The organism is Nitrospirillum karajorum, assembly GCF_036348415.1.
In the GTDB taxonomy this organism is placed as follows: Bacteria; Pseudomonadota; Alphaproteobacteria; order Azospirillales; family Azospirillaceae; genus Nitrospirillum; species Nitrospirillum amazonense_B.
In genome coordinates this window covers 1-230,686 of the sequence record NZ_JAZBQB010000002.1, presented here as the reverse complement: position 1 = coordinate 230,686, position 230,686 = coordinate 1, and the positions used below count along the sequence as shown (strand labels likewise).

Genomic DNA, 230,686 nt, shown 5'->3' with positions numbered 1-230,686 from the left:
GTTGCCCATGCGCACGCGCCGGCCGTGCGTCTCATCGATCAGGGACAGTTCGGACAACACGCCGCCGTCATGCTCCCCACGGGAGCGCACGGTATCCAGATGACGGGCGTTGATCATGTAGATGATCTGCATATGCCGGGGCAGCAACCGTTCCATAAGCGGAACGGGCCAGCTTTCCAGAGCCTCAGGCAACAGGGTGTGGTTGGTGTAGGAGAACACGGCCGTGGTGATCTCCCAGGCTTGGTCCCAGTCGAAATCCTCCAGGTCGATCAGCACCCGCATCAGTTCGGCGATGGCGATGGCCGGATGGGTGTCGTTCAGCTGGATGGCCACCTTTTCCGGCAGCAATTCCAGGTCGCCATGGTGCTGCTTATGCCGGCGGATGATGTCCTGCATGGAGGCGGACACGAAGAAATATTCCTGGCGCAGGCGCAGTTCCTGGCCGGCCGGGGTGGCGTCGCTGGGGTACAGCACCTTGGAAATGGCCTCCAGCCGCACGCGGGCGGCCAGGGCGCCGACATGATCGCCCTGGTTGAAGGCGTCCAGGCGCAGGGCGTCCGGCGCGCGGGCGGACCACAGGCGCAGGGTGTTGACATGGCGGGCACGCCACCCGGGCACCGGCGTGTCGAAAGCGATCGCGTCCACCGTCTCCTCCGGCCGCCAATAATGGCGGGTCACCTCCTCATTGACCTCTACCGTTTCAACCGAGCCGCCGAAACCAACGGAATAATCGACCTCCGGCCGCTCGAACTCCCAGGGGTTGCCGAAGGTCAGCCAGTTTTCCGGATATTCCCGCTGCCAGCCATCCTTGATGGCCTGGCGGAACAGGCCATGGTCATAGCGGATGCCGTAGCCATGGGCGGCGATCTGCAATGTCGCCATGCTTTCCATAAAACAGGCGGCCAGGCGGCCCAGGCCGCCATTGCCCAAGGCGGCATCCGGCTCGATCTTACGCAATTCGTCAAGGTCGACGCCGACGCTTTCCAACGCCTCGCGCACCGGCTCGGTCAGTCCGGTTTCCATCAACGCGTCGATCAGCAGGCGGCCGATCAGGAATTCCAGCGACAGGTAATAGACCCGCTTGCGCTTGAACTCGTAGGTGGCGCGGGTGGAGGCCATCCACTGGTCCACGATGCGGTCACGCACCGCCAGCGTGGTGGCGATGAACCAGTCGCGCTTGCTGGCCACCTCGGGGTTCTTGCCCACGGCGTACATCAGCTTGGCGACGATGGCGGCCCGCATCGCGTCGCTATCCACTGGTGCTGGATCCGCTGGTGCCGGGGTCGGCACCGCCTGTTCCGTGGCCAAGCCTCCATCGCTGTCGGGCCCGTCATTCGGGGAAATGGCCGGAGGGACACTCTCCGCGGTGTCGGGAGACGCGGGCGGAACAGGCTCATCAATCACGCTGTCGATCCTTTCAAGAGAAGAAGACATCGCTGCATCAGCTTTGCATGTCTGCTGCACCGCGACAACAGGGACTCGCATGAAGGAATGAGGGCACAACCAGACCGGGTCACCCCGTTGATAAGCCGCTCCTTTGCGACGACCAACCGCGTCATCCCCTGCTCCTGGGGACTGTCGCAGCGCAGCCATCAGCGACACGTCCTCGCAACTGGAAACCCCTTACGACCAAGGCTGAGACAACCGAGACTGGGCATGAACCGCCAAGACCACGCTCTGGTTCCCGGCCCCTCACCGCCCCCCCTAAAGCAAAAAGCAGCCGCGCGCGCCCATCCCAGCACGCCTTTAAATTTTTCTGAAATAAAGCCTTGACCGCCCCGGAGGCTTCGCGTACATCACCGGCCTCACACGGCCTCGTCCCCTTCGTCTAGAGGCCTAGGACACCGCCCTCTCACGGCGGTAACAGGGGTTCGAATCCCCTAGGGGACGCCATACTTCCAGCGTTTTGGCTGGATTTTTACGGGACAGTTACGTGACAGTCGACCTCGCGGAACTCTGCGAGGATGCCTCCCCGCCATGGCCACCATTACCCCCCGAGAGAATCGCGAAGGCCAGGTCATCGGTTACCAGGCCAAGGTCCGTCTCGTCGGCCACAAGCCCGTCTCCAAGACCTTCGGGAAGAAGCAAGGACGCTGAGCGCTGGGCCAAGTCCGTCGAGACCGACATGGACCGCCGGGTCTTCCTCGACCACAGCCAGGCCGACAGCACCACCCTGGGGGCCCTCCTCCGCCGCTACCGCGAAGAGGTCACGCCGGCCAAGCGGGGTGCCGTGCAGGAAGCCGGCCACCTCATCGTCGTCGAGGATGACGAAATCTGTCTGCGCCGGCTCAGCGTGTAAATCGGCGCAGGTAAATGACCCCACCGACTTCAATAGAATCAAACGGATACCGCGCCGATCGGCAACCAGGCTGCACACCGATTAACACCGGGCATCAGTTCGTGGCCTGGTTCACCCAGACGACATCACCATCCACGGCATAGAGACGGCATCCCGGATGCTTTTCCGAGCAACCGGTCATGGCCCGGGCGATAGGATCAAAGGTGCCGCTGGAGAAATACCATCCGCCATCCGGCGCGATGACAAAAGCCTTGGGACGGTGGAGCGTGGTGTATCGGACATAGCCCTCTCGCCCACGACCATCCAGATAAGGCACAGCCGTTGCGTTATCGATGGTGGCGAAACCGCTGGGGGCCGGTGCCGGCGTTGGGCGTGTCCAAACGACATCATTGTCCACCGCATAAAGTTGGCACCCCTCGGTCACCTTTCGACACGCATCCAGCCCGCGGGCGATCGGGTCGAAGCCCTGGTCGAAGGCGCCGGAGAAACCGTGCGGTGCCAAGATGAAGGCGCGCGGCAGCGGTTTCGTCAGGAATTGCCGGTAAAGCTCTCGCCCCTTATCGTTCAGGTAGGGCACTGCGTCCACGTCGGTGGCGGCGGCGTACCCGCTAGCGGGCGGAAATGGCGTGGGCAGGTATTCCGGATGCAGGTTCTGGCTGGGCAGCCCCTGCTCCGAAAGGAAAGCATCAACCTGGGGCACCCAGATCGCCAAGCCTTCCGTGTAGCTTAATAGCTGGTGGGAGTCGTCCATGAATGTGCCGACATCCACAAGGCGGGCATTACCGCCGGCCTCGGTGTACCGTTCATGCATCAGGCGCCAGGTGGCGGGCGGAAACAGGCTGTCATTATCACCGTAGAACCAGATGCTGGGAATGTGGGTCAAGGCGCCCAGCTGCGCCGCCCCTTTCGCCAAGGATTCGCGGCCGCGATCACAATCCCCCTCAACCATGCCGCCGGCGAAATTGATTACCGCTTTGACCCCCGGCGGATTGAAGGCCGCAAACGCCAAGCTGTTCCAACCGCCGAAGCTCTGGCCGGCAACGACGATACGGTGAAGGTCGATGGCTTGGTTGTCAGTCAAGGCGACCGCGGCCGCCAGGATATCCTTGGCATCCTCTACCGCCGTTCCAGCCAAATTGCAGCCATGTGTCTGAATCCGGCCCTCAGACCCGGCGAACCCCCGCATCATGGGCAGCAGGACCGCGTACCCCCGGGACAGGAAATAATACGCGGCGAAGGAGGCGCTATAGCGCGGCATGTCTTTTGGGGATTGGCGCCGCTTCGCCGAGCCATGGTTCATGATGGCCAGGGGAAAGGGCCCGGGCCCATCCGGCAGCAACAAGGTAACCTGCAATTTCGCTGGCCGTTCCGGATCACCAGGCACCATCAGGACCTGTTCATGCCAGGGCGCTGGCGGTAAGGGGCGCGGATCCGCCGTGTCCATCGCATGCGCGGCATTCATGGCGCCACCAAGAAAGCCGGCAATGAAGGCTGCGATGACGATGTGGAGAATAATCGGTGGTCTCATGATCCTATATGATCCGCACGCCTTTGGTGTTGAGTTCCGGCTTGGTCCAGAAGTTGGCACTGGTGTACTTGGCGAAGATGTCAGGCGGCAGGCAGGTTTTCCGCTCCCGGTATTCCACCCTCTCCCGAACCTTGTGCAAGCCGGGCATGCCAAGAAGGGCGTCGTAGTCCGGCTCGTCATAGACGACGTTCTCGAAATCGTGAGCGAAGGGCGCCTCCCCCAGAGCTTCATAGAGGCGGGAGAGCGTGCGCTCCGGCGCCTTGACCAGATGGTCGTAAGGCACGACGATCAGTCGGTGCGCCTGGCTGCCGAACCACGCCTCCCGCAGGGTGCTCCAGGCCAGGCCGATGAGGCCGCTGTCGGAGTTCATCAAGGTGTCCACACGCGCGTAGACCGAAGCGCCGGGCTGGAAATTGAACACGCGCGATAGCTGCAGCGGGTTCTTGTTCAGCATGTGCTCAATGCTGTCGATGATCCAGCTGACATCCCGCACGCAACAGATGATGCGGCTGTCGGGGTAGAGTTCGCCCAACACCGACGCACGGCCCGTCCAGGTGCGGTTGGTATCGAACACGGTGCTGCTTGGGGGAACATCGGCGTAAAAGGACTTGAAGACGCCACGCAGCATCGCGGCCCGGCGGTCGTCGTCGAAGAAGACGCCGAACTCACCCCCCACCATCTTCTGGTGCAGGGTCCCGCACAGCATGGCGACGGGGCTGGTCATGGCCGCGTGGAACCGGGGGTTCTGCCGCAGCAGGGCGGATAGCAGCGTAGAGCCGGCGCGGGGCAAGCCGGAGATGGCGTGGACTGTGTGAGTCATTTGAACCGTCGTGGCAAGGTCGCCGGCGTCGGGGCACGCCGGCCGTCAGTGCAGGTGTCAGCGGCCCCTGGCCGTCAGGAGGAGCAGTTAATTTGATGCTCCCCTCATGCATTTACTCGGAATTCCCTCAGTGTATCTTGGATTTGGGTTCCCAGGAACGCTGTCGTTAAATTTATTCTTATCTATTGGCTGGTATCCATATCTGGCACATGCTTTTAGACATTCGCCCATATTTCTTACTTGAGGGTCGCCCTCCTCAAGAAAATAGTCTCCGGACCTACAGGCAACAATATCGCCATGCTTATCAATGAGATCAATTTTGTCATTTGAAGCGCAAGAATCAAGTGAAAGAGCAAACAGAACCAGAATCTTATAAAATGAATCTGACATATATTTTGAATAAATATATGGATTTAAGCGATTCATCATATCAATCTGCCCCGGCTATTTAATATTCATGTCGCGCGGACACTCAATGAATTCCATCCCTGGACCTGTCTTCCAGGGCACCTGCGCCGCTCAAGAGCGGCGCAGGCTGCGCGTGCTGCGGTCAGTGGCCGCTGGCGGCCAGGAGGGTTGAAGCCTGGGCGTCGTCGTTGGCGGCGACCAGGGAGGAGACGGAGGAGCCGCTGCTGTCAAAGGCGGCCGTCGCCTGAGTCAGCTGGGCCAGGTTGGTGGCGCCGCCATAGAGGCTGGTGCCGCCGCTGACATCGGTCGCGTCCAGGGCGCGGTTGTTGGCGCCCAGGGCGTAGTACATGACCGAGGCTTGGTCGCTGGTGTCGGCGAAGCCCAGGGCATGGCCGATCTCATGCAGCAAGGTTTGCGACAGGGTCGCGTCCGTGCCGGCATAGACCTGCTGCCCGCTGGCGTTGGTCACCAGGGCCGTCTGGTCGGTGCTCTCCACCCGCACCGTGGCGTGGGCCAGGGCCCCATCCTTGGCGGCGTAGGTGGTGTAGCCGACGATGCCGGTGCCGTCCGTTCCCAAGTCGGCGGCATCGATCTGGATGTTGGCCTTGGAGGGGTCGCTGACCTCCTGGAAGGTCAGGCCCGTGGCCTGGGCCCAACTGGCGAAGGCCTGGGCGGTGGCAGCCTCGTCCACGCCGGTGCCGACGCTCCAGGTAACGACCTGGCTGTCCCACTTGGCGCCTTCCAGCACGGCGCTGCCCGTGCCATCCGTGGCTGTGGCATCGGCGATGGACGCCGCTTGCTTCAGACCAGCCTCGGCCGCTGCCGCGCCCGGCTGGTTGCTGTTGGCCAGGTCATAGGACGCGATGGCCCCAACGTCCTTGCCCACCGCCGCCTTCACCGTGGCGGCGCTGCCGGCGAAGCCGTAACCGCCGTAGTAGCCATAGGAGCCGCCGCCGCCGGTCCAACCGCCACCATCCTCATCGCCGACGCCGCCTGAGGTGCCGTCACCACTGTAGTCACCACCAGAGAAGTCGACGTTATCCGAAGAGTTGCCGCTGACATGATCGTCCGACCCGTCAACATCGAAGCTGTCGTTTGATCCGGCATTGAATGTGTCGTAGCTGCCGTCGAAATCATCGCCGGAAATGCCAGACAGCAGGTTGATGTTGTCGTGCGAAGCGGTGATGTCGTCGTTGTTGCTGACGACGCCGAAATTATTACCACTACCGGTGAAGTCCACCGACGTGCCATCGCCGGCCACGTTAGCGTAATCGTTGCCGGTGTCGTTGTTGACCTTCTGATCCGTGCCGTAGATGCCCAGATAGGAGCCGCTGTTCGGGTCCATGTTCACAGTGTCATGCGAACCCTGGACGTTGCCACTAAACCCCGCACCGGCGTTGATGTCGTCATTGTTGCCGTAGACCACCGCGTTCGTGACGTTGGAGATCATGTTGACGGTGTTGTCAGATGTGGTCACGGAAACGTTGGAGCCGACCAGACCGACGGCGTTGCCGTTGCCTTGCACCGTTCCAGAGGTGTTGTTGTAGAAATCGATGGTATTGCCACCGGAGGAGCTGGCGGTCTCGTTGGCACCGTTGAACAGAACGACGGAGTTTCCTCCTGCCGACAGGGTGTCGGAGTTATTAGATCCTGTAATAAATGTCGTTGAATTTCCATCTTGCGATACGTTATTTGCGTCACCGTTTATTGAAACCTCCGCACCATTTTCGATATGGATGTTGGTATCTGACTGAGATATGGATCCTACATTTCCAGATAAGTCGATTTCCGAGCTTGATGTAGGGCTATTTACCGGACCATCGCTTGTTTGGCCGTTCGGCAAGTAATTAAATTGCACCCACCCCGAATCCTGAGGAGTTCCAACATACGGATTGTTGCTAGGCGCAGTTGAAAGATCAACACTACTACCAGGAACCCCTCCAGGCCCACTATAAGAAGAAGTATCGGTATATCCAAGAGACCTCAGTGCCGTATTCCATACGGAATTACTATTATAAGAAGAAGCCGTCGGGTCTACATTGGCGCCGTTATATAGATCATGTGATGAGTTAAGATCATCAACCACATGATTATACATCGTATAGAAAGCATCTGTAACCGCCTCCTGGTCACCATAAAGAACAGGTTTGGCAGATAGCACAGACTGATCTGGTAAATATCCGTTAGGGCCAACAATTATTGCTTTAAGGTAGTCCCCGGCTACGCCGCCGTTTATAGCAAATCCTTTGCTCGGCTCCCCATGTAGTTCTTCCTGAATGTTTCCATTTGGGTCGACCAAAGCTATGTAATTGTGGGTCCCGGCAAAAGCACCTAGTTGCCCTAAATACGGAAGGGTCTTTTCCATAGAAACAATTACCCATGATCCTGTCGCTGGAAAATCACTCATTTCACAGACCTTTCTCTATGTTTGATCGTTTCACTGCTAATTTTTACATTTTTCTGGGATGTCTTTGGCATATTTAGGATTTGGATCTCCAGGAACACTATCCCTAAACTTATCTTTGTTTAGTGGTTGAAATCCAAACCTTGCGCATGCTCTTCGGCATTGGGAGAGCGCCATTACCTGCGGGTCCCCTTCTTCAAGAAAGTAATTGCCAGAACTACAAGTCACTATGTTCCCATTTTTATCAACAAGTTCTATTTTATCGTTTGAAGAACACGACGACACCAAAAAGCACAATATTAACGTTCTTGATACAGTCGCTAATCCATAATATCTCTTGATAATTGCGGCCATATAACCGCCACCAGCTACATTGTATTTCATAGTTTCTCCATCAGTTATTTTACACAATATTACAAAAATGGATATTTTGTCATTACTTCCTCGTTTTACCTAACAAGTAATTTATAATTTTAATAATTATTGTGGCGAAATGCGTCACATAATTAACGATTTATTAATTATTTGAGTGTTATCTGCATGAATTCTTATAATAATTCGCCGTCATTGCGTAGCAATCCCCATAAACTACCTCTCCTTCATCCCGTCGTGCACATACTCACCCAGCGGCGACAGCAGGTAATCGATCACCCGTCGTCGCCCCGTCTTGATCTCCGCCGTCACCGCCATGCCGGTGGTCAGCGCTTCCTCGCGTCCGTCGACCATCAGGGTAGTACGGTCCAAGGCGATGTGGGCCAGATAGGCGGGGGTGGTGCCGGGCGGATGGTCCTCGGCACCAGCAGCCGGGTCACCACCCGCACGCTGGGCTGTATTTCCGCCAGCCGTGTCGCGCTCCGGCGTTACCGCGTCACGGCTGACATCCAGCACCCGGCCGCGCACCAGGCCATAGCGGGTGAAGGTGAAGGTTTCGATCTTCATCTCCACTTCCTGCCCCCGATGGACGAAGCCGATGTCCTTGTTGTCGATATTGGCCTCCACCACCAGGGGCACATCGTCCGGCACCACGACCAACAACGATTGCGCCGGCGTCACCACGCCGCCCACGGTATGGGCGGCCAACTGCTGCACCGTGCCGCTCACCGGTGCCGTCAGTGTCTGCTGGCCCAGGCGCTGATCGGCCTTGATCAGATCCTGGCTGTGCTCCGCCACCTTCTGGCTGGCGGCGGCCAGGGCGATATCCTCGCGGATGGTGCCGGCCATAATTCAGTCTCTCCGTTAGAGTTACACTGTGCCTGCGCCGCTCTAGGGCGGCGCAGGCTGTGGGTGTTGCGGTCAGTGGCCGCCGGCGGCCAGAAGGGTAGAGGCCTGGGCGTCGTCGTTGGCGGCGACCAGGGAGGAGACGGAGGAGCCGCTGCTGTCAAAGGCGGCCGTCGCCTGAGTCAGCTGGGCCAGGTTGGTGGCGCCGCCATAGAGGCTGGTGCCGCCGCTGACATCGGTCGCGTCCAGGGCGCGGTTGTTGGCGCCCAGGGCGTAGTACATGACCGAGGCTTGGTCGCTGGTGTCGGCGAAGCCCAGGGCATGGCCGATCTCATGCAGCAAGGTTTGCGACAGGGTCGCGTCCGTGCCGGCATAGACCTGCTGCCCGCTGGCGTTGGTCACCAGGGCCGTCTGGTCGGTGCTCTCCACCCGCACCGTGGCGTGGGCCAGGGCCCCATCCTTGGCGGCGTAGGTGGTGTAGCCGACGATGCCGGTGCCGTCCGTTCCCAAGTCGGCGGCATCGATCTGGATGTTGGCCTTGGAGGGGTCGCTGACCTCCTGGAAGGTCAGGCCCGTGGCCTGGGCCCAACTGGCGAAGGCCTGGGCGGTGGCAGCCTCGTCCACGCCGGTGCCGACGCTCCAGGTAACGACCTGGCTGTCCCACTTGGCGCCTTCCAGCACGGCGCTGCCCGTGCCATCCGTGGCTGTGGCATCGGCGATGGACGCCGCTTGCTTCAGACCAGCCTCGGCCGCTGCCGCGCCCGGCTGGTTGCTGTTGGCCAGGTCATAGGACGCGATGGCCCCAACGTCCTTGCCCACCGCCGCCTTCACCGTGGCGGCGCTGCCGGCGAAGCCGTAACCGCCGTAGTAGCCATAGGAGCCGCCGCCGCCGGTCCAACCGCCACCATCCTCATCGCCGACGCCGCCTGAGGTGCCGTCACCACTGTAGTCACCACCAGAGAAGTCGACGTTATCCGAAGAGTTGCCGTTGACATGATCGTCCGACCCGTCAACATCGAAGCTGTCGTTTGATCCGGCATTGAATGTGTCGTAGCTGCCGGCGAAGTCATCACCGGAAATGCCAGACAGCAGGTTGATGTTGTCGTGCGAGGCGGTGATGTCGTCGTTGTTGCTGACGACGCCGAAATTGTTGCCGGTGCCAGTGAAGTCCACAGAGGTGCCGTCGCCGGCCACATTGGCGTAATCGTTGCCCGTGTCGTTGTTGACCTTCTGGTCCGTACCGTAGATGCCCAGATAATCGCCGCCATTGGGATCAAGGTTAACCGTATCGTGGGAACCGGAGACGTTGCCGCTGAATCCGGCGCCGGCGTTGATGTCGTTGTTGCTGCCGTTAATCCCTGCACCGGTAACGTTGGAGACCATGTTGACAGTATTGTCGGAGGTGTTCACCGACACGTTGGATCCGATCAAACCGACACTGTCGCCGTTGCCGTTGACCGCGACGGAGGAATTGGCGCCGACATTGACCAGGTCGTGCGAGGCGTTCGCCGTGTCGTTTGAGCCATAGAAAACGGCGATGGCGCCGCTGTTGGCCGCCATGTTGTCGTTGTTGTTATTACCGTATACCCAAGCAGTATCGTTCCCCTGTTCGGTTATGGTATTACCGTCACCGTCAATTTCAACTTGCGCCCCATTCTCAATCCCTATATTTTTATCCGTCTCTTGATATTTTCCTTGGCCACCAATATCTATTAGCGTATTGGAGGTTGGATTTGCACCCTGGCCTGCCTGTGCCGGCAAGTCAGAAAGAAGCTGATATTGAGACCAGCCAGAATCTTTGTTAGTTCCAATATAGTCGTTATTGGTCGGAGAATTTAGCAAATTGACTGACGCACCCGGCGTTGACATTGATCCATTATACAGGGAAGAATTGTAGCCCATTGATGTGAGCGCCGTATTCCATACAGAGTTGCTGTTTGCAGAATCTGAGAATAATTCCGCACCGTCATAAAGATCGTGCGTATTATTCAATGCTGCCGCAACCGAATTATACATGCCAAGAAATGTACTTGTCATTGTTGCTTCGGATCCTGAATCAACGACTTTTGCTGATAGGATTGTTTGGTCGGCCATAAATTGGCCCCGTTGCTTAATCTCCACCGTTAGATAATTTCCCGCATCTGGGCCATTGATGGTGAAATGATTCGAGAAGGATCCATGCAACTCCTCGGTTACGTTTCCATCTGGATTCACCAATGCAATGTAATTATGAGCACCAAGAACGCTACCGACCTGACCAAGGTCCGGCAATGTTTTTTGGATCGAATATAACTGCCATTGCCCACTGGCTGGAAAGTCGCTCATCTTAAACCCCTATGATTATTGACAATGAATGTGAGTTATGTCTACAGACATGTAATCACCGGAATCTATTGACCTGATTACGGATAAGGTACTTTCTTTTTTTAAAAAATCCTCACACGATAGCGTGCCTTTAATTGCCCATTGATATTTATCGTTATTTGAAGATAGATATTTTTTAAATTTCTCCTCTGCTATTTTGTTGAAATTTATTATAGAAACAATATCTTCTTCTCCAATATTACAGCTATTTGCCTTTATCATTATTGATTTTCGATACTTTTCTCCATATTTCCCCATATTGCACGCATCAAGCATGTACGATGATTGTATTTCAATATTAAAAACGTCTGTTTTAGATATAACGCCGTCCGCATAAGTATTATCAGCGCAGGATATTGATGCGAAGCATATTATTGACAGAAAAATATATGATGAACGCATTCCATTACACGCCATGCTATCTCTCCTTCAGCCCATCGTGCACATACTCACCCAGCGGCGACAGCAAGTAATCGATCACCCGCCGTCGTCCTGTCTTGATCTCCGCCGTCACCGCCATGCCAGTAGTCAGCGCTTCCTCGCGGCCGTCGACCATCAGGGTGGTGCGGTCCAGGGCGATATGGGCCAGGTAGGTGGGGGTGGCGCTGGGCGGATGGTCCTCGGCACCGGCAGCCGGGTCACCCCCCGTACGCTGGGCTGTACTTCCGCCGGCCGTGTCGCGCTCCGGCGTCACCGCGTCACGGCTGACATCCAGCACCCGGCCGCGCACCAAGCCATAGCGGGTGAAGGTGAAGGTTTCGATCTTCATCTCCACCTCCTGCCCCCGATGGACGAAGCCGATGTCCTTGTTGTCGATATTGGCCTCCACCACCAGGGGCACATCGTCCGGCACCACGACCAGCAGCGACTGCGCCGGCGTGACCACGCCGCCCACGGTATGGGCGGCCAGTTGCTGCACCGTGCCGCTCACCGGTGCCGTCAGCGTCTGCTGGCCCAGCCGCTGGTCGGCCTTGATCAGGTCCTGGCTGTGCTCCGCCACCTTCTGGCTGGCGGCGGCCAAATCCTCCAACACTTGGTGGCTGTAGTCCGACACCGCCTGGGCGCGCTGTCCCTCCAGCGCCAGGCGGGCGGCGCTGGCTTCCTCCACCCGCTGCTTCTGGGCCGTCAGCTCATGCTGGCTTTCCACCAGCTTCTGCTGGGTTTCCAGGAAGCTCAGCTTGTTGCCGTATTCCATCTCCATCAGCTTGCGCCGCATCTCCACCTGCTGTTCCAACAGTTGGATGGAGGCGATGAGCTTGGCGGTGGTCACCGCCACCTCCTCCGCTTCCGCCTTCTTCTGGGCGATTTGCTGATCGAGCGCCGCCACCTTGGCCCGCTGTGCCGCCTCCTGCGCCAGGGTGGCGGCACGGGCGCGCTCCACCAAGATGGGTGCCGCGTCCGCAGGTGGGATGAACGCGGCGGCCACCGGCTGGCCGGCGATGCCGGCACGCAAGGCCGTCAGGCGGGCCACGTCCAGCCGCGCCTGGGCCAGGTCGGCCGCCACGCGGTCGCGGTCGGCGGTGGTGGTGGTGGTGTCCAGCTGGATCAGGGCCTGGCCAGCCGTCACATGGTCGCCATCCTGCACGTTGATGGCGGTAACGATGCCGGACTCCAGGGGCTGCACCACCTTAACGCGGCCAGCGGGGACGATACGGCCGGAGGCGGTGGCGATGATGTCGATATGGCCCAGCCAGCTCCAACCCAGGCCCAGGGTGAAGAAGGCGATGATGGTGCCGCCGATGGCGCGCCCCACGGGCGAGGCCGGCGTCTCCATGATCTCCAGCGCCGCCGGCAGGAAGGCCACCTCATCGCCCCTGCGCCGGGGCATGGCGCCGCCACGGCCGGCCTTCAACACCCGGATACCGTCAACCCACGCCATGGAGACCTCCCTGCAGGCGATGCAGCATGGCATAGCGCCCACCGGCGCGGACCAGCTCCTCATGGCTGCCGGCTTCCACCAGCCGCCCTTTCTCCAGCGTGACGATGCGATCGCAGTGGCGCACGGCCGACAACCGGTGGGCCACGATGAAGACGGTGCGCCCGCGGCACATCTCGGCCAGATTCTCCTGCACCACGCGCTCGCTATCATAATCCAGCGCGCTGGTGGCCTCATCGAAGATCAGGATGCGGGGGTCGGTGACCAGGGCGCGGGCGATGGCCACGCGCTGGCGCTGCCCGCCCGACAGGCTGGCGCCGCGTTCCCCCACCACGGTGTCGTAGCCCTGCGGCAGGCCCAGGATGAAGTCGTGCGCGCCGGCCATCCGGGCGGCCCGCATCACCTTGTCCAGCGGCATGGCCGGATCGGCCAACGCGATGTTCTCGCGGATGGTGCCGGCCAGCAGCACGTTCTCCTGCAGCACCACGCCAATCTGGCGACGCAGCCAGGAGGCGTCGATCTGGGCGATGTCCACCCCGTCCACCAATACCCGCCCCCCTTCTGGTACGTACAGCCGCTGCAGCAGCTTGGTCAGCGTGCTCTTGCCCGAACCGGAGGGGCCGACGATGCCGATGCTCTGGCCCGCCGCCACAGTCAGGGACAGATCCTCCAGCATGGCCGGCGTGTCGGGGCGGTAGCGGAAGCGGACATGGTCGAACACCACCCCGCCCTTGATGCCGGGTAGCGCCGCTTGCCCCGGCGTCGCTTGCGGTTCCGTCGGGGTATTCAGGATGTCACCCAGCCGTTCCACCGACAACCGCGCCTGGTGGAAGTCCTGCCACACCTGGGCCAGGCGCAGCACCGGCTGACTGACACGGCCGGCCAGCATGTTGAAGGCCACCAGCTCGCCCACCGTCATCTTGCCGGCCATGACGGCACCGGCGCCGAAGTAGAGGATGGCGGCCGACACCAGCTTGGAGATCAGCTGGATGGACTGGCTGGCGACATTGCCCAGGCTGGTGACGCGGAAGGCGGCATGGACATACTCCGCCAGCTGGTTTTCCCAGCGCCGCTGCAACTGCGGCTCGACCGCCATGGCCTTCACCGTCTCGGCGCCGCCCACCGCCTCCACCAGGAAGGCCTGGTTCTCCGACCCGCGGCGGAATTTCTCCTCCAGCCGGCGGCGGAACAGCGGGCCGACACCGGCGCTGATGATGGCATAGAGCGGCAGCGACAGCGCCACCACCAAGGTCAGCAAGGGCGAATAGGCCAGCATGACCGCGAGGAAGACGACGGTGAAAACGAGGTCCACCACCAGGGTCAGGGCCGAGCCAGTCAGGAAGTTGCGGATGTTCTCCAGCTCCCGCACCCGGGCCACGCTGTCGCCGACACGGCGGTTGGCGAAATAGGCCAGCGGCAGGGCCATGAGGTGGCGGAACAGCCGCGCCCCCAACTCGACATCGATGCGGTTGGTGGTGTGGGAAAAGACGTGGGTGCGCAGGACGCTGAGCAGGCTTTCGAAGCAGGAGACCGCCACCAGGCCGATGACCAGCACGTCCAAGGTGCTGATGCCCCGATGCACCAGGACCTTGTCCACCACCACCTGGAAGAACAGCGGCGACACCAGGGCGAAGATTTGCAGGAACAGGGACGCCACCAGCACCTCGCCCAACAGCCGGCGGTACTTGTGCATGGCCGACAGGAACCAGCCGAGGTCGAAGCGTCGGCCCAGATCGCTCAGCCCCAGGCGCTTGGTCGCCAGGATCAGCCGTCCCGTCCAACGCGCCTCGAACTCCGCCCGGCCCAGCACGGTGGGATGGCCCGAAGCGGGATCGACCATCAGAATGCGATCGGCCGCCGCGCGAACCAATAAGGCGCAAGCCCCATCCCTCAGGACTGCAAGGGCCGGCAGGGCGACTATCGCAAGACGGTCCCAAGCCAACGCCACTTCCTTAGCGCGCAATCCCCTGCGTCGGGCCGATCGAATTAAATCGGCGGGGGATAGGGCACCGTGATGACCGGCTTCATGACGCAACTGGGCGCTGTCGGCGGGCACCCCGTTAAGGGCGAATAAGGCAATCAGCGCCTGAAGATTGGCGTCGCCTTTGGCCGTCGTTTCGCTGTCGCCACCCAGCGAGGCTTCCATATCCATTTCACCATGATGCATAGCGGGGTGACGCGTTCCTAGAGTTGCAAACGACCAAAGCCTTTCTCGGTCTTCGCCACGTCGCAATTAAAATAAAGTTGCAGATGTGTCAGATATATTCCATTAACTGGAAGCTTAGAGAAATACGCCAAATCCAGTAAATTTCGCGTCATCCTGTCGCATATCCTGCTTCAGTCTGCGCAGTTGACATTTTTACGATTTAAAAATTGCGTTATGCGCCAGCATCATTATTGCGGCGCAGCAGAAAATATCGAGCGAGAATCGAGAATCGATCAGATGAATACTAAGGCAGCATCCAAATTGCGGTGGTTTTTGTAAAATTTTATCATCTATGATCAAATGCGCCCCAGTTGATCGGCGCATGACCCGGATGCCAATCGGCAGGATATCCATTCCTCAACCAAAGACGGGCCGGCGGCCTGCATCACACACGCGGCTGGGCAGCCGTCGAGCCCCGGGCGACGCAACGGCCGGAGAGCACCACTTTGCGGGTCGGAGCGTCCGGGGTCTTCAGGCGCTGGAATAACAGGGCCATGGCCTCGCGGCCTATGGTTTCGACCGGCTGCTCGATAACGGTCAGGCCCGGTTCAACCAATTCCGTCCAGGGTTCGTTGTCGAAGCCCGCGACGGCGATGTCCTGGGGGATGCGCAGGCCCAGGGCGCGGGCGGCCTTCACCACGCCGGTGAGGAACAGCCCATTGCTGACCAGCAGGGCCTGAGGCCGGTCTGGTTCGCGCAGCCAGGCGGCGGCGGCGTTTTCGGCGGCATCCACCGACGGCGGCACGAAGCGCGCCTCCCCCGTTAACCCCCGGGCCGCCATGGCCGCCAGATAGCCGTCGCGCCGTTCGATGCCGGTGGTGCTGGTGGCACCGAACAGGCCGCCGATGCGGGTGTATCCCCGGGACACCAGATGATCGACCAGGGTGGCGCTGGCCTCACGATTGTCCAACAACACGGTGTCGAACTGCCCGCCTGGACCGGCGCGGTCGATCAGCACCATGGGGAAATCCAGGGCATCGGCCTGCAATCGGTCGAGGGTGGCGCGGGTCGGGGCGAAAATCAGCCCCGTCACCCGCTCTTCCTGCATCAGGGTCAGGTAAAGCGCCTCACGCGCGGGGTCCTCATCGGTGTTGCACAGGATAACCCGCATGCCGGCACGGTAGGCCGCATCCTCCACCGCCCGGCCGACGGCGGTGAAGAAGGGGTTGCGGATGTCGGCGACGATCAAGCCGATGGTCTGGGTGCGCTGCGAACGCAGCCGCCGCGCCGACAGGTTGGGCTTGTAACCGGTGGCGCGTACCGCCGCCTGCACCTGTTCCCGAACCTCCGCGCTGACCGGCCCCTCCCCCAAAGCGCGGGACACGGTGGAAACCGATACACCGGCAACCCGGGCGACGTCCTTGATGTTGACCGTCATGTTCGCAATCGTTTCCAGTTATTTTGCCCCAGTTTAAAGCCTTACACCGCGCGTTCAAAGGGAATACGGCGCATACGCCTAGAGACACCCAAGGGATTCCCTTTGACAATTTTTGTGGAAACGTTACCACTAAGCACAAGAATGAAATCGGGAGGTTCCGAGAATGCCCTTCGCCGTTGAGAGCGACCTGCTGCCCCGCGAGCTGATCCGCCTCGGCGCGTGTCCGGCTGGAAAGCGTGACGCCATTGGCGAGGCGGCACAGCTGCTGGTCGCCGCCGGGTGCGTCGATCCCGCCTATGAACAAAGCATGGTCCGCCGGGAAGAGGTGGCCAACACCTACCTAGGCCAGGGTGTCGCCATTCCCCACGGCCTGGGGGAGGATCGCCACCTGGTCCGCCGCAACGGCCTGGCCATCCTGCAGATCCCTGACGGCGTGGCGTGGAACGCCGGCCAACGCGCGCGCCTCGTGGTCGCCATTGCCGCGCAGTCCGACGCGCACATCACCATCCTGCGCCGCCTGACCCGCCTGATCCAGGACAGCGACCGGTTGGAGCGTCTGTTGGTGACGACCGACGCCGGCGAGATCGCGGCCGCCCTGGGCCGCGATACACCCCTGGTTGGGCGCACGGACGAAAACGCGGGCGCGCCGGTGGGTGACCTCGCGCCCGGTTTCGACTGGACGGTGGATTATCCCAGCGGCCTGCACGCCCGGCCGGCCGCCCACTGGGTGGACACCGCCCGCCGCTTCGCCGCCCAGGTCCGGGTCCGCCACGGCGATCAAGCGGCGGACGCCAAGAACCTGATCGCCCTGCTGCAACTGGGCCTGCGCGCCGGTGACACGGTGGTGGTGTCCGCCGCCGGCGGTGATGCCGCAGGGGCGCTGGCCGCCATGCGGCAAGCCATCACCGGCCTGAGCGCCCAGGAAAAGATGGACGCGGCCCTGGCGGCCAGCCGCGCGCGCCAGACGCCCCGCACCGGCTGGACGCCCCCAGCGCCGCTGACGGCCATCGGCGGCGTGCCGGCGGCGCCAGGACTGGCCATCGGCCCGCTGCATGTGCTGAAGGCGGCGGACCCGGTGGTGCCGGACAATCCCACCACCCTGGCGGAGGGGGGCAGCCTGCTGCAAGAGGCGTTGAGCCGCACGCGCCAACAACTCAAGGCGCTGGCCGACGACACCGCCCGCCGGCTGGGTGCGGCCGACGCCGGCATTTTCAAAGCCCAGGCGGAGTTGTTGAATGACACCGACCTGATCACCCTGGCCTGCCAGTTGATGGTGGACGGTCATGGCGTGGCCTGGGCCTGGAATCAGACGGTGGATCGCATGGCCAGCCGGTTGGCCGCGCTGGGCAATCCCGTCCTGGCCGCCCGCGCCGCCGATCTGCGCGACGTGGGCCGCCGTGTCCTGGGGCATATCGACCCCTCCTTGCGCGCCAACTCGCTGCTCGACCTGCCCGACACACCCTGCATCCTGGTGGCGCCGGACCTATCCCCCTCGGACACCGCTGGCCTGGACCCGGCCCGTGTGGTGGGCTTGGCCACGGCTTCGGGCGGCCCCACCTCACACACCGCCATCCTGGCCCGCACACTGGGCCTGCCGGCCCTGGTTGGGGGTGGTGCTGCCCTGCTGGAACTGGCGGATGGCACCAGCGCCATCCTGGATGGCCAGTCGGGACAACTGTACTTGGAGCCGAGCGACGCCGACCTGGCATCCGCGCGACAATGGCTGGCGGTCAAGGCGGAGGCCCGCGCCCGTGAAGCGGAGGCCCGCGCCCTGCCCGCGCGCACCCGTGACGGCCACACCGTGTCCATCGGGGCGAACATCAACCTGCCCGACCAGGCGGCCTTCGCCCTGTCGCAGGGCGCGGAGGGCGTCGGCTTGATGCGCACCGAGTTCCTGTTTCTGGAACGGGGCGAAAGCCCAAGCGAGGATGAACAGTTCGACATCTATCGCGCCATGGCCGTGGCCTTGGGTAACCGACCGCTGATCGTCCGCGCCCTGGATATCGGCGGCGACAAGCAGGTGGCCCATCTGAACCTGCCGCATGAGGAAAACCCCTTCCTGGGTGTACGCGGGGCCCGGCTGCTGCTGCGCCGCCCCGATCTGCTGGAGCCGCAGTTGCGCGCCCTGTACCGCGCGGCGCGCGCGGGCGCCAGCCTGTCCATCATGTTCCCCATGATCACCACGGCGGCCGAGATCATCGCCCTGCGCACAATCAGCGAGCGCATCCGGGCCGAGGTCGAGGCGCCGGCGGTGCCGCTGGGCATCATGATCGAGGTCCCCGCCGCGGCGCTGCAGGCCGAAAGCCTGGCCCGCCATGCCGACTTCTTCTCCATCGGCACCAACGACCTGACCCAGTACACCCTGGCCATTGATCGCCAGAACCCACAGTTGGCCGCCCAGGCGGATAGCCTGCATCCCGCCGTGCTGCGTCTGATTCAGGCCACCGTGTCCGGGGCGACCAAGCATGACCGCTGGGTTGGCGTCTGCGGCGGCATCGCCGGCGACCCGTTCGGCGCCGCCCTGCTGACCGGCCTGGGCGTGCAGGAACTGTCGATGACCCCGCGGGAGGTGCCGGCGGTGAAGGCGCGCCTGCGCGATAGCGAGTTGACGGCGCTGCGCGCGCTGGCGGCCCAGGCCTTGGCTTGCGAGGCCGCCGAGGATGTGCGGGCGCTGGAAGGAGGCTTGGCATGAGCATTGACCTGCACACCGTCACCCTGAACCCGGCCATCGACGAGACCGTCACCCTCGACGACTTGCGGCCAGGCCAGGTGCACCGGGCCGCGGCCGTGCGCCACAATGCCGGGGGCAAGGGCGTGAACGTGGCCTCCTGCCTGGCCGACTGGGGCCTGCATGTGGCTGCCACCGGGCTGCTGGGCATCGACAACACCGCCCCGTTCGAGGCGCTGTTCGCCGCCAAGGGCATCCTCGACCGCTTCTTGCGCGTGCCCGGCGAAACCCGCACCAACATCAAGCTGCTGGACCGCCACGACGGCCGCACCACGGACATCAACCTGCCGGGTTTGGTGGCAGTCCCGGAAACGGTGGGGCGAATCCAGACCTATCTTGAGGAATCCGTCGGCCCCGGCACCCTGGTTGTGCTGGCCGGCAGCCTGCCCGATGGATTACCCCCCGACACCTATGCCCAGATGGTGGCCGGCCTGGCCCATACCGGTGCCCGCGTTGTCCTGGACAGCAGCGGGGAGCCGTTGGCGCGGGCCCTGGCCGCGGACGTCCTGCCCCATTGCGTGAAGCCCAACCGACATGAGTTGGAGGGCTGGGCCGGCCGGCCCTTGGCTCCGCCCGACGTGCTGGCGGCGGCGCGGCACCTGCAAGGACATGGCATCCCCCTGGTGGTCGTGTCCCTGGGCACCGGCGGCGCCCTGTTCGTGGACGGCGACACCGCCCTGCACGCCCAAGCCCCCGAGGTGCGGGGCAGCAGCACCGTGGGCGCTGGCGACGCCATGGTGGCCGGGCTGGCGGCCGGTCTGCATGCCGGCCTGGGATTGGAGGCGCTCGCCCGCCTGGCGACCGGGTTCGCCGTGGCCAAGTTGGGCCGCGCCGGCCCCAACCTACCCGGGGTGGAGATCGTCCGGGCCCTGGCCGACCAGGTCACGATGACAGCCGCCGATGATTGGGCATCAACCACCGCGACGCATGCGCCGCACTGAAGGATGAAGGGCGGGCGGGCCGAAGACCCGCCCCCGGGGAGGAACCATGTCCACAATGTTGGCTGTAATCGGCGCCGGTGAAATGACCATTCACGCCCTGCTGGCGGCGGAGGCCCTGCGCAAGGCCGCCACCAACGGAGGCCACACCATCGCTGTGGAGGTGCGTACCGGGCAGGGCGTCCTTGGCGCGTTGGAACCGGCGCAGATTCAGGACGCGCACGCCGTTCTCCTGGTGGGGTCGGGCATCCTGGACGCTGATCGCTTTGGGGCACTGCCCCACCACAGCACCAGCATCGAGGCCGTCCTGGCCGACCCCGCCGCGGCCTTGGACACGCTCGTCCTGGCAGCACCGGAAAAAGCCGAGGGGCCACGACACATCGTGGCCATTACCTCCTGCCCGACGGGCATCGCCCACACATTCATGGCGGCGGAGGGCCTGCAGCAGGGTGCCAAGGCGCTGGGGCATGTCATCCGCGTGGAGACGCAAGGATCGGTCGGGGCCCGCGACGGCCTGACGGATGATGAGATCGCCGCCGCCGACATCGTCATCATCGCCGCGGACCGCCAAGTGGATCTGGGCCGCTTCGCCGGCAAGCGGGTGTTCCAGTCAGCCACCAAACCCGCGATCGCCGATGGCGCCGGCCTTATCCAGCGGGCCCTGGCCGAAGCGACGCCCTTGGCCGGGGCGGACGGCGGCGCGCCGGACGCGGGGCGGGCCGCGGGCGCTGCGCCCCCGGCCGTCGCCGGGGCGAAGGCCGGGCGCGGCGGGCGCACGGGCCCCTATAAGCATCTCATGACCGGCGTTTCCTTCATGCTGCCCTTCGTGGTGGCGGGGGGGTTGTTGATCGCGCTGGCCTTCGCGCTGGGCGGCATCTACGCCTATGACGACGCCCATAAGGGCACGCTGGCCTACGCCCTGTTCCAGGTTGGGGCCAAGGGGGCGTTCGTGCTGATCGTGCCGGTGCTGGCGGGCTACATCGCCCATTCCATCGCCGACCGGCCGGGCATCGCGCCCGGCATGATCGGCGGCATGGTGGCGGCCAATCTTCAGGCGGGCTTTCTGGGGGGTATCCTGGCCGGATTCATCGCCGGCTACGGCACCGCCTTCCTGAACCGCCATATCCGCCTGCCCCGGACCCTGGAGGGCCTGAAGCCGGTGCTGATCCTGCCCTTGCTGGGCACCTTGCTGACGGGCCTGCTGATGATCTACGTCGTGGGCGGACCGGCGGCCGGCGCGCTGGCCGCCGTGACCACCTGGCTGAAGGGCATGCAGGGCAGCAGCGCCATCCTGCTGGGCGTCCTGATCGGCGGCATGATGGCCTTCGACATGGGCGGCCCCATCAATAAGGCGGCCTACGCCTTTTCCACGGGCCTGATCGCCAGCCAGGTCTACACCCCGATGGCAGCGGCCATGGTCGCGGGCATGACCCCGCCCTTGGGCCTGGCCTTGGCCGCCCAAGTGTTCGCCAACCGCTTCACGGCGGAGGAGCGGGAAACGCGCGGCGCCGCGGCGGTGTTGGGCCTGGCCTTTGTGACCGAGGGGGCCATCCCCTTCGCCGCCCGCGATCCGCTGCGGGTCATTCCGGCCCTGGTGGCGGGGTCCGCCGTGGCGGGCGCCATTTCCATGGCCATCGGCGCGGAGCTGCGCGTGCCCCACGGCGGCGTGTTCGTGCTGCCCATCCCCAACGCCGTCAGTCATGTCGGCGGCTATATCGCGGCACTGGCCATCGGCGCCGGGGTGACGGCCGTCGCCCTGCGCGTCCTGAAGCGCCCGGTCTGAAGGCCGGGGCCACCCAATCAACGTGGTCGCCACAAGGCCGTAACCAGAAGAACCCAGGGAGAGATGATCCATGCGCCCAATCGCACCGTCGGTGCCGACCCCATTTTTGCGCCCCGTTGTGGAAACGTTTCCAGTGGCCGTCCTGGCCATGATGCTGTCCAGCGCCGCCCTGGCCGCCGAACCCGGCACGGGCGAGACCATCGACTGGCTGGCCAGCTACACCGGCGAGGCGGCGGCCAATCCCAGCGGCGGCATGCGCCAGGGGGCGGCCTATGCCGGCCAAATTCTGCTGGGCGCCGATGTGAACCTGAACAACGCCCTGGACTGGAGCGGGAGCACCCTGCATGTCGCCGCGGTGAACCGCCACGGCAGCAACCTGGCTGCCCAGTATCTGGGCAGCACCACCTCGCTGCAGGAGATTTATGGCGCGCAGAACACGCGCCTGGCCCGCTTCACGGTGGAACAGTCCCTGCTGGACGGCCGCCTGGTGGTGGAGGGGGGCGCACGGTGGCCAACATCAGCTTCCTCGGGTCGTCGCTCTGCGCCAATTTCCAGATCAACTCCGCCTGCGGCAACCCCACCTTCGTCTTCAAAACCAGCAGCTTCACCTGGTGGCCGGTGTCCAGTTGGGGTGCCCATGCCACCGCCTGGCTGACACCGACGGTCTATCTGCATGTCGGCGCCTACGAAGTGAACCCCAGCCACCAGTCCAGCACCGAGCATGGCTTCGACTGGGGCACCTCCACCGCCACGGGCGCCATCGCGCCGATGGCGCTGGGGTATCAGACGACGTTTGACAACGACCGCCTGCCCCGCAAATACGAAGTCGGCGGCTGGTATGATGGCGCCGATTATACCGACCCGCTCCGCGACGCGAGCGGACGCGCCGCCGTGATCAGTGGCCAGCCCAACGCCACCCTGAACGGCCGATCCGGCGTGTTCTTCCGTTTCGAACAAATGGTGCTGCGTCCCGATGACACGTCACAGCGGGGCCTGACCTTGTTCGGCGTGGCGATGACAGGCGTCAGCGGCCGGCTGATCGAGGACCATTTCCTGGAATTGGGCTTGGTCCAACGCGGCACCTTCGCGGGACGCGACAACGACACCATCGGCTTCGTCGTGAACCAGCAGAAGTACAGCCACGACGCCCTGGAGGCCCTGCGCCTGGCCCGCGCGGCGGCGGGCGGCAGCGGCACGCCGGCGGACGATCAGATCATGATGGAATTGAGCTACGGCGTGCAACTGGACCGCGCCGTTCGCATCCAGCCCAACCTGCAATATGTCATCCATCCAGACCAATTCAGCGACCCCGCCCGCCTGCACGACGCTCCGGACGCTTTCGTCATCGGCTTGCGGTTCGACCTGGACCTGGCGGCGCTTCTGCGGGGACGCTAGCTAGCAGCGGAAGCCTGCCCATCAGGCCTCCCGGCACCAGCGGTGCGCGAATCGACCCCGATCGCCGGCGATGACGTTACCCGGCGGATGCCATGAGGCCCGCGAGCACGGCCTGCCCTAGCGCCAAGCCGCCGTCGTTGGCCGGCACCTGCCGGTGCGCTATCGGCCGGTAACCGGCGGTTTTTAGGCGGACCTGGATCTCCGCCAGGATAATGCGGTTCTGCAGAACCCCACCCGACAGCGGCACCAGCGTTCCCGGACCCGCCCCCAGGCCCAGCGCGGCCGTGACCAAGGCGTCGGCGACCGCCAGGTGGAAGCGGGCGGCAATCAGCCCCGGCGGCTCCCCAGCCTGAAGGTCGGCCAGCAGCGCCTGCCACATCGGCCGCCACCCAAGCACCAGGGGATCACCCTGGCCGAGTGCCACCGGATAGGGCCGGGCGGCGGCGACATGAGGGCGCGCCAGCGTCTCCAGGGCCATCGCGGCCTGGGCCTCGTGCCCGATACGCGCGGGGTGGATGCCCAGCGCCGCCGCCACCGCATCGAACAACCGGCCCGCCGAGGAACAGGGCGGCGCGTTGGTGCCCGTCTCCATCATGCGTTCTAGCACGCCCACGGACGTGGGGAGGGGCAAACGGCCCAGCACCGGGCCCGCCTGGTCCCGCCACGAAGGCCCGAAGGCATGCCGCATCTGGGCGACCAGGTTGCGCCACGGCTCCCGCATCGCCGCCGCGCCGCCGGGCAGGGCCACGGGGGCGATATGGGCGGCACGGACAACGCCGCGATATCCCCCGCGCAGGATCTCGCCCCCCAGAGCGTCCCATCGGTACCGAGACCCAGCCCGTCGAGGATCACACCAAAGGCGCCCTCTCCGCCTTCCGCGAGGCCGATGCCGCCATCGACCAGGCAGGCGGCCATATGGGCATGATGGTGTCCCACGGGCACCAACCGGGCGCCGCATTCCTGGGCCAACGCGGCGCCCAGCGTGGTCGAGAGATAGTCCGGATGCGCGTCGACCGCGATGACCGCCGGCGTGAAGTCGTACAGGTCGCGATAAAGGCGCAGCAGGGCGCGGTAATCGTCAAGGGCGGCCGCGTTCTCCAGATCACCGATGTGCTGCGACAGGATGGCCTGCCCGTCCCGCAGCAGGCAAAAGGTGGCCTTCAGTTCCCCGCCCATGGCCAGGGTGGGCGGCAGGCCATCGAAGCCCGGCGGCAGGGCCAACGGCGCCGGGGCATAGCCGCGCGCCCGTCGCAGGATGGCGGGCGCCTCCGAGGTGGTGGCGACGAGGCTGTCGTCCAGGCGGTTGAGGATGGCGCGGTCGTGCATCAGCCAGGCGTCGGCCAATCCGGCCAGACGATCCCGCGCGCCCTCGTTGGTGATCTCCTGCGGCTCATCCGACCGGTTGCCTGAGGTCATCACCAGGGGGCCATCCAAGCGGGCCAGCAGCAGGTGATGCAGCGGCGTGTAGGGCAGCATGAAGCCCAGATGATCCTGGTCCGGCGCCAATCCATCCGGCAGCGGCGGGCCATCGGGCCGCCGGGGCAAAAGCACGATGGGCGCAGCGGGCGACAGCAGCAGGGTGCTGGCCATATCGTCCAGTTGGCAATACCGCCCGACCTCGTCCACCGTCCGGGCCATCAGGGCGAAGGGCTTGGCATCGCGCGCCTTGCGCCGCCGCAATTCCGTGACCGCCGCGGTGTTGGCGGCATCACAGGCCAGGTGGAAGCCGCCGATTCCCTTGACGGCGACGATGCCGCCCGCCCGCAGCAGCGCCGCCGCCGCGTCCAGCGGATCCGTTCCCGCGTCCGGGGTGGGTTCCAGCCACAGCCGGGGGCCGCAAGCGGGGCAGGCCGTCGGCTGGGCATGGAAACGGCGGTCGGCGGGGTTGGCGTATTCGGCGGCGCAGTCCGGGCACATCCGGAACGCCGCCATGGCCGTGTTGACGCGGTCATAAGGGATGGCCCGGACGATGGACAACCGGGGCCCGCAATGGGTGCAGTTGCCGAAGGCATAGCCCTGGCGCCGGTTGGCGGGGTCGAACAGCTCCGCCCGGCAGGCGGGGCAGGTGGCGGCGTCGGGCACGATGCCCGTCCGCACGGTTCCAGTGGCACTGGCGGCAATGGTGAAGCCCCTGGGCGCCGGGCCGTCATGGGGCCAGGCCTCGACGCTGTCGATGCGCGCCAGGGGTGGCGCCTCATCACGCAGCCGGTTCTGGAAACCGTCGAGGGTGGCGGCGTCCCCCCAGACGTGGATGACCACGCCCTCTCCATCGTTGGCGACACTGCCAGCGATATCCAGCGCCCGCGCCAGGCGCCAGACATGGGGCCGGAACCCCACCCCCTGCACCAGGCCCCGCACGCGGATGCGACGCGCCGCCATCAATGCACCGTGCAGACCATGCATGGATCGAAGGAACGGACGATGTGCTGCACGGCCACCGGCTCGCTCTCCCCCTCCCGCACGGGGGCGCCGCGCAGCGCTTGCTCCAACGGCCCCGGCGTGCCGGCGGCGTCGCGGGGGGAGAAGTTCCAGGTCGTGGGGGCGATGATCTGGTAGTTGGCGATGCGCCCGCCCTGGATGTTCACCCAGTGACCCAGCGAGCCCCGGGCGGCCTCCGTCAGGCCGGCCCCCTCACCCGCCGCCGGCAGGGGTGTATGGTCGATGAAGGGGGCCGCCGGATCGATGGCGCGCAGCCAGCGCTCCATGGCCATGGTGACCAAGGCGACCTCCAGCAATCGCGCCACCACCCGCGCCTCGACCGTCGCTCCATCCCGCGCCACCAGGTCACGGGGCAGCGGGTGGCCGGCCACCAGTTGGCGCGACAGGGCGCCCACCTCCGCCACCTCCCCTTCCAGGCGCGGCGCCTTGCACCAGGAATAGGCGTCGTCCCGCGTCGCGTCGGGTGGGGTCCCCAGGTGGCGGGGGAACGCGGCGCACCATCGGGGGCGGGCTGATACCAGGCGTGGCTGACATCCTCGGTAATGCGGTCCACCGGCAGCACGCCGCCAACGCCCCGCCGGAACAGGCCGCGCGGGAACAAGGGCCCGTCGGATGACGGATAGGCGCCGAAGCTCATATGCCGCAGGTCGGTGCGCCCCAGACGGTTCAGGCCCGTCGCCTGCGACAGAAGCACGAAGCGGGCGAAATCGCCTCGCGCGGCCCTTGCCTCCGCCCAGGCCAGCAAGGCGTCGCGGGTCGACAAGGCCGCAACAGCCTCCAAGGCATCGGCGAACAGGACGCGTTCCAGGAAGCGGCGGAAGGCGGCCAGCAGGGCGCCCAGCCGCGCCAGCTCGGCCCGCGACACGGCGCGTGTCGATCCCCCCGGTTGGATCGCCAAGGTATGGGGCCATTTACCCGCCAGGATGCCCAGCAGGTTCATCAACTCCGCCCGGGCGGGCAGGAAGTCCTGGGCGGCGCTGCCCTTCACCGCCGCGAACCGCGCCGCCGCGTCGGCATGCCAAGATTCGCCGGCGTAAACAGGTCGGGCGAAGTCCGGCATGAAAAACAGGTAGAAGTGGGTCAGGTGGTCGGCGACGTTCTCGACCGCATGGATCAGATTGACCGCCAGCCCCCCATTGGCGGGCACTGGCACGGAACCGGTCGCCGCCAGCGCGCGCGCCGCCGCCAGCGACTGGGACACGGAACAGATGCCGCAGATGCGCGGCGCGTAGACCAGCGCGTCCAGCGCCGGCTTGCCCACCAGCATGGCCTCGAACCCCCGATACAGCGGGGAGACGACACGGGCATCAGCCACCACGCCGGCGCTGATGTCCAGGCGTACCTCCAGGTCCCCCTCGACACGGTTGAACGGACCGACGATCAGGCGGCTCATGCGCTGTCCTTGCGCTTGTCATGGGGAAGAACGGCGGGCGTGGGCCGCGCGGCGTTGTCGCGCAGCCGCTTGGGCGTCGCCGCCTTGGACAGGGAGGCCAGCGCCACGAACCAGGCCTTGGGCATGTCCGTCGGCAGGCCGATGGGGATGCCGGCCAGCTTGGGCGTGACGGCGAAGGCGTGACCCGGTTCCTCGAACCCCGGCGCCGTGCAGTTGATGCAGGCGTAGTTGCCGTCCAGGCAGGACCCGCCGCCGTTCCAGGGCCGGATGTTGCAGTCGGCCCGCGCCTGCGTGCCCTTGCAGCCCAAATTCTCCATCATGCAGCCGAGGTCGCCCGGCTGCTCGGCACTGGCCTTGAACTCATAGAACTCATTGCGGGCGCAACCGTGGTGGACCAGGTGGGCGGTGTAGGCCAGCGGGCGCTCCCACTCATCCAGGTCGGCCGCGCTCAAGGTGCCAGCGCCGATCTGCAGCAGGGTGTCGGTGAACCAGCCGGGATGGATGGGGCAGCCGGCGATGTTGATGACAGGCAAGCCCCGGGCGGAGCGGAAGTCCGCGCCCAGAAGGCCGCCCGCCCGGGTGCCGTCATAGGCCAGGCCGCACGCCTCCACCTCATTGCCGCCGGCGGCGGTGACGCCCCCGAAGGCGGCGCAACTGCCCACGGCCACCACGTAACCGGCCCGGCGGGCGATGGTGGCGACCCAGTCGCGCATGGGCTTGCCCGTCCCAGCCATGAGGTGGAACCGGCCGGTGCCACCCGGCCCGTTGATCACCGACCCCTCCAGGCACAGGATATCGACCGGCGGCCCGTCGCCGGCCGCGGCCTCCAGTATGGCCCGCGCCTCCGCACCCGTCGCCTCGCTGAGGGAGGGGTGCCACAGCAGCTCGACATTGGCTGCCGCCAGCGCGGTCAGCAGGTCCGGCTTCTCCGCCCCCAACAGGGACAGGGTGCAGCCGCCGCAGCCGCCGGATTGCAGCCACAGGAGCCGCAGCGGACGGGCGGGTTCAGAGACCGCGGTCATCGACCGGGACCTTCAGGGTGAAGGTGGCACCGCCCCCTTCCGCATCCGTATAGCTCAGGCTTCCCCCTACCTTTTCCGCCATGTTGTAACTGACATACAGGCCCAGGCCCGTGCCGCTGCCAATGGGCTTGGTCGTGAAGAAGGGCTCGAAGATCTTGTTCTGGTTCTCCGGTGGCACGCCGGGGCCGTTGTCGCTGACCGTCAGCACGACCCAGCCGTCCTGCTGCCCCGCCGTGATCCGGATGAGCGCCCCGTCGCGGCCCTCCACGGCATCCACCGCGTTCTGCATGAGGTTGACCAGGATCTGATGCAACTGGCCCTTACGGCCCACCACCTCCACCTGCGGCGGCAGGTCCAGGCGTAGCTCCGGCTTGGTACGCTGGGCCTTGATCACCCAATCAATGGCGGTGTGGATCAGACGGACCAGGTTGAACGCCTCCGGCTCTTCCCTCTGGTTGGAGGAGAAGCGCCGCAGGTCCTGCACGATGTCGCGCACCCGCTCCGCCCCTTCCAGGGTGCCGTCCACCAGGGGGCCGATGTCGGCCAGCACCTTGTCGATGCGCAGGCTGTCACGCAGGGCCGCCAGCTCCGCCGGCGGCTTGCCGGCGTCGATAGCGGCCAGATAGCCGGTGATGGCGGCGCCGTAGCGCTTCAGCGCGTACATGTTGCCGAAGACGAAGCTGATGGGGTTGTTGAGTTCGTGCGCCACCCCTGCCACCAACCGGCCCAGCGCCGCCATCTTTTCGGAGGTCAGCAACTGCTGCTGGGTCTGGCGCAAGCGCTGATGGGCCTTGTCCAGGTCACGATAGGCGCGCAGCAGTTCACCGATGGGTCGGCCGGCCAGCACCATGCCGGCATACCGGCCCCGCGCGTCCCGGCGGGGGGCGCCATTGACGGACACGGCCGCCCGCTGGCCATCCGCGGCCAACAGGTGCCAGCTTTTGTCCTCGATCGGTTGCCCGTTGGCCAGGCAGGCCCGGATATCGGTGTGGTCGGCGGGGTCGAACAGGTCCAGCAGGGGGGCGGCCAACAAGTCGGCTTCCTCCCGCCCCAGGGCCGTCGTCAGCGCGGCGTTGACCCGCAACACCGCGCCGGCGGCATCGCACACGATCAGGACGTCGTTCATGGCGCCCAGCACCGACTGCATGAAGTCGCGCGCCTGCTGCAGGCGCTGGTTCTGTTCCTCCAGCGCCACTTGCGAGGCCACAAGGTCGCTGTAGACGACATCCATGCGGCGGATGACGTCGATCCACAGCTGCTCGCCCTCGCCATCCGCATCGGGCGGCACGTCCCCGAAGGGCAGCGCCGGGTCATGGCTGCCCATGGCTCAGCCCCCCGCCATGCGCTTGGGCACCCCAGGGGGCGCCGCAGGGGGAGCCAGAGGGTGGACATTCTCCAGCCCATAGCGTTCCAGCTTGGCGCGCAGGCCCACGCGCGACAGCCCCAGTTCCCGCGCCGCCTGGCTCTTGTTCCAGCGGTGGCGGATCAGCGTCTCGCGGATGATGCGCGCCTCCATGGCGCTGACCCGCTCACGCAGGTCGCCGGCCAGGCCGGCGATGTCGGTGAAGTCGTCGTCCTCGCGGGCGCCGGCCCCTTGCGGCTCCGCCCGCAGGATGTGGGGGACAGCAGGTCCGCCTCCAGCCGCCGCCCCTCGGTGCCGCGCACCACCATGCGCTGCACCTCGTTCTGCAGCTCGCGGACATTGCCGGGCCAGTCGTAGCGGGCGAGACACTCCAGCGCCTCCGGCGAAATGCCGGGGACCCGCTTGCCCATCTGCGCCATGGCCCGGTCCAGCAGCGCCTCCACCAACAGGGGCAGGTCGCCCTTGCGGTCCTTCAGGTCGGGCAGGCGGATGATCATCCCAGCCAGGCGATAGAAAAGGTCGGCGCGGAAGCGCTTGGCCCGCACCTCCTCCTCCAAATCCTTATTGGTCGCGGCGATCACGCGCACGTCCACCTTGCGGGTGCGGGAACCGCCCAGCGGCCGGACCTCCCCCTCCTGCAGAACGCGCAGCAGCTTGACCTGGAAGGCGGGGGAGACCTCACCGATCTCATCCAGGAAGACGGTGCCGCCGTCCGCCCGCTCGAACAGGCCGACATGGTCCTCGATGGCACCGGTGAAGGCGCCCTTCTTATGCCCGAACAGCTCGCTTTCCAGCAGTTCGTCGGGCAAGGCGCCGCAGTTCTCCACCACGAAGGGCTGGTTCCAGCGCAGGGAGCCGTAATGCAGCGCGCGGGCCGCCAATTCCTTGCCCGTGCCGGAGGAGCCGAACAGCAGGACCGGCACGTCGAAGGGTGCCACCTGGGCCAGGCTGCCGCACACCACCTCCATGGGGCTGCCCTTGGCGCGGACAATGCCGTCGTCGACGTTATAGGCGCGGCGCAGCTTCTCCTTCCGCTCCCCCACCACGCGGGAGGCGGCGGACGGCAGCATCTTCATTTCCACCGCCAGCAGCTCATTCTGCCGCTGCAGCGTATAGAGGCGGCAGGCCCCCTTCAGCGTCAGCAGCAGATTCTCGGGGTGCCAGGGCTTGGTGATGTACTGGAAGATGCCCGCCTGGTTAATGCCGTCGATGATGTCGTGGGCGTCGGTGTAGCCAGAAATGATCATGCGGACCACATCCGGCCAGCGCTCCTTCACCTCCGTCAGGAATTCCACGCCGGTGCGGTCCGGCATGCGCTGGTCGCACAGCACGACCTGCACCAGATGGTCGGCCAAGCGCCGCTCGGCCTCGACGGTGCTGGCGGCGGTCAGCACCTCGAAATCCTCCTCCAGGATGCGCCGCAGCGATTCAAGGGAGCGCAACTCGTCATCGACGATCAGGATGGTGGGCAGATCGGTGGAAGACTCGGCCATCGCTCCTCTCCGCTAGCAGATGCGCGGAAGCTGTTCGCCCGACAGCCAATCGACCACGCGCTGGCCGCCGATGGCGGTCGTCATGCGGACGAAACCGGGCCGGTCCACGGTAACATGACCGATCCGTGCCGCGTCACGGCCTTCCGCATGGTCGCGCATCACGGCCAGCAGCGTCTCCACATCCCCCGGCTCGCACACGCAGACCAGCTTGCCCTCATTGGCGACATTGAGGGGGTCGAGGCCCAGCAGTTCGCAGGCCGCCGCCACCTCGGGCCGGACCGGGATGGCCCGCTCCTCCAGCTGCATACCCACGCCGGCGGCGTTGGTCAGTTCGTTCAGCGTGGCGGACAGGCCGCCCCGGGTGGGGTCGCGCAGGACCGCGACACCCGGAACCACCGCGATCATATCGGCCACCATGCGGTGCAGGGCGGCGCTGTCGGACCGGATCTCCGTGCCAAATTCCAGGCCCTGGCGCTTGGACAGGATGGCGATGCCATGGTCGCCGATGGGGCCGGACAGCAAGATCACTTGCCCGGGAGCCAGCCGGCGGGGGTTTATGTCCACCCCCTCCGGCACCACGCCGATGCCGCTGGTGGTGATGAAGACGCCGTCGCCCTTGCCGCGCTCCACCACCTTGGTATCGCCCGTCGCCACGGGCACGCCGGCATCGCGGGACGCCTGCCCCATGCTGGCGGCGATACGGTCCAGGTCCGCCAGCGGAAAGCCTTCCTCGATGATGAAGGCGGCGGTCAGCGCCACCGGGCGGGCGCCCGCCATGGCCAGGTCGTTCAGCGTGCCGTGCACCGCCAGCGATCCGATATCGCCGCCGGGGAAGAACAGGGGCGAAATGACGTGGGCATCGGTCGTCACCGCGATGCGGCCGGACCCGACGTCCAGACGGGTGGCGTCATGCCCCTGCTCCAGCAGGGGGTTCGCCAGGTGCCGCAGGAAGATGTCGCGGATCAGGCGCGCCATGGCCCGGCCGCCACCGCCGTGGCTCATGTCCACGGCACCGGAAAGATCGGGGGGCGGGGTGGTCATTCGGCCGCCATCTCCGCCAGGGTTTCCATCCGCCGGTAGGTCCAGTAAGCGGCGCACGCCCCTTCGGAGGAGACCATGCAGGCGCCCATGGGGGTTTCCGGCGTGCAGGCCTTGCCGAACAGCTTGCAGTCCTTCGGCTTTTTCACGCCGCGCAGGATGGCCGGGCATTCGCAGGACTTGGTTTCGCGGCTCTGCTTTTCGCTGAGGGTGAAGCGCTTCTCGGCGTCGAAGGCGGCATACTCCGCCCGGATGGCCAGCGCGCTGTCCGGCACGCTGCCCAGGCCGCGCCATTCGAAGCTGGGCCTCAGCTCGAAGATACGGGTCACCAGCTCCTGCGCCTTGGCGTTGCCGTCCCGCGTCACCACCCGGGTGTATTGGTTCTCCACCGCCACCCGGCCCTCGTTCACCTGGTGGATCAACATCAGGACCGACTGCATCACGTCCAACGGCTCAAAGCCGGCGATGACCACAGGCTTGGCATAGCGGGCGGCCAGGAACTCATAGGGTCGGGAGCCGATGACCGCGCTGACGTGCGACGGTCCGAGGAAGCCGTCCAGACGGGCGGCCTGGCTGGGGTCGATCTCCGGCGCTTCCAGGATGTGGCGGATGGCCGGCGGGGTCAGCACATGGTTGCAGAAGACGGAAAAGTTCCCGATGCCCTCCGCCTGGGCCTGGGCGATGGCGACCGCGCTGGGTGGCGTCGTGGTCTCGAACCCGATGCCCAGGAACACCACCTCGCGCCCCGGATTGGCGCGGGCGATGTCCAGCGCGTCCAGCGTCGAATAGACCATGCGGATGTCGGCGCCGTCGGCCTTGGCCTTCAGCAGCGACCGCCGGCCGGTGCCCGGAACGCGCAGCATGTCGCCATAGCTGCACAGGATGACACCGTGCCGCTCCGCCAGTTCGATGGCGTCGTCCAGGCGACGGGCCAGCAGGATACAGACGGGACAGCCGGGGCCATGAACGAAGCGCACGTTGGCCGGCACCAAATCCTGCACGCCGTAGCGGAAAATGGCGTGGGTATGCCCGCCGCAAAACTCCATGAAATTATAGTCGCGCGCCGGGTCAGCCGCCGCGGCGATGGCGGTGGCCAGGGTGCGCGCCAGGTCGCGGTCGCGAAATTCGTCCACGTATTTCATGCCCCCACCCCCGCGCTATCCGCCGTCCCGCCCATGTCCGCCACCTCGGCCTGCAGCAGCCCCGCCTCGGCCATCATCGCCAGGGTGCGCCGCGCCTCCTCCTCACTGACGCGGTGCAGGGCATAGCCCACGTGCAGCAGCACGTAGTCCCCCACCGCCACCTCCTCCAGCAGGGCGATGGAAACCTCCTTGGCGATGCCGCCGACCGAGACGCTGGCCATCGCGCCGTCATGCAGCGCGGTCACCAAGGCGGGAATGGCGAGGCACATGATCTCCCTCCCCTATTCCGCCGCCTGGGACGGTCGGCCGGACAGGGCCATCAGGCGGGCGCCGCGGATCCAGTCCAGCCAGGCCGCCATGCCTTCGCCCGTACGGGCGGAAACCTGCAGCAGGCGCACCCGGTGATTGACCTTGCGCGCATTGGCCATGGCCACATCCACATCGAAGTCGAGATGGGGCAGCAGGTCCGTCTTGTTGATCAGCACCAGGTCGGCGGCGGCGAACATGTCGGGGTATTTCAGGGGCTTGTCCTCCCCCTCCGTCACCGACAGGATGGCCACCTTATGCGCCTCCCCCAGGTCGAAGGCCGCCGGGCAAACCAGGTTACCGACATTCTCGATGAACAGCACGGAGGCGTCGGGCGGTGCCAGATGGTCCACGGCATGGCCCACCATGTGCCCGTCCAGATGGCAGCCCTTGCCGGTGTTGATCTGGATGGCGGGGGCGCCCGTGGCCCGGATGCGGTCGGCATCGGCGCTGGTCTGCTGGTCGCCCTCGATGACCGCGCAGGGGAACTCGCCCGCCAGCAGGGCCAGGGTACGGCACAGCAGCGTGGTCTTACCCGACCCGGGGCTGGACACCAGGTTCAGCGCCAGGATGCCGGCCTTGGCGAACCGCGCGCGGTTGGCCAAGGCATAACCGTTGTTCTTGCCCAGGATGTCGGCCTCAAGCTGGATCAGGCGCGCCTGGCTCATGCCCGGGACGGCCGTGCCCGCGGGCCCCGCGCCATAGTCCAACGTCCCATCCGCACCGTGGTGGTGATGATCATGGTCATGATGGTGATGGTGATGGTGGTGATCATGATCATGATCATGATCATGATCGTGGTCATGGCTATGGTCATGCCCGTGGTCATGGTGATGTCCATGATGGTGGTGATCGTGGCCATGAGGATCGGCCTCGATCTTGACCTGGCCCTCGCCGCATCCGCAGACCGTACACATCACCTCACCTCCAATTCGCGTATCTTCATTTCTTCCCCGCCCGTCACCTGCACCTGGTGCGAACCGCAGCGGGGACAAGGGTCATAGCGCCGGCCGATAGCCACGGTCACGGCACAGGGCAGGCACCAGGCGGTGCCGGCGGTCTCGACGATCTCCAGCCGGGCGTCGGCGGCCACGCTACCGCGCATCACGACGTCGAAGCCGAAGCGCAACGCCTCCACCTCCACGCCGGACAGGGCGCCGATTTCCAGACACACCCTGTCCACGCGGCTGAAGTTTTGCGCGCGGGCCTGTTCCTCGATCAGGAGGCGGATGTTCTCGCAGATGGCCATCTCGTGCATCAGGCCACCTCGACCGCATAGTCGACGCAGGGATCCAACGCCAGCATCATCACCTCCGCCCGTCGGGCACGGTCGGCCGGCGGCCAGGCGCCCAGCCCCTGGAACTGCCGTTCCGCCGTCCCGCCCGGCGCGAATACACGATCCGTGGGCGACAGGATACGATAGCGCTCCACCTGTCCAGCCACCACGCCAACCTCATGGACCAAGGTGCCCCGGGCGCAGGGCACCGACGCCCTTCCCAGGCCCGGCCCCGTGGATAGGCCGCGCAACGGGGCGGCGTCGCCGGCGCGCAAAGCGTCCAGGCGGACCGGTACACGGCAAAGATCGATCAGCCGGGCGACATGGCACGCGATGAGGGAACCGGCGGGCAAGGCGCGGGCCAGCAGGGGATGGTCGGCATGGCGCCCCACCAGCGCCCCCGGCTCGATCTCCTCCACCGGCGTCAGCATGGACACCTCGAACAGGGTGGCGATGAAGCGCGCGGCCACCGTGCGCCCAGCGCCCGCCCAGCGGGCCAATTCTCCCGCCGAGGTCATGGCCAGCCATTCCTGCGGGCGCAAGCCGGTCACAGCGTCCGCGATCAGACCCATGGGGTCGTCCACGGCGGAAAGCGCCACGAAGGCGCGCGCGCGGGCCAGGTCCGGCGCTTCCCCCAGCAGGCGGGCCCAATCCAGGCAGATGCGCAGGCCATGCTCCCGCACCACCTCCAACCACGTCCGGATTTCACGCTCCGCCAGGGTGTCCGGCGTGGCCCCCAGGCCCAGCGCCGCCTCCACCGCCAACTCCGCCGCGTGCCCCTGGGCATGGGCGCACACGGCGAACAGCGCCCGGACCACGGCCGGCGCCCGTTTCACCGGCACGGCCGCCAACAGGCCGGTGACATCCCCGCGCGGCGTGTAGCTCAGCGTCACCGCGCCCCCCGCCTCGGCAGGCAGCCGCACAATGATGGCCGGCCGGGTCATGGCCCCGCCCCCTCACCCAGGCGGAACAGCGCCCGGCGGCTGAGCGGCGGCGGCGGTTCGATCTTGGCCGGCGGCGGGGCGGCAGGACTTCCCGCCCAGATGGTGGCCATACCATCGTCACCGGCGTCCGGCTCAGGCACCGCCATGATTTCCATCAGGGCGGCATCCGCCGTCGCGACCGCCGTCTCCTGGTCCGCGAAGTCGAACATGGGGGAGAACAAGGAGCAGCTCCAATACCCGCCCAACTCGTCCTCATGCCCCCAGATGCCTTCATAATTGCCGGACGGCAACGCCAAGGCCGTCTTCGCCCCCACCCGCCGGGGCCCTTCCTCCGCTATGGGAAACAGCAGCAGGTTCATGAACCACGGGGTCACCAGCACGCCGACCCAATGCCCGCCATGGCGGTGCAGTCCCCGCATGGCCACCGACAGCGCCGGGTTCATCACCGGCACGCCGGCCATGCGCGTCGCCGCGATGCGGGTGAAGGCGGCCTCGATACGGGCGGAAAGGGCCGGCGCGTCGGTCATTCGTCAGCCATCACCATGAAACCCGCCTTGGCGCTGTCGCACTCGGGACAGGTCCAATGCTCCGGCAGGTCCGCGAAGGGGGTCCCCGGCGGCACCTGCCAGTAGGTGTCGCCCACCGCCGGGTCGTAGACATGCCAGCAAATCTTGCATTCCAGCTTCGTCTGGGGGCCGATCTTGCTGACGTCGCCCCCGAACGATCCGGCGAAGAAATGATCCGTCACCGGTAGATCTCCAGGATCTCGCCCAGCCGCTCGGCGGAATCGGCCAAGTCCTCCGCCGCCGCCAAGGCCACCTGTGGAAGGGCGCAAATCTCGATGCTGTTCAGGATCAGCGTGTCCTGGGAATTGAAGTACTGCGTCCACCAGCAGCCGCGCGTCCCCGTCGACCGGATGCGGCAGTTGCCGTAGCCGCGCGACAGGATGACCAGACCGCCCCGCCCCAGGGCCTCATCCAGGAAGGCCAGGTCCTCCTCGGTATGGGGTAGCAGGGACAGGTTGATGACATGGCCCGGCCCGCCTGCGGCACCCAGGCGGGGGATATGCTCGTTGATCTCGGCGACCAGCGGCGGCGCGTTGAAGATGTTGGGACGCGCCGTTTCCGGCAGGATGGCCTGGTCCCGCGCGCCGTCAAAGGCGCGCTCCACCAGCCCGGTGGGGAAAGGGCCGCAATCGACATAGTCGCGCCGGCGCCGGCCGCTGCCGTCGCTTTCCCGCACCCGCCACACCCCGGCCAGGACGGATTCCTGAACTTGGACGTCGGTGCCGAACACCACCGACACTTCGCCCTCGCCCAGCAACTGGTCGACGAAGGCCAGGTTGGCGCCGTCCAGGTGCGTCAGGTCCACCTGTTGCGGGCCGGCACCGTCCACCACGCGGCTCAGGGCTGCCAGGATGGCCTCCCCCGCCGCGACACCGTGCGGCACCGCCTGGGCGGCATCGGCCTCCGGCACGTTGGCGGCGGAGAAGACGGCCATGCCGTCCGGCATGACCATGTAATCCAACCGGCCGCCGTCAAAGTCCGCGGGCTGGCTGCCTGGCCCGACCAGGCCGCCACCGCCAAGGGCCATGGGATCAGTCATCAGTCTCTCTCCTCAATGCACGGCGTCGGTGCCGCAGCCGGCGGGCAGGCGGAAGGCGGGAGGAACGCTGGGTTCACGTTCGAGGATTTCCGGGATCTCGCGCATGTAATCCGCCCAGTCGCGGATGCCTTCGATGGCGCCCAGATAGTCACCCAGACGCAGGAAGACCAAGGCGGGGTAGCGGGCGAAGCGGAAACGGCGCTGCAGCGCGCGCTCGTCCGCCCGCGCGGCGATCAGCGGCACGACATGGCCACCCATGGCATCGTCCAGTTCCGGCAGGATGGCGGCGACGTCATCGCTCTCCGCCACCCGCCAGTGATCCCCCGCCAGGAACAGCAGGGCTAACGGCTGTCCGGCGCAAACCTTCGCCAGCTCCGCCTCCCCCACCACCTGATAGCCGCGCCGGCCGATGACGGAGCGCAGCAGGGGGAAAAGTCATCGCGTGCATCACTCATGCTTCAAGCTCCGGGATGGGGCGCAAATGGTCAGGCAGTTGAGGTTCGCGGCCGATCAGGTCGGAGAAGGCGGCATCCAGATCGGCGGGCTCCCCCCGCATGACAGCCTCCAGGGCGGCCAACGCCGCGAGCGAGCGAGCGGCGGCCTCGGGGCTCATCACCTCCCGCGCGGCACCCAGAAAGGTCATGAGCCAGGTGCCCGGGGCGACGTCGCCCACCAGGCTGGTGTCGATGGTCAGTATCTGCGCGCCGGACCGGCAGCGGGCATGGCCGATGCCGGCCTCCACCACCTGCATGGGAATGCCGACACACATCAGGCGCCGCTCCCTGACGCGTCAGCCAGGGGGCCCGCCACCAGGGCTTGCATCTCCGCCTCGAAGTCCGCCGGCCCGGTCCAGCCGCCGGCGCCCAGCACCCGCGCGTCGCCGCCACGGAAGGCTGCCGCCTCATCCGGGCGCTCCGCCTCATAACGTTCCAGCATCATTTCCAGCGATCCAATCCCCTGTTCCGCCGGCAGCGGCACCAGGCGCGGGGTGGCGGCGATGCCGAAGCCCGCCAGATAGTCCAGCGCCAGCGCGATGGCCGGCTCCATCTGGGCTTTGACCTCTGGCCGCAGGCTGCCGCCGAAATCCTCCAGTTCAACCGGCTGCACGCCGATCAGCAATTGGTGGGTGGGGCCGTCGCCCATCATCTCCGCCATGGCCAGCACCTCCTGGAAGCCGGTCTGGTGCAGGGAGATTTTCTTGGCGCCCAGGAACTTCGGCACCTCCGCCCCCTCCACCCGCTTCAAGGTGCCCGGCGGCAGGGCGTAGTCGACGGCATCGAAGACGACGAGGATGTCGGTCTCGCGGATTTCCTGGACCAGGTAGATGCCCTGGGTGCCACCGTCGATCAGGCGAACGTTGGCGGGAAAGGCATAGTGGCGGTGCATATGCTCCACCGCCCGCACGCCGAACCCCTCGTCAGCCCACAACAGGTTGCCGATGCCCAGCACCAGCACGCGGAGCCCGCTTGCCGTTGTCACTTCCACGCGTTCTCACTCCCCTGTCATCCGACTTGCCGGACGTTGGACCCCTGATCAGCAAGGGACATGCCACCGCACGGTTAACCGCCGAAATGGCTGGCTCCCCTGGCCGCCGGCATCGGTCGTCGCCCCGCCAGCCGGATAGTTTCTTTCCAGTTTGGCGCCAAAGCGGAAGGCTAATATCCAGACAAAAAAGGGGGCCGCGAAGCCCCCTTCCTGACTGGAAACTTGCCTGGGCCTCAGTGTTCGTCGGTCGGCCCACCGTCGCGGAAGGTGCGCCAGCCTGAGAACATCGAGGAGATGATGGACTGGCGGGACATGATGTCCTCCCGCACGGCGGCATAGATGTGGACGATGGCGAAGATCACGATCACCCACATGGCCATGTGGTGCCAGGTGTGGACCGTCTGGCTCTGCCCGAACAGGGGGATGACCCAGCTGGTGAACAGCCGATGGATCCAGCCTGGACCCTGGCCTTCGCCATACAGGGCAAGGCCGGTGACGATCATGAACAGCGTGCCCCACACGAACAGGACGTGCATGGACAGGATGGCCAGCGGGTTGTGCCCGCTGTACTTCTTGGGCTCGCTTTCCAGCATGGCGTACCAGCGGATCTCATGGATCACGCCCAGCCAGAAGCTTTTGCGCCACACCGGCGGCCGGAAGATTTCGCGGGCATGGGTGTTGCCCACAAAGGACCAGTAGAAGCGGAAGACGAAACCGACGACCAGGATCTGCCCCGCCGAGAAGTGCAGGAAGCGGATCCAGCCGAACAGGAAATGGGCGCTGGGCTCGCCATGAATGGATGGCGGGGGTGAGCCGATCAGATAGCCGGTGACACACAGCACCAGGATGGCGGCGGCATTGGCCCAGTGCCACAAGCGCACCGGCGCCTCATAGACGTAAACCGCCTCTTCCTGATGGGCTCCCGCCTTGTGCGTTCCCGCCTTCTGAGTTCCCAGGGAGACCTCGCTCATGGCGCGTCCCCCCTTACAGCGCGGCGAGCGCGAGGCCCGCTGCGCCCAGGGTCAGGCCGGAGGCAAGGCGCCCCCAACGGGTGGCCAGCAGGCCGCCGCCCAGGCGCCAGCCGGCGGCGTGCAGCAGGGCCGACGCCACCATGAAGCCGGCGAAGTAGCCCAGCAGATGGTCTCCCGCCTCCATGCCATGGGCATAGCCATGCACCGTGGCGAACAGGGCGATGAGGCCCAGGCCCGCGGCGTCGGGCAGCAGCGGGGCCACGATCAACATGAGGCCCAGCAGGGTCACCGACAGCGCCGCCAGCGTGTCCACCGGGGCGAAGGCACCACCGGCCACGCCCGCCACCGCACCAACCGCCAGCATGGCCACGAACAGCGCCGGCGCCTGCCAGGCCCGCGCCGCCGGCCGGGTGGCCGCCCACAGGCCGACCGCCACCATGGCGGCCAGATGGTCCAGGCCCGTGAGCGGGTGGACGATGCCGGCGGCGAAGCCACCGTCATGCCCCGGATGCGCCAAGGCCGGGGTGGCGATGAAGCCCGCCGCCAGGACAGCCGCCGAGACGCGGGGGACCGATTTCGTGATGAACGTCTTCATGGGATCAGTCTCCTTGGGATCAGCGGACTTTGACTTCGGCCAGTTCCTGCCCGTCCGGCCCCATGACATGGGTGGAGCAGGCCAGGCAGGGGTCGAAGCTGTGCAGGGTGCGCAGGATTTCCACCGGCTCTTCCGCACTGGCCACCTTGGTGTTCATGAGCGACGCCTCGAAGGCGCCGATATTGCCCTTGTTGTCGCGCGGGCTGCCGTTCCAGGTGGTGGGAACCACGCACTGGTAATTGTCGATCTTGCCGTCCTTGATGCGGATCCAGTGGGCCAGCGCCCCGCGCGGCGCCTCGGTGAAGCCCACGCCCTTGACCTCGGACGGCCAGGTCTTGGGATCGAACTTCGCCGTATTGGCGGTGGAGGTGTCGCCGGCCTTGATGGTGGCGATCAGCTTGTCCAGGAAATAGCGCTGCTTGCGCGCCGCCCACTGCGCTTCCAGCGCGCGCGCCGCCGTCCGCCCCAGGGTGGAGAACAGCGCGTCCAGCGGCACGTTCAGCGCCGACAGGGTGCGGTCGACCTGGTCCTTGATCTCGGCATTGCCCTGCATATAGCCGACCAGGTAGCGGGCCAGCGGCCCCACCTCCATGGCATGCCCACGCCAGCGCGGCGCCTTGATCCAGCTGTACTTCGCCCCCTCGTCCAACTGCACGATGTTGGTGCTGGTGCCCTTGGCGTTGGGACCCAGCTGGTAATGGGGCTCGGTCACGCCGTCCCAGGGGTGCAGGCCCTTGCTCTCGTCCGGGTACTTGTACCAGCTATGCGGCACGAACTCCTGCACCTGCTCGGGATCGGTCAGGTCGACGGGGTGCACCTCCGACAGCTTGCCCTCGATGATGGCGCCATGGGGCATCAGCAGGTTGCGCGGGCTATAGTCGTTGGCCCGGTCGGGAATGTCGCCGTAGGCCAGCACCGACTTGTTCGACAAACCGCCGCCGTACAGCCAGTCCTTGTAGAAGCCGCCGATGGCGATGATGTCGGGAATGTAGACGTTCTCCACGAACTCGATGCAGCGATCGGTGATGGAAGAGACGTAGTTCAGCGACGCCATGTTCACCGGCGCGCCGGCCGCCATGTCGCCATCCAGGTTGATGGCGCAGGGAACGCCGCCCACCAGCCAGTTGGGATGGATGTCCTTGCCACCGAAGATGGTGCGGACCCGCATGATGTCCTTCTGGAAGTCCAGCGCCTCCAGATAATGGGTCACCGCCATCAGGTCGGCTTCGGGCGGCAGCTTGTAGGCCGGGTTGGTCCAGTAGCCGTTCTTGAACGGCCCCAACTGCCCGGATTCCACGAACTTGCGCAGACGGGTCTGGATGTCGCGGAAATAGCCCGGGGAACTGTTGGGATGATGGGGGGAGACTGCCTGCTGCAGCTCCGACGTGGCCTTGGGGTCCGCCTTCAGCGCGTTGACCGGGTTCACCCAGTCCAGGGCGTGGAGATGGTAGAAATGGACCAGATGGTCATGCACCTGCAGCGACAGCTGCATGATGTTGCGGATGCTGTTGGCGTTTTCCGGAATTTGGATGTTCAGGGCATTTTCCACCGCCCGCACGGAGGTCAGCGCGTGGGTGCCGGTGCAGACGCCGCAGATGCGCTGGGTGAAGGCCCAGGCGTCGCGGGGATCGCGCCCCTTCAGGATCACCTCCAGCCCGCGCCACATGGTGCCGGTGGACACGGCGTTGCGGATGACGTTGTCGCTGTCGAGGTTGACCTCGCAGCGCATGTGGCCCTCGATGCGGGTGACCGGATCGACGACAACGCGCTTGCCGCTGGTGTCGAGTTGGTAGCCGTTGGGTGTCGCAAGCGTGGGCATCAGTCCTGTCCCTCTCTCTTATCGTTGGCACCGCTGCTGTTGGAGCGGGCGCGCTTGACCGCGCTGGCCGCGGCATGCACCGCGGCGGCGGCGCCGACGATGCCGGCGGCCGTGCCGCCGATCTTGTCGGCGTTGGCCTCGATGCCGAAGCCATGGACATCGCTCAGGCGTTCATAGAAGCCGCCCTTGTCCCAGAAGCCATCCTCGGAACAGCCGATGCAGGGATGGCCGGCCTGGATGGGGAAGCTGAGGCCCCCGTTCCAGCGCACGGTGGAGCAGGCGTTGTAGGTGGTCGGGCCCTTGCAGCCGACCTTGTAAAGGCAGTAGCCGCGGCGCGCGCCCTCGTCATCGAAGCTTTCCACGAACTGGCCGGCGTCGAAGTGCGGGCGGCGGTAGCATTTGTCGTGGATGCGCTGGGAATAGAACATCTTCGGCCGGCCCTGCATGTCCAGTTCCGGGAAGCGGTCGAAGGTCAGGATATAGGCGATGACCGCCGTCATGACCTCGGCGATGGGCGGGCAGCCCGGCACCTTGATGATGGGCTTGGCCGGCAGGCCGGGCACCTTGTGGATGGGGGTGGCCTGGGTGGGGTTGGGCCGGGCGGCCTGGACGCAGCCCCAGCTGGCGCAGCTGCCCCAGCTGATGATGGCCTTGCAATGGTCGGCCGCCTTCTTCAACTGCTCCAGGTACGGCTTGCCGCCGATGATGCAGCTCATCCCCTCCTGGTTCAGCGGGGGGTTGCCCTCGCACGCCAGGATGAAGTTGCCGTTATACTTCTCGATGGTCTCGTCGATGATGGATTCGGCCTGGAAGCCCGCCGCCGCCATGATGGTGTCGTCATAGTCGAGGCTGATCATCGACAGGATGACGTCCTTGGCCAGGGGATGGGCCGACCGGATGAAGCTTTCCGAACAGCAGGTGCATTCCAGGCCGTGCAGCCATAGCACCGGGATGCGCGGCTTGGTCTCCATGGCGGTTTCGATGGCCTGGGCGTAGGAGGGGCCCAGGCCCAGCGCCGCGGCCGTCAGGCTGCAAAATTTGGTGAAGCTTCGCCGGGTGATGCCCTGCCGGCGCATCACCTCGTAAAACGTCTCGCTCGCCATTCCGGCATTTCCTCCAACGTCCCCGGCGGGGCTGTCTCGTCCCGCATCACCACACAGTTTGGCAAGAAGCATGCCAAGCCGTGATTTAAGGGAATTCAAGGGATTGGGCGTGCCCGCCGGAGCCGTGGGGATGGTAAGCGGCTTTCCGACTGTAAGGTAACCTCGCAGCCGCCGAGGCTAGATCAGCCCCAATTCCAACCGGGCCGTCTCTGTCATCCGTTCCCGCGTCCAGGGCGGATCCCACACCAGATCGACCAGCACCACGCTGACGCCCGGCACCAGCGAAACCAGGTTTTGAACCTGGCCTGGCAACATCGTTGCCACCGGACAGGCGGGCGTGGTCAGGGTCATTTCGACGTGGACCAGACCGTCCCGGCGGACCAGCACCTGGTAGATCAGGCCGAGATCGACCAGATTGACCGGAATCTCCGGGTCCTGCACGGCGCGCAGCGCCTCGAACACCGCCGCCTTCAGGGCCGGGGAGCCCTCGTCCACGCTTGGATCGGCCGACAACGGTTCTTCCTGGATGACGCCCATGGCCCCTACTCCGTCTTCACCGGCACGGGCAGGCCGCCGCCTTTCAGCGCCGCCTCCAGCGTGTGCCAAGCCAGGGTCGCGCACTTCACCCGCGCCGGGTAAGCCTTGACCCCCGCCAGGGGCTGCAGCCGCTCCCCGTCCTCCACCAGCGCGTCGGGCAGTTCCGACGCCGTGTCGCTGGTCACCGTGCCATGGAAATGGCCGAACAGGGCCTCCGCCTCCGCCAGCGTCTTGTTCAGCACGATCTCCGTCATCAGCGATGCCGACGCGGTGGAGATGGCGCAGCCCTTGCCCTCGAAACTGACCTCCGCGATGCGCTCCCCTTCCAGCCGCAGGAAGATGCTCACCTTGTCCCCGCACAGCGGATTATGGCCGTGGGCGAAATGGCTGGGCTCCGTCAGCACCCGGAAATTGCGGGGGGAGCGGCCGTGGTCGAGGATGATGTCCTGGTAAAGATCGCGCAAATCCATGGGACTTTCCCCTTTTCACCGGGTCGCGGCGCCGAACAGCCTCTGCGCCGCGCGGATGGCCTCCGCCAGGCGGTCCACGTCCCCTTCCGTGCTGTAGACCCCGAAGGAGGCACGCGCCGTCGCCGGCAGGTCCAGGCGATCCATCAGCGGCTGGGCGCAGTGATGGCCGGCCCGCACGGCGACGTCGTGCTGATCGAAGATGGTGGCGAGGTCATGGGGATGGATGCCGTCCACCAGGAACGACAGCGCCCCCAGCCGGTGCCCCCCCACCCCCACCAGCGTCACGCCCGGCATCTCCGCCAGCAGCACCTCGGCATAGCGGGTCAGGGCCGCCTCATGATCGCGGATGGCGGCCCGGCCCAGGCCGTCCATGAAATCCAAGGCCATGGCCAGGCCGATGGCGCCGGAGATGTCGGGGGTGCCCGCCTCGAACCGCTGGGGGGCGTCCTGATAGGTCGTCTCGGCGAAATTGACGGTGCGGATCATGTCCCCGCCGCCCTGCCAGGGCGGCATGGCGTCCAGCAGCGCGCGCTTGGCGTACAGCGCGCCGATGCCCGTCGGGCCATAGCATTTGTGGCCGGAGAAGACATAGAAGTCACAGCCCAGCGCCCGCACATCCACCGGCAGGCGCGGCACCGCCTGGCAGCCGTCCAGCAACACCTTGGCCCCCTGCGCGTGGGCCAGACGCACCACCTCCGCCACCGGCACGATATGGCCGGTGACATTGGCCAGGTGGGTCATGGCCACCAGGCGGGTGCGCGGGCCCAGCAGGCGCTCGAACGCCGCCAGGTCCAGGCCGCCATCGGCGCCGATGGGCGCGACCACCAGCTCGATGCCCAGGCGCTGGCGCAGCATCTGCCACGGCACGATGTTGGAGTGGTGTTCCAGTTCCGATACCACCACCTGGTCCCCGGGGCGCAGGAAGGCCGCCCCCCAGGATTGGGCCACCAGGTTGATGCCCTCTGTGGCGCCCCGCACGAAAACGATCTCCGACGGGTCGGCGGCGTTCAGGAAGCGCGCCACGGTTTCCCGCGCCGCCTCGAACCGGGCGGTGGACCGGGCGCTCAAGCCATAGACGCCTCGGTGCACGTTGGCGTAGTCGGTGCGATAGAACTCCGCCACGCCGTCGATCACGGCGCGCGGCTTCTGGGCGCTGGCGGCGGTGTCCAGGAACACCAGGCCGGGGTTGCGCCCGAAGATGGGGAACTGGCGGCGGATCGCCAGGGGATCGAAGGTGGTGGTGTCCGGCCAGGTCTCCGCCCGGTCTTCCAGCAGCATGGTCATGAGTCCCTCCCGTCCAGCCAGCTCCGCAGATGCCGATGGGCCAGTTCCGCCAAGGCGGTGGGCAAGCCGACGGCGTCGAGGACCTCCGCCGCGAATGCCTCAACCAGCATGCGGCGGGCCGTTTCCGGGTCGATGCCACGGGCCTGGAGATAGAACAGCGCGGCCTCGTCCAGGCTGCCGACGGTGGCGCCGTGGGCGCACTTGACATCATCGGCCAGGATTTCAAGCTCGGGCTTGGTGTCGATGCGGGCTGTCGGGCTCAGCAGCAGGTTGCGGTTGACCTGGCGGGCATCGGTGCCGTCGGCCCCCGGCGCCACGGCCAGGGTGCCTAGGAACACGCCATGCGACGCCCCCGCCAGCACGCCCTTCACCACCTCATCCGTGCGGCAACCCAACCCCAAATGATCGGCCCGAACGGACAGCGTCGCCTCCTGCCCCCCATCCAGCAGATAAGCGCCGTACAATCGGAATTCGGCCTCGTCACCGGCCAGGACGACCGCCATGTCCCGGCGGGAGAGACGCGCACCGGTGATGACCGCACACGCATCGTAACGCGCCCGGTCCGCCAGCACCGCCCGCACCGCCGCCGTGTGGCAGGCCGCCGGCCCTTCCGCCTGGATGTGCAGGTGGGTCAGGACCGCGTCCGCCCCCAGGGTGACGACGCCAACAGTATTGCCCCAGCTGGCTACCCCCCCGTCATTTTCACCATCCGGGCCGACCGCCGTCTCCACCACCGTGGCGCGGGAGCCGGCGCCCAGGGCGATGTGCAGACGGACGTGGGCGCCGGCCGTGACGGTGTGGTGGATGACCTCCACCGGGGTTTCCAGGATCACGCCCGGCTCCAGCGCCAGAACCACCCCGTCGGTGAACAGAGCGGCGTTCAGCGCGGCCAACGCCCCGCCCTCATCGCCAAAGGCGCCTTCCAGCAGGTCCGGGCGCTGGTGTAGCGTCTCCGCCACCGACGCCAGCCATACGCCATCCGGCAGCGCCGGCCCGGCCGACAGCGACGGCGCGACGCGGCCATTGGCCAGCACCAGCCGGTGGGTGGCGGCGGGCAGCAGCCAGGGCGCCAGCGACGCCGGGGACGGCAGGTCATTGGCCGCCACCCTTGGCAGGGGCGCCGCCGTCGTCAGCGGCTCCAGGTCGGTGAACCGCCATGCCTCCTGCCGACGGGTGGGGAAACCCAGCAGGGCGAACCGGTCCATTTCCGCGCGCCGGCGGAACGTGAGCCAGACGGGTTCCACCAGGGTCGCCAGCATCTGGTCGAAACCCTCACGGAAGGGGGCGCTATCGTCGGTCATCAGCATGGCTCCCCCCGCCTCAAGCCGCATCGACCAGATGGGCGTAGCCGGTGCGCTCCAGCTCCGCGGCGAAGGTCTTGTCGCCCGAGGCGACGATGCGGCCATCGGCCAGGACATGGACCCGGTCGGGCACGATATAATCCAGCAGCCGCTGGTAATGGGTGATCATGACGATGGCGCGGGCCGGGTCGCGCAGGCGGTTGACCCCGTCCGACACGGCGCGCAGGGCGTCAATATCCAGGCCGCTGTCCGTCTCATCCAGGATGGCCAGCCGGGGTTCCAGCATGGCCATTTGGAAAATCTCGTTCCGCTTCTTCTCGCCGCCGGAAAAGCCGACATTGACCGCGCGCCGCAGCAGGTCGTCGCCGATGTCCAGCAGCTTCAGACGCTCCCGCACCGACTTCAGGAATTGCTGCGCGTCCAGCTCCGCCTGTCCGCGCTGGCGCCGCCCGGCGTTGAGCGCGGCGCGCAGGAAGTACATGTTGTTCACGCCTGGAATCTCCACCGGGTACTGGAAGGCCAGGAACACCCCTTCCCGCGCCCGCTCATCCGCCGGCATGGCCAGCAGATCGTGGCCCAGGTAGCGCACGGTCCCCTCCGTCACCTCATAGCCCGGCTTGCCGGCCAGCACGCTGGACAGGGTGCTTTTGCCAGCGCCGTTGGGGCCCATGATGGCGTGCACCTCCCCGGGCGACACGTCCAGGTCGATGCCCTTCAGCACCTCGCGCCCCCCCGCGATGCGGGCCCGCAATCCACGGATTTCCAGAAGCTTGCTCATAATGGTTCCCTTCACTGGGTCGGGGTGGCGGGAAGGGGCAGGCGGCCTAGCCGACGCTGCCTTCGAGGCTAACGGCCAGAAGCTTCTGCGCCTCGACCGCGAATTCCATGGGCAGTTCGTTCAGCACTTCCTTGCAGAAGCCGTTCACGATCAGCGACAGCGCGTCCTCCGCCGTCAGGCCGCGCTGCTGGCAGTAAAACATCTGGTCGTCGCTGATCTTGGAGGTGGTCGCCTCATGCTCCACCGTGGCGCCGGGGTGGCGCACATCAAGGTAGGGCACGGTGTGGGCGCCGCAGCGCTTGCCGATCAGCAGGCTGTCGCATTGGGTGTAGTTGCGGGCACCATCCGCGCCGGACAGCACCTTGACCTGGCCGCGGTAGGTGTTCTGCCCCCGCCCGGCGGAGATGCCCTTGGAAATGACGGTCGAGGTGGTGTTGCGACCGATATGGATCATCTTCGTGCCGGTGTCGGCCTGCTGGCGGTTGTTGGTGATCGCCACGGAATAGAAGGCGCCCGTCGCCCCCTCGCCCTCCAGCAGGCAGCTGGGGTATTTCCAGGTGATGGCCGACCCCGTCTCCACCTGCGCCCAGCTGATCTTGGACCGAGCGCCCCGGCAGGCGCCGCGCTTGGTGACGAAGTTGTAGATGCCGCCCTTGCCGTTCTCATCCCCGGGGTACCAGTTCTGGACGGTGGCGTATTTGATCTCCGCATCCTCCAGGGCGACCAGTTCCACCACGGCGGCGTGCAGTTGGTTCTCGTCACGCTGCGGGGCGGTGCACCCCTCCAGATAGCTGACATAGGCCCCCTTGTCGGCGATCAGCAGGGTGCGTTCGAACTGGCCGGTCTTGGCGGCGTTGATGCGGAAGTAGGTGGACAGCTCCATGGGGCAGCGCACGCCCGGCGGGACGTAGACGAAGGAGCCGTCGCTGAACACGGCGGAGTTCAGGGCGGCGAAGAAATTATCGCCCTGCGGCACCACGGAACCGAGGTAGCGCCGCACCAGGTCCGGGTGTTCCCGCACAGCCTCGCCGAAGGAACAGAAGATGATGCCGAGGTCGGCCAGCTTGTCCTTGAAGGTGGTGGCGACGGAGACGCTGTCGAACACGGCGTCCACCGCCACCCCGGCCAAGGCCGCGCGCTCCCCCAGCGGGATGCCCAGCTTCTCATACGTCTTCAACAGCTCGGGATCGACCTCATCCAGGCTCTTCGGGCCGGCGGCCACCTTGGGCGCGGAGTAGTAGCTGGCGGCCTGGTAATCGATGGGAGCGATGTCCAGCTTAGCCCAGTCCGGGGGTGTCATGGTTTGCCAGCGGCGGAAGGCTTTCAACCGCCACTCCAGCAGCCACCCGGGCTCCCCCTTCTTGGCGGAGATGAAGCGGACGGTGTCCTCGTTCAGGCCCGGTGGCGCGTCGTCGGTCTCGACCTCGGTCACGAAGCCGTACTTGTACCCATCGCCTTGGACGATGCCGTCCAGAACGTCGGGCGCCGTGGCGCTGCTGGCGGGGCGGTTGGCGGTCGTGATGTCCGACATGATGGCCGATCCGGTCGTGGCTGGGCTTGCCCAATACGTTCAGCAACCTGCGTGCCAGCGGCGACGTCCCGCTTTTCCGCGCTTTTCCAAGGGATTGGCGCGTCCGTAACCCGACGTTTGTCACAATCCCGACAGGGGGATTCACCACCAAGGGCCGCCGTGGGCGCCAATACGGCCGACACGCACGGGGGTTCGGCCCCCTACACGCGGCGGCACGATTTCTGCAGTTTCCCAAGCGGGAAATGGCGACACGGCACAGGAGCGGAAGCAGCCATGGCAATTGAAGCGACCGTCCAGACGACGATCTATGAGGCCATCGGCGGCCAGGCCGCTATCAGCCGGCTGGTGGAAGCGTTCTACCATGAGATGGACACGGCGCCGGAGGCCCGGCAACTGCGTGCCCTGCACGCGGCCGACCTGGCGGAAACGAAGCGCGTCCTGATTCTGTATCTGGCGCAATGGATGGGCGGCCCCAACGCCTATTTGGCGGAGCGGGGGCATCCGCGCCTCCGCGCGCGACATATGGGCTTCAGGATCGGCACGGCGGAGCGCGACGCCTGGATGCTGTGCATGGTCCGGGCGCTGACGGTCACCGTTCCGGATGACGCGATCCGCCAGGCCATCCTGGGCGCGTTGGCGCCCCTGGCCGACTGGATGCGCAACCAGCCGGAAACGGAAGCGGGCGCCGCGCCCGGATGACCCGGCCGCGGCGCCCCTCAGAAAGGCGGCGGCCTATTGGGCGGCGGCCGCCCCCTTCAAGCCTTCGATCTCCGACCGCCCCAGGCGGAAGACACCCCGCCCACCGGCAAAGGTCTGGTACTGGTCGGCCGCCTTCACGCTCAGCAGGTTGAACCAGGCTTGCGGGGAGAGGGCCGGCGGCCTCTCCCCGATCTCCGTCACCGAGCCGTCCGGCGCGAAGCGGACGTGGATCATCACCGTTTCGACGTGCATTCGCCCCTCCTGTCTTATAGGCCGGACCCGAAGCCCAGCAGTTCCACCTTGATGGGTTCGGTCCCCAGCACCTTGGCCTGGCAGGCCAAACGCGACTTCGACCCCACGCCCACCATGGCGTCCAGCCGCTCGTTCTCCTCCCGCGCGATACGGGACAGGCCCTTGCGGCCCTCCTGAACGAACACATGGCAGGTGCCGCAGGAGGCGTTGCCGTTGCACTTGTGGGTCAAGGTCTCGTCCGCGGCCAGGATGGCGGCCAGCAGGGTCATACCCTCGGCGGCGTCCACAGTCTTGCCGGACGGCAGGATGGTGAGAAGTGACATGGAAAACGCTCCCTGAAATCTTTGAGGCTGGAATGGTGAGGAATGGATCAGTAGATCGCGGCCCCGGCGCCGACATTGACGGAGGCGTCCTTCATGGTCTCCACCACATAGGCGATCTGGTCTTCGCCGAGGTGTGTGTGGAACGGCAGAGCCACCGCGCGGTCCGCCACCTTCTCGGTCACGAAGTAGTCGCCACGGCGGTAACCCAGGTCGAAATAGTGCCGCTGCAGATGCAGGGGCTGGCAGTAGGCGGCGGCCTCAACCTCCGCCAGGCGCAGATCCTCGACGATGGCGTCGCGGCTGGATCGGGAAAAGCGGGTGCCCAGCTGAACCAGGTACAGGAACCAGTTCACCTCGGTGACATCCGGCCCGATGTAGGGGTCCTTGATGCCCTCGAAGGACTGGACGTACTTGAAATACAGGTGCTGCACGCCCCGGCGCTTTTCCAGGATTTCGTCCAGCCGCCGCAACTGGGCCAGCCCGAGGGCCGCCGCCAGGTCGCTCAAGCCCGCCTGATAGGGCGGCGTGCCCCCCACCACCACGGAGGTGCGTTCCGCCAGACTGTGGCGGCACTGCCGGCGCAGGGCCATGGCGATGTCGGTATCGTCCGTCACCACCATGCCGCCCTCGCCACAGCACAGCGCGCCGGGCTGGGAGAAATCGAACACGGCGGTGTCTCCGAAGGTACCGACCAAGGCGCCCCGATACCGTGAGCCGATGGCCTCGGTCGAATCTTCGATCAGGACCAGGTCATGCGCCGTCGCCAGGTCCCGCAACGCCGACCAGGCCGCTGGGTGGCCATTGGTGTTGGCGGCCACGATGGCGCGCGTGGCGGAGGTGACGCGGGCGGCCGCCTTTTCCGGCGCCAGCGTCCCCGCCCAATAATCAATGTCGGCGAAGACCGGCCGGGCGCCACACAGGCTGACGGCGTGCTGCGTCTCACGGAAGCCGTAGGGGGAGACGATGACCTCATCCCCCGGCCCGATGCCCTGCGCCCGCAAGGCCATCAGCAGTCCCAGCGTACCGCTGGCCACCGCCACGGCATGGCGCCGCCCCAGATAGGCGGCAAACGCCGCCTCGAACGCCGCCGTCACCGCCCCGACCCCCAGGGTGGGGGAGCGCAGCACCCGCTCCACCGCCGCCAGATCCGCGGGCGTGATGTCCGGATCGCTGAGGCGGATCAGGCCATCCGCCTCCGGAACCTCGGCCAGGGCGGTCATGGCGCACCCCGCCGGGCCAGCAGAACGCCGGTGGCGTGCGCGGGCTCATCCGTCAGGCGGACGCAATGCCCACTGCCGTCCAAAAGATGCACGTCGAAGCCGCCGTAACGGCGGAACGGGTCCTCGGCCACATCCGCCGCGTCGCACCGCGTCCAGGCCAGATGGGGCAGCTGGTGGCGCAGCGTGGCGAAGACATCCTCCGCCGCTGCGCCCAGGATGGCATCCATCGTCGCCAGATCCTCTCCACTCACCGCCATGTCATCCCCCGTCATTGCCAGAACTGCCGGTCGGCATCGACGTTCAGCAGGTCCAACAGGTCACTCAACCGGCCGAAGGCGCCGTGCAGTTCCCAGACGCCCTGGACATGGTCCTTGCGAAACAGCCGCCAGGTCCCCTGGCTGAACTGGATCAGCGCCACGTCGACCACCCCGCCCTCGCGGTCCACATTGCGGGAACAGCAGGGGCTTTCGATGCGGTAGCCGCCCGCCGCCGGCACGACGGTGGGGCGGACGTAGAGATAGCGCTGGCGCGATCGCAGGGCGCGCTCGATGCGCTTGCGGTCCACGTCGTTGGGATGCCCCCCGATGGGGAGACTTTGCGATGCCGCCATCATGCACATAGCCCCTCCCCTGGGCCCTTCCGCCAGGTCTGCTCCTTCACACCGGAACGATCTCTTCCTCCAGGCAGCCGATCACCCGCCGGTCGGCGAATTCGACCAGGTAGATGGGCGTGCCGCTGTCGACATGGGTGCCGACCTGGACGATCTCCCCCACCGTGCCCGCCGGTTCCAGCAGGGCGTCGGCCGGCATGTCGGGGTAACCGCCGTCGTTGACCAGGTCGGTGACCACGCGCATACGCTGTCCCCATTGGTACAGGGGTTGCCGGGCCTCGATCATGGCCGGCCCCCCAGGACTTGGCCCGGTACCGGCAGGGCGGTGGGCAGGGGGGTGTCGTCATCCTCGGCCGGCGCGAAGACGGCCTCCAACTCCTTGCGCTTCATGCCCACGCGGTTGCCGCTGCCCAGGAATTCGACGCCGTAGATATAGAATTGCTGCAGGAAGGTGCCGATGCTGACGACGTAGCCCTCCTCGCCCTTCTTGGCCAGGATGTCGCCGATCTCCTTCCCGGCATAGGTGCCGTCATTGCGGACGGTGCGCCGGGACCGCACCTTTTCCCCATAGGTGAAGGCGGGCGGGTCAACGATCTCGACCACGTCGCTGTCGCGAACGATATTGCTCATGGCACAACCTCCAGCATGGGGGGCTCCAGCATCGAGGTCCGAGAGAGGCGCGAGGCCACCATTTCCCGCACCAGGATGTCCTCATCCCGGGCCAGATCGGCGAGCTGCGCCACGGGCAGGCGGGTGGCGACCTCGAACCGCACCCGCCAGTCGGGGTCACGCTTCAGGCGGGCCAGCAGGTCGCCCGGCAGGCGTTTGGACACCTCATGCCGCACGCTGGCGTCGGCATCCGCGACCATGCGGATCAGCCACTCCACCGGCGCGCGGGCGGCGACCAGGCGGCGCACCTCCGGCTCCTTGTCGTCGATCATGCGGGCCAGCAGGCCGGGGCCGACGCGGCGCGCCACCATCAGGCGCACGTAATAATCAGAATCCCGCACCATGGGGATCAGGTCCGCCTCCTCCAGCAGGGCGGCGACCCGTATGCGCACTTCGCGGTGGGGATCGTCGCGCAGGCGCAAGGCATAGCGCCGGGGCAGGCGCCGCACGGCGTTCCAGCGCACCGCCTCCTCGGGATCATCCAGCATGGGCGGTAACAGGAAAATGTCGGCGTGCTTGGCGGCGATGGCCCGCACCTCGAAATGCGGATGGCGCACATGGCCATTGGCCAGACCGGGATTCCAGGTGAAGAACCGGTCGATGCGGCGGGCATAGCGGTCGTTGACGCAGGCGTGCTTCAGCCGGCAGCGGCCGGCGGCGTGAAGGGCCGCGTGGGCGCACGTCCCACAGGAAATCACCTGGCCCCGCCAGTCCACGGCTTCATCGATGTCAGTCATGATCATCCTGCCCCATGCGATGAATGACGTTCAGCAGCACCTGGGCCCCGACCTTGTCGCTGGGGTCCAGCTCCAGCAGCTTCAAGACGGCCGCCAAGCCCTCATCCAGGCCACCGGTGCGCATGTGCAGGTAGGCGTAGCCCTTGAGGGTGAACAGGAAGAAGCGGGGCAGCGGCGCGTCGAAGCGGCTGAAATCCGCATCCGTGGCCACGACCTGGCGCCAGTCCGCAGGCAGGTGGTTGTCCTGCGCCGCCTTGGCCAGGCACAGGCGGGCGATATCCAGCGCCTCCTTCAGCCGGCCCTTGTAGAAGTAAAAGCGATAGAGGGCGATCAGGACAGCCGGATGCCAAGGCGCCGCCAGGCGCGCCAGACGCAGGTGGCGTTCCGCCACCTCATCCAGGTGATAGGCCTCGGCGGCGGCGGACAGGTGATGCTGCACTTCCGGCGGCAGACCACCCCCCAGGACGGCGAGGGACAGCACGTCATCATCCGGGATGGGGGACTGCCCGTTCCCGTCAGGGGACATCATCAGGGTCCTGTCCGCCGCCCGCATGGTCCCGTCCCCCGGTTATTGCAGCCGCACGATGGGCGTGGACGCGGTGGCGCAGGACGTGGCCTTGGGGTCGCGGAACACCAGGCCGGTCTGCGCGGCGCCGTCCGCGAAGTCGATGGTGACGCCGGCCAGCAGCAGCCGGCTTTCCGCCGGCAGGAACAGGCGCACGCCGTCACGCTCCACCACCGCGTCTCCCGGTTCAGGGGTCGCGCGGACGCTCATGTCGGCTGACAGGCCGGAACAGCCGCCGGGGCTCAGGACCAGGCGGAAGCCAGCCTGGGGCCCACCATCGGCCCGCAGCATGAAGCGGATGAAGCGCTCGGCCGCCGGGGTGATCGTGAAGGTCATCGCCATCCCCCTCAACCGGCCGCCTGATAGCGGGGATAGGCGGTGTCGATGACACAGGTGTTGTCCACCGGGCAGACGGCGACGCACTGCGGCACATCGAAATACCCGATGCATTCCGTACACTTCTTCGGATTGATGACGAAGGTGCCACCCTTTTCCGAAATCGCCACGTTCGGGCACTCCGCCTCGCAGGCGGAGCAGCTGGTGCATTGTGAGGCGACGATCTTGTAGGCCATGGCTTCGTGTTCTCCCTTGGTAAATGTGGCGCCGGAGCCGGATGCGGCCGGCCCCGGTCCAAACGGAATGCGCGTCAGGCGGCGACGATCAGGGCGCCCTGGCGGATGGCGGCGTCACCGCGCGGGGTGTGGGTCAGCTCTCCGGCGGCCACCTTTTCCAGATAGCCCTTGAACCAGGCGATGGCCGATTTCTCGATGAACTCATGGGCATAGTGGTCCACGGGCTCGATACCGGCCTGCACCAGGTCCGCCTTGGGGCAGCCGCCGATCTTGGCGACAAAGACGGCGTGGCAGTCGTTGATGGCGCGGATGACGGTCTGCAGGCTGTCCTCATCGCCAAAACCACCCTGGCAATAAAGATCGACGCGCCGGTGGCCCACGAACTTGGCGCCGGCGGTGGACAGCTCATAGACCTGGAATTCCTTGGCGTGGCCGAAATGCTCGTTGATGAGACCGGAGCCCTTGGTGGCCACCGCCACCAGCAGCCGGATGTCGCTGTCCGCGCCCACCAGGCCGGCCAACTCCTCCTGCTTGGCGGCCACCTTGGCCACCCGCTCCTCCTCCACCCGCGCCTGATAGGCCTTGCGACCTTCCAGGTCGTAATCCACCTCCATCTCCATGATCTTCTCGGTGGTGAATTCGGCGCTGCGGTCCTCGCCCAGCAGGCCGACGGCATCGGCCCGGCACTGGCGGCAGTGCCGCATCATGTTCATCTCCCCCTCGCAGGCGTCCTGCAGGGCCTTCAGTTCCTGGGCCGTGGGGCCGCGCTGGCCCGTCAGGCCGAAGACGGTGCCGTGTTCAGGCGCGGAGATCAGGGGCATGATGTTGTGCAGGAAGGCGCCGCGCGACTTCACCGCCCGGTTCACCTCCACCAGATGGTGGTCGTTGACGCCCGGGATCATGACGGAGTTGACCTTGCACAGGATCCCGCGCTCGGTCAGCATCTCCAGGCCGCGCAGCTGGCGCTCGGTCAGCAGCCGCGCCGCCTCCACCCCCGTGTAGCGCTGGTGGTTCCAGAAAACCCAGGGATAGATCTTCGCCCCCACCTCCGGATCCACCATGTTGATGGTGATGGTGACGTGGTCGATGTTGTAGCGGGCGATGGTGTCGACATGGTCCGGCAGCGCCAGGCCATTGGTCGACAGGCACAGCTTGATGTCCGGCGCCGTCTGGGAGATCAGCTCGAAGGTCTTGAAGGTCTTGGCCGGGTTGGCCAGGGGGTCGCCCGGCCCGGCGATGCCCAGCACGGTCATCTGCGGGATGGTGGAGGCGACGGCCAGCACCTTCCTGGCCGCCTGCTCCGGCGTCAGCCGCTCGCTGACCACGCCGGGCCGGGATTCGTTGGCGCAGTCATACTTGCGATTGCAGTAGTTGCACTGGATGTTGCAGGCGGGCGCCACGGCCACATGCATGCGGGCATAGTGGTGGTGGGCCTCCTCGCTGTAACAGGGATGGTTCTTCACCTTTTCCCAAATCTCCGGCGGCAGGTCGCCCTGCCCGGCGGCGGACCCGCAGCTGGCCTTGCCGCTGCCGCCCTGCGTGCCGCACCCCTTATGCTCGGCCACCTGCTGCATCACGGCGTCGATGGTGACCAGAGTGCCCGAACCGCCCTGCGATGTGGATGCGTGCATGTCCGTTCCTCTTGTTGGGCCGGCGGATCGCGCCAGCACTCTCGATTGGAAAGTTTGCTTTACGCCTCAAGCGACACGGGGCCGGCGGCTTCCAACTACTAAGCAAAGGCCATGCCACTCATCGGACGGGCGAAAGCGCCAGAATGCTTGGGCTTTCGCCCCGTGGCCCCTGTCCGCTTGCCGACAAACCCAGCGCAAGCCGGACAACACGTCGGCAAGCCGACAGGGTCAGCCGCACAAAATCGAAACCGCCCGCGCCAGGGGCACGGCGACCGGGACCAAACCGTGGGCCGAGAAGAACTTCACCTCGTTGCGCGTCAGGTCGCCGGGGTCCACCACGACGTAATGGCGGTCGCCCGAGCGCTTGGACACCTGCCGCGCGTAGGTCCGCAACAACTGGTCATGGAAGCGGCACCCGACGAACAGGAAGCCGCGCCCCCGCCGCCGTTCCTTGACGATGTCGGGAATGGGTGTCTGGATGTCGATCTCGGTCAGGACCTCGACATAGTCGGCATCGGAGATCAGGAAGTTGCGGACCGGGTCCACGCCGCCATGCGGCTTGTAAAGGACCGTGTCCCAGGCCTCCGCCGCGTCCCGCCCCGTTTCCTGTCCCTGGGCGTCGTAGAAGCGGTACCAGCGATCCTCACCGATGCCGGCGCGGGTGATACCCTGCACCTCCCCCCAGGCCGTCGAGGCCGCCGCCAGGGCCGCGCGCATGGCGCCGTCGTACCAGGTGTCGACGATCAGGGGCACGCCCAACGCCGCCAAGTGATGGTGCAAGGCTGTGGGCGCCATCGGCGCCCGAAACGCCTCCGCCATCAGGGCCGACACCGTGGAACGGTGGCGGGTGCTTTCGATATGCTGCGCGGCCGCCCAGGCGTTGCCCTTGGCCCGGCGGGGCAGCGCCACCTTGGCCGCGAAGAACTCGGCCAGCGCCTCATGCGTCACCGGCGCTTCCGGCAAGTCCGGGGACACTTGCGCCAGGGCCGGCCCCAGATAGGGGACCAGCGCGCCGGCCCGCAGCCGGGCGGCCAGATCGGCCAGCAGTCGCTCCGCCTCAAGTCCGTCCGTCAGAGCGGGAGGCGCCGTCAGGGGGCCTTCCGGGGCCGCGGTCGCTGAAACCGTCATCTCAGTCCTCCTCCCCCCGCTTGCGGGCGTTCACCGTCACAGGCAGGCGCGTATCCGCCGCCATTTCCGGCAGGTCCAGGACCCAGCCGTTGGCGATGCGGATCCAGCCACCCCACAGGCCCTCGTGCTCGGTCTCGACCACCGGCTCCTCCAAATCCTTCTTCGGCACATAGATGGAAAGGCCGCTTTCAGGCGAACGGCGGATCATCACTTTCATGGGGACCGGTCCTTGCGCTGATGTGGCCTTGGGCAGGTTTGCGGGCCCACCCATTTCAGCAAGGGCTGTGCCATTCGAGAAAGCAGCGGAACTCCGCCCTTTCGCCGCGCCGCCCCGCGCATCGCCGCGTCGGGAACCCGACAAGGCCTGTCGCATCCCTTACCGCGCCGGCTCGCTCCGCCGCCGCAAACCGGCCTGTCCCTGTCTTCATTGGCATGGCATGCGGGATGCAGTGGCCAGATGGGGGAAATGGTCCCCGGGGGACCATGTGTCCCCTTGACCCCCGGCGCCCGCGCCGGGGACACTTCCGCCGACAGGAGGTCCCCATGCCCGACAGCGTCACCTACACCGAAAACCTGCTGAACCTGGCCGCCGTCGTCTATCAGCCGGAGGAGGATGTGGACAGCCTGCTGGCCGATTTCGCCCTGGGCCTGCGGGATCAGGGCCGCCGGGTGGGCGGCATCGTCCAGCGCAACCGCCGGAGCGAGTGCGGCCCCGTCAAGCTGATGGACGTTGTGGATCTGCGCAGCGGCCGGGTCATCCCCATCTGCCAGAACCTGGGGCCCGGTTCCGTGGCCTGTCGCCTGGACACGGGCGGGCTGGCGGACGCGGCCCTGGCCGTGGCCGAAGCGGTCGCCGACCGGGTGGAACTGGTGATGGTCAACAAGTTCGGCAAGACGGAGGCCGAGGGACGCGGCCTGCGCGGTGAGATCGCGTCCGCCATCGACGCGGGCCTGCCGGTCCTCACCGCCGTGCCCTGGCGCTTCTACGACGCCTGGACGGCCTTCACCGGCGGCTACGGTACCACCCTGGCCTGCGACGCGGCGGTGGTGGCCGACTGGTGGCAGGAGTGGGCCCGCCGGGCGGAACGGCGGCAGGCTGAGCCAGCCGCCGCTCTACAATAACGCGGGGAACAGGGCCGCGCGGCCCTTATTCCTTGCCGATCAGCACGTCGGAAGACTTGATGATGGCGGAGACGTCGTCGCCGACCTTCAGGTCCAAGTCGTCCACCGCCTCGTTGGTGATGGAGGAAGTGATCAGGCGACCGCTGGCGATCTCGATCTTCACATGGGCCGTGGTCACCCCCTTGGTGACCGCAACGACCTTACCGGCGATGACGTTACGCGCGCTCAGCTTCATTGCTGTTCCGTCCTCAAGTCAACGGCCCCCTCGGGGCCCAGGCACCCGCTCTCGATCCTGGCGGGAATTCAGAATTTCTTGACCTCGATGTTGTGCTTGATCAGCGCATAGCCGACCTGGCGCGGCGTCAGGTTCAACAGCCGTGCGGCCTTGGCCTGCACCCATCCGGCCGTCTCCATCGCCTGGAGCAGGCGTTCCCGTTCCGACAGGCCGTCACCCTGGGCCACCGTACAGGTGCCGGCCTGCGGGCAGCGGCCCTCCCCCTCCTCCGGCGCCGACGCCGGCGCGGGTGCAGGCCCCACCGATGCCGGCTGACGGGGCAGCGGCACCGGGGCCGACGGGCGCGACATGATCTTGAACGCGCTGCCTGGGCCGATGGCGCCCTTCCACAGGGTGGCCGACAGGCATTCGTCATGCCGGCAGGCGAAGTCATCGGCGATGATGCCCGCCTCCTTCGACAGGGTGGCCGTCCGGCGCACGCAATTCTCCAGCTCACGGACGTTGCCGGGGAAGTAGCAGCTTTCCAGGACGGCATAGGCCGAGGAGGTCAGGCTCTTGCGGGTGCCATGTTCCTCGTTGAAGCGCTTCAGGAACTCGCACGCCAGCAGGTTGATGTCCTCGCGGCGGTCGCGCACCGCCGGCAGGAAGATGGAAACGACGTTGATGCGATAGTAGAGGTCGGCCCGGAACTCACCCCGCGCCACCGCATCCTCCAGGTTCTTGTTGGTGGCGGCCACCAGCCGGACGTCGACCTTCAAGGTGCGGGAGCCGCCGACGCGCTCGAACTCCCCCTCCTGCAGCACACGCAACAGCTTGGCCTGGAAAGACGCCGAGATCTCCCCGATCTCATCCAGGAACAGGGTGCCGCCGTGCGCCAGCTCGAAGCGGCCCTTGCGCTGCGTCAGGGCGCCGGTGAAGGCCCCTTTCTCATGCCCGAACAGCTCCGATTCCAGCATGCTTTCGGGAAGGGCGGCGCAATTCAGCTTCACGAACGGGCCGGCGCGCCGTGGCGACAAGTCGTGCGTCGCGCGGGCGAACAGTTCCTTGCCGGTGCCGGATTCCCCGCGCAGCAGCACGGTGGAGTGACTGCGCGCCACGATCTTGATCTTGTCGATGACCGAGCGGATGGCCGGGCTGTTGCCGACAATGCCCTGGGGCCGGGCCTCGCGCTCCACCCGCGCGGTTTCGGACAACTCCTTTTCCAGGCGCCGCTGCGTGCTCATCAGCCGTTCGCGGTCCCGGCCGATCAGGTCGTGCAGCCGCACCGTCTGGCCCACCAGGTTGGCGATCATCACCAGGAAGCGCACGTCCTCATCCAGGCGGAAGGTGGCCTTGCCCTCCCAGATGCGGTCCAGCGTCAGGGTGCCGATGACCCGGTCCCTTTCCTTGATGGGAACACCGATGAAGGAGATGCGCGAGCCGGCGCCCCATTCCGTTGCGGACCAGTCGTCGAACAAGGGATTGTCGGCCACATTCTCCACCACCACCGGCATCTGGGTGGTGACGATCTGGCCGATGGCCCGTTCCGGCAGCCGGTCGAAATAACTCTTGGCGTTCTTTTCCGTCCAGCCCAGCCCCACCACCACCTGGGGCGAACCGTCATCCCCCAGCAAGGCGATGATGCCGTGGTGCATCTCCAGGAAGCTGGACAGCAGCGCCAGGACGTTGGAAAGGGTGGTTTCCAGGCGGGCGGGCACCGCCAGGATCTTGGAAATCTCATACACGCCGTGCAGCGCTATTTCCGCACGGGAAGAGAAGCCACCAGCACGCGTTCGATCGGCCACCGAAAGGGGCGGAGTGGATGTCGCGGACGCATGAGAGGCGGAACCAGTCATAGGCATCGCACGAATCCTTTCGTGTCTTGGGGTCCGCCAATGCGGCGGCGCGACCCCTGCCAACTGCCAGTCCAGTCAAGTACCTGCCACAAAGCTTCGCAGGCGCAGCACGAGACCGCAAGTGAAATTCACAACCCAGGCCAGCGAAATATAATGTTTAGTCGCCGAACCATTCCCCGCAATCGCGTTGATTACATGGACGTTATGTTTACCTGGATATCGCGCGGCCGGGCGAAGAAGGGGGCGGATGTGACTAAAGTATCGGCACCCGCTTTCGCATACGCACCCGCGTTCTGTGGCGTGATGCCACCAGCCGCGGCGATGACCGGCCGCCCGTCGGCGCGCCGGGGCAACCGGTCCACCAGCCGGCGCACCGCCTCGGGCGAAAACTTCTCCAGTTGGATGAGATCGGCATGGGCGGCGGCGGCCAGGGCATCCCCCTCGCCGGTCACCTCCACCATGATCGCGCGCTCCGGCGCCGACCGTTTCAGGCGGGCGATGGCCGCACCCAGATCGTGGGGCGGCTCCAGGAAGACCCGGTGCTCGGGAAACAGCAGGATGGTGTCGGACAGGCCCAGGCGGTGGATGTCCCCGCCGCCAGCCATCACCGCCTTGCACGCCAGTTGGCGGGTATAGGGAACGGATTTGCGGGTGCACAGCACGGCGATGGCGGGATTGGCCGCCCGCGCCGCGTCGACGATGGCGCGCGTCTCGCTGGCCACGCCCGAGGCCCATTCCATCAGCGTCTGCGCCACCTTCCAGCCCGCATGCAGGGCGGCGGCCGTCCCGGAAACCTCCAGCAGCCGGTCGCCCGGGACGTAACGCCCACCCGCCGGCGCCCTATGATCAATGACGGCCCCCGTGCGGGCCAGCAGGCGCGCGGCCTCGTCAACACCGGACAGAACCATGTCCGCCCGGGCCAGGAAGCACATGCGCCCCAGCCGGCCACCGATGCCCAGGGCACGGGTGGTCAGGTCGCCATAGCGCACATCCTCTTCCAACAGCCGCTCGATGGCCGACTCTGGCAGGGGCCAGGCATCGCCCCAGGAGGAAGCGCCCTCCAGGTCCGCCGCCATCAGCCGAACTTGAACAGCACGCCGAACCCACCACGGGGATAGTTCCACTCGACCTCCCCCGTCTTGGCGGTCAGCACCCGGCAGGTGCCGCATTCGACGCAGCCATCCACCACCGCCTCCACCTGCCCCTTGTCGTTCAGGCTGTAGCAGCCGGCGGGGCACAGATGGGTCAGCGCCATCAGCGCCTTGGACGGTTCCGCATGGGGTTTGATCTTGATATGCGGCCGCCCCGCATCCACCAGGTAGCGGTTCTGGAACAGCCGTTCCTCCACCTTCACCGGGGGCGCCTTCGGGGCCGCCCCAACCTCTGTCGTGTTCATCATCGCCAGGACCTCGCCAGTTTGAGGGCGTCGCCGATCAGGCCGGGCAGGGTCCGGCCCTCGCGGAACGATTGGAAAATCTGTTTCTCCTTGGCGCGCTTGTCGACGCCGTCCACCCGGAACCAGGTCTGGGCGGCGGCGCTGAGCAGCTTGGGATAGACGCCGAAGAACTGCTTGTTACGATGCAGGAAATCCGGAATGCGCCGGTACTTCTTCAGATCCTTCATGACGAAGGTCGCCTCCAGCCGGCGCTGGTATTCGGCCAGGTTGGCCTTGCTCGCCACCTCGCGCCGCCGCTTCAGCCACACCACCGTCTCCCCGGCGACGCGGCCCGTGGTCATGGCGAGGTTGGAGCCCTCACGGTGGACGGCGTTCACGAACTGCCCGGCGTCGCCGACCACGATCCACCCGTCGCCGAACAACTCGGGCATGGCGTTGTAGCCGCCTTCCGGGATCAGATGGGCCGCGTACTCCTTGCACTCCGAGCCTTCCAGCAGGGGGCGGACGCTGGGGTGGCGCTTGAACGCCTCCAGCAGGCCATAGGGTGTGCGGCCGCTTTCCGCAAAATCCGACACGATGCAGCCGATGCCGATCGAGATCGATTCCTGGTTGGTGTAGATGAAGCCGGTGCCCGTCATCCCATCGGTGATGGTGCCCATGGCCTCGATCACCGCGCCCTCGTTGCCTTTCAGGTTGAAGCGGCTTTCGATGACCTCGCGCGGCAGGAAGTGCATCTCCTTGACCGCCAGCGCCACCGTCTCCGGCTTCAGCTCCGGCCGCAGGCCGGAGCGTTGACCCACCAGGCCGTTCACCCCTTCGCCCAGGATGACGACGTCGGCGAAGGCGGTGCCTCCCTCCCGGTCGGTGCGGACGCCGATCACCCGGCCCTGGGTATCGCGCAGCAGCTCCGTCACCGTCGTTTCGCACAGCAGGACGACACCGGCCTCCCGCACCTTGCCGCTGAACCACTTGTCGAACTGGGCGCGGATGATGGTGTAGCGGTTGGGCCGCTCCTCATTGAAGTCGTCAGAGCGGTAGTGCATGCCGACGTAGGACGTGTCGTCCATGGTCCACAGCCGCTGCTCGATCACATGGCGTTCCAGGGGCGCGTCTTCGCGGAAGTCGGGGATGATCTTTTCCAGCGCGTCGGCGTAGAGGATGGCGCCCTGCACGTTCTTGGAACCGGGATATTCCCCCCGCTCCAACTGCAGGACCTTCAGCCCTTCCTTGGCCATGGTGTAGGCGGCGGCGTTGCCGGAGGGACCGGCCCCCACCACGATGGCGTCGAACTTTTCCTCAATCATCGCGGGCCTCCTTCAGCCGGCCAGGCGGTTGACGGACAGGTGCGCCTGGAACGCCCGGGTCAGGGCCGGCAGCAGCTCGATGGCGTCGGCGACCACGCCCAGGTGGGCGAAGTCGAAGATGGGGGCGTTGGGGTCGCTGTTGATGGCGACGATGGTGTCCGCCCCCTCCACCCCCACGCGGTGCTGGATGGCGCCGGAAATGCCGGCGGCGATGTACAGCTTGGGCCGAATGGTCTTGCCCGTCTGGCCGATCTGGCGGTCGGCGGTGATCCATCCCTTCTGCACCAGCGGGCGCGAGCCGCCGTAGTCACCGCCCAGCACCTCCGCCAACGCCCGGACCAGCTGGAAATTTTCCGCCGAGCGCAGGCCCAGGCCGCCAGCGACGACGATGTCGGCGTAGGCCAGCTGCGCCTTGTCGCTCTCACGGTCGGCGATGAAGCTCAGCACCTTGGTGACCACGTCGTCTTCCGCGAGGTCCAGCGGGTGTTCGACGATGCGACCCCAGCGCCCCGGTTCCCGCGCCGGCATGGCCATGACGCGCGGGCGCACGGTCGCCATCTGCGGCCGGTAGTTCAGGGTCAGGATGGTGCACAGGAGGGACCCGCCGAAGGTGGGCCGGGTCGCGGCCAACGACCCCTCGTCATCAATGGCCAGTTCGGTGCAGTCGGCTGTCAGGCCGGTCCGCAGCGTGGTCGCCACCGAGCCCGCCAGGTCACGTCCCAGGTTGGTCGCCCCCAGCAGCAGAATTTCCGGCTGGTGGGTGTTGACCAGATCGGTCATCGCCCGCGTGTAGGTCTCATTACGGTAATGCGCCAGGACGGGTGCCGTGACGGTATAGACCAGGTCGGCGCCATGCTCGAACGCGGCGGCAGCCGTCTGGGCGGCGGTGATGCTGTCGCCTGACAGCACCACGCCCGCCAACTCGACGCCGCGCTTGTCCGCCAGCTTGCGCCCTTCCCCCAGCAATTCCAGCGACACCGGATGAACGGCGCCGTGCTCGCATTCCACCACCACCCAGACATGCTTGTAGGCCTTGAACCGTTCCGGCAGTTCCCGTTTGGTGCCCGCCCGTCCGCCGGCGGCGGGTTTGGGAGGCTGTGCGTTGGGTGCGTCGCTCATCGTCTTCTACTCCCTAGGGGGCTGGCCGAGGCTCATCCGGGGCTCACTGCCCGGCGGCGAACCGCAACAGGTCTTCTTCCAGGGCCGGCTGGGTCTGGAAAATCGCGGCCATGACATCGGCCGCCAGCTCATCGGCCGAGCGGTCGTTGGTCGGCACCTGGCGTACCTGCTCCGCCCGGCCCTGGGGGGCGAACACCTTTTTCACAATGGTGGGGGAGCCCTTGAGACCACAGGAGGCCAGGTCGGTGATGCCGGCGTCGGCCGCACTCCACCGCACCACCTGGGCACGGGCGGCGCGATAGGCGTCGTCCAGGCTGCCCCGGCGGATTTCGTTCACACCCTCCAGCATGGTGATCAGCACCGGCAGGCGGGTTTGCAGGACCTGCAGCCCCCCCTCCGCCCGCCGTTCCACCGTGATGGTGCCAGCGGCGGGGTCCAGGTCGGCGATGCGCGCGACGTAGGTCAGCTGGTTCAGGCCCAGGCGCTTGGCGATGCCGGGGCCCACCTGGGCCGTGTCACCGTCGATGGTCTGCTTTCCAGTGAACACGATGGGCGGCACCCCGAACTCCCGCCCCACCTTGTCCAGCGCCGCGGCCAGGGCGAAGCTGGTGGCCAGCGTGTCCGAGCCTGCGAACGCCCGGTCGGTCAGCAGGACGGCGCGGTCGGCGCCAAAGGTCAGCGCCTTGCGCAGCGAATCCTCCGCCATGGGCGGCCCCATGGTCAGCACCGTCACCTCCCCCCCAGGCGGTCGCGCAGGCGCAAGGCCTCTTCCAGCGCGAACAGGTCATAAGGGTTGATGATGGTGGGCACCCCCTGGCGCATGATGGTGTTGGTCACGGGATGGACCCGGATCTGCGCGCTGTCGGGAACTTGCTTCATGCAGACGACGATGTGCATCTCGTGTTCCTTCCCTAACGATCCTCTGGCCCTACCGATCCTCTGGCCCTACCGATCCCATGGATCACATCCATCACTAGGCAAGGGGCGTGCCAGCCGACACAACTCTCTAACCCATTGATTCAAAATCACCACCAGCGGCCGCACGATCTTGGGGGCTTCACTTTGTCGGATAGCCGACACGACCTGTCGCGTCCCGTGCGCGCGCCGTCACGGGGCCTTGGCCCCCTCCAGCGCCGCCAGCGGCACGAAGGGCCTGGCCGCCGGCGGCTTGGGCGCCACCGCGTCGCGGTGCACCTTGAACAGCCGCTCAGCGATGGGGGTGGAGGCGACGAAATCCTGATAGGCCTGTTCCAGATGGCCCCGGCACAGGGCGCGGATTTCAGTGTCGTCCAGGCCGGTGAACGCGTCCTCGACCTCGCTGCCCCGCAGGTATTGGCCCATGCGCCGCAGGATATGCAGGCGCGCCACGCGCACCACCGCCGCGTCGAACGGCACCTCCAGGAACGTGAAGAAATCCTCGGCCGATGACAGCCGCGACAACTCATCCAAGACGCCCATGGTCCCTGTCCTCCGCTTCGGGTTCGTACAACAGCGCGGCCAGCCGGCCCTGGGTATGGGCCAGGCGCGCCTCCAGAAAGGCGATACGGTCCAGCATCAGGGTCAGCGCCTCGCCCACCGGATCGGGGATCAAATGGTGGTCCAGGTCGATCCGCCCGGCGGTGCGCCGCCGGACACGCGGGTCGCGCACCACCCGGCCGGGAATGCCGACCACGGTCATTTCCGGCGGCACGTCCTCGACCACCACGGAATTGGCGCCGATGCGGGCGCCCGCCCCCACCTCAATAGGCCCCAGCACCTTGGCGCCAGCCCCGATCAACACCCCCGACCCGATGGTGGGATGGCGCTTGCCGGGTGACCAGCTGGTTCCGCCCAGGGTGACCCCGTGATAGAGGGTCACGTCGTCCCCCACCTCGGCCGTCTCCCCGATCACCACGCCGGCGCCGTGGTCGATGAAAAAGCGCCGGCCGATGCGGGCGCCTGGGTGGATGTCCACGTTGGTCACCAGCCGCGCGAACCAGGACAGCACGCGGGCGGGAAAACGCAGGCCCCGGCGCCACAGCCGATGGGCCACCCGATGGTGGATGACGGCATGAAGCCCGGGATAGGTCAGCAGGATCTCCACCCTGTGGCGGGCGGCCGGGTCGCGCGCCTTAACGCAGGCGATGTCCTCACCCACCACGCCCCATAATCCCGGTTCCCCCGCCATCGCCGCCTCCCGTCATCGCGGTCAATCGCCAGCCGCCTCGTAGAACTTCAGCAGTTCGCCCTCATTGATGGGGCGCTTCCAGGCCACGGCGCAGTTGCGCACCTCATCCAGGACGCGGCGGGCGCGACCTTCATCGGGGGAAAGGCCCAGCGACTTCAGGGCGTTGTTGATGGCCGCCATCCCTGAATGCTTGCCCAGGACGATGGAGCGCACGCGACCGAACCACGCGGGGTCCAGCGCCTCATAAGTTTCGGGATCGCGCAGCAGGCCGGAGACATGGATACCGAACTCATGGGCGAAGACGGCGGACCCGACGATGGACTTGGCCACCGGGATGGGCCGGCCGGCGGCGGCCGCCACCAGTTCGGCCAGGCCCGTCAGTTGGGTCAGGTCCACGCCCGTATGACGCCCGGCGATGGGCCCCAAGGCCGCCACCACCTCCTCCAAGGCCGCGTTGCCCGCCCGCTCGCCTAGGCCCAGGACGCAGACGCTGGCGTGGGTGGCGCCGCCGCGCACGGCGGCCAGGGTGTTGGCGGTGGCCAGGCCCAGATCGTCATGGCCGTGGAATTCCAGCTCCAGGTCCGTTTCCGCGCAGAGCTGGCGGAAAATCTCGTGGGTGCGGAAGGGGTCCAGGATGCCGACCGTGTCGGCGAAGCGGAAACGATGGGCGCCGGCCTCCTCCGCCGCAGCGACGACGCGCAGCAGGAAATCCATGTCGGCCCGGCTGGAATCCTCACCCCCCAGGGCCACGGCCAAACCCCGGTCGCGGGCGTAGGACACGACGCGGCGGATGCGGGGAATGATGTCCTGGCGGCTGACCTGCAACTTAACCCGGATCTGGCGGTCGGACACGGGGATGGACAGGTTGACCCGCGACAGGCCGGTGCGCAGGGCGGCTTCGACGTCAGCCTCCGTCAGGCGGCACCAGGCGATGGCCGCCGACCGTTCCAGGGAGGTGCCCACGGCGGCCATGGCCTCGATCTCCGCCGGCCCCATGGCGGGGATGCCGGCCTCGATCTCATCCACGCCGGCCGCCTCCAGCTTGCGGGCGATGGCCACCTTTTCCGCCACGGTGAAGGCGACGCCGGGCGCCTGTTCGCCGTCGCGCAACGTGCTGTCGTTGATGACGATGGGCGGTGCTTTCAGCATGCTGCGTCTCCTTTTGGGGGGATGGTCAGGCGAAGGTGGGAACCCGGTCCCGCCACAGGGGCGATTGGGTGCGCAGGCGGCCGACGATGTCGGGCAGGACATCCAGAACCCGGTCGATGTCGGCGCCGGCCGTGTCACGGGACAGCGAAAAGCGGATGGCGCCCCGGATGGCGCCGACGGGCACGCGCATGGCGCGCAGCACATGCGACGGCTCCATGGTGCCCGACGCGCAGGCGGAGCCGGAGGACGCCGCGATCCCGGCACGGTCCAGCATCAGCAGCAGCGCGTCGGCATCCACATAATCGAAGGCGATGCAGGCCGTATTGGCCAGGCGGTGGTCCAGGTCGCCCAGGACATGGCAATGGCCGATGCGGGACAGGACGCCCTGTTCCAGCCGGTCGCGCAGATCCTCGATCCAGCCCCGCTCCGTCTCCAAATAGCGCGCCGCGAGGTCAGCGGCTGCCCCCAGGCCGACGATGCCGGGCACATTCTCCGTGCCGCCGCGCCGCCCGCGCTCCTGCCGGCCGCCGCGCATCAGGGGGCGGAAGGGCACGCCCTTGCGCACATACAGCGCGCCGATGCCCTTAGGGCCATGCAGCTTGTGTCCCGACAGCGACAGCATGTCGATCTCGGTATCCCGCAGCCGCATGGGCACGCGGCCCACGGCCTGCACGGCATCGGTGTGGAACAGGGCGCCAGCGGCGTGGGCCTGGCGGGCCAGGGCCGCCACCGGGAACAGCGTGCCCGTCTCGTTATTCGCCCACATGACGGAAACCAGGGCCGTGCGCGGCCCCAGCGCCCGCTCGAAATCGTCCAGGTCCAGCCGGCCCTCGCCATCCACGCCCACGGTATGAACCGTGACGCCGCGCGTCTTTTCCAGGTGGGCGGCCAGCGCCAGGACGGCCGGGTGTTCCACCGCCGTCGTCACGATCTCGGTTCGGCCGGGCTGGCTGTCCAGGGCGGAGAGGATGGCGGTGTTGTTGGACTCCGTCCCCCCGGACGTGAAGACGACCTCATGGTCATGGGCCGCCCCCAGCAGGGACTGCACCTGCCGCCGCGCCAGCCGGACGCCCTCCGCCGCCGTCGCTCCGAAGGCGTGGGAGGAGGAGGGGTTGCCATACCGCTCCGTGAACCAGGGCAGCATGGCCGCCACCACCTCCGCATCCGTGGCGGTCGTCGCGTTGTTGTCGAGGTAGACGGGGCTCATGGGCTGGTTCCCCCCTGCCGGTTCAGTGCGGGCCCGGCGCGCGGCCCAGGACGGGCACCAGGCGGACGAAGGTCCCCAGGCGCTCCACCACCCGCGCCTGGATGCCCTCCAGCGTCGCGCTGCTGAGGCGGCACATGACACAGGCCCCTGTCAGCCGGACGCGCACGACGTCGCCATCGACCTCCAGCAGTTCACAATCCCCGCCGTCCCGTTGCAGGCCGGGGCGAATTTCCGCGATGGCGGCGCGGATGACCTGGACACGGCGGTCTTCCGTTCCGTCCGGCACCGCGCGGTCGATCGTCTGTTCCTCAAGCGTGGGGATCAGCATGGCCGGCCCCCTCAACCGAAAGACTTGCCGCAGCCGCACGCGGACTTGGCATTGGGGTTGTCGAAGGTGAAGCCCGAGCCTTCCAGCGCCACCACGAAGTCGATGGTGGTGCCGTCCAGCAACTCGTGGCTCTTGGTGTCGACGAAGACCTTCACGCCGTCGTGGTCGATGACGGTGTCTTCCGGCTCCGCGGCGCCGGTCAGGCCCATGCTGTATTTGTAGCCGGCGCACCCGCCGGCATCGACGCTGATGCGCAACCCGCCGGCGGGGTTCGCGGCGCCGGCGATGGCGCTGCGGACGGCGTTCAAGGCACTGGGGGTCAAGTTGATCATGGGGCACCTGCCAGGATGGGTGGATGGGTGACCCCCTTCCCTTGGCAAGGCGCGTGCCATTGGCCAATTCGTTGGAAAACCTGGCGCTTTCCCCCAAGCGCTGTTGCGTTCACGTCCCAAATGTCGGGTTTGCGACAGGGGCGTTTGCTGCAATGGGCGGGGTCGCCATCCCGGAAAGCCCCATAAAAACAGGTGACCGGCGCCCATAAGACCGACCGGCAAAGCGTTTGCAAAGAAGACTGGCGAGGTCCCGCCCGGGGCCGTTCCTTTGATGCATTCCCCGCAGGAGCCTGCCCGATGACGACGCTTGAGAACACCGCCCTGGCCCGCCTAGCCCAGGAAGACCGCCTGATGAACGCCGTGCTGAAGGCGCCGACGACCAAGCCTGGCCGCTTCGGCTTTCGTGGCGACATCGCCCTGAAGTTCCAGCCGCACATCGCCGATGAAAAGCGCCCGCCCGACTACAAGCTGGAACAGGTGCTGACCTATGCCCAGGAAGGGGAAGCCACCCTGCCCGTCCTGGCCGGCTACGTGCATTCCTTCGCCTATCTCAAGGACGTGTCGGAGGTGTTGGCCGGCCTGCTGCGGTCCAGCGGCAAGTATTTCATCTTCTGCAATAACATCGACCTGCTGGCCGGCTATACGGTGACCCTGGACGGCATCGCCTTCATCGTCCTGCCCTGCGATGAATCCACCGTGTGGAAGGAGATGATGGACCTGATGGGCATCGACAAGAACGACCTCAAGAAACTGGACACCGCCGGCAAGCTGGACGTCCTGCTGGACATCGCCCTGCGCTTCGACGGGCGCTATCCGGCCTTGAGCTATGAGGACGGGGTGGCGCGCATGCTGCCGGTCAAGAACCGCAATGAGAACCGGCCGGTTTGACGACGCCCTTTGGCCCCTCACCCACGGGCCGGCGACCGGGGCCGCGTCGCTCAAAGCGCGTTGCCCCGACAGCCCCACTGGCAGAGTTATTCAATTATTATTTGCTGGCTTGCCCCTTTCATTTCTCCGCTGCCATGCTAATGATTTGCAACTTATAAGCTGTATAGCCCACACGGAGGCAGCCGGTGGCGACCAGGCGGTGCATTTGGGGCCTTGGTACTCAGCGGCTGACATAAAATTCTGGGGAATATTGCCATGGCCGCATTCAAAATCACGCTTTTGCTCGCCGCTGTGATGACCGCCTCTGTCGGGCAGGCCGCAGATGAACCTGCCAAACCCGCCCAGTGCACGGTCGATACCGAGCAAATGATGCAACTGGAACCCAGGGCGTTCGATCAGGACATGAATGGGGGCTGGCGAACGCTGGCATACCAAGACGGCTGTAAAAAAGCGGCCACCGACTTGATCAAGACCTACATCGACCGTAATTGGCAAAAGCTGGAACCGGGCAGCCTACACGCCCTGTATTGGCATGCAGGTCAAATGGAAGCCTTGGTGGGTGATTACCGTGCCGCCAAGCCTTTGATGATGGCGGGCGTCAATCCCGACAAGAGGGGGATGGAACTGGGTTTCTATGAATACGCCTTGGGAACCATCGCCTTCCTGAACAGGGATTTGGCGGGGCTGAAGGCGGCACGGCGACGTCTAGCCGCCTTGCCGGAACCGGCCTGGTTTGAGGAGGAGTTCAAGGACACCGGGCTAAAATGGCCCGCCAACCTCAGTGTGCTCGACGGGCTGATCCGATGCTTCAACTCCCCCTATGCCGTCGCTTATGGGGATCAATGCCCCAAGGGGAACAAGGCCCAGCACCGCTAAGCCGGCTTCACGGCCGATCCTAAACCCCTTCCGCCTCGCAGGGCGGCAGGTCGCCGTCCAATTCCTCATCCTCCACCAGCGTGACGCCGGTGACGCAGATGTCCCCATCCTCGACGGACAGCGTCACCGGCTGAAGGGCCGCACCCCGGCAGGGGCCGTCCACGCACAGTCCGGAGCCCAGGTCGAACAGCGCGCCATGCTTGCCGCACATCAGCCGCGTGCCGTCCGGATCCAGGAACTGGTTGCGTTCCCAATCCAAGGGCACGCCGTTGTGCGGGCAACGGTTGACGTAGCCCACCACCTGCCGGCCCCAGCGGATGACGATGATGCCCCAGGGCCGGTGCCCCCCGTCATCATCGACACGCAACAGCTGAAAGCCCCGGGCCTTGCGGCTGGGGATGTCGTCCAGGCGGCACAGGACGTAGGTGGCGGACATGGGCATGCGCCTCGCGCGACGGTCAGGGGATGGGGGCCGGCCGGCCGGAGCGGAGGTGGGCCATCATGGCCTCGCCATCCTCCGCCCCGAAGCAATGGTCGAAGTCATCGCACTCGGTACAAACGGGGGCGGTGCACAAGGTGAAGCCCTCCGACCGGCAGATCATGCGGAACAGGAACTTCTTCCATTTCATGTCCTGGCTGTTGCGGCGGGCGAGGCCACCGAAGTGGCGCCGCATCAGCGACGACAGCTCGCCCCGGTCACGCAGGCCCAGGTCCTGCCACAGGTGGTTAGGGCGGCTGCACCGTCGGGCGATCATGGCCGCCAGGTCGCGCTGCAGCGGGGTGCCGCCGTCGGCATACATCCACAGCAGGTCGCGCACCGCCTGCTCATCGTCCTCCAGCGCGGCGGGGCCGTCCGCCAGCGCGGCCATACCGGCCCAGGCGCCGGGGAACAGGCGCAGGGCCAGGCCCTCAAGGGCGGCGCCGTCCAGGCCGGCGCAGAGCGGCAAAGAACCCCGCCCGGCCGCCGCCTCGGCCCAGGCCAGCGACAGGATGGCGGCGGCGATGTGCAGATCGAAGGGATCGGCCTCCACCCAGGCCCGGTCCATCAGCCAGCGATAACAGGCGTCGGCGCTGCGCATCGGCTTCCCCCTCCTCAGGCGGCATCCGCGGCCAGGGGCGCGTGGGTCTGGCAGTTCGCGGGACAGACCCGGGCACAGGCGCGACAGCCAACGCAGGCCCCGGCATCGTCCATGACCATGACCTTCTTTTCGATCTCGTCATCTTCATCGTCATTGTCGAGATCGACCAAGTCCCCCTCCTCGGTCAGGCCCTTCAGGGCCATCACCCCACGGCCACAGACCTTGAAGCAGCGGCCGCAGCCGATACAGCGCTTGGCATCGATGGCGATCAGGAAATCCGGCTGCCAGGACCGGCCGTCGCGGGTGAGCGAAGACATGGGGACGAACTCCTTCTAAGGCGCAACCGACAGCTGGGCGGCGGTGGCCCCGGCGGTTTCCAGAGTCTTCAGATAGGCCCGCTTGCGCTCCAGCTCGGCGAAGGCGTCGTGGGCGCGTTGCGCCACCGCCAGGATGGACGTCCAGTTGACGGGCAGCTCCTCCGACAGGTCGTGCAGGTCCATCTTGGCCTGCATGGCGCGGGCCGACTGCTTCTTGATTTCGCCCTTCAGGGTCTCGACATCGCTCATGGCCTCACTCCCCGCGCTCAATACCGGGCGACATCGGGAAAGCGCCCGATCATGTCCACGCCCGCCTGGACGTACTTCGCTCCTTCCTCGGCCAGCTTGGCCAAGCTGTCGAAGCCGAAGCGGTGGACGTCGCGCAGCTGCTTGTTCACCACCACCAGCCGGCCACCGATCAGCACCAAGCGGCCGAAGCCTTCATGGCTCATCTTCAGCATGGGGGACACCATGACGCCGGTGGCTTGCTCGATGCTGAGCGCCACGGCGTTGAAGAACAGCTCCAGCCGCCAGATGGTCTCGGGATCTGGATCACCCAGGATGGGCAGTTGCCGGCGCTTCTCCCGGTCCACGATATAGGGGTCCAGCAGGGCCAGGTCGGTCTTGCCTTCCCAGGTGCCGTGGGTGTCCTGGGCGCGCCAGATCATGACCAGCTGGCGGATGAAGGGGCTTTGCGCCGCCGCCGCCACCTCGGGCGATGCGGTGGGCGGCAGGTCCAACACGTCAGACATGATGCTCAATCCTCAAAGTCCAGGATGCGGGGCGTACCTTTGGCCATGGCCTTGCGCAACCAGGGCGGCGGCGTGCCGTTCAGCACGGCGCGCAACCGCTCCAGCAGGTCCTCGATCGGTTCCGGCTGGGTGACCTTCATGGGGTGGATGTTGTTGGCGACGACGCGGGCGGCGCCAGACCCGCCGATGGCGGCGACATAGAGGATGGCGCAGTCCTTGATCGCCTCGATCTTGGGCGCCAGCTTGTCCTCGTTGCCGTCCTCGCGCAGGTCGCCGTCGAATTCCACCGCCTCCAGCAGGCGATGGCCGTCGGGTTCCAGTTCATAGATGGCGATGTGGCGGGCCCAGCCGAAATGGGCGTCGACCCGCTTCATATCCTGCGTGGCGAAAGCGACCTTCATGCGGCTTCCCCTTCTGATTTAAGACTGTCCCCGTCCACCACCCGCCAGGTGTCGGGCGTGGCCTCGTGATGCAGTTCGGCGTCGGCCATCACCAGGTTGCTGAGCGCGAAGATCAAATCCCGCGTCCCGCGATAGCCCACCGAAACCAGGTGCCCGGCCCCCAGCCGGTCGAACAGGGGCAGGCCCATGCGGAAGAAGGGAATGCCCAGGCGGGTGGCCGCCTGGCGCCCGTGGGAATGGGTGATCAGCAGGTCGCAGTCCCGCTCCCGCGCCCGGCGCTCCAGATCCTCCAGATCGCCGATCAGCACCTCATCCGTCTCGACCCCGGCCAGCACGGGGGAATGGGTGGTGGTGACGGCAGCCGTGATGTGGGCGCCCATGCCGTGCAACATGCCGCCCACGTCGGCCAGCAGGTCCGGCTCGGCCCCGATGGCGACCTTGCGGCCGCCGATGTGGAAATGGCCGTCCAGCATGGCGTCGACCAGTTGCCCGCGCTGCCGCCGGTACTTCACCGGCACCGGCCGCCCGCTGATCTCCGCCAGGAACATCATGAAGGCATCGGCGGCCTCCAGCCCGCACAGGCGCGGGAACAGGCGGAAGGGAACGCCCGCGCGCTCCTGCAGCGCCTCCGCCGCCGGCCTCATCTGTTCGCCGATGGCGATGGCCCAGGACGACGCGCCCAGGCCCGCCACCTCATCCACGCCGATGCCACCGATGGTGGTGGGCGTGAAATCCTCTGGAATATGACCATCCAGGGAACCGGCCAGGTCCGGCAGGAAGCTGGGCTTGAGGCCGAAATCCTCCAGGATGGTGCGCAGTTCATCCAGGTCGCCGGGGGTCATGTGACAGCCGGGCAGGACGGTGACCCGGCCTGGGTCCCGCGCGATGCCGGGCGGCGGCGGGGACACCAGTTCCCGCACCATGCGCGTCACGGCCTTGGTCCAGCCGTCCTGGAACGCGTCCTTGAAATCGGGGGTGGAGACATAGACCAGCGGCAGATCCGCCACCTCCGGATGCCGCTCCCGCACCAGCCGGATATAGCCCTCGACATCGTCGCCCTTGGTTTCGGTCACCCCGGTGGAGCAGATGCCGATGATTTCCGGCTTGGTGCGCTTGTGGATGTTCAGGATGGCCTGTTCGACGTTGTCGTAGCCGCCCAGCACGGTGGCGACCTCGCTCATGGCCGTCGTCTGCAGGGGGATGGCCTCCTTGAAGTGGCGGACGAACAGCACCAGCCCGAAGGAGGTGCAGCCCTGCGACCCGTGCAGCAGGGGCATGGCGCCACGCAGGCCCATGAAGGCCAGGGCGGCGCCGATGGGCTGGCTCATCTTCAGCGGATTGACCGTGCAGGCCTTCTTGACGTGGGTGACCGTCGCCATGGCGTCTACTCCGCCGCCAGGGCTGGCAGGGCCGCGAGCACGTCCGCGACCCGGCCGGCGCAGGCGCCGCAGCCGGTGGCGGCGGTGGTGTGCCGCCGTACCTCATCCAGGCTGGACAGGCCATGCACGCGGACAGCGTCCTCGATGGTGCCCAGGTCCACGCCCTTGCAGGCGCAGACGCCCGCGGCCCGCCGCGCCTGTTCCGCCTTTTCCGGGTCGGCTGCCTCAGCGGCCAGGGCGGCGTCGGCGCGGGCCTGCCAGGTGTCGGCCGGATCATCCCAGGGGGCCGGGCGGCGCACCTGCGCCCACACCGGGTTGAACAGGGTGCGGGCGATCTCCTCCACCAGCGTCACCATGCCGACATAGCCCATGTAGGCGTGGTGGCGTTCCTGGTTGATGTCCAGCCAGGGCATGGCCGCCTTCAGCGCCACGAACTGCGACCGGCCGCCCGACAGCATGATGTCCGCCTTGGCATCCTTCAGCAGGCGGTACATCTCACGCGGGGTCATGTCCTCGATCATGTGGGCATCCTGGCCCAGCAGCTCCTTGATGCGCTCCTTGTCCTCCTTGGTGGACTTCTTGACGCTGGTGCCGACCAGTTCCAGGCCGGCCTCCTGCAAGGCGGCCACCACGGACCAGGACTTCACGCCGCCGGTGATCAGCAGCACCTTCTTGCCCTGGAAGCGCGGCTTGAACGGCGCGATGGCCGCCCAGGCCCGCGCCTCCTCCCGCGCGATCAGCGCCTCCGTCCGGTCCAGCAGGTCGGCCGGGGCGCCCCGCTCGACCAGCAGCCGGGCGATCTGGCGCAGGCTGTCGCTGGTGTCGCCGATGCCATAGAAGGATCCCTCGAAGAAGGGGATGCCGTAGCGTTCCTCCATCTTGCGGGCCACGTTGATCATGGCCTTGGAACACACCATCATCGCCGCCCGCGCCCGGTGGGAATAGGCCACCTCGCGGTAGCGCCCGTCGCCGGAAATGCAGGACAGGATGCGGATGCCCAACTCATCCAGCAGCGGCTTCACCTGCCACAGCTCGCCCGACAGGTTGTATTCACCGATGATGTTGATGTCGTAGGGCGTGGTCTCGTCCGGCTCCTCCGTCCCGATGACGTGGTCCAGAAGGGCCTCGCCCGCCAGCTTGTTGCCCAGGTTCTTGGGCCCGACGAAGCCGGGCGAATTGATGGGGATGACGGGCTTGCCGAACTTCTCCCGCGCCGCCTTGCACACGGCGTTGATGTCGTCGCCGGTCATGGCCGGAATACAGGTCTGATAGACGAAGACCGCCGGCGGATCATACTTCTCAATGATTTCGCGGATGGCCTTGTACAGCCGCTTCTCCCCGCCGAACACGATGTCCGTCTCGTTCATGTCGGTGGTGAAGCCGGTGCGCCATAGCGTGGGGCCGGACGATTTGGCGCCGCGGTTGTCCCAGGAGTTGCCCTCGCAGGCGATGGGCCCGTGGACCAGGTGGGCCACGTCGGTCAGGGGCTGCAGTGCGATCTTGGCGCCGTCGAAGGCGCAGCCCCCCGCCGCTCCGCCCGGCTGCAACTGCTTGGTGCAGCCCTTCTTGCGGTCGGCCGCCGACTTGGTGGCGTTCTTGGCGCAACCGGGCTCGTTGAAGACTTCCTGGATGGTGGCCGACAGCGAACTCATTTCCGGGGTTCCTCACCTGAACAGGCCAAGAAGCGCCGCGCCGCCCTGCCCCTAGGGTTTCCCATCGGGGCTGGCGGCGCGGCCAGGACGCGAGCGCCTTGGGGAGACGCCACGGAGAGGCCAAGTCCGCCGTCAGCGGATGATGTCGAAGCTGTAGTCGGTCTTCGACGGGACGTTGGTGTTGCTGTCGATCTCGTCGAAAATCTTGTCCAGGATGGTCACCAGCACGTTCAGCCCGCCCTGATAGCCCCACACCGGGAAACGATGGTGGTGGTGCCGGTCGAAGATGGGGAAGCCGAGGCGGATCAGCGGCGTGCCCGTGTCGCGCTCCAGGTACTTGCCGTAGGTGTTGCCGATCAGGAAATCCACCGGCTCCGTGAACAGCAGGGAGCGCAGGTGCCACAGGTCGCGTCCGGGATAGACGTGGCAGTTCTTCCCGAAGGGGGAACTGTCGAACAGCGCCTGCACCTTCTCCGCCCAGGCCTTGTTGCCGTTGGTGGCCAGCACGTGGGTCGGTTCCGCCCCCAGTTCCAGCAGGAAGGCGGCCAGGCCCAGGCACAGGTCGGGGTCGCCGTAGATGGCGAACTTCTTGCCGTGGATGTGGGCGCTGGAGTCCGCGATGGCGTCCACCAGGCGTCCGCGCTCCCGCTCCAACTCCGCCGGGATCTCGGCGCCGGTGAGGCGCGCCAGCGCCATCAGGAAGCGGTCGGTTCCGGCCACACCCACGGGATGGTTGAACGACACCACCTCTTGCCCATGCCCGGCGATGAAGGGCAGGGTCTTTTCGGTGCAGTACTCCTGCATGGAGACGGTGGCCGTGGCATGGACGGCGTCCGCCGCCTCGGCCAGGGTGGTGCCGCCGTCATACATGCGGAACTCGCCATCGGTGGGCGTGTCCCAGACATCGCTGGTGTCGCCCAAAATGGTGTAGCCGATGCCCATCAGGCCGAAAATACGCTTGATTTCCCGTAGGTTGCCGACGGTGTAGCCGTCGAAGCCACCGATGAAGTTGATCTTGCCGTTGGGCGCGCGTTCCAGCTTGGGCGCGGTGCCGGCCTTGCCGTCCCAGAAATGTTCCAGGATGCCCTTCAGGGCGTTGTCATAGCCGGTGACGTGGCTGCCGACGAAGGCCGGCGTATGGGCGAAGGGCACGTCGAACTCGGCCGGAACCGAGCCCTTTTCCTTGGCGGTCTTGATGAAGGCGTTCAGGTCGTCGCCGATCACCTCCGCCATGCAGGTGGTGGAGACGGCGATCATCTTGGGCTTGTACATGGAATAGGTGTTGGCCAGCCCGTCGATCATGTTGTTCAGGCCGCCGAACACCGCCGCATCCTCCGTCATGGAGGAAGAGACGCAGGACGTCGGCTCCTTGAAATGGCGGGAGAAATGGCTGCGGTAATAGGCGACGCAGCCTTGGGAGCCATGAACGAAGGGCAGCGTGCCCTCGAACCCCACCGCCGCGAAGACGGCGCCCAGCGGCTGGCAGGCCTTGGCCGGGTTGATGGTCAGCGCCTCGCGGGCGAAGTTCTTTTCCTGGTATTCTGGCGTCTTGGCCCATTCCCGCACCCGCTCCACCTCCGCCGGGTCGCGGCGGTTCTCGAACTGCTGGCGTTTGTTGACCAGCATCTCCTGGTATTCGGGGCCACGGAACAGCTCGAAATGATCGAGCACGTGTTCGGCACTCTGCGTCATGATGGAAACCTTTCCGAAAACATCGCCCGGGGATGGATGCCGCCCCGGCAGGGAATCCCGGGGGCGCCGCCGCTGGGGCGCCCCGGGGCGTCATCCGCCTTATTCGGCGGCCAGCAGCTTCGGCTGCGCGGCGCCCTTCCAGGGCGCCTTGGCCATCTTCCAGACGGGGGCGTTGATGGCCATGTCCATGTCGCGCGCGAAGATGGCGAAACCGTCATAGCCGTGATAGGGGCCGGAATAGTCCCAGGAATGCATCTGGCGGAAGGGCACGCCCATCTTCTGGAAGACGTACTTTTCCTTGATGCCGGACCCGACCAGGTCAGGTTGGATGCGCTCCACGAACTTCTCGAACTCATAGCCCGTCACGTCGTCGTAGATCAGCGTGCCGTCCTTGACGTAGTGCTGGGCCGTGCGCTGGTAGTCGTCGTTGTGACCGAACTCGTAGCCCGTGCCCACGACCTCCATGCCCAAATCCTCATAGGCGCCGATGACGTGGCGGGGGCGCAAGCCACCGACGAACAGCATCACCGTCTTGCCTTCCAGGCGCGGGCGGTATTTGGCGATAACGGCGTCCATCAGCGCCTGGTACTTGGCGATGACGCGTTCCGCCCCTTCCTTGATCTTGTCGTCGAAATAACTGGCGATGCGGCGCAGGGATTCCGCGATCTTGCTGGGACCAAAGAAATTGTATTCGCACCACGGAATGCCGTACTTCTCTTCCATGTGGCGCGAGATGTAGTTCATCGAGCGGTAGCAGTGCAGGACGTTCAGCTTGGCCTTGGGCGTCGCCTCCAGTTCGGCCAGGGTGCCGTCGCCCGACCATTGGGCGATGACCCTCAGCCCCATCTCCTCCAGCAGGATGCGGGAGGACCAGGCGTCGCCGCCGATGTTGTAATCGCCGATGATGGCGACGTCGTAGGGGCCGGGCACGAAGCCCGCCGGCGCGTCCTTCCCCTCCGCCTTGTCGAACACCCAGTCGCGGATGGCGTCATTGGCGATATGGTGGCCCAAGGACTGGGACACGCCGCGGAACCCCTCGCAGCGGACGGGGACGATGGTCTTGCCCTCATATTCCTTGGACTTGTTCTTCGACACCGCCTCGATATCGTCGCCGATCAGGCCGATGGGGCATTCCGACTGGATGCTGATGCCGTTGTTCAGCGGGAACAGCTCCTGGATTTCATCGATGATCTTGGACAGCTTCTTGTCGCCGCCGAAAACGATGTCCTTTTCCTGGAAGTCGGACGTGAACTGCATGGTCACGAAGGTGTCGATCCCGGTCGTGCCGATGTAGTAGTTGCGGCGCGCGGCCCAGGAATACTGGCCGCAGCCCACCGGGCCGTGGCTGATGTGGATCATGTCCTTGATCGGGCCCCAGACCACGCCCTTGGACCCGGCGTAGGCGCAGCCACGGATGGTCATGACGCCTGGAATGGACTTCAGATTGGACTTCACGCCGCAATCGGACTTGCCGGCCTCATGCACGTTCAGGTGCTTGGCGCGGCGCTTGGCGGTCTTCTCCGGGTAAACCTGCAAGACCTCGGCGATCAGTTCCTTGTTGCGTTCCTTGATCTCGGCAACGCTTTCCGTCTCCGACATACTCATTTCGCTGTCCTCATGTTTCCCGGGGATGATGAGCTGCCGGGACCCGCCCGGCCCCCATGCGGGGGGACCGGGCGGCACCGGCGGCCGTTGCCGATCAGGCCAGTTCCAGCTGGGCGGCGGTCTTGCCGACCATGCTCTCGTCCACGGCCTTCATGATCCCGTGCTCCATCAGCATGTCCTCAAGCTCGTCCATGGTGATGGGGGTGGGGATGACGCCCTTGCCGGCGTTGTTGTGAATGCGGGTGGCCAGGTTGCGGTAGTGGGCGGCCTGGGCGCTTTCCGGCGCGTATTCCAGCACCGTCATGCGACGCAGTTCCGCGTGCTGCACGATGTTGTCGCGGGGCACGAAGTAGATGAGCTGGGTGCCCAGCTTCTTGGCCAGGTTCTCCGCCAGCTCCAGCTCCTTGTCGGTCTGGCGCTCGTTGCAGATCAGGCCGCCCAGGCGCACGCCGCCGGACATGGCGTATTTCAGAATGCCCTTGGAGATGTTGTTGGCCGCGTACATGGCCATCATCTCGCCGGACATGACGATGTAGATTTCCTGGGCCTTGTTCTCGCGGATGGGCATGGCGAAGCCGCCGCACACCACGTCGCCCAGCACGTCATAAGAGACGTAGTCGATGTCCTCATAGGCGCCGTTCTCCTCCAGGAAGTTGATGGAGGTGATGACGCCGCGACCGGCGCAGCCGACGCCCGGTTCCGGGCCGCCGGATTCCACGCAGCGGATGTCCTGGAAACCGACCTTCATGACATCCTCGATCTCCAGATCCTCCACACTGCCGGCGGCGGCGGCCAGGCTGAGGATGGTGTCCTGGGCCTTGGCGTGCAGGATCAGGCGGGTGGAATCCGCCTTGGGATCGCAGCCGACGATCAGGATGCGGTGGCCCATTTCAGCCAGGGCCGCCAGGGTGTTCTGGGAGGTGGTGGACTTGCCGATACCACCCTTGCCGTAAAACGCGATTTGACGCAGAGCCGACATTCAAGGTCTCCTTGAACCGATTGTTGAGCCGATTGCCAATGCCCCGGTGAGGCCGGGGCGATCCTCGTTCGCAGAAGTTGGCTCGCGGATTTCGGGAAGGAGCACATCGCTCGACAGCGCGTAGGCGTGCACTCAGCCCTCACTAGCCGACCGGTATTTCAGCAACCGGCGTGCCAGACGGACGATTTCCAATAACGCATTGATATTAAATAGATTGTTATCCAACCCCGGCATCCGACAATGATGTGCCGAACCCGACAGCCATTGTCAGGCTGTCGCAAACGAAACAAGGCCGCCGCCCCTGTCCCGCCGTCGCTTCCCGGCGGAAAGGCAGGCCGGCCCCCGATTTCCCGGATGCCGCTACCGCCGGAATGGAAATTGCTGTGGGTCCCGTGATGCCCGCCGGTGGGCAGCCCAGCATCGGAAGGGACGCGCCATGCAGATCGGTGTCGAAACCGCCAAAGCCGTGGACCAGAGACGGGTCTTCGTCGTGGACCAGGATGAGATCACACGCGCGGCGTTGCAGTTCATGCTGCACGATGAGATCGAGACCCATGAACTGGCGACACCGGAGGAGGCCTACGCCAAGGGGGTGGATTGGTTGCGGCCGGACGTCGTGCTGCTCGGCGCCTCTTTCCTGGCGGAGCGTGGCGCGGGCCTGGTGGGCGAGGTACTGCGCGCCTTTCCCGGGGTGCGGCTGCTGATCGTCTGCGCCAAGGCGGAAGAGGCGCTGGCGCTGGAGGGGCTGAAGGCCGGCGCCCACGCGGCGCTGGTCAAGCCGCTGACGCTGGCCGACGTGCGGCGCAAGGTCGACACGCTGCTGGGCCGCGACGGCGCCGCCCCGCTGGTGCGACTGGCATGAGCACGGTCGTCTTCTATGAAAAGCCGGGATGCAAAACCAACGCCCGTCAGCGCCGTGCGCTGGAGGCGGCGGGGCATACCGTCCTGGTGCGCGACCTGCTGACCGAACCATGGACGGCGGAGCGCCTGCGCGACTTCTTCGGCCAATCGCCGGTCCCGTCCTGGTTCAACCCGGCCGCCCCCGCCGTCAAGGCCGGTGCCATCGTCCCGGACGACCTGGACGGCGACGCGGCCCTGCGTCGCATGCTGGCCGACCCGCTGCTGATCCGCCGGCCATTGGCGGAGGTGGAGGGCCAGCGCCTCGCCGGATTCGAGGCGCTGCGCGACCGGCTGGCCCTGCCGGCGGACCTGGACGCCGTGCCCACCGGCTGTTCCCACCCCCACAGCCCCTGCGCCACCCCCGGAAGCGCCACCTCTAGAAGCACTGGAACGCCGTCATGACCGATCGTCCGCCCTACGCCATCATCCTGGGCACCAATGAGATCGCCTCCGCCGTGGCGGTCCGGCTGCATCACCAGGGCTACGGCGTCGTCATGTCGCACGACCCCCTGCCCCCCGTCATCCGCCGCAAGATGGCGTTCCACGACGCGCTGTTCGATGATCCGGTGACCCTGGCCGGCATCGCCGCCGAACGGGTGGACAGCGGCATGGCGGCGGCGGCGGCGTTGGCGCGCCGCCAGGGGGTGGTGATCACCGACCTGGGCCTGCTGGACCTGATCGTCATCCGCGCGCTGGACCTGCTGGTCGACGCCCGGCTGCAAAAATACAGCATCACGCCCGACCTGCGCCGCCTGGCCCGAACCACCATCGGCTTGGGCCCCGGCTTCACCGCCGGGGAGAATTGCGACTTCGCGGTTGAAACCAAGCCCGGCCTGCAAGGCGCCCTGGTCCGCCAGGGAACGACGGAAGCCGCCGACGGCATCGCCCGCCCCTTGGGCAACCGCGGCGCGGAACGCTTCGTCTATTCCGCCCTCGCCGGACGCTGGCACACGGCGATGGAAATCGGCTCCCGCGTCTTCAAGGACTATGTCATCGGCCATCTGGGCGACCACGCGGTCCAAGCGCCCTTCGATGGCGTGCTGCGCGGGGTGGTGCGGGACGGGACCGAAGTGCCCGCCGGCGTCAAGCTGCTGGAGGTCGACCCCCGTATCCGGGGCGCCGTCTGGGCCGGGATTGACGACCGGGCCCAAACCATCGCCCAAGCGGTGGGCGAGGCATTGACCCCGCGACACGCCCGACAGCCCGTCCGCCTGACACCTGTCCGCTGAAAACCTCCACAGGCTGCGACCTGGCTTGAGCCCTGGTGAGGTGCCCCGGACACGGATGATGTTCAGGGTGTACCACCTCTGTACATGTTTACCATCACCCTATTCTTCTTTTGATAGAGATTGCATTAATAATAACGCAATCATCAGGGACACTGTCGGATCGGCCGGCGACGGGGCGCAGGCAGACTCTAGGGAAATCTGAAAAAGCGCCCGCAGATCGTTGATATTGTTTTATATTTTCTGATGTCAGCCTGTGCATCCGGCAAGAACGGCTCATGGTCGGCCCGCATTATATAATTAAATTACATCAATCGGGCTGATTAACGCCGTCAACACTTCTCACTTGTTGCGGCTATGAAATTTTCTGAATAATCCAGGTAATCCGAACCGCCCCCACCAAGCCGGTCGGTCACATAAAACAATCACACAACACCAATAACAAGAACGGTACGCCCGCTATCGATTCCGCGGATACCGTCTGGTGCGCAATCAAAGGGAATAAATCAGCGCTGTCTTTCAGCGCTCGCCTCTCCTTTTTCTTTTTTCGGGGTTGGACCATGAATACACACACCTCTTCCAACACTCAAACCGCGTCACCAGACGGCATCATCCATAGCGAAGACAATAAATCGAAAATTTTAAAAGAAATATATGACACTTTAAAAATAGATCAGTCCACATATATTCCCATCGGCATCACAGTCGAGCCCGGGGTGGCCGATATCCACGCTTTCGCCGTGCCCTCAGGCGGCGGCGTGGACGAAAGCGGCGATGTCGCCAGGGATGCGGTGGCGGCCCCTGCCGAGGGGGTCAAGATACCGCTGACCACCGCCCAGCGCGGCCTGTGGTTCGGTGAGAAAATGGGCCGGGCCGGCACGGTGTTCAATCTGGGCGAGGCCATTGAAATTCATGGCCCTGTCGATCCCGCGCTGTTCCTGAAGGCCCTGCGCCAGCTGACCACCGAGGCTGAAACGATCCGCGTCAAGATCGTCGAGGACCAGGATGGCCCGGCCCAGGTCATCCGCCCCACCTTTGACGACGTCTTCCCCTACATCGACGTCAGTGACCAGCCCGACCCGCGGCAGGCGGCGGAGCGCTGGATGATGGAAGAATTGAACCGCCCCGTCGATTTCGACCGCGATCCGCTCTGGGTTTCCGCGCTTTTCAAAGCCGCCGACGACCGCTTCTTCTGGTACCATCGCGCCCACCACATCATGCTGGACGGGTTCACCGGCGGCATGGTCGCGCGCCGCGTCGCCGAACTCTACAGCGCCTACGTGGAAGGGCGCGAGCCCGCGCCCCACGGCTTCCTGCCCCTGGTCGGGCTGGTGGATCATGAGGCCGCCTATCGCGCCTCGGACCGGCTGGAAAAGGACCGCGCCTTCTGGACGGAGCGGCTGGCCAACCTGCCCGACGCCGTTTCATTGGCCAGGCGCCGGGTGGCGGGCCCCAATGGGCTATTCCGCCAGACGGCGCACCTGTCCCCGTTGACCAGCATGCGCCTGCATGAGATCGCCAAGGGCGCGTCCGCCAGCCTTCCGCAAATCCTGATCTCCCTGGCGGCCGCGTTCTATTACCGCTCCACCGGGGCGGCGGACCTTGTGTTCGGGCTGCCGGTGACGGCGCGCCCCAATGGGCAGCTGCGGCGTACGCCGGGCATGGTCGCCAATGCCGTGACCATCCGCCTGGCCATGTCCCCGGACCTAACGCTGGAAGAATTGGTGCAGCAGGTGTCGGGCGTGATGCGCCAGACCCTGCGGCACCAGCAGTACCGGTATGAGGATCTGCGGCGGGACATGGGGCTGGTGGGCCATAACCAGCAGATCGCGTGGATGAGCGTGAACATCGAGCCGTTCGACTACGACCTGCGCTTCGGTGGTCATCCCGCCACCACGCACAACCTGTCCAACGGTTCGGTCGAAGACCTGACCATCTTCATCTATGACCGCGACGACGGGCGCGGACTGCGCGTGGATTTCGACGCCAACCCAGCCTTGTACACCCGGGATGAGCTGGCGCGGCATCAGGCCCGCTTCCTACGCCTGGTGGATGCCATCATGGAGGATCCCACCCTGCGCATCGGCCGCATCGACCTGCTGTCAGGGGAAGAACGGCGGCAGGTTCTGATCGACTGGAACGCGACGGCCCAGTCCTCACCGCCCCCCCTGCTGGCGCAATGGTTCGAGGCCCAGGCCGCCGCGACGCCCGACGCGCCGGCCATCGGTTTCGCGAACGAGGTCGTTTCCTACCGCGTCCTGAACGCCGCCGCCAATGCCTGGGCGCGGGCCCTGCTGCAGCTTGGCATCGGCCCCGGCCAACTGGTGGCGGTGGCGACCCAGCGTAGCGCCCTCTTGCCGGTGGCCTTGCTGGCCGTGCTGAAAACCGGGGCCGCGTATGTGCCGATCGACCCGGACATGCCGGCCGCCCGCCTGGCCCTGGTGTTCGAGGATGCCCGTCCCGCCGCCCTGCTGACCACGCCGGACGTCGCCGCCGGCCTGCCGGACAGCGCCATTCCCCGCCTTATGGTGGACCTGCCGCCCGATGGCGTGGATCTGGACTGGCTTGCGTCCCTGAACCCGACGGACCAGGAACGGCGGCGGCCATCGCGGGCCCTTGATCCCGCCTACGTCATCTTCACGTCCGGCTCAACCGGCCGTCCCAAGGGTGTCGCGGTGTCCCAGGGGAATATCGTGAACTTCCTGGGCGCCATGAAGGCGGCGTTCCCGTTGAGCCCACGGGATCGGCTGATGGCGGTCACCACCGTGTCCTTCGACATCGCCGCCCTTGAACTGTTCCTGCCGCTGCTGGCGGGCGCACGCATCGACATCGCCCCCCGCGCCGTGGTGCGGGACGCCCCCGCCCTGGCCCAAGCGATGCGGATGGCCGGCACCACCCTCATGCAGGCCACGCCCTCCCTATGGCAAAGCCTGGTGGAACAGGCTGCCGATATCTTCCCCGGCTTGCGCGTGCTGGTGGGCGGGGAGGCGCTGCCCCCCTCCCTGGCCCAGGCCATGATGGATCGCGGGGCCGTCGTCACCAACCTGTACGGCCCCACCGAAACGACGGTGTGGTCCACCGCGCGGACGCTGAACCGGGCGGACCTGGACGCGCCGCCCATCGGCGGTCCCATCTGGAACACCCAGGTCTATGTCCTGGATCCGGCCCTGCAACCGGTGCCGGTCGGCGTGGCCGGTGACCTTTACATCGCCGGCGACGGCGTCGCCATCGGCTATCTGAACCGGCCTGGCCTGACAGCCGACCGCTTCGTCGCCAACCCGTTCGGCCCGTCGGGTAGCTGCTTCTACCGCACGGGCGACCTGGCCCGTTGGCGGGAGGACGGCATGCTGGAGTTCCTGGGCCGGACCGACCACCAGATCAAGATACGCGGCTTCCGCATCGAACTGGGGGAGGTTGAGGCCGCCCTGGCCGCCTGCGCCGGCGTGGCGCGGGCCGTGGTCACGGCCTGGGACGACCCCGCGTCAGGCGCGAAGCGGCTGGTGGGATACGTCGTCCCGGCACCGGAGGTCTCACTGGATACCGCCGTCCTGCGGCGCGATCTGGCCGGCCGGCTGCCCGATTACATGGTCCCGGCGGTTTTCGTGACCCTGGACGACCTGCCCCTGACGGCGAACGGCAAAGTCGACCGCCGCGCGCTACCGGCACCGGAACGCACCGCGGTGTCCAGCTATGCCGAGCCCCGGACACCCACCGAACAGGCCCTGACCATTCTTTGGGCCAAGGAACTGGGCGTGCAGCGGGTGGGCATACACGACAATTTCTTCGATCTGGGCGGGGACTCCCTGATGGCCACCCGCCTGCTCACCCGCATCCAGAACATCTTCCCCGGCAAGATATCGCTGGGCACCCTGTTCGAGGGGGCGACCATCGCCGAACTGGCGGCCCAGTTGGAACACAGCGCCACCAGCGATCCGCTGGGCGTCCTGCTGCCCTTGCGCACGCAGGGCCAGGGCGCGCCGCTGTTCTGCATCCACCCCGTGGTCGGCCTGGGCTGGGCCTATGCCGGACTGCTGCGCCACATCGGCCCCGAGCATCCCGTTTACGCCCTTCAGGCCCGGGGATTGGCGGACGACACCGCCCTGCCCCAGGCCCCTCTTCCCCGGTCGGTGGAGGAGATGGCGGACGAATACCTGACGCACATCCGGCGGGTGCAGCCGCAGGGCCCCTATCATCTGCTGGGCTGGTCTTTCGGCGGCCTGGTGGCGGTGGCGATCGCCCACAAGCTGCAACGGGAGGGGGAGCAGGTCGACCTGCTGTCGCTGCTCGACGCCTACCCCTTCGTGCAGAGCCCCGCCGGCCAGGAACCGTCCGAGGCGGAACTGGCCACCGCCGCGCTGGGCTTCCTGGGATACAGCCCCGGGGACGTGGCCGTCACGGGGGGCGACCGCCCCCTGGGCATGGCCGCCGTCGCCGATTTCCTGTGTCGTGAATACGACGTGCTTTCCATGCCGCTGGTCCAACAGATGCGGCAGGAAAACAGGGACATCGTCTCGTCCGTCCTGAGGGTCATTCAGAACAACCTGGCGATCGCGCGGAAGTTCAAGCCCCAGCCGCTGAACACCGGCCTGCTGTTCTTCCGTGCAACCCACCTGACCGGCCCGTCGCTGAAGGGCTTGCTGATGCATGAGACCGAGGCGTGGGCGCCCCACGTGCGCGGCCCCATCCAGGAGCACCGCCTGGCCTGCCACCACCAGGCCATGATGGACCCGGTGCCGTTGGAGGAAATCGCCCGCATCGTCGCCCGTGAGCTGGCCGGCGGCAGGAAGGCGCCCCACGCCCCCAGCCCGTCCGGTCCCCGCATGGCGCGGCAGGAATTCGAGGCCGTCCCGTGCGCGTGACCATCTTCACCGTCGGCACCCAGGGCGACATCCGTCCCTTTATCGCCCTGGGGCGTGGCCTGGCGGAGGCGGGCCATGCCGTCCGCATCGCCACCGGCCAGTCGTTCCAGCCCATGATCACGGCGGCCGGGCTGGACTTCGCCCCCCTGGCCGCCGACTTCCGCCACATCATGAGCAGCGAGCCGGACACGATGAACCGGGCGCTGAACCCCCTGGTGGTGGCCAGGACGGCCCGCCGCCGGTTCAAGGAGGCGGCGCTCCCCTGGGTTGAGGCCGGGCTGGCCGCCGCCCGGGACAGCGACCTGATCATCGCCAGCGGCATCGTCACGCGCCTAGCCACCGCCGTGGCGGAGGCGACGGGCATCACATGCGTGCAGGCGCAGCTTTTGCCCATGACACCGGCGCCCGACCTGCCGCCCATGATGCTGACGCCCCCCGCCGGCCCCTGCCCGGCATCGTCAACCTGGCGCTGTATCATGCGCTGCGCTTCGCGACATGGCAGGTGATGGCGCCGGCCATCAACGACGTCATCCGCAAGCGCCTCGGCCTGCGTGCCCTTCCCTGGTATGGGCCCTACTTCGACGACGCCGCCAACAACCGCATCCTGTACGGCTTCAGCACCCATGTGGTGCCCAAGCCCAAGTCCTGGGGTGAGGGTGAGGTGGTGACGGGTTATTGGCACCATGACGAGGCCGGCACCTGGACGCCGCCCGCTGACCTGGAACGCTTCCTGGCGGACGGTCCCCGGCCGATCTATCTCGGCTTCGGCAGCATGTTGAGCCACGACGCGGAAGCCTTCACCCGCACCGTCATGCGCGCCCTGGCGCTCAGCGGTCAGCGGGCCGTCCTCGCCCGGGGCTGGGGCGGCCTGGCACCGCCGCCCGAGCTTGACGACCGAATCATGGTCATCGACCACGCGCCGCACGATTGGCTTTTCCCGCGCGTGGCCCTGGCCGTGCATCATGGCGGTGCCGGCACCACGGCGGCGGCGGTGCGCGCCGGCATCCCATCGGTCATCGTTCCCTTTTTTGGCGACCAGCCCTTCTGGGGATGGCGCCTGAACCAGTTGGGGGTGGCGCCACCGGCCCTGCCCCGCGCCCGCCTGACGGCGGAAACCTTGAGCGCCGCCATCACCGCCGCCGGGGGCGATACCATGCGCCAGCGGGCCGAAGCCCTGGGTCGGCAATTGCGCGCCGAGGACGGCGTGGGACGGGCGATCGAGACCCTGAACCGCTGGGGATTGTTGTCGGACCGCCGGCCGGGAAGCCAGAAGGGTGACGCCCAGAAGGGGAGCGCGCCACCGCGCCGGCTCATCGACGCTGCGGGCGCCGCAGCCTTGGTGTTGATGCTGTCGCTGCCAGGGATCGCCATGCCCCCGATATCCGCCGGGGCGCAGGCGGGGGAAGCGCCCGGTGAGCCTGCCGTACCCGTTGTCGTGGCCCCCGTCCGCGCCGAGGACGTTCCCCTATATCTGGGCGGCATCGGGTCGGTCCAGGCCTACAACACCGTCGCCATCCGCAGCCGCATCGACGGGCAGCTCATGGACCTGCGCTTCCGGGAGGGCCAGGAGGTAACTAAAGGCTCGGTCCTGGCGATTCTGGACCGCCGGCCCTTGGAAGCGAACCTCAAGCAGGCCATGGCCACCCTGGCCAAGGATCAGTCGCAACTGCTGAACGCGCAGGCTGATTTGGTGCGATACCAGGGCATGAAGGAATACGCCAGCCGCAAGACCCTGGATACGCAGCAGGCGCAGGTGGCGCAATACCAGGCGCAGGTGACCGCCGACGAGGCGCAGGTCGACTATGCCCGGGCGCAGTTGGACTACGCCACCATCACATCCCCCATCGCCGGGCGAACCGGCATACGCCAGATCGATGCCGGGAACATCGTCCACGCCGCGGATACGGCCCCCATCGTCACCGTCACCCAGTTGCACCCCATCTCGGTCATCTTCACCGTGAACGCCGACGATCTGCCCGCGTTCAATCTTGGCGCTACTGGAGGGGCTTCCGGACCGGCAACCGCCTTGCCGGTCCAGGCCTATGCCAAGGACAACAAGACCTTGCTGGCGGATGGCCGGCTGGAGCTGGTGGACAACCAGATCGACCAAAGCACCGGCACCGTGAAGCTGAAGGCCAGCTTCCCCAATGAGGACAACCGCCTGTGGCCCGGCCAGTTCGTCAACGCCCGCGTCCGCGTTGCGGTCCGGCGCGGCGGCCTGACGGTGCCTGTCACCGCCGTACAGCAGGGGCCGGCCGGCGCCTATGTCTGGGTGGTGTCCGCCGAGGGCCGGGCCGCCATGGCGCCGGTCACCGTGGCGCGAACGGACGCGGGGCGCGCCCTGATCGACAGGGGCTTGAGCGCCGGGCAGTTGGTTGTCACCGACGGGCAGTACAACCTGAAGCCCGGAACCCGGGTGGCGCCGCAGCCGTCCCGGTCGGCTGATGGCCAGTCCGGTACAGGGGCCGGGCCGGCATGAACGTTTCGGGCCCCTTCATCCGGCGACCGATCGCGACCACCCTGCTGGTGGTGGGGATCCTGCTGCTGGGGTGCCTGGGATATCGCCTGTTGCCGGTGGCGGCGCTGCCATCGGTGGACCTGCCCACCATCCAGGTTTCGGCCCAGTTGCCCGGGGCGGGGCCGGACGTCATGGCCTCATCGGTGACGACACCGCTGGAGCGCCCGCTGGGCGCCATTTCCGGCCTCACGGGCATGAATTCGATCAGCGCCTATGGCACCAGCCTGATCACCCTGCAGTTCAATCCCGGCCGCGACATCGACGCCGCCGCCCAGGACGTGCAGGCGGCGCTCAACGGCGCCGCGGGCCTGCTGCCCCTCTCATTGATGCCCAGCCGCCCCAGCTACAGCAAGGTCAACCCAGCCGACACGCCAATCCTGATCCTGGCGCTGACCTCCGACACCCTGCCCCTGAACACGGTGGGCGATTATGCCGACACGGTGCTGTCGCAGAAGCTGTCGCAGATCAAGGGCGTGGGCCTGGTGACCCTGGAAGGGGGCCAGAAGCGGGCGGTGCGGCTGCAGGTGAACCCAACGGCGCTGAGCGGCCTGGGCCTGTCGCTGGCGGAGGTCAGGACCGCCATCGCGGCGACGACCGCCGACCTGCCCAAGGGAAGTTTGGACGGCCCCCGACTATCGTACCAGATCGACGCCGACGACCAGTTGTTCGACGCCGCCGCCTATCAGGACACCATCATCGCCTACAGCGATGGGGCGCCCGTTCGCCTGCGCGACGTGGCGCGGGCCGTGGACGGGGTGGAAAACGACACGCTGGCCGGCTGGTACAATGGCAAGCCGGCCATCATCCTGGACATCCGCCGCCAGCCCGGCGCCAACATCATCGACACGGTCGCGGCCATCCACAAACAGATGCCGCAGTTGCAGGCCGCCCTGCCGCCATCGATCGGCATCGCCGTCGTGGCCGACCGCACGGAAACGATCCGCGCCTCGATCGCCGAGGTGCAGACGACCCTGGTGGTCACCATCGCTCTGGTGGTGATGGTGATCTTCCTCTTCCTGCGCCGATTCTGGGCGACGGTCATCCCCAGCGTCACCCTGCCCGTCTCGCTGATCGCCACCTTCGGCGTCATGGCCATCGCGGGCTTCAGCATCGACAACCTGTCCCTGATGGCGCTGACCATCGCGTCCGGCTTCGTCGTGGACGACGCCATCGTCATGATCGAGAACATCGTGCGGCATATCGAGGCGGGGCATCCGCCGCTGCACGCAGCGCTCAAGGGCGCCCGCCAGATCGGCTTCACCATCGTGTCGCTGACCGTGTCGCTGGTGGCCGTCTTCATTCCCCTACTGTTGATGGGGGGCATCATCGGCCGGCTGTTCCGCGAGTTCGCGGTGACGCTGAGCGCCGCCATCATCATCTCGGCCGTGGTGTCGCTGACCCTGACGCCAATGATGTGCGCCCGATTGTTGACAGGGGCACCGTCCGATAGCCCTCCCAACGCCCTGTTCCGGTGGAGTGAGGGTGTCTTCACCCGCGCGGTCGGGGCTTATGAACGGGGCCTGCTGTGGGTGTTCCGGCACCGGCGGCTGACTCTGGCGGCAACGTTGGCGATGCTGGCCGGGGCCGGCCTGCTTTACAGCGTGGTGCCCAAGGGCTTCCTGCCGCAACAGGATACGGGCCTGATCATCGGCGTGCTGGACGCGGCGCCCGGCATGTCCTTTTCCGCCCTGTCCGACCGGCAGCGTCAGATCGCCGATATCCTCGGGCGCGACCCGGCGGTGGCGACCGTCGCCGCCGTGACGGGCGGGGGCTCGCTGAACACCAGCGGCAATGCCGGCCGCCTGTTCATCGGCCTGAAACCAAGGGGCGAGCGGCCGGCGGCGGACGCTGTGGCGCGGCGCCTGGCTGCCGCCACGGCCGGGGTGGGCAATGTGCGGCTGCACCTGCAACCGGCCCAGGACATCCAGGTGGACACGCACGCGGCGCGGGCAGGCCACGTCCTGACCTTGCACGCCGCCGACCGGTCGGACCTGGCCACCTGGGCACCCCGGCTGATCCAGGCCATGGAACGTCGGCCAGAGCTGGCGGACGTGGCCGGCGAGCCGCTGGGCGGCGCCCCACAGGCCCGGCTGCGCATCAACCGCGACGCCGCCGCCCGCTCCGGCGTCAGCCTGCAGGCCATCGACGACGCGCTCTACGACGCCTTCGGCCAGCGGCAGGTCGCCACCGTCTATGGCCAGCAAAACCAATACCATGTGATCCTGGAGGTCGATCCCCGCTTCCGCGACGGGCCCGCCACCTTCCAACTTCTGCGCCTTCGGTCAGCGTCGGGGGACATGGTGCCGCTGTCGGCCCTGGCCACGGTGGAGATGGGGGACGCGCCCCCCGCCTTGATCCACGAGGGCCTGTTCCCGGCGACCACCATCGCCTTCAACATCGGTGACGGATACGCCCTGGGCCAGGCGCTGACAGCGCTGGACCAGGCCATCGGCGCCGTTGGACTGCCCCCCGCCATCACCGCCAGCCTGTCCGGCGTGGCCGGTGAGTTCCGCAGCTCGCTGGGCAGCCAGGCCGGCCTGGTCCTGGCGGCGCTGGTCACCGTCTACATCGTGCTGGGCGTCCTGTACGAAAGCTACATCCACCCGGTGACCATCCTGTCCACCCTGCCCTCGGCCGGCGTGGGCGCCCTGCTGGCGCTGATGCTGACCGGCCATGACCTGAACCTGATCTCGCTCATCGGCATCGTGCTCTTGATCGGCATCGTCAAGAAGAACGCGATCATGATGATCGACTTCGCGCTGGAGGCGCAGCGCGGCGGGCTGTCCGCCCAGGCGGCCATCCATCAAGCCTGCCTTCAGCGCTTCCGCCCTATCATGATGACGACCCTGGCGGCCCTGCTGAGCGCCCTGCCCCTGGCATTGACCGGCGGGACGGGGGCGGAGCTGCGCCAGCCGTTGGGCATCGCCATCGTCGGCGGGCTGGTGGTTTCCCAGGTTCTCACCCTCTATTCCACCCCGGTGGTGTACCTGGCCTTTGAAAGGGTCAGGGTGTCCTTCGGGCGGCGGCGGGGCGACAGGGACGGGACGGACGCGGTGACCACCGCATCCACGCCCGTGAGTCCCATGCCCGCACGGCAAGTGGCGGAGTAGCGGGCATGGGCTTCTCTTCCCTTTTCATCCACCGTCCCGTGGCCACCGGCCTTTTGGCCGCCGGCCTGCTGCTGCTGGGCGCCGTCGCGTACCGGTCCCTGCCGGTGGCCTCGGTTCCCAGTGTCGACCTGCCCACCCTGTATGTCCGCGCCGACCTGCCAGGGGCCAGCCCGGAAACGATGGCGGCCACGGTGGCGACACCCCTGGAGCGCCAGATCGGGGTCATCGCCGGCCTCTCCGAACTGACCTCGGTGAACACGGTGGGCGGCACCACCATCGTGGCACAGTTCGACCTGACGCGGGACGTGGACAGCGCCGCGCGGGATGTGCAGGCGGCCATCACCACCGCTGGGGGCCTTCTACCCTCCAGCCTGCCGGCGCCCCCGTTCTATGTGAAGGCCAATCCCAGCGCCTTCCCCATCCTGACCCTGGCGTTGACCAGCGACACCCTGCCGGGCAGCCGGGTCTATGACTACGCCAGCACCGTGCTGGCCCAGGCATTGATGGAAATCGACGGCGTCGCCCAGGTGGAAATCGGCGGTGCGGAGAAGACGGCGATCCGCGTCCAGGCGGACCCCGGCGCCCTGGCCGGCCGCGGCCTGGGCCTGGAGGACGTGCGCCAGGCATTGACGAACGCCACGGTCAACCTGCCCAAGGGCAGCCTGGACGCGGGCGACAGAAATTTCCTGGTGGCGGCGGACGATCAGGTTTTCGACCCGGCAGCCTTTCGCGACCTGGCCATCGCCTACCGGGATGGCGCCCCGGTGCGCCTGGGCGATGTCGCGGCCGTCCAGTCGGGCACAGTGAACAACAAGCTCGCGTCCTGGTGGAACGGCCGCCCGGCCATCATCGTGCAGGTCCGCAAGCAGCCCGGGGCGGACATGGTGGCGACCGTGGACAGGATGCGCGCGGCGCTGCCCCGCCTGGCGGCCTGGCTGCCACCCTCCATAGCGCTTCACATCACGGGAGACCGCACGCGCGTGGTGCGCGCCGGCATCGGTGATCTGTACGTCACCCTGGGCCTGACCATGACCCTGGTTGTCCTGGTCATCGCGTTGTTCCTGCGCCGGCTGTGGGCGGTGGTCATTCCCGGGGCCACCATCGCCGTTTCCGTCGCGGGCGCCGTCGCGATCATGGCGGCAACGGGCTGCGGCCTGAACAACCTGACCCTGATGGCCATCACCGTGTCCATCGGCTTCCTGGTGGATGACGCCATCGTCGTCATCGAAAACATCACCCGCCTGGTGGATCAGGGTGTGGCGCCGCTGACGGCCGCCATCCGCGGCACGCGGCAGATGACCTTCACCGTGGTGTCCATCACGGCGGCGCTGCTGGCCGCCCTGATCCCGGTGGTGTTCATGGATGGGGAACTGGGCCTGTTCTTCCGGGAGTTCGGCATCACGCTGTGTGCCGCCATCCTGGTTTCGGCGGTCGTGTCCCTGAGCCTGACACCGGCGATGTGCGCCCGCCTGCTGACGCCATCGCCCAAGCCGAGCGGCACGGGAACGGGATCGGAGGCCGCCAGCCACCGATACGGGGCGGGACTGGAACGGGCGTTGCGCCATCCCCGGCTGATGCTGCTGGGCGTGGGATTGAGCGTGGCCGCCACCCTGGCACTGTTCGCGGCACTGCCCAAGGGCCTGCTGCCCAGCCAGGACACCGGCGTCATCCGTGGGGTGACCGAGGCACCGCCCGACATCTCCTTCGCCGCGATGCGCGACCGTCAGCAGGCGGTCGACGCCCTGGTGCGCGCCGATCCGGCGGTGGAGAGCGTGACCTCGTCCATCGGCGTCGGGCTGTGGAACGCGATGAATACCGGCACCCTGTCCATCACCCTGAAACCGCCGGGGAAACGCCCAGGGGAACGCGACATCTCCACCGATGCGGTGGCGGCCCGCCTGCGCCAGGTCCTGGCCCAGGTGCCGGACCTGGCGGTCTACCTGTCCGCCGTCGATGACTTCGGCGTCGGGGGCCGCATGGGCCGGGCGCGATACCAGTACACCCTGCGCGGGCCCCGGCTGGATGACCTGATGGCCGTCGCCAGCCAGGTGCGCGACCGCATGCGCGCCCTGCCGGAATTGACTGATGTCTCCACCGACCAGGAGGCCAACGGCCTGCAGGCCAACCTGGCCATCGACCGCGCCAGCGCGGCCCGCCTGGGGGTTTCCACCCAGGCTATCGACCAGACGCTGTACGACGCCTTCGGCCAGCGGCAGGTCGCGACCCTGTTCACGGAATTCGACCAGTTCAAGGTGGTGCTGGAGGCGGACCCCACCTTTCAGAAGGACCGTCAGTCCCTGACGCGGCTCTACGTGCCGTCCAACGCCGGCCCGCAGGTGCCGCTGTCGGCGGTGACGCGGCTGGACAGCGGGTATGCCCCCCTGCTGCTGAACCATGAGGGGCAGTTGCCGGCCATCACCCTGGGCTTCAACACCCGCGATGGCATCGCCATCGGCCAGGCGATCACCGCCATCGACGATGCCGTGCGATCCTTGCGCCTGCCCCCCGGCGTCACGGCGGGCTATGCGGGAACGGCCAAGGCCGCGAACCGGTCCAACGCCAACCAAGGATGGCTGCTGCTGGGCGCCGTCGTCGCGGTCTATCTGGTCCTGGGCATCCTCTATGAAAGCATCGCCCATCCCCTGACCATCCTTTCCACCCTGCCGTCCGCCGGACTGGGCGCCGTCCTGGCCCTGTGGATCACCCGGACGGAGGTGTCGGTAATCGCCATGATCGGCCTGATCCTTCTGATCGGCATCGTCATGAAGAACGCCATCATGATGGTGGATGCGGCACTGATGGCGGAACGGGTCCTGGGCCTGGCGCCGCGCGCCGCCATCGTGCGCGCGGCCACCCTGCGGTTCCGCCCCATCGTGATGACCACCCTGACGGCGGCGCTGGGCGCCCTGCCCCTGGCCTTGGGGCTGGGCACCGGCGCGGAACTGCGCCAGCCCCTGGGGATCGCGGTGGTGGGGGGCCTGCTGCTGTCCCAGGGGGTGACCTTGTACACCACCCCCGTCGTCTACCTGGCCGTGACCCGCCTGCGGGGGCGCAAAGCGGCGCTGCCCGTCCTGCAACCGGTGGCATGAGGAGGGGGGATACCATGCGCATCGCCATCGTGATCCCGGGCACGCAAGGGGACGTGCGCCCCCTGGTGGCGTTGGGGCTGGGCCTGGCCCGCCGGGGGCATAGAGCGCGCATCGTCACCGTCGACGAGTTCAAACCCCTGGTCCAGGGGGCGGGGCTGGAGTTCGGCAGGCTGTCAGGCGACCTGAAGGCCACCGCCGCCCAGCACCAGGCGGCTTTCGAGCGCGGCCAGGGCATTGCCACCATGCTGCGCACCGCCCAGCAGGTCATGCGCGCCATGGTCGCCCCCTGGGTGGCCGAGGGGCTGGCCGCCTGCCAGGACACCGACCTGGTGCTGGCCGGCGGTGGCGCCGTTCCCCTGGGCGCCTCCCTGGCGGAGGCGCTGGGCCGCCCCTTCGTCCAGGCCTATCTTCAGCCCAACGTACTGTTCGGCCATCTGCCGTCTCTCCGGCTTCCCGTTCCGGCGCGCGCCCTGCCGTCCCCGGTCAACCGATCGCTCAACCGCGTGTTGGATCTGCTGGCCTGGCAGGCGCAGCGGCCAGCCGTGAATGACGTCGTGCGGAAAGGTCTGGGCCTGAAACCCTATCCATGGATGGGTCCCAGAACACAGATGCGCACGGGGTGGCCTATCCTGTTCGGTTTCAGCCCCACCATCGTCCCGCCCTCGCCGCACTGGCGGGCGCGGGCCCGCGTGACGGGCTATTGGTCCCTGACAACGGACGCGGCGTGGACACCGCCGGCCCGGCTGGTGGACTTTCTGGCGGCTGGGCCGGCGCCACTGTACATCGGTTTTGGCAGCATGACGGACCAGCAGGCGCCGGCACGGGCGGAACTGGTGGTCCGCGCCCTGGCGCTGACCGGCCAGCGGGCGGTGCTGGCAACGGGATGGGGCGGTTTGCCCCCGGGCATCGACGCACCGGAAGACCAGTTGATGGTCATCGACGGCGCGCCGCATGACTGGCTGTTCCCCCGCGTCCGCGCCGCGGTGCATCATGGCGGTGCCGGAACCATTGCCGCCGCCGTCACCGCCGGCATTCCGTCCATCATCGTTCCCTTCCTGGGCGATCAGTTCTTCTGGGGATGGCGGGCCCGGCAACTGGGCGTCGCGCCCGCCCCCCTGTCGCGTAAGACCATGACGGCGGAGGATCTGGCGGCCGCCATCCGTTGCACGGAGGAGTCCGGTATGCGGGCCCGGGCGCGGGCGTTGGGTGACCGCATCGCGGCGGAACGGGGCGTGGACGCCGCCGTGACGGCGCTGGGCGACTGGGGCCTTCTGGCCGACGCCGCGCTGCCGGCCCTGGATGTCGCGTAGGGGGATGGGAATGCCACGCAACGTCCGCGAAGCCCTCATCCTGCTGGTTCTGCTGTTGGACGCCCTGGGCTGCGGGGTGGTCACGCCCGTGCTGCCCACCCTGGTGCTGAGCTTGTCCGGAAACGAGGCGGCGGCCGGTCGTGACATCGGCCTGCTCAACGCCACCTATGCGGCGGCCTTGTTCCTGTTCTCCCCCGTGCAGGGCCGCCTGTCGGACCGCTTTGGCCGGCGGCCCTTCATCCTGCTGGGCTTGATGGGCGGGCTGGCGCATTACGTCACGGCGGCATTGACGCCATCCCTCTGGCTGCTGTTCGCCGCACGCCTGCTGGGCGGCCTCTGCGGTGCGAACGCCGCCGCCGCCAATGCCTACATGGCGGACATCGTGCCGCCGGACCGGCGCACGGCGATGTTCAGCTGCATGGGGGCTGCCTTCGGCTTGGGATTGGGTTTGGGGCCGGGGCTGGGCGGTCTGTTGGGCGGTCTGGATCCGCGCCTTCCCTTCTGGATGGCGGCGGTATTGACCGGCACCACGGCCATCCTGGGCTGGGCCCTGCTGCCGGAAAGCCTGCAGCCCGGCGCACGGCGCCCTCTCGACTGGAGCGCCGCCAATCCCTTGGCCCCTTTGCTGTCGGGGGGACAGACCGCCACGGCCCGTGACTTGCTGGCCGGGATTTTCCTCTATGTCGCCGGGCAGACCGCCCTGCAGACCACCTGGGTTCTGTTCCTGCGCCAGAGCCTGGGATGGGGTGCGGCGGAGGTGGGCTTGTCCCTCACCGTGCTAGGCCTGGTTTGGGGAGTCGCCCAACTGGGATTGACGCCCCTGGTCACACGGTATCTGGGGGACGGCCGCGCCCTGCTGCTGGGCCTGACCATGACCATCGTGGCCTACACCTTGTATGGCTTCGTCCGGGAGGGATGGCAGCTTTACGCCGTCATGGCCGGCACCGCGGCGGCCTTCGTCACCGGCCCCACGGCGCAAGGTGTGCTGTCACGCCAAGCCCCGCCCGGCCGGCAAGGCGAACTGCAGGGCTTGGCGACCAGCATGACCAGCCTGGGCGCCATCGCGGGGCCCATCTTGGGCGGCGCCAGCTTCGGTTACCTGACGAGTCCCGAAGGGTCCATGGCCATGCCGGGTGGCGCATTCCTGGTCAGCACCGTGCTGTCCTTGATGACACTCGGTTTCGCGATCCGCGCGCTGTCGCGGGAGCGCGGTGAGGAGAGCCGCACGACTAGCGGCGATGCAGGGCAGAGGGAGATCCGGCGGGCCTCCGCCCTCGATCATAACGACAATGGGAGAGTGATCATGGCGTTTGAAGACGATGCCCCGTGCCAGGTTCTGGCCAACCTGAGCGGGCGTTATTCACTGTGGCCCTTGAACCACGCGATACCGGATGGATGGCGTGCCGTCGGCTTTTCGGGTCCAAAAGCCGATTGCATGGCCTATGTGGACAAAGTCTGGACCAACATCCTGGCCCAAGACAGGCCGGCCCCCAGCGCTTGACGCGGGCGCATCATCGCGCCGGGCAAACCGGCCGGTTCTCCCGCCGCCCGGCTGGCCCGTGGCGGCGGGTCCCCCTTATCGGTGTGCCGCGATGTAGGACGCCGCGTCACGGACGGTGATCATTTTGCGGATCGCCTCGTCCGAGATGGGGCAGCCGAATTCGCCCTCGAAGGCCAGCACCATTTCCATGGCGTCCAGGCTGTCCGCGCCCAAATCGTCCACGAAACTCATGTCATTGCTGAGCGCGTCCTCGGGAACCCCCAATTGGCGCACGACAATTCTTCTGATACGCGCAGGAATATCGTCCATTTCCAGCCCCTTTCATCATCCAGGTCAAAGTGAAGGCGTTGAAATTCACTCGATCATGAAAAGCGGCTGGTCGAATTCGACGGGCTGCCCATCCTGCACCAGGATTTGCGCCACCCGGCCGGCCCGCGGCGCGGGAATGGCGCGCCGGATGGTCATCATTTCCACCGCCATGACCGTCTGTCCCCGCCGGACCTGGGTGCCGGCCCCCTCGGCGGAGCCCAGCAGGCGCGCCACCCCGACAAAGGGGCATGTTACGGTTATCGGAAGAGCGGGTGCCGCATCGGCCCGCTCAACGGGCGCGCCATATAATGCCGGCGTGGCAAGAGCGATCCCGAGGTCGGTCGTTATCCCATCGCGACTGATCCGCAGCCGGCGATTATGCCAACTGCACTCCATCTCCCCCAAGTCCGTCTGGTGCATTAGCTCCACCATTTGGCGCACCATGGTCGAGATAACCGTCAGTTCCTGAGACGCCGCAACCCGATAGCTTTCAACCATATGTCCCCCTTGCCCGGTCTAATCCTTCCGGGATCGCTGATTTCATGGACGAAGAAAGCCAATTGACCTTTCGACACATCCCACCGCCGTTCAGACAAGGCCGTCACTATACTAAAGGATAGAGCATTATAAAAATTTATGCCCTCTCCCATAAGTAAAATTTTTGATGGCGCTGCGATATGTGATCAAATTCGACAGAAATATATAATCAATGAGGATGTCAATTTCCGGCAACACCATCATCAAAACCGCATAAAATTTTATTTTTCTGTTCCGCACACCATTAGTATTTATTTTTTTCTATATCGCACAAGCGAAAAGGGTTGAGATGAAAGATAAGCTATGTTGATATGTTAATTATGCGCCAATCTCTCGAACTCGATCTGTTGCAAACCCTGGTCGCTATCGCGGATAGCGGCAGCTTCGCCGCGGCTGCGGCGCGGGTGCATCGAACCCAGTCCGCGGTATCCATGCAAATGCGTCGGCTGGAATTGATCGCCGGCAAGCCGCTGTTCGATCGGGACGGACGTCGGGCACGCCTGACACCGACCGGGGAGACGTTGTTGGCCTATGCGCGCCGCATCCTCAATTTGCAGGATGAGGCGTTCTCGCTGCTGAATGAGGGGGAGATCGCGGGGACGGCGCGGCTGGGCATCGATGAGGTCTATGCCGACCCCTTGCTGCCCCTGATCCTGACGCATTTCGCGCGCAACCACCCCCGGGTCGAGGTGATGCTGCGGTGTGAGCCGAGCGCCATTTTACGTGACTTGGTTATGTCAAGCGATCTTGATATGGCTCTGGTGTCCAAGAAAAGCGCCACGTGGATGGATGTCGAGACTCTGCGACACGAACCCCTGGTCTGGATAGCGGCGCCCACCTTCGACCATACGGCGTCGCCCCTGCCCCTGGCCTTGCCCGAACCCGGCTGCCCCACCCGGGACCATGCCTTGAAAGCCCTGGCCCGCAGCGGGCTGGCCCATCGCGTGGCCTACAGCAGCCCGAATTTTTCCGGTCTGCTGACACCGGTGCGGGCGGGCCTGGCGGTCACGGTCGTCGCGCAATTCAGCGCCCCGCAGGACTTGCGCATCCTGGAGGAGGGGCACGGCTTCCCCCGTCTGCCGAACATAGAAATCGGCCTGTTGCGCGCACAAAACCGGGGAAGCCGGCCGACGCCTTGGCCGAGTGCATCACCGGCAACATAGAGCCCCCGGTATGGTGGCCGGAACCCCGGCGCCGCGCCGCGCCTCCCCCGTTTTCATGGATGCCCTATGCAACCCGGAAGACTGAAAATGGTGGCCGACCTGCTGTGGGGCGGCGGTGTCGCCGCCGCGCTGTTGGCCAAAGGGCTGTGCCAGCGGCTGCCTGCCGTCTCGACGGAGGAACGGCTGGCGAGCCTGCCCACCCGCGGTTTGCCGATCACGCACCCGGTGACGATCCATTGGAACAAATACCAGGCTCCCTTCATCGAGGCGGAGACGGACGAGGATTTGGCGGTGGCGCTGGGCCTGGTCCATGCCCACCTGCGCCTGGGGCAGATCGAGATCATGCGCCGCGCCGCGTTCGGGCGCGTGGCGGAAATGATCGGCCCCCTGGGCGTTGAAATCGACCGGTCCCTGCGGCTGCTGGACGTCGGTCGCGCCGTGCCCAAGATCGCCGCGGCCCTGGCCCCGGACAACCGGCGCTGGATAGAAGGTTTCGTGGCGGGGCTGAACCATTATCTCTCTCACGCCCCCAGCCTGCCTCCGGAGTTCGCCGTGCTGGGCCTCAAGCCCGAACCCTGGACACTGGAAGACCTGCTGACCCTGATGCGCTTCAACTCAGCCGATATCAGCTGGCTGATCTGGGTGCGCCTGCTGCCCGTCAGGGCACGGATGCCGCAGGGGGATTGGCGCCAACTGTGGCTGCGGCTGTTGGCGGGCGGCGCCCCGCCGTCGCTGGCGGGGGCGACCAGCGGCCGAATGGAACGCGCCATGGCGGAGACGGCGCTGGCGGCCGCCACCCGGAGCGGCAGTAATTCCCTGGCGGTGGCCGCCGGCCGCAGCAGCAACGGCGGGGCCATGATCGCCAGCGACCCGCACCTGCCCCTGGGCCTGCCCAACCCCTGGCTGGCGGCGGGGTTCAAGTCCCCCTCCTATAACGCCGTGGGCCTGATGATGCCGGGCCTGCCTTTCGTGGCGCTGGGCCGCAACCCCTGGATGGCCTGGGGTGGAACCAGCCTGCACGCGCAGGGAAGCGATCTGGTGGATGTCAGCGGCCTGCCCGCCACCGAATTCCGCGATCGCCCGGTGACGGTCCGCGTGCGGGGCGGTCGGCCGCGGCGGTTGCGCCTCAGGGAAAGCCCGCTGGGCCCGGTGGTGTCGGACGGCCCGTTGATGGCCAATTCCCAAGCCACGGCATTGCGGTGGATGGGTCACCGGCCCAGCGACGAGATCGGCGCCATGATGGCGGTGGCCCGCGCCCGGGACTGGGACGGATTCCGCACGGCGCTGTCCGGCTTCGCCGTGTCGGGGCTGAACATGGTGTATGCCGGGAGCGACGGCCGGGTGGGGCACTTCCTGGCCGCCCATCTGCCCCGCCGGCGGGCTGAACGGCCTGCGGATCTGATCATCCCGCCGGACGCGGCCGACCATTGGCACGATGTCGTGGATGGCCAGCGGTTGCCAATGCGGGTCGATCCCGCCGACGGCGTGATCGTTTCCGCGAACGACGCCCCTGACACAGCACAAGGTGCCGCCCCGGACGCGGGCGCCTTCCCCATCGGCTTCTTTTTCGCGCCCCCGGACCGCGTCACCCGCATTCAACAGTTGCTCGGCGCGCACGCCCTGTTGTCCTCCCAGGATCTGCAACGGGTTCAGGGCGACGTGGTCGTACCCGGCGCCCTCGCCCTCCGCGACCTGTTGCTGGCGCACGCCCCCCAGGCCCCCGCACACCAGTCGGTGCACGCCCTGGTGGATACGCTGAGGCAATGGGACGGCAGCTATGACCAGCGGCAACCGGGGGCCTTGGCCTTCGAACTGGTGTTGGCGGGCGTGGCCAGGGAATTGGGCAGGGCACGCCTGGTGAAACCTTACCAGATCATCTGGCATGCCCAGTCCCTGTTGCTGGAGGATTTCCAGCGGGCGGACCCGGCGGCGCTGCGTCGCGGGGTGGAACGGTCCCTCACACGGGCGGCGCGCACGCTGGCCCGGCTGGGGACGTGGGGACGCTTCCATCAGTTCCGGCTGCAGCATCCCTTTGGGCGTCTGCCCCTGGTGGGCCGGCGCTTCCGCCTGCCGCCCTTCCCGGCGGATGGGGGCAACAACTCCGTCTACAAGGCGGGGCACGCGATCAGCGACAAACCCCATGGCGTCAGTTTCGGATCCTGCGCCCGGCACATATCCGAACTCAAGGACGCGGACGCCAACCGCTTCGTACTGCTGGGCGGGCAGGATGGCTGGCTGGGCAGCGCCAATTATGCCGACCAGATCGACCTTTGGCGGCAGGGCGGCTATATGACCCTGCCCCTGCGCCCGGAAACGGCGCGCGCGGCCTTCCCGCACAAGACATATTTGCGGCCCCGGTCGCCGGATGAAGCGCCGTCCGCCGCAACGCGTCGCCCAGACCGACCTTTCTAAGGATGCAGATAAACGAAGCCCAGCCCCTGGAGGCGGGCGACCTCGGCCACGCCGCTGGGCACGACATCCTCCGCCTTCACGCCGTAGAGATCGGACGGTGACAGTTTCATCCCCTCCAGCGTGTTGCGGCAGATCAGGAAGCGAACGCCCTTCCCGCGCAGCAGATCGAGCTGCCGAGCCAGATCCGGGTCCTGCTGGGCCATGACGAACAGTTGCACGCCAGCGGCGAAGTTGACCACGCGGATCTCGACCTTGCCATCCGTGGCGGCGATGTGATTGCCGATATGATGGAGCAGACGCTGGAAATAGGCCTTGTTGTCCGGCCAACCGCCATCGTTCTGATAGACGACCTTTTGGAAGGTGTAATAGGGGCCGGCGGCCTCACCCCTATCCTGCCCCTGCATACAGCCCGTCGTGATCGCCGGGAGACCCACCGAGAACAGGATGAGGCCAAACCGGGCCGCCGAACTCCGAAAATTCCGCAAGGGCTTCTTCCTTTCCTGACACGCTTTCCTGCCACGGGGTGTTCGGCGCCACCCCGCGGCACATCACGAACCTACTCGGCCCGCCGGCGGGCCGCCGCGCCATCAGCCTCCGACAGTTCAAGCCACATGGCGTTCAGGACGGAAAAGGCGCACGCCAAGCCCAGCCCCAGAATCCAGCTAAAGTACCACATCGCTTCGCTCCTCCTTCAGCAATCAGTAGAACGCGCCGCCATCGGTGGTGATGTCCCGGGCCCGGACGGGGCCGCGCAGCACGCGGAAAACCCAGGCGGTGTAAGCCAGGATCAACGGCATGAAGATGAGCGCCGCCACCAGCATGATCCGCAGCGTCGTGGGCGAGGACGAGGCGTCCCACACCGTCAGGCTGGACGCGGGATCGCTGACCGACGGCAACAGGAAAGGGAAGACGCTGACGCCCACCGTGCCCACCACCCCGGCCACCGCCAGGGAAGAGGTGATGAAGGCCAGGCCCGCACGGCCGGCGCGGACGAGGCCCCAAGTGGCCAGGGCGCCGGCATAGCCCAGGGCCGGCACGGCGACGCTGATGGGGAAGCGGTGGTAGTTTTCCAGCCAGGCGCCAGGGGCGCGCGCCACCGACTTCATGAGCGGGTTGGAGGGCCCATCGGGCGCCAGCGCGCTGGTGATGGCGTAGCCGTCGATGCCCGCCGCAATCCAGGCCCCCGCCAGGCTGAACAACGCCAGCAGCAGGATAACGGCCCAGGGCACGACACCCCGCGCCCGCGCCGCGATTTCCCCGTCCGTCTTCACCGCCAGATAAACCGCGCCATGCATGACCACCATGGCCAGGCTGACGAAGCCACACAGCAGGGCGAAGGGGTTGAGCAGGTCGAAGAAGCCCCCGGTGTAAGTGACGCGCAGGTCGGTGTCGAAGTGGAAGGGCACGCCCTGCAGCACATTGCCGAAGGCGACACCGAACACCACGGCCGGCACCACCCCGCCCACCACCAGCGCCGTATCCCAGGCGCGGCGCCAGGCGGTCCCGTCCAGCTTGGACCGGAACTTGAAGCCCACCGGCCGCAGGATCAGGGCGCACAGCACCAGGAACATGGCGATGTAAAAGCCGGAAAAGGCCGTGGCGTAGAGCGCCGGCCAGGCGGCGAACACGGCGCCACCACCCAGGATCAGCCACACCTGGTTGCCTTCCCACACCGGCCCCACGGTGTTGATCATGACCCGGCGGTCAAGGTCGGTCCGCCCGAGGATGGGCAGCAGGGCCGCGACACCCAAATCGAAGCCGTCCATGATGGCGAAGCCGATCAGGAGGACGCCCAGCAAGGCCCACCACAGCAGGCGCAAGGTTTCATAGTCCAACATGGCATTCTTCCTTATTCACCGGCTGTGACGACGGCATGAAGGGGCGCTGGCGGCACCGGTGCGGGTGCCAGCGGCCCATGACGGATGACCTTGACCATCAGGTACAGTTCGATGACCGCCAACGCGCTGTAGAACAGGATGAAGCCGCTCAGGCTGAACCAGACATTGGAAGCCGGCACGTTGGACACCGACAGGAAGGTCGGCAGGATGCCGTCGATGGTCCATGGCTGGCGTCCGCCTTCCGCCACGTACCAACCCAACTCCCCCGCCACCCAGGGCAGCGGCAGGGCGGCGGCGGCGACCTTGAGGAACAAGGGGTGCTCCAACCGCCGGCGGGCCGACAGCACGAAGGCGGTGGCGAACAGGGCGATGAAGAAGAAGCCCAGCCCCACCATGACGCGAAAGGACCAGAACAACGGCGCCACCCTCGGAACGGTGTCGCGGGCCGCCGCCGCCACCTGGGCATCGGTGGCATCGATCACCAGGGGGGTGTAGCGCTTCAGCAGCAGGGCGTATCCCAGGTCCTGCACATGGGCGTCGAAGGTGGCGCGGGCATCCGCGTCGCCGCGATCCTGGCGCAGGCGCTGCATCGCCCCATACGCCAGCATGCCGCTGCGGATGCGGCCCTGCGCCACCTCGACCAGTTGGTTGATGCCCATGACCGGCTCGCTGATCGACCGGGTGGCGATCAGGCCCATGACGTAGGGGATGCGGACGGCATAGTTGGTGCGGTGCCCTTCCTGGTCAGGGAAGCCGATGACGGTGAAGGACGCCGGCGCCGGCTCCGTCTCCCACATGGCTTCGATGGCGGCCAGTTTCATGCGCTGGTTCTGCCCGGCGGTATATCCGCTTTCATCCCCTAGCACGACCACGGATAGCGACGCGGCCAGGCCAAAGCTGGCGGCGACGGTCATGGAACGACGGGCCAAAGCCTTGTGTCGCCCCCGCAACAGGTAGAGCGCGCTGACCGCCAGCACGAACACGGCCCCGGTGACATAGCCGGCGCTGACCGTATGCACGAACTTGTCCTGGGCGACGGGGTTGAAGATGACATCGGCGAAGTTCGCCACCTCCATCCGCATGGTGTCGGTGTTGAAGGTGGCCCCCACCGGATGCTGCATCCAGCCGTTGGCGATCAGTATCCAGAGCGCGCTGAAGTTGCTGCCTAGGGCCACCAGCCAGGTAACGACCAGGTGCCCCACGGCGGACAACCTGTTCCAGCCGAAGAAGAAGAGGCCGATGAACGTCGCCTCCAGGAAGAAGGCCATCAGGCCCTCGATGGCCAGCGGCGCGCCAAAGATGTCCCCCACATAATGGGAGTAATAGGCCCAGTTGGTGCCGAACTGGAATTCCATGGTGATGCCGGTGGCCACCCCCATGGCGAAGTTGATGCCGAACAGCAGGCCCCAGAACTTGGTCATGTCGCGCCAGATGGTCCGGCCCGTCATGACATAGACGCTTTCCATGATGGCCAGCAGCAGGGACAGGCCCAGGGTCAGCGGGATGAACAGGAAATGGTACATGGCTGTCAGCCCGAATTGCAGGCGTGACAGCGAGACGACATCGATGTCGGTCATCATAGTCCCTCGTCCTTGCGCATGGCCGGCGAGGCATCGAACAATGCCGATCCCACCGCGCTGGGTGTGACCGTCGGCCTATGCGGCGGTGAGAAAAACAGAAAGAACAGCGCGACCATCAAAGCCAGCTTGAGCGCGGTGAACATCAGCACCCGCTTCAGCAATATCCGCCCCGTCAGTGGGGCCGGTGCCATTTGCCGGGCCATAGGTGTTTCCTTTCGATTGGAACCCGGCGCCCGTCAGGCTGCCGGACCGCGGGCCGCGGTCCGGCCGGCGAACTGGTCGAACGCCTCCAGCGCCTGGGCCGCATACATGACCGAGGGGCCGGCGCCCATGTAGATCGCCATGCCCATGGTCTCCAGCACCTCATCCCGGCTGGCGCCCTGGCGGTGCGCCGCTTCGGCATGAAAGCCGACGCAGCCGTCGCACCGAGTGGCGACGGCGATGGCCAGCGCGATCAGTTCCTTGGTCTTGGTGTCCAGCGCACGGGCTTCCAACGCCGACCGCGCCATGGCGGAGAAGGACTTCATCACCTCGGGCGACCCGCCCCGCAGCTCGCGGATGGCGCCGGTCAGGGTGTCCGTAAGGTCGGGCCAGTCATGATACATGCTCTATCACTCCCAAAGTCTCATCAATTCAAAGAGGTACGCGGTGTGGGCGCGGCGGTGTCGCCGACCTGGGCGGCCTCCTGGGCGGCCCAGTGCCGCCAATCGCCGCCCATGGCCACGTATAGGCCGATCACATCGGCCCACCGGCGACCCAGGACGGCGGCGCGCTGGGCGCGGGCCAGGTTCCAGTCCCGCTCCGCCGCCAGCAGCGCCAAACGGTTGACGGCGCCCCGGTCGAAGGCGGCCCGCATCCTGTTGCGCTGCTCCGCCGCCGCCGCCAGGGCGTGCTCGGCGCTGGCCAGGGCGTCGCCGTCGTGGCTGAGCGCCATGAGGATGTCGCCCACCTGCTGGAACGCGGTCAGCACCGTCTGGCGATAATCAGCGGCGCTGGCCTCATAATCGGTCTGGGCGGCATGGCGCGCGGCGTTCAGCGCGCCGCCATGGAACAGGGGCGCGACCACGCCCGCCGCCACCCCGCCCTGGGTGGAATTGCTGCTCCAGAACAGGGCCGTGCTGGCGGCCGCCTGCTCCAGGCCGGCGGTCAGTTGCAGACGGGGGAACATGTTGGCGGTGGCCACGCCCACGGCGGCGCTGGCGGCGTGCAGATCCGCCTCCGCCGCCATGATGTCAGGCCGCTGCCGCACCAGTTGCGACGGCAGGCTGAGCGGTAGCTCCGCCGGCACCGCCAAGTCCGCCAGGCTGAGCGGCGGGGACCGCCAGTCGGCCGGCGCCATGCCGGCCAGCACCGCCAGGGCATTCTGGGCGGCGGCCGCGCGTTGCCGCAAATCGGGCAGCAGCGCCTCGTCCTGCGCCAGGCGGGCCTCGGCGGCGGTCACCGCCGTCCCGGGCAAGGCGCCGGCCGCAAGCCCGGCCCGCGCCGCCACCAGCGCCTCGCGGTCGGCATCAATCGCGGCGGCGGTCGCCTGGGCGGCGTCGGACGCGGCGGCGAGGGTGACGGCCTGCACCGCCGTGTTGCCCGTCACCATGACGTAGGCGGCGGCGGTGCGGTATGCCGCCGCCTCTACCTTGGAGTCATCCGCCTCCACCTGCCGGCGGTCGCCACCGAACAGATCCAGGCTGTAGCTGATGGTCGCCCCCACCGAATAGAGGTAGAAGACGGGGGAATGTCCCTGCATGCCGAAGGTGACCAGGTTGACGCGCTTGCGGGCGACGCCGCCCTCCAGGTCAACCTGGGGCCAGAAACGCCCGGCCGACGCGTTCGCGATTTCCTGCACGCCCCGCAGCCGGGCCTTCGCCGCCACCAGCGTCAGGTTATCGCTGGCCGCCTTGTCGATGATGGCATCCAGGGTGGGTGATCCGAAACCGCGCCACCACGCTGCCCCGACCGCCGTGCCAAACTTGACGGGGGCCTGCGCGGGCGACGGGGTATAGGCGGTCGTGGCGGGGGCGTCCGGCTGGCGGAAGTCAGGCCCGACCGCGCAGCCCGCCAGGACCAGGCAAAGGCCGGGGATCAGAAGGGATCGGCGGGCGGTGGGGCGCATTGGGTCTTCCTCCCGACAGCTCAGTGGAAGGCGCAGCCGGGCTTGACCCCCAGGCGCTTCAGGATCAAGGCGGCGGGACAGAAGCCGGTGAAACCCGCCTGCAGCATGTTGGCGCCGACGAAGGCCGTCAGCAGCAGCCAATAGGGGCTGACCAGCCACCCCAGGAGGAGGCTGAGCAGCACCATGAAGCCGGCGAAAGAGAGGATGGAGCGGTCGATGTTCATGGGGGACACTCCTGGGAAAGGGGTTACTCAGCCGGCTTCATCTTGTGGATGTTCAGCCGGTTCAAAACGAAGCGTTCGAAGAAAGGCTCGCTGGTGCCGCGGCGGACCTTGCCGATGAAGTATTTCTCGAAGGCGACCTTGGCCACGTGCACCCATTTGCCTTCGGAGGACCAGTTGACGTTGCGTGGGGGGATTTGTGGCTGAGCCACGAAGGCGACACCGCGATCGCCGAAATCGGCCAGGCAAATGGCATGCAGCGTCGGCTTCCACCGCACCGCCTCGCCCCGCAGCAGGGCGCCGATGTTGTGCGCCGTCGCCGTCACCATGGATTCGATCATGAAACCCGTCTTGGGCACGCCCACCGGCACGGGCGTCGGCCCGATGGGCGGGATGGCGACACAGACGCCGACGGCGAAGACGTTGGGAAACGCGGGATTGCGCTGGAATTCGTCGGTGAGGACGAAGCCGCGGGGATTGACCAGCCCCTCCAGCCCGCGAACCGCCCCCACACCGCGAAAGGCCGGCAGCAGCATGGAATAGGCATGGGGCAGGGTATGGGTGGCGACGACCGCGCCGCCCTGCCCCACCTCCTCCACCGTCAGGGTGTCGGGGCCGACCCCGGTCACCCGGGCGCTGGTGATCCACTTGATGTGCCGCTGGCGCAGTTCGTGTTCCAGCGTGCTCTTGGTGTCACCCACCCCGTCCAGGCCCAGATGGCCGATATAGGGTTCCGACGTCACGAAGGTCATGGGTACCCGGTCGCGCAGACCGCGGCGGCGCAGTTCGGTGTCCACCACCATGGCGAATTCATAGGCCGGGCCGAAGCAGGAGGCGCCCTGCGCCGCGCCAACGACGACGGGCCCCGGCTTTTCACAAAAGCGGTTGAAGGCGGCGTAAGCCTGCTGGGCGTGGCCGACCTGGCAGATGGATTGCGTGTGGTGGTCGGGACCGAAGCCGGGGATTTCATCGAAGGCCAGGTCGGGCCCGGTGGCGACGATCAGATAGTCGTAGGACAACGACTGGCCATCCTCCAACTCAACCCGATTTTCGGCCGGATGGACGCGACGGGCCCCGGCCGTCTCGAATCCGATCTTCTTCTGTGCCATGACCGGCTGCAGGTCGACCTCGATATCGGCTCGGTCGCGCCACCCCACGGCCACCCAGGGGTTCGATGGCACGAAGTGATAATGCCGCCCCTGGCCCACCAGGGTCACCCTGTCCTCCGCGCGCAGTTCCTGGGCGACCTCATAGGCCATCAGCGTACCGCTGAGGCCCGCGCCCATGATCACAATGTTCGCCATGCATCCTTCCTCCCGATACCCCCATGGCGACGCCTGCGCCGGGTCAATGGGGGACGGCCTGATGTCGTTCATGCTGGCACCGTCGAAGTACCGCCCAGCAGCGCCACCGCGCGTATCCGGGCAATGACCTGGCGCAACCTGGATCGACGGCGGCGTTCGAAGGCCCTTGCCGAACGCTGATGGGGTTGTTATATTCGCGTTATCGAATATACGCAACTACGAAGATTTATACGTTCAGGCGTCCGGTCATTGCCTAGCGGGGCCGCCCTCTGGCAAGCAGAAGGCCCCAGGCCCATTCGTCACCAGGAACACCCCGATGACCTTAGACGCCCAGTTGATGTCCGAAGCGGCGGAACAGGCCGCCGAGTTGCTGAAGTCGCTGGCCCACCGCACGCGCCTCCTCATCGTCTGCCAGCTGGTGGGCGGGGAACGGTCGGTGGGTGAGTTGGCGGACTTTCTCGGCATCCGGGATTCCACGGTGTCCCAGCACCTGGCGCTTCTGCGGCGCGAGGGGCTGGTGGGCGCCCGCCGCGACGGACAGACCATTTGGTATTCCATCACCAGCGAACCTGCCCGTCAGGTGCTGGAGGTGCTGTACCGCCACTACTGTCCCCCCAACCCCGCGTGTGAGCCGCCCCGGCCTGATTGATTCCTGGGCGGGCGCGCTTCTTCAGGAATCCCCGTCATGATCGCCCGCGACGCCTATCTTGACCTTGACCCCGTCACCGCCCACGGCCTGGTCCGAGATGGCCACGCCATCCTGATCGACATCCGCGAGGCGGGTGAACACGCCCTTGAGCGCATTCCGGGCGCCGCGCTGTATCCTCTGTCCAGCTTCACCCCCGACGCCCTGCCCCAGGGCGGACCCGCCGTCATCCTGCACTGCGGCTCCGGCAAGCGGTCCGCCACCGCCATGGCCAAGTGCCGTGCTGCCGGCGTGCCGTGCTACGGCCATGTCGAGGGCGGCATCATGGCCTGGAAGGCTGCCGGCCTGCCCACCGCGCGCTGACCGTTCCACACCAATCCCGAAGGACGGCCCCATGCGCGCGCCCCTCACCTTGGCCATCGCTCCCCTGGCCCTTGTCCTGGCCTGCGCGGCGGTGTCCGCCCCGGCCATGGCCGCGGAACCCGCCCTTCACGGCGATGCCCCCATGACCGTGGCGCTGACCACCATCGTGGACCAGCGGCCGGTCGCCGCGACCATCGAAGGCACGAAGACCGTCCCGGCCCGGGTCCGGAGCGGCGGCACGGTGGCCAGCCTTACGGTCCGCGAAGGGGACACGGTCACCGCGGGCCAAGTGCTGGCCGTCCTGAAGGACGCCAAGCTGCTGGCACAGAAGACCGGCGCCGACGCGCGGGTGGAGGAGGCGAAGGCGCGGCTGGCGCAGGCCCGTCAGGACGTGGCGCGCAACCAGCCGCTGGTCGGACAAGGGGTCACCAGCCAAGCCCAGCTCGAAGCCCTGCAGACGGCGGCCTCCGCCGCGGCCGAGGCCCTGCGTGCGGCGGAAGCCGAACGGGGAGTCCTGACCCAGCGTGTGACCGAAACCCAGGTGCTGGCCCCCACGGCGGGCCGGGTCGTGCATATCGCGGTCACCACCGGCACGGAGATGATGGCCGGCGAGGCGCTGGCGCAGGTCGCCACCGATCCGCTGGTCGTCCGCCTGCGCCTGCCCCAAAGCGCCGGCATCCCCCTGAAGGCCGGGGATTTGGTTCGCGTGGACGATATCGCCGCCACCGGCCCGGTCACCGCCACTGTCAGCCTGGTTTATCCCCAGGTCGAGGACGGGGCGGTGGTGATCGACGCCGCCGCCCCGGGTCTGGCGGGCGCCTTCATCGGCGGGTTGGTGCGGGCCTGGGTGCCGGACGGACACCGCCAAGGCATCCTGCTTCCCGCCGACTATCTCATCACCCGCTTCGGTATGGATTACGCCCACCTGCGCGATGGCGGGGGGCATGTCAGCGAGGTGCCGGTGCAACGCGGCGCGCTTCATCCCACTGCGGCGGGCCAAATGGCCCTGGTCGAGGTGCTGTCCGGCCTGCATGCCGGCGACGTGGTGGTGAAGCCATGACGGGTGACGCCATTCCGCTGGGCCTTTCGGGTCGCCTGACCCGCGCGACCCTGCATTCGCCGCTGACGCCCCTGTTCCTGCTGGCGGCGCTGGCGGTCGGTCTGCTGGCGCTGCTGACCATCCCCCGGGAGGAGGAGCCGCAGATCAGCGTGCCCATGGTGGATGTCATCGTGGACGCCGACGGCCTGCGCGCCCAGGACGCGGCGGAGCATTTGACCCTGCCCCTGGAAGCCATCGTCAAGGGCATCAACGGGGTGGAGCACGTCTACAGCCAGACACGCGACGACCAGGTCATGGTCACCGCCCGCTTCAAGGTCGGCACCAGCGAGGACGACGCCGTGCTGCGCGTGCATGAGCGCATCCGCGGCAACTATGACCGGCTGCCGGTGGGCACGCCCGAGCCGCTGATCGTGAAGCACGGCATCAACGACGTGGCCATCGTCACCTTGACCCTGACGCCCAAGCCGGACCCGGCCGCCCACGGGGCCAGCCACGGGGCCAGCCGCTGGAACGACGCGGCGCTGTATGACCTGGCGGAGAAGTTGCGCCTGGAACTGGTGAAGGTGGATGACATCGGCCTGACCTACCTGGCCGGTGGGGCACCCGGGCAAGTCCGGGTGGAGCCGGACCTGGACCGTCTAGCGCAGAACCATGTCACCCTGGAGGAACTGGCGGCTCGCCTGCGCGCCGCCAACGGCAGTGGCCTGGCCGGTGCCGTGCGGGATGCGGGCGTGCAGCGCGACGTCGTGACCGGGCACAGCCTGGTGGGCGTGCCCGACATCGGCCAACTGCTGCTGACCACCCGCGACGGCCGGCCCATCTATGTGCGCGACGTCGCGCGCGTGGTGGTGGGCCCGGCGGACGCGGAGCATCGCGTCTGGGACCTGTCGCGGGCGGCGGGCCCCAATGGTGCCCCCAATGGCGCATCGGATGGCGCCTGGCAGCAGACCCCGGCCGTCACCCTGGCCCTGGCCAAGCGCGCCGGCGCCAACGCGGTGGTGGTTTCCCAGGCCATCCTGGAGCGGGTGGAACAGCTGAAGGGTAGCCTGATCCCCGATGACGTGACCGTGCGCGTCACCCGCGACTATGGCGAGACGGCCAACGAGAAGGCCAACGAGCTGCTGCTGCACCTGGGCATCGCCACATTGTCCATCGTCGTGCTGATCCGCCTGGCCATCGGCTGGCGCGAGGCGGTGGTGACGCTGGTCGTCATCCCCGTGACCATCCTGCTGACCCTCTTCGCGGCGGAACTGATGGGCTACACCATCAACCGCGTCAGCCTGTTCGCCCTGATCTTCGCCATCGGCATCCTGGTGGACGATGCCATCGTGGTGGTGGAGAACATCGCCCGCCATTGGGCCATGCGCGACGGCCGCGACCGGGCGCGGGCCACCATCGACGCGGTGGCGGAGGTGGGGAACCCCACCATCGTCGCCACCCTGACGGTGGTGACGGCCCTGCTGCCCATGCTGTTCGTCTCCGGCCTCATGGGGCCCTACATGGCGCCCATTCCGGCCAACGCCTCAGCCGCCATGGTGTTTTCCTTCTTCGTCGCCATGGTCATCGCCCCCTGGTTGATGCTGCGCCTGGCGCGCTGGCGCCGGGGCAAGGGGGAGGACGGGCACGCCCACGGCGATCACGCCGATGGCGGGAAGCTGGGCCGGATGTACCTGCGCCTGGCCGCACCCGTGGTTGCCAACCGGCGGCGGGCGGGCTTCTTCCTGGTCGCCGTGGGCGTGGCCACGGTGCTGGCGTGCGGCCTGTTCGCCACCAAGGGCGTGACGGTCAAGCTGCTGCCCTTCGACAACAAGTCGGAATTGGACGTGGTGCTGGATCTGCCCCGGGGCGCCACGCTGGAGGATACGGAGCGCAGCCTGCAAGCCATCGCCGCCGTGGCGGGCGCCCTGCCCGAGGTGCGGTCGCAGCAGATTTACGCCGGCACGGCGGCGCCCTTCAACTTCAACGGCCTGGTCCGCCACTATTACATGCGCCAGGCGCCCGAACTGGGCGAACTGCAGGTGAACTTGGCGCCCAAGGGCGACCGGGCGCGCAGCAGCCACGCCATCGCCCTGGAGCTGCGTCGGCGGCTGGCGGGCGTGTCCCTGCCCGCCGGCGCCGTTGCCAAGGTGGTGGAGGTGCCGCCAGGGCCGCCGGTCATGGCCACCCTGCTGGCGGAAATCTATGGCCCCGATGCCGCCACCCGCCGGGCGGTGGCGGAAAAGGTGAAGGGCCTGTTCGCCCAGGTGCCCTATATCGTCGACATCGACAATTCCTATGGCAAGCCCCAGCCGCGCCTGCACGTCGTCATCGACCGCGACAAGCTGGACTATTACGGCGTCGATGAGGGGGGCGTGCGCGACAGCCTGCGCCACCTGCTGGGCGGCATGCCCCTGGGCTATGTCCGCCGGGGGGATGAGCGGCGGCCCCAGGAACTGGTGGTCGCCCTGCCCAAGGCCGACCGCGCCTGGACGGCGCGGCTGCTGGCCACCCCCGTCGCGGCGACCCGGCATGCGGGTGCCGCGGGCGTTGTGGCGCTGGACCAAGTGATTCATGTGGAAAGCGAGGCGGGGCCGCCCGCCCTGTACCGCCGCGACGGCCATTATGCGGACATGGTCACAGCGGAACTGGCCGGGGCGTTCGAGGCGCCGATCTACGGCATCTTCGCCGTGGACGACGCCATCCGCGCCGCCGACTGGGGCGCGCTGCCCCCGCCCGCCATCGCCTTTCACGGCCAGCCGACCGACGAGACCAAGCCCACCCTGCTGTGGGATGGGGAGTGGGAAATCACCTACGTCACCTTCCGCGACATGGGGGCGGCCTTCGGCGTGGCCATCCTGGGCATCTATATCTTGGTGGTGGCGCAGTTCGGCAGCTTCCGCCTGCCGCTGGTCATCCTGACCCCCGTCCCCCTGACCCTGATCGGCATCGTGCTGGGGCATTGGCTGTTCGGCGCGCCCTTCACCGCCACGTCGATGATCGGCTTCATCGCGCTGGCCGGCATCATCGTGCGCAATTCCATCCTGCTGGTGGATTTCATCCGCCACGGGTCGGCGCGGGCGGCGGAAACGGGCCAACCCTTGCGCGCCATCCTGCTGCAGGCCGGGGCGGTGCGCTTCAAGCCCATCCTGCTGACGGCGCTGTCCGCCATGATCGGCGCCCTGACCATCCTGCTGGACCCCATTTTCCAGGGGCTGGCGATATCCCTGCTGTTCGGCCTCGCCTCCTCCACCCTGCTGACGGTGCTGGTCATCCCCGCCATTTACGTGGTCCTGCGCGACGCGGACAAGGTGCCAACCCCGAAGCCGTCCGCATGAGCGGGCGGCCTTAACGCCCGTCACGGCCGTGGCCGGAAAGCCTGGATGATGGCGGGGTCGGTATCGATGCGGCCGGCGCCGATCAAATCCAGGCAGTAGGGCACGGCGGCGAAGACGGCCATCAGGCAGACATCGATGGCCGCCGGCTTGCCGGGAAGGTTGATGATCAGGGTGCACCCCCGGGTGCCGGCCGTCTGGCGCGACAGGATGGCGGTGGGCACGTCGCGCAGGCTGGCCAGGCGCATGGCTTCACCGAAGCCCGGCAGTTCCTTGTCCATCACCTGGCGCATGGCCTCATGCGTGAGATCGCGGGGGACGGGCCGGTCCCGCCCGTGGTCAGCACCAGATCGGTCCCCCGGTCGCACAGGTCGATTAGCGCGTCGCGCACGCTGTCCAGCCCATCGGGGATGACGCGGCGCACGGGCGTCCACGGCGTCGTCACGGCGCGGCGCAGCCATTCCTCGATGGCGGGCCCGCCCCGGTCGACGTAGTCCCCCGGCTGGCGCGATCCGAAATCGTCAGGATGCCGATATGAACCACCTCACCCTCCCCTAAAATCGCCCGCCCCCAAGGTCATCCACCCAGGGCCGACATGGCGCGGGCCACGGCCGGGCGGCCGCCGGGCCCGATGTGGAAATCATGGCCGCGCGGTTTGGCGGCCAGGCCGGCGGCGATGGCGGCGTGCAGCGCCGCGTCACCCTCGGACCCGCGCAGCGGCGCCCGCAGATCGACCCGGTCCTCCTGCCCCAGGCAGGTGTAGAGAACCCCGGTGGCGCTGACCCGCACCCGGTTGCAGTTCTCGCAGAAGGAATGGCTGAGCGGGGTGATGAAGCCGATGCGGCCCCCGGTTTCGGCCACGCGGACGTATCGGGCGGGGCCGCCCGTGCGCTCCACCGTATCGGCCAGGGTCCACCGCGTCTCGATCTCGCGCCGCAGTTGGTCCAGCGGCAGATACTGGTCCGTGCGGTCCACGCCCACGTCGCCCAGCGGCATGGTCTCGATCAGCGTCAGGTCCATGCCGCGGCCGTGGGCGAAGGCGATCAGGTCATGGATTTCCTCCCCGGTGGTTCCCCGCAGCGCCACGGCGTTCAGCTTCACCCGCAAGCCGGCCTCCAGCGCCGCGCGCAGGCCGTCCATGACCGTGCCCAACTGCCCACCGCGGGTCAGGACGCGATAGCGGGCGGGGTCCAGCGTATCCAGCGAAACGTTGACCCGGCGGACACCGGCCCGCGTCAGCGCGTCGGCATGGCGGGCCAATTGCGTGCCGTTGGTGGTCAGGGTCAACTCCCGCAAGGCGCCATCGCGCAGGTGCCGCGACAGCCCCGCCACCAGGTCCATCACCCCCCGGCGCACCAGCGGCTCGCCCCCCGTCAGGCGCAGCTTGGTCACGCCCAGGCTGACGAAGGCGGAGGCCAGGCGGTCCAGTTCCTCCAGCGACAGCAGCTCCGCCCGGGGGACGAAGGCCGTGTCCTCCGCCATGCAATAGACGCAGCGGAGGTCGCAACGGTCCGTCACCGACAGGCGTAGATAGCTGATACGGCGGCCGAAGGTGTCGACCAGGCCGCAATGGCTGGTCATGCCTCCCCCGCTCATGCCTCGCCCGCTCATGCCTCGCCCTCTGGCAGCATCTTCATCAGGATGGCGCGCACCGCCGCCAGGCCGGGGTCCTCCGCCCGGCTCATGATGCCGATGAGCTGGGTCCACAGGTCATCGGACGCGGTGTCCAGGAAATGGCGCACGCAGAGGGACAGCACCGCCGCCGGGGGCTGGCCGCTGGCCGACGCCCACGCGTCCACCCGCCCGCAAAGGGCCGCGTCGTCCAGGGCCCGCAGCACGCCGTCGGCCACCACCGGGTCATCCAGGGACGCGATCAAATTACCAAACATGACCGCCCCCTTCACTGCACAAGGGGCGTGGCCGCCCCGTCCAACGCGATGCCCTGGATGGTCGCCCGCCCCACCAGGAGCGCCAGATATTGAGCCGTCGCCTGGCGCCGCACATGATCCGACAGATACCGGGCGATGGTGTCCCGTACGGCCTCGAAGGGCAGCTGCCGGGCAGGGATCTTCCGGTTCAGGCGGATAAGGTGGACGCCGTAGCGGGTTTCCACCGGCGGGGAAATGGCCCCTTCCTCCAGTACCGCCAGCGCCGCCTCGAAGTCCGGCGTCGTCTCCCCCGGCCCGATCTGGCCCAGGCTGCCCCCGACCGTGGCGGATGGGCAGCCGGAAAAGTCCCGCGCCAACGCCGCGAAGCGGCTCGGCTCGGCCGCCAGGACGGCGGCCAGCGCAGCCGCCCTTTCCCGCGCGGCGGCGAAGGCGGCATCGTCGTCCCGGCGGGCCGCGAACAGGATATGGTCCGCCTCATACAAGGCCGGCGCCACGAAGCGCAGGGTGTTGTTACCGTAAAAGCGGCGCAGGCCGGCCTCGTCCGCCTCGGGCACCGCCACCTCCCGCTCCACCAGCGCGCGCAGCAGGGCGTCCTCCTCCGTCTCCATTCGGCCGTCGGCATCGGCTTCGGGCCGCGCCGTGATCTCCAGGCGCCGGGCCTCCTGCATCAGCAGTTCGCGCAGCACCAGGCCGCGGGCGGCGGCCTGCCATGCCTGCGCTGGGTTCTCCGCCGGGAAGTGCTGCACCTCCTCCGCGATGGCCTGCCGGGGGATGACCACGCCGTTTACCGTGATGGGCGGCGGGGCGGCCTTCACCCGCTGCATCAGGATATCGAGGGAAACCTTGGCGTCCGCCGGTGCGGCGGCGGGCGCCTCATGGGGGTGGGAATGCGTGTCCATGGGCCGTCACTCCCCCACCTGGCGTACCGCCGCGCCCGACCGGGGGGCCGTCACCGTCCCGCGCGGCTGGGCGAAGCGTGAGCGCACCACCTGATAGCCCGGACGCGCCAGATACCAGATGGGCGCGCTCCACACATGGACCAGGCGGGTGAAGGGGAACACCAGGAACAGGGTCATGCCCAGCAGCAGGTGCACCTTGAAGATGGGATGGACGTCAGCCACATGCGCGGCGGCGCCCGGCCGCAGCGTCACGATGCCCTGGGCCCAGTCCATGAACTTCACCATTTCGTGCCCGTCCATATGCCCCAGGGAAACGAAGATGGTGCTGAGCCCCAGGGTCAGCTGCGCCCACAGCAGCAATAGGATGGCCGTGTCCCCGAAGCTGGAGGTGGCGCGGATGCGGGGGTCGAACAGCCGGCGATGGGCCAACAGCGCGATGCCGACGAAGCAGGCCACGCCGGCGATGCCGCCCACGGTGATGGCTAGCCCCTGCTTGAAGCCATGGCCGATGCCCAGCGCGTCGAAAACCTGGATCGGGGTCAGCAGGCCGCCGGTGTGGCCCAGGAAAATGGTCAGGATGCCGATATGGAACAGGTTGGACCCCAGCCGCAATTGCCGGCGCCGCAGCAACTGGGACGATCCCGTCTTCCAGGTGTATTGCTCCCGGTCATAGCGGATCAGGCTGCCCAGCAGGAACACCGTCAGGCAGAGATAGGGATAAAAGCCGAACAGGATGCCGTTGATGGTTTCGGACATCGTCGCCTCCATTCCTTAAAGGACGCCGGGTTGGGCGTCGTGGTGCCGGGCGTCGCGGCGCTCGGCGCGCAGGCGGGTGCGCAGCCGGTCCACGGAACAGCCATCGCCGGGCGTGCCGGGGCCGAAGGTGACGGCCGCCTCCTCCCACTCGGCATCCAGGGCGGCCAGGTCATTCGCCGCCGGACCGGCATCGGCGGTCTCCACCGCCCTCTCCCCCTCGTGACCGGCCCCGTCCCGCTCGGCCAAGGCCAGCAGCAGGGTGAACAGCGGCGCGTAGAGGGAACCGCGCTGGGCCAACCGTTCCTCCAGCGTCGCCAGGATGGCCGCGGTCTCCCCCAGCAAAGCCCGCGCCTCCGCCTCCGGGCGCGTGGACAGGAACTCCAGGAACAAAGGCAGATAGTCGGGCAGCTCGTTCACCGCCAGCGACAGACCGGCCCCCTCGTAATGGGCGGCCAGATCGACCATGGCTTGGCCCCGGTCGCGGCTTTCGCCGTGCACATGCTCGAACAGGTGCAGCGACAGGCGGCGGCTGCGGTCGAACAGGTCGACATAGCTTTCCTGCAGGTCATACAGGTCCCGGCCGGCCAGATCGTCCAGCAGCGGGCGCGCCAAACCATCGGCCGCGCGGCCTTGGGCGATGATCAGGTTCCCGATTTCCGGCAACACGGCGATCAGCGCCGGCGTGGGATAGGTCAGCAGCGCCGACACCGCCTTGAGGGCGGAGGTGGTGCCGGCAGCGGGTAGGGTGGTGGCCATCACGCGATCTCCATGGGGTTACGCGCCTTCTTCACGCGCGACGTGGCGAACAGGTTGGTGCCCGTGCTGCCGCCCGAGCAGCCGTTGCCGAAGGAGAAGCCGCAGCCGCCGCGCAGGTCCTGCGTGTCCTGGCTCCATTCCCGATGGGCCGTGGGGATGACGAAGCGGTCCTCGTAATTGGCGATGGCCATGATCTGGTACATGTCCTCGATGGCCGCCCCGGTCAGGCCCACCTTGGCGGCGATGGCCTCGTCCAGTCGGCCGTCCACCGTCTTGGCCCGCATGTAGCCGCGCATGGCCAGCATACGCTCCAGCGCCAGGGCCACCGGCTCCTCCGCCCCGGCGGTCAACAGGTTCGCCAGGTATTTCAGCGGGATGCGCAGCGAGCGGACGTCGGGCATGTCGCCGTCCAGCCCCATCTTGCCGGCGGCGGCGGCCGACTGGATGGGCGACAGCGGCGGCACGTACCAGACCATGGGCAGGGTCCGGTATTCCGGGTGCAGCGGGAAGGCTACCTTCCATTCCATGGCCATCTTCCAGATGGGGGAATGGCGCGCCGCCTCGATCCAGCTTTCGGGCACACCATCGGCGCGGGCCTGGGCGATCACCGCCGGGTCCTTGGGGTCCAGGAACAGGTCCAGCTGCGCCTGGTACAGGTCCTTTTCATCCGGCACGCTGGCGGCCGCCTCGATCCGGTCGGCGTCGTAGAGCAGAACGCCCAGATAGCGGATGCGGCCGACGCAGGTTTCGGAACAGACGGTGGGTTGGCCCGCCTCGATACGGGGGAAGCAGAAGATGCACTTCTCCGATTTGCCCGAGGACCAGTTGTAATAAATCTTCTTGTAGGGGCAGCCCGAGACGCACATGCGCCAGCCGCGGCACTTGTCCTGGTCGATCAGGACGATGCCGTCCTCCTCGCGCTTGTAGATGGCGCCGGACGGGCACACGGAGACGCAGGCCGGGTTCAGGCAGTGCTCGCACAGGCGCGGCAGGTACATCATGAAGGTGTTTTCGAACTGGCCGTAAATCTCCTTCTGCACGCCGTCGAAATTCACGTCCCGCGACCGCTTCTCGAACTCCCCGCCCAGGATTTCCTCCCAGTTGGGGCCCCATTCCACCTTCTCCATGCGTTCACCGGTGATGGCGGATCGCGGGCGGGCGGTGGGGAAGGCCTGGGACTCCCGGGCCGTCTGCAGGTGTTCGTGATCGACGGTGTAGGGCTCGTAGAAGTCGTCGATCTCGGGCAGGTCGGGGTTGGCGAAGATGTTGGCTAGGATGCGCCACTTGGCGCCCATGCGCGGTTCGATCCGGCCACCGCGCCGCCGGCGCCAGCCGCCGTTCCAGCGCTTCTGGTTCTCCCACTCCCGGGGGTAGCCGATGCCCGGCTTGGTTTCCACGTTGTTGAACCAGGCGTATTCGACGCCTTCGCGGCTGGTCCACACGTTCTTGCAGGTGACGGAACAGGTATGGCAGCCGATGCACTTGTCGAGGTTCAGCACCATCGCGATCTGGGCGCGGATCTTCATTCTGCGGCCTCCTTCGGGCCCGTGGCCAACAGGGGTTGTTCCAGCCAATCGACCTTGGCCATCTTGCGGATGACGATGAACTCGTCACGGTTGGCACCCACGGTGCCGTAGTAGTTGAAGCCGTAGGCCTGGTGGGCGTAGCCGCCGATCATGTGGGTCGGCTTCGGCACCGTGCGGGTGACGGAATTGTGGATGCCGCCCCGGTTGCCGGTCAGTTCCGACCCCGGCGTGTTCACGATCTTTTCCTGCGCGTGGTACATCAGCATCATGCCGGGCTTGATGCGTTGCGACACCACGGCCCGGGCGGTCAGGGCGCCGTTGGCGTTGAACACCTCCACCCAGTCGTTGTCGACGATGCCGCCAGCCTTGGCGTCATCCTCGGAGATCCACACCACCGGGCCACCCCGGTTCAGCGTCAGCATCAGCAGGTTGTCGCTGTAGGTGGAGTGGATGCCCCACTTCTGGTGCGGCGTCAGGAAGTTCAGGACCAGTTCCTTATGGCCGTTGGGGCGCAGGCCCTTCACGGCTGGGATGGTCTTGAGGTCCACCGGCGGCTTCCAGGTGACGAAGCCTTCGCCGAAGGCCCGCATCCACAAATGATCCTGGTACAGCTGCTGGCGGCCGGTGAGGGTGCGCCAGGGGATCAGCTCGTGGACGTTGGTGTAGCCGGCGTTGTAGCAGACCTTCTCGCTCTCGATCCCCGACCAGGTGGGGGAGGAGATAATCTTGCGCGGCTGGGCCTGGATGTCCCGGTAGCGGATCTTCTCATCCTCCTTGGGCAGGGCCAGGTGGGCGTGCTCGCGGCCTGTGGCCTTGGACAGCGCCTCCCACGCCTTCACCGCCACCTCGCCATTGGTTTCCGGCGCCAGCATCAGGATGGTCTCGGCGGCGTCGATGTCGCTGTCGATGCGGGGCTGGCCCTTGGCCGGCCCCTCGGCATGCACGCCGTTCAGCGCGCCCAGCGCCTCCACCTCATGCGCCGTCTTCCAATTGATGCCCTTGCCGCCATTACCCGACTGGGTCAGCAGCGGGCCCAGCGCGGTGAAACGGGCGTACAGGTTGGGATAGTCGCGGGTCACCACGCTGACCGACGGCATGGTGCGGCCGGGGATGGGATCGACCTCGCCCTTGGCCCAGTCCTTCACGTCCAGCGCCTGGGCCAGTTCGGCCGGGGTATCGTGCAGGATGGGCGTCAGCACCACGTCCTGCTCCACGCCCAGCACCTCCGGCGCCACGCGGGAGAAGGTCTTGGCCAGGCCCTTGTAGATCTCCCAGTCCGACCGCGCCTCCCACGCCGGGTCCACCGCCGCGGACAGCGGATGGATGAAGGGATGCATGTCGGAGGTGTTGAGGTCGTTCTTCTCGTACCAGGTGGCCGTGGGCAGCACGATGTCGGAATAGACGCAGGTGGTGGACATGCGGAAATCCAGCGTCACCAGCAGGTCCAGCTTGCCCTGCGGGGCCTGGTCGCGCCACACGACGTCGCGGTTGCGCACCGCACCCTCGGCGCCCAAATCCTTGCCCATGACGCCATGGGTGGTGCCCAGCAGGTGCTTCAGGAAATATTCGTGCCCCTTGCCGGAGGACCCCAGCAGGTTGGACCGCCAGACGAACATGTTGCGCGGCCAGTTGTCCGGATGGTCCGGATCATGGCAGGACAATTCCAGCTCGCCCGACTTCAGGCCGCGCGCCACATAGTCCTTGGCCTCCAGCCCCGCGGCCTCGGCGCGGGCGGCCAGGTCCAGGGGGTTCTGCCGCAATTGCGGCGCGGAGGGCAGCCAGCCCATGCGCTCCGCCCGGGCGTTGTAGTCGATGAAGCTGTGGCCCCACTCCCCCTCCGGGGCGGTGGGCGACAGGATCTCCGCCGCCGTCAGCGTCTCATACCGCCACTGGTCGGTATGGGCGTAGAAGAAGGAAGTGGAATTCATGTGCCGGGGCGGGCGGCTCCAGTCCAGGCCGAAGGCCAGGGGCTGCCAGCCGGTCTGCGGCCGCAGCTTCTCCTGCCCCACATAGTGCGACCAGCCGCCGCCCGACTGGCCGATGGCCCCGCAGAAGACCAGCAAGTTGATGACCCCGCGATAGGCCATGTCCATGTGGTACCAGTGGTTGATGCCGGCACCGATGATGATCATGGACCGGCCGTTGGTCTTTTCCGCGTTGGTGGCGAATTCGCGGGCCACGGTGATGATGGCGTTGCGCGGCACGCCGGTGACGCGCTCCGCCCAGGCGGGGGTGAAGGGCACGTCGTCATCGTAGCTGGTGGCCATGTTGCCGCCGCCGAACCCGCGATCCAGGCCGTAATTGGCCATCATCAGGTCGTGGACGGTGGCGACCTTGACCTGGCCGCCGTCGGCCAGGACCAGGGTGCGGCACGGCACGGCGCGGGTCAGGATCTCGTCATGCTCTGTCGCCACGAAATGCTCGGTGGCGCGGCCACCGAAATAGGGAAAGTCGACCGGGGCGACCTCTTCCGATCCCGCCAGGGTCAGGGTCAGGCGGACGTCGCGGCCCTGCCCGTCCTTTTCCTCCAGGTTCCACTTGCCGGCCTCGCCCCAGCGATAGCCGGCGGAGCCCAGGGGCGCCACCAGCGCGCCGGTCGCGGCGTCGATGGCCACCGTCTTCCAGTCGGGATTGTTGTCCTGGCCCAGGCCGCCCGGCAGGTCGGAGGCGCGCAGCAGGCGCTCCGGCACCAGGCGCCCGTCCCGCTCCACCAACCGCACCAGGAAGGGCATGTCGGTGTAGCGGCGGGCGTAGTCGTCGAAATACGGGACCGTGCGGTCCAAGTGGTATTCGCGCAGGATGACGTGGCCCATGGCCATGGCCAGCGCCGCGTCCGTGCCCTGCTTGGGGTTCAGCCAGATGTCGGCGAACTTGGTGGCCTCGGCGTAGTCGGGGCTGACGACCGCGCTCTTGGTGCCCTTGTAGCGGACCTCGGTATAGAAATGGGCGTCGGGCGTGCGCGTCTGCGGCACGTTGGAACCCCAGACGATGATGAAGCCGGCGTTGTACCAGTCGGCAAACTCCGGCACGTCCGTCTGTTCGCCCCAGGTCTGGGGGCTGGCCGGCGGCAGGTCGCAATACCAGTCGTAGAACGACATGCAGACGCCGCCCAGCAGGGACAGGTAGCGCGACCCCGCCGCGTAGGACACCATGGACATGGCCGGGATGGGGGAGAAGCCGACCACCCGGTCCGGCCCATGGGCGCGCACCGTGTGGGCGTTGGCCGCGGCGATGATCTCGTTCACCTCATCCCAGGTGGCGCGCACGAAGCCGCCGTGTCCCCGGATGGATGTGTAGGATTTGCGCTTGGCCTCGTCCCCGACGATGGCCGCCCAGGCGGCCACCGGCGGCAGGGTGGCGCGTGCCTGCCGCCACAGTTTCAGCAGTCGGCCGCGCACCATGGGGTACTTCACCCGCGCGCCGGAATAGAGGTACCAGCTGTAAGAGGCGCCCCGGGCGCAGCCGCGCGGTTCGTGGTTGGGCAGGTCGGGCCGCGTGCGCGGATAGTCCGTCTGTTGCGTCTCCCACGTCACGATGCCGCCCTTGACGTAGATTTTCCACGAGCAGGAGCCCGTGCAGTTCACACCATGGGTGGAGCGCACGATCTTGTCGTGCTGCCAACGCTTGCGGTAGCCGTCCTCCCAGGAGCGGTCCTCATCGGTCACGATGCCGTGGCCGTTGGAAAACTGGTCGACGCTGCGCCGGAAGAAGGTCAGCCGGTCGAGAAAATGAGACATTTGTCCCGTCCTTTTTTATTCGGCCGCGGCCGGATGGATGGGCGCGCCGCGCCGGGCGCGCTCGATGTCGTGCAACAGGCCGCCCTTGCGGGTGTAGACGGCCCAGGTGAGGACCACGCAGGTCACGTAAAATCCGAAGAAGGCCCACAGAGCCGCCTGCGGCCCGCCGGTCAGCGCGATGGCGGTGCCGTAGCTCTTGGGGATAAAGAAGGCGCCGAAGGCGGCGATGGCCGAGGTGAAGCCGGTGATGGCGGCGGCCTCGGTCGCGGCATGGCGCGCCCGCGTCGCGGCGTCCGCTTCCGGCATCAGCCGGGCCATCTCGCTGCCCATGATCGCCGGGATCATCTGGAAGGTGGAGGCGTTACCCACGCCGGTGGCGAAGAACAGCAGCAGGAAGGAGAGGAAAAAGCCGGTGAAGGCGTGGGGCTGGTCCTTGGCACCGATGAACCACAGCACCCCGCACACCCCCGCCATCATCAGCAGGAAGGCGCCGACGGTCACCCGGCCGCCACCGTAGCGGTCTGCCAGCCAGCCGGTGCCGGAGCGGGACAGCGCCCCCACCAGCGGGCCCAGGAAGGCGAACTGTAGGGCGTTCACATCCGGGAACAGCGTCTTGGCCAGCAGGGGAAAACCTGCGGAATAGCCGATGAAGGACCCGAAGGTGCCGGTGTAGAGCCAGCACATGATCCAGTTGTGCCGCCGGCGGAAGATGACCGCCTGGTCGGCGAAGGACGCCTTGGCCGAGGCGATGTCATTCATGCCGAACCAGGCGGCGAAGGCCGACAGGGCGATGAAGGGCACGAAGACGAAGCCGGCGTTCTGCATCCACAGCGGCGTGGGACCGGCCGGCCCCTTCACCAGGGCCGGATCGCCGCCCACCCAGCCGAAGATGCCGGCGGTGATGACCAACGGCACGACGAACTGCACGACGCTGACGCCAAGATTGCCCAGACCGGCGTTCAGGGCCAGCGCGTTGCCCTTTTCCGCCTTGGGGAAAAAGAAGGAGATGTTGGCCATGGACGAGGCGAAGTTGCCGCCGCCGAAGCCGCAGAACAGTGCCAGGATCAGGAACACGGCATAAGGCGTTTCGGGGCTTTGCACGGCATAGCCGATGCCCAGCGCCGGGATCATCAGCGACCAGGTGGCCAGCGTCGTCCACAGGCGGCCGCCGAAGATGGGAACCATGAAGGAATAGAAGATGCGCAGGGTGGCGCCCGAGAGGCCGGGCAGCGCCGCCAGCCAGAACAGCTGGTCCGTGGTGAAGCGGAAGCCGACCAGGGGCAGCTTGGCCACCACCACCGACCACACCTGCCAGATGGCGAAGGACAGCAGCAACGCTGGGATGGAGAGCCACAGGTTGCGCCGGGCGATGCGCCGGCCCTTGGCCGCCCAGAAGGCCACATCCTCCGGCCGCCAATCGGTCAGGACGGCCCCTTCCTTCTTCGGCGCCCGCACCGGCGCCGGCATACCCTGCATCTCTGGGAAAGGCGGCAGCGCGTCCAGCACCGGGCCGGCGGCCACCTGCTCCATGCGGCGGACGGACAGGTGCATCCACAGCAGCGCCCCGCCCACCAGCAGGAACAGCGCCATGAAGCAACTGGTCCACAAGCCGGTGAGGTCCAGCAGCGTGCCGAACAGGATGGGCAGGACGAAGCCGCCCAGGCCGCCGATCATGCCCACCAGGCCGCCCACCGCCCCCACATGCTGGGGATAGTAGACGGGGATGTGCTTGTAGACCGCGGCCTTGCCCAGGGCCATGAAGAAGCCCAGAACGAAGACGGTGACCGTGAAGGGGACGAGGCCCATTTCCATGTGGAAGGCGGCGGTCCCCCGGGCACCATGCACGACATAGTCGGTGGGCGGGTAGGACAGGACGAAGGTGGCCAGGATCGACACCAGGAAGGTCCAGTACAGGACCCGGCGGGCGCCATAGGTGTCGGACAGGTGGCCGCCATAGGCGCGGAACAGGCTGGCGGGGATGGAGAAGGCGGCGGCGATCATGCCGGCGGCGCGGATGTCCACCCCATAAACCTTGATCAGGTACTGCGGCAGCCACAAGGCCAGGGCCACGAACGCGCCGAAGACGAAGAAGTAATAGAGGGCGAAGCGCCATACCTGGACGTTCTTCAGCGGCTCCAGCTCCAGCCAGGCGGTCGGGGCCTTGCGGCCCTCCCGCCGGCGGGCGACCAGGACGGGATCGTCCTTGGTGGTGAACCAGAACACGACGGCCATGACCACCAGGGCGCCGGCCCAGACCTGGGCGACCGTTTGCCAGCCGTAGGCGACCAGCACGAACGGCGCCAGGAACTTGGTCACGGCGGCGCCCACGTTGCCGGCGCCGAAGATGCCGAGCGCGGTGCCCTGCCGCTCTGGCGGGAACCAGCGCGACACATAGGCGACGCCCGCGGCGAAGGAGCCACCGGCGATGCCCACGCCCAGCGCCGCCACCAGCATCTGGGGATAGGTGTGGGCGTAGGACAGCAGGAAGGTGGCGATGGCGGCCGACACCATGGTGCCCACCAGCACGGGACGGCCGCCATACTGATCCGTCCAGACGCCGAGGGCGATCCGGATCAGGGAGCCGGTGAGGATGGGCGTACCGACCAGCAGGCCGAACTGGGTTTCGGACAGCCCCAGTTCCTGCCGGACGCGGATGCCGATGATGGAGAAAATGGTCCAGACAGCGAAGCAGACAGTGAAGGCGAGCGTGCTCATGACCAGCGAAACGCGCCGGTCGGCGGCGGCTGCATCGGGATGGGCAGACATCATGGGACCCCGGCCGTTGGGAGGCGCAATAGTAGGCGCCGACCAAACGCTATGGATTTGCCGGGGAACTAACCTTGATTTGAATCAACGAGTATTGATCGAAAGGCATAAAAGCCAGCCACTTTAAAAGTAAAAGTCCCGATATTGGAAAAATTAGATTGTCTGTTTGACTTTATTTATTTTCTCATTTGACAAATATCAAGCATCAGATATGGTAAGGAATGAAATGCAAGGGGGGCCGCCGTGAGACCCGATGACGCCAGCGAAATTCGGGCCCTGCCCCTGTTCCGAGACCTTCGTGAGGAAACCTTCGCGGATTTGGTGACCGCCGGCTTCCTGCAGCGCTTCCCCTCCGGCGTCACGCTGATCCAGGAACGGGAAAGGGCCGACTTCCTCCATATCGTCACCGACGGCATGGTGGAAATGTATGCCGGAACGGAGGGGGATGAGACCACGCTGGACCTGGTGCAGCCCTTGGGTACCTTCATCCTGGCGGCGGTGCTGAAGGACCAAGTCTATCTTCAATCCGCCCGCACCATCGAGAAGTCGCGCATCGTCATGATCCCGGCGGAAAAAGTGCGCCAGGCCATGTCCCAGGACGCCGCTTTCATGACGGCCATCGTCATGGAACTGGCCGGCGGGTATCGCCAGGCGATCCGCGACCTGAAAAACCTGAAGCTGCGCACGGGAACCGAACGGCTGGCAAATTGGATGCTGGGACAGGCGGGCGAGGGAAACCGGGTTCCCCTGCCCTGTGAGAAACGGGTGCTGGCCTCGCGCCTGGGCATGACCCCGGAAAACCTGTCGCGCGGCTTCGCCACCTTGCGCGCCCACGGCGTGGTTGTCTCAGGCAACGATATCGAGATCACGCACCGTGACGCCCTGATCCGCTACGCGCGCCCCGACCCGTTGATAGACCAGAGGGAGGCCGATACGCGGCTGACCCTCGGCCACCATCCCGGAACGGCCGAAGCCTGAGCGCGCGCCGGACGCGTGGACATGCGCATTGACAGGCACCGCCCCGCTTTCATATCAGGAACCTTATGCAACCGCGTCGCCGCCACCGCGCCAGAGGACTTTTGCCGCAGGGGCGCCAGCCCCGGCGCTGGGTCTGGCTGTTGGCGCTGGCCTTGTTGCTGCGCGGCTTGATCCCGGCCGGCTACATGCCCAATCCGCACTCGGGGGAGCCGGGCGCCAGCGCGGTCATCCTGTGCGACAGCGTGCATGACGCCCTGTCGGTGATGACCGACGCCCTGATGGCCAAGACGATGATGGCCGACCCGGCCATGACCCAGGCGATGCTGGCCAATCCCGGCATGCATCATCATGGGGACCATGCCGGTCACGGCATGGACGCGCCCTGCGTGTTCGCGGCGGTCGCGGCCCTGGCGGTGGGCCTGCTGGTGGTCATCCTGGTCCTGCCCACCCAGCCCCGCGCCATGGGCTGGGCCCCCGCCCTGTCGGCACCCTGGCCGCGCCCCCGGCCGCCGGGCACACGGCTGGCCCGCGGACCGCCCCTGGTCCTCTCCTGACCTGACCCGCCCCCTCCCGGCCCCCCTAGGGCCGGCCTTACCGTCATCGCTCGTGTTCCGGCGCGCCTGATCGCTGCCGTGAACACGTCTTGGCCGCCTTCTGGAACGTCCCTAGGGACGCCTCTTGGGCGGCCGCAGGAGAGTCATCCCGTGTTCCGTTCCCCATCCCGGACCGGTGGCGCCATCGCGCTGCCGGCCGCCATCGCCCTATCCGTGATCTCATTCACCCCCGCCATGGCCCAAGCCGTCCAAAGCGCCGAGGCGGCGCCCGCAACCAAGGCCGAACGACGGGCGGCTCTGCAACGCCAGTTGGACCAGGTCCAGGCCGCACTGGCGGCCCTGGATGCCGAGGACGCGGCGCCGGCCACCACCGCCAGCCCGGCCACGGCGGCGCCATCGCTTCAGCATGAGGTGTTGGTGACCGCGGAGCGGACCGCGCGGCGCGTCGGCGACCAGCCCACCGGCCAGACCATGGGCACGGTCAGCCGTGACCAGTTCAAGAACAGCCCGGCCTTCTCCGTCGCCGATATCCTGTCCCTGACGCCGGGCGTCACCATGCTGCAGGGCAACGGCCCCCGCGACGTGTCGGTGTCCGTGCGGGGATCGAACGAGCGGCAGACCTTCGGCATCCGTAATGTCCAGGTGTTCGAGGACGGCTTCCCCGTCACCCAGCCGGACGGCCTGTCCCGAACCGACCTGACCGACCCGCACGCCTATGCCGGGATCGACGTGATCCAGGGTCCCTCATCCGCCCTTTACGGCAACTACGCCACCGGCGGCGCCATCAATTTCCGCACACGGAACGGCGCCGACATCAACGGGGCCGAGGCCGGGACGGACGTCGGCGATCACGGCTACGTCAACGTCTATGCCACCGCCGGCGCGCACGACGACACCGTCGACTACAGCCTGTTCGGCAGCCATGTGCGCGGCAATGGCACCACCGCCCACAGCTCCTTCAACACCACGACGGAAAACCTGCTGGCCACCTTCGACGCCGGCCCCAACGACCGGATCACGGTGAAGCTTGTCAACAACGACCTGGACACCAACCTGTCCCTGCGGCTGTCGCTGAACCAGTTCAACCAGAACCCCTATCAGGCTGGGTGCGCCGCCCTGGCGGCGGCCGGCTGCGCCGGGGTCAGCGTCTATGCCAACGGCGTCAACGGCGCCAAGCTAACCCTGAGCCCCGACCAGGCGGGCCTGGGACGGCACGACCGCCGGACCATCGTCGGCGCGCGGTGGGAGCATGACATCGACACCGACACCGTCTGGCGCACCCAGTTCGTTTTCGACAACCGGGACTATAACCAGCCGACCAGCGCCACCAGCGCCCGGGGCACCATCCCGTCCTTCAACCTGATGAGTGACGTGACGGCCCACGCCCGGGTGTTGGGCCTGGAGGCCACCCACTTCGCCGGCCTGTCCTTCAATTATGAGGACCTGAACTCCTACAGCTACAACCTGGCGCCGCCCACGGCCCTTGGCGGCGGCGCCCTGGGGGCCCTGACGCAGACCATCTTCGGCCACCACTACAATCTGGGCGCCCGCCTGCGGGAGGAGGTGGCGCTGGCACCGCAGTGGACCGTGGTGGCGGGCGTCGGCGGCGATTACACCGACATCGACGCCCTGCAGACCGCCTACACCTACCCCACGGGTGGCAATGTCACCACGACGCTGATCCGGGCCCAGCGCACCTTCTTCAACGTCGCGCCGGAGGCATCGCTGGTTTATCGGCCCGACAGCGATTGGCGGCTGCATGCGCGCGTCGCCACCGGCTATGGCACGCCCCAGTCCGGCAACCTGTTCGTGACCCGGCAAGGGACCTTCGGCAACAACACCCAGTTGAAGCCGCAGTCCAATGTCGGGGTCGACCTGGGCGCCGAGTGGACGCCGGCGCCATCCCTGAAAGCCGCCGTCACCGGCTTCTATGAGTTCTTCTCCAACGAGCTGGTATCGCAATCGGCCGGCGCCAACCTGCAGACCTTCACCTTCAACGCCCCCTCCTCGATCCATCGCGGCATCGAGGTGTCGGCCGAGTGGCAGCCACTGCCCGACGCCCTGCCCGGCGCGCGGCTGTCGGCGGCCTATCTGCTGGATGACCAGTATTACGACGATTATGTCGAGGTGCTGAGCACGGGCGCGCGCTCCGCCGCCTTCAACCGCGCGGGCAACAAGATACCCGGCGTCATGCCCTCATACCTCAACGCCCGCGTGGCCTATGACCAGCCCAGCGGCGCCTTGAAAGGCCTGGGCGGCTTCGTCGAGGTCAACCACCGCGCCGCCTTCTACCTGGACAACGCCAACCTGCTGAAGGCGCCCGGCTACGACCTGGTGAACGTGAACCTGCATTACGAGCCGTCGGCCCCCGGGCTGGCGGGCCTGCGCCTGTATGTGGAGGTGCGCAACGTGTTCGATGAAACCTACGTCGCCTCCGCCTCCAACATCACCGACACCTTGAACGCAGCGGGCGGGCAGAACGGCGCCGGCACCCTGGCGGCCAGCACCGGGTCGATCTGGGCGGGGTCGCCCCGCACCGTGATCGGCGGCGTCCGCGTGAAATTCTAACCCACCCCGAGCAGAGGCCCCGTGGGCGCCAAGCCCACGGGGGAGAGACACGTGATGAGCATCGAAGCCCTTTCCGACCCGGCGATGCCCGCCGGCCGTCGCCCCTGGCTGGACCTGCGGGCGGTGTGGCGCTGGCACTTCTACGCCGGGCTGTTCTGCATCCCCTTCATCGTCTGGCTGTCGCTGACCGGCGCGCTTTACCTGTTCAAGCCGCAGGTGGAGGCGCTGATCGACCGGCCCTATGACACCCTGACCATCACCGGCCCATGGGCCAGCGCGTCCGACCAGGCGCGGGCGGGCGTCGCGGCGGTGCCGGGCGGGGTGCTGAACGCCTATGAGTTGCCCAAGGGCCCGGACTCCGCCACCCGCGTCATCGTCGGGCGGGGAACGGAACAGTTCCGGGTCTATATCCACCCGCAGACCCTGGCCATCCTGAAGGTGGTCAGTGAGGATGACCGCCTGATGCGCATCGTCTTCCGCCTGCATGGCGAGCTGATGATGGGGGACAAGGGGTCCTTCGTGGTGGAGATGGCGGCGTCGTGGGCCATCGTCATGATCCTGACCGGGCTTTACCTGTGGTGGCCCCGCCAGGCGGACGGCCTGGCGGGCGTGCTCTACCCCCGCCTGGGCCGGGGTGGGCGCACGTTCTGGCGGGACCTGCACGCCGTCGTCGGCCTGTGGGTATCGTTCTTCGCCCTGTTCCTGCTGCTGAGCGGCCTGCCCTGGTCCAAGAACTGGGGCGCCTACTTCAAGGAAATCCGCCAGATCACCGGCACCGCCGTGGCCAAGCAGGACTGGACCACCGGCCGATCCGGCGAATTGGCGGAGCGTCTGGCCATGAATGGCGGCGCGGCCGCCGGCGGCGAGCATGCCGGCCACCATGGCCACGCCCCGGCCGCCCCCTGACGGATTACGCGCCCCTGGACGCCCTGGCCGCCACGGTGGCCCCCCTGAACCTGGCGCCGCCGGTGCTGATCTCCCCGCCACGCCAGCCGGGCGGGTATTGGACAGCGAAGTCGGATGCCCAGAACCGCCCCCTGCGCACCGACCTGACGCTCAGCCCCGATGGCCAGGTGCTGAAGCGGGTGGATTTCAGCCAGCGGCATTGGGTGGACCGGATGGTGGGCATCGGGGTCGCGGCCCATGAGGGACATCTGTTCGGCTGGCTGAACCAGGCCCTGGGCGTCTTCACCGCGCTCAGCCTTATCACCCTGGCCGTCAGCTCGGTGGTGCTGTGGCTGCGCCGGCGGCCGGCCAAGGCGCTGGGGGCGCCGCCTGCCACCCGCGCCTCGCAACGGCCGGCCCGCGCGCCGCTGATGTTCGCGGCCCTGCTGGTCGCGTTGGGGGTGTTCCTGCCTCTGTTGGGCGCCTCCCTCATCCTGGTTCTGGTGGTGGAACGTCTGGTGCTGCGGCGCCTGCCGGCGGCGCGGGACTGGCTGGGGCTGCCGGCCTGACCGGGCAGGAAATGGCCAGCCTGGGCGACGTCACCCCCGCCCAGGCCGGCCGTTCCCCGGTTCAGGGTCGGATGGGATAGGGCTGTGGTCCCCCGAGAGAGCCGGGGTTGCCCTTGATCCGGTCCAGCAGGTTCTGCACCGCCGCGGTCAATTGGGCGTCGGGAGCGCCCTTCAAGGCCGGTTGGTCGAAGTCCACCTCGATATCCGGCGTCACGCCCTGCCCTTCGACGATCCATTCGCCATGGGGACCGGCCAGGGCGAACTGGGGCACGGTCACGTTCCCGCCGTCCAGCAGCGGCCCGGTATCGCCGCCGCCGATGACGCCGCCCCAGGTGCGTTTGCCGATCAAGGGGCCCCGGTGCGTCTGCTGGAAAGTCCAAGCCATGGTATCGCCGTCCGACATGGTGTTCTCATTCACCAGCATGGCCATCTCGCCCGTGAAGACCTGGGTGAAGTTGCCCCAGGGATAGGTCTGGGGGATCTGGAGCCCCCGGACGAACCCTCGGCTGTAGGCGGGGCGCAACAACCGTTCCAGGATCATGCGCGAGACGTTGCCGCCACCATTGCCGCGGATGTCGATGACGATGCCGTCCTTGCGCAATTGGCCGTACCAGTCCTTCACGAACTCCGCGAGCCCGGCGGGCCCCATGTCGGAAATGTGGACATAGCCGATACGGCCGCCCGATAGGCGGTCAACCAAGCGCATGGCGTCCAGCTTGCGCTCCTGGCGGATCAGCGCGCTTTCACTGCGCAGGGTCTTGACCAGCACGCGGCGTTCGATGGTGCGGGATCGGCCCACCGCCACCTCCACCATCTGGTCCGCGTTGCCGACCAGCGCCTGGTCGGGACCGAACGCGGCATCCAGCGGCCGCCCATCGATGGCCAGAATGTAATCCCCCACCCCGACACGGCTGCCCACCTCGGTGAAGGGGGAGCGGTATTGCGGGTCGGCGTTGTCGCCCTCGAACACCTTGGCCACGCGCCAGAGGCCCACCGCCGGGTCGAAGGTGAACCGTGCCCCCAGCAGCCCGGTCCTGGGCCGGGGCGGCAGACCCTCATCCCCGCCAGCCACGTAGGCGTGGCTGATGTTCAACTCCCCGATCATTTCGCCGATCAGGTAATTCAGGTCCGCCCGATTGCTGACCGCGGGCAGCAGGGCGCGGTAATGCGCGCCGATGGCCTTCCAATCATGCCCCTGCATGCCCGGGTCGTAGAAGAAGTCACGGTAGCGCCGCCAGACCTCATCGAAGATCTCGGCCCATTCCTCCCGCGGATTGACCGTCGTGACCAGGCGATCCAGATCGACCGGCTTGGGGCCGCCGGCCAGACCGCCGCCCGCGTCCAGATGGGCGACCGCCAATTGCCCATTGTCCCCCTGGATCAGGGCGGTGGTTCGGGCCGCGTCGATATCATATCCCTGGGGGGCGTCAACCACCCGCACCGGCTTCCCGCCCTTGAACGGCAGGCTGAACAGGGACGCGTGTCCCTCCTCCTCGCCGAAGGTCCAGGCATCGTGCAGCCGGAAGATCAGCCTGTCGGTGGCGGCGACAAGATCGACGTAATTGTCTGGACCGGCCGGGGCCTGGATCAGCCGCTGCGCCAAACCGTCGTACTCCACGGCGGCGCGCTTCTTGCCTCCCTTGTCGTTCCCGGCCCCATTGGCTGCCGGCGCATCGGCGGCGGACGGCCGCTGTCCCTCCTTCGCATCCTCGTTGAGGTTCGGCGGCATGAACGGGTTCGGGACATCTGGCCGCAGGGCTAACGCATAGAGGCGCGTCTGCCGGTTGGCGGCATAGTTCCATTCGCCCTCGGCCACCTGCAGGTTCGGGTCGCGCACGGACAGGAACCAAAGGTAACGCCCATCCGGCGACCAGGCGGGGTTGAAGGAATCGTAGAGGGTATCGGTCACAATCTCGTTCCGGCCGGTATCCGCATCCCAAATACGGATGGCGCGCAGGTTGCTGGCCTGCATCTCCGCATAGGTCAGGTAGCGTCCGTCGGGCGACCATTCATAATCCCTTTGGAACCAGGCCCGGGTGGCGCCGACCGGCCGGCGGGTGCCGGTGGCGAGGTCGACCGCGAATAGGCCGCCATCCTTGTCCAGCACAGCGATGCGGCGCCCATCGGGCGACCAGACGGGACGGTAATAGCGGGTGTGGCTGTCGCGGGTGACGGCACGCACGCCGCCACCGTCGCTGGCCATGACCCACAGTTCCTCGTCACCGCCGCGATCGGACACGAAGGCGAGGCTGCGTCCATTGGGTGCCCAGGCGACAGCACGCTCATGCGCATCGGAACTATGGGTCAGGTTCAGGGCGGCGCCAGGGCCGTCGGCGGGAAGAAGGAAGATGTCGCCCCGGGCCACAACCGCAACCCGGCGCCCATCCGGGGACAGGGCGCTGTCCTCCACCTGCCCGCCAACCCTTACGGTGTGCGGCCTACCCGCCCCGTCCCCGGCGGGAATGTCCAGCGCCAGCGTCTGCTCGGCATTCGCCGACGCCCGATAAACGTGAAGCGTGCCTTCATACTGGAAGACGATATTGCCATCCGCGTCCGCGCTGGCCCATTCCGCATCCCCTGCCGTGAAGTTCGTCAGTTTGCGGACGGTCCCGCCATTGACGTCGGCCTGATACAGGTTGAGATGGCCGTCGCGGTCCGACAGGAAGAAGATGCCCCGGCGGGTCCACATCGGGTCGCGGTCGGTGCGGACATTATGGGTGACGTTCGTCAACGACTTGGATGACAGATCAGCGATGAACAGGTCCTGCGCCCACCCGCCCTGGTACCGCTTCCAGGCGCGGAAGTCGCGCGAGGTGGTGGAAAACAGCACCTTGCCCCCATCGGGGAAAACACGCCCGCGCCCGCACGCGCCATGGGCAGCGGCACCACCTCGCCACCGGCGGCGGGGACGGTGTAGAGCCGCGCCTCCGTCACCGTGGGCACATCGCGGAGCGACCGGAACAGGATGGCGGAACCATCGGGCCGCCATCCCGTCACCTGGTTGTCGTAGCCCGACCGGGCCGGCAACGGCCCCCGCGCAGGATAAAAGGTCAGCTGGCGCGGAACACCGCCTTTGGCGGGCATGACATAAACCTGCTCGTCACCGCCATATTGGCCAGTGAAGGCGATCCATTGCCCGTCGGGGGAGAATTTCGGGAACAGCTTCAGGCCGGGCCCGCTGGTCAACTGGCGCGGCGTCCCGCCATCGGTGGTGGCCAGCCACAGGTCACCCGCGTAAGAAAAGACCACCTCATCGCCATGTATGTCTGGAAACCGCATCAGCGCCCGATCGCCCGCTTGAGCGCCGACAGGCGCCAGCAAGACGATGCAGGCCGCAACGATGGGACGCACCAGCCCCCCAATGGAAATCCCCAAAACTGCCTCCGTGCTCCATTGTTTGTCGCTGTTCGACAGGACGCCCGCCCACTCGGCGCGCCCCGCCGCCATCCGGGCCGGTCGGGACAACGCCCCCGACCGTTGATGGACGGACGGCACCGAACCTCGTGCCCGGGAAACCTCAGTCCGGAATGGTGAATTCAGGCATGGTCGCGCGCCCGCGGCGGATGGCCGTTGCGCCCCATCTGTCTTTTTGCCTGAGATCGCTACCCCTTCGGCGCCGGTATACGAATAGCCCCGATCACCGGTCTCTCCCGCATCAGCCCTTAATTGAACGCCTGAGTCGCCACCGGGTGTCAAGCACCTTTTCCCAGTCCCGAGATGCGATTTTATCGGGGCGCACGGCAACGGCATGAAAGGAGGGAAACGTTGAAAAAGGACCGGAATCATCGCTGGGGCGCACGAAAATAATTTCTGCACGAATGCAATTGACATTTCCTTTTTTGTGCCCGAACATCCGGACCGTCTTGTACGGGAGAGATCGGCTGGTGGGCTTTGCCCCTGGTCGACGCCGAAGGAGCAACCGCCCCGGAAACTCTCAGGCAAAAGGACCGTACAAACACTCAAAATCTGGAAAGAGATCGCTGGTTTCCAGCCGATCCGCCGACGGAGTAAATCTCTCAGGCAAAAAGACAGATGGGGCGCCGGAGTGGGCGGGGAAAATCCCGCCGAATATTAGGCGCGTAAAAAATCAAACCATTAGGTCCTGCTCTGTGAACGGGTGCATCACAGCCCCGATAACCGTTGCCCCTTCGCATGCCCAGGCTCACGTCCCGGGCCATGCCGTGTCACGCCTATCGTGGAGTCCGCCTACAAACCGACCTGGAAAAATACAACAGTATCAACGACTAAGTTAAAGTGGGCGCCGATCGGCGCCCATGCCGCTCCATCTGTCAATTTCAAAAGCCGGTGGCGGGAACGCTCCCGGTTGCTGGATATCTTTTGGGTTTTCATCATTCTGTTAGTCAGTACTAACTTTAAAAAAGCAAAATAAAAAAAATGCCGGTGATTAGCACCGCGCTCCGGGCAGGGGCGCGAACGGGCTTTTGTTGCCTGATCGCCGGGCCTGGGGAAGGCGTCACAAGCAAAACGAACAGGGAAGCCAAATTCGTTGGGGACGAAGAATGAAAAAGCGACATTTGTTGGCCTCGGCGGCCTTCACCTTGAGCAGCCTGGCCCTGGGGCCAGCACTGGCGCAGACATCGTCCAGCCAGGACACCGACAAGACGGCGCAGTCGGAAAGCACCGACCTTGAGCCCATCATCGTCACCGGTACGCGGCTCAAGACCCAATACAACGGCGACCGTCCCATCCAAATCGTCCGGCCGGAAGACGGCTTGAATGCAGGGCTGGTCGATACCGTGGGCCTGCTGAGCCGATCGACGGCGACTGGGTCGCAGCAGGTCAACAACCACCTGTCGGCCACGGGCGCCGGCGGCGCCGTGTCGGTCGGTGGCACCAACGCCAACACCATCGGCCTGCGCGACCTGGGTGCCACCCGGACCCTGACCCTGATGGATGGCCGGCGCCTGACCCCGGCCGGCGTGGGCAGCCAGGTTGGGCCGGTGGATTTGAACGTGGTGCCCGCGTCCATCATCGACCATATCGAGGTGCTGACGGACGGCGCATCGTCCATTTACGGATCGGACGCCGTCGCTGGCGTGGTGAACATCATCACCCGCCGCGCCTCCGATGGCCTGGAAGTCAACGCCTACAGCACCGTGAATACCAAGGGCGGTGGCAACTATCGCCAGGGTTCCCTGTTCTGGGGCAAGGAATTCGGCGGCGGCTACATCAACATCGGCGCGGAATTCAACGATCAGCAGTCCCTGAAGGTCCGGCAGCGCCCGGAAACGGCCTGCGCGCAAGACTATGTCTATAATCCCACCACGGGCGCGCGCATGGATCTGCAGGATCAGAACGGCGCCATCAAATGCCGGAACCTGAACCCCACCGGCGTGTTCTTCGACGAAACCTTTTATCTCGGCTGGTTCCAGTACGACCCGACCTTGTCCAAGGCCCAATATCCCGCCGCGGCCCTTAATCTGAGACGGTCCTTGCCGGACTGGGTGCGGGTGGCGCGCGGGGGCTATCCAGACACCTACCCGTACGGCACCTCCAATTCCGAGGCCTACCAGAACGCGGACTCCATTTCGCCCCTGCGCCGTTCCTCCGTCTATGTGTCCGGGGCCTACAAGTTCGACAACGGCATCGAGGCGTATGGCAACCTGCTGCTGAACCGACGGGAGTCTGAATCGAACTCCTGGATGTTCCTTTATCCCATTCTGGATCCCACCAATCCCAACAACACGGTGGCCAACGGCCTGATCAACGCGAGCGGGGGCAACTCCTCCGGCGCGGTTCAGGTCCAGATGAACATGCCGTACAAGTCCACGCAGACGGTCAACTATGGCCAGGCGACCGCGGGCTTGCGTGGCGCCATACCGTCCGTGCTGTTCCTGAAGGATGTCAGTTGGGACGTGAGCACGCAGTATGGGCGATCGGACGGCACCTACAGCCAAAACTTCTTTTACAATGATCGGCTTCAGGCCACCACCGGCCCCGGCACGGCGTGCGATCCCTCGCTGATCACCATCTCGGGGCCTGTCTCCTGCGTTTCCATCCCGTGGCTGGATCCCCGCTTCCTGGTTGACCAGAACTGGACACCGCAAGAGCGCGCCTTCCTGCAAGGCAGCGAAAAAGGCCACACCACCTATGACCAGGCCAGCCTGGACGGGTCGGTGTCGGCCTCGCTGTTCAAATTGCCGGCGGGCACGGTGGACTTGGCGACCGGCTTCGCCCTGCGCTATCAGCGGCTGGACGATGTGCCGGGCGCCAACGCCCGCGCCAGCAATTATTTCGGCTTTAGCACGGCCGGCGTGACCGAGGGGTCGGACACGGTGCGCGAACTTTTCGCGGAAATGGGCGTGCCGATCCTGGCCGACCTGCCGATGGTCAACAAGCTGAACCTGAACCTGTCTGGCCGGTACACCGACTATCGAAGCTACGGATCGGACACGACCTACAAGGTCGGCCTGAGTTGGCAGGTCATTCCCGAGGTCACCTTCCGCGGCTCCATGGGCACCTCGTTCCGCGCGCCGACGCTGTACGAACTGTATCTGGCCAACCAGACCAGCTTCTTCCCCTACTCCGATCCCTGCGTCCGCTATGGCGATACGGGCAATCCGTCGCTGACGAAGAACTGCTCCGCCTTGGGCATCCCGTCAGATTTCCAGACCAGCACCGGCAGCATCCTGGCCACCCAGGGCGGCGGCAAGGGTGACCTGAAGGCCGAGACGTCGCGCAACTACACGGTCGGCGCGGCCTTCCGGCCCCGCTTCGCCGACCTGCAGGTCGCGGCGGATTACTATGACATCAACGTCAAGAACGAGGTCGCCGCGTACGGCGTCAACGCCATTATCAACCAGTGTTACAATAGCCCGGCGCAGTCCGGGAACGTCTTCTGCAGCAAGGTCACGCGCGACCCGACCACCCATATCATCACCGCCGTGGACAACCGTCTGGTCAATCTATCGCGGGAACGCAACCGGGGCGTGGACCTGTCGGTCGATTACGGCGTCGAGGTACCCTTCGGCCGGCTAGGCGTGACGGGCGCCTGGACCTGGACGGTCCAGCACACCCTGCATCGGGATGAGACATCCAGCCTGGACATCAATGGCCTCAGCGGCAACCCCATGACCAATGGTTGGGTCGAGGGCAGCATCCAGCACGGCGCCTGGCAGCTGTTCTACGGTATCAACTACATAGGCCCGACCAACGACGCCCGCCTCTACAGCAATGGGGACCTGATGACCTATTGCGGCGCGTACGCCGGCCTGACCACCTACGGCAACCGCAACAACTGCGCCCAGGTGCGGGAACTGCTGCGGGTGTCCTCATACATCACGCACTACATGTCCGTCCGCTGGCAGATGGACGACAGCATGCGGCTGCAACTGGGCGTGAGCAACCTGTGGGACAAAAAGCCCCCGGTCGAAGGCTCGGACAGCTACACCTACCGCACCGGTTCCGTGCCAAGCACCCTTTACAACTTGACCGGCCGGTCCGTCTTCGCCCGCGTCAGCAAGACGTTCTGACCGATGGATCAAAGGCTGGCGGCCCCGACAGAAGGCCGCCAGCCTTTCCCGACACACCGTTCGGACGTCAGAACTTGGTGTCCAGCCGGATATAGACCTGCCGGCCCAGCGCATCCTCCAGGCTGGGCAGATAGCCGGTGAACTTGGCCCAGGGCGGATCGCGGTCCAGCAGGTTGACCGCGCCGACACTGACCCGCACGGAGTCGGTCGCCTGGAAGGCGTATTGCGCGTCCCACACCACCCAGGACCCCACCGTGGCGGAGCTGGCGGCCCCCAGGTTCACGCCGTAATCGTCGACCACGCCGGAGGTGTAGCGCATGGTCACCGTGGCGGTATGGGGGCCGTGTTCCCAGGTCAGATAGGTGTTGTCGCGCCAGCGCGGCGTGACCGGAGCGAAGCTGTTGGCGTTGCGATGCCCCACCACCTCGTACACGGGGCCGCCAGGACTGTTCTGGATCTCATAGCTGTGGATGTAGGCCAGCGTGCTGCGCAGGGTCAGCTGGTGGTCATCCAGGTCCCAGGTATACGCGGCGGAGACGTCGATGCCGTCCGTGGTCACGGCCCCGGCGTTGAAGTAGCCGACATTGACGCCCACCAAGGTGCCGCTGGCGTCGCGGATGACGGCCGGCCCCGTGGGGTCGGCATTGATCACCGCCTGCGCGTTCTGCAGGGCGATCTTTTTCTTGAAGTCATAACTCCAGTAATCGACCGAGACCTCGGCATGGCGGATGGGACTCCAGGTGATGCCCAGGTCGTAGTTGGTGGAGGTTTCCGGCTGCAGCTTGTTGTTAGGCACGGTGTTGACGTTGCGGAACGTCCCCTTGTCGCCGGCCACCAGCGGATCATACAGGTTGGAGGTGCCGCTGGTCGCCGCACTGCCCACCGACTGCGCCAGGGCCGGCGCGCGGAAGGCGGTGCTGGCGGCGGCGCGGAGGGTCAGTTCCGGCGTGGCGTGCCAGTTGACACCAATCTTGGGATCGACGCTGTCGAAGGGGCCGTAATCCTCATACCGGATGGCGGTGTCGACATAGAGGTCCTTCAGGATGGGCAGGCCCAGCTCGGCAAAACCGCTGCCGATCTGGCGTGTGCCTGACCCCGACACCCCTGGCGGCAGGTAGGCGGTGCGGCCACTGATGCGGAAGGCGTCATAGAGGATGGAACGGTATTCGTTGCGGAACTGCCCGCCCACGGCCAGCGCGCTGGTGCCGCCCGGCAGCTCGAACAGCTTCCCCGTCACCACCCCCTCCGCGATCATGTATTCGGAGACGGTGCGCGAGGTGGTGTAGGTGAAGAACTGGTCGATGACCGCCTGGCTGTTGACCTTCTGGTCCTTGCCGAAGGGGCTGAAGTAGGAACAGCCGTTGGTGCCGGGGGCGAAGCTGGCGGTACCGCTGAAGGACACCGGACAGCCGGCGCCACCATAGCCGTTGACGGCGTATTGCAGCGACACCAGGTCGGTTTCCTTGACGTCGTAGACCTGCTGCTCGCGGGAATAGACGCCGTCCAGCGAGTATTCCCAGTCGCCCCACAGCTTGCCCTTGGCGCCCATTACCAGATGGGTGCCGGTCAGGTTGGTCTTGTCATCGTCGTAAGGGCCGTTCACGCCCATGACGCGGCCCAGAAACGTGACGGGGACGCCGAAGGGATTGCCGGGGTTGTTGGCGGGCACGATGATGTTGCCCCGGGTGATCGGCGTGCTGGCCACGCCGTAGCGGTCGGAATCCTGGACGTAATACCGGCCTTCAAAAAACAGATGCTGGGTGTCCGTCAGGTCGTAGGTGCCGCGCACGTGCGACAGCACCTGCTTGTAGGCCGGCTGGATGGGGTTCATGGCCTGATAGCTGAACTGGCAGGCGCCCAGCGGGAAACGGCTGCCCACAAACACGCCGCCGGTGCCCGGCACGTCGCAGCTGGGGTCCGCCACCTGCACGTTCCTGGTCGCAGCCGCCGTTGGACTGGCCCCGCCCGCCAGCCGGGCGGCCACGGTGTTGTTGTACAGCTGGGTATAGTTGATGGCGCCGTTGACGCCATTGTCGATGATGACGTCGCCGCCATTGGCGGTGTGCGGGGCCGACGACAGGATGAAGTTGCCCGGCTGCGACGTACCCGACGGGCTGTAGAAGTTCGTCACCCGGCGTTGGGAGTTCTGCAGGTTCTTCTGGTGTTCGTAGCTGAACGAGCCGACGATATGGAAGCGGTCGTTGCCGCCGCCATACATCCCTTCCGCCAGATATTTCGGCGCCCCGTCGATGAAGGTGTACTGCCCGCCCGCGGCCACGCCGTTGAACTTGTCATCGGTGATGAAGTTCATGACGCCGGCGATGGCGTCCGAGCCATACAGGGCCGACGCCCCGTCCAGCACCGTTTCCACCCGCTGGATCTCGATCAGCGGCACCAGGGTGTTCAGGTTGACGTAGGGATTGAGGTTGCCGTCGGTGTCCGTGGCCGCGGTGCGGTGGCCATTCAGCAGCACCAGCGTGGAGGACGGCCCCAGGCCGCGCAAATTGGCGGAGCGGGAGCCGTGGTTTTCCGGTCCGCCCTTGGACAAATCCTGCGCGCCCCCCATGCTACCAATATTGGCGGGGGTCAGGTTGGTCAGTTGGCTGAGGTTGCTGACGCCCGAGCGGTTGATGGCGTCACGGTCCAGGGTCTGGGTGGGATCGGGTATGTCAGCCTGGCTTTTCACCTTGAGATAGGTGCCGGTGACAACGATTTCCGCAATACCGTCATCCGCCTGATCAGCATCCTTTTGCTGCGCCGTCGCGGTTGAAATCCCCGCGCATAAATAAACCATCGCTGCCACCGAAACGGTGGCGCGCAGGTGGGTTGTCAATTTGCACGTGGATACACTTCTGGATTTCATTATCACCCTCCCCGATCGGCGTTTTATGCCAGCCTGCGCTGGCGGCGCCTTCTCTATTCATGGGGAGTATTGTGGTCGGCGTTAGATTTGTAAAATTTGTTTTTTGCATGCATTAATATGCAATATTTATCAATAGCCGTCGCATAATTGCCATTTCCAGTCAGGCACCCATGGCTGCGGCGATTGTGATGAATGACCCTGGCGTGATAAGGAATTTATATGGATGTCAATCTTCGGCAGATCCGCGCCTTTCTGGCGGTGGTCGGGCTTGGCGGCTTCACCCGGGCCGCGGCCGCGCTGAACATTTCCCAGCCCGCCCTGACCATCCGCATCCGCCAGCTGGAGGACCAGATCGGCCTGCGCCTGTTCGACCGCAACACCCGGTCGGTGCAGCTGACGCGCGTGGGCCAGGAACTGTTGCCCGTGTTCCAGCGCCTGATGAAGGATTTCGACAGCGCCATGGCCGACATCCGGGAATTCTCGGAAGAGCCACGCGGCACCATTCGGGTCGCCGTCCTGCCCAGCTTCGCCGCCGGCCCCCTGCCCGCCCTGATCGCGGACTTCCGCGCCCGCAATCCCCGCGTCTCCTTCGTGCTGAAGGACGCGGTGGGCAAGCGGGTGCTGGCCATGGTGCGCAATGAGGAGGTGGACTTCGGCATCGGCGTCGGCGGCCTGGATGAGCCGGACCTGGACACCATCGACGTCTGCGAGGATCGGCTGGTGCTGGTCTATCCCCGGGGCCACGCGGCGGGTGAGTTGCCCCTGGCCTCCGTGCCCGTCATTTCCCAATTCCCGCTGGTGCTGATGGACAAGGACACCAGCGTTCGCCGCCTGGTGGATGAGGCCTTCGCCGGCGCCGGTTCCATCGCCACCCCGGCATGCGAGGCGACGTACATGTCCACGGCGGTCAGCATGGTGCGCGCCGGCCTGGGCCTGGCCATCCTGCCGGCCTCCGCCATCGAGCTTCGGGGCTTTGCCGACATCGCCACGCGGCCCATCGACGATGCCGGCTTCGTCCGCCGCATCGTCATCATCAAGCGCCGGGGCAGCTCGCTGCTGCCGGCGGTGGAGGAATTCACCAAGGTGCTGCTCGCGGCGGCCAATTCCTGCGCCGCGACGCCGGGCCCTTGCCTAGATGTGGAGTGTCATCAGGTTGTCCCGATCGAGGCCGATGCGGCTGATGGGCGGCAATGATTTTAGGCTGCTGTGTGGTCGATGCCAGTTGTATCGGTGCAGCCAGGCGGGCAATTCGGCGGCGCGCCCGTCTGAGGAGGGATACGCCTTTGCGTAGGCCCACTCCCGCAGGGCGGTTTGAATGAAGCGCTCGGCCTTGCCGTTGGTTTTCGGGGTGTAGGGTTTTGTCCTGATGTGTTTCAGGCCCAACTCGGCACAGGCGTCGCGGAAGGCGAAGGCCCTGTAGCAGGAACCGTTATCGGTCATGACGCGGGTGACCTTTATGCCCAGGCTGGCGTAGTAGGCGACCGCGGCCTTGAGGAACGGGACGGAGCTTTGGGTTGTCTCGTCTTTCATGATCTGGCTGAACGCCAAGCGTGAGGCGTCATCGATGCAGACGTGGACGAACTCCCAGCCGACGCCTCGGCTGTTGCTCTGGCCAGTACGGTCGCCGGTGATGCGATGGCCGACTTTCTCGAAGCGGCCCAGCTTCTTGATGTCCAGATGGATCAGTTCGCCTGGTGCCTTGCGCTCATAGCGGATGACCGGTTCCTGCGGTTGAAGGTCTTTGGCGCGGCTGAGTTTCGCAGCCCGGAGGACACGGCTGACCGTTGAGCAGGAGACCCCAGCTTCCTGGGCGATTTGCTTTCCCGACCAAGCGCTGCCGGCGCGAAGCGATGATCTGTTCCACCACGGCCGGCGGTGTGGGCTTGCGCAGTCGGTGCGGCCTGGAGGACCGGTCCTCCAGGCCGGGCAGGCCCATGGCCTGGTACCGTTCAACCCATTTCCTGACGGTCTTCGCCGTCGTGCCGAAGGCTGTCGCCACGGCCTGAACGCCGTCGCCGGCGAGCACTCGCCGAACCAACTCGGCTCGACCCCTTGGCGTCAATCGGGCATTCTTGTGCACGTTCACTCGATCCTCCCGAGGATTGCTGAAGCTTCGCAACCTCAGCTTCCTCCGGCAGGATCGAGTGGACAACCTATTGGCAACTCACACCTAGATGTCGAGGTCCAGGATGGCGGAACCGAGGCACTTGCCGTGGGCGTCCAGGGCCAGTGACCGCGTGACGCCGCCGCCCAGCGCGCGGGTCAGGACGAAATTCAGCGCCCCCAGACCGGGCAGGGCATAGCGCACCACCTCCCCCTGCACCAGCGCGCCCAGGTGCTGGCGCACCCGCTCAACCGTCACCGTCGCCTCCAGCAGAGCGTAGTCTTCGGCACGGTAGGCGATGACGGAGATGTTGGAGGTATTGCCCTTGTCCCCCGTGCGGGAATGGGCCAGATCGCGCAGCTTCATGGCGTAACCTCCATCAGGTGGACCTGGGGGGTGACCAGGTCGCGGGGGATCAGCGTGGACTGCACGGCGATAACTTCCTTCGCGGTCTTGGTGGCACCGCCGCCGCCGGCCGGGCCGTTGGTGTAAAGGCCTTCCACCTCATTGCCGATGCGCTCCGCCTCCTTCAGGGTGTGGGTGCGGCCGGCGACGCGCAGGCGAACCTCGTAGGGCTCGGGGGCCGTCGCCGACAGCTCGGGCCCATGGATGGCGTCCACCCCGATAAGGTCCAGCCGCACCTCGCGCAGGGGCAGGCCAATGATGCGCAGGCGCTCCGCCACGATGTCACGGGCCAGGCGCGCCCGCGCCAGGGCCCCTGGCCCGGCGTAGGAGATCTGGCCCTCGCCGATGTAGCCGTCGCTGTACCCCAGCGAAACCTTGAGGCTATCGGGCCGGGCGTCTCCCTGGGCCCCCGCCACCCGCACCCGGTCGTGCCCCAGTTCGGTGATGGTCACACCGCTGAAATCGGCTGTGACGTCGGGGGTCAGATACCGCGCGGGGTCATGCACCTCATACAGCAGCTGCTCCCGGCAGGTGGCGGCGCTGATCAGGCCGCCGCTGCCGGCGACCTTGGTGATGGTCGCGGCGCCGTCGGCCCCCACCTCGGCGATGGGGAAGCCCAGGCGCGCCAGGTTGAGCACGTCCTTGTAGCCCGGATCGGCGAAATAGCCGCCACTGACCTGGCCCGCGCATTCCATCAGGTGTCCCACCAGGGTGCCCTTGCCCATCAGGGACCAGTCATCCGCCGCCCAGCCGAATTCGTGGATCAGCGGCGCCAGGAACAAGGACGGGTCGGCCACCCGGCCGGTGATGACCACGTCCGCCCCCGCCTTCAGCGCCCGCACGATGGGATCGGCCCCCAGATAGGCGTTGGCCGACACCAGACTGTCCGACAGGCCGGAAACGGGGGCGCCCGTCTCCTCCAGCGCCAGATCGCCGCGAGCGCGGATCACGCCGGTCACATCGTCGCCCGTGACAACGGCGATCCGCATCGGCGCCAGGCCCAGGAACCGCGCCATTGCGGCCACGGCGGCACCCGCGGCGTGGGGATTGGCGGCCCCCATGTTGGTGATGATGCTGATGCCGTTGCGTCGGCAGGCGGGAAGGACGGCGGCCATGCGGTCGACCAACAAGGGATCGAAGCCGGCGGACGGGTCGCGCCGCTTGGCCAACTGGGCCAGGGCGATGGTCCGTTCCGCCAGGCATTCGAAGACCAGGTAGCGGATGTCCCCCGCCTCGGCCAATTCCACCGCCGGCTCGATACGGTCGCCGGAATAGCCGGCACCGGTGCCTAGTCTGACGCGCTTCAACGCGGGGGCCTCCTGGTCACAGTCTTCAGAGGGGCAGCACGCCGATGACGACGGCCACCACCGTCATCAACAGCGTGGCGCCGAACAGATAGGGGATGCTGAATTTCTGGTGTTCCCCCAGCCCGATGCCGGTCAGCCCGATCACCAGGAAGGTGGCGGGCGTCAGGGGGCTGACGGGGAAGCCGGTGGTCATCTGGCCCAGCACCGCCGCCTGCGCCACGTGCACGGGCTGTCCCCCCAGGTCGGCATGGACGGAGGCGATGACCGGCAGGATGCCGAAGTAAAAGGAGTCCGGGTCGAACAGCAGGCTGAGCGGCATGGACAGCACGCCCAGGATGACAGGGATGTGCCCGGCCATGCCCTGGGGCATCACCGACACCGCGGCCGCCGCCATGGCCTTCAGCATGCCGCTGCCCTGCATGATGCCGGTGAAGGCGCCAGCGGCCAGCAGGATGCCGGCCATCATCAGCGCCGCCTTGGCGTGGGCGTCCACCCGGCGGCGCTGTTCGGCCACGTCGGGATAGTTCAGCACCAGGGCCACCACCGTGCCCAGCATGAACATGACCACCGGATCGACCCAGCCGCCCACCATGACCGTCATCACGGCGATGGTCAGGACCAGGTTCACCCAGAACAGCCGGGGGCGACGCAGCGCCCGCTCCTCCGCCGTCAGCGGCCGGTCGGCCACCGGGACGACAGCGGCACCCGGCAGCGTTCCAGCCAGGGCCAGGCGCCGTTCCTCCCGCCGGCCCAGCCACCAGGCGGTGGCGAAGACGAAGGCCAGGCCCGCCACCTGAACCGGCACCAACGGCCGGAAGATGTCGGACACGGGCAGATGCAACGCCGCCGCGGCACGGATCATGGGCCCCGTCCAGGGCAGGAAATTGACCCCCGCCGCCATCGAGGTGACGCAGGCCAGGACGCGCCGGTCCATGCCCAGCCGGTCGAACAGTGGCAATAGGGCGGGAATGGTGACCAGGAAAGTCACCGCCCCCGACCCGTCGAGATGGATCAGCAGGGCCAGAAAGGCGGCCCCCACGGTGATGCGCCAGGGCCGGTGCCCCACCAGGCGCAGAATGCGGCCGATGATGGGGTCCAACATGCCGGCATCGGTGACCACCCCGAAATAGAGGATGGCGAAGACGAACATGCCGGCGACGGGGGCGATGGCCTTGATCCCGTCCAGGATGAAGCGGCTGGTTCCCAGCCCGAAGCCGCCCAGCAGCGCGCCAACGACCGGCACGGCGATCAGGGCCACCAGCGGCGACAGCCGGTTGCCCAGGATGGTCAGGAACAGGACGGTGACCGTGCCGAAACCCAGTACCGCGAGCATGCCCATCCCCCCTTTGCCGTCCCCGCCTCCGGTTCCGCCCGGACGTCAGGGCCGATCGGCGCCTGATCATTACGCTTCTAGGGTTAGGGAGAAAGACTCGATAAGGGAAATAGATTTGTTCTATATTTATGATATAAAAAATTAATTAATTCCATCCTGCGTCACCCCGGCGGCTTTCGGCGATAACTAAAATCTATCAATCGCATAAAGTTAATCTAATTCCTTCAAGAGCGCCCGCATGGCATTCCCAAGGACAACGAACAGAATGGGACGGGAGGACGCGATGCGGGCGATGAATTGGACGGCGGCGGGCGCGCTGATGGTATGGGCGCTGGCCGCACCGGCGGCCAAGGCCGCGGCCCCAACCACAGACTGCGCCAGCTTGGCCGGACGCACCCTACCCGAGGCCCGCGTCCTGTCGGCGGAAGCTATTACCGCCGGTCGCTACAAGGCGCCTGACGGCACCGTCACCTTCCCCGACCTGCCCGCGTTCTGCCGGGTGGTGGCCCTGGCGGAAACGGATGTGAAGGTGGAAGTTTGGCTGCCCCAAGCCGGATGGAACGGCCGGTTCCAGGGGGTGGGCAACGGCGGTTTCGCTGGCAACTTCAGCTATTACGCCATGGGCCCGGCCCTGCGCGCGGGCTATGCCGTGGCCGGCACCGATACGGGCCATGGCCCGGCGGAGGGCAAACCGGGCACCCGCCTGGATTGGATGCATGACCCGACGCAGTTGGCCAACTGGGGGCACAACTCCATCCACCGCATGACCATCGCCGCCAAGGCCATCGTCGCCGCCCACTACGGCACGCCGGCCGCCCACGCCTATTTCGAGGGCTGTTCCACCGGCGGCGCCCAGGCCATGACGGAGGCGGAGTATTTCCCCGGCGACTATGACGGCATCCATGCCGGCGCGCCGGGCATGAACTACACGCGCCTGATGATGAGCTTCCTGTGGAGTTCGCGGGCGACGCTGCTGGATCCCGCCAGCACCCTGCCAGCGGAGACGCTGGCCCTGCTGCACAAGGCGGTGCTGACCGCCTGCGACGCCGCCGACGGTGTCAAGGACGGGGTGATCGAGAACCCGCCGGCCTGCCATTTCGACCCGGCCACCCTGCAATGCCCCGCCGGTGCCACAGACACTGCCGCCTGCCTGACGGCACCGCAGGTGACGGCTGCGCGCGCGCTGTACGCCGGCCCCCGCAACCCACGCACGGGCGAGGCCATTTATCCCGGCCTGGTGCCGGGCAGCGAATGGGGTTGGGACCTGCAGCAGGGCAAGCTGCTGGAAGCCTACGTCATCCCCCTGTTCCAGAACATGGTCTACGATAACCTGTCGTGGCGCTGGCAAGACTTCGACTTCGACCATGACGTGACGCTGACGGACGAAAAGGTCGGCGCCACCATCACCGCCGTCTCCCCCGACCTGTCGGCCTTCCAGGCGCGGGGCGGCAAACTGATCATGAGCCAGGGCTGGGCCGACCAGCTGAACGCCCAGACCTATCCCATCCACTATTACCACGCCGTGGCGGGCACGCCCGACCCGGCCCAGGCGCGGGCGCGGCTGGGCGGCTATTTCCGGCTGTTCATGGCGCCGGGCATGGGCCATTGTTTCGGCGGCCCCGGCCCCAACCGCTTCGACGCGGTGGCGGCGTTGCGCGCCTGGGTAGAACAGGGCAAGGCGCCTGAGTGGCTGGTGGCGGCCAAGCACGCCGATGACCGCGACCCCACCTCCGCCGTGCTGCGGACCCGGCCGCTATGCCCCTACCCCAGCGTCGCCCGGTGGTCGGGCAAAGGGTCCAGCGATGAGGCCGCCAACTTCACCTGCGCCGCGCCCCAGTGAAGGGCGCCCAGTGAAGGGGGTATGGCGATCCCGCCTCACTCGGCGGGCATGCGCAGCACCGGCTTCACCGTACGGCCCGTTTCGGAATCCCGGATGGCCTGGTTGATCTCCGCCAAGGGATAGAAGGTGATCAGCCGGTCGAAGGGGAACTGGCCGGCGAGATACAGGCCCACCAACGTTGGAATGAAGCGGTGGGGATCGGCGTCGCCCTCGACGATGCCGCGAATGGTGCGGCCGCCGCTCATGAGGTGGCCGCCGTCCACCGGCAAGGGCTGGCCGAAGGGCATGGCGCCGACCAGGCCGCAGACACCGCGCGGCGCCAGGCAGCGCACGGCGTCGCCGACAACCGGCAGGCGGGCGGTGGTGTCGAGGGCGAAGTCGACGCCGACCCCGCCGGTCAGCGCCATGATCTCATCCACCACGGCGGCGCGGCTGGCGTTGAAGACATGGGTGGCGCCTAGTTCCAGCGCCAGGTCCAGCCGGGCGTCCACGAGATCGACGGCGATGATGGGGGAAGCCCCCGCTACCCGCGCCGCCATCACGGCGCTGAGCCCCACCGCGCCGGCGCCAAAGACGGCCAGGGAGCGGCCCTGGGGCACCTTCAAGGCGTTCAGGACCGCGCCCGCCCCGGTGAGGATGCCGCAGCCCAGCGGCCCCAGGATGTCCAGGGGCACGGTGGAGGGAACCTTGACCACGTTGCGCTCATGGCACAAGGCATGGGTGGCGAAGGACGACTGGCCGAAAATATTGGCGCCGAGGGTCTGCCCCGCCCAGCCCAGGCCGCTGCTGCCATCGATACGCCGGCCACTGAAGTTGCGGCCGAAGAAGTCATGGCAATAGGCCGGCAGGTGGTCGTTGCAGGAGGGGCAGGCGCCGCAGGAATTGAAGCTCATGACCACGCGGTCGCCGGTTGCGACGCCCGTCACCCCCTCCCCCACCCGGACGACGATACCCGCCCCCTCATGCCCCAGGACCGCCGGCGGCGGCACCGGCAGTTCCTGATCGCGCATGGCCATGTCGGTATGGCAGACGCCGGTGGCGACCACGCGCACCAGCACCTCCCCCGGGCGGGGGTCCTCGATCTCCACGGTTTCCAGGGTCAGCGGGGCCTTGATGCCGTGGGCCACGGCGGCGGTGATCTGCATGGGGAAAGGAATCCTTGACGTCTCACAGGGGCGAAAGGTGGGCGTTCACATGGGATAGGCTGGCGCCTGCGGCTGGGTGGTGACCCAGCGCCAGGTGCTGAATTCCTCCCAGTTCGCCGGGCCGCTGATGCGGCTGCCGTTGCCGGACGCGCCCATGCCGCCGAATGGCGCCTGCGGCTCGGCCACCACCGTCTGGTCATTGATGTGGACATGGCCGGCGCGCAGCCGGGCACCGACCCGCGTGGCCCGGTCCACCGAACCGCCGATGACACCGGCGGCCAGCCCGTAATCGCCCCGGTTGGCCAAGTCCACGGCCTGGTCCTCCGTGGCGAAGGCGGTCACCACCGCCACCGGGCCGAAGATTTCCTCATCGAAAGCCGGCATGCCCGGCGCCACCCCCGCCAGCACCGTGGGGGCGTAGCAGCGGCCGTCGTGGGTACCGCCGGTCACCAGCGTCGCGCCCGCCGCCACGCTGGCCTTCACGATGGCATCCACCCGCGCCACCTGGCCGGGGTCGATCAGGGGGCCGATGATGGCGCCGTCCAGCGGGTCCCCCACCGGCAGCGCCTGGGCCTTGGCGGCCAAGCGGGCGACCAGGGCATCGTGCAGGCCCTGATGCACCAGGATGCGCCCCGTACTCATGCAGATTTGGCCCTGGTGCAGCCAGGCGCCCCAGGCGGCGTTGGCGGCGGCCAGCTCCACATCCGCATCCTCCAGGATCAGCAGCGGGTTCTTGCCGCCCAGTTCCAGTTGCACCCGCTTCAGGTGGCGCCCCGCCAGCTCGCCCACCTTTCGGCCGGCGCCGGTGGAGCCGGTGAAGGTGATCATGGCGATGTCAGGATCGGCGCACAGCGCCTGCCCCACCTCCGCCCCGCCGGGCAGGACATGCAGCAGGCCGGGCGGCAGGCCGGCGGCGGCGAAGGCCTGCGCGATCAGGAAGCCGCCGCTGACGGGGGTGCGGGGGTCGGGCTTCAGCACCACGGCATTGCCGGCGGCCAGCGCCGGCGCCACCGCCCGGATGGATAGAACCAGCGGGAAGTTGAAGGGGGAGATCACCCCCACCACACCCAGTGGAACCCGCTCCGCCACGCTGGTCCGCGCAGGGGTGGACGCCAGGATGCGCCCGCCCGGTTCCAGCGCCATGGCGGCGGCATGGCGCACGAAGCCCACCGCGTGCTGGCCCTCCACCGCCGCCTTGGGTGCGGAGGACCCGCTTTCCCGCATCAGCCAACGCGACACCACCTCCGCCATGTCCGCCAGGGCGCGGGCAGCGGCCTCCAGGACCTGGGCGCGCGCCTCGCCGCCCCGGGCGGCCCAGTCGGCCTGCGCCGCCGCCGCCGCCCGCGCCGCCGCGCGCGCATCCGCCGGTTCGGCCCGGCCCACGGCGATCAAGGGGCGGCCGGTGGCCGGCTCCACCACGTCGATGACGCCGCCCGCCAGCGCCGGGGTCCAGGCGCCGGTGTACAGCCGGCCGCTCCACGGCCCGTCCATCATTTGCGTGTCCATGTCGGATGGTCCTGTTCTGGCTCAGTATTTGTACTTGAGCGTGGCGTACCATTGGGCCGGCGGGCTGTAGGTGCCGAAGATGACGCCGGCGGCGTCGTTCTCGTTGCCGGTGGTCAGGTAGCGGTCGTTGGTGATGTTGCTACCGCCCACGGTGGCCTGCCAGCGCTCGTCCGCCGTGGTGTAGGTGACGGAGGCGTTCACCACGTTGGTCGATTGCCGTTCCAGCAGCGCAGTGTTGGCGGTGTCGTTGTACATCGGGTTGGTGTGGGTGTAGTCGACGGTGAACCGCAGGCTGGCGCCGTTGGCGAGGTCCGCGGTGTAGGCCGGGCTGATGCTGAACTTCAGGTCCGGCGTCTTGGGCAGGCGGCTGTCCAGGGTGACGCCCACCACCCGGGGATCGACGCTGGTGTAACGGGCATGCAGATAGCCCAGCGTGCCGTCCAGGGTGAAACCACCGCCCAGTACGGCCTGGGCCTCCACCTCCCCGCCCCAGATTTCGGCGTCGCCGGCATTATGCAGGGTGGGTGAAACGCCTTCCTGGAAGTTCAGCTGGATACCAGTGTAGTCGGTGTGGAAACCGGCCACGTTGAGCCGCAGGTGCCGGTCCAGCAGTTCCGACTTCACACCCAATTCCACGGTTTCCGCCTTTTCCGGGCCGAAGCCGGGGGCGGTGCCGAGGGGGTTGGACAGGCGCGTGGTCCAACTGCCCGACTTGAAACCCTTGGACCAGGAGGTATAGGCCATGACGTCGTCGGTCAGGTGGTACTCGGCCCCCAGCCGGGGCGTGAATATATAGAAGTCCTTGGTGTTGACGCCGGCGGGATAGTAGCGCAACGGCTGCCCCGCCACCGGGAAGCCCAAGGCCGCGCGGCAGGCCTCCGACACCGGATAGCAGCCGGAAATCTTGTAGTTCAGGCCGTTCAGGTCGGACTGGAAGCCCTCGAACGTCTTGTGTTCCCAGGTGTAGCGACCGCCCAGGGTCAGGCCGATGCGGTCGGTCAGCTGATAGTTCAGGTGGCTGTAGGCGGCGACCGAGGTCGTGTCCAGATTGTTGGGACCGTCCAGCTGCAGCAGCCCCTCGTCGAAGGTGACGTAGTCGTGCAGGTTGCCGCCCTCATTGAAGAAATAGAGGCCGTTGACGAAATGCAGCCGGCCATCGAACGCCTTGCCCGTCAGCTGGAATTCCTGCGACGTCTGGTGCTGGTCCATGCTGAACGACAGTTCCGCGATGGTCAGGGGGGAACCGTCGGCGTCCATGCCCGTGCGCCACAGCAGGCGGCGATAGGCGGTGATGGACTTGAGGTCCAGATCCTCGCCCAATTCCCAGTCCAGGGTGTTGGCGACGCCGTAGGATTGCAGGCGGGAGAAGCTGAGCCCGTTGCCGTAGGTCTTGTCGATATCGCCCGTCAGGAACTGGTTGCCGAAGGTCAGGCGCGGCCCCGTGGTCAGGGCCGTGCCCACCACCGCCCGGGGCACGGTGCATAGGTTGGTGAAGTTGGGATTGCCGGCCACGCCGCTGATGGCGTTCAAGGTGGCCACCGGCAGGGTGACGCAGGCGTTGTACAGGGCGGACAGGCCGCCGCCCGTCACCGTGCCCAGCAGGCTGTTGGGTGTGGCCGACTGGTCTTCCTGGGTGTAGTCGGCGACCAGGGTGTCGGTGACGCGACCCGGCCCCTTCCAGAACAGCTTGGCGCGCACGGTCTGGCTGTTCTGCCCACCCTGGGTGTCCGAGGTGCCGGAGCCGGAGCGGGAGAACGCCGCCGTGTCGGTCACCGTCCCGGCGGCACCAGGGTAGGGCACCACCTGCTGATAGCCATCCCGCCGCTTGGAAGAAACGGTAATGGTGCTGAACAGCGTGTCGCTGAGTGGAATATCGGCCGAGGCCCCGACATCGATGCGGTTCAGGCTGCCGCCGGTGATGGACGCCGTGGCGTGATAGTCCTCCGCCGGCTGCCGGGTGACGATGCTGATGGCGCCACCGATGGTGTTGCGCCCGAACAGCGTGCCCTGCGGGCCCTTCAGCACCTCGATATGGTCGACGTCCATCAGGTCGCTGTTGGCGCCGACCGTGCGCGCCAGATAGATGCCGTCGACATAGACGCCGACGCCGGGGTCCAGGTTGAAGGCGAAGTCATCCTGGCCGATGCCGCGGATGGATGCCGACAAAACCGAGGTGGAACCCGAGAAGGGTGAGCCCGCATCCAGCGTGACATTGGGCGCCAGGCCACCGATACGCTGGACATCGTCGATGCCCTTGCCCTGCAGCGCCTCGGCGGAGAAGGTGGACACCGCGATGGGAACGTCCTGGACGTTTTCCGCGCGCTTCTGCGCGGTGATGATCACTTCCTGGATCTGGTCCTGGGCGGGGGCCTTCTCCGCCGCCAAGGTCGGCGGCGACAACACCGCCGCCGACACCCCGGCCAATAGACCCAACCGCCATAGAGCGGGCTTACGCCCTTTATTCATCGCCATCCTGTCGCCTCCCGTTCCAGTCCGGGCCTTGCGTGGCCCGGTTACCGATGACGACAGGGAAGCACGGGATACGCGGCCGGATCTTGGAAGGGAGCGAAGGGGATTTGACGCCGGGCGAAGGGAAATGTCCGGCCGTCATTGCGGCCCGCGATAATCCCCCCACGCCTTGCGCCGCGCGGCGTTCGGATCACGCTCTTCGCGATCCTCCCGGTCGATGATCCGCGTCCGGCGCGTTTGCGGGTCATAGGTCGGCCAGCCGGGCGACCCGCCTTCCGCGAAATCCAGGAAGGCGTCCTGGAAGCGGCGGCTGACCTGTCGGGAAAGGCGGCGGCGTAACAGGTCGAAGCGGCCCAGGTCACCCTCCCCCGTGGTGCCGAACAGCAAGGGCAGGTCCAGCGCGTGCGTGGCGCCCCCGAACACCAGTCGCGTCAACGGGGTGGCATAGTCGATGCGGTACATCCAGGTATCGGCGAAGGCCGCGTGCGCCTGCGCCATCTGGACCGACGGCGTCCAGAAGACGAAGTCTCCGCCCATGTCGATGGCCGCCCGGCGGGAGGGATATCCGTCATAGGCGGCGGCGACGCGGTCACGCACCGCCGGTTCCGTCGCCTGGAACATGGCCTCCAACCGCGCCACCCGGCTGGGCAGCAGTGGCAGCCCCTTGTCCAGGATGGCCGCCTCGCGGGCCATGGTGCCGATGACCAGCGGCACGCGGTGGGCCGCGCCGGTACGGAACGCGTCGACCGGATGCAGCGGCAGGAAATCGCCGTCGACGACCGGCGACATGGCCAGCACGCCGGGGTGCTTGTCCGGCGCCTCATCATAGAACAAGCGGAAGGATGCCTCGACCAGCCGGTCGGCCGGCAGCTGGCGCAAGGCCCGGCCCACGCCCCCGTCGGCGATATCGATGCCCAGCGCGATCAGCAGGTCGCGCGCCAGCGCCGTATGGCGCGACCGGCCAAGGATGCAACTGGCTGCCGGGCTCATCGCGAAGGCGCGGTGGAACAGGCCGGCCGCCGACGGCGCGCACATCAGGCACAGCACCGACATGGCGCCCGCCGAATGGCCGACCAAGGTCACATTGTCCGGGTCCCCGCCGAAGGCGGCGATGTTGCGCCTTACCCATGCCAGAGCGGCGACCTGGTCGCGCAGGCCAAGATTGCTCTCCAGCGGCTGATCCGGTGTCGACCAGGCGCTGAAGTCGGTGAAGCCGAACACGCCGAGCCGGTAATTGAGACTGACGAAGATGACATCGCCATCCTTGACCAGACGGTCGCCCCGATACAGCACCCCGCGTGAGCCGCCCAAGGCGAATGCCCCGCCGTAAAGCCAGACCACCACCGGGCGGGGCGAGCCCGACACCGGCACGGGGGCGGAGATGTTCAGGGTCAGGCAATCCTCGGACATGGGCGTGGCCTCACCAGCGCCACCCATGAACTCAAACCCGCGCCGCTGCATGGGAATGGCCCCGAAGGCATCCGCGACGAGCATGTCCCCATGGGGCTGAACCGGCTGGGGCGCCCGGAAGCGCCAGGGGCCGGTGGGCGGGGCCGCATAGGGAATGCCCAGCCACGTGCGGACACCGGCGTCGATGACGCCGTGGACATCCCCCTGTTCCGTTCGGACACGCAGGGTGTCCACCTCGTCCAGCGCCATCCCGCCTCCCCTTCATTAGCGTCGCCCTTGCCGATCCGGCGGGACGGTGGCGAAGCTAAGCATGCGCACCGGCCAAACTTCTTGGATGGGAGCGAAAAGAATTTGGCGCCAGGCGAAGTCGCCGCCCATTCACCGATCGATTTCATGGGTCCATGAATTGTTGTGAGCAATAACATTTGAGTTTATGCTAGCGCCAGAAGAACGGAGGCGCGGGACCGGCCATCGCCCGGACCACGGCGCGGAAAAAGCAGGGAGGAAAAAGGACCATGGGCCTCATGGAGCGCTTTTCCGTGGACGGCGTCGCCCCGGCGCGGCGCCGGCATCATTGGAACGACATCGTCAGCCAGGCTTTTCCCAATGTCGCCGTCGATCCCGGCGAGGATGACTTCAGCGCCCATCTGGTGCGCCAACCCCTGGGGCAATTGGACTTCGCCTATGTGCACTCCGGACCGGCCACCGTCTGCCGCCTGCCCCAAGGCCGGCCCCAGCAACCGGAAGAGCCCTATTTCAAGATCCATGCGCAGCATCGGGGCAGCAGTCTGAACCGGCAAGGCGGACGCGAAGCCGTGCTGAGCGAGGGGGATTGGACCCTGTGCGACAGCCGCAGCCCCTATTCGATCACCTTTGCCGAGACCAACCAGATGCTGGTGGTGAAACTGCCCCAGTCCTTGCTGACCCGGCGGGTGCCAGACCCCGATCGTCTTGTCGGCATGCGCATGGGGGCGGAGCGGCCGGAATCCAGGATGCTTTTATCCATGCTGCGATCCCTGGCCCCCCAACCCGACCTGCCCGGTGAACCCGGCTGGACCGGCGCCGTGGCGGACATCCTGTTGGACGTTCTGGCCCTGGCCTACCGATCCGACACCATCGCCGGTACGACCGGGAACGGATCGGGGGCCGCCATGGACGGTACCCCCACCCATGGGGCGCTATCGCACTGGACGCGACAGGTGCGGGGCTATGTGGACGCCAACCTGCGCGATCCCGGCCTGAACAGCGCCCAGGTGGCCGCGGCCCTGGGCATTTCCACCCGCTATGTACAGATGGCCTTCGCCAGCCTGGGCACCACCGCCACGGCCTACATCCTGGCCCGACGCCTGGACCTGGCAGCCACCCTCCTACGGTCACAACGCGACGTTCCCGGCGCCAGCATCAGCGACATCGCCTATGATGTCGGTTTCAACGACCTGTCCCACTTCAGCCGCAGTTTCCGCGCCCACTTCGGCATCAGCCCGCGATCCTACCGGGCCAGCCACTGACCTATCCCGATGAACATTGCGCCCCGGGGGCTGGGAACAACCGACCCGGTGGCGCCGTCCCGCTTAATTCACAAGGTTGGTCTGGGATTTTTCCTGGCCAATGCCACTTACCATATGCAAAAGATTATAAATGATACGGATCGTCTATTAACTGAAATTTAGCGACCCTATGGCTTATATTGCCCATCCACACGGAAGGATAGGATAGATGTTTAATTTTAAGAGCAAAGATAAGGCCATCACCAGGAAAGTGTCCGCCATCGAAGCCTTGCGGGCAAAGGTCATGGTAGCGGACGAGAACCTGAATATCGTTTATGTAAATCCTTCCGTTGTTACATTATTGCGTGAAGTCCAGGCGGATTTACGTAAGGAGCTACCATTACTTAATGTCGACAAACTAGTTGGTAGCAACATTGATATATTTCATAAGAATCCGGCACATCAGCGTGGCATGCTGGCGAAATTAACCAAGCCGTACTCCGCGACCATCAAGGTTGCGGAACATCAGTTCGACCTGCTGGTCACACCGCTGACCGAGGACGGGCGGCGCATCGGCTTCGTCGTCGAATGGTCGGACGCCAAGGAGCGGCTGGAGAACCTGGACTACGCCAACCAGATGTCGGCCATCAAACGGTCGCAGGCGGTCATTGAGTTCACCACCGACGGCATCATCACCAAGGCCAACGACAATTTCCTGAATGTGATGGGCTATCGCCTGGATGAGGTGGTGGGCAAGCATCACCGGATGTTCGTGGAAAAGGACTACAGCACCAGCAGCGAATACGCCCAGTTCTGGGACACGCTGAAGCGAGGCGAGTACCATGCCGCCCAATTCAAGCGCATCGCCAAATCCGGCAAGGCCGTCTGGATCGAAGGCGCCTACAATCCGATCTTCGATGAGAAGGGCCAGGTGACCAAGGTGGTCAAGTTCGCGGTGGACGTGACGACCCAGGTCAACCTCCTCGGCAACCTGAAGGTTCTGATCGATCAGAACTTCGGTGAGATCGAACGGGCGCTGGGACAGTCGACGCGCGAATCCGCGTCCGCCGGTGCCGCCGCAGGCACCACGGCGAACAGCGTGCAGATGGTGGCCGCCAGCGCCGAGGAATTGGCCGCGTCCATCGGCGAAATCTCGCAAAGCATGTCCCGCGCCCGGGTCGCGACCGACAGCGCGTTCGACCGCACCGTCACCGTGGGCGAAAGCACCGACCGGCTGGCGGCCGCCGCGCAGGCCATGAACGGCATCGTCGGGCTGATCAACAACATCGCGGGCCAGATCAACCTGCTGGCGCTGAACGCCACCATCGAGGCGGCGCGCGCGGGTGAGGCCGGCAAGGGTTTCGCCGTCGTGGCCAGCGAGGTGAAGAACCTGGCCAACCAATCGGCCAAGGCGACAGAACAAATCTCCGGCGAGATCGAGGGCATACAGTCGACCTCGACCGAGGTGGCCGCCGCCCTGGCCGCCATCCGCGAGGCGGTGTCCACCGTTCGCGAGCATGTTTCCGGCACGGCGGCGGCCGTCGAGGAGCAAAGTGCCGTGACCCGCAGCATGTCGACCAACATGCAAAGCGCATCCGCCGACGTTTCCACCGTGACCGCCAGCGTCACCGCCATCTCCGCCGCCATCGGCCAGGTGACGGCGGCGGTGGACAAGACCAAGGAAGCGGCCCAAGTGCTGGTTCGCTGACACTCGGTCGGTCGGGGGACGGCTGAACAGCCGACCCCCGCCGCCGCCCTACCCCAAGCGTCGGCGCAGGCGGCGCAGGCCGACAACGACCCCGGTCACGCTGAAAGCCAAGCCCAGGCTGAGCAGGGCCAGTTGCACGGTGGCGCGCAGGACCGGCCGGCTGGCCAGCCCGGGAACGGTGAAGGTGTGCAGCGCATAGTACAGCCAGGCGTAGAGCTTGCGGCTGTCGTCCATCACCGCGCCGACACGCCCGGTCAAGACATCGACATAGATGTCCGCGCGCACCGGGGCCGGGGTGCTGAACCGCCGCATCCCGGGCGGCAGGCCCTCCGCCAACAGGTAGAGGTCGTCGGCCCCCGGCGTGGCGCCCTCGACCGCGTCGGGCCAGGCGGCGCGAACAGCCTGGGTCAGCAAATCCGGGGGCAAGGTCGCCGCCGGTCGGTCCCCGGCCAGCAACACCTGGGGCGCGCCGGAACCATGGGCGACCGCCACTCCCTGGCCCGCGATGATGGCGAAGTCGACCTCCGCCGCCGGCGCCAGCAGACGCAGGTCGGCAAGAGATAAGGCCGCGACGGCCGTGGGCAGGGCCCCGCCCCGCATCGCCGCCACATGGTCGGCCGGCGCCTCGCCGGTGGAAAACAGCCGGCCATGGTCCATGGACAGCCAGCCGCTGATGATCCAGGTGGCGACGAAGGTCCCCGCCACCAGCCCCGTCAGATGATGCCAGCCCAGCCAGCCGGGAAACGGGGTATAACGGGCCCGCCGGCCCCGGCGCGCCGTCACCGTGCGCTGGATACCCAGCCAAAGGCCGGCCATCGTCGTCAGCACGGCGCTGAACGACAGCCACCAGACGACTTGGTTCCATAAGCCCCAGTCCTGGCGCAGCGGAGTGACATAGACCCAATGCAGAACGGCGCCGCACCAATTCCACAAGCGCTCGCCTCGCGTGGCGCGCTGCGCCACCTCGCCCGTCAGGGCCGAAACGTACAGCCAGGTACCGGCCCCATCCCCGAGAACGACGCGGTAGTAGGGCCGGCCGGAATCGAAACGCTGGTGGACGATCCATTGGTCATAGGGGTAGGGCCCCTCCACCCGCGCCACCGCCGCGCCGGCGAACCGGGACGCCACCAGCGCCGCCTGGCCGGGGGTCAGCGTCCCCGCCTCCAGCCCCTCGTCCGCCGCGACCAGCCGATCCCCCCGCCCCGGGACCGTCACGACATAGATCGGGCGGCCGGCGCGGTTGATAAGGCGCAAGCCGGTGGCGGCGGGTGCCCCGGCCAGCGCGGCGGCGGGCGGCACCGTCAGGGCGCCCATATCGATCGTCGGCGACCCCGCCCACCGCGCCCCATCGGACAGGGCCGGAAAGGGCACGAAGACCATGACGGCGCCGCTGGCGAACCAGACCGCGAACATCAGGCACAGCAGGATGCCGGCCCAGCGGTGGAACCAGGCCAGCTGCCGCAGGGCCTCCGCCCCCCAGGGGCGTTTGGCCACCAACGGCGCCTCAGAACTTGGCGACAATGCCCACCTCCGCGCTGCGCGGCGCGCCCAGCATGACCTCGGAGGGATAATAGATGTCCGCCCACTGGGCGTAAGCCTTGTCGAACAGGTTGTTGATGCGCCCGGTCAGCATGACGCCGGGGGACAGGCGGTAACTGGCGTAAATATCCACCAGGGTGTAGCTGTCCAGGCTGACCGTGTTCGCGGCATTGGCGTAACGCTTGCCGATGTAGCGGAGGCCGCCGCCGATCTCGAGGGGCAGGCCGCCGATCTCCGACACGCTGGTCCACAGGTTGGCCGTCCATTTCGGGATGTTGGCCGGCTGCTTACCGCTGTCGTCCATACCGGTGTTGGTGTCGACGAAATAGCCGTAGTGGGTGTCGGTGAAGGCGGTGTTGGCGCTGATCGTCCAATGATCGGTCAGGCGCAGGTTGCCGGCCAGTTCCACACCCTTGGAACGCTGACTGCCGGCGGCGCTCAGCACATCCACGCCCGTCTGGACCAGGATGTTCTGCCGCAGGATGTCGTACAGCGACAGGGTGGCGTCGGCGCGATGGTCCGGGGTGTTGGCCTTCACCCCCACCTCGACCTGGTGCGACCGGGACAGGCCGAAATTCTCCGACGCGTTAGCGACGAAGATATTGGACCCCACCGGGTCCTGCCCCGTCGTGAAGGAAACGTAGGGGGTGATGACATCCTGGATGGTGTAAACGGCGCCGACGCGCCAGGTGCCCGACCGGTAGGTCCGGGTGAAGCTGGTGGCGGCGCTGTAGCTGCCGTCGAAATTATAATTCTTGCGGTCCAGATCCAGCACGTCGAAACGGCCGCCGGTGACCAGCTTCAACGCCGGCGTGACGTCCAGGGCGTCCTCGAAAAAGGCGGAGGCGTCGTCCCACTTGGTCGGGCTGTGTTTACCCTTCAGGGCCCCGAAAAGACCGGGATCGGGATTGAAGGGATCGACGCTGTCGCCGTCCGGGAAACCGCGGGTGCGGTCGAAATCCAGGTGGTTGTAATCGAACCCGGCCACCACCTTGTTGGGCAGCGAGAACAGATCACCCTGGTAGGTCACGCTGCCCTGGTCGCCGACCAGATCCTGCTTATGAAAGACGAAGAAGCGGTCACGGTCAACCAGGCGCGTGGTGGTGTTGAACTGATAGGTTTCCGCGTCGATCCAACGGCGGTCGGCATGAAAGTAATAGGCGAAATTCTCAAACGTCAGGTCGGATCGCGGCGTCCATTTCACCAGTAGTTGCGGCCATGTCTGCTCCCCATGGATGCGGGCGTCACTGACATTGTAGTTCACATAGCGCATGCGCTGGTCCAGCGTCTGGCCATCGCTGGCGGAGACGACGCCCTTCAGCGGCTGGGTCGCGAAGCTGGCCGGCACCAGGGGCGTACCGAAATAGGTGGACGGGTTGTCCTGCAGATAGTCCAGGGTCAGCTGGATTTCCCAGGTCTCCGCCGGGCGCCAGACCAGGGAGGCGGTGGCGTTGGTGGAATTGGCGCCCGCGCCGTGCACGTAGCCATCGGTGCCCGTGCGGCTGACATCCAGCCGCACCGCCAGCTTGTCCCCGACATGGGTGGTGCCCCCCACGCCCAGGTTGGTGGTGCCGAAGCTGCCGACCGTGGCCAGCAGGTCGACCTCCGGCGTGCCGAAGCTGGGGCCCTTGTTGACGACGTTGACCACGCCGCCGATGGCGCCCTGGCCATACAGCACCGAGGCCGGGCCCTTGAGGATTTCCACACTGGCGAGGTTGAAGGTGTTTTGCGGCCGGTTGGTCATGTCGGACGGACCGATGTACAGGCCGTTGCGCAACACGGTGATCTGGTCGCCGGTGAAGCCGCGCATGGCGAAGGACGACGGGTCCCCGGGCGACCCGCCCGAAGTGACGCCCGGCAGGCTGTCGGCCGCCTGTTCCACGGTGGCGAAGCCGCGCCCGATCATCTGGTCGCTGTCGATGACATCAAGCGTCGCCGGCGTCTCCCGCGCGCTCAGCCCCAGGCGGCTGGCGGTGGGGGTGAACTGTTCCAGGGACCGTGTCTTGGCGGCGGTAATGGTGATGACGTCCACCGGCTGGTCCGCCGCCGCTTCCTGCGCCTGTGCAAACCCGCTCCAGCCCACCGCCAGGGCCAACGGCGCCGACATGCCCATGAACCGGCCCCACCGCATTCCTCTCAAACGCCCCATACCAATCCCCATGCGTCTATCCGACGGGGCGGTTCCCATCCGTCCCAGTCGGCATTCTTGTCGTAAGCGCCCCGTGCCGTGGCCAAGAGCCACGGTCACAAGGCAGGTTCAAGGAAATCTGGCCGCTGTCGCTCAGAAGCTGATCCGGGACCGGACCACCGCGCGGAACCGGGGCCCCGCCAGCAAGGCGACAACGGCGAGAGCGGCCCCCACCCCCAGGAAGGTGAAGGTGGCATCATCCAACTCGATGCCATGCCCCGTCATCTCCATCAGGTCGACCAGCGCCATGGCGTAGGACAAGCCGACGATCAGCCAGCCAACCGCCCGGCGATAGCGCTGGACCACCGCCCCCTTGACCACCCCTGGGGCCGCCCCTGTGGCGTCGCGTGACCGCAGCAGCCGACTGACGATCTGGCTGTCCAGCGTGTCCGTGATGATCATTCCGGCTGCGAAAACAATCATGATGCTCGCGACGGCCGCGATCCCGCCCCGGGTCGACGCCGCAGCGCCCCAGGCGGCCGCCTGGGTGGCCGTGTCGAAAACCAGGCCGAAAATAAGGCCCGTGACGATGACCGCCAGCGGGTGGGTATTGGTGCGCAACGACACCGGCAGGATTTTGGTGCGCCACACGACCGGGACGTAGCCGTGCCGACGGCATAGCGCCATCAGGTTCAAGGTGCCCACCAGGACCAACAGCGCGAAAACGGCGATATCCACCCCGGTGGCGAACCAGGCCGGCAGGACCAGTTGGCCGGCCAGCAAGGAGACGCCGAGGGCCACCCCCGCCACGGCCAGGCTGTGGCCCACCGCGAACAAGGTACCCGTCCAGCGCGACAGGCCGGGGCGCTGATCGACCGAGCGGAAGACGATGTTGTCGATGACCGCGACATGGTCGGGATCGAGGCCATGCCGCAAGCCCAGAAGGAACATGAGGCCCAGGGCCGGGGCGGTCAGGGCCTGGGCGGTCAGGGGAGCGTCGGTCATGGACGGGCTTCCGGCAGCGGCATGCGCGCCTCAAGGTCGAGAATGCCGATGCGGCCGTCCTCATCCCCCAGGCCAGGCGCGTGCCCTGGTCGTTCCAGGAAAGCGCCTTGATCGGGGCGCCCGTGAGGTCGACATCCAGCGCGCCATCATCGGCGGGGCGCGACAGCAGGACCGCCCCATCGTCATAGCCGATGGCCAGGATGTCCTCACGCGGGTGGAAGGCCACACGGCTGACCACGGCATAGCGGCTTTCCGCCAGCAGCAGCGGCGCCCTGCCCATGGGGCCGGTCTTGCCCTCGAATGGCCAAAGGACGGCCGCCCGGGCCCCGCCGGTCGCCAGCCACTTGCCCCGCCTGTCCCAGGAGAAGCTGCGGGTCTTGGCGACATATCCCGGCATGCGCATGTCATGCCGCTCCGGCAGTCGCCAACCGTGCAGACCCGTCTCCTGAAGGGCGGTGATGAAATAGCGCCCGTCCGGGCTCATGGCGCAGGCAAGGTGGGACCCCACCCAGTTCAGCGCCACCTGTCCCCCGGTGGCGGAGGAGGCATAGTACAGGGTGGCGCCGTTGTAGTGCGCCACGCCCAGGCGCTTGCCCTTGCCGTCAAAAGCCAGGCCGCCGACGCTGGAGCCGACGGTGTAGCTGTGGGTGGGTGCGGCCGACCCCTTGGCCCAAACGGCGACCTCGCGCCCGGCCGCCGCCGCGATCAGGCCCGATGACGGGCTGGCGATGAGGTGTTCCACCCAGCGCCGCCCGAAATGGCCCAGTTGCTCCACCTGGCCATCGACCGTCACCCGCTGGACGGCGCCGTCATCCCCGCCGGTGATGATGGAAGAGCCATCGGGGTGGAGGCACGCGCTCAAAATGGCGCCGCGATGCACCATCCAGAGGGCCGTGTCCGTCCCACGGGACAGGCGCCGCACGCTGCCATCACCCAACGTCGCCAAGAGGAGGTCGCCCAGCCACAGCAGGGCCGTGGGCTCGGCACCGACCGACACGCGGCGGCCACACCGGTTCACCAGCGTGTCAGCCTTGGGGTTCATGGCGAGGTTCATGGCGCCCTGCATCAGGAGACCGGAACGGCGCAGGCCTCGAACCCCTGGCGCAGCGCGGCCGCGTCCAGGTTCCGGCCGATGAAGACCAGCCGGCTGGTCCGGGGCTCATCCGGCTTCCAGTCGCGTTGGTACGTTCCCTGGATCAGCATATGGACACCCTGGACCACATAGCGCTGCTCCTCCGCCGGGAAGGCCAGGATGCCCTTGAGGCGAAGGATGTCCTGCCCCCGTTCCATGGTCAGCTGCTGCAGCCAGGGAATGAAGCGCTCGGGCCGCAAGGGGACATCGGAGGTCAGCGACACCGAGGCGACCGAATCGTCATGCTCGTGGTCGTCCTCGGACAGGAAATTGGGTTCGATCTTCAGGATGCGGTCGAGATCGAAGGCGCCGCGTTCCAGCACCTCCGGCAATGGCACGACGCAGTTCAGCGTCTCATGCAGCCGGGCTTGGCTGTTGATGGCCTGGATGCGCCGGCGCACCTCCTGAAGCTGCTCGCCGGTCACCAGATCGGTCTTGTTGAGCAGGATGACGTCGGCGAAGGCGATCTGCTCTTCCGCCTCATGACTGTCCGCCAGCCGCGCCAGCACATGGCGGCAATCCACCACGGTGACGATGGCGTCCAGGTTGACGCGGGCGCGCACCTCCTCATCCACGAAGAAGGTCTGCGCGACGGGGGCGGGGTCGGCAAGGCCGGTGGTCTCGATGATGATGGCGTCGAAGCCGCCCTTGCGTTTCATCAGGCCTTCGATGATGCGGATCAGGTCGCCCCGGACGGTGCAGCAGATGCACCCGTTGTTCATTTCGAACACTTCCTCGTCGGCATCGACCACCAGGTCGTTGTCGATGCCGATTTCACCAAATTCATTGACGATCACCGCATACTTACGGCCGTGGTTCTCGCTGAGAATCCGGTTCAGCAGCGTGGTCTTCCCGGCGCCGAGATAGCCGGTCAGGACGGTGACGGGAATGGACGGGGCCGGGGCCATGGAACGCTCCAAAGAAATGTTATGTTATAACGTAACGTATTTCGCCGCCAAACTCAACCCTGCCCGACGGTGGACGGTCGCTGGTTTCGGCACCGCTCCGTCCTAGCTTATTGAGGAGATTCCGTTCATCGCCCCCAGGACTACGAGCCCACCCTTCCCGTGTTCCGATCCCTTCGCACCCGCCTATTCGCGCTTCTCGCCATCGTGGTCATCGCGGCTTGCGCCATCGGTGTCCTGATGATCGGCCTGTTCCAGCGGTCGACCGCGGCCCAGGTTGGACAGATGGAGGCTGAAATCAGCCGCGCCTGCGAGGCGCAGGCCAGCGCCTTCCGCTTCTATGCCGCCGGCTGGCATGACCATGCCTCCGCCGTCAGCGCCGCCACCTTCCGCGATGGGCTGGAGGCGGTGGTGCAAAGCGCCCTGCGCGACCATCCCGGGATCGAGGGCGGGCTATGGCGGGAGGGCGACGGATCGCTGGCCTACGCCTATCCCACCTATGAGGGCGGCCCCAAGACCGACCTGCCGCAGGCGGAAGCCGGGCGCATCCAGGCGGCCAACGAAGCGGCCCTGGCCCAGGGTCACCCGGTCAACGCCCGCTATGCCGGATCGACCGAGGTGCTGCTGCTGTCCGCCTGCCCGCTGCCCGGGCCGCTGTCGGGCCTCACGGCCTGGACCATGACCCGGGTTCGGACCCTGGGCGGGCATGGCTATCAGCAACTGATGATCGGCCTCGGCCTGCTGCTCACCACCGTGCTGGCCGCCGTCGTGCTGCTGACCCAACTGACCATGACCTGGTCCCGCCATATCTCCCGGATCGAAGCGACGCTGGCCGCCCATGACGTCAATGACCTGCCCCGCCTGCCCGCGACGGGGGAACGGGAACTGGACCGTATCGTCCGGGCCCTGAACGAGGCGGGGGACCGGCTGGCGGCGGCGCGTCAGCGGGCGGAGGGCATGGCGCGGGAGATGGCGGCCAGCCAGCGCCTGGCCGCCATCGGCCGCATCACCGCCGGCGTGGCGCACGAAATCCGCAACCCCATCGCCGCCATGAAGCTGAAGGCGGAGAACGCCCTGGCCGGCGACGCCGGCCGGCGGGAACAGGCCTTGACCGCCATCCTCGATCAGATCGACCGACTGGACCTGCTGCTGCGCCGGCTGCTCAGCGTGACGGAACGGGACGTGCCGGAGCGCCAAGAGGTCGCCCTGGCAAACTTCCTGGACGGCCTCGTACGACGGCATACCGATCTGGCGGCAGCACGAGGCATAAGGCTGAACGCCGAGGCCGCCACACCGCGCGCCCGGTTCGATCCCGAACAGATGGGCCGGGCCCTGGACAACCTGGTCCTGAACGCCGTGCAGGCGGCGCCAGCGGGCACCGCCGTGCAGGTTCGCGCCCACCGCGCCGGCGATCGCCTGGTCCTTTCGGTGCGGGACCTGGGGGACGGGCCGCCGCCCGCCCTGCGGGACGACCTGTTTGAGCCCTTCGTCACCGGGCGGGCGGAAGGGACGGGGCTGGGCCTGTCCATCGTCCGGGAAATCGCGGTCGCCCACGACGGCATCGCCCGATTCCGCCGCGACGACGGCGCAACCACCTTCGAAATGGTGCTGCCATGGCAACCGTGCTGATTGTCGATGACGATGCCGCCCTGCGCGACGCCCTGGGCGAGGTGGTGGGGGATTGCGGTCATACGGCGCTGCCCGCTCCCTCGGGCGAGGCGGCATTGGCCATCCTGGCGAACGAGGCGGTGGACGCCATGGTGCTGGACCTGCGCATGCCGGGGCTGGACGGGATGGAGGTGTTGCGCCGCGTGCGCGACCGCTTCACCACCCTGCCCGTGACGGTGCTGACAGCCCACGCCACCGCCGCCAACACCATCGAGGCCATGCGCCTGGGCGCGTTCGACCACTTGACCAAACCTGTCGGCCGGGCCGCGTTGACAGAGGCCCTGAACGGCATGCTGGCCCTGAACCGCAGCGGGGAAACACCCGGCGGCGCCACCTCCAGCCCGGCGGAGGGCCTGATCGGCGTGTGCGAGGCCATGCGCGCCGTGCAGAAGACCATCGGCATGCTGGCGGACAGCGACGCCACCGTGTTGATCACCGGGGAAACCGGCACCGGCAAGGAGGTGGTCGCCCGCGCCCTGCACGATCATGGCAGCCGGGCCGCCCGGCCGTTCGTCGCGGTCAACTGCGCCGCCATCCCCTCGGAATTGATGGAAAGCGAGTTGTTCGGCCATGTGAAAGGCGCCTTCACCGGCGCCACGGCCGACAGGATGGGGGCCTTTCGCCAGGCCGACGGGGGCACGCTGTTCCTGGATGAGATCGGCGACATGGACATGGCCCTGCAGGCCAAAATCCTGCGCGCCTTGCAGGAACGCTCGGTCACGCCCATCGGCGGCAAGCCCATGGCCGTGGATGTGCGGGTGGTGGCCGCCACCCACCGCGACCTGCGCCAGCGGGTGAGCGAGGGCGGCTTCCGGGAGGACTTGTTTTACCGCCTGCATGTCGTCCCCATCCATCTGCCGCCCCTGCGGGAGCGCCGGGCCGACATCCTGCCCCTGGCCGACTCCTTCCTGGCCCAAGCGGGGAACAAGACGGGAAACAAGGCGGGGCACAAGACCCTGGACGCCGATGCCGCCGCCCGCCTGGTGGCCTATCGCTGGCCCGGCAATGTCCGGGAGCTGCGCAACGTGGTCGAACGGTTGGCGGTGCTGGTCCGCGGCCCGGTGATCACCGCCGCCGACATCGGCTTTCTGGAGGGGGCGGGCGCCGGGTCGACGCCGGACAGCGCGGAAAGCGGGCTGGTGGAGGACCTGCCCACCGCCGTGGCGAAGCTGGAGGAGTCCATGATCCGCCGGGCGTTGGAACGATGTGGCGGCAACCGCGCGGAGGCGGCCCGGCTGCTGGGCATCCACCGCCCTCTGCTGTACGCCAAGATGAAGCGTTACGGCCTGGAAGCGTCCGAAGAGCGAACGCCCCCTGTTTCAAATCCGGACGAGGATGTGTCGGAGCAGTGACCCTATCTATCTGTAAATATTAGGAATCATTTCTGGCACGGTGCTTGCCAATTCCCTCCTGGTCCCCATAACCAGGAGTAAGTCTGATGCTTACCGTTCGGAACCTCGGCCTGTTGGCCGGCACCGCCCTGCTTCTGCTCCAGACCCAGGGTCATGCCCAGGTCGCCCCGCCGGTGGGCCCCCCACCGCCGCCGGCCGAAGCCGTGGGCGTCGGCCCGATCTACGACGCGACGCAGCTGCCGTCGATCAAGGGCGTCGTCCGTCAATTCACCCAGACGCCCCGGGGCGACGTCGACGGCCTGATCCTGACGGACGGCACGGAGGTGAAGACGCCGCCGCATCTGTCCAGCCAGATCGCGTACGCCGTCCGCCCCGGCAGCACCGTGGTCGTGCATGGCCTGCGGGCCGCGGCGTTGCCCCTGGTGCGCGCCGTTTCCATCACCGATGAGACGTCGAAGATCACCATCACCGATGAGGGCCCCGGCCGCCGCGTGGACCCAGCAGGCGTCCCCACCCTGTCCAGCGGACGGGTGCGCATGCCCCTGCATGGACCGGAGGGCGAGATCGACGGCGTGCTGCTGGACGACGGCACCGTGCTGCGGCTGCCGCCGGAAGCCTATCGCGGCGGCACCCGGCTTGAGCCCGGCCAGCCGGTCGTGGCCGAAGGGTCCGTCCTGACGACGCCGTTCGGTAAGGTCGTGGACGTGACGGCCCTGGGGGCCACGCGGGACCGCCTGGAGCCACTGGCGCCGCAGCCGCCGGGCCCGCCCCCGCCGCCGCGTCCCTGACGCCCTCCCCTTCCTGAACGAGCCCCCTTTAAAACGAGGACGATCATGCATTGGATAGACCCAGAACATCTACCGGTGATCCCCGGCCGCGTGACCCGGCTGTTGTTGAGCCCACGGGGCGAGGTTGACGGCTTTCTGTTGGGCGATGGCCTGGAGGTGCTCATGCCTCCCCACGTCGGTACCGCGGTGGCCGCGGCCTTGACCGGCAGCCACGACGTGACGGTCGGGATACGGGGCGTGAAGCTCAGGGCCGGTAACGTCGTCGCCGCCGTCGCCGTGGATCTACCCGACGGACGGCGCATCGCCGACAACGGTCCAGACCAACCCTCGCCCAACCACAGGCCACCGCCCCAGCCGGCGGTGGAGCGTACCCCGGCCACCACCATGGGCCGGATCGAGCGCCTGTTGCATGGCGGCAAGGGTGAGTTGCGCGGCGTCCTGCTGCACGGGGGCGAGCAGGTGCGTTTCGCCGCCGCCGAGACGGCGCCGCTGGCGATGGGGATACACATCGGCGCCCCCTTCGCCGCCGCCGGCGAGAGGGTGACGACCACGGCGGGGTCGGTCCTGGTGGCGCGGGCCATCGGCGCCAACGTCGATGAGCTGCGGGATCTGAAGCCCACCAGGGAGAAGCCGGGCAAGCCCAAGCCCAGTCCCAAGGCTGACCATGAGCAGGATGCCGATGCCGGCCGTCACGCTGGTTGAGGGTGGGATCTGGACGGTGGCTGCCGTTACGACCGGCGGCGTCATCGTCCGACCCTGGCGCCTGCCAGAGGCCGTATGGGCCATGGCGGGCGCCGCCACCCTGGTCGCCACGGCGCTGGTTCCATGGCGGCAGGCCTGGGGGGCCGTCGTGGAAGGCAGCGACCTCTATCTGTTCCTGATCGGCATGATGATGCTGGCCGAATTGGCCCGGCAGGAGGGGCTATTCGACTGGTTGGCCGCCATCGCCGTCAACCGGGCGGGCGGATCGGGTGGGCGCCTTTTCACCCAGATGTTCCTGATCGGCGTGGCGGTGACGGCCTTCCTGTCCAACGATGCCACCGCCGTGGTCCTGACCCCCGCCGTCTATGCGGCGGTGCGGGCCGCGGGCGCCACCCCGGCGCCCTATCTTTTCGCCTGCGCCTTCGTCGCCAACGCCGCCAGTTTCCTGCTGCCCATCTCCAACCCCTCCAACCTGGTGATGTATGGCGGCCACCTGCCGCCGCTCACCGACTGGCTGGGCCGTTTCGCCCTGCCGTCAGCCTTGGCCATCGGGGCGACGTTCCTGGCGCTTTTCCTGAGCCAGCGGTGCGCCCTCTCCGACCCCATCGCCCGGCGCATAGCCGTGCCGACGCTGACCAGGGGCGGCCGCCTCGCGGCCTATGCCCTGGCGGTGGCCGCCGTCACCCTGGTGGTGGCCTCCACCGCCGGCCGCCCCCTGGGGGGACCGACGTTCGGCGTGGCGGCCATGGCCGCCATCCTGCTGTGCGCGGTGGAGCGGCGGTCCCTGCCCCGCCTGCTCGGCCACCTGTCGTGGAGCACCCTGCCCCTGGTCGCCGGCCTGTTCGTCATGGTGCGCGCGCTGGGTCAGACCAGCGTCGTGGACCGGTTGGCGGAATGGCTGGGTCAGGCCGTCGGGGCGGGTGTGGGGCCATTGGATGCGGGACCGATGGGCGTCGGCCTCGCGGTGGCCGTCCTCTGCAACCTGATCAACAACCTGCCGGCGGGGCTGCTGGCCAACTCGGTGGTGGCCCTGGCGGCCCCGCCCGCCGCGACGGTGGGCGCGATGCTGATCGGCCTGAACCTGGGGCCAAACCTGTCCGTGACCGGGTCCCTGGCGACCCTTCTCTGGTTGGCCGCCCTGCGGCGGGAGGGGGAGGAGATCAGCGCCTGGCGCTTCATGCGCCTGGGTGCAGTGGTCACCCTCCCGGCCCTGCTGCTGGCCCTGGCCGCGCTTTCCTTGGGAGCACGCCTATGATTTCGACGCCCTTTAGGGGCAGCGTGGCACGGCTGTGCAAAAGCCTGAACGCGCTGGACGCCCTCAACTTCCTGCTGGCCGATGTGCGCGGCGCCCTGGGGCCATTCCTGAACGTCTACCTGGTCACCCAGCAGGGCTGGAGCCAAGCCGCCGTGGGCATGGTGACCATGGTGAGCGGCCTGCTGGGCCTGGCTGCCCAGGGGCCGGCCGGCGCCCTGATCGACGTCGTCCGCGCCAAGCGGGAACTGGTGGCCGCCGCCCTGGCGGTGTTGGCCATCGGCAGCGTCGTCATCTTCGCCGTGCCGACCTTCTGGCCCGTCCTGCTGGCCAATACCGTGCTGGCGGTGGTGGGCGACATCTTCGGGCCGGCCGTGGCGGCGCTGACCCTGGGGATGTACGCCCGGTCCCAGTTGGCGGGGCGGATGGGGCGCAATGGCGCCTTCGACCACGCCGGCAACGTGTTCATCGCCCTGGCCGCCGGGGTGCTGGGTCACCTTTTCGGCCAGCGGTCGGTCTTCCTGCTGGGGCCGTTCTTCGCCGTGCTGGCCATCATCGCGGTGCTGTCCATCCCGGCGGCGGCCATCGACCACCACCGCGCCCGGGGGCAGGACGGCCAGGGCCGTGACGAGAAGGCCGCCCGTCCGGCCCAGGGAACCGTGCGCGCCCTGCTCCGGTGCCGGCCACTGATGATCTTCGCCGGCTGCGGTCTGCTGTTCCATTTCGCCAACGCCCCCCTGCTGCCCCTGGTGGGCCAGAAGCTGGCCAACGCCAACCCGGAATGGGCGACGGCCATGATGTCCTCCTGCATCATCGCCGCCCAATTGGTCATGCTGCCCATGGCGTTGCTGGCCGGTCATTACGCGGAGAAATGGGGCCGCAAGCCGGTGCTGCTGATCGCCTTCGCCGTCCTGCCCCTGCGCGCCTGCCTCTACCTGGCGTCCGACAACCCCGCCTGGCTGATCGGCGTCCAGCTTCTGGATGGCGTCGGTGCCGGGCTGGTCGGGGTGCTGACACCCCTGATCGTCGCCGACCTGACGCGGGAGAGCGGCCATTACAACCTGGCCCTGGGCCTCATCATGTCGGCGCAAGGAATAGGCGGGGCCATCAGCGGCCTGGCGGCGGGCGCCGTGGTCGACAGGTTCGGCTATTCCTGGGCCTTCCTGGGCCTGGGGGCGGCGGCGGGACTGGCCGTCATGGCGCTGGCGGCCCTGTTCCCGGAAACCGCCGGCCGAACGGGCCCCCGGCTGGCGGTCGCCCCCACCCGAACGGGGTGACGGGTCAGGGCCGCGCCGCGGCCGCCCCAGGGGCTTCGGCAGGGGGGACTTTGACAGGAGGGGCTTGGGCCCCCGTCACCACCGCCAGGGCGGCTTCCAGCGGCAGGTCCCGCCCTTCGCGGATGGTCGCCAGGGTCTTCCACACCGTGATGTCCGGTGTCAGGCCAGAGCCCTCCAGATCCCGCCCCTTGGGGTCCCTCAGCGCCGCTTCGGGCACCTGGATCAAGCCACCGTTCGGCAAACGGTAGGCCCGCGCCATGAGAACATCGCCGGATGTCTTCCGGCCCACGATGGTCGCCCGGCCATAAGCCTGAAGTGCTGCGGCGGAAACCTCGGCGGCACTGGCGGAGGCCGGGCCGACCAGGACGGCCAACGAACCGGATAAGGCAGCATTCCCGTCCGAAACCTTGATCATTTCGGTCTCGGTGGCGCCCCGTTGTTCCATGATCGTGGTCCCGGCGGGCAGGAAGTAACCCAGGAAGCGTTGCATAGCTTTAACGGTGCCGCCGGAATTATTGCGTAAATCGAAAATTACGGCCCCAGAATTCTGCTCTTTAAGTTGCATTCCAACCCAGTCGACATTCTCATCGTTGAATTTGTCGAATCGGATGACCAGGGTGGCGCCAACCTTCTCAGCGGACCGGTGGTAGGGCTGCCATCCCTCGATATAGCTAATCGGCACCTTCGCCTCAAACTTCCTCTCTTCCCCGTTGGGCAACTGGATGGTCAACGCGATACCGTCCTCGCCATCCTGGCGCGGCAGGCTGGTCATTCCCCTGAGGAACGAGCCGATCTCAATGCCCTCACGATCCGCCACCGAGTCCTTTTGAACGTCGATCACCGACAAGCCCTCGTCAGTCGCAGCTCCCCCAAGGGTGGTGATGATGCCACTGGGGCGGTAGAACACCGTCAGATCGGCGTTCGCCGGGTCCGTCCGAAGTGCATTCAGCTTCACGAAAGAAGCAGCGTCGAAGTTACCGAATACAATTCTTCGGTTTTCTATATAGGGAGCGTCATCGCCACGAGCCATCTGAGATTTATTAACTTTTACCTCAAAATTGCGGCCATCTATTTTTGTTACATAATACGATACAACATCTTCTCCATTTTCGTCTTTATGAATTCCAATTAATATGTGATCTCCCACCCTAACCCCTTGTTTATAAAGATAAGAATCCGTCTCTATTTGTGCAATGATCGGCGCCTTCATATGTCTAGGGCCAATAACGCTGAGGCCCGCCATCTCCATACTGTCAGGAAAGATCAAATCGGCACCCGGCTCTGATCCGATGGCGAATTCAGCCTGTGCGGGCGTCTGGTAATCCAGGTGAGAGCTTTCAAGTAGCCGCAGCATGGAGTTGATGACCTCGGCGGTATCGAATCCCCTGCTGTCCCACCAGGGCAGCTTGGCCCTGAAGGTCTGGCCCACCTTCACCCAGTCATACCCGTTGAAGGTACGGTCATAATAATGCGTGTTCACCACATCCCAGGCGGCATCGAACACGCGCGACGGTTTGTGCCGCAGGTAGAAGACGGCGCCCGCCGCCGTGCCTCCTATCAACAGAAGGCAGACCGAAACCCTGAGCAGGCGGCTTCCGCGCCAGATCTTGTTAAGCATGCCCGCACGACCCAACATCGCCTCCTGTTTTTTAAACCGTCTCGGCCCCTGGCAGCCAACCAGAAGGTTGCCATCCCAGGACATCATCATCGAAAGCGCGCAGGCAAGATAAAAATGCAAGTTAATTTAAAAATCTAGATGTTGCTGTGGTGTTAACATGCGCAACTTCACGCCCATCGACTTGGCTTTTAATGTCGTTGCCGACGATAGGCGCCCCCTTTGTTACGATATTGCCAAGGAATGGGCCGATGATCCGTCCCTTGCGTTGGGTCAATGCGATCCGGTGCTGGTGTGGCAAGATCCCGGCATCCTGGTCCGCTTCACCACGCCTGCTCCCCAACTCGATGGGAGGAGACCATGCCGGAACCATCACTCCCGCCGCACGGGCTGCCGTCCCTTGTGGGCTTCAGGGAAGAGATTGTGAAGGACGGCGTCTTTGATCGGCTGGTACGGTTCCATGCGCTGGCGGGTGCGGCGACGGCCCATCGGGTTCTGATCATCGCCCCGCTGTCGGGGATCAATCCCCGGCTGCTGCATGACATGGTGGCGGACATGGCGCCCTGGTGCGACCTGCACCTGTTGGAATGGCGCGATGCCGCCGAGGTGCCGGCACCCTGCGGCGGCTTCGGTTTGGCCGACTGCCTGTCGCGGGTGCTGGATGCCGTGCAACAGCTGGGCGAGGTCGATCTCATCGGCCTGTGCCAGTCCGCCCTGCCGGCCCTGGCCGCGACCGCCCTGCTGGCGTCCAGCCGGACCCTGCCCAATCCGCGCAGCCTGGTGCTGATCGGCGGCAAGATCGACCCGCGCATCAACCCCATGGTCGGGGATCAGTTCGCCTTCGCCCATTCCCTGGACTGGTTCCGCACCCACGCCCTTTCCCTGGTCCCGGAGGGACGGCTGGGGGCCGGGCGGGCCGTCTATGCGCACGAAACGCAGCGGCGCGTGCTGTGGTCCTATGTGAACCGGCACATGGCGGACGGCTGCGACATCATCCGCAAGGCCCTGCACGACGACGGCCTGGACCCGGCGGGGCATCCCTTCCTGTCCGACCTGGCGTCGTTGATCGACGTGCCCGCCGAATTCTTCCTGGATGTCATCGCCACCGTCTATCACGCCGACGCCCTGGCCCTGGGAACCCTGCGCTGGTGCGACCTGCCGGTGACCCCCGGCCTGATCCGGGAAACCGCCCTGCTGACCATCGAGGGCGGGCGGGACGACATCGCCGGCCCCGGCCAGTGCGAGGTGGCCCATCGCCTCTGCCCCGCCATACCCAAGGCCCGGCGCGGGCACCGTCTGTTCGCGCCCGCCGGGCATTTCAACCTTTTCCACGGCGCCGTCTGGCATGACCGGGTGCATCCCGTGGTTCGGGATTTCCTATGCCGCCATCCCTAGAATCCGCAGCACCACAGCCCAGCTGGTCACTGCCGCTGGAGGCCGTGCTGGCCTCGCTGTCGACCAGCCCCGCCGGACTGGGCAATGAGGCGGCGGAGGAGAGGCGGCGGCGCTGGGGCCCGAACCAGCCGGTGCCGCCGCGTCGGCGGCGGGCGTGGGTCGACTTCCTGGCCCGGTTCGCCAACCCGCTGGTGCTGATCCTGCTGTTCGCCAGCGGGCTGTCGGCGGCCACGGGCAACACCTCCAGCTTCATCATCGTCGCCATCGTCGTGTTGCTGAGCGTCGTGCTGGATTTCATTCAGGAGCGCCAGGCCGAGGCGGCGGTGGAGGCCCTGCGCCGCACGGTCGCCGTCCGGGCGCGGGTGCTGCGCGACGGCGCCGAGGCGACCCTGCCGCTGGACCAGCTGGTCCCCGGCGATGTCGTACGCCTGTCGGCCGGCGATCTGGTGCCGGCCGATTGCCGCCTGCTGCAGGCGCGGGACCTGTTCGTGAACCAGGCCGTCCTGACGGGTGAGGCCTATCCTGTGGAAAAGCGGGCGGAGGACACGCCCACCGCCCCGGCCATGGCGGGTGAGGCCACCGCCTGCCTGTTCATGGGAACCTCGGTCATCGCCGGCAGCGCCACGGCCGTGGTCTGCCAGACCGGCGCCGCCACCCTGTTCGGGCGGATCAGCGGCAGTCTGCGAACCGTGCCGCCGCCCACCGCCTTTGAGATCGGCGTCCGGCGCTTCGGCTTCCTGATCCTGCGGCTGACCATTTTCCTGGTGCTGTTCGTCCTGACGGTGAACGTGCTGTTCCACCGGCCCTGGCTGGACTCCCTGATGTTCGCGCTGGCCTTGGCTGTCGGGCTGACGCCGGAGCTGCTGCCCATGATCGTCACCGTCACCCTGGCGCGCGGGGCCCTGCGCCTGGCCAAGCGGCGGGTGATCGTGAAGCGCCTGGCCTCCATGCACAATGTCGGTGCCATGGATGTCTTGTGCACGGACAAGACGGGAACGCTGACCGAGGCCAGCATCCGCCTGGTCCGCGCCCTGGACTGCCAGGGGACCGAGGGGCGCCGCCCCTTCGACCTGGCCTATCTCAACAGCCGGTTCGAAACCGGCCTGCGCAGCCCGCTGGACGAGGCCATCCTGGCCCACGGCGATGGGGCCCACGGCGATGCCCCCCAGGCAACCCCTGACCTGGCGGCCTGGCGCAAATGCGATGAGGTGCCCTTCGACTTCGAACGTCGGCGGGTGTCCGTGCTGGTGGAGAACGGCGGTGAGAAGCTGCTGGTGGTCAAGGGCGCGCCGGAGGATCTGCGACACCTGTCCGGGCGCTATCGCGGCCCTGGCGGGGACGCGCTGCCCTTGGATGACGGCATGCAGGCGCGGCTGGATGCCCAGTTCCAGGATCTGGGCCGTGAGGGGTGCCGCGCCCTGGCCGTGGCGACCAAGCCGCTGCCGCCGGACCGGGAGCATATCGATCGCGCCGACGAATGCGACCTGGTGTTCGAGGGACACCTGGCCTTCCTCGACCCGCCCAAGGCCAGCGCCACGGCCGCCGTCGCGGCCCTGGCCCGGTCCGGGGTGGCCATCAAGATCCTGACCGGCGACACAGAGGCGGTGACCCGCCACCTGTGCGGGGAGTTGGACCTGCCCATCCGCGGCGTGATGACCGGGGAGGAACTGCGGTCGCTGAGCGAGGACGCGCTGCGCGCCCGGCTGCCGCAGGTGACCGTCTTCTGCCGCGTCACGCCGCAACAGAAGGAGCGGGTGCTGCTGGCCTGCCGGCAGACGGGGCATGTGGTGGGCTTCATGGGCGATGGGGTGAACGACGCCTCCGCCCTGCATGCCGCCGATGTCGGCATCTCCGTCGACAGCGCAACCGACGTGGCGAAGGAGGCGGCGGGCATCATTCTGCTGGATCAGGATTTGTCGGTGGTGCATGAGGCCGTGCTGGAGGGGCGACGCACCGTGTTGAACGTCACCAAATACGTGCTGATGGGCAGCAGCTCAAACTTCGGCAACATGTTCAGCATGGCCGGTGCCGCGCTGTTCCTGCCCTTCCTGCCCATGACGCCGGTGCAGGTGCTGCTGAACAACCTGCTGTACGACGCCTCGGAAACCGGCATTCCCTTCGACACTGTGGAGGAGGAGGCGCTGGCCCGGCCGGTGCACTGGAATCTGCCCCTGATCCTGCGCTTCATGCTGGTCCTGGGGCCAGTCAGCTCCCTGTTCGACTTTCTGACCTTCTACGTCCTGCTGCATCTGCTGCACGCGGACGAGCCCCTGTTTCAAACCGGCTGGTTCATGGAAAGCCTGGCGACCCAGGTGCTGGTGATCTTCATCATCCGGACGCCGCGGGCCCCCTGGCGCAGCCATCCCCACCCCGTGCTGGCGGGCCTGGCCGTGGTGACGGCGGCCCTGGCCGCCTTGTTGCCCCTGACGCCGCTGGCGCCAGTCTTCGGGCTGGTCGCGCCGCCGCCGCTGTTCTACCCGCTTTTGGGCGCCGCCGTGCTCGCCTATCTCGCCCTGGCGGAGGGGGTCAAGCGGCTGTTCTTCCGGCGCTTCTCAACCTGAGGCGCCGGCGCACCCCTGAAGGGGGTATCGCCGGCGCCCATAGTGGCCTTCGCGTCTTACTTGGCCGTCTTGGCGTAGGCCTTCACCGCCTCCATCGCCTTTTCGATGTGCGTGTCGGGGTTCTTGTCGGTGAAGCTCAGCAGGATCTTGCCGCCGGGGGCGATGACATAGGACGTACGGTCGGAGATCACGCGGCCGTCGGCCTGGATGATGTTCTGGTATTCGGTGGCGACCTTGGCGTCGGGGTCGGCCGCCACGGCGAACTTGTCGCGGCATTCCAGGCTGGAGAATTCCGCCACGCGGTCGACATTGCCGGCGGTGACGCCGATGACGGTGGCGCCCAGCTTCTTGAAGTCGTCCGTCGCCTCGGCGAACTCATGGGCCTCGATCGTGCAGCCCTTGGTGAAGGCCGCCGGGAAGAAGTACAGCACCACCGGCCCCTTGCTCAGCGCCTCGTGCAGGGAGAAGGTCAGCGGCTTGCCGGCCAGGGCGCCCTGCAGCTGGAAGTCGGGCGCGGTGGCGCCCACGGGCAGCGCCGCCGAGGCCACGGTGGCGCCCCCCGCCACGGCCAAGACCGCCGCCGCGGCCAGGATGGTGCGGGCACTGTGGATGATGTTCATGGTTTGCTCCGTCCCTTTCAAAACACACGGGGCCCCACATATGGGGGAAGACCGTCCATAATTCGCTTGAGCGGTCCGATTGGTTTGGTGCGAAATCGCCGCACATGAAAAAAAGTGGCCGGCGGACGGTCACAGGCCGGGTCAGCTGCGCAGGCCCGGCGCCTCCTGCCCCGTACGCGCCACATATTCCGTGTAGCCGCCGCCGTATTGGTGGATGCCGTCCGGCGTCAGTTCCAGCACCCGGTTGGACAGCCGCGCCAGGAAATGGCGGTCGTGCGACACGAACAGCATGGTGCCCTCATAGGCGGCCAGGGCCGTGATCAGCATCTGCTTGGTGTCCAGGTCCAGGTGGTTGGTCGGTTCGTCCAGCACCAGGAAATTGGGCGGGTTGTACAGCATCATGGCCATCACCAGGCGGGCCTTCTCGCCCCCCGACAGGACGCGGCACCTCTTTTCCACGTCATCGCCGGAAAAGCCGAAGCAGCCCGAAAGGGCGCGCAGTGAGCCCTGGCCCGCCTGCGGGAACTTCGCCTCCAGCGCCTCGAACACCGTCTGCTCGCCATCCAGCAGTTCCATGGCATGCTGGGAGAAATACCCCATCTTGACGCTGCCGCCGACCGTGACGGTCCCGGAATCCGGCTGGTCTGCGCCGGCGATCAGCTTCAGCAGGGTGGACTTCCCCGCCCCGTTGACGCCCATGACGCACCAGCGTTCCTTGCGACGGATGGTGAGGTCCAGGCCCTGGTAGATGGTGCGGCTGCCATAGCCCTTGTGCACGTTCTTCAGCACCGCGACGTCGTCGCCCGAGCGCGGCGCCGGCGGGAATTCGAACGTCACCGTCTGGCGGCGCTTGGGCGGCTCGACCCGGTCGATCTTGTCCAGCTTCTTCACCCGGCTCTGCACCTGGCTGGCGTGCGAGGCGCGGGCCTTGAAGCGCTCGATGAACTTCAGTTCCTTGGCCAGCATGGCCTGCTGGCGTTCGAACTGCGCCTGCTGCTGCCGCTCGTTCAGCGCCCGCTGCTGCTCATAGAAAGCATAGTCGCCGGAATAGCTGGTCAGCGACCCGCCGTCGATTTCGATGATCTTGGTGACGATGCGGTTCATGAACTCCCGATCGTGCGAGGTCATGAGCAAGGCGCCGTCATAGCCCTTCAGGAATCCTTCCAGCCAAATCAGGCTTTCGATGTCCAGATGGTTGCTGGGTTCGTCCAGCAGCATGGCGTCGGGCTTCATCAGCAGGATGCGGGCCAGCGCCACGCGCATCTTCCAGCCGCCCGACAGGCCGCCGACGTCCTTGTCCATCATCTCCTGGCTGAAGCTGAGGCCGGCCAGCACCTCGCGCGCCTTCCCCTCCAGCTCATACCCGCCCAGTTCGTCGAAGCGCGCCTGGACCTCGCCATAGCGCTCGATGATCGCGTCCATCTGGTCGGCCTGGTCGGGGTCCGCCATGGCCGCCTCCAGGCTGGCCAGTTCCTTGGCCACGTCGCTGACCGGCCCGGCGCCGTCCATCACCTCCGCCACGGCGCTGCGGCCGGACATCTCGCCCACATCCTGGTTGAAATAGCCGATGGTGACCTGCTTCTCGATCGACACCTGGCCGCCGTCCGGCATCTCCTCCCCCGTGATCATGCGGAACAGGGTGGTCTTGCCGGCACCATTGGGCCCGACCAGGCCGATCTTCTCCCCCGGTTCAGCGCGGCCGACGCCTCCATGAACAGAATGCGGTGGCCATTGTGCTTGCTGACATTTTCAAAGCGGATCATGGGAGAACGTGTTCCTGGAGACTTTTAGGGACTGAAGCGTGAGGGCCCCCTTATGCCACAGGATGTGCGGCGGCATAGAGCCTTGATGGGCCCCAGCCTCATACCGATGACGGGGGAACCGAAGCCGCGCTCAATGCTTCTCCGCCAGCAACGAAACCACGGCGGATCGGTCCACCCCGGATCGGTCCCTAATCGGGAGAGCGAGCGATGGCCCAGAAGACCCTTGAGACCATGTTCATTGAAGAGTTGCGGGACCTCTATAGCGCGGAACGGCAGATCGTTCGCGCCCTGCCCAAGCTGGCCAAGGCGGCCTCGGCGGAGGAGTTGCGGCAAGCCATGGAAACCCATCTGGAGGAAACCCGCGGCCAGGTGGAGCGGCTGGACAAGGTGTTCGAGGCCTTGGACACCAACAGCCGCAGCCGCGGCAAGAAGTGCGAGGCGATGGAGGGCATGCTGGCGGAAGCCGGCGAACTCCTGGACCTGGGCCTGTCGCCAGAAGCCCTGGACAGCGCCCTGATCGCCGCCGCGCAAAAGGTGGAACATTATGAAATCGCCAGCTACGGCTCCGCCATCGCCTGGGCCAAGGCCCTAGGCTTCGACGATGTGGCGGATCTGCTGGCCGAAACCCTGGATGAGGAAAAGAACGCGGACCAGGTGCTGAACAAGGCCTCCACCAGGATCAACAACTCGGCGGCCAGCCAGATCAAGGCCGCTTAAGCAACAGGGGCCGGCACAGCCGCGGCCAAATTTGGCCGCGGCTTCCCACCCCGCGCGGAAACGACTTGGGCGGACACCCCGAGGTGTCCGCCCAAGATCGCGGCCGCACCGCAGATCGCATCAATGGCTACGCCCGGAACGGCCGCCACCAGCGCCACCATCGTCCGCTTCGCCATAGCCTTTCATGACATCGGCCGCCGTCTCATAGTCGGTGTCCGGCATCGCCTCCAGCATGTCCAGGACATCCCCTTCGGCGCCGTTTTCCTTGGCCTTGCGGATCAGCGCCTGCTTGTCGGCGGGGAAGTCGATGCCTTTCAGGTAGTGGGCCACGTTGGCGGGGGAATGGCCACCCAATCCTCGCGTCATGTGTACTCTCCCGTTGGGAATGGACCCCAGGGCCTGTCTGACCCCGGGCCAGTGTGTTAGGCGGAGCGGGGCGCCGAGGCGCCCCGCCCCTTATAGGTCAGTGCATGCTGCCGGAACTGCTGCGACGCCGGCGGGTCGGCTTTTCCTCGTCGTCGGACTCCGAAGATGACGAGGAGCGACTGCTGACGCGGGAGCGCGACCGGCTGGGCGTCTCTTCCTCATCCTCGCGGCTGCTGGCGCTGGCCGAACGGCCCCGGCTCTGGCCACCGCGACGACCGGCTTCGGCATGCTCCTCCGGGTCACCGAAGTTGCCACCCTGGCCCTCGTCCTCAGCGTGGCCCTCGTCGTCATGGCGGGCCCGCTGGGCGCGTTCATGACGAACCTGCCCGCCGCGACGGCCAATCTCGGCATGGCCCTCCGGATCGCCGAAATAGCCGCCTTGGCCTTCGTCTTCCGCGTGGCCGTTTTCGTCACGGCGAGCCCGCTGGGCACGCTCATGACGGACCTGGCCACCGCGGCGGCCGATCTCCGAATGGCCCTCCGGATCACCGAAGTAGCCACCTTGGCCTTCGTCCTCCGCGTGGCCGTCCTCGTCGTGGCGGGCCCGCATCGCCCGCTCGTGACGCACCTGCCCACCGCGGCGGCCGATCTCCGAATGGCCCTCGGGGTCACCGAAGTAACCGCCCTGGCCGCGATCCTCCGCGTGGCCATATTCATCACGACGCGCCTGCTGGGCACGCTCGTGACGAACCTGACCGCCACGGCGGCCGATCTCCGAGTGGCCCTCCGGGTCGCCGAAGTAGCCACCCTGGCCGCGATCCTCCGCGTGGCCATATTCATCACGACGCGCCTGCTGCGCCCGCTCATGCCGAACCTGACCGCCACGGCGGCCGATCTCCGAATGGCCCTCGGGATCGCCGAAGTACCCGCCCTGGCCGCGATCTTCCGCGTGGCCGTATTCATCACGGCGCGCCTGCTGCGCCCGCTCATGCCGAACCTGACCACCACGGCGGCCGATCTCCGAATGGCCCTCGGGGTCGCCGAAGTAGCCGCCCTGGCCCCGGTCCTCGGAATGCCCGTACTCGTCACGGCGCGCCTGCTGCGCCCGCTCGTGCCGAACCTGACCGCCGCGACGCCCGATCTCCGAATGACCCTCGGGGTCGCCGAAGTAGCCGCCCTGGCCCCGGTCCTCGGAATGCCCATACTCGTCGCGGCGCGCCTGCTGCGCCCGCTCATGCCGAACCTGACCGCCACGGCGGCCTATCTCTGAATGACCCTCGGGATCACCGAAGTAGCCGCCCTGGCCGCGATCCTCGGCGTAGCCGCCACGGCTACCGCGGTAATCCCCATCGTCGTCATCCTCGCGGCTGCGCGAATGCCGGCGATCGTCGTCGTAATCCTCGTAATCCCGGCGTCCGCCCTGAGGGGCGCGGGATTGGCGGCGCGGATCCTCATATTGTTCTCGTGCCATGAATTTTCCTCCTGGCTTATCCGACAGCCGGGCAGGTGATAGGGGCGCCCGGTCCATCAAACAACGCGAGAGAGGCCGAAACGATCCTTTAATTTTCTGTATAAATCCAATTTGCCCAACATTTCAAATGCCACACACCCCACATGGAACCACACCTACCTCATACTATATTGATTCAAAACCATAAATACTGCAAAGATAAAGCTTCGTTCCAGATTTATACGGCCCATTTATCGCGCACATTCTTAAACTGACAAAAAAGGCCACGCCGGCGACCCAGCGTGGCCTATACAATCTCAGTTGAAGAAATCACGGAGCCGCCGGCGTCAACGGCGGCACAGGCATATAAGAATGGGGACCATCATCGGTTCCATCTGAAGCCGATAACCGTCCGCGCGCAGCGTCATGCCCAAAGGCGATTCTGCCGTTGGCCGATCCACTCTAGTTGGGGACCACGCCCCGATCATAGGGCAGGGTGAAGCGGAAGGCGGTACCCACCTGGTCGGCGCTTTGCACCGTCAATTCACCGCCATGGCTTTTGACGATGGATTTGCAGATAACCAATCCCAAACCCATGCCCTCCGCCTTGGTGGAAAAAAACGGCTCGAATATGCGGCCAATAATGCTTTGGTCGATACCGGGGCCATTGTCGCGGACCTGGACCTCCATGACCGCTTCCTGCGGCTTGTCGGCAACGGCCACGGTCAGTTGACGGTCGCTCGTGCCGGCATTGGCCATGGCCTGCATGGCATTGAGGGCCAAGTTGATAACGACCTGTTTGATTTCCCCCTCATCCACCCGGGCGGTAGGCAGGCCGGGTTCGATCAGGATACGAACCTTGACGTCATATCGCTGGGCCTCGCCCTGGATGAGTTGCAGCGCGTCACGAACCAGGGCGTCCAGACTGGTGGCGTTGCGCTTTGGCGCCTTGCGCAAAAAGGTCTTGATGCGCCCCACGACGTCGTTCGCCCGCTGGGCGTTCTGGCGAATCTGATGCAGGGCACTCAGGGCCCGGTCAACGTTGGGCTGCCCGTGTGTCAGCCAGCGTTCCGCCGCTGATGCCGACACGGAGATCGCCGCCAACGGCTGGGCGACATCATGTGCGATCGAGGCGCTCAGCTCACCGACAGTGGAGACGCGGGCGGCATGGGCCAGGTCCGCACGAGCGTCCGTCAGCGCTTTCTGCGCCCGCTTTTGGTCGGTGATGTCGAAGCCGTAGAACAGGATGCGGCTGGCATCGCCCGACGGGGGCAGGGTCGCGCGCCAGATGATAGGCACGACCCGCCCATCCAGGGTATGCAGCACGCGCTCCCCCTGGGCCGTCAGCTTGCCCTCCATCAACGTTTGATAGACACGGACGTTGCTTTCCAGGCTGGCCGGCAGCAACTGGGGGGCGATGGCCAGGAATTGCGCTTTGCTGGTGGCGCCGAACAGCCGCAGCACCGCCTCGTTCGCATCCACGAAACGATGGCTCTTTCGATACTGCAGCACCAGCTCAGGGTGCTCCGCCAGGAAGGCGCCGATGTCCGCAACACCTTGCGCCTTCAGGGCGGCCAGGGTGGAGCGGACACCGGACCAGTCCTCAATCAGAATGGGAATGGGGGAGGCGTCGAAATAGATGCGCTTGAACGCCTGGTTCCGCCGGCGCGTATTAAACAACAATGCGATCAGCAGGCAGAGCAGCGATACATTCGCCAGGGTAATGAAGAAATTATACGTCATTGCGGGGCTCGGAGGTCGAAGCGAGGCTTCACAGCGTCACAGTGCATGGCGCCGCTGACGGCTCCGGGCGGGTCTCAGGCAGGGCGACCATGGCGATCAGGCCGATCAAGCTGGTGATGATGAGGTAATAGGCGGGGGAAATGGGGTCGCCGGTGTATTGCGTCAGCCAAGTGATGATGAACTGCGTCGTTCCGCCGAACAAGGAAATGGTCAAGCCATAAACCATGGCCAAGCCGCCCGCCCGCACGGGGCTGGGCAGCAGTTCGGTTATGGCGGTCAGGCTGGCGGCGCCGCTGACGGCGCCCAGCGCGGCCAGCAAGCCCGAGGCCGCGAGCATCGCCGCGGCACCGGGCCGTTCCAGCATCAGCGCGAAACAGGGATAGGCCAGCAAGGCCAAGGCCAGGCGAGGCAGCAGCATGACCGGGCGCCGGCCCACCCGGTCCGCCAGCCAGCCACCCGCAAGGGCGAAGACCAGGACACAGCCGCCCACCATGGCGGTAACGGCGATGGACGCCGCCGGCGGCATCCGCAGGATGGTCAGCGCATAAGTTGTCATGTAGTTGGTGGTGAAGGTGGTGACCGTGCCGCACAACAGCACCGGGACAGCGACCAGCAGGGTCCGCCGCTGGCGGGCCAGGTCTCGGACCAGGCTGGCCGTGCCGGCCGCCGGCCGGGCATCCGCCGGCAGGCACCGGCGCAAATACAGGCCGGCGGGCAGGATGGCCAGCCCCGGCAGCAGCAGCAGACGCCAGCCCCACTGTTCCATGGCGGCCTGCGGCAGGCAAAGGGTCAGCCCCAGGCCCAGCAGCCCGGCCGCCAAGGTGGCGCCACCTTGGCTCGCCAGTTGCCAGGCCGTATAAAGGCTGCGGCGCCCCGCCGGGGCCAGTTCCAACAACAGGGCGGTCGACGCCCCAACCTCGCCCCCCAACGCGAAGCCCTGGATCAGACGGGCCAGCACAATCAGCGTGGGACCTGCCATGCCGATGCTGGCATAACCGGGCGTCAGGGCCAGGATCAACAGGCCCACCGCCATCAAGCCAATGGTCAGGGTCAAGGCCGGGCGCCGTCCCCGGCGGTCGGCGTAGAACCCGATGATGATGGCGCCGATGGGTCGGGCCAGGAAGCCAACGCCAAATACCGCGGTGGCCAGCAATAGCGCCGTCCAAGGCTCCCCAGCCGGGAAGAAGACCCGGCCGATGCTGACGGTGATGAAGGCATAGGTGCTGAAGTCATAGAATTCCAGGGCGTTGCCCAGGACCAGCGCGGTGACCAGCCTGGGCCCCGAAAGGGGACGGCCTTCCCGCGAGTTGGCAACCGTTCGCACCGTCCGTCCTTCCTCTGCGCCATGTGCCAGCCCATACCGGCATGGGTGCGATCTATCAAGCGCGGCGAGGCACCGGCCCCAGCCTCCAGGCAAGGGTAAGGCGCGCCAAACCTAAACCATAGCTGGGAGCGTCGCCTACCCCTCCCGGGGGATAGCACGAGCAAGGGTGCGATTCCATAAATTGCCCGGCAACGCACCATAAGATCCGTTTGCCGCAACAGCCGTCCTCGGCAACCGGGCGTTCGTCATGCGGAGGAGAGAGTTCAAGCGACGAATGCCGTGGGCGCCGGCCGCTTGAAGATGCTTGCTGGCATGGGATCGTTCAGCTTCATGAGGCGGCTGCGCGCACGGTTCACCCGGCTCTTGACCGTGCCCACGGCGCAGCCGCACCGGTCGGCTGCCTCCTCATAACTGGCGCCGCCAGCGCCTACCAGCAACAGCGCCAGCCGCTGCTCGATGGGCAAACGGGCCAGCGCCGCCGCCACCTCCCGTCCTCGTATCCGCCATTCCTGGCGGGGCTCCACCGCCACCTGGGCGCAATAAGCGCCGTCGGGGTCGCCCTGTTCCCGCCGGCGCTGCTTCACCATGGCGTAGAAGTGATTGCGCAGGATGGTGAAAAGCCAGGCGCGTAGGCAACTGCCGGGGCGGAACTGATCCGCGTGCGCCCACGCCCGCACCACCGTTTCCTGAACCAGATCCTCCGTGTCCGCGTCATTGCGAGCCAGCGATTTGGCGAAGGCGCGCAGGCTGGGCAACAATTCCAAGACATCGCCGTGAAAACCAAGGTAGGGCTCCACACTCATTCTGAGAACTCTCCCACATTGCGGAAAATACTGGGAACTCCACATCCTGTTTATTGGGAATGTCTGGCTACCGAACGCCCTCAATGTTTGCGCGCCGTGCCGGGTGCGGCCATGCCGCGGTGCTGCTCCGCCAACATCTCGTTGGGGGTGATGTTGGCCAGCGTCGCCTGCAGCTTGTTCTTCCAGCCGCTGACGACATCGGCCTCCCCGCTCATGACGGCGTCGAAGCCGTCGCGGGCGACCTTGGCCGGATCGTCCTTCTGGGTGGTGCCGATGTCGGTGTCCAGCAATTCGGCGCGCCGGAAGAACTCCGTCTGGGTCGGGCCGGGCATGAGACAAGATACGGTGACGCCTGTGTCCTTCAGCTCATTGCGCAGAGCGAAGGCGAAATTGTCCAGGAACGCCTTGCTGGCATTGTAAACGGCCTGGTAGCTGCCGGGAATGAAGCCGGCGATGGAACCGGTGATGAGGATGCGGCCGGCGTTCACCAGGCGCATGTCCCGGCCCACCTTGTGGATGAGGGAGACGGTGCCGGTCACGTTGGTGTCGATCACCCGTTTGGCCTTGGCGAACTCCTGGTCCAGGAAGCCCTTGCCCAGGCCGCGTCCGGCATTGGCGAACAGGATGTCGACCGGGCGGCCGGTCGCCTGGATGATGGTGTAGAGGGTATCCACGCCCTCCATGGTGGCAAGGTCCACTTCCACCGCGTCAACATGCACGCCCATGGCGCGAAAGGTTTCAGCGGCGATATGGATTTCCGGTTCATCGGCCGCGATCACCAGGTCGAAGCCGTTCTGGGCGCACAGCTTGGCCAATTCGTAGCCGATGCCGGTGGATGCGCCGGTGACGACGGCCAGCAGGCGCACGGGCGCGCGGGAAGCAGCCATGGCGTTACTCCTTCACGATAGGGGTTGGGACTGCCTGCCTCAGGGCCGCAACACGACCTTGATGCAGCCGTCCTTCTTGTCGCGGAACGTCTTGTAGAGATCCGGCCCCTCCTCCAGCGACGCGCGGTGGGTGATGACGAAGGACGGGTCGATGTCCCCCTCCTCGATCCGGCGCAGCAGGTGGGGCAGGTAACGCTGGACCGGTGTCTGGGCCATGCGGAAGGTCAGCCCCCGGTTGATGGCGGAGCCCATGGGGATCTTGTCCAGGAAGCCGCCATAGACGCCAACGATCGACACGACGCCGAAATTGCGGCAGCACATGATGGCCTGGCGCAACACATGGGGACGGTCGGTGCCCATGAAGGTGGCGACCTTGACCCGGTCGATCACGGCGTCGAAGCCGCTGCCGATATCCGGCTCGGTGCCCACGGCATCGATGCAGGCGTCCGCCCCACGGCCCTGGGTCAGGTCCATGATGCGGTCGTAAATGTCCTCTTCCTTGAAATCCAGGGTCACCGCCCCGCCCTGCCGGGCCAGGGCCAGCCGCTCGGGCACGTGATCGATGGCGATCACCCGCTCCGCCCCCAGCAGGTAGGCGCTGCGGATGGCCATTTGGCCCACCGGCCCGCACCCCCAGATGGCGATGGTGTCGCCCGGCTGGATGTTGCAGAAGTCGGCGGCCATGTAGCCGGTGGGGAAGATGTCGGACAGGAACAGCGCCTGCTCGTCGGTCAGGCCGCTGGGCACCTTGATGGGGCCGACATCCGCATAAGGGACGCGGAGATATTCCGCCTGGCCGCCGCTGTAGCCGCCCAGCAGATGCGAATAGCCGAACAGCCCCGCGGGGGAATTGCCCCACAGCTTGGTGGCCTTCGACCTGTCGGGGTTGGAGCGTTCGCAGGCGGAGTAGTAGCCGCGCTTACAGAAAAAGCATTCCCCGCAAGAGATGGTGAAGGGCACGACCACCCGGTCGCCAACCTTCAGGTTGCCCACGCCGCTACCCACGGCGACGACCTCGCCCATGGTCTCGTGGCCCAGCACATCCCCGCTTTCCATGGAGGGGATGATGCCGTCGTAAAGATGGACGTCCGAACCGCAGATGGCGCAGGCCGTCACCTTGATGACGCAGTCCCGGGCATGCTCGATCGTCGGATCGGGAACGTGCTCGCACCGGACGTCCCCCTTGCCGTGCCAGGTCAGCGCTTTCATGGGAATCCCTTCCATGGTGGGTGGCTCGGAACGTCCCTTCCCCGATGGTCAGCACCCATTCCCGCCCAGCGGGCCCGGCCCGGGGTGAAAAATGGGACCCACATCCCGGATGGGAATGGGGCGCAGGGTGGCGGTGGTTCCGAATGCGCCATAAATCCCTGAGGAAGGGCCGGGTTCCCCCAGCCAGGCGGCGCCTCTGAAATTTATTGGCTGAAACCTCAGGCCAGCGCCCGTTCCCGGCCAACCAGCGTGACCATGCACGACATGAAAGCGTCCTGCCGTACCGGCTTGGTCAAGACCGGGACGTGGGGGTACTTGGCCTGCATCCCAGGCGACAACATCTGCCCGCTGTAGAAAAAGAAGGGAATCCCGCGCTGTGACAGGACGTCAGCCACGGGTTCCGAGGTGTCCCGGCCCAACCGGACATCCAGGATGGCGGCGGTCAAGCCGGGATCCCGGGCCGCGACCAGCGCCTGCGGCACCGTGGCGGCGCTGAGAATTTCGGCACCGGCCTCGCGGAACGTCTCTTCCAGGTTGAGGGCGATCATGACCTCGTCATCGGCGACCAGGATGCGTGTGCCGGCCAGCGGCAATTCCGGATCAGTCGTCGTCGCCATCCCGCCCCTCCTCCTCCAAGTCGATGTCCATGGTGCAAATGAGGCCGCCGGGCTCGAAACGCCGTGATACCACCGCGCCGGGCAGACCCCGTTCAATAAGAACACCGCCAAAGCCATGATGTTCCGGTGGGACGACAGGCGGGCCATCGAACTCCTGCCACGTCACCGTCAGCAGCGGCGCGCCCTCGCGGTCTTCCCGGGCCCAGCTCAGCACAACCCGTCCGCCGGCCACGGAAAACGCGCCGTACTTGGCGGCGTTGGTCGCCAGTTCGTGCAGCACCAGGCCAAAGGGGGTCGCCAGATGGGGCGGCAGCAGGACGTTCCCCCCTCCAGGCGCAGGCGTTGCGGATCGGCACTGATGTAGGCGGCAAGCTGGATGCGGGCCAAGGCCATCAGTTCCGCCCCCTCCCACTGGCAGTCCACCAGCAGGGCGTGCGCGCGGGCCAGCGCGGTCAGGCGCCCCTCGAACAGGTCCACGAAGCGCTCGTTCGACCCGGCGGTACGCAAGGTCTGGCGGGCCAGGGACTGCACGACCGCCAGCGTGTTGCCCACCCGATGGCGCAGTTCGCCCAGCAACAGTTGGCGGCGTTGTTCCCACTTCTTCTGGTCGGTGACGTCGCGGGTGCTTTCCAGCACCAGCCGCCGCCCGCCAACCTCGATCATCTCGATCTGGCTTTCCACGGTCAGCACCCGGCCGTCCTTGGTGGTATGCCGCAGTTCGCCGCTCCAGGCGCCCTTTTCGGACAGCGCCCGCCGAACGATGTCGAAGCTTCCCTCAACCGGCGTTGAGCGCAGCAGGTCAGCCACGTCCCGCCCCTTCGCCTCCTCCCGGGTATAGCCGTAGAGTTCCTCGCTGCCCCGGTTCCACTGGACGATGCCGTGGTCATATTCCCAGACGAAGATGGGCGCGCGGGAGAATTCCACCAGGCGCATTTCCTGCTTCAGCCGCGCGTCGCTGTCCCGCAGCGCGCCCTCCACCCGCCGCCTCTCGGTGATGTCGACAAAGGTGACCACCACGCCGTCGATCCTGTCATCCACCGTGCGATAGGGGCGGATGCGGACAAGGTACCAATCGCCCCCCCGGCTCTTCACCTCATGCTCCAGCAAGGTCAGTTCGCGCAGGACGGCATGGGCGTGGTCGGCCAGCTGGTCATAGTCCAGCTGGTGGGTGAAGTCGGTGATGGGGCGGCCGGCGTCGGTGGCGGTGATGTTGAACAGCTCGGTCACGCGCGGCGTGAACCGCTTGATGCGCAGCGCCGGGTCCAGGAACAGGGTGCCGAAATCCGCCGCCGCCATCAGGTTCTGCAGGTCGCTGTGCGCCCGGGACACGCTGGCCAGCTTCTGCTTCAGCTCATTGTTGACGGTCTGCAGTTCCTCATTGGTGGATTGCAGCTCCTCCTTGCTGGTTTCCAACTCTTCGGAGGTGGAGCGGTATTCCTCGTTGATGGATTGCAGTTCCTCGTTGGCCGCGCGCAGCTCCTCGTTCGTGGCCTCCGCCTCCTCGCGCGTCGCCCGCAGGCGGCTCTGGGCCATCTGCAATTCTTCCTGCAGGCGGCGAACGGTTTCGTCGTTCGGCTCCCGTGCCAGATCGTCATCCGCGCCGGCGTCACCGTTGGCCCGCACCGCCTCGCCCTCGATGAACAGCACCAAGGCGTAGCGGCCGGGATCCCCTTCCTCCAGCACCGGCTTCACCTGCACATAGACACGCTGGGGATGGCCATCGAAGCGCACCGCCAGGGGGCGGCTGAGCGTGGTTTCCCCGCGATCGAAGGCGCGATGCAGGGCCGCCTCCAGATCGAAACGCAATTCGGGCCGCACCATGTCGGTGGCCACCGTGGTGACCGGACCGCCGGACGGCTGAAGGAAGCGGCCGGCGGTTTCGGACAAATGGATGGCCCGGTGGGTTTCATCCACCAGCATGCTGGGCGGAGCCACCCGTTCCAGCATTTGCCGGTGCAGCGCCACCGCCCCCCCAGCCCCGGCGGAACGATGGGCCGGGGTGCCCCGGCTAGGGGCGGCCTGGTGGGTGCTGGGCATGATGGGCAAGGCCGTCCGTCTCTCCCCCGTGTTGGGCATCATGCGGTAGATGCGCGCGTCCCGGTCGATGGCGCGGAACAGACCGGGCGGATTGTCCGCGCTTTCCGACGCGCCCAGGAACAGGAAACCGCCGGGGTTCAAGGCGTAATGGAAGGTGGTGCAAACCTGATGCTGCAGTTCGCGGTCCAGATAGATCAGCAGGTTGCGGCAGGACACCAGGTCGACGCGGGCGAAGGGCGGGTCGCGCAGGACGCTGTGGCTGGCGAACATGACGACGTCGCGCAGTTCCCGGCGCACGCGGTAATGCTCCCCCTCCCGCTGGAAAAAGCGGCGCAGGCGCTCCTCCGCGATGTCCTGGTCGATGGCGACGGGAAAGCAGCCTTCGCGGGCGACGGCCAGGGCGTCGGCGTCCAGGTCCGATCCGAACACCTGGATCTCGGGCCGGACGTCGCGCCGCGCCGCCTCCTCCAACAGCAGCATGGCGATGGAGTAGGCCTCCTCCCCGGTGGCGCAGGCCGGCACCCAGATGCGGATGCTGTGGGCCGCCTCCTTACCCTCGAACAGCTGGGGGATGACCAGGGTTTCCAACTGTTCGAACGCCCGCTTGTCGCGGAAAAAGGTGGTGACGGAGATCAGGAAGTCGGCGAACAGGGCATGCACCTCGTTCGCGTGTTCCCGAAGGTGGGTGTAATAGTCGGCCAGGGTGTCATGCTGTGTCACCTGCATGCGCCGCGTCACCCGGCGGGCGATGGTGGCGCGCTTGTACTGGCTGAAATCATGGCCCAGGCGCACACGGACATGGGCCAGGATGCGGCGCATGACATCGTCGTCGTCCTCGGGGGGCGACAGGGGCACGCCGTCCCGCCGCTTGCGCAACAGGTCCGCCAGTTGGCGGGCCAGGTCGCGCACCGGCAGCACGAAGTCGGCGGCGTCGGTGGCGATGGCGTTGCGCGGCATGGACGCGAACTCCGCCTCGTCCGGGTCCTGCACCAGGACGATGCCGCCCACCTCCTTGATGGCCCGCACGCCGGCGGCGCCATCGGCGCCCGCCCCGGTCAGGATGAGGGCGAAACCGTCGCTGTGCTGCGCGGCCAGGGAGCGGAAGAACAGGTCGATGGGCGCGCGCTTGGCCCGCGGCTCATCGAACGGCAAGGCCGAGATCATGTGGTCGGCGATGTTCAGCGCGCTGTCGGGGGCGATGACATAGACATGATTGTTGCGCAGGTGGACCTGGTCAGACACCTGCGACACCGGCATGCGGGTGCGGGTGGCCAGGATGGTGGCCAGTTCGCTGCGCCGTTCCGGGTTCAGGTGGATGACCACGACGAAGGCGGCGTTGGGCTCATCGGGCAGCGCCTCGAAAAAGGCCTGCAGCGCCTTCACCCCACCCGCCGACGCCCCGATACCGACGATGGGCGGATCGGTTTCCAACTCCACATGCCCCTCCACACGCCCGTCACCCAATTCCGCGCGCGGCAGGGCGGTTCGGCGTAAGTCATTGAAACCATGGGTGCCGCCCACGATCCCGCAGCCCCGTCCTCCATCCTTGAAAAGCGCAGTCCAGGGCGCCCGGCGCAAGGACGAAAAAGGGCCTATGCCCAAGGCCGGCGCTCAATCAGCCAATGTGTAAGCCCGGACGTAGTCGCCTATCTTGGTGCCGAAGGAGCCGTGGCCGCCGTCCACCGTAACGATGTATTGCCGCCCCCCTTGTTCATAGGACATGGGCGTGGACTGCCCGCCGGCGGGCAGCCTGTCCTGCCACAGCAAGCGCCCATCGGTGACGTCGTAGGCCCGGATGGCATAGTCCATGGTGGAGGTCAGGAACACCACGCCCCCCGCCGTCACCAGCGGGCCACCCAGCATGGGCACGCCCAATTCCAATGGAATCGGCAGGGGGGCCATGTCACGGATGGTGCCGACGCGGTGGCGCCACACCACCCGGTTGGTGCGCAGGTCTATGGCCGCCAGTTCACCCCAGGGCGGTTGCAGGCAGGGGATGCCCAAGGGAGAGAGGAACACCCCCAGGCTGGCGCCGAAGGGCGTGCCGTACATGGGCTGCACCCCCAACTCCGTCCCCGGCGGATGCTGGCCGTTGGGTGCCGCCGGATTGTCGTGCCCGCGCGGGATCAGGCGGGAGACGAAGGGCAGCGACATGGGGTTGGCGATGGCCACCTGACGCTGGCCGTCCACGGCCAAGCCACCCCATTCGAACATGCCGAGGTCGCCGGGAAAGACCAGCGTGCCTTGAACCGAGGGCGGCGTGAACGGCCCCTCGTACCGCAGCCGCTTGAACAGGATGCGGCAGGCCAACTGGTCGAACATCGTGCCGCCCCACATCTGGGCACCAGACAGCCACTGCCGGGGTCGGAAGCTGAGTTGCGAGGCGGGCTGCGTCGGCGCCAATCGGTCACCCGGCGCGGGGCCCTGGGGCACCGGCACCTCGGGCGCCGGGACGATGGGATGGCCATCGCGCCGGTCCAGCACGAAGATGTTGCCCGTCTTGGCCGGGACATAGAGGACCGGCACAGGGCCGTCGCGCGTGGCGATGTCGGCCAGGCTGGGCTGGGCGGGCACATCCATGTCCCAGACGTCATGATGCACGTTCTGATAAGACCAGCGCAGCTTACCCGTGGCGATATCCAGCGCCACCAGGGCGCTGTCGTACCGTTCCTGCGCCGGCGTCCGGTTACCGCCCCAGATGTCGGGCGACGCCGACCCCAGGGGCACGTAGACCAGCCCCAGCGCCTCATCCACCGCCGATACCGCCCAGGAATTGGGCGACCCGGCGGTGAAATGATGGGTGGGCGACGGCATCTCATTCGGGTCTGGGTTACCGGCGTCGAAGGCCCACAGCAGGCGGCCACTGTAGACATCGAAGCCGCGGATGACGCCGGAGGGCACCTTGCCCGAGTAGTTGTCGATAACGGCGCCGCCCATGATCAGCACCTTGTCCGTCACCGCCGGCGGTGAGGTGCCCTGGTAGAAGCCGACCTGCTTGACCTCGCTGCCCCGCTTCAGGTCGATCTGGCCATGGTCGCCGAAGCCCTCGCACGGCTGCCCGGTCTGGCCATCCAGGGCGAACAGGCGGCCATCGTCCGTGGGCAGATAGATGCGGGTGGGGCATTCCGCCGGCGCCGGCGTTCCGTCAGCCGCCGTGGCATCGGGCCGGGTGCGGTGGAAGGCGACCCCGCGGCAGGTCATATGCTGGAAACTGGGGTCACGCCGCACCTGGGGATCGAATTTCCAGCGCAGCTTGCCCGTCGCGGCCTCCAGCGCGAAAACGATCTGGTGCGGGGAGCAGGTGTAGAGCAAGTCCCCGACCTTCAGGGGCGTCACCTCCGTCGTGATTTCGGCGGGATCATCGGGACCTGGCAGGTCGCCGGTGCGGAACTGCCAGGCGAGCTTCAGGCGCCCCACAGTGCGCGGGGTGATCTGCGCCAACTCGGAGTACCGGTCACCCCGGCCGCTGCCGCCATAGGCCGTCCAGTCGTCGGCGGCCTGGTCCACGGCCGGGGGCTCCAGCCCCATCGGCGCCACCCTGCCCTGGATGGCATGGCGATCGCGGGCCAGGGAAACGCCGACGACCCCCAGGGCCAGCGCCAGCACGACACCCAGGGCCAGCAGCGGCCCCCTGCCTACTAACTGCCTCTCGCCTACCGGCGCCAGGGTGCGGGTGATGAAGGGCAGCATGAGCCACGCGCCCAGGGGAACCAGGACATCGCCCCGGGGCGCCAGCGCCCAGAAATCAAACCCCACCTCCCACACCGCCCAGGCCATGGTGGCCAACACCACCGCCGCGTAAAGCCACAGCGCCGCCGCCCGCCGGCGCCACAGCAGCAGGGCGACGACCACCAGGGCGATACCGGCCGCGAGGTAATAGGGACTGCCCCCCAGGGCGATGAGCCAGCCGCCGCCCAACACGAGGTAGATGCCGAACAGCGCCACCACCACGGCCGTCGCCAAGAACAGCCGCCTGTCCCAAGTCGGGCTCATAACGAGGGCTTCCCAGCCGCCACCTTGGCAAAATGGAGCGTCAGCCACACGCCGGTCCCCAGCGCGCCCAGCGCCGCCACCCCGAAGTCCGGCGTCAGCACCGCCGTCACCGGGTGCAGCGACCATAGGGCCAGGCCGATGACGAAATTGGCGAACCCCCAGAGGAAGTTGACCAGGGGTGGACTGTCCCCAACCGCCGGCGGCTTGGCGAACGGCGTGGGAAAGGGGCGGCCGTGCAAGCCCGCCACCAAGTGGGGAATACCGTTGCACAGGAAGGCACCGGCGAAGAACAGGGCGACATAATCCATGGGTGATCACCGGGACGGCTGGTGGGGGCGAAGCGCCCCCGCGTCGGGCATTGAAAGGCTTGGGCCGAGGGAAGGTTCCGAACCCATTAATTTGACATTTCTAGAGATATCGAATTATGATGGGAATCATGAACGACCTACCCAACATCGACGCCGACCGGTTCGATCTCCCGGACCTGGACAAGCTGACGCCCAAGCGGATCTCCAGCCATCCGCCGCGCATCCTGCTGCTCTATGGCTCGCTGCGGGAGCGGTCCTACAGCCGCTTCCTGACGCAGGAGGCCGCGCGCCTGCTGCAACGGTTCGGCTGTGAAACCCGCATTTTCGATCCCGCCGGCCTACCCCTGCCGGACAGCGTTCCCCCCAACCATCCCAAGGTGGCGGAGTTGCGCGACCTGTCGATCTGGTCCGAGGGGCAGGTCTGGTGCTCCCCCGAGCGGCACGGAACCATCACCGGCGTGTTCAAGAGCCAGATCGACTGGCTGCCCCTGGAAACGGGCAGCGTTCGCCCCACCCAGGGCCGCACCCTGGCGGTGATGCAGGTCTGCGGCGGCAGCCAATCCTTCAACGCCGTCAACGCCCTGCGGGTGCTGGGGCGGTGGATGCGCATGGTGACCATTCCCAACCAGTCGTCGGTGGCCAAGGCCTATCAGGAGTTCGACGACGATGGCCGCATGAAGCCGTCCGCGTACTACGACCGCGTGGTGGACGTGATGGAGGAACTGGTGAAGTTCACCCTGCTGGTGCGCGACCGCGCTGACTACATGGTCGACCGCTACAGTGAGCGCAAGGAGGCCGCGGCCAAGGCGCCACAGCCCGATTTGGGCGCCATCGCCATGAGCCACGAGACGCCGCCGACGGCCAAGGCCTGACCGTCATGGAAACGACCGCCGCCATCGACGCCTTCGCCGCCCTGGCGCAGGAAACCCGCCTGGGGGTGTTCCGCCTGTTGGTGCAGGCAGGGCCGAACGGGCTGAATGCCGGGGACATCGCCGCCCGCGTCGGCGTGCCGGCCTCCACCCTGTCGCATCATTTGGGCATTCTGGAGCGGGCCGGCCTGCTGCGCGCCTGGCGGGTGCAGCGGCAAATCTTCTACGCCACCGACTATGAGGGCACCCGTCGCCTGCTGGACTTTCTGATGCAGGATTGCTGCGGCGGTGTGCCGGAGCTGTGCTGCACCGACATTGCCGAGACGGTCACCTGCTGCCCAAAGCCGGCCATCATTCAGGGGGCGTCATGAGCCGCGTCACGATCTACCACAACCCCGCCTGCGGCACGTCGCGCAATGTCCTGGCCCTGCTGGAGCGGGCGCGGACGGAACCCGAGGTGGTGGAGTATCTGAAGGCCCCACCCAGTCGAGCCGTGCTGGCCGACCTGATCCGGCGCATGGGGCTGCCCGTCCGCCAAGTGCTGCGCCGCAAGGGCACGCCCTATGCGGAGCTTGGCCTGGACGATCCGAAATGGACCGACGACGAGTTGCTGGATTTCATGATGGCCCACCCCATCCTGATCAACCGGCCCATCGTGGTGACGCCCCGGGGCGTAAAGCTCTGCCGGCCATCGGACATCGTCCTGGACCTGATGCCCGAACTGCCCCCCATGAACAGTGATCCCGCGAACTTCGATAAGGAGGACAGGACGCCCTTCCTGAAGGATGAGCCGGTCCCGGCCTCCGACCCCGGCCTGGTGGCGGCGCTGACGGCCGCCGGCCTGCCGGTGGCGGACCTGGAGGATGGCGACGGTCGCTTCTTCGCCTACCGGACCTTGGGCGGCACACCCGCGGGCTATGGCGGCTACGTGCCGTTGGGTGCCGACATCCTGGTCCGCTCCGTAGTGGTGCCGGCGGTGGCGCAGGGCAAGGGCATCGGCCGCAGCCTGGTGGCCCTGCTGCTCCGCCGCGCCTGGGAGGACGGTCACCAGCGGGCTTGGCTGTTGACCTCCTCCGCCAGCGGCTTCTTCGAGAAGGTCGGGTTCAAGCCCGTCCCCCGCGACCAGGCACCGGCCTCCGTCCTGGCCACGCCCCAGGCCCAGGGTCTGTGCCCCTCCACCGCGACGCTGCTGTCGCGGACCATCACCGTCTGAGGACTGCCGCCATGTCCCGCTTCGAACGGTACCTCAGCCTTTGGGTGGCGCTGTGCATCGTCACCGGCATCGCCCTGGGCCACCTGCTGCCGGGCGTATTCAGCACCGTGGCGTCGGCCGAGGTGGCCAAGGTCAACCTGCCGGTGGCCGGGCTGATCTGGCTGATGATCATCCCCATGCTGCTGAAGATCGACTTCGGCGCCCTGGCGCAAGTGAAGGAGCATTGGCGGGGCGTGGCCGTGACCCTGTTCATCAATTGGGCGGTCAAGCCCTTCTCCATGGCGCTGCTGGGCACGCTGTTCATCGGCACCCTGTTCGCCGGCCTGCTGCCGGCCGGCCAGGGCCCGTCCTACATCGCCGGCCTCATCCTGCTGGCGTCCGCCCCCTGCACGGCCATGGTGTTCGTCTGGTCCAACCTTTGTGAAGGCGAACCGCACTACACCCTGAGCCAGGTGGCGCTGAACGACGTGATCATGGTGTTCGCCTTCGCGCCGCTGGTGGGCCTGCTGCTGGGCGTGGCCTCCATCACCGTGCCCTGGGCCACCCTGGCGCTGTCCGTTGCCCTCTACATCGTCGTGCCGGTGGTGGTGGCGCAAAGTTGGCGCAGCGCCCTGCTGGCGGGCGGCGAGGCGCGGCTGAAGCGCGCCCTGTCCGTCCTGCAGCCCCTGTCCCTGGTGGCGCTGCTGACCACCCTGGTGCTGCTGTTCGGTTTCCAAGGGGAGCAAATCTTGGCCCAGCCTATGGTGATCGCCCTGCTGGCCGTGCCCATCCTCATCCAGGTCTACCTGAACGCCGGCCTGGCCTATCTGCTGAGCCGCCGGTTCGGCGTGGCTTGGTGCGTGGCGGCCCCGGCGGCCCTGATCGGCGCCAGCAACTTCTTCGAGCTGGCCGTGGCCGCCGCCATCAGCCTGTTCGGCCTCAATTCCGGGGCCACCCTGGCCACCGTGGTGGGTGTGCTGGTGGAGGTGCCGGTGATGCTGTCGGTGGTGCGCCTGGTGAAGGCGTCCCGGCCCTGGTACGAACGGCAGTCCCTTTAAAAAGCGCTCGGTGTCCCCAACGGGCCTGCGGCGAAAAAGGCATGGACGGGCCGAAACGGCATCGGTATCTAGTTATGTTATAACATAACGTATTTCGGTGCCCCATGTCCCCGCCCTCCCCCTTGATTCATCTGCGCGCCCTGCGTCACCGGGTGGCCGGCCGCCTCGTGCTGGACCTGCCGGATTGGCGGGTTGAAGACGGGGAGCACGGCCTGCTTCTGGGGCCCAGCGGCAGCGGCAAGACCACGTTGCTGCAGATCATCGCGGGGCTGCTGTCCCCCACCAGCGGACAGGTGATGGTGGCCGGCCAGGACATGACCAGCCTGAGCGAAGGCGTGCGCGACACGGTGCGCGGCGCCTGCGTCGGCCTGGTGTTCCAGCAGTTGCACCTGGTGAACGCCTTGACCCTGGCCGATAATCTGCGCCTGGCGCAACGGCTGGCGGGTTATCCGCTGGATGACGACCGCGTCGCCCATCTGCTGGCGCGCATCGGCCTGGCCGGCCGGGCGGAGGCACGTCCCCAACAGCTTTCCCAGGGTGAACGCCAGCGGCTGGCCATCGCCCGCGCCGTCGTCAACCGCCCGGCCCTGCTGCTGGCGGATGAGCCGACCAGCGCGCTGGACGACGGCAATTGCCAGCGCCTGCTGGACCTGATGCTGGAACAGGCGGCGGAGAACGGGGCGACCCTGCTGATCGCCACCCACGATGCCCGATTGAAGGCCCGCCTGCCCGCCCGCCTGACCCTGGCGGCGTCCGTTCTGGAGGTGGTGGCATGAGTGGCCGCACCGTCATCGGCGGCGGCCTGGGCCCGTTCGGGCTCAGCCTGGCCTATTTACGCCAGAACCGCCTGGCCACGGGCCTGAATCTGTTGCTGCTGGCCCTGGGCGTGGCCGCCATCGCCGGGCTGGCGCTGATCGACAATCAGATGCAGGGGCGGCTGACCCGCGACGTTGCCGGCATCGACCTTGTGGTGGGCGCCAAGGGCAGTCCGTTGCAGTTGATCCTGTCCAGCGTCTACCAGGCGGACGTGCCCACGGGGAACGTTCCCCTGTCCACCCTGGACGATTTGCGGCGCAACCCGCTGGTCAAGCAGGCCATCCCGGTGGCCATGGGCGACAGCTATCATGGTTTCCGCATCGTCGGGACCACAGCGGATTATCCCGCCCATTACCAGGCGGCCCTGGCGCAGGGGCGCATGTTCGCCACCGCCATGGAGGCGGCCGTGGGCGCCACCGTGGCACGCGCCGCCAACCTGCATGTGGGCGACAGCTTCGCCGGCAGCCACGGCCTGACCCCCGGCGGGGAGGTGCATGCCCACACCCCTTACACCGTGGTCGGCATCCTGGCCCCCACCGGCACCGTTGTGGACCGTCTGGTGCTGACGCCGGTGGAAAGCGTCTGGGCAGTACATGACCATCACCATCATCACGATGATGGTGATGACGACGATCATGACGCGGACCATGATGCACCCCATTCCGCCGAGGCCGGCGCGCAGCCCCCGCGCGAGGTGACCGCCATCCTGGTGCGCTATGCCTCGCCCCTCGCCGCCGCCCGGCTGCCCCGCGCGATCAACAGCGAAACCGGGGCCCAGGCGGCCAGCCCCGCCGTGGAACTGGTGCGGCTGATGTCGTTGCTGGGTGCCGGGCTGGACGCCTTCCGCGCCGTGGGCGTGCTGCTGGTGGTGACATCGGCGCTGGGCACCTTCGTCGCACTGACCAACGCCCTGCAGCAGCGGCGCTATGATCTGGCCGTCATGCGCAGCCTGGGCGCCAGCCGGGCCCGCATCCTCATCCAGATTGGGATGGAGGCGCTGCTGGTCAGCGGTACCGGGACCGTGGCCGGCCTGGTCCTGGCCCATGGCGGCATCGCCCTGTTCGCCCTGTTGTCCCCCAAGGCGCGGGACTTCGGCCTCAGCCCCTTCACCGTTGTGCCGGCCGACCTGGGCCTGCTGGGCCTGGGCATCGCCGTCGCGGCGGTGGCGGCGGCCCTGCCGGCCATCCAAGCCTATCGCACCGACGTGGCCCGGACGCTGGCGCGGGGTTGAAAGCTAATGACACCACTGCGTACCATAAGGCGTGGGGTGGCAGCACAGGCCGGCGGAACCGCGTGGGGCGTCGGGGCCTAGGCTGTCCTGATAGGCGCGTGCGGCCTCCCGCCACTTTTCCTCCCGCATGTTGCGGACGGCGGCGGCGGCCATCTCCACATCTTCCGCCGATGAAGGCGCCGATGGGGTCGCCGCTGGCGATGCGCCCCCTTGCGGAGTGCCGGCCGGTGCCGGTACGGGCGGAGGGGGTAAGGATGCGGTGGGTGATGGCGCCGGATCGGCATCCCGGGCCGCCCCCGACCCGCTGGCGAGGCAGGCGGCAACCAGCATCGTCCACAGCATTCCCTTGCGCGTCATAGCGCCCCACCTTTCCATCGCCTATCGAAACCGCCAAATTGTGATATGTTATATCATAACTTGTTCACGGCGACCATTCTTGGAAATCCCCATGCCGCTGCCCCGCTTGCCTGCCCTGCTGCTGGCCCTGGCCCTGCCCGCCTTCACTCCGGCCCCCGCCCTGGCCCTGCGCCTGGAAAAGGGGACGGCGCCCAAGGTCCAGGACATTCCGCGCGCCACCCTGGGCTGGGACAAGATCGCCGACGTGAAGGAGGTCGAGGTGAAGGTGAAGAACGGCACGCGGCTGCGCGCCGTCTTCGGCCCCTCGGTGCAGCATATGGCGGGGCAAAGCCTGACGCTGGGCGGATACATCATCCCGCTGGACCAGACGGAACACTCGACCCACTTCCTGCTGAGCGCCCTGGCCCCCAGTTGCCCCTTCTGCCCGCCACCCGGCGCGGCCGACGTGGTGGAGGTGCGCACGACCGAGCCTGTCACCTTCACCTATGACCTGGTGGTCCTGATCGGCACCGTGCGGCTGACGCCGGACGATGAGAATTGCCTGTATTATCATCTGGATGGCGCCCACCAGCAGCCCAGCGGCTGATTTCCCCGCCGTCACCCGCCACTTTTTTGCGTTTGCCCATCCTGGATTTTTCGGGCCCGTTCGTCATACCTGGATAAGGCGCCGTTCAATAAGGCGCCGGCCAGGCGTGAAAACCAAGGGAGGAACGACGGGCGGTGAACAGGAGCGCGGTGGATCTATGGTTCGTGGAGGAAGTCCTGCCCCTGGAGGCGGCGCTGACCGGTTATCTGCGCCGCAAGTGGCGGGAGGCCAACGAGATCCCCGACCTGCGGCAAGAGATCTACACCCGTGTCTACGAGGCGGCGACCGTGGCGATCCCTGAGATGACCAAGCCCTTCCTGTTCATGACGGCCCGCAACCTGCTGATCGACCGCGCCCGCCGCGCCCAGGTGGTGTCGATCGAAACGGTGATCGACCTTGAGGATCTGGACGTGGCCGACACCGTGCCCGATCCCGAGCGCAACGCCGTGGGGCGCGAGGCCGTGCGGCTTTTGCAGGCGGCGATCAACCGCTTGCCCCCACGCTGCCGGGAGGTGACGCTGCTGCGCAAGGTGCATGGCCTGCCGCAACGCGACGTCGCCCGGCGCATGGGCATCAGCGAAAGCACGGTGGAGCAGCAGGTGGCGAAGGGTGTCCGCCTGATCGCCGACGCCATGGCGGACATCGCCCCCGAACCAATCGCCCGCCGCCTGGGCCGGGCCCGGAAAGCGGGGCGGTCATGATCGAGCACGACCCCATCGAGGAACAGGCATCGCGCTGGCTGGCCCGCCAGGACGCCGGACCGCTGGACGCGGCGGCCAAGGCCGGGTTCGAGGCCTGGCTGGCCACCTCCACCCGTCACCGCGTGACCTTTCTGAGGCTGGAGGCCGCCTGGAGGCGGGCGGATCATCTGCGGCCCCCCGGGCAGGCCACCCCCCTGCCGCTGCCGCGCGCCGACGCCCCGTCGGCGCCGTGGCGCCGCTGGCCCCCCCGACGGGCCGCCCGATGGGCCACCATGACAGCCGCGGCGGCCGCGGTGCTGCTGCTCGTGCTGCCGCTGGTGGATGAGTGGGACTGGCCCTTTACCGCCGGCCAGAAATTCAGCACGGGCGTGGGCGACCGCTACACCGCCCATTTGCAGGACGGCTCGCAGATCGAGCTGAACACCAACACCCGGCTGCGCGCCTCGGTCGACCAGACGGCCCGTGAGGTGCGGCTGGACAAGGGCGAGGCTTTCTTCGAGGTGGTGCATGACGACAAGCACCCCTTCGTCGTCATCAGTGGCGATCTGCGCATCGTCGATGTCGGCACCAAATTCTCCGTCCGCCGCGATGGCGACAAGCTGGAGGTGGTGGTGGCCGAAGGGGCGGTGCTGGTGGAGGACATGGCGCATCCCAACGACGTGCCCCCGACCCTGGTGACACAGTCCATGGCGGCGGTGGCCCAACCCAAGGCCATCCGTAAATCCAGCCGCAGCGAGGAACAAATCCGGGAGGCGCTGGGTTGGCGGCACGGGACGCTGGTGTTCACCGACCGGCCGCTGCGCGAGGTGGCGGCGGAATTCAACCGATATAACCGCAAGCAGCTGGTGGTGCCGGCTGAGGGCCCCATGGGCGACATCCGCATCGGCGGCAGCTTCGAGGCCACCAATGTCGACGCCTTCGCCCGCCTTCTGCACAGCGGTTTCGGCCTCAAGGTCATCGACGACGGCCGGGAAATAAGAATTTCAAATTGAGCATAGGGGATTTGGCACGGCCCTTCGTCAAAGCTCAATACAACAACCGAGAAATAGGGGAGAATCGTGCCAAATCCGACTATCCGTCGCACCCTTTCCGCAGCACTCATGTCCACGGTTTGTTGGCCGGCGCTGACTCACGCCGCTGAGCATGCCGCGAAGACTAATGCAACCCCAGCGATCACTTTGGCCTCCGCCGCCGAAACCGCGACCCAAACCGTGATCGATATCCCCGCCGGGGACCTGCGCGCGGCGCTGGAAAGCTATATCCGCCAGACCGGATCGCAGTTGATCTACAAGGCTGACGATGTGGCCGGAATCAGCACCAAAGGGGCGCAGGGCCGCCTGTCGGCCGAGCAGGCGCTGGACAGCATCCTGGCCAACACCGGCCTGACGGTGCACCGGGATTCGTCGGGCGCCGTGGTCGTCAGCCGCAAGACCGACCGCGCCGCCACCCTGACCCCCGCCCTGCGCCATACGGCCGCCGAGGGCGGTGCCGCCCAGGCCCAAGTCGCCCAGGCCACCCCAACCACCACCGGCACCGATGACGCTGCCGCCCTGGGCGGCGCACCCGACCTTCAGGAAATCATCGTCACGGGCACCCGATCCAAGCGCAACCTGCTGAACGCCTCGGTCGCCATCACCACGGTGAACGAGGCCGACCTGGCCCAGAAGGCGCCGCGCAGCACGGTGGACGTGCTGGAAATGATCCCCGGCATCTTCGTCGAGGGCACGGCCGGTCCGGTGTCCAACAATTACTCGGTGCGCGGCCTGCCGGGCGGCAGCCAGCAGTTCGTGCGCCTGATCGAGGACGGCATGCCCGCCATCTATGGCGGCCTGAACGATGACGAGGTGTTCCAGAACGACCTCTCGATCGACCGGGTCGAGGCGTTGCAGGGCGGCAGCTCCGGCATCCTGACGCCCAACGCCGCCGGCGCCTCCATCAACTTCATCTCGCGCAAGCTGAACTTCGACGAGGCCGGCGGCATCGCCCGCATCACCGGCACCACCTATGGCGACCGGCGCGGCGACCTGTGGTTCTCGTCGCCCATCCCTGGGTTGAAGGACACCGCGTTCGCCCTGTCTGGCTATTACGATAGCACGCCGGGTGTGCGCAACTCGCCCTTCCGGTACGAGACGTATCACATCAAGGGCCAGTTGGAGCACAAGTTCGAGGACGGCTGGATCCGCTTCACCGTCAAGGATTGGGACGAGCACGACCCCTACTACGCCGACCAGCCCTACGCCTACAACAACGGCACCATTTCCAGCGTGCCGGGCCTGGACAGCCAGTTCGGCAACATCATCGGCAAGGGCTTCGCCAACATCAGCGTGCCGGATTCCTGCTACGCCCACGGCCAGTGCTTCCGCAATTTCAGCATGCAGGACGGCATCCACGCCACCGGCCACCAGTTCCGCGTGGATGGGGAGCGGGAGTTCGACCACGGCATCTCCCTCTTCGCCCGGGGGCGCTATACCGAGACGGACTGGGACTTCAATGGCGTGTTCGCCGGCAGCGGCACGGGCAACGGCGGCCTGGCCTCGGCCCTCACCTACCTGACGCCCACCAGCGCCTCCCCCATCTACAGCCTGCTGCAGCAGGGCCTGGCGGCTTTCCCCGGCACGACCCAGTTCGGCATCCGCAACCTGACCAACGGCCAGGTCACCCCGGCGTCCAACACCGCCGCGCTGAACGGCCTGAATGGCAACGGCCTGCTGCAGCAGACCGTGCTGAACCGGCAGTTGGTGAAGCTGCGCGACTGGGGCAGCGACTTCGGCGCAAAGTGGGAAACCTCGGGCGACGGCTGGGCAAACAGCCTGACAGTGGGCGGCATGATCTACGCCACCGACATCAACACCGACCAGTCCGGCGTGTCGACGCTCATCAACGACGTGACGAACCAGTCCAACATCTACGACGTCGTGGCCATGAACAACGCCGGCGCCGTACTGGGGACCCTGGGCAACAACGGCCTGATCTCCTACGGCAACTGGGGCCAGGGCATCAGCGCCACCCACCAGACCTCCAAGTCGGTCTATGTGAACAACGAGTTCACCTGGAACCAGGACCTGCATGTCGACTTCGGCGTGCGGTATGAGCGTGAGGATACCGACGCGGTGGCGGGCAACAGCTCCGCCCTGCCCATCCCGGCCGGGGTGGGCGGCCTGGCGCAGGTGAATCCCAGTGCCTTCAACGGCACCTACAGCTATACCTCCGGCCATGAATCGCCGGTGCATGTCACCGCCGGCGTCAACTACACCGTCGCCCAGAACCTGTCGGTCTATGCCCGCTACGCCCACGCCTACCAGACCCAGGGAACCAACCCGCAGGCGACGGCGCTGACCCTGTATGAAGGCGGCGTCACCTATTCCGATTACGGACTGACCGGCACCATCCGGGGCTTCCGGACGGAGTTCAACAACCAGACCTGGGGCGGCGGCGTCAATCCCGACAATCCCAACCTGAACCAGGCCTTCTTCGCCGACTCCCAGACCAATGGCGTCGACGTCGACTTGTTCTATCGCCCGCAGTATGAGCCGCTGAGCGCCTTCGCCATCCACGCGCAGGCGACCTACCAGGACCCGGCGTTCAGCAACGTCAAGGTGGGATTCACCGACGTCAACGGCACCAACATCGCGCCGCAGGTGGCCGCCTTCTACAATGGCAAGGTTCCAGGCCGCACGCCCAAGATCCTGTACGCCATCACGCCGGAATACGACCTGCCGGACAACAGGGGCCAGATTTACCTGCGCTACAAGTATGTCGGCCGCATCTTCGCCGACAACGGCAACCAGGTGGAACTGCCCGGCTATGGCATCGTGAGCATCGGCGCCATCTACAATCTCACGCCCGCCATGACGCTGAACGTCAGCGTCGACAACGTGACGGATGAGTTGGGCCTGACGGAGGGCAACCCCCGCCAGGGCTTCACCCAGCAGATCGTGAACGGCTATTTCTATGGCCGTGGCATCGTCGGCCCCAACGCCATGGTGTCCCTGACCGCGAAGTTCTGACCCCGCTTCCTTCCTCCCCTCCTCCCTGGGCGGGCGGCGGATCAGCTCAGGGCCCGCCGCCCGCCTTTCTTTTTAAAATGCCTTGTCATGGGAGTGCGCACGCCGTGTCAGACCGACGGATCCGAAAGGTCGTCATCCTGGGCGGGGGCACCGCCGGATGGATGACGGCGGCGGCCTTGGCCAAGGTGAACACGCCGCCGCAGTTCGAGGTGACGCTGATCGAGTCCGAGGAGATCGGCATCATCGGCGTGGGGGAGGCCACCATCCCCACCATCCACTGGTTCAACAATCTGATCGGCCTGGATGAGGCGCGGTTCCTGCGCGAAACCATGGCCACCTTCAAACTGGGTATCGAGTTCGTCGGCTGGAACGGGACCTCGGGTGGGAATCCCAGCCGCTATTTCCATCCCTTCGGGCGCTATGGCGGGCCGGCCGACGCCCAGATGTTCGTCCACCGCTGGATCCGGGCCCGCCAGGACGGCCTGCCCCACAGCCACGAGGAGTATTCCCTGGCGACGCTGGCGGCCCGGATGGGCAAGTTCGGCCCGCCCGCCCCCGACCCCAATTCCCTCTTCTCCACCCTGGGCCATGCCTACCATTTCGACGCCGGCCTCTACGCCGCCCATCTACGCCAGTTGGCGGAAGCCCGCGGGGTTAAGCGCGTCGAGGGCAAGGTGGAGCGGATCGAGCGGCACCCGGAAACCGGCTTCGTCACCCACCTGACCACCCACCGGGGCGATGTCCTCGCCGGTGACCTGTTTGTCGATTGTTCCGGCCTACGCGCCCTGTTGATCGGCGGCGTCATGGAAAGCGGGTTCGAGGACTGGTCGCACTGGCTGCCCTGCGACCGCGCCCTGGCCGTGCCGTGCGAGCGGGTGGCCGACACCCTTCCCTACACCCGCGCCACCGCCCACGCCTTCGGTTGGCAGTGGCGCATTCCGCTGCAGCACCGCACCGGCAACGGCATGGTCTACAGCAGCCAGGTCGCCAGCGACGACGCGGCGGCCCACGCCCTGATGGCCAATCTGGACGGCCCGGCCCTGGCGGAGCCGCGCCTGGTCCGTTTCCAGACGGGACGCCGGCGGCAGGCCTGGGTCAAGAACGTGGTGGCCATCGGCCTGTCCAGCGGCTTCCTGGAGCCCTTGGAGTCCACCTCCATCCACCTGATCCAGAGCGGCATCGCCAAGCTGCTGTCCCTGTTCCCCAGCCGGGAATGCCCGGAGGAGACGGCGGGCCAATTCAACCGTGTCTTCGCCACCGACATGGAGTCCGTGCGCGACTTCCTGGTGCTGCACTACCGCCGCACCCAAGGCCGGGAGGAACCGCTGTGGCGCCACTGCCAGGCCATGGCCGTGCCGGAGGGCCTGACCTGGAAGGAACGGCACTTCACCCGCACCGGCCGCATCGTGCTGTCGACCGATGAGTTGTTCCGCGACGCCAGCTGGTTCGCCGTCATGATGGGCCAGGGCCTGCGGGCCGCCGATTACAACCCGCTGCTGGACACCCTGCCAGCGGCCGAAAACGTCACCTACCTGCAGCACCTGCGGGACCAGATGGCCAAGGCCGTGGCCACGCTGCCCAGCCATGACGCGTACCTCCGCCGCGTCATGGCGCCGGCCTAGCCCGCGTCACCGCGTTCCCCTACCCCACCTCCATCACCTTCGCGCAGGACCTTTGCCCATGCCGCGCCTCCCCCACCTTGTCCTCAGTTCCGCACTGGCCCTGACGCTGGCCTGGCCCCCGGCATGCTTCGCCGACACAGCCACGAAGCCAGCGCTGTCCTACAGCCTGACGGAAGGGCGCAACCTCAACGCCTTCGTGCGGGAGGGCGCGGTGGCGGCGCACCTGCTGCTGCGGTCGGGCAAAGACGCCCGCATCCTGGTGGCCTTCCCCGCCGGCAACAGCGGCGTGGGCCTGTGGCTGGAGACGCAGGATGATGCGCAGTGGACCATCGACGGGGGGCCCCGCCCCATCACCACGACGGAAAGCCGGGGCCGCCCCCTACGCGGCATCGTGTTCGACGCCACGCTGAAGGCCGACAGCGCGGTGCCCCGCCAGGGCGTGCTGTCCAGCATCCGGGTGCTGCGCGATTATGAGGCGCTGCACACCCTGCCGGCGCAGGTCGAGGTATCGCCTACCCGCACCCAGGACACGCTGGACTGGGCGCGCGACCGGCTGGACGGCGAGCCCGGCTATCGCCTGATGGTCACCGTCACGCGTGGCCGTTTGGCGGACGGCGTGCTGAGAGCCGGCGCCGACGGCACCATCGGCCTGCGCGTCATGGCGCTGACGGGCGAAACCCCACTGACCCCACTGGCGGGCGATCAGCTATTGACCGCCCAGGCGGTGGCCCAGCCAGGCGCCCGCGACGCCCTGACCTTCCTCAGTTATCGGGAAAAGCTGCTGGCCGGGTCCTGGCGGTTCGACACCTATTTCGGGCGCGATACGCTGATGTCCGTGATGCTGTTGATGCCGGCCTTACAGCCGGACGCGGTGGCGGCGGGCCTGCGCTCCGTCCTGGCCCGGCTGTCGCCCGGCGGCGAGGTGGCGCATGAGGAGGACATCGGCGAATTCGCCATCCTGGACCATCTAAAGACGAACGGCACCCTGTCGGACGCGCCGGTCTACGACTACAAGATGGTGGATAGCGATTTCCTGCTGGCGCCGGTGGCCCGCGCCTGGCTGGTGGACGACGCGCGCGGCCGCGCCACCGCCCGGGACTTCCTGGCCGGTCCTGCCCTGACAAATCCCGATGGCCGCTCCGGCTTGGAGGCGGCGGCGGGTGCGGCCCTGGTGCGCAACCTGCGCCATGTGGTCGCCCAGGCGGCGCCGTTCGCCGCGGCACCGGAGATCAACACCCTGGTGCGGCTTAAGCCCGGCGTGCCGGTGGGGGAATGGCGTGACAGCAACACTGGCCTGGGCGGCGGCGTCTATCCCTATGACGTCAACGCCATCCTGATCCCTGCGGCGCTGGAGGCGACGGACGCCCTGCTGCGGGCCAAGCTGCTGGACCCCTGGCTGGACGCAACCTCCCGGGCGGAGCTGGCCAAGGCCGCCGACCTGGCCAAGGTGTGGCGGGCCAAGGCCCCCGCCCTGTTCGACGTGACCGTGCCAGCGGCCGAGGCGCGGCGGGCCGTGGCCGCCTACGCCGCCAAGGCGGGCGTGCCCGCCGACACCGCCCTGGCCAGTCTGCCGGACGGCCCGGTGCACTTCCATGCCCTATCACTGGACGCGGCGGGCCAGCCGGTGCCCGTGCTGCATTCCGACGAGGGCTTCGACCTGCTGTTCGGTCACCCGGCACCCCAGGCCCTGGACGCCGCCGTGGACGCAGCCAGCCGCCCCTTCCCCGCCGGCCTGATGACCGGCATCGGCATGCTGGTGGCCAACCCGGCCTACGCCCCGGCGGCGGTGCAGGACCTGTTCCCGCGCACCGCCTATCACGGCACGGTGGTGTGGTCCTGGCAGCAGGCCCTGACCGCCGCCGGCCTGGCCCGGCAGCGGTCCCGCACCGACCTTCCGCCCGCGACGCGGGACAAGCTGACCCGCCTGCAGGCGGCCCTGTGGCAGGCCATCACCGCGACCCGCAGCGTGCAGAGTTCGGAGCTGTGGTCCTGGGACTTCCACGACGGCCACTACGTCGTCGCCCCCTATGGTGCTGCCGGCGGCGACGCCGACGAGTCCAACGCCGCCCAACTGTGGAGCACCGTCTTCCTGGCCGTGCGGCCGCCGAAGGGCGCGCGCTGAGCCAGAACCAAACCCTATCCACTCAGCGGGAGCGGGAGGGCATATCCAATCCCATCAAAACCCAAGCGCTTAGGAGTTGCGTCCTGCCGTTCAGCTTCCCGGCAATTGCCAGACATGTCGAGGTCAAAAGGAGGAAGGCCCGCGCCGAATAACGAAACCAAAATTACTAAAGTTCCATGACAGGCCGGAATCTTGCCGTGTGCCGCGTCTTGGCTTTTAGGGGCGCCCGCCGGGGGCGTCCAAAAGGGAGCCGAAAGAAGACTATGCGACACACGATGCTCAAGGACGTCCTGCTCTGCGGCGCCATGGCGGGCGCCCTGCTGGCCGCACCGACCATCCATGCCGCCGAAGCCACCGCCGCCACCGCCAAAGACGCGACCACGGCCAGCACGGACGGAACGCTGGAGGAAATCCTGGTGTTCGCCAACCGCGAGCAGGCCGACAGCGGCAAGCTGCGGGCGTCCAACACCGTCGACATCATGTCGGCGACCGAACTGGAACACACCGCCGTTCATAACGTGGCCGAGGCCCTGGGCCTGCTGCCCGGCGTGACCGTCAGCAACACCGGGCAGTCGGTGGCCGGCGGCATCGACGGCGCCTCGCGCGGCGAAGGCATGCTGGTGGCCATCCGCGGCATGAACTCCGAATTCGCCGTCGACCTGATGAACGGCGTGGAAGTGGCCCAGGGCCTGCCCTACAGCCGTAGCGTCCAGCTGGACCTGCTGCCGCCTTCCGGCCTGCAGACCATCGTCGTGAACAAGACGCTGGACGCGTCCATGAGCGGCGACGCCATCTCCGGCACCGTCGACTTCCGCACCCCCACGGCCTTCGACTTCACCAACCCGCTGCACATCAGCGTGCAGGGCGGCGCCCGCCTGGAAAGCCGCGCCCGCGACTATGGCGAGACCGGCCTGGGCGGCAACACCGCCGCCGAGATCGCCAGCCAGTTCGGCCGCGACCGCCAGTTCGGCGTCTATGTCAGCGGCTATTACGACAAGCGCCACTTCACCAACAGCGAGATGGCCGGCGTCGACGCCGCCCATAACGATGGCGGCTGGGGCTTCGCCGTCAGCAGCACCAGCAACGGCGCGACCAACCCGGCCGGCACGGACCCGACGTCCAACCTGCGCCAGACCGGCATCAGCGTCGGCGTGTCGGACGGCAGCACGGAACGTTACGGCGGCAACCTGTCGCTGGATTGGCGTCCGGACGACACCACCGCCATCTTCCTGCGCGGCTCCTTCGCCCGCGAGAACGCGGTGCAGAACAGCACGCTGAGCCAGATCATCAGCACCAACAAGAGCTGGAACCAACTGGCCAGCGGCCTGTACGGCCTGAGCGTGGACAAGTACCGCACCTCCGTCTGGTATGAGACCAACCCGGAGCGCGCTGACCTGTCCACCATTCAGCTGGGCGGTGAGAAGAAGCTGGGCAACCTGACGCTGACGCCCACCGTGTTCTTCAGCGCCGCCAACAACGACCGCCCCAACCACATCGAGGCGTCGGCCCGCAACGACCAGTACAGCAGCAGCGCCCGCTTCCCCAGCGGCATCGCCGGCATGGGGAGCAACGACGGCTATCCGGTGCCGGTGTTCAGCCCCGGCATGTATGACGCCCTGAACAACTCCGCCACCGCCCTCTGGGCCCGCCGCGCCGGCCAGCTGACCCAGCAGGGCAGCCACCAGGACAAGTACGGCGCCAAGGTGGACGGCCAGTACGACATGGCGGACAACGGCCCGCTGTCCTTCATCAAGGCGGGCGTGAAGTTCGTGGAAAGCGACCGCGCGGTCACCAACCGCGACTGGACCAACCCCTATTTCTCGGCCTTGGGCTACCCCAACAGCACCTGGTCCAGCCTGGGCATCGCCAACGGCTATTATTCCTCGGTCTACCCCGGCCGCTACAACTGGTCGGTGCCCAAGGTGAACCAGCAGACCCTGCTGGACTATTTCTACAAGCTGCAGACGGCCAGCAGCTTCGACACCTGCAACGGCAACTACGTCGACAACATGAACTGCAACACCCTGAAGGGGCGTGAGCAGGTGACGTCGGCCTATGTCATGGGCGACCTGCAGTTCGGCCAGGTGGAGGTCATCCCCGGCATCCGGTTCGAGCACACGGACATCCACAACACCTTCTGGCAGCTGGACAGCAGCGGCAAGACCGTCGGCCATTGGGAAAACAGCAGCACCACCTACAACGAGCCGCTGCCCAGCGTGCTGGTGAACTGGCGCCCGGACAACGACACCGTCTACCGCGCGTCGGTCAGCCAGTCCTACACCCGGCCGGCCCTGGTGCAGCTGGGCGCCTCCTCCTCCGTGTCCATCAGCGCCGACACGGGCGTCAAGACCATCACCCAGGGCAACCCCAACCTGAAGCCCATCGAGTCCACCAACCTGGACATGTCGGGCGAATGGCACAACAGCCAGGGCGGCATGGCCTCCACCGCCGTCTATTACAAGCGTCTGTCGAACTACCTGTTCGACAACGGCTCGTCCCTGGTCAACCCGTTCAGCACCACCAGCAACCTGGTCAGCATCAGCCAGCCCAAGAACGGTGGCAACGGCGACGTTTACGGCATCGAGCTGGCCTTCCGGCAGAAGTTCGACACCATCCTGACCGGCTGGCTGTCGGGCTTCAGCATCGGCGGTAACCTGACCCGCCAGTGGTCGATGGTCGACACGGGCATCAAGGGCCTGGACGCCGACCAGCCCATCCAGAACGCCCCGGGCTGGCTGGCCAACGCCACCCTGTCCTACGCCGTGGGCGGCTTCTCCGCTGACGTCACCTACAACCACACCGGTTCCTACCTGGCCTATTACGATTACCTTGGCCAGGGCGGCAGCTGGGATAACCTGTGGGTCCGGCCGACCAACCGCCTGGACCTGCACGTCGGCTACAAGTTCGACAACGGCGTCTCCGTCGACGGCTCCGTTTCCAACCTGACCGGCGACTACACCTACTGGTCCCACATCGGGCACAACAGCCTGACGCTGTCGAACATCGTCGACAGCGGCACCACCGCGCTGATGACCGTGAAGTATACCTACTGATATAGTCTGCTACCGGGGGTGGGGCCCATGGTCCCACCCCTTTTTAACCCCCGCGTCCCCGTCATCGGGAGCCTGCACATGGCGCAGCCCTCTATCATAAAACTGAAGCCTGCCGCCGCTATGACCTTGTCCGCGCCAGCACAGCGGCCGAGGGGAAAAATGGATAGCCAGGCCGATGCCAGGACCGACAGCACGCCGCCGTCAGTATTCGACAGCGCGGAGCTGGAGGCTCACCAATCGGCGCTGCGGGGATATTTCGCCCGCCGCGTCCGGCAGGCGCAGGACGTGGACGATTATGTCCAGGACGTTTATCTGCGCGCGCTGTCTGCCGCCCCGGACCGGGGCGTGGACAACTGGCGCGCTTTTCTGCTGCGCGTGGCCAACAATCTGCTGATCGACCGCTTCCGCCGCAACACCGCCCGCCACCAGGACGCCCATGACGGCCTGGAGGAGGTGGCGGAGCTGGTGGACGATGGCGCCGCGACGCCCGAACGCACCCTGATGTTCCGGCAGGAACTGGCCTGCCTGGAGGCGGCGCTGCGCGACGTGGACCCGCTGGCGCGCCACGCCTTCCTGCTGGTGCGGGTCGACGGGCTGAGCCACCGGGAGGTGGCCGGCCGCCTGGGTCTTGAGGTCAAAACGGTGTCCCGTCAAATCGAACGTGTCCTGGCCCATCTGGCCCGGACGTTGGTGGAGCCGTCGCGTTGACCCCCACCGATCAGGACCAAGCCATACTGGAAAACGCCGCCGCCTGGCTGCGGCGCATACACAACGGGGACCTGGGCGCCGAGGGCCAGCGGACCTTCCGCGCCTGGCTGGAAACCGACCCCCGCCACACCGCCGCCATGGACCTGGTGACACGCGCCTGGACGGCCAGCGGCGCCATCACCGACAAGGGCGCGCTGCGGCCGGACCTGACCCGCGCCCGGGGCCTGCGCCTGGCCGACGACCAGACGCGCCCGCACCGGTCCTGGCGCCGCGCCGTCTGGCTGCCGCCGCTGGCGGGCCTGGCCACCGCCATGGCCCTGGCGCTGGTCTGGCTGTGGAACGGCGCGGTCAGCGAGGCCGACTATGTCACCGCCGCCCACGACCATCCGCAGGTGACGCTGTCCGACGGCACGGTGATGCGCCTGGGTGGTTCCACCCACCTGCATGTGCGCATCGACCCGCTGAGCCGTCGCGTGGACCTGGCCCAGGGCGAGGCCGAATTCCAGGTGACGCATGAGAGGCTGCGGCCCTTCCACGTCCTGGCCGGGGGGCTGGAGGTGCGCGACCTGGGCACGCGCTTCACCGTGTCGTCCCACGGCACCCAGGTGCGCGCCATCCTGCTGGAGGGTGCCGCGGAAATCCGCGACCGGGACAGCGGCCGCGTGCTGTTGAACCTGAGCCCCGGCCAGCAGGTGGACCAGGACGGCCAGGGTCCGGTGCGCCTGGGCAAGGCCAACCTGGCCCAGGTGGCGGCGCGCCAGGACGGCCGCCTGCTGTTCGACGACGTGCCCCTGGCGCAGGTGGTGCCGGAGGTGGCGGCCCGCACGGGCATCGTGCTGCGCCTGGATGATCCCGCCCTGGGCGCGATCCGCGTCAGCGGCAGCTACCGCGCCGACGACATCGCCGGTTTTTTGGCGGCCCTGGCCCGCCTGCATCCCATCACCTGGCGGCAGGACGCCAATGGGGATTACCGGATTGGCCGCCGGCGGTGACCCCTCGCGCAGGCCAGGACACCGCCGGCTGGCGGTGTCGTGCGCCCTGCTGCCCGGCCTGACCGGAATGGTGGCCACCGCCCCGGCGGCGGCGCACGCCGCCTATACCATTACGGAGCAACCCCTGGGCAGCGCGCTGCTGGAGCTGGCACGGCAGTCGGGCCGGGACGTGCTGTTCCGGCCGGAGCTGGTGCGCGGCTGTCGCACGGCGCCGCTGTCGGGTGAAACCGATTTCGAGGCGGCGCTGGCCCATCTGATCTCAGGGTGCCATTTACGCTATCGCCTGGGCGACGGCGGGGCCATCGAGCTGGAGCGGGCGCCGGTTCCCGCGACCGTCGCCATCCCGGCCGTGGCGCCGGCACCCGGTCAGTTGCCGGAGGTGCTGATCGTCCGCGCCGCCCATCACGACACGCCGCCCGGCGAAATCACCGCCACCGCCCTGACAGACAGCCTGACGGCGGCCGAATTGCGGGAGCGGGCGGACCGCACCCTGGCGGAAGGGCTGGGCCGCCTGGCCGGGGTGAACGTGCTGGTCACGTCCCTGCAAGGAGACTTGGGCGGCATCGACCGGGCCGCGCGCGGGGAGGGCCAGTTCGCCGCCGTGCGCGGGCTGGACAGCGCCTATGCCGTCACGCGCCTGGACGGGGTCTCGGTGGCGCAAAGCATGCCCTACAGCCGTGCCGTGCAATTGAGCCTGCTGCCGCCGCTGGCCATGGACGGTGTGGAACTGACCAAAACGCCGGACGCCCACGACGACGGCGACGCCACCGCCGGCCAGTTCGACTTGCGCCTGGCCTCGGCCCTGGAAGGGGGGAGCATACCCGCCTGCTGGTCCAGGGCAACCTGGATGAGCGGTCCGCCAGCCTGGGACGTCCGTCCAGCGGCGGCATGGCCATCGCCGATATCGCCCGGCAGTTCGGCCGGGACCATACGCTGGGGCTGTCGGTCACCGGCTATTACGGCCGCAACCGCTTCGCCAGCGTGGAACAGTCCTATCAGACGACGCAATTCGAGTACCGCCTGGTCGACGCCAGCGGCAAGCCCCCCGCCGGAATGGACCCGGCGCGCGACCTGATGGCCACCTCGCTGAACGTGCAATATTCGGAAGGCGAAACGCGGCGCTGGGGCGGCAGCCTGGCCGGCGACTGGCAGCCCAGCGACACCTTCCACGCCTTCGCCCACGTCACGGTCGCCACCGCCGACACGGACCAGGAAGTCTACCAAATGGGCTTCCAGGGCGGGCGGGACCCCAGCTTCATCTCCCGCGTGGCGCTGGGCAACGGCCTTTATGAGAACCGCAGCGTCAAGACCCAGGTGCATTACTGGTTCGAGACCAATCCAGATACGGCGACCCTGGGAACGGCGCAGGTCGGGGCGGACTGGCACGCCGGCGCCCTGACCCTGGCGCCCCGCCTGTTCTACACCTGGGGAGAGAACGGCCGGCCCCAGCATATCGAGATGTCATTCTGGAACCCGGTGGCCACCACGGTGAACCAGGGCCTGAGCCTGCGGCGCCAGGACGGATATCCCGTGGTGGCGGGGCCGTCCGCCGCCCTGGCCATGGCCGATAGCGTGGAGAACCTGCCCGTTTCCAACCGGGGCCAAATCACCAGCCTGTCCAGCCGCCAGGACCGGATCGGCGGCGCCTTGGATGGCAAGCTGCCCCTGTCCGCCGACGCCACGCTGGAAGCCGGGGTCAAGATCACCGACAGCCAGCGCGACAGTTACCGCCGGGACCAGGAGGGCCAGTTGGTCGGCGGCCAGGGGGCGGTGGAAGCCGGCAGCACGGTGGCCAGCCTGGCGGCGGCGGGCCTGCGCGCCGGCACCCTGACGGCCCCCCTGGCCGGCATCTACGATTTCACCTTCCCCCTGATCAACGCCGACCGGCTGGCGCAGCTTTACCGCCAGCGGGACGGGAACGCCACCTGGACCGCCGACGCCTGGAACGGCAACACGCTGAGCGGTGGGGAGCGGCGGGTGGCCGCCTACAGCCAGGTCCGCCTGACCTGGGATGATTTCGTGCTGCTGCCCGGCTTCCGCGCCGAATTCTCCGACCTGACCAACCGCTATTGGCTGTCCGGTGGCAACGGCACGCCGGCGGGCGGCGTCCATTACGGCTGGAACGACAGCAACAGCCAGTTCACCGCCCTGCTGCCCCGCGTACAGGCCAAATGGCAGCCGGACCCGCAGCTGACCTACCGCGCCGCCGTGTGGACCAGCCAGACGGCCCCGTCCCCGTACCAGCTGGCCGGCAACGCCACCGCCACGCAGGACAGCGACGGTGTGCTCACCATCACCCGGGGCAACCCCGACCTGAAGGCGGTGGACGGGCTGAACTTCGACCTGTCGGGGGCCTGGGCCTGGACGGGTCAAGCCACGGGCGAGGACGGCCGGCTGGAATTGGCGGTCTTCCACAAGCGGCTTAAGAACTACCTGTACGACGCCGGCGGCAACCTGGCCGCCGGGGCCGCCACCAGTGACGCGCAGGTGCGGCTCAGCATCCCCACCAACGGCGGCACCGCCCGGCTGACGGGGGCGGAACTGTCGCTGGACCAGGGGCTGGCGGCCGTGGCCGACGCCCTGAGCGACTTCCGCCTGGCGGGCACCCTCAGCTGGGAAACGACATCGGTGCGCCTCAACAACGCCGACCTGAACGCGGTGGAGCGGGTGCAGTACGCGCCCCGCTGGCTGGCCGGGGTGCAGCTGCGGTACGACCGGGGGCCCCTGCACCTGGCGATGGATTACCGCTGGGCCGACGACTACGTGCAATCCTATGGCACCGCCTTTGTTTCCGGGGGCGGAACGACCATGGCCGGCAGCGCCCTGGACACCTGGGTGCATCCGACGCGGCGGCTGGACGTCAGCGCGGGCTACGACGCCGGCGGGGGTTTGAGCGCCCGGTTGACGGTGCGCAACCTGGGCGATGCCCTGGCCTATCGCACCAGCGTGGGCCGCCACGGCGACGCGGTGGTGCAGACCATCAGCGCCGGCCGCAGCTTTGAACTCAGCCTTCAGCAGGAATTCTGACGATGTCGCGTTCCGTCCTTCGCCAGTCCCTTTTGGCCACCGCCCTGCTGCTGGCCCCGCCCGCCTTAGCCGCCCCCGCCAACCCCGCCGCCATCGCCGACGCCTCCCCCCTCACCCAGGACGCGCTGGTCCGGCTACGGAGTGATGTGGACGCGATCCACGATCCGGCGATCAAGGCGGCGACCCAGGACGCCCTGTTCGATCCCGCCACCTGTGTCGCCCATCGCGCCAACCTGGATGCCGCGGGACGCCAGGCCATCATCGACCGGCTGGTGGCGGAGGGCCTGGCCGATCCCGCCGACACCACCACTCTGCCCGGCGGTTTGATGGCGGGGCTGTTCCCCGCCTTGCCGGACGATGACGGCCCCTGCCCCCACCTGCCCCAGCCGTTCGCCGCCGCCCCCGGCGGCAATGCCGGCAGCCATCATTCCTGGCCGGGCGGCCTGCCCGTGCATGAGGCGTTCAACGCCCGGAGCGCCCAGGACTTCGCCGCCGCCTACCGCACCCTTGAGGGGGTGGACCTGGACGGCCAGGACGATCTGATCACCGTCGCCCCCCTGTGGCACGACTGGGCCAAGGCCCTGCTGTTCGTCTGGCGCGCCGATGGCGGCCTGCCGCCGGAGATTTCCCTGGGCGGCCACGGACCGGAGGGCGATTTCCGTACCGGGGCCCACCACATCCTGGGCCTGGCGGAGGCCATGGCCCGCCACCTGCCCGCCGATCTGGTCATCGTCCAGGCCTGCGCCCACCAGGCGCCGGAGCGCGGCAAGCCGGAACGGCTGGTCCATTGGTTGCGCGCCGCCGCCATCATCGCCCGCGTCGATCCGGTGGAGGCCGGATATCTGGTGCCCACCACGCAAGGTGGCCTGACCCTGCCCGGTGTGGGCAACGTGCCCCGCTGGTGGTCCGCCTGCCTGATCCACGCTCAATCTGACCATAACTGGGTCTATGCCGAGCCAGCCATCGAGGATGCCGATGCGCTGCTGCGCCAATTGGCCCCGCGCTTCGGCATTGATGCCACCGATCCCGCCCGTTACGCCTGGGGATACCGCCATCCGGTACTGGCCCGTCTGGGGGCGGCCCGTATCCAATCCCTGGCGGCCACGGGCGGACTGGACGCCCTGGCCCAGACGCTGACCCAGCTGCGCGCCCAAGGGGTGTTCTGATGCCCCACCCCCTCATTCCCACCCTGGTCCCCACCTTGGTCCCCCCTAGGATCACAACCGGAAAGAAGCCCGTGACCCGCCTCGCTTCCCTATTCCTGGCCGGCCTGCTGCTGACGGCCGCCGCCCCCGCCGCCCAGGCCAACCTGCCGGCCGATGCCACCGCCGCGCCCCACGCCGCCAACGGCCAGCCCCTGCGGCTGGAGCGCGTGGTGATGCTGGTGCGCCATGGCGTGCGGGCGCCGCTGGACACCGAGGCGGCCCCCGGCCTGGCCCAGGGCGACTGGGCCGCCTGGCCGGTGGCACCCAGCCTGCTGACGCCCCATGGCGCCGCCGCCGCCACCCTGATGGGCGCCTATCAGCGGCAATGGCTGGCCGCCAACGGCCTGCTGCCGGCCCAGGGCTGCCCAGCCGAGGGCCAGGTGGCCATATGGACCAATTCGGCGGAGCGCACCATCCGCACGGGCGAGGCCATGGCCAAGGGCCTGGCGCCCGACTGCGCCCTGGACATCGGCCACAAGCCGCCGGGTACGCTGGACCCGCTGTTCGACCCGTTCGAGGCGGGGGCCGCCACCGTTGACGCCAAAGCCGCCGTGGCGGCGATGGAGCCGGAAATGGGCGATGTGCGCAACGCCTCGACCTATCTGGTGCCCGCCATCACGCTGACGGCGCGGGGCTTGGGCTGCGACCGCGCCACCCCGGCGTGCGACCTGGTGCAGATGCGCACCACCATCACCCCCAGCGCCGACAACCGGGGTGTGGATCTGCGCGGCCCCGTCGCGCAGACGGCCGGCGCCGCCCAGATCTTCATCCTGCAGTACCTGGAAGGCCTGCCGGCCAGCCAGGTCGCCTGGGGCCGGCTGGGCGACGGCCAGGGGCTGCGTGACGCGCTGGCCCAAATCTCCCGCCTGCACGGGCTACAGTTCGACGTCTTCGCCCGCAACGCCTACATGGCGCCGCGCAAGGCGGTGGCGCTGGCCCCGCGCATGGTCCAGGCGCTGACCGGCGCCGGCCAGCCGCCCGTCACCCTGCTGGTGGGCCATGACGACAACATCGCCGCCATCTCCGGCCTGCTGGGCGTCCATTTCCAGGTTCAGGGCTATGGCGAGGACGACCCGCCCGTGGGCGGCGGCCTGCGCCTGGAACTGTGGCGGGATGCCACTGGCCAGGCCCTGGTCCGCGTCGCCTATGTCGCCCAGACCCCGGACCAGGTGCGCACCCTGACGCCGCTCAGCCTGGCCACCCCACCGTGGAGCGCCGTCCTGGCCCTGCCGGGCTGCGCCGAGCTGTGCCCCGTGAAAACGGTGACGGACAAACTGTCCGTCACCCGCTGACGCCCCCCCGCCCACGGTCTCTCTTACTGGAAAGCCGCCCAATCATGATGGATCGCCGTTCGCTTCTTCGCCATGCATTGGGCGGCGTCGCCCTGGCCGGCCTGCCGCCGGCCTTGGCCCGTGCCGCCGCCATTCCCGCCGATGTGCGCACCGGAACCCTTGAGGACGTGGCCCACATCGTCGTCCTGATGCAGGAAAACCGGGGCTTCGACCATTATTTCGGGACCCTGTCCGGTGTCTGCGGCTTCGGCGACCGCTTCCCCATCCCGGTGCCGCCGGGACCGGACGGCCAGCCGATGACCGTGTGGGACCAGCGCGACCGCACCGACCCGCATCCCCGCATCGTCAATCCCTTCCACCTGTCGACCAAGGCGCATTTCGAACTGATGCGCATGCTGGGCACGCCGCACCAGTGGAACAACGCCCAGGCCGCCTGGGACAACGGCCGCATGGCGCACTGGCCGGAGGCCAAGACCCAGCGCGCCATGGGCTACTACACGCGGGAGGACATCCCCTTCCAGTTCGCCATGGCGGAGGCGTTCACCATCTGCGACGCCTATCACTGCGCCATGCACACCGGCACCAACACCAACCGGCTGTTCCTGTGGACCGGCACCAACGATCCGCACGGCAAGGGTGGCGGTCCGGCCATCGACAACCCCGACGATGACCTGACCAAGCCGGACGCGGCCAGCATCCCGCGCTTTTCCTGGACGACCTATCCAGAGCGGCTGGAGGCGGCAGGCGTCAGCTGGGGCCATTACCAGGACATGGCCGACAATTTCGGCGACAACCCGCTGGCCAATTTCCTGCAATACCGCGCCGCCTATCGCGGCGACCCAGGCTCCCGCGCCGTGCTGCGGGACAAGGGCCTGTCCACCCGGGCGCTGGACAAGCTGCGCGAGGATGTGCTGGCCGACCGGCTGCCCCAGATTTCCTGGGTCGTCGGCACGGAAGAGGGGTCGGAGCATCCGGGCCCGTCCAGCCCGGCGCAGGGGGCGGCCTACACCGCCCAGGTCATCGACGCCCTGACCGCCAACCCCAAGGTCTGGGCGCGCACGGTGCTGTTCATCACCTTCGATGAGAATGACGGCTTTTTCGACCATGCGCCGCCACCGGCCCCGCCGTCGCCCGACCCGGACGCCCCCGGCGGCTTCGCCGGGGCCAGCACGGCGGCGACGGATGACGACTATCACCGCCTGAAGGCCCCCGGCGCCGATGGCGACGATTTGAACCTGCGCGGCCGACCCTATGGCCTGGGGCCGCGCGTGCCCTGCTACATCCTGTCCCCCTGGTCACGCGGCGGCTGGGTGCATTCGGAGGTGGCGGACCACACCTCCATCATCCGTTTCATGGAAAAGCGCTTCGGCGTGATGGAGCCCAACATTTCGCCCTGGCGGCGGGCGGTGTGCGGCGACCTGACCACGGCCTTCGACTTCAAGACCCCCAACGCCAAGCTGCCCACCCTGCCGGAGACGGCGCCCACCCGGGAACGCGCCCGCGCCATCGTCGGCCAGGCCATCCCCGAGACGCCGGTGGCCCCGCCCCATCCGGTGCAGGAGGCGGGAACCCGGCCGTCGCGGCGGCTGCGCTACGCCCTGGAGGTGAGCGACCATGTCGACCCCGCCGCCGGCACCATCCGCCTGGATTTCGTGGCCGGCGCCGGCCAGGGCGCGGTGTTCCATGTCTATGACCGCCTGCGGCTGGACGCCATCCCCCGCCGCTACACGGTGGAGGCTGGCCACACCCTGTCGGGGGACTGGCACCTGACGGGGCCGGAGGGCGCCTATGACCTGTGGGTGCGGGGACCGAACGGCTTCCACCGCGCCTTCACCGGCACCCGCATGGGAACCGCCGGCCTCAGCTGGGCGGTTGAGGGCGATGCGCTGCGCGTCACCGTCGCCCCGGGCGGGGACGCCGGCGTGACCGTCCAGCCCGCCGCCTACAAGGACCAGCACCGTCCTTGGACGCCGGGGCCGGAGGGCGGCGTCATGCGCTGGCCGCTGCGCCCGACGCTGGGCTGGTACGACCTGCTGATCACGGGGGCACACGTCCAACGCCGCCTGGCGGGCCGCGTGGACGGGGACTGGCCGGCCACCACCGACCCGGCCCTCGCCTCCCCCGTCGCCGCCGGCTGAGGGCAATTATCGCTTTGATCCACGGCCCCGGCATGCGAATAGGATTTTTATAATACTTATCGCGAGGATCGGTGCCGGCCACCATAAGGCTGGCACCGTCAGCCGGAGGACTGGATCTCAAGATGGTGGGTTCAAGGAAAAGGGCGCCGTTCCCGCGGGCGGCGCTGTCTGGTTTCGTTTCCGCCCTGGCACTGACGGGGGCCCTGACAGTGGCCCTCACGACGGGGGCGAAGGCTGATCCGCTGGCGGTACTGGACCGCTACGGCGCCTATGTCTCGGTGGAGGGATACGGCGCCAACGTGGTGCGCGTCACCATCGCGGCGGAGAAGGATCAGGCGCTGAAGGGCCCCGGCTATGGCGTGCTGCCGGGTGCTGCCGACAACGCCGGCTTCCGCCACAACGGTGACTTGGGCGGCGACAGCTTCACCTCCGGCGCTTTGAGCCTGCATGTCGACGCCGCCAAGCCGCCGCATGTCCCCAGCCAGATGGAGAAATACTTCGCGCCCCAGCTGCCGCCCGTCACCCTGCAGGTGAAGAACGCGCGGGGGCAGGTGGTGCTGGACATGACCAGCTGGTCCATGGCGCCGCACACCGTGGCGGGGGAGAAGACCTACCAGGTGGGTGCCAGCTTCAAGGCGCCGGCGGACGAGCACTATTACGGCATGGGCCAAAACCAGGAGTCCCTGGGCCCGCTGGACCTGCGCGGCCGCACCCTGGACTGCAAGCACTGGTACGACGCCCCCGGGGGTGAAACCGTGTGCGTGCCGGTGCTGGTCAGCTCCAAGGGCTACGCCATCGTCTGGGACAACCCGGCGGAAACGGTGCTGAGCGCCGGCATCAACGGCGCCACCTCCCTCTCCTCCGCCGTGGGGGAGCGGGTCAGCTTCTTCGTCATCACCGGCGACACCCCGGCCGAGATTTACGGCGCCTACGCCCGCCTGACGGGCAAGACGCCCATCCCGCCCAAGGCCGCCTTCGGCCTGATCCAGTCCAAGGCGCGCTATGACAGCCAGGATGAGATCCTGCGCGTGGCCAAGACCTACCGGCAAAAGAAGTACCCGCTGGATATCATGGTGCTGGACTGGTTCTATTGGACGCGCATGGGCCAGTTGGACATCAACCCGGCGGAATTCCCCAACCCCGACGCCATGAACCAGGACCTGCACGCCATGGGCCTGCAGTCCATCGTCTCGCTCTGGCCGCGGTTCGAGACCTCGGGACGCTATTTCAACGAGCTGGACACCAAGGGCTATCTGCTGAAGGACGAGGACGGCAAGACCGTGGACGGCCTGCCCTTCCGCTCCGACCGGGCCGGCGCCCTGATCGACGCCACCAACCCCGCCGCCCGCGCGTGGTTCTGGGAGCATATCCGCGACAACGTGCTGAGCCACGGCTTCGACTATCCCTGGCTGGACGAGACCGAGCCGGACCTTGTGCCCGATGGCTTCTTCTATTCCATCGGTTCCGGCGACCGGTACCACAACGTCTTCCCCCTGCTGCATGTCGAGGGGGTGGCGCAAGGCCTGCGGGCCTGGCGGCCCAACCGGCGGCCCCTGATCCTGTCGCGCGCCGCCTATCTGGGATCGCAGCGCACCGGCGCCCTGTTCTGGTCGTCGGACATCAGCCCGCAGTGGGAGGCGCTGCGCCGCCAGATCCCGACCGGCCTGAACATGACGGCGTCCGGCATCGCCTATTGGGGCAACGACATCGGCGGCTGGCAGTACCTGCCGCAGACCACCAGCTATACCAGCACGCCTCTGGTCAGCCCGGCGGGGGCCGAGGAGACGGTGGGCCAGAACCATGACTATCCGGAACTGATGGTCCGCTGGTTCCAGTACGGCACCTTCCTGCCTACCCTGCGGCTGCACGGCGACCGCAAACATACGGAAATCTGGGCCTTCGGCGCGGAGGCGGAGGCCATCATGGCCCGCTATGACCGGCTGCGCTATGCCCTGATCCCCTATCTCTACGCCCAGGCCAAGGCCACCTACGACACGGGCGTGCCCTTCATGCGGGCCTTGTGGATGGACTTCCCCCACGACCCCAATGTCGCCGACATGGGCACGGAATACATGTTCGGCCCCGCCTTCCTGGTGGCGCCGGTGACGGAGGCCGGCCAGACGAGCAAGCCGGTTTACCTGCCCGCCGGCACCGACTGGTACAACTACTGGACCAACGAGAAGCTGGCCGGCGGCCAGTGGGTGACCGTGGCATCCCCCATTGACCAGATCCCCCTGTTCGTGCGGGCCGGGTCCATCCTGCCGCTGGGTGCCGACGTGCAATCGACGGCGGAGAAGCAGAAGATCGTGGCCCTGAAGGTCTATCCCGGCCGCGACGGCAGCGCCACCATCTATGACGACGACGGCCTTAGCCTGGATTACGAGAAGGGCAAGGGCGGCAGCGTCGCCACCCTGCGCTGGGACGACAAGGCGGGAAAGCTGACGGCCGAAGGTGCCCGCGAGCCCTTCGCCAAGGCGCCAGCCGACCTGGTCCAGGTCGTGGGTCGCTAGGCGAGCCCTGCCCGGCCTTTATAAGCGGGGACCTTGTAAGCGGGACCTTGTGACGGGCGTCATCGCCCCTGGGACCGGCCACGGCTATCGTCGTGGCCGTTTCCATTTCATGAGCATGGCTCAAGGAACCGCCCGGTTCGGTTGAGCATTGTCAAATTGTTGACGTTCCCGCTGGGGGTTAATAGCTTCCGGGCACAGCCTTTCGCTGTCGCGGGATGCATTAGGGCGGAGGGTGGCGATGGCGGTGCTGGGAGGGCGTTTGGCTTTGGTGCGCCGTGAGAAAGCAGCCGCGCAACTGACCGGCGACACCCTGTGGGACCGCATCCGGCAGGAGGCGGAGGCCGCCCTGGCGGGCGCCCCCATGCTGGCGCCCCTGTTCCTGGACTCCGTCATCAACCAATCCTCGTTCGAGACGGCGCTGTTCCACCGCATCGCGGCGCGGCTGAAGAACGACGTGGTGTCCCAGGCCCTGATCGTCGACACCTTCAACCAGGCGGCCGCGGACGACACCACCCTGGCCCCGGCGCTGCGCGCCGACATCGCCGCCGTGCTGGACCGTGACCCGGCGTGCGAGCGGCTGATCGAACCCTTCCTGTACTTCAAGGGCTTCCACGCCATCCAGACCCATCGCCTGGCCCACTGGCTGTGGATCAACGGCGCGCGCGACTTCGCGCTGTACCTGCAAAGCCGCTCGTCGGAGGTGTTCCAGACCGACATCCACCCAGCCGCGACCATCGGCCAGGGCGTCTTCCTCGACCATGCCACCGGGCTGGTGGTGGGCGAGACGGCGGTGATCGAGGATGACGTGTCGCTGCTGCAGGACGTGACGCTGGGCGGTACGGGCAAGGACATGACGGACCGCCACCCCAAGGTGCGCAAGGGCACCATCATCGGCGCCGGCGCCAAGATCCTGGGCAATATCGAGATCGGGGTCTATACGCGGGTGGCCGCCGGCTCCGTCGTGCTGCGCCCCACCGAGCCCTATTCCACCGTGGCGGGCATCCCGGCCAAGGTGGTGAAGGTGGACGACGCCGGGCGGGAGGCCGCCCGCGAACTGGACCAGGCGCTGAGCGACTTGGCCTACACATCCTTCAACTACTCGATCTGACGTCCGCCGCGCCTCGCTTTGTTGCGATTATCGGGCGTTCCCTTGACGGGCACCCGCGTTCAGTCAGGCTTGCCTTCCTGACCGTCGCCCCGTCGAGGAACCCGCCATGCGCGCCCGTTCGCTTCTGCCCCCCGTCCCCGCCGCCTTCTTCGGCATCGTCCTGGGCCTGACCGGCCTGGGCGGGTGCTGGCGCGCCGCCCATGACGCTTGGGGCCTGCCGGCGGCGGCGGGTGAGGCGCTGATGGCGATGGGTGGCGCCGTATGGGCCATCGTGCTGCTGCTCTACGGCGCCAAGTGGGTCAATCACCGCGCGGCGGCCATGGCGGAGGTGAACCACCCGGTGCAGTGTTGCTTCATCGGCTTGGCCGGGGTCGCCACCATGCTGGTGGCGGGCGGCGCCCTGCCCCATTCCCGGCCCGTTGCGCTGGCGCTTTATATACCGGGCGCCGTCTTCACCCTGCTGTTCGCGGTGTGGCGGACCGGGGGACTGTGGCAGGGGGACCGCGATCCGGCGACGACCACCGCCGTGCTGTACCTGCCGACGGTGGCCGGCAGCTTCGTCGCCGGCATCGTGGCGGCGGCGCTGGGATACAGGGAGGCGGGGCAGATGGCTTTCGGCGCCGGCTTCTTCGCCTGGCTGGCCATCGAATCCGTGCTGCTGCACCGCCTGCTGACCGCGCCCGGCCTGGCGGCCGCGCTGCGCCCCACCCTGGGTGTGCAACTGGCGCCGCCGGTGGTGGGCGCGCTGGCGCTGATCAGCGTGGCACCCGATTTGCCTCCCGTCTTTCCGCGCCTGCTGGTTGGCTATGGCCTGCTGCAGGCGCTGGTGCTGGCGCGCCTGCTGCCCTGGATTCTCAAGGACGGGTTCACCCCCGCCTATTGGGCCTTCACCTTCGGCGCCACCGCCCTGGCCACGACGCCGATACGCCTGGCGGCGCGGGGCGATACCGGTTTGATGGCGGACCTGGCCCCGGTGTTGTTCCTCGTGGCCAATGGCGTGGTGGGGGTGGTGGCGCTCGGCACGGTCTGGTGCATCCTTCAAGGACGCCTGCTGCCCCCACCTCCCGCCATTCCGGCCGCCCCCGCGACGGCGCCCTGACGCACCGAATATCCGGTTCGCCCAATATCCGGCCTGTTCAAGGTGTATGAGCGATCATCG

Annotated in this window: 190 protein-coding genes, 1 tRNA gene, 7 pseudogenes and 2 riboswitches (1 of these 200 cut by a window edge); of the genes and pseudogenes, 69 read left to right on the top strand and 129 right to left on the bottom strand. The window is 67.1% G+C overall.

Features of this window, described 5'->3' with window-relative positions:
• Positions 1-1,257, bottom strand: the 5' portion of a protein-coding gene (locus UCD39_RS08800) for a glycogen/starch/alpha-glucan phosphorylase (RefSeq protein WP_442943604.1). Its footprint begins 1,182 nt before the window's first position; only the first 1,257 of its 2,439 coding nucleotides appear in the window; its start codon is at positions 1,255-1,257; its stop codon lies beyond the left edge, outside the window.
• Between the two features lie 560 nt (positions 1,258-1,817).
• On the opposite strand from UCD39_RS08800, the gene UCD39_RS08795 reads away from it, so the two are divergent.
• Positions 1,818-1,893, top strand: a tRNA-Glu gene (locus UCD39_RS08795).
• 232 nt (positions 1,894-2,125) lie between these two features.
• Positions 2,126-2,299: a hypothetical protein gene (locus UCD39_RS08790; RefSeq protein WP_330495672.1), complete on the top strand. Its 174-nt coding sequence runs from the start codon at positions 2,126-2,128 to the stop codon at positions 2,297-2,299.
• Between the two features lie 94 nt (positions 2,300-2,393).
• Here UCD39_RS08790 and UCD39_RS08785 read toward each other — a convergent pair whose 3' ends face one another.
• The 8 genes from UCD39_RS08785 to UCD39_RS08750 all read right to left on the bottom strand — a co-directional run bounded on the left by UCD39_RS08785 (position 2,394) and on the right by UCD39_RS08750 (position 16,501).
• The gene (locus UCD39_RS08785) at positions 2,394-3,827 is read right to left on the bottom strand and encodes an alpha/beta hydrolase family protein (RefSeq protein ID WP_330495671.1); all 1,434 of its coding nucleotides are present in this window, start codon (positions 3,825-3,827) and stop codon (positions 2,394-2,396) included.
• A 4-nt stretch (positions 3,828-3,831) separates the two neighbouring features.
• Complete coding sequence (locus UCD39_RS08780) at positions 3,832-4,647, bottom strand: sulfotransferase family protein (RefSeq protein WP_330495670.1); 816 nt, start codon at positions 4,645-4,647, stop codon at positions 3,832-3,834.
• Between the two features lie 550 nt (positions 4,648-5,197).
• Positions 5,198-6,532, bottom strand: coding sequence for a matrixin family metalloprotease (locus UCD39_RS08775; RefSeq protein ID WP_330495669.1), 1,335 nt, complete (start codon positions 6,530-6,532; stop codon positions 5,198-5,200).
• A 1,515-nt stretch (positions 6,533-8,047) separates the two neighbouring features.
• Positions 8,048-8,680: a beta-barrel domain-containing protein gene (locus tag UCD39_RS08770; RefSeq protein ID WP_330495668.1), complete on the bottom strand. Its 633-nt coding sequence runs from the start codon at positions 8,678-8,680 to the stop codon at positions 8,048-8,050.
• 72 nt (positions 8,681-8,752) lie between these two features.
• Entirely contained in the window at positions 8,753-10,237 is a 1,485-nt protein-coding gene (locus UCD39_RS08765; protein ID WP_330495667.1) for a matrixin family metalloprotease, read from the bottom strand.
• Positions 10,238-11,459: 1,222 nt separating this feature from the next.
• Entirely contained in the window at positions 11,460-12,920 is a 1,461-nt protein-coding gene (locus UCD39_RS08760; protein ID WP_330495666.1) for an HlyD family type I secretion periplasmic adaptor subunit, read from the bottom strand.
• The gene (locus UCD39_RS08755; protein ID WP_330496528.1) at positions 12,907-15,063 is read right to left on the bottom strand and encodes a type I secretion system permease/ATPase; all 2,157 of its coding nucleotides are present in this window, start codon (positions 15,061-15,063) and stop codon (positions 12,907-12,909) included. Before UCD39_RS08755 ends, UCD39_RS08760 begins: the two co-directional genes overlap by 14 nt.
• A 445-nt stretch (positions 15,064-15,508) precedes the next feature.
• On the bottom strand, positions 15,509-16,501 hold the full coding sequence (locus tag UCD39_RS08750; protein ID WP_330495665.1) for a LacI family DNA-binding transcriptional regulator: 993 nt from the start codon (positions 16,499-16,501) through the stop codon (positions 15,509-15,511).
• 163 nt (positions 16,502-16,664) lie between these two features.
• Here UCD39_RS08750 and ptsP point away from each other — a divergent pair, with 163 nt between their 5' ends.
• From ptsP to UCD39_RS28475, 4 genes and pseudogenes are all read left to right on the top strand, one after another.
• Positions 16,665-19,193 carry a phosphoenolpyruvate--protein phosphotransferase gene (gene ptsP, locus UCD39_RS08745; RefSeq protein WP_330495664.1) on the top strand — a complete coding sequence of 843 codons (2,529 nt, stop codon included), beginning with the start codon at positions 16,665-16,667 and terminating at the stop codon, positions 19,191-19,193.
• The gene (gene pfkB, locus UCD39_RS08740; protein WP_330495663.1) at positions 19,190-20,170 is read left to right on the top strand and encodes a 1-phosphofructokinase; all 981 of its coding nucleotides are present in this window, start codon (positions 19,190-19,192) and stop codon (positions 20,168-20,170) included. The genes ptsP and pfkB overlap by 4 nt, the downstream gene beginning before the upstream one ends.
• Positions 20,171-20,252: 82 nt before the next feature.
• Positions 20,253-21,950 carry a fructose-specific PTS transporter subunit EIIC gene (locus UCD39_RS08735; RefSeq protein ID WP_442943603.1) on the top strand — a complete coding sequence of 566 codons (1,698 nt, stop codon included), beginning with the start codon at positions 20,253-20,255 and terminating at the stop codon, positions 21,948-21,950.
• Between the two features lie 70 nt (positions 21,951-22,020).
• A pseudogene (locus tag UCD39_RS28475) lies at positions 22,021-23,345 on the top strand (carbohydrate porin).
• A 76-nt stretch (positions 23,346-23,421) separates the two neighbouring features.
• Here the strand turns inward: UCD39_RS28475 and UCD39_RS28470 are convergent.
• From UCD39_RS28470 to sufB, 30 genes and pseudogenes are all read right to left on the bottom strand, one after another.
• The gene (locus tag UCD39_RS28470) at positions 23,422-24,303 is read right to left on the bottom strand and encodes a Kae1-like domain-containing protein (protein WP_442943602.1); all 882 of its coding nucleotides are present in this window, start codon (positions 24,301-24,303) and stop codon (positions 23,422-23,424) included.
• Positions 24,204-25,724: pseudogene (hypF, locus tag UCD39_RS08715) on the bottom strand (carbamoyltransferase HypF); the annotation flags it as partial. The gene UCD39_RS28470 and the pseudogene hypF, both read right to left, overlap by 100 nt.
• Positions 25,724-26,695, bottom strand: a complete 972-nt coding sequence (locus UCD39_RS08710; protein ID WP_330496526.1) for a nickel-dependent hydrogenase large subunit — start codon at positions 26,693-26,695, stop codon at positions 25,724-25,726. The gene UCD39_RS08710 and the pseudogene hypF, both read right to left, overlap by 1 nt.
• A 170-nt stretch (positions 26,696-26,865) precedes the next feature.
• Positions 26,866-27,051 (bottom strand): annotated as a pseudogene (locus UCD39_RS08705) (nickel-dependent hydrogenase large subunit); the annotation flags it as partial.
• 122 nt (positions 27,052-27,173) lie between these two features.
• A complete protein-coding gene (locus UCD39_RS08700; protein WP_330495658.1) occupies positions 27,174-28,199 on the bottom strand; it encodes an NADH-quinone oxidoreductase subunit B family protein in 1,026 nt (341 codons plus the stop codon).
• Positions 28,183-29,523 carry a PAS domain-containing sensor histidine kinase gene (locus tag UCD39_RS08695; protein ID WP_330495657.1) on the bottom strand — a complete coding sequence of 447 codons (1,341 nt, stop codon included), beginning with the start codon at positions 29,521-29,523 and terminating at the stop codon, positions 28,183-28,185. The genes UCD39_RS08700 and UCD39_RS08695 overlap by 17 nt, the downstream gene beginning before the upstream one ends.
• 3 nt (positions 29,524-29,526) lie before the next feature.
• Positions 29,527-29,715, bottom strand: coding sequence for a helix-turn-helix domain-containing protein (locus UCD39_RS08690; protein ID WP_330495656.1), 189 nt, complete (start codon positions 29,713-29,715; stop codon positions 29,527-29,529).
• A complete protein-coding gene (locus tag UCD39_RS08685) occupies positions 29,685-31,055 on the bottom strand; it encodes a sigma-54-dependent transcriptional regulator (protein ID WP_330495655.1) in 1,371 nt (456 codons plus the stop codon). The genes UCD39_RS08690 and UCD39_RS08685 overlap by 31 nt, the downstream gene beginning before the upstream one ends.
• A 12-nt stretch (positions 31,056-31,067) precedes the next feature.
• Positions 31,068-32,096 carry a hydrogenase expression/formation protein HypE gene (gene hypE, locus UCD39_RS08680; RefSeq protein WP_330495654.1) on the bottom strand — a complete coding sequence of 343 codons (1,029 nt, stop codon included), beginning with the start codon at positions 32,094-32,096 and terminating at the stop codon, positions 31,068-31,070.
• On the bottom strand, positions 32,093-33,235 hold the full coding sequence (gene hypD, locus UCD39_RS08675) for a hydrogenase formation protein HypD (protein WP_330495653.1): 1,143 nt from the start codon (positions 33,233-33,235) through the stop codon (positions 32,093-32,095). Before hypD ends, hypE begins: the two co-directional genes overlap by 4 nt.
• Positions 33,232-33,504 carry a HypC/HybG/HupF family hydrogenase formation chaperone gene (locus UCD39_RS08670; protein WP_330495652.1) on the bottom strand — a complete coding sequence of 91 codons (273 nt, stop codon included), beginning with the start codon at positions 33,502-33,504 and terminating at the stop codon, positions 33,232-33,234. Before UCD39_RS08670 ends, hypD begins: the two co-directional genes overlap by 4 nt.
• 12 nt (positions 33,505-33,516) lie before the next feature.
• Positions 33,517-34,458 carry a hydrogenase nickel incorporation protein HypB gene (gene hypB / locus UCD39_RS08665; RefSeq protein WP_330495651.1) on the bottom strand — a complete coding sequence of 314 codons (942 nt, stop codon included), beginning with the start codon at positions 34,456-34,458 and terminating at the stop codon, positions 33,517-33,519.
• Positions 34,458-34,799 (bottom strand): hydrogenase maturation nickel metallochaperone HypA, encoded by a 342-nt coding sequence (gene hypA, locus UCD39_RS08660; RefSeq protein ID WP_330495650.1) that lies wholly within the window; start codon positions 34,797-34,799, stop codon positions 34,458-34,460. The genes hypB and hypA overlap by 1 nt, the downstream gene beginning before the upstream one ends.
• Positions 34,799-35,761: a hypothetical protein gene (locus UCD39_RS08655; protein ID WP_330495649.1), complete on the bottom strand. Its 963-nt coding sequence runs from the start codon at positions 35,759-35,761 to the stop codon at positions 34,799-34,801. Before UCD39_RS08655 ends, hypA begins: the two co-directional genes overlap by 1 nt.
• On the bottom strand, positions 35,758-36,288 hold the full coding sequence (hybE, locus tag UCD39_RS08650) for a [NiFe]-hydrogenase assembly chaperone HybE (protein ID WP_330495648.1): 531 nt from the start codon (positions 36,286-36,288) through the stop codon (positions 35,758-35,760). The genes UCD39_RS08655 and hybE overlap by 4 nt, the downstream gene beginning before the upstream one ends.
• Complete coding sequence (locus tag UCD39_RS08645) at positions 36,285-36,509, bottom strand: rubredoxin (protein WP_330495647.1); 225 nt, start codon at positions 36,507-36,509, stop codon at positions 36,285-36,287. The genes hybE and UCD39_RS08645 overlap by 4 nt, the downstream gene beginning before the upstream one ends.
• Positions 36,506-37,366, bottom strand: coding sequence for a hydrogenase expression/formation protein (locus UCD39_RS08640; RefSeq protein WP_330495646.1), 861 nt, complete (start codon positions 37,364-37,366; stop codon positions 36,506-36,508). The genes UCD39_RS08645 and UCD39_RS08640 overlap by 4 nt, the downstream gene beginning before the upstream one ends.
• A 12-nt stretch (positions 37,367-37,378) precedes the next feature.
• Positions 37,379-37,753 (bottom strand): thioredoxin domain-containing protein, encoded by a 375-nt coding sequence (locus tag UCD39_RS08635; protein WP_330495645.1) that lies wholly within the window; start codon positions 37,751-37,753, stop codon positions 37,379-37,381.
• Between the two features lie 64 nt (positions 37,754-37,817).
• On the bottom strand, positions 37,818-38,135 hold the full coding sequence (locus tag UCD39_RS08630) for a HypC/HybG/HupF family hydrogenase formation chaperone (RefSeq protein ID WP_330495644.1): 318 nt from the start codon (positions 38,133-38,135) through the stop codon (positions 37,818-37,820).
• The gene (locus UCD39_RS08625; protein WP_330495643.1) at positions 38,135-38,851 is read right to left on the bottom strand and encodes a HyaD/HybD family hydrogenase maturation endopeptidase; all 717 of its coding nucleotides are present in this window, start codon (positions 38,849-38,851) and stop codon (positions 38,135-38,137) included. The genes UCD39_RS08630 and UCD39_RS08625 overlap by 1 nt, the downstream gene beginning before the upstream one ends.
• Positions 38,852-39,084: 233 nt before the next feature.
• Positions 39,085-39,822 carry a Ni/Fe-hydrogenase, b-type cytochrome subunit gene (gene cybH / locus UCD39_RS08620; protein ID WP_330495642.1) on the bottom strand — a complete coding sequence of 246 codons (738 nt, stop codon included), beginning with the start codon at positions 39,820-39,822 and terminating at the stop codon, positions 39,085-39,087.
• A 13-nt stretch (positions 39,823-39,835) separates the two neighbouring features.
• Complete coding sequence (locus UCD39_RS08615; protein ID WP_330495641.1) at positions 39,836-40,417, bottom strand: HupE/UreJ family protein; 582 nt, start codon at positions 40,415-40,417, stop codon at positions 39,836-39,838.
• 19 nt (positions 40,418-40,436) lie between these two features.
• Positions 40,437-42,236, bottom strand: a complete 1,800-nt coding sequence (locus UCD39_RS08610; protein ID WP_330495640.1) for a nickel-dependent hydrogenase large subunit — start codon at positions 42,234-42,236, stop codon at positions 40,437-40,439.
• Positions 42,236-43,339: a hydrogenase small subunit gene (locus tag UCD39_RS08605; RefSeq protein WP_330495639.1), complete on the bottom strand. Its 1,104-nt coding sequence runs from the start codon at positions 43,337-43,339 to the stop codon at positions 42,236-42,238. Before UCD39_RS08605 ends, UCD39_RS08610 begins: the two co-directional genes overlap by 1 nt.
• A gap of 177 nt (positions 43,340-43,516) precedes the next feature.
• A complete protein-coding gene (locus tag UCD39_RS08600) occupies positions 43,517-43,876 on the bottom strand; it encodes an iron-sulfur cluster assembly protein (protein WP_330495638.1) in 360 nt (119 codons plus the stop codon).
• 5 nt (positions 43,877-43,881) lie between these two features.
• The gene (gene sufU, locus UCD39_RS08595; RefSeq protein ID WP_330495637.1) at positions 43,882-44,346 is read right to left on the bottom strand and encodes a Fe-S cluster assembly sulfur transfer protein SufU; all 465 of its coding nucleotides are present in this window, start codon (positions 44,344-44,346) and stop codon (positions 43,882-43,884) included.
• A gap of 15 nt (positions 44,347-44,361) precedes the next feature.
• A complete protein-coding gene (locus UCD39_RS08590; RefSeq protein ID WP_330495636.1) occupies positions 44,362-45,630 on the bottom strand; it encodes an aminotransferase class V-fold PLP-dependent enzyme in 1,269 nt (422 codons plus the stop codon).
• Positions 45,627-46,931: a Fe-S cluster assembly protein SufD gene (gene sufD / locus UCD39_RS08585; protein WP_330495635.1), complete on the bottom strand. Its 1,305-nt coding sequence runs from the start codon at positions 46,929-46,931 to the stop codon at positions 45,627-45,629. Before sufD ends, UCD39_RS08590 begins: the two co-directional genes overlap by 4 nt.
• Positions 46,932-46,950: 19 nt before the next feature.
• The gene (gene sufC / locus UCD39_RS08580) at positions 46,951-47,709 is read right to left on the bottom strand and encodes a Fe-S cluster assembly ATPase SufC (protein ID WP_322485381.1); all 759 of its coding nucleotides are present in this window, start codon (positions 47,707-47,709) and stop codon (positions 46,951-46,953) included.
• Positions 47,710-47,755: 46 nt separating this feature from the next.
• Entirely contained in the window at positions 47,756-49,240 is a 1,485-nt protein-coding gene (gene sufB / locus UCD39_RS08575; RefSeq protein ID WP_330495634.1) for a Fe-S cluster assembly protein SufB, read from the bottom strand.
• A gap of 273 nt (positions 49,241-49,513) precedes the next feature.
• Between sufB and UCD39_RS08570 the strand changes: the two genes are divergently transcribed.
• Positions 49,514-49,939 (top strand): group II truncated hemoglobin, encoded by a 426-nt coding sequence (locus tag UCD39_RS08570; RefSeq protein WP_330495633.1) that lies wholly within the window; start codon positions 49,514-49,516, stop codon positions 49,937-49,939.
• Positions 49,940-49,972: 33 nt separating this feature from the next.
• On the opposite strand, the gene UCD39_RS08565 is transcribed toward UCD39_RS08570, so the two are convergent.
• From UCD39_RS08565 to nifT, 14 genes are all read right to left on the bottom strand, one after another.
• Positions 49,973-50,191 (bottom strand): hypothetical protein, encoded by a 219-nt coding sequence (locus UCD39_RS08565; protein ID WP_330495632.1) that lies wholly within the window; start codon positions 50,189-50,191, stop codon positions 49,973-49,975.
• Positions 50,192-50,205: 14 nt separating this feature from the next.
• Positions 50,206-50,514, bottom strand: coding sequence for a 2Fe-2S iron-sulfur cluster-binding protein (locus UCD39_RS08560; protein WP_145734561.1), 309 nt, complete (start codon positions 50,512-50,514; stop codon positions 50,206-50,208).
• A 47-nt stretch (positions 50,515-50,561) separates the two neighbouring features.
• A complete protein-coding gene (locus tag UCD39_RS08555; protein WP_330495631.1) occupies positions 50,562-51,734 on the bottom strand; it encodes a DegT/DnrJ/EryC1/StrS family aminotransferase in 1,173 nt (390 codons plus the stop codon).
• A complete protein-coding gene (locus tag UCD39_RS08550; RefSeq protein ID WP_330495630.1) occupies positions 51,731-51,991 on the bottom strand; it encodes a DUF6129 family protein in 261 nt (86 codons plus the stop codon). The genes UCD39_RS08555 and UCD39_RS08550 overlap by 4 nt, the downstream gene beginning before the upstream one ends.
• A gap of 11 nt (positions 51,992-52,002) precedes the next feature.
• Positions 52,003-52,347 carry a DUF3024 domain-containing protein gene (locus UCD39_RS08545; protein ID WP_211102177.1) on the bottom strand — a complete coding sequence of 115 codons (345 nt, stop codon included), beginning with the start codon at positions 52,345-52,347 and terminating at the stop codon, positions 52,003-52,005.
• Between the two features lie 43 nt (positions 52,348-52,390).
• Positions 52,391-52,630, bottom strand: coding sequence for a nitrogen fixation protein NifZ (locus tag UCD39_RS08540; protein WP_330495629.1), 240 nt, complete (start codon positions 52,628-52,630; stop codon positions 52,391-52,393).
• Entirely contained in the window at positions 52,627-52,974 is a 348-nt protein-coding gene (locus UCD39_RS08535) for a nitrogen fixation protein NifZ (RefSeq protein ID WP_330495628.1), read from the bottom strand. The genes UCD39_RS08540 and UCD39_RS08535 overlap by 4 nt, the downstream gene beginning before the upstream one ends.
• Positions 52,971-53,750 (bottom strand): 4Fe4S-binding leucine-rich repeat protein, encoded by a 780-nt coding sequence (locus UCD39_RS08530; RefSeq protein ID WP_330495627.1) that lies wholly within the window; start codon positions 53,748-53,750, stop codon positions 52,971-52,973. Before UCD39_RS08530 ends, UCD39_RS08535 begins: the two co-directional genes overlap by 4 nt.
• Complete coding sequence (locus UCD39_RS08525) at positions 53,743-54,279, bottom strand: hypothetical protein (protein WP_330495626.1); 537 nt, start codon at positions 54,277-54,279, stop codon at positions 53,743-53,745. The genes UCD39_RS08530 and UCD39_RS08525 overlap by 8 nt, the downstream gene beginning before the upstream one ends.
• A 39-nt stretch (positions 54,280-54,318) precedes the next feature.
• Positions 54,319-54,651 carry a HesB/IscA family protein gene (locus tag UCD39_RS08520; RefSeq protein ID WP_330495625.1) on the bottom strand — a complete coding sequence of 111 codons (333 nt, stop codon included), beginning with the start codon at positions 54,649-54,651 and terminating at the stop codon, positions 54,319-54,321.
• An 11-nt stretch (positions 54,652-54,662) separates the two neighbouring features.
• On the bottom strand, positions 54,663-54,887 hold the full coding sequence (locus UCD39_RS08515) for a 4Fe-4S dicluster domain-containing protein (RefSeq protein ID WP_145734553.1): 225 nt from the start codon (positions 54,885-54,887) through the stop codon (positions 54,663-54,665).
• Positions 54,888-54,961: 74 nt separating this feature from the next.
• Entirely contained in the window at positions 54,962-56,461 is a 1,500-nt protein-coding gene (gene nifB, locus UCD39_RS08510; RefSeq protein WP_330496525.1) for a nitrogenase cofactor biosynthesis protein NifB, read from the bottom strand.
• A gap of 285 nt (positions 56,462-56,746) precedes the next feature.
• A complete protein-coding gene (locus UCD39_RS08505) occupies positions 56,747-57,646 on the bottom strand; it encodes an SIR2 family NAD-dependent protein deacylase (RefSeq protein WP_330495624.1) in 900 nt (299 codons plus the stop codon).
• Between the two features lies 1 nt (position 57,647).
• A complete protein-coding gene (gene nifT, locus UCD39_RS08500; protein WP_145734550.1) occupies positions 57,648-57,863 on the bottom strand; it encodes a putative nitrogen fixation protein NifT in 216 nt (71 codons plus the stop codon).
• A 326-nt stretch (positions 57,864-58,189) separates the two neighbouring features.
• Here nifT and UCD39_RS08495 point away from each other — a divergent pair, with 326 nt between their 5' ends.
• Positions 58,190-58,768: a DUF2478 domain-containing protein gene (locus UCD39_RS08495; RefSeq protein WP_330495623.1), complete on the top strand. Its 579-nt coding sequence runs from the start codon at positions 58,190-58,192 to the stop codon at positions 58,766-58,768.
• Positions 58,769-58,793: 25 nt separating this feature from the next.
• Here the strand turns inward: UCD39_RS08495 and UCD39_RS08490 are convergent, their stop codons facing one another.
• The 14 genes from UCD39_RS08490 to UCD39_RS08425 form a co-directional block, all read right to left on the bottom strand.
• The gene (locus UCD39_RS08490; RefSeq protein WP_145734548.1) at positions 58,794-59,003 is read right to left on the bottom strand and encodes a TOBE domain-containing protein; all 210 of its coding nucleotides are present in this window, start codon (positions 59,001-59,003) and stop codon (positions 58,794-58,796) included.
• Positions 59,004-59,071: 68 nt separating this feature from the next.
• Complete coding sequence (gene nifA / locus UCD39_RS08485) at positions 59,072-60,727, bottom strand: nif-specific transcriptional activator NifA (protein ID WP_330495622.1); 1,656 nt, start codon at positions 60,725-60,727, stop codon at positions 59,072-59,074.
• A gap of 302 nt (positions 60,728-61,029) precedes the next feature.
• A complete protein-coding gene (gene modD, locus UCD39_RS08480; RefSeq protein WP_330495621.1) occupies positions 61,030-61,914 on the bottom strand; it encodes a ModD protein in 885 nt (294 codons plus the stop codon).
• Positions 61,914-62,237 (bottom strand): ferredoxin family protein, encoded by a 324-nt coding sequence (locus tag UCD39_RS08475; RefSeq protein WP_416211179.1) that lies wholly within the window; start codon positions 62,235-62,237, stop codon positions 61,914-61,916. Before UCD39_RS08475 ends, modD begins: the two co-directional genes overlap by 1 nt.
• Entirely contained in the window at positions 62,234-63,538 is a 1,305-nt protein-coding gene (locus UCD39_RS08470; protein ID WP_145734546.1) for an FAD-dependent oxidoreductase, read from the bottom strand. Before UCD39_RS08470 ends, UCD39_RS08475 begins: the two co-directional genes overlap by 4 nt.
• A gap of 12 nt (positions 63,539-63,550) precedes the next feature.
• Positions 63,551-64,657, bottom strand: coding sequence for an electron transfer flavoprotein subunit alpha/FixB family protein (locus UCD39_RS08465; RefSeq protein ID WP_330495620.1), 1,107 nt, complete (start codon positions 64,655-64,657; stop codon positions 63,551-63,553).
• 43 nt (positions 64,658-64,700) lie between these two features.
• Positions 64,701-65,390, bottom strand: coding sequence for an electron transfer flavoprotein subunit beta/FixA family protein (locus tag UCD39_RS08460; protein WP_330495619.1), 690 nt, complete (start codon positions 65,388-65,390; stop codon positions 64,701-64,703).
• The gene (locus UCD39_RS08455; protein WP_322485361.1) at positions 65,387-65,554 is read right to left on the bottom strand and encodes an electron transfer flavoprotein subunit beta/FixA family protein; all 168 of its coding nucleotides are present in this window, start codon (positions 65,552-65,554) and stop codon (positions 65,387-65,389) included. Before UCD39_RS08455 ends, UCD39_RS08460 begins: the two co-directional genes overlap by 4 nt.
• Positions 65,555-65,764: 210 nt before the next feature.
• Entirely contained in the window at positions 65,765-66,115 is a 351-nt protein-coding gene (gene nifW, locus UCD39_RS08450; RefSeq protein ID WP_145734543.1) for a nitrogenase stabilizing/protective protein NifW, read from the bottom strand.
• Complete coding sequence (cysE, locus tag UCD39_RS08445) at positions 66,099-66,824, bottom strand: serine O-acetyltransferase (RefSeq protein ID WP_330495618.1); 726 nt, start codon at positions 66,822-66,824, stop codon at positions 66,099-66,101. Before cysE (UCD39_RS08445) ends, nifW begins: the two co-directional genes overlap by 17 nt.
• A 21-nt stretch (positions 66,825-66,845) precedes the next feature.
• A complete protein-coding gene (gene nifV, locus UCD39_RS08440) occupies positions 66,846-67,973 on the bottom strand; it encodes a homocitrate synthase (protein WP_330495617.1) in 1,128 nt (375 codons plus the stop codon).
• A 25-nt stretch (positions 67,974-67,998) separates the two neighbouring features.
• The gene (gene nifS, locus UCD39_RS08435) at positions 67,999-69,180 is read right to left on the bottom strand and encodes a cysteine desulfurase NifS (protein WP_330495616.1); all 1,182 of its coding nucleotides are present in this window, start codon (positions 69,178-69,180) and stop codon (positions 67,999-68,001) included.
• 22 nt (positions 69,181-69,202) lie between these two features.
• Entirely contained in the window at positions 69,203-69,508 is a 306-nt protein-coding gene (locus UCD39_RS08430; RefSeq protein ID WP_330495615.1) for a NifU family protein, read from the bottom strand.
• 11 nt (positions 69,509-69,519) lie between these two features.
• Complete coding sequence (locus tag UCD39_RS08425; RefSeq protein ID WP_145734540.1) at positions 69,520-69,840, bottom strand: HesB/IscA family protein; 321 nt, start codon at positions 69,838-69,840, stop codon at positions 69,520-69,522.
• A gap of 297 nt (positions 69,841-70,137) precedes the next feature.
• Here UCD39_RS08425 and UCD39_RS08420 point away from each other — a divergent pair, with 297 nt between their 5' ends.
• Positions 70,138-70,728, top strand: coding sequence for a hypothetical protein (locus tag UCD39_RS08420; protein ID WP_330495614.1), 591 nt, complete (start codon positions 70,138-70,140; stop codon positions 70,726-70,728).
• A 255-nt stretch (positions 70,729-70,983) separates the two neighbouring features.
• The gene (locus UCD39_RS08415) at positions 70,984-71,604 is read left to right on the top strand and encodes a hypothetical protein (protein WP_330495613.1); all 621 of its coding nucleotides are present in this window, start codon (positions 70,984-70,986) and stop codon (positions 71,602-71,604) included.
• Positions 71,605-71,623: 19 nt separating this feature from the next.
• Here the strand turns inward: UCD39_RS08415 and UCD39_RS08410 are convergent, their stop codons facing one another.
• From UCD39_RS08410 to nifH, 11 genes are all read right to left on the bottom strand, one after another.
• A complete protein-coding gene (locus UCD39_RS08410; RefSeq protein ID WP_330495612.1) occupies positions 71,624-72,040 on the bottom strand; it encodes a Rieske (2Fe-2S) protein in 417 nt (138 codons plus the stop codon).
• A 22-nt stretch (positions 72,041-72,062) separates the two neighbouring features.
• A complete protein-coding gene (locus tag UCD39_RS08405) occupies positions 72,063-72,683 on the bottom strand; it encodes a nitrogen fixation protein NifQ (protein WP_330495611.1) in 621 nt (206 codons plus the stop codon).
• Between the two features lie 14 nt (positions 72,684-72,697).
• Complete coding sequence (gene fdxB, locus UCD39_RS08400; RefSeq protein WP_330495610.1) at positions 72,698-73,000, bottom strand: ferredoxin III, nif-specific; 303 nt, start codon at positions 72,998-73,000, stop codon at positions 72,698-72,700.
• A 15-nt stretch (positions 73,001-73,015) separates the two neighbouring features.
• Complete coding sequence (locus tag UCD39_RS08395) at positions 73,016-73,249, bottom strand: CCE_0567 family metalloprotein (protein ID WP_330495609.1); 234 nt, start codon at positions 73,247-73,249, stop codon at positions 73,016-73,018.
• Between the two features lie 17 nt (positions 73,250-73,266).
• Positions 73,267-73,752, bottom strand: a complete 486-nt coding sequence (locus UCD39_RS08390) for a NifX-associated nitrogen fixation protein (protein ID WP_330495608.1) — start codon at positions 73,750-73,752, stop codon at positions 73,267-73,269.
• A gap of 5 nt (positions 73,753-73,757) precedes the next feature.
• Positions 73,758-74,153, bottom strand: a complete 396-nt coding sequence (nifX, locus tag UCD39_RS08385) for a nitrogen fixation protein NifX (RefSeq protein WP_330495607.1) — start codon at positions 74,151-74,153, stop codon at positions 73,758-73,760.
• Positions 74,150-75,532: a nitrogenase iron-molybdenum cofactor biosynthesis protein NifN gene (gene nifN / locus UCD39_RS08380; protein WP_330495606.1), complete on the bottom strand. Its 1,383-nt coding sequence runs from the start codon at positions 75,530-75,532 to the stop codon at positions 74,150-74,152. Before nifN ends, nifX begins: the two co-directional genes overlap by 4 nt.
• Before the next feature lie 5 nt (positions 75,533-75,537).
• Positions 75,538-77,184: a nitrogenase iron-molybdenum cofactor biosynthesis protein NifE gene (gene nifE, locus UCD39_RS08375; RefSeq protein WP_330495605.1), complete on the bottom strand. Its 1,647-nt coding sequence runs from the start codon at positions 77,182-77,184 to the stop codon at positions 75,538-75,540.
• Positions 77,185-77,316: 132 nt separating this feature from the next.
• Positions 77,317-78,876 (bottom strand): nitrogenase molybdenum-iron protein subunit beta, encoded by a 1,560-nt coding sequence (gene nifK / locus UCD39_RS08370; protein ID WP_330495604.1) that lies wholly within the window; start codon positions 78,874-78,876, stop codon positions 77,317-77,319.
• Between the two features lie 99 nt (positions 78,877-78,975).
• Positions 78,976-80,481, bottom strand: coding sequence for a nitrogenase molybdenum-iron protein alpha chain (gene nifD, locus UCD39_RS08365; RefSeq protein ID WP_145734530.1), 1,506 nt, complete (start codon positions 80,479-80,481; stop codon positions 78,976-78,978).
• A 94-nt stretch (positions 80,482-80,575) separates the two neighbouring features.
• On the bottom strand, positions 80,576-81,460 hold the full coding sequence (nifH, locus tag UCD39_RS08360; RefSeq protein WP_145734529.1) for a nitrogenase iron protein: 885 nt from the start codon (positions 81,458-81,460) through the stop codon (positions 80,576-80,578).
• A gap of 436 nt (positions 81,461-81,896) precedes the next feature.
• Between nifH and UCD39_RS08355 the strand changes: the two genes are divergently transcribed.
• The 10 genes from UCD39_RS08355 to UCD39_RS08310 all read left to right on the top strand — a co-directional run bounded on the left by UCD39_RS08355 (position 81,897) and on the right by UCD39_RS08310 (position 99,973).
• The gene (locus UCD39_RS08355) at positions 81,897-82,322 is read left to right on the top strand and encodes a response regulator (protein ID WP_145734528.1); all 426 of its coding nucleotides are present in this window, start codon (positions 81,897-81,899) and stop codon (positions 82,320-82,322) included.
• Positions 82,319-82,762 carry a thioredoxin domain-containing protein gene (locus UCD39_RS08350; RefSeq protein WP_330495603.1) on the top strand — a complete coding sequence of 148 codons (444 nt, stop codon included), beginning with the start codon at positions 82,319-82,321 and terminating at the stop codon, positions 82,760-82,762. Before UCD39_RS08355 ends, UCD39_RS08350 begins: the two co-directional genes overlap by 4 nt.
• Positions 82,759-83,589 (top strand): hypothetical protein, encoded by an 831-nt coding sequence (locus UCD39_RS08345; RefSeq protein ID WP_330495602.1) that lies wholly within the window; start codon positions 82,759-82,761, stop codon positions 83,587-83,589. The genes UCD39_RS08350 and UCD39_RS08345 overlap by 4 nt, the downstream gene beginning before the upstream one ends.
• 713 nt (positions 83,590-84,302) lie before the next feature.
• Positions 84,303-88,445, top strand: coding sequence for a non-ribosomal peptide synthetase (locus tag UCD39_RS08340; RefSeq protein ID WP_330495601.1), 4,143 nt, complete (start codon positions 84,303-84,305; stop codon positions 88,443-88,445).
• Entirely contained in the window at positions 88,436-88,951 is a 516-nt protein-coding gene (locus tag UCD39_RS08335; protein WP_330495600.1) for a glycosyltransferase, read from the top strand. The genes UCD39_RS08340 and UCD39_RS08335 overlap by 10 nt, the downstream gene beginning before the upstream one ends.
• A complete protein-coding gene (locus UCD39_RS08330; RefSeq protein ID WP_330495599.1) occupies positions 88,951-90,924 on the top strand; it encodes an efflux RND transporter periplasmic adaptor subunit in 1,974 nt (657 codons plus the stop codon). Before UCD39_RS08335 ends, UCD39_RS08330 begins: the two co-directional genes overlap by 1 nt.
• A complete protein-coding gene (locus UCD39_RS08325; protein WP_330495598.1) occupies positions 90,921-94,073 on the top strand; it encodes an efflux RND transporter permease subunit in 3,153 nt (1,050 codons plus the stop codon). The genes UCD39_RS08330 and UCD39_RS08325 overlap by 4 nt, the downstream gene beginning before the upstream one ends.
• Before the next feature lie 5 nt (positions 94,074-94,078).
• The gene (locus tag UCD39_RS08320) at positions 94,079-97,162 is read left to right on the top strand and encodes an efflux RND transporter permease subunit (protein WP_330495597.1); all 3,084 of its coding nucleotides are present in this window, start codon (positions 94,079-94,081) and stop codon (positions 97,160-97,162) included.
• Between the two features lie 14 nt (positions 97,163-97,176).
• Complete coding sequence (locus tag UCD39_RS08315) at positions 97,177-98,472, top strand: glycosyltransferase (protein WP_330495596.1); 1,296 nt, start codon at positions 97,177-97,179, stop codon at positions 98,470-98,472.
• Positions 98,473-98,482: 10 nt separating this feature from the next.
• A complete protein-coding gene (locus tag UCD39_RS08310; RefSeq protein WP_330495595.1) occupies positions 98,483-99,973 on the top strand; it encodes an MFS transporter in 1,491 nt (496 codons plus the stop codon).
• A gap of 75 nt (positions 99,974-100,048) precedes the next feature.
• Here UCD39_RS08310 and acpP read toward each other — a convergent pair whose 3' ends face one another.
• Both acpP and UCD39_RS08300 read right to left on the bottom strand, forming a co-directional pair.
• Positions 100,049-100,282, bottom strand: a complete 234-nt coding sequence (gene acpP, locus UCD39_RS08305) for an acyl carrier protein (protein WP_330495594.1) — start codon at positions 100,280-100,282, stop codon at positions 100,049-100,051.
• Positions 100,283-100,327: 45 nt separating this feature from the next.
• Positions 100,328-100,780, bottom strand: a complete 453-nt coding sequence (locus tag UCD39_RS08300; RefSeq protein WP_330495593.1) for an acetyl-CoA carboxylase biotin carboxyl carrier protein — start codon at positions 100,778-100,780, stop codon at positions 100,328-100,330.
• Between the two features lie 359 nt (positions 100,781-101,139).
• Between UCD39_RS08300 and UCD39_RS08295 the strand changes: the two genes are divergently transcribed.
• Together UCD39_RS08295 and UCD39_RS08290 are read left to right on the top strand one after the other, a co-directional pair.
• Positions 101,140-101,982, top strand: coding sequence for a LysR substrate-binding domain-containing protein (locus tag UCD39_RS08295; RefSeq protein WP_330495592.1), 843 nt, complete (start codon positions 101,140-101,142; stop codon positions 101,980-101,982).
• An 87-nt stretch (positions 101,983-102,069) separates the two neighbouring features.
• Positions 102,070-104,394 (top strand): penicillin acylase family protein, encoded by a 2,325-nt coding sequence (locus UCD39_RS08290; protein WP_330495591.1) that lies wholly within the window; start codon positions 102,070-102,072, stop codon positions 104,392-104,394.
• Here UCD39_RS08290 and UCD39_RS08285 read toward each other — a convergent pair.
• The 9 genes from UCD39_RS08285 to UCD39_RS08245 form a co-directional block, all read right to left on the bottom strand.
• Entirely contained in the window at positions 104,391-104,879 is a 489-nt protein-coding gene (locus UCD39_RS08285) for a DsrE family protein (protein ID WP_330495590.1), read from the bottom strand. The genes UCD39_RS08290 and UCD39_RS08285 overlap by 4 nt on opposite strands.
• Positions 104,880-104,950: 71 nt before the next feature.
• Complete coding sequence (gene cydX / locus UCD39_RS08280; RefSeq protein ID WP_322485326.1) at positions 104,951-105,070, bottom strand: cytochrome bd-I oxidase subunit CydX; 120 nt, start codon at positions 105,068-105,070, stop codon at positions 104,951-104,953.
• A 22-nt stretch (positions 105,071-105,092) separates the two neighbouring features.
• The gene (gene cydB / locus UCD39_RS08275) at positions 105,093-106,232 is read right to left on the bottom strand and encodes a cytochrome d ubiquinol oxidase subunit II (protein ID WP_330495589.1); all 1,140 of its coding nucleotides are present in this window, start codon (positions 106,230-106,232) and stop codon (positions 105,093-105,095) included.
• 11 nt (positions 106,233-106,243) lie between these two features.
• Complete coding sequence (locus tag UCD39_RS08270; RefSeq protein ID WP_330496524.1) at positions 106,244-107,809, bottom strand: cytochrome ubiquinol oxidase subunit I; 1,566 nt, start codon at positions 107,807-107,809, stop codon at positions 106,244-106,246.
• Positions 107,809-108,015 carry a cytochrome oxidase putative small subunit CydP gene (gene cydP / locus UCD39_RS08265; protein WP_330495588.1) on the bottom strand — a complete coding sequence of 69 codons (207 nt, stop codon included), beginning with the start codon at positions 108,013-108,015 and terminating at the stop codon, positions 107,809-107,811. Before cydP ends, UCD39_RS08270 begins: the two co-directional genes overlap by 1 nt.
• A 33-nt stretch (positions 108,016-108,048) precedes the next feature.
• The gene (locus UCD39_RS08260; RefSeq protein WP_330495587.1) at positions 108,049-108,417 is read right to left on the bottom strand and encodes a carboxymuconolactone decarboxylase family protein; all 369 of its coding nucleotides are present in this window, start codon (positions 108,415-108,417) and stop codon (positions 108,049-108,051) included.
• 23 nt (positions 108,418-108,440) lie between these two features.
• On the bottom strand, positions 108,441-109,919 hold the full coding sequence (locus UCD39_RS08255) for an efflux transporter outer membrane subunit (protein WP_330495586.1): 1,479 nt from the start codon (positions 109,917-109,919) through the stop codon (positions 108,441-108,443).
• Between the two features lie 20 nt (positions 109,920-109,939).
• On the bottom strand, positions 109,940-110,143 hold the full coding sequence (locus UCD39_RS08250; RefSeq protein WP_330495585.1) for a YgaP family membrane protein: 204 nt from the start codon (positions 110,141-110,143) through the stop codon (positions 109,940-109,942).
• Positions 110,144-110,166: 23 nt separating this feature from the next.
• Complete coding sequence (locus UCD39_RS08245; protein WP_330495584.1) at positions 110,167-111,444, bottom strand: NAD(P)/FAD-dependent oxidoreductase; 1,278 nt, start codon at positions 111,442-111,444, stop codon at positions 110,167-110,169.
• A 316-nt stretch (positions 111,445-111,760) separates the two neighbouring features.
• Here UCD39_RS08245 and UCD39_RS08240 point away from each other — a divergent pair, with 316 nt between their 5' ends.
• From UCD39_RS08240 to UCD39_RS08225, 4 genes are read left to right on the top strand one after another with little or no spacing between them, the layout of a single operon-like run.
• Positions 111,761-112,093 (top strand): ArsR/SmtB family transcription factor, encoded by a 333-nt coding sequence (locus UCD39_RS08240; RefSeq protein WP_145734506.1) that lies wholly within the window; start codon positions 111,761-111,763, stop codon positions 112,091-112,093.
• A gap of 36 nt (positions 112,094-112,129) precedes the next feature.
• The gene (locus UCD39_RS08235; protein WP_330495583.1) at positions 112,130-112,453 is read left to right on the top strand and encodes a rhodanese-like domain-containing protein; all 324 of its coding nucleotides are present in this window, start codon (positions 112,130-112,132) and stop codon (positions 112,451-112,453) included.
• Positions 112,454-112,484: 31 nt separating this feature from the next.
• Complete coding sequence (locus tag UCD39_RS08230) at positions 112,485-113,513, top strand: efflux RND transporter periplasmic adaptor subunit (RefSeq protein ID WP_330495582.1); 1,029 nt, start codon at positions 112,485-112,487, stop codon at positions 113,511-113,513.
• Positions 113,510-116,827, top strand: a complete 3,318-nt coding sequence (locus UCD39_RS08225; protein ID WP_330495581.1) for an efflux RND transporter permease subunit — start codon at positions 113,510-113,512, stop codon at positions 116,825-116,827. Before UCD39_RS08230 ends, UCD39_RS08225 begins: the two co-directional genes overlap by 4 nt.
• A 20-nt stretch (positions 116,828-116,847) precedes the next feature.
• Here the strand turns inward: UCD39_RS08225 and mog are convergent.
• From mog to UCD39_RS08180, 9 genes and pseudogenes are all read right to left on the bottom strand, one after another.
• A pseudogene (mog, locus tag UCD39_RS08220) lies at positions 116,848-117,269 on the bottom strand (molybdopterin adenylyltransferase).
• A 131-nt stretch (positions 117,270-117,400) separates the two neighbouring features.
• Positions 117,401-118,405, bottom strand: coding sequence for a GTP 3',8-cyclase MoaA (gene moaA / locus UCD39_RS08215; protein WP_330495580.1), 1,005 nt, complete (start codon positions 118,403-118,405; stop codon positions 117,401-117,403).
• A gap of 26 nt (positions 118,406-118,431) precedes the next feature.
• Complete coding sequence (locus UCD39_RS08210; RefSeq protein WP_330495579.1) at positions 118,432-118,713, bottom strand: hypothetical protein; 282 nt, start codon at positions 118,711-118,713, stop codon at positions 118,432-118,434.
• Between the two features lie 11 nt (positions 118,714-118,724).
• A complete protein-coding gene (locus UCD39_RS08205) occupies positions 118,725-119,612 on the bottom strand; it encodes a peptidylprolyl isomerase (RefSeq protein ID WP_330495578.1) in 888 nt (295 codons plus the stop codon).
• Positions 119,613-119,618: 6 nt separating this feature from the next.
• Entirely contained in the window at positions 119,619-120,368 is a 750-nt protein-coding gene (gene narI / locus UCD39_RS08200; RefSeq protein WP_330495577.1) for a respiratory nitrate reductase subunit gamma, read from the bottom strand.
• A gap of 15 nt (positions 120,369-120,383) precedes the next feature.
• Complete coding sequence (narJ, locus tag UCD39_RS08195; protein WP_330495576.1) at positions 120,384-121,124, bottom strand: nitrate reductase molybdenum cofactor assembly chaperone; 741 nt, start codon at positions 121,122-121,124, stop codon at positions 120,384-120,386.
• Positions 121,124-122,650 carry a nitrate reductase subunit beta gene (gene narH, locus UCD39_RS08190; protein WP_330495575.1) on the bottom strand — a complete coding sequence of 509 codons (1,527 nt, stop codon included), beginning with the start codon at positions 122,648-122,650 and terminating at the stop codon, positions 121,124-121,126. The genes narJ and narH overlap by 1 nt, the downstream gene beginning before the upstream one ends.
• Positions 122,647-126,387 carry a nitrate reductase subunit alpha gene (locus tag UCD39_RS08185; protein WP_330495574.1) on the bottom strand — a complete coding sequence of 1,247 codons (3,741 nt, stop codon included), beginning with the start codon at positions 126,385-126,387 and terminating at the stop codon, positions 122,647-122,649. The genes narH and UCD39_RS08185 overlap by 4 nt, the downstream gene beginning before the upstream one ends.
• A gap of 15 nt (positions 126,388-126,402) precedes the next feature.
• A complete protein-coding gene (locus UCD39_RS08180) occupies positions 126,403-129,156 on the bottom strand; it encodes a nitrate/nitrite transporter (RefSeq protein WP_330495573.1) in 2,754 nt (917 codons plus the stop codon).
• A 240-nt stretch (positions 129,157-129,396) separates the two neighbouring features.
• Between UCD39_RS08180 and UCD39_RS08175 the strand changes: the two genes are divergently transcribed.
• The 5 genes from UCD39_RS08175 (at position 129,397) to UCD39_RS08155 (ending at position 134,707) form a co-directional block, all read left to right on the top strand.
• Positions 129,397-130,131, top strand: coding sequence for a cyclic nucleotide-binding domain-containing protein (locus UCD39_RS08175; protein ID WP_330495572.1), 735 nt, complete (start codon positions 129,397-129,399; stop codon positions 130,129-130,131).
• Between the two features lie 65 nt (positions 130,132-130,196).
• Positions 130,197-130,685 (top strand): hypothetical protein, encoded by a 489-nt coding sequence (locus UCD39_RS08170; protein ID WP_330495571.1) that lies wholly within the window; start codon positions 130,197-130,199, stop codon positions 130,683-130,685.
• Positions 130,686-130,835: 150 nt separating this feature from the next.
• Positions 130,836-133,253, top strand: coding sequence for a TonB-dependent receptor family protein (locus UCD39_RS08165; protein WP_330495570.1), 2,418 nt, complete (start codon positions 130,836-130,838; stop codon positions 133,251-133,253).
• A 54-nt stretch (positions 133,254-133,307) separates the two neighbouring features.
• A complete protein-coding gene (locus UCD39_RS08160; RefSeq protein WP_330495569.1) occupies positions 133,308-134,159 on the top strand; it encodes a PepSY-associated TM helix domain-containing protein in 852 nt (283 codons plus the stop codon).
• On the top strand, positions 134,048-134,707 hold the full coding sequence (locus tag UCD39_RS08155) for a PepSY domain-containing protein (protein ID WP_330496523.1): 660 nt from the start codon (positions 134,048-134,050) through the stop codon (positions 134,705-134,707). Before UCD39_RS08160 ends, UCD39_RS08155 begins: the two co-directional genes overlap by 112 nt.
• 61 nt (positions 134,708-134,768) lie before the next feature.
• On the opposite strand, the gene UCD39_RS28730 is transcribed toward UCD39_RS08155, so the two are convergent.
• Together UCD39_RS28730 and UCD39_RS28725 are read right to left on the bottom strand one after the other, a co-directional pair.
• Positions 134,769-135,812: a S41 family peptidase gene (locus tag UCD39_RS28730; protein WP_503629721.1), complete on the bottom strand. Its 1,044-nt coding sequence runs from the start codon at positions 135,810-135,812 to the stop codon at positions 134,769-134,771.
• A 3-nt stretch (positions 135,813-135,815) separates the two neighbouring features.
• Positions 135,816-137,986 (bottom strand): annotated as a pseudogene (locus tag UCD39_RS28725) (S41 family peptidase); the annotation flags it as partial.
• Positions 137,987-138,278: 292 nt separating this feature from the next.
• Positions 138,279-138,370: riboswitch (glycine riboswitch) on the bottom strand.
• A gap of 195 nt (positions 138,371-138,565) precedes the next feature.
• Positions 138,566-138,667: riboswitch (glycine riboswitch) on the top strand.
• Between the two features lie 560 nt (positions 138,668-139,227).
• Between UCD39_RS28725 and UCD39_RS08140 the strand changes: the two are divergent.
• On the top strand, positions 139,228-142,200 hold the full coding sequence (locus UCD39_RS08140; protein WP_330495566.1) for a TonB-dependent receptor domain-containing protein: 2,973 nt from the start codon (positions 139,228-139,230) through the stop codon (positions 142,198-142,200).
• A gap of 67 nt (positions 142,201-142,267) precedes the next feature.
• Here UCD39_RS08140 and UCD39_RS08135 read toward each other — a convergent pair whose 3' ends face one another.
• Positions 142,268-144,994, bottom strand: a complete 2,727-nt coding sequence (locus tag UCD39_RS08135; RefSeq protein ID WP_330495565.1) for a TonB-dependent receptor plug domain-containing protein — start codon at positions 144,992-144,994, stop codon at positions 142,268-142,270.
• A gap of 288 nt (positions 144,995-145,282) precedes the next feature.
• Between UCD39_RS08135 and UCD39_RS08130 the strand changes: the two genes are divergently transcribed.
• Positions 145,283-146,257: a LysR family transcriptional regulator gene (locus UCD39_RS08130; protein ID WP_330495564.1), complete on the top strand. Its 975-nt coding sequence runs from the start codon at positions 145,283-145,285 to the stop codon at positions 146,255-146,257.
• Here the strand turns inward: UCD39_RS08130 and UCD39_RS08125 are convergent.
• The 4 genes and pseudogenes from UCD39_RS08125 to UCD39_RS08110 form a co-directional block, all read right to left on the bottom strand.
• A pseudogene (locus UCD39_RS08125) lies at positions 146,195-147,149 on the bottom strand (IS481 family transposase). The gene UCD39_RS08130 and the pseudogene UCD39_RS08125 sit on opposite strands and share 63 nt — an antisense overlap.
• An 84-nt stretch (positions 147,150-147,233) precedes the next feature.
• Positions 147,234-147,533: an AtuA-related protein gene (locus UCD39_RS08120; protein WP_330495563.1), complete on the bottom strand. Its 300-nt coding sequence runs from the start codon at positions 147,531-147,533 to the stop codon at positions 147,234-147,236.
• Positions 147,530-148,879: an acyclic terpene utilization AtuA family protein gene (locus tag UCD39_RS08115; RefSeq protein ID WP_330495562.1), complete on the bottom strand. Its 1,350-nt coding sequence runs from the start codon at positions 148,877-148,879 to the stop codon at positions 147,530-147,532. The genes UCD39_RS08120 and UCD39_RS08115 overlap by 4 nt, the downstream gene beginning before the upstream one ends.
• A gap of 25 nt (positions 148,880-148,904) precedes the next feature.
• Entirely contained in the window at positions 148,905-150,212 is a 1,308-nt protein-coding gene (locus UCD39_RS08110) for a CitMHS family transporter (protein WP_330495561.1), read from the bottom strand.
• 265 nt (positions 150,213-150,477) lie between these two features.
• Between UCD39_RS08110 and UCD39_RS08105 the strand changes: the two genes are divergently transcribed.
• Positions 150,478-152,052, top strand: a complete 1,575-nt coding sequence (locus tag UCD39_RS08105) for a tannase/feruloyl esterase family alpha/beta hydrolase (RefSeq protein WP_330495560.1) — start codon at positions 150,478-150,480, stop codon at positions 152,050-152,052.
• A 35-nt stretch (positions 152,053-152,087) separates the two neighbouring features.
• Here the strand turns inward: UCD39_RS08105 and UCD39_RS08100 are convergent, their stop codons facing one another.
• The 4 genes from UCD39_RS08100 to UCD39_RS08085 all read right to left on the bottom strand — a co-directional run bounded on the left by UCD39_RS08100 (position 152,088) and on the right by UCD39_RS08085 (position 158,831).
• Positions 152,088-153,197, bottom strand: coding sequence for an NAD(P)-dependent alcohol dehydrogenase (locus UCD39_RS08100; RefSeq protein WP_330495559.1), 1,110 nt, complete (start codon positions 153,195-153,197; stop codon positions 152,088-152,090).
• A 45-nt stretch (positions 153,198-153,242) separates the two neighbouring features.
• Positions 153,243-154,703: an aldehyde dehydrogenase family protein gene (locus UCD39_RS08095; protein ID WP_330495558.1), complete on the bottom strand. Its 1,461-nt coding sequence runs from the start codon at positions 154,701-154,703 to the stop codon at positions 153,243-153,245.
• A gap of 21 nt (positions 154,704-154,724) precedes the next feature.
• Positions 154,725-157,175, bottom strand: coding sequence for a TonB-dependent receptor (locus tag UCD39_RS08090; RefSeq protein ID WP_330495557.1), 2,451 nt, complete (start codon positions 157,173-157,175; stop codon positions 154,725-154,727).
• 135 nt (positions 157,176-157,310) lie between these two features.
• Positions 157,311-158,831 (bottom strand): carboxylesterase/lipase family protein, encoded by a 1,521-nt coding sequence (locus UCD39_RS08085; RefSeq protein ID WP_330495556.1) that lies wholly within the window; start codon positions 158,829-158,831, stop codon positions 157,311-157,313.
• Positions 158,832-159,097: 266 nt separating this feature from the next.
• On the opposite strand from UCD39_RS08085, the gene UCD39_RS08080 reads away from it, so the two are divergent.
• Complete coding sequence (locus tag UCD39_RS08080; RefSeq protein ID WP_330495555.1) at positions 159,098-160,090, top strand: AraC-like ligand-binding domain-containing protein; 993 nt, start codon at positions 159,098-159,100, stop codon at positions 160,088-160,090.
• Positions 160,091-160,541: 451 nt separating this feature from the next.
• Complete coding sequence (locus UCD39_RS08075) at positions 160,542-161,777, top strand: methyl-accepting chemotaxis protein (protein ID WP_330495554.1); 1,236 nt, start codon at positions 160,542-160,544, stop codon at positions 161,775-161,777.
• Between the two features lie 48 nt (positions 161,778-161,825).
• On the opposite strand, the gene UCD39_RS08070 is transcribed toward UCD39_RS08075, so the two are convergent.
• The 5 genes and pseudogenes from UCD39_RS08070 to UCD39_RS08055 form a co-directional block, all read right to left on the bottom strand.
• On the bottom strand, positions 161,826-163,271 hold the full coding sequence (locus UCD39_RS08070) for a PepSY domain-containing protein (RefSeq protein WP_330495553.1): 1,446 nt from the start codon (positions 163,269-163,271) through the stop codon (positions 161,826-161,828).
• Between the two features lie 10 nt (positions 163,272-163,281).
• Positions 163,282-165,423, bottom strand: a complete 2,142-nt coding sequence (locus UCD39_RS08065; protein ID WP_330495552.1) for a TonB-dependent receptor — start codon at positions 165,421-165,423, stop codon at positions 163,282-163,284.
• Between the two features lie 174 nt (positions 165,424-165,597).
• Complete coding sequence (locus UCD39_RS08060) at positions 165,598-166,449, bottom strand: HoxN/HupN/NixA family nickel/cobalt transporter (RefSeq protein ID WP_330495551.1); 852 nt, start codon at positions 166,447-166,449, stop codon at positions 165,598-165,600.
• Between the two features lie 811 nt (positions 166,450-167,260).
• Positions 167,261-167,332: pseudogene (locus UCD39_RS28465) on the bottom strand (hypothetical protein); the annotation flags it as partial.
• 182 nt (positions 167,333-167,514) lie between these two features.
• Entirely contained in the window at positions 167,515-168,489 is a 975-nt protein-coding gene (locus UCD39_RS08055; RefSeq protein WP_330495550.1) for a CobW family GTP-binding protein, read from the bottom strand.
• A 159-nt stretch (positions 168,490-168,648) separates the two neighbouring features.
• Here UCD39_RS08055 and UCD39_RS08050 point away from each other — a divergent pair, with 159 nt between their 5' ends.
• The 6 genes from UCD39_RS08050 to UCD39_RS08025 all read left to right on the top strand — a co-directional run bounded on the left by UCD39_RS08050 (position 168,649) and on the right by UCD39_RS08025 (position 175,525).
• Complete coding sequence (locus UCD39_RS08050; protein WP_330495549.1) at positions 168,649-170,115, top strand: sensor histidine kinase; 1,467 nt, start codon at positions 168,649-168,651, stop codon at positions 170,113-170,115.
• Entirely contained in the window at positions 170,100-171,506 is a 1,407-nt protein-coding gene (locus tag UCD39_RS08045) for a sigma-54-dependent transcriptional regulator (protein ID WP_330495548.1), read from the top strand. The genes UCD39_RS08050 and UCD39_RS08045 overlap by 16 nt, the downstream gene beginning before the upstream one ends.
• Positions 171,507-171,592: 86 nt before the next feature.
• On the top strand, positions 171,593-172,294 hold the full coding sequence (locus UCD39_RS08040) for a hypothetical protein (RefSeq protein WP_330495547.1): 702 nt from the start codon (positions 171,593-171,595) through the stop codon (positions 172,292-172,294).
• A 45-nt stretch (positions 172,295-172,339) separates the two neighbouring features.
• Positions 172,340-172,996 (top strand): hypothetical protein, encoded by a 657-nt coding sequence (locus UCD39_RS08035; protein ID WP_330495546.1) that lies wholly within the window; start codon positions 172,340-172,342, stop codon positions 172,994-172,996.
• Complete coding sequence (locus UCD39_RS08030; RefSeq protein WP_330495545.1) at positions 172,959-174,251, top strand: arsenic transporter; 1,293 nt, start codon at positions 172,959-172,961, stop codon at positions 174,249-174,251. Before UCD39_RS08035 ends, UCD39_RS08030 begins: the two co-directional genes overlap by 38 nt.
• Positions 174,248-175,525, top strand: coding sequence for an MFS transporter (locus UCD39_RS08025; RefSeq protein ID WP_330495544.1), 1,278 nt, complete (start codon positions 174,248-174,250; stop codon positions 175,523-175,525). The genes UCD39_RS08030 and UCD39_RS08025 overlap by 4 nt, the downstream gene beginning before the upstream one ends.
• 4 nt (positions 175,526-175,529) lie before the next feature.
• Here UCD39_RS08025 and UCD39_RS08020 read toward each other — a convergent pair whose 3' ends face one another.
• Positions 175,530-177,263 (bottom strand): S41 family peptidase, encoded by a 1,734-nt coding sequence (locus UCD39_RS08020; protein WP_330495543.1) that lies wholly within the window; start codon positions 177,261-177,263, stop codon positions 175,530-175,532.
• A gap of 300 nt (positions 177,264-177,563) precedes the next feature.
• Between UCD39_RS08020 and UCD39_RS08015 the strand changes: the two genes are divergently transcribed.
• Entirely contained in the window at positions 177,564-178,535 is a 972-nt protein-coding gene (locus UCD39_RS08015) for a hypothetical protein (protein WP_330495542.1), read from the top strand.
• Positions 178,520-181,096, top strand: a complete 2,577-nt coding sequence (gene mgtA, locus UCD39_RS08010; RefSeq protein WP_330495541.1) for a magnesium-translocating P-type ATPase — start codon at positions 178,520-178,522, stop codon at positions 181,094-181,096. Before UCD39_RS08015 ends, mgtA begins: the two co-directional genes overlap by 16 nt.
• Positions 181,097-181,152: 56 nt before the next feature.
• Here mgtA and UCD39_RS08005 read toward each other — a convergent pair whose 3' ends face one another.
• Both UCD39_RS08005 and UCD39_RS08000 read right to left on the bottom strand, forming a co-directional pair.
• A complete protein-coding gene (locus UCD39_RS08005) occupies positions 181,153-181,716 on the bottom strand; it encodes a peroxiredoxin (RefSeq protein ID WP_145734473.1) in 564 nt (187 codons plus the stop codon).
• Between the two features lie 141 nt (positions 181,717-181,857).
• Positions 181,858-183,354 (bottom strand): ABC-F family ATP-binding cassette domain-containing protein, encoded by a 1,497-nt coding sequence (locus tag UCD39_RS08000; RefSeq protein WP_416211199.1) that lies wholly within the window; start codon positions 183,352-183,354, stop codon positions 181,858-181,860.
• Positions 183,355-183,686: 332 nt separating this feature from the next.
• On the opposite strand from UCD39_RS08000, the gene UCD39_RS07995 reads away from it, so the two are divergent.
• Positions 183,687-184,196: a YciE/YciF ferroxidase family protein gene (locus tag UCD39_RS07995; RefSeq protein WP_330495540.1), complete on the top strand. Its 510-nt coding sequence runs from the start codon at positions 183,687-183,689 to the stop codon at positions 184,194-184,196.
• Between the two features lie 120 nt (positions 184,197-184,316).
• On the opposite strand, the gene UCD39_RS07990 is transcribed toward UCD39_RS07995, so the two are convergent.
• Positions 184,317-184,562: a DUF2795 domain-containing protein gene (locus UCD39_RS07990; protein WP_186455905.1), complete on the bottom strand. Its 246-nt coding sequence runs from the start codon at positions 184,560-184,562 to the stop codon at positions 184,317-184,319.
• Between the two features lie 286 nt (positions 184,563-184,848).
• On the opposite strand from UCD39_RS07990, the gene UCD39_RS07985 reads away from it, so the two are divergent.
• A complete protein-coding gene (locus tag UCD39_RS07985; protein ID WP_330495539.1) occupies positions 184,849-185,832 on the top strand; it encodes a hypothetical protein in 984 nt (327 codons plus the stop codon).
• A gap of 642 nt (positions 185,833-186,474) precedes the next feature.
• Here UCD39_RS07985 and UCD39_RS07980 read toward each other — a convergent pair.
• The 10 genes from UCD39_RS07980 to UCD39_RS07935 form a co-directional block, all read right to left on the bottom strand.
• Complete coding sequence (locus UCD39_RS07980; RefSeq protein WP_330495538.1) at positions 186,475-187,692, bottom strand: PAS domain-containing sensor histidine kinase; 1,218 nt, start codon at positions 187,690-187,692, stop codon at positions 186,475-186,477.
• A gap of 91 nt (positions 187,693-187,783) precedes the next feature.
• Positions 187,784-189,079 (bottom strand): MFS transporter, encoded by a 1,296-nt coding sequence (locus UCD39_RS07975; protein ID WP_330495537.1) that lies wholly within the window; start codon positions 189,077-189,079, stop codon positions 187,784-187,786.
• Between the two features lie 263 nt (positions 189,080-189,342).
• Complete coding sequence (locus UCD39_RS07970) at positions 189,343-189,882, bottom strand: sigma-70 family RNA polymerase sigma factor (protein ID WP_330495536.1); 540 nt, start codon at positions 189,880-189,882, stop codon at positions 189,343-189,345.
• Positions 189,883-189,962: 80 nt separating this feature from the next.
• Positions 189,963-190,769: an SDR family NAD(P)-dependent oxidoreductase gene (locus UCD39_RS07965; protein WP_330495535.1), complete on the bottom strand. Its 807-nt coding sequence runs from the start codon at positions 190,767-190,769 to the stop codon at positions 189,963-189,965.
• A gap of 39 nt (positions 190,770-190,808) precedes the next feature.
• Positions 190,809-191,978, bottom strand: a complete 1,170-nt coding sequence (locus UCD39_RS07960; protein ID WP_330495534.1) for a zinc-dependent alcohol dehydrogenase — start codon at positions 191,976-191,978, stop codon at positions 190,809-190,811.
• Between the two features lie 218 nt (positions 191,979-192,196).
• On the bottom strand, positions 192,197-192,595 hold the full coding sequence (locus tag UCD39_RS07955) for a response regulator (protein ID WP_330495533.1): 399 nt from the start codon (positions 192,593-192,595) through the stop codon (positions 192,197-192,199).
• Positions 192,579-192,809, bottom strand: coding sequence for a hypothetical protein (locus UCD39_RS07950; protein ID WP_330495532.1), 231 nt, complete (start codon positions 192,807-192,809; stop codon positions 192,579-192,581). Before UCD39_RS07950 ends, UCD39_RS07955 begins: the two co-directional genes overlap by 17 nt.
• Entirely contained in the window at positions 192,803-196,153 is a 3,351-nt protein-coding gene (locus tag UCD39_RS07945; protein ID WP_330495531.1) for a chemotaxis protein CheB, read from the bottom strand. The genes UCD39_RS07950 and UCD39_RS07945 overlap by 7 nt, the downstream gene beginning before the upstream one ends.
• A 90-nt stretch (positions 196,154-196,243) precedes the next feature.
• Positions 196,244-198,625 (bottom strand): membrane-bound PQQ-dependent dehydrogenase, glucose/quinate/shikimate family, encoded by a 2,382-nt coding sequence (locus UCD39_RS07940; RefSeq protein WP_330495530.1) that lies wholly within the window; start codon positions 198,623-198,625, stop codon positions 196,244-196,246.
• Complete coding sequence (locus UCD39_RS07935) at positions 198,622-198,933, bottom strand: hypothetical protein (protein WP_330495529.1); 312 nt, start codon at positions 198,931-198,933, stop codon at positions 198,622-198,624. Before UCD39_RS07935 ends, UCD39_RS07940 begins: the two co-directional genes overlap by 4 nt.
• Before the next feature lie 128 nt (positions 198,934-199,061).
• Here UCD39_RS07935 and arsH point away from each other — a divergent pair, with 128 nt between their 5' ends.
• From arsH to UCD39_RS07900, 6 genes are all read left to right on the top strand, one after another.
• On the top strand, positions 199,062-199,805 hold the full coding sequence (arsH, locus tag UCD39_RS07930) for an arsenical resistance protein ArsH (protein WP_442943599.1): 744 nt from the start codon (positions 199,062-199,064) through the stop codon (positions 199,803-199,805).
• Between the two features lie 5 nt (positions 199,806-199,810).
• Positions 199,811-200,173, top strand: coding sequence for an ArsR/SmtB family transcription factor (locus tag UCD39_RS07925; RefSeq protein ID WP_330495528.1), 363 nt, complete (start codon positions 199,811-199,813; stop codon positions 200,171-200,173).
• Entirely contained in the window at positions 200,170-201,015 is an 846-nt protein-coding gene (gene arsC / locus UCD39_RS28460; protein WP_442943598.1) for an arsenate reductase (glutaredoxin), read from the top strand. Before UCD39_RS07925 ends, arsC begins: the two co-directional genes overlap by 4 nt.
• Positions 201,016-201,026: 11 nt before the next feature.
• Entirely contained in the window at positions 201,027-202,052 is a 1,026-nt protein-coding gene (gene arsB / locus UCD39_RS07910) for an ACR3 family arsenite efflux transporter (protein ID WP_330495527.1), read from the top strand.
• Positions 202,053-202,156: 104 nt separating this feature from the next.
• Complete coding sequence (locus UCD39_RS07905; RefSeq protein ID WP_330495526.1) at positions 202,157-202,828, top strand: ABC transporter ATP-binding protein; 672 nt, start codon at positions 202,157-202,159, stop codon at positions 202,826-202,828.
• The gene (locus UCD39_RS07900) at positions 202,825-204,099 is read left to right on the top strand and encodes an ABC transporter permease (protein ID WP_330495525.1); all 1,275 of its coding nucleotides are present in this window, start codon (positions 202,825-202,827) and stop codon (positions 204,097-204,099) included. The genes UCD39_RS07905 and UCD39_RS07900 overlap by 4 nt, the downstream gene beginning before the upstream one ends.
• A 3-nt stretch (positions 204,100-204,102) precedes the next feature.
• On the opposite strand, the gene UCD39_RS07895 is transcribed toward UCD39_RS07900, so the two are convergent.
• Positions 204,103-204,456 (bottom strand): hypothetical protein, encoded by a 354-nt coding sequence (locus UCD39_RS07895; RefSeq protein ID WP_330495524.1) that lies wholly within the window; start codon positions 204,454-204,456, stop codon positions 204,103-204,105.
• A 91-nt stretch (positions 204,457-204,547) separates the two neighbouring features.
• Between UCD39_RS07895 and UCD39_RS07890 the strand changes: the two genes are divergently transcribed.
• The 17 genes from UCD39_RS07890 (at position 204,548) to tehA (ending at position 230,626) form a co-directional block, all read left to right on the top strand.
• On the top strand, positions 204,548-205,042 hold the full coding sequence (locus tag UCD39_RS07890) for a DUF3299 domain-containing protein (RefSeq protein WP_330495523.1): 495 nt from the start codon (positions 204,548-204,550) through the stop codon (positions 205,040-205,042).
• A gap of 134 nt (positions 205,043-205,176) precedes the next feature.
• A complete protein-coding gene (locus UCD39_RS07885) occupies positions 205,177-205,743 on the top strand; it encodes an RNA polymerase sigma factor (protein WP_330495522.1) in 567 nt (188 codons plus the stop codon).
• Entirely contained in the window at positions 205,740-206,735 is a 996-nt protein-coding gene (locus tag UCD39_RS07880) for a FecR family protein (RefSeq protein ID WP_330495521.1), read from the top strand. Before UCD39_RS07885 ends, UCD39_RS07880 begins: the two co-directional genes overlap by 4 nt.
• 219 nt (positions 206,736-206,954) lie before the next feature.
• Entirely contained in the window at positions 206,955-209,750 is a 2,796-nt protein-coding gene (locus tag UCD39_RS07875; protein WP_330495520.1) for a TonB-dependent receptor, read from the top strand.
• A 104-nt stretch (positions 209,751-209,854) separates the two neighbouring features.
• Positions 209,855-211,372 (top strand): tryptophan halogenase family protein, encoded by a 1,518-nt coding sequence (locus tag UCD39_RS07870; RefSeq protein WP_330495519.1) that lies wholly within the window; start codon positions 209,855-209,857, stop codon positions 211,370-211,372.
• A 58-nt stretch (positions 211,373-211,430) separates the two neighbouring features.
• Positions 211,431-213,494, top strand: coding sequence for a hypothetical protein (locus UCD39_RS07865; protein ID WP_330495518.1), 2,064 nt, complete (start codon positions 211,431-211,433; stop codon positions 213,492-213,494).
• 263 nt (positions 213,495-213,757) lie between these two features.
• A complete protein-coding gene (locus UCD39_RS07860) occupies positions 213,758-216,547 on the top strand; it encodes a TonB-dependent receptor (RefSeq protein WP_330495517.1) in 2,790 nt (929 codons plus the stop codon).
• A 159-nt stretch (positions 216,548-216,706) separates the two neighbouring features.
• Positions 216,707-217,255 carry an RNA polymerase sigma factor gene (locus UCD39_RS07855; protein WP_330495516.1) on the top strand — a complete coding sequence of 183 codons (549 nt, stop codon included), beginning with the start codon at positions 216,707-216,709 and terminating at the stop codon, positions 217,253-217,255.
• Entirely contained in the window at positions 217,252-218,247 is a 996-nt protein-coding gene (locus UCD39_RS07850) for a FecR family protein (protein WP_330495515.1), read from the top strand. Before UCD39_RS07855 ends, UCD39_RS07850 begins: the two co-directional genes overlap by 4 nt.
• Positions 218,216-219,322: an STN domain-containing protein gene (locus UCD39_RS07845; protein WP_330495514.1), complete on the top strand. Its 1,107-nt coding sequence runs from the start codon at positions 218,216-218,218 to the stop codon at positions 219,320-219,322. Before UCD39_RS07850 ends, UCD39_RS07845 begins: the two co-directional genes overlap by 32 nt.
• Positions 219,301-221,274 (top strand): TonB-dependent receptor domain-containing protein, encoded by a 1,974-nt coding sequence (locus tag UCD39_RS07840; protein WP_330496520.1) that lies wholly within the window; start codon positions 219,301-219,303, stop codon positions 221,272-221,274. Before UCD39_RS07845 ends, UCD39_RS07840 begins: the two co-directional genes overlap by 22 nt.
• Positions 221,275-221,276: 2 nt before the next feature.
• Positions 221,277-222,440, top strand: a complete 1,164-nt coding sequence (locus tag UCD39_RS07835; protein WP_330495513.1) for a hypothetical protein — start codon at positions 221,277-221,279, stop codon at positions 222,438-222,440.
• Positions 222,441-222,511: 71 nt separating this feature from the next.
• A complete protein-coding gene (locus UCD39_RS07830; protein WP_330495512.1) occupies positions 222,512-223,771 on the top strand; it encodes a histidine-type phosphatase in 1,260 nt (419 codons plus the stop codon).
• Between the two features lie 44 nt (positions 223,772-223,815).
• A complete protein-coding gene (locus UCD39_RS07825; protein WP_330495511.1) occupies positions 223,816-225,909 on the top strand; it encodes a phosphocholine-specific phospholipase C in 2,094 nt (697 codons plus the stop codon).
• 209 nt (positions 225,910-226,118) lie between these two features.
• Positions 226,119-228,419 carry a glycoside hydrolase family 31 protein gene (locus UCD39_RS07820; protein ID WP_330495510.1) on the top strand — a complete coding sequence of 767 codons (2,301 nt, stop codon included), beginning with the start codon at positions 226,119-226,121 and terminating at the stop codon, positions 228,417-228,419.
• A 238-nt stretch (positions 228,420-228,657) separates the two neighbouring features.
• On the top strand, positions 228,658-229,527 hold the full coding sequence (gene cysE / locus UCD39_RS07815; protein ID WP_330495509.1) for a serine O-acetyltransferase: 870 nt from the start codon (positions 228,658-228,660) through the stop codon (positions 229,525-229,527).
• A gap of 106 nt (positions 229,528-229,633) precedes the next feature.
• Entirely contained in the window at positions 229,634-230,626 is a 993-nt protein-coding gene (tehA, locus tag UCD39_RS07810) for a dicarboxylate transporter/tellurite-resistance protein TehA (protein ID WP_330495508.1), read from the top strand.
• The last annotated feature ends 60 nt before the right edge of the window (positions 230,627-230,686 follow it).

Excerpts from the sequence above, each read along its gene's own strand:
- UCD39_RS08790 (WP_330495672.1), top strand. The coding sequence starts at position 2,126 with ATGGACCGCCGGGTCTTCCTCGACCACAGCCAGGCCGACAGCACCACC.
- UCD39_RS08785 (WP_330495671.1), bottom strand. The coding sequence starts at position 3,827 with ATGAGACCACCGATTATTCTCCACATCGTCATCGCAGCCTTCATTGCC.
- UCD39_RS08780 (WP_330495670.1), bottom strand. The coding sequence starts at position 4,647 with ATGACTCACACAGTCCACGCCATCTCCGGCTTGCCCCGCGCCGGCTCT.
- UCD39_RS08770 (WP_330495668.1), bottom strand. The coding sequence starts at position 8,680 with ATGGCCGGCACCATCCGCGAGGATATCGCCCTGGCCGCCGCCAGCCAG.
- UCD39_RS08765 (WP_330495667.1), bottom strand. The coding sequence starts at position 10,237 with ATGGCGGCCAACAGCGGCGCCATCGCCGTTTTCTATGGCTCAAACGAC.
- UCD39_RS08760 (WP_330495666.1), bottom strand. The coding sequence starts at position 12,920 with ATGGCGTGGGTTGACGGTATCCGGGTGTTGAAGGCCGGCCGTGGCGGC.
- UCD39_RS08755 (WP_330496528.1), bottom strand. The coding sequence starts at position 15,063 with ATGGAAGCCTCGCTGGGTGGCGACAGCGAAACGACGGCCAAAGGCGAC.
- UCD39_RS08750 (WP_330495665.1), bottom strand. The coding sequence starts at position 16,501 with ATGACGGTCAACATCAAGGACGTCGCCCGGGTTGCCGGTGTATCGGTT.
- ptsP (WP_330495664.1), top strand. The coding sequence starts at position 16,665 with ATGCCCTTCGCCGTTGAGAGCGACCTGCTGCCCCGCGAGCTGATCCGC.
- pfkB (WP_330495663.1), top strand. The coding sequence starts at position 19,190 with ATGAGCATTGACCTGCACACCGTCACCCTGAACCCGGCCATCGACGAG.
- UCD39_RS08735 (WP_442943603.1), top strand. The coding sequence starts at position 20,253 with ATGACCATTCACGCCCTGCTGGCGGCGGAGGCCCTGCGCAAGGCCGCC.
- UCD39_RS28470 (WP_442943602.1), bottom strand. The coding sequence starts at position 24,303 with ATGCGGCGCCCGGTTGGTGCCCGTGGGACACCATCATGCCCATATGGC.
- UCD39_RS08710 (WP_330496526.1), bottom strand. The coding sequence starts at position 26,695 with ATGGCCCCATACCTTGGCGATCCAACCGGGGGGATCGACACGCGCCGT.
- UCD39_RS08700 (WP_330495658.1), bottom strand. The coding sequence starts at position 28,199 with ATGACCGCGGTCTCTGAACCCGCCCGTCCGCTGCGGCTCCTGTGGCTG.
- UCD39_RS08695 (WP_330495657.1), bottom strand. The coding sequence starts at position 29,523 with ATGGGCAGCCATGACCCGGCGCTGCCCTTCGGGGACGTGCCGCCCGAT.
- UCD39_RS08690 (WP_330495656.1), bottom strand. The coding sequence starts at position 29,715 with ATGGAGGCGCGCATCATCCGCGAGACGCTGATCCGCCACCGCTGGAAC.
- UCD39_RS08685 (WP_330495655.1), bottom strand. The coding sequence starts at position 31,055 with ATGGCCGAGTCTTCCACCGATCTGCCCACCATCCTGATCGTCGATGAC.
- hypE (WP_330495654.1), bottom strand. The coding sequence starts at position 32,096 with ATGACCACCCCGCCCCCCGATCTTTCCGGTGCCGTGGACATGAGCCAC.
- hypD (WP_330495653.1), bottom strand. The coding sequence starts at position 33,235 with ATGAAATACGTGGACGAATTTCGCGACCGCGACCTGGCGCGCACCCTG.
- UCD39_RS08670 (WP_330495652.1), bottom strand. The coding sequence starts at position 33,504 with ATGTGCCTCGCCATTCCCGCCTTGGTGACCGCGCTGCATGACGGCGCG.
- hypB (WP_330495651.1), bottom strand. The coding sequence starts at position 34,458 with ATGTGTACGGTCTGCGGATGCGGCGAGGGCCAGGTCAAGATCGAGGCC.
- hypA (WP_330495650.1), bottom strand. The coding sequence starts at position 34,799 with ATGCACGAGATGGCCATCTGCGAGAACATCCGCCTCCTGATCGAGGAA.
- UCD39_RS08655 (WP_330495649.1), bottom strand. The coding sequence starts at position 35,761 with ATGACCCGGCCGGCCATCATTGTGCGGCTGCCTGCCGAGGCGGGGGGC.
- hybE (WP_330495648.1), bottom strand. The coding sequence starts at position 36,288 with ATGACCGACGCGCCGGCCCTTTCCGCCCGTATCGAGGCCGCCTTCACC.
- UCD39_RS08640 (WP_330495646.1), bottom strand. The coding sequence starts at position 37,366 with ATGACTGATCCCATGGCCCTTGGCGGTGGCGGCCTGGTCGGGCCAGGC.
- UCD39_RS08630 (WP_330495644.1), bottom strand. The coding sequence starts at position 38,135 with ATGTGTGTCGGCATTCCCATGCAGGTGGTGGAGGCCGGCATCGGCCAT.
- cybH (WP_330495642.1), bottom strand. The coding sequence starts at position 39,822 with ATGAGCGAGGTCTCCCTGGGAACTCAGAAGGCGGGAACGCACAAGGCG.
- UCD39_RS08615 (WP_330495641.1), bottom strand. The coding sequence starts at position 40,417 with ATGAAGACGTTCATCACGAAATCGGTCCCCCGCGTCTCGGCGGCTGTC.
- UCD39_RS08610 (WP_330495640.1), bottom strand. The coding sequence starts at position 42,236 with ATGCCCACGCTTGCGACACCCAACGGCTACCAACTCGACACCAGCGGC.
- UCD39_RS08605 (WP_330495639.1), bottom strand. The coding sequence starts at position 43,339 with ATGGCGAGCGAGACGTTTTACGAGGTGATGCGCCGGCAGGGCATCACC.
- UCD39_RS08600 (WP_330495638.1), bottom strand. The coding sequence starts at position 43,876 with ATGGGCGTCATCCAGGAAGAACCGTTGTCGGCCGATCCAAGCGTGGAC.
- sufU (WP_330495637.1), bottom strand. The coding sequence starts at position 44,346 with ATGGATTTGCGCGATCTTTACCAGGACATCATCCTCGACCACGGCCGC.
- UCD39_RS08590 (WP_330495636.1), bottom strand. The coding sequence starts at position 45,630 with ATGACCATGCTGCTGGAAGACCGGGCGGAGACCTGGCCGGACACCACC.
- sufD (WP_330495635.1), bottom strand. The coding sequence starts at position 46,931 with ATGACCGACGATAGCGCCCCCTTCCGTGAGGGTTTCGACCAGATGCTG.
- sufC (WP_322485381.1), bottom strand. The coding sequence starts at position 47,709 with ATGAGCAAGCTTCTGGAAATCCGTGGATTGCGGGCCCGCATCGCGGGG.
- sufB (WP_330495634.1), bottom strand. The coding sequence starts at position 49,240 with ATGTCGGACATCACGACCGCCAACCGCCCCGCCAGCAGCGCCACGGCG.
- UCD39_RS08570 (WP_330495633.1), top strand. The coding sequence starts at position 49,514 with ATGGCAATTGAAGCGACCGTCCAGACGACGATCTATGAGGCCATCGGC.
- UCD39_RS08565 (WP_330495632.1), bottom strand. The coding sequence starts at position 50,191 with ATGCACGTCGAAACGGTGATGATCCACGTCCGCTTCGCGCCGGACGGC.
- UCD39_RS08560 (WP_145734561.1), bottom strand. The coding sequence starts at position 50,514 with ATGTCACTTCTCACCATCCTGCCGTCCGGCAAGACTGTGGACGCCGCC.
- UCD39_RS08555 (WP_330495631.1), bottom strand. The coding sequence starts at position 51,734 with ATGACCGCCCTGGCCGAGGTTCCGGAGGCGGATGGCCTGATCCGCCTC.
- UCD39_RS08550 (WP_330495630.1), bottom strand. The coding sequence starts at position 51,991 with ATGGCGGTGAGTGGAGAGGATCTGGCGACGATGGATGCCATCCTGGGC.
- UCD39_RS08545 (WP_211102177.1), bottom strand. The coding sequence starts at position 52,347 with ATGATGGCGGCATCGCAAAGTCTCCCCATCGGGGGGCATCCCAACGAC.
- UCD39_RS08540 (WP_330495629.1), bottom strand. The coding sequence starts at position 52,630 with ATGATCGAGGCCCGGCAACCCCTGTACCAATGGGGACAGCGTATGCGC.
- UCD39_RS08535 (WP_330495628.1), bottom strand. The coding sequence starts at position 52,974 with ATGAGCAATATCGTTCGCGACAGCGACGTGGTCGAGATCGTTGACCCG.
- UCD39_RS08530 (WP_330495627.1), bottom strand. The coding sequence starts at position 53,750 with ATGACTGACATCGATGAAGCCGTGGACTGGCGGGGCCAGGTGATTTCC.
- UCD39_RS08525 (WP_330495626.1), bottom strand. The coding sequence starts at position 54,279 with ATGATGTCCCCTGACGGGAACGGGCAGTCCCCCATCCCGGATGATGAC.
- UCD39_RS08520 (WP_330495625.1), bottom strand. The coding sequence starts at position 54,651 with ATGACCTTCACGATCACCCCGGCGGCCGAGCGCTTCATCCGCTTCATG.
- UCD39_RS08515 (WP_145734553.1), bottom strand. The coding sequence starts at position 54,887 with ATGGCCTACAAGATCGTCGCCTCACAATGCACCAGCTGCTCCGCCTGC.
- nifB (WP_330496525.1), bottom strand. The coding sequence starts at position 56,461 with ATGCAGCAGGTGGCCGAGCATAAGGGGTGCGGCACGCAGGGCGGCAGC.
- UCD39_RS08505 (WP_330495624.1), bottom strand. The coding sequence starts at position 57,646 with ATGACGGTTTCAGCGACCGCGGCCCCGGAAGGCCCCCTGACGGCGCCT.
- nifT (WP_145734550.1), bottom strand. The coding sequence starts at position 57,863 with ATGAAAGTGATGATCCGCCGTTCGCCTGAAAGCGGCCTTTCCATCTAT.
- UCD39_RS08495 (WP_330495623.1), top strand. The coding sequence starts at position 58,190 with ATGCCCGACAGCGTCACCTACACCGAAAACCTGCTGAACCTGGCCGCC.
- UCD39_RS08490 (WP_145734548.1), bottom strand. The coding sequence starts at position 59,003 with ATGAAGCTGAGCGCGCGTAACGTCATCGCCGGTAAGGTCGTTGCGGTC.
- modD (WP_330495621.1), bottom strand. The coding sequence starts at position 61,914 with ATGGCGGCGGACCTGGAGGGCGCTTCCTCCTGGGGCGATGCCTGGCCC.
- UCD39_RS08475 (WP_416211179.1), bottom strand. The coding sequence starts at position 62,237 with ATGATGAACACGACAGAGGTTGGGGCGGCCCCGAAGGCGCCCCCGGTG.
- UCD39_RS08470 (WP_145734546.1), bottom strand. The coding sequence starts at position 63,538 with ATGATTGAGGAAAAGTTCGACGCCATCGTGGTGGGGGCCGGTCCCTCC.
- UCD39_RS08465 (WP_330495620.1), bottom strand. The coding sequence starts at position 64,657 with ATGAGCGACGCACCCAACGCACAGCCTCCCAAACCCGCCGCCGGCGGA.
- UCD39_RS08455 (WP_322485361.1), bottom strand. The coding sequence starts at position 65,554 with ATGCACATCGTCGTCTGCATGAAGCAAGTTCCCGACAGCGCGCAGATC.
- nifW (WP_145734543.1), bottom strand. The coding sequence starts at position 66,115 with ATGGGCGTCTTGGATGAGTTGTCGCGGCTGTCATCGGCCGAGGATTTC.
- cysE (WP_330495618.1), bottom strand. The coding sequence starts at position 66,824 with ATGGCGGGGGAACCGGGATTATGGGGCGTGGTGGGTGAGGACATCGCC.
- nifV (WP_330495617.1), bottom strand. The coding sequence starts at position 67,973 with ATGCTGAAAGCACCGCCCATCGTCATCAACGACAGCACGTTGCGCGAC.
- nifS (WP_330495616.1), bottom strand. The coding sequence starts at position 69,180 with ATGAGCCCCGTCTACCTCGACAACAACGCGACGACCGCCACGGATGCG.
- UCD39_RS08430 (WP_330495615.1), bottom strand. The coding sequence starts at position 69,508 with ATGCTGATCCCCACGCTTGAGGAACAGACGATCGACCGCGCGGTGCCG.
- UCD39_RS08425 (WP_145734540.1), bottom strand. The coding sequence starts at position 69,840 with ATGATCAACTTGACCCCCAGTGCCTTGAACGCCGTCCGCAGCGCCATC.
- UCD39_RS08420 (WP_330495614.1), top strand. The coding sequence starts at position 70,138 with ATGACGACGCTTGAGAACACCGCCCTGGCCCGCCTAGCCCAGGAAGAC.
- UCD39_RS08415 (WP_330495613.1), top strand. The coding sequence starts at position 70,984 with ATGGCCGCATTCAAAATCACGCTTTTGCTCGCCGCTGTGATGACCGCC.
- UCD39_RS08410 (WP_330495612.1), bottom strand. The coding sequence starts at position 72,040 with ATGTCCGCCACCTACGTCCTGTGCCGCCTGGACGACATCCCCAGCCGC.
- UCD39_RS08405 (WP_330495611.1), bottom strand. The coding sequence starts at position 72,683 with ATGCGCAGCGCCGACGCCTGTTATCGCTGGCTGATGGACCGGGCCTGG.
- fdxB (WP_330495610.1), bottom strand. The coding sequence starts at position 73,000 with ATGTCTTCGCTCACCCGCGACGGCCGGTCCTGGCAGCCGGATTTCCTG.
- UCD39_RS08395 (WP_330495609.1), bottom strand. The coding sequence starts at position 73,249 with ATGAGCGATGTCGAGACCCTGAAGGGCGAAATCAAGAAGCAGTCGGCC.
- UCD39_RS08390 (WP_330495608.1), bottom strand. The coding sequence starts at position 73,752 with ATGTCTGACGTGTTGGACCTGCCGCCCACCGCATCGCCCGAGGTGGCG.
- nifX (WP_330495607.1), bottom strand. The coding sequence starts at position 74,153 with ATGAAGGTCGCTTTCGCCACGCAGGATATGAAGCGGGTCGACGCCCAT.
- nifN (WP_330495606.1), bottom strand. The coding sequence starts at position 75,532 with ATGGCGACGGTCACCCACGTCAAGAAGGCCTGCACGGTCAATCCGCTG.
- nifE (WP_330495605.1), bottom strand. The coding sequence starts at position 77,184 with ATGAGTTCGCTGTCGGCCACCATCCAGGAAGTCTTCAACGAGCCCGGT.
- nifK (WP_330495604.1), bottom strand. The coding sequence starts at position 78,876 with ATGACGCAGAGTGCCGAACACGTGCTCGATCATTTCGAGCTGTTCCGT.
- nifD (WP_145734530.1), bottom strand. The coding sequence starts at position 80,481 with ATGAGTATGTCGGAGACGGAAAGCGTTGCCGAGATCAAGGAACGCAAC.
- nifH (WP_145734529.1), bottom strand. The coding sequence starts at position 81,460 with ATGTCGGCTCTGCGTCAAATCGCGTTTTACGGCAAGGGTGGTATCGGC.
- UCD39_RS08355 (WP_145734528.1), top strand. The coding sequence starts at position 81,897 with ATGCAGATCGGTGTCGAAACCGCCAAAGCCGTGGACCAGAGACGGGTC.
- UCD39_RS08350 (WP_330495603.1), top strand. The coding sequence starts at position 82,319 with ATGAGCACGGTCGTCTTCTATGAAAAGCCGGGATGCAAAACCAACGCC.
- UCD39_RS08345 (WP_330495602.1), top strand. The coding sequence starts at position 82,759 with ATGACCGATCGTCCGCCCTACGCCATCATCCTGGGCACCAATGAGATC.
- UCD39_RS08330 (WP_330495599.1), top strand. The coding sequence starts at position 88,951 with ATGGCGCCGGCCATCAACGACGTCATCCGCAAGCGCCTCGGCCTGCGT.
- UCD39_RS08325 (WP_330495598.1), top strand. The coding sequence starts at position 90,921 with ATGAACGTTTCGGGCCCCTTCATCCGGCGACCGATCGCGACCACCCTG.
- UCD39_RS08320 (WP_330495597.1), top strand. The coding sequence starts at position 94,079 with ATGGGCTTCTCTTCCCTTTTCATCCACCGTCCCGTGGCCACCGGCCTT.
- UCD39_RS08315 (WP_330495596.1), top strand. The coding sequence starts at position 97,177 with ATGCGCATCGCCATCGTGATCCCGGGCACGCAAGGGGACGTGCGCCCC.
- UCD39_RS08310 (WP_330495595.1), top strand. The coding sequence starts at position 98,483 with ATGCCACGCAACGTCCGCGAAGCCCTCATCCTGCTGGTTCTGCTGTTG.
- acpP (WP_330495594.1), bottom strand. The coding sequence starts at position 100,282 with ATGGACGATATTCCTGCGCGTATCAGAAGAATTGTCGTGCGCCAATTG.
- UCD39_RS08300 (WP_330495593.1), bottom strand. The coding sequence starts at position 100,780 with ATGGTTGAAAGCTATCGGGTTGCGGCGTCTCAGGAACTGACGGTTATC.
- UCD39_RS08295 (WP_330495592.1), top strand. The coding sequence starts at position 101,140 with ATGCGCCAATCTCTCGAACTCGATCTGTTGCAAACCCTGGTCGCTATC.
- UCD39_RS08290 (WP_330495591.1), top strand. The coding sequence starts at position 102,070 with ATGGTGGCCGACCTGCTGTGGGGCGGCGGTGTCGCCGCCGCGCTGTTG.
- cydX (WP_322485326.1), bottom strand. The coding sequence starts at position 105,070 with ATGTGGTACTTTAGCTGGATTCTGGGGCTGGGCTTGGCGTGCGCCTTT.
- cydB (WP_330495589.1), bottom strand. The coding sequence starts at position 106,232 with ATGTTGGACTATGAAACCTTGCGCCTGCTGTGGTGGGCCTTGCTGGGC.
- UCD39_RS08270 (WP_330496524.1), bottom strand. The coding sequence starts at position 107,809 with ATGACCGACATCGATGTCGTCTCGCTGTCACGCCTGCAATTCGGGCTG.
- cydP (WP_330495588.1), bottom strand. The coding sequence starts at position 108,015 with ATGGCCCGGCAAATGGCACCGGCCCCACTGACGGGGCGGATATTGCTG.
- UCD39_RS08260 (WP_330495587.1), bottom strand. The coding sequence starts at position 108,417 with ATGTATCATGACTGGCCCGACCTTACGGACACCCTGACCGGCGCCATC.
- UCD39_RS08255 (WP_330495586.1), bottom strand. The coding sequence starts at position 109,919 with ATGCGCCCCACCGCCCGCCGATCCCTTCTGATCCCCGGCCTTTGCCTG.
- UCD39_RS08250 (WP_330495585.1), bottom strand. The coding sequence starts at position 110,143 with ATGAACATCGACCGCTCCATCCTCTCTTTCGCCGGCTTCATGGTGCTG.
- UCD39_RS08245 (WP_330495584.1), bottom strand. The coding sequence starts at position 111,444 with ATGGCGAACATTGTGATCATGGGCGCGGGCCTCAGCGGTACGCTGATG.
- UCD39_RS08240 (WP_145734506.1), top strand. The coding sequence starts at position 111,761 with ATGACCTTAGACGCCCAGTTGATGTCCGAAGCGGCGGAACAGGCCGCC.
- UCD39_RS08235 (WP_330495583.1), top strand. The coding sequence starts at position 112,130 with ATGATCGCCCGCGACGCCTATCTTGACCTTGACCCCGTCACCGCCCAC.
- UCD39_RS08230 (WP_330495582.1), top strand. The coding sequence starts at position 112,485 with ATGCGCGCGCCCCTCACCTTGGCCATCGCTCCCCTGGCCCTTGTCCTG.
- UCD39_RS08225 (WP_330495581.1), top strand. The coding sequence starts at position 113,510 with ATGACGGGTGACGCCATTCCGCTGGGCCTTTCGGGTCGCCTGACCCGC.
- moaA (WP_330495580.1), bottom strand. The coding sequence starts at position 118,405 with ATGACCAGCCATTGCGGCCTGGTCGACACCTTCGGCCGCCGTATCAGC.
- UCD39_RS08210 (WP_330495579.1), bottom strand. The coding sequence starts at position 118,713 with ATGTTTGGTAATTTGATCGCGTCCCTGGATGACCCGGTGGTGGCCGAC.
- UCD39_RS08205 (WP_330495578.1), bottom strand. The coding sequence starts at position 119,612 with ATGGACACGCATTCCCACCCCCATGAGGCGCCCGCCGCCGCACCGGCG.
- narI (WP_330495577.1), bottom strand. The coding sequence starts at position 120,368 with ATGTCCGAAACCATCAACGGCATCCTGTTCGGCTTTTATCCCTATCTC.
- narJ (WP_330495576.1), bottom strand. The coding sequence starts at position 121,124 with ATGGCCACCACCCTACCCGCTGCCGGCACCACCTCCGCCCTCAAGGCG.
- narH (WP_330495575.1), bottom strand. The coding sequence starts at position 122,650 with ATGAAGATCCGCGCCCAGATCGCGATGGTGCTGAACCTCGACAAGTGC.
- UCD39_RS08185 (WP_330495574.1), bottom strand. The coding sequence starts at position 126,387 with ATGTCTCATTTTCTCGACCGGCTGACCTTCTTCCGGCGCAGCGTCGAC.
- UCD39_RS08180 (WP_330495573.1), bottom strand. The coding sequence starts at position 129,156 with ATGATGTCTGCCCATCCCGATGCAGCCGCCGCCGACCGGCGCGTTTCG.
- UCD39_RS08170 (WP_330495571.1), top strand. The coding sequence starts at position 130,197 with ATGCAACCGCGTCGCCGCCACCGCGCCAGAGGACTTTTGCCGCAGGGG.
- UCD39_RS08160 (WP_330495569.1), top strand. The coding sequence starts at position 133,308 with ATGAGCATCGAAGCCCTTTCCGACCCGGCGATGCCCGCCGGCCGTCGC.
- UCD39_RS28730 (WP_503629721.1), bottom strand. The coding sequence starts at position 135,812 with ATGATCGGGGAGTTGAACATCAGCCACGCCTACGTGGCTGGCGGGGAT.
- UCD39_RS08140 (WP_330495566.1), top strand. The coding sequence starts at position 139,228 with ATGAAAAAGCGACATTTGTTGGCCTCGGCGGCCTTCACCTTGAGCAGC.
- UCD39_RS08135 (WP_330495565.1), bottom strand. The coding sequence starts at position 144,994 with ATGGTTTATTTATGCGCGGGGATTTCAACCGCGACGGCGCAGCAAAAG.
- UCD39_RS08130 (WP_330495564.1), top strand. The coding sequence starts at position 145,283 with ATGGATGTCAATCTTCGGCAGATCCGCGCCTTTCTGGCGGTGGTCGGG.
- UCD39_RS08120 (WP_330495563.1), bottom strand. The coding sequence starts at position 147,533 with ATGAAGCTGCGCGATCTGGCCCATTCCCGCACGGGGGACAAGGGCAAT.
- UCD39_RS08110 (WP_330495561.1), bottom strand. The coding sequence starts at position 150,212 with ATGCTCGCGGTACTGGGTTTCGGCACGGTCACCGTCCTGTTCCTGACC.
- UCD39_RS08105 (WP_330495560.1), top strand. The coding sequence starts at position 150,478 with ATGGGACGGGAGGACGCGATGCGGGCGATGAATTGGACGGCGGCGGGC.
- UCD39_RS08100 (WP_330495559.1), bottom strand. The coding sequence starts at position 153,197 with ATGCAGATCACCGCCGCCGTGGCCCACGGCATCAAGGCCCCGCTGACC.
- UCD39_RS08095 (WP_330495558.1), bottom strand. The coding sequence starts at position 154,703 with ATGGACACGCAAATGATGGACGGGCCGTGGAGCGGCCGGCTGTACACC.
- UCD39_RS08090 (WP_330495557.1), bottom strand. The coding sequence starts at position 157,175 with ATGGCGATGAATAAAGGGCGTAAGCCCGCTCTATGGCGGTTGGGTCTA.
- UCD39_RS08085 (WP_330495556.1), bottom strand. The coding sequence starts at position 158,831 with ATGGCGCTGGACGAGGTGGACACCCTGCGTGTCCGAACGGAACAGGGG.
- UCD39_RS08080 (WP_330495555.1), top strand. The coding sequence starts at position 159,098 with ATGGGCCTCATGGAGCGCTTTTCCGTGGACGGCGTCGCCCCGGCGCGG.
- UCD39_RS08075 (WP_330495554.1), top strand. The coding sequence starts at position 160,542 with ATGCTGGCGAAATTAACCAAGCCGTACTCCGCGACCATCAAGGTTGCG.
- UCD39_RS08065 (WP_330495552.1), bottom strand. The coding sequence starts at position 165,423 with ATGTCGGCGCCGTTGGCCCTGGCGGTGGGCTGGAGCGGGTTTGCACAG.
- UCD39_RS08060 (WP_330495551.1), bottom strand. The coding sequence starts at position 166,449 with ATGACCGACGCTCCCCTGACCGCCCAGGCCCTGACCGCCCCGGCCCTG.
- UCD39_RS08055 (WP_330495550.1), bottom strand. The coding sequence starts at position 168,489 with ATGGCCCCGGCCCCGTCCATTCCCGTCACCGTCCTGACCGGCTATCTC.
- UCD39_RS08045 (WP_330495548.1), top strand. The coding sequence starts at position 170,100 with ATGGCAACCGTGCTGATTGTCGATGACGATGCCGCCCTGCGCGACGCC.
- UCD39_RS08040 (WP_330495547.1), top strand. The coding sequence starts at position 171,593 with ATGCTTACCGTTCGGAACCTCGGCCTGTTGGCCGGCACCGCCCTGCTT.
- UCD39_RS08035 (WP_330495546.1), top strand. The coding sequence starts at position 172,340 with ATGCATTGGATAGACCCAGAACATCTACCGGTGATCCCCGGCCGCGTG.
- UCD39_RS08030 (WP_330495545.1), top strand. The coding sequence starts at position 172,959 with ATGAGCAGGATGCCGATGCCGGCCGTCACGCTGGTTGAGGGTGGGATC.
- UCD39_RS08025 (WP_330495544.1), top strand. The coding sequence starts at position 174,248 with ATGATTTCGACGCCCTTTAGGGGCAGCGTGGCACGGCTGTGCAAAAGC.
- mgtA (WP_330495541.1), top strand. The coding sequence starts at position 178,520 with ATGCCGCCATCCCTAGAATCCGCAGCACCACAGCCCAGCTGGTCACTG.
- UCD39_RS08005 (WP_145734473.1), bottom strand. The coding sequence starts at position 181,716 with ATGAACATCATCCACAGTGCCCGCACCATCCTGGCCGCGGCGGCGGTC.
- UCD39_RS07995 (WP_330495540.1), top strand. The coding sequence starts at position 183,687 with ATGGCCCAGAAGACCCTTGAGACCATGTTCATTGAAGAGTTGCGGGAC.
- UCD39_RS07990 (WP_186455905.1), bottom strand. The coding sequence starts at position 184,562 with ATGACGCGAGGATTGGGTGGCCATTCCCCCGCCAACGTGGCCCACTAC.
- UCD39_RS07985 (WP_330495539.1), top strand. The coding sequence starts at position 184,849 with ATGCTCCTCCGGGTCACCGAAGTTGCCACCCTGGCCCTCGTCCTCAGC.
- UCD39_RS07970 (WP_330495536.1), bottom strand. The coding sequence starts at position 189,882 with ATGAGTGTGGAGCCCTACCTTGGTTTTCACGGCGATGTCTTGGAATTG.
- UCD39_RS07965 (WP_330495535.1), bottom strand. The coding sequence starts at position 190,769 with ATGGCTGCTTCCCGCGCGCCCGTGCGCCTGCTGGCCGTCGTCACCGGC.
- UCD39_RS07960 (WP_330495534.1), bottom strand. The coding sequence starts at position 191,978 with ATGAAAGCGCTGACCTGGCACGGCAAGGGGGACGTCCGGTGCGAGCAC.
- UCD39_RS07955 (WP_330495533.1), bottom strand. The coding sequence starts at position 192,595 with ATGGCGACGACGACTGATCCGGAATTGCCGCTGGCCGGCACACGCATC.
- UCD39_RS07940 (WP_330495530.1), bottom strand. The coding sequence starts at position 198,625 with ATGAGCCCGACTTGGGACAGGCGGCTGTTCTTGGCGACGGCCGTGGTG.
- UCD39_RS07935 (WP_330495529.1), bottom strand. The coding sequence starts at position 198,933 with ATGGATTATGTCGCCCTGTTCTTCGCCGGTGCCTTCCTGTGCAACGGT.
- arsH (WP_442943599.1), top strand. The coding sequence starts at position 199,062 with ATGAACGACCTACCCAACATCGACGCCGACCGGTTCGATCTCCCGGAC.
- UCD39_RS07925 (WP_330495528.1), top strand. The coding sequence starts at position 199,811 with ATGGAAACGACCGCCGCCATCGACGCCTTCGCCGCCCTGGCGCAGGAA.
- arsC (WP_442943598.1), top strand. The coding sequence starts at position 200,170 with ATGAGCCGCGTCACGATCTACCACAACCCCGCCTGCGGCACGTCGCGC.
- arsB (WP_330495527.1), top strand. The coding sequence starts at position 201,027 with ATGTCCCGCTTCGAACGGTACCTCAGCCTTTGGGTGGCGCTGTGCATC.
- UCD39_RS07905 (WP_330495526.1), top strand. The coding sequence starts at position 202,157 with ATGTCCCCGCCCTCCCCCTTGATTCATCTGCGCGCCCTGCGTCACCGG.
- UCD39_RS07900 (WP_330495525.1), top strand. The coding sequence starts at position 202,825 with ATGAGTGGCCGCACCGTCATCGGCGGCGGCCTGGGCCCGTTCGGGCTC.
- UCD39_RS07895 (WP_330495524.1), bottom strand. The coding sequence starts at position 204,456 with ATGACGCGCAAGGGAATGCTGTGGACGATGCTGGTTGCCGCCTGCCTC.
- UCD39_RS07890 (WP_330495523.1), top strand. The coding sequence starts at position 204,548 with ATGCCGCTGCCCCGCTTGCCTGCCCTGCTGCTGGCCCTGGCCCTGCCC.
- UCD39_RS07880 (WP_330495521.1), top strand. The coding sequence starts at position 205,740 with ATGATCGAGCACGACCCCATCGAGGAACAGGCATCGCGCTGGCTGGCC.
- UCD39_RS07865 (WP_330495518.1), top strand. The coding sequence starts at position 211,431 with ATGCCGCGCCTCCCCCACCTTGTCCTCAGTTCCGCACTGGCCCTGACG.
- UCD39_RS07860 (WP_330495517.1), top strand. The coding sequence starts at position 213,758 with ATGCGACACACGATGCTCAAGGACGTCCTGCTCTGCGGCGCCATGGCG.
- UCD39_RS07855 (WP_330495516.1), top strand. The coding sequence starts at position 216,707 with ATGGATAGCCAGGCCGATGCCAGGACCGACAGCACGCCGCCGTCAGTA.
- UCD39_RS07845 (WP_330495514.1), top strand. The coding sequence starts at position 218,216 with ATGGGGATTACCGGATTGGCCGCCGGCGGTGACCCCTCGCGCAGGCCA.
- UCD39_RS07840 (WP_330496520.1), top strand. The coding sequence starts at position 219,301 with ATGGACCCGGCGCGCGACCTGATGGCCACCTCGCTGAACGTGCAATAT.
- UCD39_RS07835 (WP_330495513.1), top strand. The coding sequence starts at position 221,277 with ATGTCGCGTTCCGTCCTTCGCCAGTCCCTTTTGGCCACCGCCCTGCTG.
- UCD39_RS07825 (WP_330495511.1), top strand. The coding sequence starts at position 223,816 with ATGATGGATCGCCGTTCGCTTCTTCGCCATGCATTGGGCGGCGTCGCC.
- cysE (WP_330495509.1), top strand. The coding sequence starts at position 228,658 with ATGGCGGTGCTGGGAGGGCGTTTGGCTTTGGTGCGCCGTGAGAAAGCA.
- tehA (WP_330495508.1), top strand. The coding sequence starts at position 229,634 with ATGCGCGCCCGTTCGCTTCTGCCCCCCGTCCCCGCCGCCTTCTTCGGC.